At 65.9% G+C, this 230,686-nt stretch carries 202 protein-coding genes, 1 tRNA gene and 4 pseudogenes (2 of these 207 only partly in view); 120 read left to right on the top strand and 87 right to left on the bottom strand.

Features of this window, described 5'->3' with window-relative positions; all coding sequences use genetic code 11:
• From TEF_03720 to TEF_03755, 8 genes are all read left to right on the top strand, one after another.
• Positions 1-8, top strand: partial view of a hypothetical protein gene (locus TEF_03720; GenBank protein ID ANK79995.1) — the end only. It extends 1,276 nt beyond the left edge of the window; only the last 8 of its 1,284 coding nucleotides appear in the window; its start codon lies off the left edge, out of view; its stop codon occupies positions 6-8.
• Between the two features lie 72 nt (positions 9-80).
• Positions 81-278, top strand: a complete 198-nt coding sequence (locus tag TEF_03725; protein ID ANK79996.1) for a transcriptional regulator — start codon at positions 81-83, stop codon at positions 276-278.
• A 91-nt stretch (positions 279-369) separates the two neighbouring features.
• On the top strand, positions 370-633 hold the full coding sequence (locus TEF_03730) for a hypothetical protein (protein ID ANK79997.1): 264 nt from the start codon (positions 370-372) through the stop codon (positions 631-633).
• A gap of 375 nt (positions 634-1,008) precedes the next feature.
• Positions 1,009-1,539 carry a hypothetical protein gene (locus tag TEF_03735; GenBank protein ANK79998.1) on the top strand — a complete coding sequence of 177 codons (531 nt, stop codon included), beginning with the start codon at positions 1,009-1,011 and terminating at the stop codon, positions 1,537-1,539.
• A gap of 425 nt (positions 1,540-1,964) precedes the next feature.
• Positions 1,965-2,420 carry a hypothetical protein gene (locus TEF_03740; protein ANK79999.1) on the top strand — a complete coding sequence of 152 codons (456 nt, stop codon included), beginning with the start codon at positions 1,965-1,967 and terminating at the stop codon, positions 2,418-2,420.
• Between the two features lie 297 nt (positions 2,421-2,717).
• Positions 2,718-2,900 carry a hypothetical protein gene (locus TEF_03745; GenBank protein ID ANK80000.1) on the top strand — a complete coding sequence of 61 codons (183 nt, stop codon included), beginning with the start codon at positions 2,718-2,720 and terminating at the stop codon, positions 2,898-2,900.
• Between the two features lie 238 nt (positions 2,901-3,138).
• Positions 3,139-4,251, top strand: a complete 1,113-nt coding sequence (locus TEF_03750) for a hypothetical protein (GenBank protein ANK80001.1) — start codon at positions 3,139-3,141, stop codon at positions 4,249-4,251.
• Positions 4,252-4,258: 7 nt separating this feature from the next.
• Complete coding sequence (locus TEF_03755; protein ANK80002.1) at positions 4,259-5,044, top strand: hypothetical protein; 786 nt, start codon at positions 4,259-4,261, stop codon at positions 5,042-5,044.
• 2 nt (positions 5,045-5,046) lie between these two features.
• Here TEF_03755 and TEF_03760 read toward each other — a convergent pair whose 3' ends face one another.
• A complete protein-coding gene (locus TEF_03760) occupies positions 5,047-5,559 on the bottom strand; it encodes a transcriptional antiterminator (GenBank protein ANK80003.1) in 513 nt (170 codons plus the stop codon).
• Positions 5,560-5,901: 342 nt separating this feature from the next.
• On the opposite strand from TEF_03760, the gene TEF_03765 reads away from it, so the two are divergent.
• The 8 genes from TEF_03765 (at position 5,902) to TEF_03800 (ending at position 16,548) form a co-directional block, all read left to right on the top strand.
• On the top strand, positions 5,902-6,276 hold the full coding sequence (locus TEF_03765) for a MarR family EPS-associated transcriptional regulator (protein ID ANK80004.1): 375 nt from the start codon (positions 5,902-5,904) through the stop codon (positions 6,274-6,276).
• A gap of 504 nt (positions 6,277-6,780) precedes the next feature.
• Positions 6,781-8,625, top strand: coding sequence for a hypothetical protein (locus TEF_03770; GenBank protein ANK83259.1), 1,845 nt, complete (start codon positions 6,781-6,783; stop codon positions 8,623-8,625).
• Positions 8,626-8,709: 84 nt separating this feature from the next.
• Complete coding sequence (locus tag TEF_03775) at positions 8,710-9,708, top strand: UDP-N-acetylglucosamine 4,6-dehydratase (inverting) (protein ANK80005.1); 999 nt, start codon at positions 8,710-8,712, stop codon at positions 9,706-9,708.
• Entirely contained in the window at positions 9,708-10,853 is a 1,146-nt protein-coding gene (locus TEF_03780) for a UDP-4-amino-4,6-dideoxy-N-acetyl-beta-L-altrosamine transaminase (GenBank protein ID ANK80006.1), read from the top strand. Before TEF_03775 ends, TEF_03780 begins: the two co-directional genes overlap by 1 nt.
• Complete coding sequence (locus TEF_03785; protein ID ANK80007.1) at positions 10,846-12,489, top strand: hypothetical protein; 1,644 nt, start codon at positions 10,846-10,848, stop codon at positions 12,487-12,489. The genes TEF_03780 and TEF_03785 overlap by 8 nt, the downstream gene beginning before the upstream one ends.
• A gap of 1,093 nt (positions 12,490-13,582) precedes the next feature.
• Complete coding sequence (locus tag TEF_03790) at positions 13,583-14,329, top strand: UDP-2,4-diacetamido-2,4,6-trideoxy-beta-L-altropyranose hydrolase (protein ID ANK80008.1); 747 nt, start codon at positions 13,583-13,585, stop codon at positions 14,327-14,329.
• 71 nt (positions 14,330-14,400) lie between these two features.
• Positions 14,401-14,802 (top strand): hypothetical protein, encoded by a 402-nt coding sequence (locus TEF_03795; GenBank protein ANK80009.1) that lies wholly within the window; start codon positions 14,401-14,403, stop codon positions 14,800-14,802.
• A 696-nt stretch (positions 14,803-15,498) separates the two neighbouring features.
• Complete coding sequence (locus TEF_03800; protein ID ANK83260.1) at positions 15,499-16,548, top strand: pseudaminic acid synthase; 1,050 nt, start codon at positions 15,499-15,501, stop codon at positions 16,546-16,548.
• 1,071 nt (positions 16,549-17,619) lie between these two features.
• On the opposite strand, the gene TEF_03805 is transcribed toward TEF_03800, so the two are convergent.
• Positions 17,620-18,420, bottom strand: a complete 801-nt coding sequence (locus TEF_03805; GenBank protein ANK80010.1) for a hypothetical protein — start codon at positions 18,418-18,420, stop codon at positions 17,620-17,622.
• A gap of 1,208 nt (positions 18,421-19,628) precedes the next feature.
• A pseudogene (locus TEF_03810) lies at positions 19,629-20,738 on the bottom strand (DDE endonuclease).
• 160 nt (positions 20,739-20,898) lie between these two features.
• On the opposite strand from TEF_03810, the pseudogene TEF_03815 reads away from it, so the two are divergent.
• The 6 genes and pseudogenes from TEF_03815 to TEF_03840 all read left to right on the top strand — a co-directional run bounded on the left by TEF_03815 (position 20,899) and on the right by TEF_03840 (position 26,723).
• A pseudogene (locus TEF_03815) lies at positions 20,899-21,045 on the top strand (transposase).
• A 435-nt stretch (positions 21,046-21,480) separates the two neighbouring features.
• Positions 21,481-22,575, top strand: coding sequence for a UDP-N-acetylglucosamine 2-epimerase (locus TEF_03820; protein ID ANK80011.1), 1,095 nt, complete (start codon positions 21,481-21,483; stop codon positions 22,573-22,575).
• Between the two features lie 869 nt (positions 22,576-23,444).
• Entirely contained in the window at positions 23,445-23,849 is a 405-nt protein-coding gene (locus TEF_03825) for a hypothetical protein (protein ID ANK80012.1), read from the top strand.
• A gap of 245 nt (positions 23,850-24,094) precedes the next feature.
• Positions 24,095-24,253: a transposase gene (locus TEF_03830; protein ANK80013.1), complete on the top strand. Its 159-nt coding sequence runs from the start codon at positions 24,095-24,097 to the stop codon at positions 24,251-24,253.
• A 631-nt stretch (positions 24,254-24,884) separates the two neighbouring features.
• The gene (locus TEF_03835) at positions 24,885-25,808 is read left to right on the top strand and encodes a hypothetical protein (GenBank protein ANK80014.1); all 924 of its coding nucleotides are present in this window, start codon (positions 24,885-24,887) and stop codon (positions 25,806-25,808) included.
• Positions 25,809-25,900: 92 nt separating this feature from the next.
• Positions 25,901-26,723 (top strand): annotated as a pseudogene (locus TEF_03840) (transposase).
• A gap of 1,241 nt (positions 26,724-27,964) precedes the next feature.
• On the opposite strand, the gene TEF_03845 reads toward TEF_03840, so the two are convergent.
• Positions 27,965-28,750 carry a transposase gene (locus TEF_03845; GenBank protein ANK83261.1) on the bottom strand — a complete coding sequence of 262 codons (786 nt, stop codon included), beginning with the start codon at positions 28,748-28,750 and terminating at the stop codon, positions 27,965-27,967.
• A 50-nt stretch (positions 28,751-28,800) separates the two neighbouring features.
• Positions 28,801-29,024: pseudogene (locus TEF_03850) on the bottom strand (hypothetical protein).
• Here TEF_03850 and TEF_03855 point away from each other — a divergent pair.
• Positions 29,023-30,039 carry a transposase gene (locus tag TEF_03855; GenBank protein ID ANK80015.1) on the top strand — a complete coding sequence of 339 codons (1,017 nt, stop codon included), beginning with the start codon at positions 29,023-29,025 and terminating at the stop codon, positions 30,037-30,039. The pseudogene TEF_03850 and the gene TEF_03855 overlap by 2 nt on opposite strands.
• 205 nt (positions 30,040-30,244) lie before the next feature.
• Here TEF_03855 and TEF_03860 read toward each other — a convergent pair whose 3' ends face one another.
• From TEF_03860 to TEF_03870, 3 genes are all read right to left on the bottom strand, one after another.
• Positions 30,245-30,391, bottom strand: coding sequence for a transposase (locus tag TEF_03860; GenBank protein ANK80016.1), 147 nt, complete (start codon positions 30,389-30,391; stop codon positions 30,245-30,247).
• 612 nt (positions 30,392-31,003) lie between these two features.
• Positions 31,004-37,102: a hypothetical protein gene (locus TEF_03865; protein ID ANK80017.1), complete on the bottom strand. Its 6,099-nt coding sequence runs from the start codon at positions 37,100-37,102 to the stop codon at positions 31,004-31,006.
• 180 nt (positions 37,103-37,282) lie between these two features.
• A complete protein-coding gene (locus TEF_03870; GenBank protein ID ANK80018.1) occupies positions 37,283-37,930 on the bottom strand; it encodes a hypothetical protein in 648 nt (215 codons plus the stop codon).
• A gap of 791 nt (positions 37,931-38,721) precedes the next feature.
• Here TEF_03870 and TEF_03875 point away from each other — a divergent pair.
• From TEF_03875 to TEF_03915, 9 genes are all read left to right on the top strand, one after another.
• Positions 38,722-39,372, top strand: a complete 651-nt coding sequence (locus TEF_03875; GenBank protein ID ANK80019.1) for a hypothetical protein — start codon at positions 38,722-38,724, stop codon at positions 39,370-39,372.
• The gene (locus TEF_03880) at positions 39,369-39,938 is read left to right on the top strand and encodes a hypothetical protein (protein ANK80020.1); all 570 of its coding nucleotides are present in this window, start codon (positions 39,369-39,371) and stop codon (positions 39,936-39,938) included. Before TEF_03875 ends, TEF_03880 begins: the two co-directional genes overlap by 4 nt.
• Positions 39,939-40,213: 275 nt before the next feature.
• Positions 40,214-40,786, top strand: a complete 573-nt coding sequence (locus tag TEF_03885) for a hypothetical protein (protein ID ANK80021.1) — start codon at positions 40,214-40,216, stop codon at positions 40,784-40,786.
• A gap of 97 nt (positions 40,787-40,883) precedes the next feature.
• Positions 40,884-42,098, top strand: a complete 1,215-nt coding sequence (locus TEF_03890; protein ANK80022.1) for a hypothetical protein — start codon at positions 40,884-40,886, stop codon at positions 42,096-42,098.
• A 12-nt stretch (positions 42,099-42,110) separates the two neighbouring features.
• Positions 42,111-42,659, top strand: a complete 549-nt coding sequence (locus TEF_03895; GenBank protein ANK80023.1) for a polysaccharide biosynthesis protein — start codon at positions 42,111-42,113, stop codon at positions 42,657-42,659.
• Positions 42,660-42,761: 102 nt separating this feature from the next.
• Positions 42,762-43,367, top strand: a complete 606-nt coding sequence (locus TEF_03900) for a dTDP-4-dehydrorhamnose 3,5-epimerase (GenBank protein ANK83262.1) — start codon at positions 42,762-42,764, stop codon at positions 43,365-43,367.
• A gap of 5 nt (positions 43,368-43,372) precedes the next feature.
• On the top strand, positions 43,373-44,410 hold the full coding sequence (locus TEF_03905; GenBank protein ANK80024.1) for a dTDP-glucose 4,6-dehydratase: 1,038 nt from the start codon (positions 43,373-43,375) through the stop codon (positions 44,408-44,410).
• Positions 44,411-44,558: 148 nt separating this feature from the next.
• A complete protein-coding gene (locus TEF_03910) occupies positions 44,559-45,422 on the top strand; it encodes a glucose-1-phosphate thymidylyltransferase (GenBank protein ID ANK80025.1) in 864 nt (287 codons plus the stop codon).
• A 24-nt stretch (positions 45,423-45,446) separates the two neighbouring features.
• On the top strand, positions 45,447-46,058 hold the full coding sequence (locus TEF_03915; protein ANK80026.1) for a hypothetical protein: 612 nt from the start codon (positions 45,447-45,449) through the stop codon (positions 46,056-46,058).
• A 142-nt stretch (positions 46,059-46,200) separates the two neighbouring features.
• Here TEF_03915 and TEF_03920 read toward each other — a convergent pair whose 3' ends face one another.
• Complete coding sequence (locus TEF_03920) at positions 46,201-47,340, bottom strand: hypothetical protein (protein ID ANK80027.1); 1,140 nt, start codon at positions 47,338-47,340, stop codon at positions 46,201-46,203.
• A 242-nt stretch (positions 47,341-47,582) separates the two neighbouring features.
• Entirely contained in the window at positions 47,583-48,248 is a 666-nt protein-coding gene (locus tag TEF_03925; protein ID ANK80028.1) for a hypothetical protein, read from the bottom strand.
• 1,130 nt (positions 48,249-49,378) lie between these two features.
• Here TEF_03925 and TEF_03930 point away from each other — a divergent pair.
• Positions 49,379-51,517 (top strand): hypothetical protein, encoded by a 2,139-nt coding sequence (locus TEF_03930; GenBank protein ANK80029.1) that lies wholly within the window; start codon positions 49,379-49,381, stop codon positions 51,515-51,517.
• A gap of 207 nt (positions 51,518-51,724) precedes the next feature.
• On the opposite strand, the gene TEF_03935 is transcribed toward TEF_03930, so the two are convergent.
• The 3 genes from TEF_03935 to TEF_03945 all read right to left on the bottom strand — a co-directional run bounded on the left by TEF_03935 (position 51,725) and on the right by TEF_03945 (position 54,653).
• Entirely contained in the window at positions 51,725-51,955 is a 231-nt protein-coding gene (locus TEF_03935) for a hypothetical protein (protein ID ANK80030.1), read from the bottom strand.
• Between the two features lie 268 nt (positions 51,956-52,223).
• The gene (locus TEF_03940; protein ID ANK83263.1) at positions 52,224-52,760 is read right to left on the bottom strand and encodes a hypothetical protein; all 537 of its coding nucleotides are present in this window, start codon (positions 52,758-52,760) and stop codon (positions 52,224-52,226) included.
• A gap of 1,389 nt (positions 52,761-54,149) precedes the next feature.
• Positions 54,150-54,653: a hypothetical protein gene (locus TEF_03945; protein ID ANK80031.1), complete on the bottom strand. Its 504-nt coding sequence runs from the start codon at positions 54,651-54,653 to the stop codon at positions 54,150-54,152.
• A 1,400-nt stretch (positions 54,654-56,053) separates the two neighbouring features.
• Between TEF_03945 and TEF_03950 the strand changes: the two genes are divergently transcribed.
• From TEF_03950 to TEF_03960, 3 genes are read left to right on the top strand one after another with little or no spacing between them, the layout of a single operon-like run.
• Positions 56,054-56,569: a hypothetical protein gene (locus tag TEF_03950; protein ID ANK80032.1), complete on the top strand. Its 516-nt coding sequence runs from the start codon at positions 56,054-56,056 to the stop codon at positions 56,567-56,569.
• Complete coding sequence (locus TEF_03955) at positions 56,569-58,695, top strand: hypothetical protein (GenBank protein ANK80033.1); 2,127 nt, start codon at positions 56,569-56,571, stop codon at positions 58,693-58,695. Before TEF_03950 ends, TEF_03955 begins: the two co-directional genes overlap by 1 nt.
• On the top strand, positions 58,696-59,670 hold the full coding sequence (locus TEF_03960; GenBank protein ANK80034.1) for a hypothetical protein: 975 nt from the start codon (positions 58,696-58,698) through the stop codon (positions 59,668-59,670).
• 324 nt (positions 59,671-59,994) lie between these two features.
• On the opposite strand, the gene TEF_03965 is transcribed toward TEF_03960, so the two are convergent.
• Entirely contained in the window at positions 59,995-60,474 is a 480-nt protein-coding gene (locus tag TEF_03965) for a hypothetical protein (protein ANK80035.1), read from the bottom strand.
• Entirely contained in the window at positions 60,464-60,814 is a 351-nt protein-coding gene (locus TEF_03970; GenBank protein ANK80036.1) for a hypothetical protein, read from the bottom strand. Before TEF_03970 ends, TEF_03965 begins: the two co-directional genes overlap by 11 nt.
• Before the next feature lie 886 nt (positions 60,815-61,700).
• On the opposite strand from TEF_03970, the gene TEF_03975 reads away from it, so the two are divergent.
• Positions 61,701-63,452 carry a chromosome partitioning protein ParB gene (locus tag TEF_03975; protein ANK80037.1) on the top strand — a complete coding sequence of 584 codons (1,752 nt, stop codon included), beginning with the start codon at positions 61,701-61,703 and terminating at the stop codon, positions 63,450-63,452.
• A 79-nt stretch (positions 63,453-63,531) separates the two neighbouring features.
• Here the strand turns inward: TEF_03975 and TEF_03980 are convergent, their stop codons facing one another.
• Genes TEF_03980 through TEF_03990 form a run of 3 tightly spaced genes read right to left on the bottom strand, consistent with a single transcriptional unit; the run spans position 63,532 to position 65,137 of the window.
• Positions 63,532-63,942, bottom strand: a complete 411-nt coding sequence (locus TEF_03980; GenBank protein ANK80038.1) for a hypothetical protein — start codon at positions 63,940-63,942, stop codon at positions 63,532-63,534.
• Positions 63,943-63,965: 23 nt separating this feature from the next.
• The gene (locus TEF_03985; protein ID ANK80039.1) at positions 63,966-64,658 is read right to left on the bottom strand and encodes a hypothetical protein; all 693 of its coding nucleotides are present in this window, start codon (positions 64,656-64,658) and stop codon (positions 63,966-63,968) included.
• 5 nt (positions 64,659-64,663) lie between these two features.
• Entirely contained in the window at positions 64,664-65,137 is a 474-nt protein-coding gene (locus tag TEF_03990; protein ID ANK80040.1) for a hypothetical protein, read from the bottom strand.
• Positions 65,138-65,420: 283 nt separating this feature from the next.
• Here TEF_03990 and TEF_03995 point away from each other — a divergent pair, with 283 nt between their 5' ends.
• Entirely contained in the window at positions 65,421-66,035 is a 615-nt protein-coding gene (locus TEF_03995; protein ID ANK80041.1) for a hypothetical protein, read from the top strand.
• Between the two features lie 63 nt (positions 66,036-66,098).
• Here TEF_03995 and TEF_04000 read toward each other — a convergent pair whose 3' ends face one another.
• A complete protein-coding gene (locus tag TEF_04000; GenBank protein ID ANK80042.1) occupies positions 66,099-66,470 on the bottom strand; it encodes a hypothetical protein in 372 nt (123 codons plus the stop codon).
• Between the two features lie 254 nt (positions 66,471-66,724).
• Between TEF_04000 and TEF_04005 the strand changes: the two genes are divergently transcribed.
• The 3 genes from TEF_04005 to TEF_04015 all read left to right on the top strand — a co-directional run bounded on the left by TEF_04005 (position 66,725) and on the right by TEF_04015 (position 69,612).
• Positions 66,725-67,483, top strand: coding sequence for a hypothetical protein (locus TEF_04005; protein ANK80043.1), 759 nt, complete (start codon positions 66,725-66,727; stop codon positions 67,481-67,483).
• Positions 67,402-67,938, top strand: coding sequence for a hypothetical protein (locus TEF_04010; GenBank protein ID ANK80044.1), 537 nt, complete (start codon positions 67,402-67,404; stop codon positions 67,936-67,938). The genes TEF_04005 and TEF_04010 overlap by 82 nt, the downstream gene beginning before the upstream one ends.
• Before the next feature lie 162 nt (positions 67,939-68,100).
• Positions 68,101-69,612: a resolvase gene (locus TEF_04015; protein ANK80045.1), complete on the top strand. Its 1,512-nt coding sequence runs from the start codon at positions 68,101-68,103 to the stop codon at positions 69,610-69,612.
• A 569-nt stretch (positions 69,613-70,181) separates the two neighbouring features.
• Here the strand turns inward: TEF_04015 and TEF_04020 are convergent.
• Positions 70,182-70,625 carry a transcriptional regulator gene (locus TEF_04020; protein ANK80046.1) on the bottom strand — a complete coding sequence of 148 codons (444 nt, stop codon included), beginning with the start codon at positions 70,623-70,625 and terminating at the stop codon, positions 70,182-70,184.
• A 951-nt stretch (positions 70,626-71,576) separates the two neighbouring features.
• Here TEF_04020 and TEF_04025 point away from each other — a divergent pair.
• Positions 71,577-71,759, top strand: coding sequence for a hypothetical protein (locus tag TEF_04025; GenBank protein ANK80047.1), 183 nt, complete (start codon positions 71,577-71,579; stop codon positions 71,757-71,759).
• 225 nt (positions 71,760-71,984) lie between these two features.
• Here the strand turns inward: TEF_04025 and TEF_04030 are convergent, their stop codons facing one another.
• Entirely contained in the window at positions 71,985-72,827 is an 843-nt protein-coding gene (locus TEF_04030; GenBank protein ID ANK80048.1) for an integrase, read from the bottom strand.
• A gap of 50 nt (positions 72,828-72,877) precedes the next feature.
• A complete protein-coding gene (locus tag TEF_04035) occupies positions 72,878-73,156 on the bottom strand; it encodes a transposase (protein ID ANK80049.1) in 279 nt (92 codons plus the stop codon).
• A gap of 784 nt (positions 73,157-73,940) precedes the next feature.
• Between TEF_04035 and TEF_04040 the strand changes: the two genes are divergently transcribed.
• The 3 genes from TEF_04040 to TEF_04050 all read left to right on the top strand — a co-directional run bounded on the left by TEF_04040 (position 73,941) and on the right by TEF_04050 (position 77,411).
• The gene (locus TEF_04040) at positions 73,941-74,537 is read left to right on the top strand and encodes a hypothetical protein (GenBank protein ANK80050.1); all 597 of its coding nucleotides are present in this window, start codon (positions 73,941-73,943) and stop codon (positions 74,535-74,537) included.
• Between the two features lie 925 nt (positions 74,538-75,462).
• Positions 75,463-76,983 carry a hypothetical protein gene (locus tag TEF_04045; GenBank protein ID ANK80051.1) on the top strand — a complete coding sequence of 507 codons (1,521 nt, stop codon included), beginning with the start codon at positions 75,463-75,465 and terminating at the stop codon, positions 76,981-76,983.
• A gap of 26 nt (positions 76,984-77,009) precedes the next feature.
• Positions 77,010-77,411: a hypothetical protein gene (locus TEF_04050; protein ID ANK80052.1), complete on the top strand. Its 402-nt coding sequence runs from the start codon at positions 77,010-77,012 to the stop codon at positions 77,409-77,411.
• Here the strand turns inward: TEF_04050 and TEF_04055 are convergent.
• The 5 genes from TEF_04055 to TEF_04075 form a co-directional block, all read right to left on the bottom strand.
• Positions 77,397-79,409, bottom strand: coding sequence for a hypothetical protein (locus TEF_04055; protein ANK80053.1), 2,013 nt, complete (start codon positions 79,407-79,409; stop codon positions 77,397-77,399). The genes TEF_04050 and TEF_04055 overlap by 15 nt on opposite strands.
• 76 nt (positions 79,410-79,485) lie before the next feature.
• Positions 79,486-80,754, bottom strand: coding sequence for a hypothetical protein (locus tag TEF_04060; protein ANK80054.1), 1,269 nt, complete (start codon positions 80,752-80,754; stop codon positions 79,486-79,488).
• Between the two features lie 53 nt (positions 80,755-80,807).
• Positions 80,808-81,215 (bottom strand): XRE family transcriptional regulator, encoded by a 408-nt coding sequence (locus tag TEF_04065; protein ID ANK80055.1) that lies wholly within the window; start codon positions 81,213-81,215, stop codon positions 80,808-80,810.
• Positions 81,216-81,471: 256 nt separating this feature from the next.
• A tRNA-Met gene (locus TEF_04070) sits at positions 81,472-81,548 on the bottom strand.
• 71 nt (positions 81,549-81,619) lie between these two features.
• A complete protein-coding gene (locus TEF_04075) occupies positions 81,620-82,561 on the bottom strand; it encodes a hypothetical protein (protein ANK80056.1) in 942 nt (313 codons plus the stop codon).
• A 127-nt stretch (positions 82,562-82,688) separates the two neighbouring features.
• Here TEF_04075 and TEF_04080 point away from each other — a divergent pair, with 127 nt between their 5' ends.
• The gene (locus TEF_04080) at positions 82,689-83,597 is read left to right on the top strand and encodes a hypothetical protein (GenBank protein ID ANK80057.1); all 909 of its coding nucleotides are present in this window, start codon (positions 82,689-82,691) and stop codon (positions 83,595-83,597) included.
• A 1,231-nt stretch (positions 83,598-84,828) separates the two neighbouring features.
• Here the strand turns inward: TEF_04080 and TEF_04085 are convergent.
• From TEF_04085 to TEF_04095, 3 genes are all read right to left on the bottom strand, one after another.
• Positions 84,829-85,968: a succinyl-diaminopimelate desuccinylase gene (locus TEF_04085; GenBank protein ANK80058.1), complete on the bottom strand. Its 1,140-nt coding sequence runs from the start codon at positions 85,966-85,968 to the stop codon at positions 84,829-84,831.
• Between the two features lie 125 nt (positions 85,969-86,093).
• On the bottom strand, positions 86,094-87,323 hold the full coding sequence (locus tag TEF_04090; GenBank protein ID ANK80059.1) for an acyl-CoA dehydrogenase: 1,230 nt from the start codon (positions 87,321-87,323) through the stop codon (positions 86,094-86,096).
• A 14-nt stretch (positions 87,324-87,337) separates the two neighbouring features.
• Positions 87,338-88,009, bottom strand: a complete 672-nt coding sequence (locus tag TEF_04095; GenBank protein ANK80060.1) for a hypothetical protein — start codon at positions 88,007-88,009, stop codon at positions 87,338-87,340.
• A gap of 33 nt (positions 88,010-88,042) precedes the next feature.
• Here TEF_04095 and TEF_04100 point away from each other — a divergent pair, with 33 nt between their 5' ends.
• The 4 genes from TEF_04100 (at position 88,043) to TEF_04115 (ending at position 94,638) form a co-directional block, all read left to right on the top strand.
• On the top strand, positions 88,043-89,008 hold the full coding sequence (locus tag TEF_04100; GenBank protein ID ANK80061.1) for an agmatinase: 966 nt from the start codon (positions 88,043-88,045) through the stop codon (positions 89,006-89,008).
• A gap of 231 nt (positions 89,009-89,239) precedes the next feature.
• A complete protein-coding gene (locus TEF_04105) occupies positions 89,240-90,427 on the top strand; it encodes an aspartate aminotransferase (GenBank protein ANK80062.1) in 1,188 nt (395 codons plus the stop codon).
• Positions 90,428-90,484: 57 nt separating this feature from the next.
• Positions 90,485-92,743, top strand: a complete 2,259-nt coding sequence (locus tag TEF_04110) for a hypothetical protein (protein ANK83264.1) — start codon at positions 90,485-90,487, stop codon at positions 92,741-92,743.
• Positions 92,744-92,832: 89 nt separating this feature from the next.
• Positions 92,833-94,638, top strand: a complete 1,806-nt coding sequence (locus TEF_04115) for a monooxygenase (protein ANK80063.1) — start codon at positions 92,833-92,835, stop codon at positions 94,636-94,638.
• Between the two features lie 135 nt (positions 94,639-94,773).
• Here TEF_04115 and TEF_04120 read toward each other — a convergent pair whose 3' ends face one another.
• Both TEF_04120 and TEF_04125 read right to left on the bottom strand, forming a co-directional pair.
• Positions 94,774-96,114 carry a flagellar biosynthesis protein FlgA gene (locus TEF_04120; GenBank protein ANK80064.1) on the bottom strand — a complete coding sequence of 447 codons (1,341 nt, stop codon included), beginning with the start codon at positions 96,112-96,114 and terminating at the stop codon, positions 94,774-94,776.
• A 31-nt stretch (positions 96,115-96,145) separates the two neighbouring features.
• Entirely contained in the window at positions 96,146-97,678 is a 1,533-nt protein-coding gene (locus TEF_04125) for a sulfatase (protein ID ANK80065.1), read from the bottom strand.
• A gap of 164 nt (positions 97,679-97,842) precedes the next feature.
• Here TEF_04125 and TEF_04130 point away from each other — a divergent pair, with 164 nt between their 5' ends.
• Positions 97,843-99,033: an acetyl-CoA acetyltransferase gene (locus tag TEF_04130; protein ID ANK80066.1), complete on the top strand. Its 1,191-nt coding sequence runs from the start codon at positions 97,843-97,845 to the stop codon at positions 99,031-99,033.
• A gap of 181 nt (positions 99,034-99,214) precedes the next feature.
• Here the strand turns inward: TEF_04130 and TEF_04135 are convergent, their stop codons facing one another.
• A complete protein-coding gene (locus tag TEF_04135) occupies positions 99,215-100,354 on the bottom strand; it encodes a tRNA 2-thiouridine(34) synthase MnmA (protein ID ANK80067.1) in 1,140 nt (379 codons plus the stop codon).
• Positions 100,355-100,465: 111 nt separating this feature from the next.
• Here TEF_04135 and TEF_04140 point away from each other — a divergent pair, with 111 nt between their 5' ends.
• The 12 genes from TEF_04140 to TEF_04195 all read left to right on the top strand — a co-directional run bounded on the left by TEF_04140 (position 100,466) and on the right by TEF_04195 (position 110,686).
• Positions 100,466-101,422, top strand: a complete 957-nt coding sequence (locus tag TEF_04140; protein ANK80068.1) for a glycine/betaine ABC transporter substrate-binding protein — start codon at positions 100,466-100,468, stop codon at positions 101,420-101,422.
• 74 nt (positions 101,423-101,496) lie between these two features.
• Positions 101,497-102,342: a choline ABC transporter permease subunit gene (locus TEF_04145; protein ANK80069.1), complete on the top strand. Its 846-nt coding sequence runs from the start codon at positions 101,497-101,499 to the stop codon at positions 102,340-102,342.
• A complete protein-coding gene (locus TEF_04150) occupies positions 102,339-103,517 on the top strand; it encodes a choline ABC transporter ATP-binding protein (protein ID ANK80070.1) in 1,179 nt (392 codons plus the stop codon). Before TEF_04145 ends, TEF_04150 begins: the two co-directional genes overlap by 4 nt.
• A 99-nt stretch (positions 103,518-103,616) precedes the next feature.
• Entirely contained in the window at positions 103,617-104,075 is a 459-nt protein-coding gene (locus TEF_04155) for an SUF system Fe-S cluster assembly regulator (GenBank protein ID ANK80071.1), read from the top strand.
• Positions 104,076-105,545 carry a Fe-S cluster assembly protein SufB gene (locus TEF_04160; protein ID ANK80072.1) on the top strand — a complete coding sequence of 490 codons (1,470 nt, stop codon included), beginning with the start codon at positions 104,076-104,078 and terminating at the stop codon, positions 105,543-105,545. It begins immediately after the preceding gene.
• 145 nt (positions 105,546-105,690) lie between these two features.
• Positions 105,691-106,443 carry a Fe-S cluster assembly ATPase SufC gene (locus TEF_04165; protein ID ANK80073.1) on the top strand — a complete coding sequence of 251 codons (753 nt, stop codon included), beginning with the start codon at positions 105,691-105,693 and terminating at the stop codon, positions 106,441-106,443.
• A 7-nt stretch (positions 106,444-106,450) separates the two neighbouring features.
• Positions 106,451-107,665 (top strand): Fe-S cluster assembly protein SufD, encoded by a 1,215-nt coding sequence (locus TEF_04170; GenBank protein ANK80074.1) that lies wholly within the window; start codon positions 106,451-106,453, stop codon positions 107,663-107,665.
• Entirely contained in the window at positions 107,658-108,914 is a 1,257-nt protein-coding gene (locus tag TEF_04175; GenBank protein ID ANK80075.1) for a cysteine desulfurase, read from the top strand. Before TEF_04170 ends, TEF_04175 begins: the two co-directional genes overlap by 8 nt.
• Positions 108,914-109,336 carry a hypothetical protein gene (locus tag TEF_04180; protein ID ANK80076.1) on the top strand — a complete coding sequence of 141 codons (423 nt, stop codon included), beginning with the start codon at positions 108,914-108,916 and terminating at the stop codon, positions 109,334-109,336. The genes TEF_04175 and TEF_04180 overlap by 1 nt, the downstream gene beginning before the upstream one ends.
• A gap of 28 nt (positions 109,337-109,364) precedes the next feature.
• Positions 109,365-109,736 (top strand): SUF system Fe-S cluster assembly protein, encoded by a 372-nt coding sequence (locus TEF_04185; GenBank protein ID ANK80077.1) that lies wholly within the window; start codon positions 109,365-109,367, stop codon positions 109,734-109,736.
• Between the two features lie 16 nt (positions 109,737-109,752).
• Positions 109,753-110,148, top strand: coding sequence for a Fe-S cluster assembly scaffold SufA (locus tag TEF_04190; protein ANK80078.1), 396 nt, complete (start codon positions 109,753-109,755; stop codon positions 110,146-110,148).
• 64 nt (positions 110,149-110,212) lie between these two features.
• Positions 110,213-110,686 (top strand): hypothetical protein, encoded by a 474-nt coding sequence (locus TEF_04195; GenBank protein ANK83265.1) that lies wholly within the window; start codon positions 110,213-110,215, stop codon positions 110,684-110,686.
• 14 nt (positions 110,687-110,700) lie between these two features.
• Here the strand turns inward: TEF_04195 and TEF_04200 are convergent, their stop codons facing one another.
• The 7 genes from TEF_04200 to TEF_04230 all read right to left on the bottom strand — a co-directional run bounded on the left by TEF_04200 (position 110,701) and on the right by TEF_04230 (position 116,664).
• On the bottom strand, positions 110,701-111,906 hold the full coding sequence (locus tag TEF_04200; protein ID ANK80079.1) for a hypothetical protein: 1,206 nt from the start codon (positions 111,904-111,906) through the stop codon (positions 110,701-110,703).
• 80 nt (positions 111,907-111,986) lie between these two features.
• Complete coding sequence (locus tag TEF_04205) at positions 111,987-112,292, bottom strand: hypothetical protein (GenBank protein ANK80080.1); 306 nt, start codon at positions 112,290-112,292, stop codon at positions 111,987-111,989.
• Positions 112,293-112,415: 123 nt separating this feature from the next.
• Positions 112,416-112,817 (bottom strand): hypothetical protein, encoded by a 402-nt coding sequence (locus TEF_04210; GenBank protein ID ANK80081.1) that lies wholly within the window; start codon positions 112,815-112,817, stop codon positions 112,416-112,418.
• The gene (locus tag TEF_04215) at positions 112,817-114,817 is read right to left on the bottom strand and encodes a hypothetical protein (protein ID ANK80082.1); all 2,001 of its coding nucleotides are present in this window, start codon (positions 114,815-114,817) and stop codon (positions 112,817-112,819) included. The genes TEF_04210 and TEF_04215 overlap by 1 nt, the downstream gene beginning before the upstream one ends.
• Position 114,818: 1 nt before the next feature.
• Positions 114,819-115,394, bottom strand: a complete 576-nt coding sequence (locus TEF_04220; protein ID ANK80083.1) for a hypothetical protein — start codon at positions 115,392-115,394, stop codon at positions 114,819-114,821.
• A gap of 164 nt (positions 115,395-115,558) precedes the next feature.
• Positions 115,559-115,822: a hypothetical protein gene (locus tag TEF_04225; GenBank protein ANK80084.1), complete on the bottom strand. Its 264-nt coding sequence runs from the start codon at positions 115,820-115,822 to the stop codon at positions 115,559-115,561.
• A 20-nt stretch (positions 115,823-115,842) separates the two neighbouring features.
• Positions 115,843-116,664 carry a hypothetical protein gene (locus TEF_04230; GenBank protein ANK83266.1) on the bottom strand — a complete coding sequence of 274 codons (822 nt, stop codon included), beginning with the start codon at positions 116,662-116,664 and terminating at the stop codon, positions 115,843-115,845.
• Positions 116,665-116,882: 218 nt separating this feature from the next.
• Here TEF_04230 and TEF_04235 point away from each other — a divergent pair, with 218 nt between their 5' ends.
• Together TEF_04235 and TEF_04240 are read left to right on the top strand one after the other, a co-directional pair.
• The gene (locus TEF_04235) at positions 116,883-117,521 is read left to right on the top strand and encodes a hypothetical protein (GenBank protein ANK80085.1); all 639 of its coding nucleotides are present in this window, start codon (positions 116,883-116,885) and stop codon (positions 117,519-117,521) included.
• A gap of 78 nt (positions 117,522-117,599) precedes the next feature.
• The gene (locus TEF_04240; protein ID ANK80086.1) at positions 117,600-119,012 is read left to right on the top strand and encodes a carotenoid oxygenase; all 1,413 of its coding nucleotides are present in this window, start codon (positions 117,600-117,602) and stop codon (positions 119,010-119,012) included.
• 246 nt (positions 119,013-119,258) lie between these two features.
• On the opposite strand, the gene TEF_04245 is transcribed toward TEF_04240, so the two are convergent.
• The 3 genes from TEF_04245 to TEF_04255 all read right to left on the bottom strand — a co-directional run bounded on the left by TEF_04245 (position 119,259) and on the right by TEF_04255 (position 121,333).
• On the bottom strand, positions 119,259-119,459 hold the full coding sequence (locus tag TEF_04245) for a hypothetical protein (GenBank protein ANK80087.1): 201 nt from the start codon (positions 119,457-119,459) through the stop codon (positions 119,259-119,261).
• An 89-nt stretch (positions 119,460-119,548) separates the two neighbouring features.
• A complete protein-coding gene (locus tag TEF_04250) occupies positions 119,549-120,406 on the bottom strand; it encodes a hypothetical protein (GenBank protein ID ANK80088.1) in 858 nt (285 codons plus the stop codon).
• A 12-nt stretch (positions 120,407-120,418) separates the two neighbouring features.
• Complete coding sequence (locus tag TEF_04255) at positions 120,419-121,333, bottom strand: hypothetical protein (GenBank protein ANK80089.1); 915 nt, start codon at positions 121,331-121,333, stop codon at positions 120,419-120,421.
• 141 nt (positions 121,334-121,474) lie between these two features.
• On the opposite strand from TEF_04255, the gene TEF_04260 reads away from it, so the two are divergent.
• The 9 genes from TEF_04260 (at position 121,475) to TEF_04300 (ending at position 131,651) form a co-directional block, all read left to right on the top strand.
• Positions 121,475-123,766 (top strand): hypothetical protein, encoded by a 2,292-nt coding sequence (locus tag TEF_04260; protein ANK80090.1) that lies wholly within the window; start codon positions 121,475-121,477, stop codon positions 123,764-123,766.
• Positions 123,763-124,074: a hypothetical protein gene (locus TEF_04265; protein ID ANK80091.1), complete on the top strand. Its 312-nt coding sequence runs from the start codon at positions 123,763-123,765 to the stop codon at positions 124,072-124,074. The genes TEF_04260 and TEF_04265 overlap by 4 nt, the downstream gene beginning before the upstream one ends.
• 1 nt (position 124,075) lies before the next feature.
• Complete coding sequence (locus TEF_04270) at positions 124,076-124,432, top strand: hypothetical protein (GenBank protein ID ANK80092.1); 357 nt, start codon at positions 124,076-124,078, stop codon at positions 124,430-124,432.
• A gap of 5 nt (positions 124,433-124,437) precedes the next feature.
• Positions 124,438-124,845 (top strand): hypothetical protein, encoded by a 408-nt coding sequence (locus TEF_04275; GenBank protein ID ANK83267.1) that lies wholly within the window; start codon positions 124,438-124,440, stop codon positions 124,843-124,845.
• 68 nt (positions 124,846-124,913) lie between these two features.
• Entirely contained in the window at positions 124,914-126,617 is a 1,704-nt protein-coding gene (locus TEF_04280; protein ANK80093.1) for a hypothetical protein, read from the top strand.
• A gap of 8 nt (positions 126,618-126,625) precedes the next feature.
• Positions 126,626-128,005, top strand: a complete 1,380-nt coding sequence (locus TEF_04285) for a hypothetical protein (protein ID ANK80094.1) — start codon at positions 126,626-126,628, stop codon at positions 128,003-128,005.
• 50 nt (positions 128,006-128,055) lie between these two features.
• Positions 128,056-129,099, top strand: a complete 1,044-nt coding sequence (locus tag TEF_04290; GenBank protein ANK80095.1) for a hypothetical protein — start codon at positions 128,056-128,058, stop codon at positions 129,097-129,099.
• Entirely contained in the window at positions 129,096-129,821 is a 726-nt protein-coding gene (locus tag TEF_04295; GenBank protein ID ANK80096.1) for a heme iron utilization protein, read from the top strand. The genes TEF_04290 and TEF_04295 overlap by 4 nt, the downstream gene beginning before the upstream one ends.
• Before the next feature lie 219 nt (positions 129,822-130,040).
• Positions 130,041-131,651: a phosphoenolpyruvate carboxykinase (ATP) gene (locus TEF_04300; protein ID ANK80097.1), complete on the top strand. Its 1,611-nt coding sequence runs from the start codon at positions 130,041-130,043 to the stop codon at positions 131,649-131,651.
• A gap of 102 nt (positions 131,652-131,753) precedes the next feature.
• Here the strand turns inward: TEF_04300 and TEF_04305 are convergent, their stop codons facing one another.
• The 4 genes from TEF_04305 to TEF_04320 form a co-directional block, all read right to left on the bottom strand.
• Positions 131,754-131,969 (bottom strand): hypothetical protein, encoded by a 216-nt coding sequence (locus TEF_04305; GenBank protein ANK80098.1) that lies wholly within the window; start codon positions 131,967-131,969, stop codon positions 131,754-131,756.
• A gap of 93 nt (positions 131,970-132,062) precedes the next feature.
• The gene (locus TEF_04310) at positions 132,063-133,601 is read right to left on the bottom strand and encodes an AMP-dependent synthetase (protein ID ANK80099.1); all 1,539 of its coding nucleotides are present in this window, start codon (positions 133,599-133,601) and stop codon (positions 132,063-132,065) included.
• A gap of 80 nt (positions 133,602-133,681) precedes the next feature.
• Positions 133,682-134,155, bottom strand: a complete 474-nt coding sequence (locus TEF_04315) for a hypothetical protein (protein ANK80100.1) — start codon at positions 134,153-134,155, stop codon at positions 133,682-133,684.
• 56 nt (positions 134,156-134,211) lie between these two features.
• Positions 134,212-135,174: a homocysteine methyltransferase gene (locus TEF_04320; protein ID ANK80101.1), complete on the bottom strand. Its 963-nt coding sequence runs from the start codon at positions 135,172-135,174 to the stop codon at positions 134,212-134,214.
• 237 nt (positions 135,175-135,411) lie between these two features.
• Here TEF_04320 and TEF_04325 point away from each other — a divergent pair, with 237 nt between their 5' ends.
• The 6 genes from TEF_04325 (at position 135,412) to TEF_04350 (ending at position 141,191) form a co-directional block, all read left to right on the top strand.
• Entirely contained in the window at positions 135,412-136,032 is a 621-nt protein-coding gene (locus TEF_04325; protein ID ANK80102.1) for a TetR family transcriptional regulator, read from the top strand.
• A 499-nt stretch (positions 136,033-136,531) separates the two neighbouring features.
• Positions 136,532-136,942 (top strand): hypothetical protein, encoded by a 411-nt coding sequence (locus TEF_04330; protein ID ANK83268.1) that lies wholly within the window; start codon positions 136,532-136,534, stop codon positions 136,940-136,942.
• 124 nt (positions 136,943-137,066) lie between these two features.
• Entirely contained in the window at positions 137,067-137,267 is a 201-nt protein-coding gene (locus TEF_04335) for a 50S ribosomal protein L35 (GenBank protein ANK80103.1), read from the top strand.
• 24 nt (positions 137,268-137,291) lie between these two features.
• Entirely contained in the window at positions 137,292-137,666 is a 375-nt protein-coding gene (locus tag TEF_04340; protein ID ANK80104.1) for a 50S ribosomal protein L20, read from the top strand.
• Between the two features lie 46 nt (positions 137,667-137,712).
• Positions 137,713-138,786, top strand: coding sequence for a phenylalanine--tRNA ligase subunit alpha (locus TEF_04345; protein ID ANK80105.1), 1,074 nt, complete (start codon positions 137,713-137,715; stop codon positions 138,784-138,786).
• Entirely contained in the window at positions 138,783-141,191 is a 2,409-nt protein-coding gene (locus TEF_04350; GenBank protein ID ANK80106.1) for a phenylalanine--tRNA ligase subunit beta, read from the top strand. Before TEF_04345 ends, TEF_04350 begins: the two co-directional genes overlap by 4 nt.
• A gap of 142 nt (positions 141,192-141,333) precedes the next feature.
• Here TEF_04350 and TEF_04355 read toward each other — a convergent pair whose 3' ends face one another.
• On the bottom strand, positions 141,334-141,969 hold the full coding sequence (locus TEF_04355; protein ID ANK83269.1) for a glutathione S-transferase: 636 nt from the start codon (positions 141,967-141,969) through the stop codon (positions 141,334-141,336).
• A gap of 142 nt (positions 141,970-142,111) precedes the next feature.
• Between TEF_04355 and TEF_04360 the strand changes: the two genes are divergently transcribed.
• Together TEF_04360 and TEF_04365 are read left to right on the top strand one after the other, a co-directional pair.
• Positions 142,112-142,606 (top strand): hypothetical protein, encoded by a 495-nt coding sequence (locus TEF_04360; protein ANK80107.1) that lies wholly within the window; start codon positions 142,112-142,114, stop codon positions 142,604-142,606.
• Positions 142,607-142,654: 48 nt separating this feature from the next.
• Positions 142,655-144,412, top strand: a complete 1,758-nt coding sequence (locus tag TEF_04365; protein ANK83270.1) for a hypothetical protein — start codon at positions 142,655-142,657, stop codon at positions 144,410-144,412.
• Between the two features lie 9 nt (positions 144,413-144,421).
• Here the strand turns inward: TEF_04365 and TEF_04370 are convergent, their stop codons facing one another.
• Positions 144,422-144,913 (bottom strand): hypothetical protein, encoded by a 492-nt coding sequence (locus tag TEF_04370; protein ID ANK83271.1) that lies wholly within the window; start codon positions 144,911-144,913, stop codon positions 144,422-144,424.
• Positions 144,914-145,124: 211 nt separating this feature from the next.
• Between TEF_04370 and TEF_04375 the strand changes: the two genes are divergently transcribed.
• Positions 145,125-145,328 (top strand): 30S ribosomal protein S21, encoded by a 204-nt coding sequence (locus TEF_04375; protein ID ANK80108.1) that lies wholly within the window; start codon positions 145,125-145,127, stop codon positions 145,326-145,328.
• A 178-nt stretch (positions 145,329-145,506) separates the two neighbouring features.
• Here the strand turns inward: TEF_04375 and TEF_04380 are convergent, their stop codons facing one another.
• The 3 genes from TEF_04380 to TEF_04390 all read right to left on the bottom strand — a co-directional run bounded on the left by TEF_04380 (position 145,507) and on the right by TEF_04390 (position 147,595).
• The gene (locus TEF_04380) at positions 145,507-145,635 is read right to left on the bottom strand and encodes a cytochrome C oxidase subunit IV (GenBank protein ID ANK80109.1); all 129 of its coding nucleotides are present in this window, start codon (positions 145,633-145,635) and stop codon (positions 145,507-145,509) included.
• A 94-nt stretch (positions 145,636-145,729) separates the two neighbouring features.
• The gene (locus tag TEF_04385) at positions 145,730-146,617 is read right to left on the bottom strand and encodes a hypothetical protein (protein ID ANK80110.1); all 888 of its coding nucleotides are present in this window, start codon (positions 146,615-146,617) and stop codon (positions 145,730-145,732) included.
• Positions 146,618-146,776: 159 nt separating this feature from the next.
• Positions 146,777-147,595, bottom strand: a complete 819-nt coding sequence (locus TEF_04390) for a hypothetical protein (protein ANK80111.1) — start codon at positions 147,593-147,595, stop codon at positions 146,777-146,779.
• 293 nt (positions 147,596-147,888) lie between these two features.
• On the opposite strand from TEF_04390, the gene TEF_04395 reads away from it, so the two are divergent.
• Together TEF_04395 and TEF_04400 are read left to right on the top strand one after the other, a co-directional pair.
• Positions 147,889-149,094 (top strand): hypothetical protein, encoded by a 1,206-nt coding sequence (locus TEF_04395; GenBank protein ANK83272.1) that lies wholly within the window; start codon positions 147,889-147,891, stop codon positions 149,092-149,094.
• A 77-nt stretch (positions 149,095-149,171) separates the two neighbouring features.
• Entirely contained in the window at positions 149,172-150,758 is a 1,587-nt protein-coding gene (locus TEF_04400) for a hypothetical protein (GenBank protein ID ANK80112.1), read from the top strand.
• A 115-nt stretch (positions 150,759-150,873) separates the two neighbouring features.
• On the opposite strand, the gene TEF_04405 is transcribed toward TEF_04400, so the two are convergent.
• From TEF_04405 to TEF_04420, 4 genes are read right to left on the bottom strand one after another with little or no spacing between them, the layout of a single operon-like run.
• The gene (locus TEF_04405; protein ID ANK83273.1) at positions 150,874-151,470 is read right to left on the bottom strand and encodes a hypothetical protein; all 597 of its coding nucleotides are present in this window, start codon (positions 151,468-151,470) and stop codon (positions 150,874-150,876) included.
• A gap of 32 nt (positions 151,471-151,502) precedes the next feature.
• Positions 151,503-152,513 carry a hypothetical protein gene (locus TEF_04410; GenBank protein ANK80113.1) on the bottom strand — a complete coding sequence of 337 codons (1,011 nt, stop codon included), beginning with the start codon at positions 152,511-152,513 and terminating at the stop codon, positions 151,503-151,505.
• Positions 152,514-152,516: 3 nt separating this feature from the next.
• Positions 152,517-153,287 carry an ABC transporter ATP-binding protein gene (locus tag TEF_04415; protein ID ANK80114.1) on the bottom strand — a complete coding sequence of 257 codons (771 nt, stop codon included), beginning with the start codon at positions 153,285-153,287 and terminating at the stop codon, positions 152,517-152,519.
• A gap of 3 nt (positions 153,288-153,290) precedes the next feature.
• Positions 153,291-154,379 carry a hypothetical protein gene (locus TEF_04420; GenBank protein ID ANK83274.1) on the bottom strand — a complete coding sequence of 363 codons (1,089 nt, stop codon included), beginning with the start codon at positions 154,377-154,379 and terminating at the stop codon, positions 153,291-153,293.
• 105 nt (positions 154,380-154,484) lie between these two features.
• Between TEF_04420 and TEF_04425 the strand changes: the two genes are divergently transcribed.
• Complete coding sequence (locus tag TEF_04425; GenBank protein ID ANK80115.1) at positions 154,485-155,273, top strand: hypothetical protein; 789 nt, start codon at positions 154,485-154,487, stop codon at positions 155,271-155,273.
• A gap of 87 nt (positions 155,274-155,360) precedes the next feature.
• Positions 155,361-155,768, top strand: a complete 408-nt coding sequence (locus tag TEF_04430) for a hypothetical protein (protein ID ANK80116.1) — start codon at positions 155,361-155,363, stop codon at positions 155,766-155,768.
• Between the two features lie 200 nt (positions 155,769-155,968).
• Here TEF_04430 and TEF_04435 read toward each other — a convergent pair whose 3' ends face one another.
• Entirely contained in the window at positions 155,969-156,922 is a 954-nt protein-coding gene (locus TEF_04435; protein ID ANK80117.1) for an MBL fold metallo-hydrolase, read from the bottom strand.
• Between the two features lie 109 nt (positions 156,923-157,031).
• On the opposite strand from TEF_04435, the gene TEF_04440 reads away from it, so the two are divergent.
• From TEF_04440 to TEF_04450, 3 genes are read left to right on the top strand one after another with little or no spacing between them, the layout of a single operon-like run.
• The gene (locus tag TEF_04440; GenBank protein ID ANK80118.1) at positions 157,032-158,003 is read left to right on the top strand and encodes a phenylacetic acid degradation operon negative regulatory protein PaaX; all 972 of its coding nucleotides are present in this window, start codon (positions 157,032-157,034) and stop codon (positions 158,001-158,003) included.
• Positions 158,000-159,304: a hypothetical protein gene (locus TEF_04445; protein ANK80119.1), complete on the top strand. Its 1,305-nt coding sequence runs from the start codon at positions 158,000-158,002 to the stop codon at positions 159,302-159,304. The genes TEF_04440 and TEF_04445 overlap by 4 nt, the downstream gene beginning before the upstream one ends.
• 22 nt (positions 159,305-159,326) lie before the next feature.
• Positions 159,327-160,127, top strand: coding sequence for a hypothetical protein (locus tag TEF_04450; GenBank protein ID ANK83275.1), 801 nt, complete (start codon positions 159,327-159,329; stop codon positions 160,125-160,127).
• Between the two features lie 42 nt (positions 160,128-160,169).
• On the opposite strand, the gene TEF_04455 is transcribed toward TEF_04450, so the two are convergent.
• Positions 160,170-160,352 carry a hypothetical protein gene (locus TEF_04455; protein ID ANK80120.1) on the bottom strand — a complete coding sequence of 61 codons (183 nt, stop codon included), beginning with the start codon at positions 160,350-160,352 and terminating at the stop codon, positions 160,170-160,172.
• A gap of 275 nt (positions 160,353-160,627) precedes the next feature.
• Between TEF_04455 and TEF_04460 the strand changes: the two genes are divergently transcribed.
• Entirely contained in the window at positions 160,628-160,828 is a 201-nt protein-coding gene (locus tag TEF_04460) for a hypothetical protein (GenBank protein ANK80121.1), read from the top strand.
• Positions 160,825-161,562 carry a hypothetical protein gene (locus TEF_04465; protein ID ANK80122.1) on the top strand — a complete coding sequence of 246 codons (738 nt, stop codon included), beginning with the start codon at positions 160,825-160,827 and terminating at the stop codon, positions 161,560-161,562. The genes TEF_04460 and TEF_04465 overlap by 4 nt, the downstream gene beginning before the upstream one ends.
• A gap of 98 nt (positions 161,563-161,660) precedes the next feature.
• Here the strand turns inward: TEF_04465 and TEF_04470 are convergent, their stop codons facing one another.
• Positions 161,661-162,014 (bottom strand): hypothetical protein, encoded by a 354-nt coding sequence (locus TEF_04470; protein ID ANK80123.1) that lies wholly within the window; start codon positions 162,012-162,014, stop codon positions 161,661-161,663.
• A gap of 66 nt (positions 162,015-162,080) precedes the next feature.
• On the opposite strand from TEF_04470, the gene TEF_04475 reads away from it, so the two are divergent.
• Complete coding sequence (locus tag TEF_04475; GenBank protein ID ANK80124.1) at positions 162,081-162,821, top strand: glucose 1-dehydrogenase; 741 nt, start codon at positions 162,081-162,083, stop codon at positions 162,819-162,821.
• Between the two features lie 4 nt (positions 162,822-162,825).
• On the opposite strand, the gene TEF_04480 is transcribed toward TEF_04475, so the two are convergent.
• The 4 genes from TEF_04480 to TEF_04495 form a co-directional block, all read right to left on the bottom strand.
• Entirely contained in the window at positions 162,826-163,977 is a 1,152-nt protein-coding gene (locus tag TEF_04480) for an acyl-CoA dehydrogenase (GenBank protein ID ANK80125.1), read from the bottom strand.
• 76 nt (positions 163,978-164,053) lie between these two features.
• Positions 164,054-164,515: a thioesterase gene (locus TEF_04485; GenBank protein ANK80126.1), complete on the bottom strand. Its 462-nt coding sequence runs from the start codon at positions 164,513-164,515 to the stop codon at positions 164,054-164,056.
• A complete protein-coding gene (locus TEF_04490; protein ANK80127.1) occupies positions 164,512-165,906 on the bottom strand; it encodes a magnesium transporter in 1,395 nt (464 codons plus the stop codon). Before TEF_04490 ends, TEF_04485 begins: the two co-directional genes overlap by 4 nt.
• Before the next feature lie 27 nt (positions 165,907-165,933).
• On the bottom strand, positions 165,934-168,243 hold the full coding sequence (locus TEF_04495; protein ID ANK80128.1) for a malic enzyme: 2,310 nt from the start codon (positions 168,241-168,243) through the stop codon (positions 165,934-165,936).
• A gap of 269 nt (positions 168,244-168,512) precedes the next feature.
• On the opposite strand from TEF_04495, the gene TEF_04500 reads away from it, so the two are divergent.
• Positions 168,513-169,037 carry a hypothetical protein gene (locus tag TEF_04500; GenBank protein ANK80129.1) on the top strand — a complete coding sequence of 175 codons (525 nt, stop codon included), beginning with the start codon at positions 168,513-168,515 and terminating at the stop codon, positions 169,035-169,037.
• Here the strand turns inward: TEF_04500 and TEF_04505 are convergent.
• Genes TEF_04505 through TEF_04520 form a run of 4 tightly spaced genes read right to left on the bottom strand, consistent with a single transcriptional unit; the run spans position 169,034 to position 171,825 of the window.
• The gene (locus TEF_04505) at positions 169,034-169,834 is read right to left on the bottom strand and encodes a hypothetical protein (protein ID ANK80130.1); all 801 of its coding nucleotides are present in this window, start codon (positions 169,832-169,834) and stop codon (positions 169,034-169,036) included. The genes TEF_04500 and TEF_04505 overlap by 4 nt on opposite strands.
• The gene (locus tag TEF_04510; GenBank protein ID ANK83276.1) at positions 169,831-170,235 is read right to left on the bottom strand and encodes a Fur family transcriptional regulator; all 405 of its coding nucleotides are present in this window, start codon (positions 170,233-170,235) and stop codon (positions 169,831-169,833) included. The genes TEF_04505 and TEF_04510 overlap by 4 nt, the downstream gene beginning before the upstream one ends.
• Positions 170,235-171,029 carry a hypothetical protein gene (locus TEF_04515; GenBank protein ID ANK83277.1) on the bottom strand — a complete coding sequence of 265 codons (795 nt, stop codon included), beginning with the start codon at positions 171,027-171,029 and terminating at the stop codon, positions 170,235-170,237. Before TEF_04515 ends, TEF_04510 begins: the two co-directional genes overlap by 1 nt.
• The gene (locus TEF_04520; protein ID ANK83278.1) at positions 171,019-171,825 is read right to left on the bottom strand and encodes a zinc ABC transporter ATP-binding protein; all 807 of its coding nucleotides are present in this window, start codon (positions 171,823-171,825) and stop codon (positions 171,019-171,021) included. Before TEF_04520 ends, TEF_04515 begins: the two co-directional genes overlap by 11 nt.
• A gap of 166 nt (positions 171,826-171,991) precedes the next feature.
• Here TEF_04520 and TEF_04525 point away from each other — a divergent pair, with 166 nt between their 5' ends.
• Together TEF_04525 and TEF_04530 are read left to right on the top strand one after the other, a co-directional pair.
• Positions 171,992-172,468, top strand: coding sequence for a hypothetical protein (locus tag TEF_04525; protein ANK80131.1), 477 nt, complete (start codon positions 171,992-171,994; stop codon positions 172,466-172,468).
• A 55-nt stretch (positions 172,469-172,523) separates the two neighbouring features.
• Positions 172,524-173,159, top strand: coding sequence for a hypothetical protein (locus TEF_04530; GenBank protein ANK80132.1), 636 nt, complete (start codon positions 172,524-172,526; stop codon positions 173,157-173,159).
• On the opposite strand, the gene TEF_04535 is transcribed toward TEF_04530, so the two are convergent.
• A complete protein-coding gene (locus TEF_04535) occupies positions 173,143-174,681 on the bottom strand; it encodes a hypothetical protein (GenBank protein ANK80133.1) in 1,539 nt (512 codons plus the stop codon). The two genes, TEF_04530 and TEF_04535, sit on opposite strands and share 17 nt — an antisense overlap.
• A 184-nt stretch (positions 174,682-174,865) precedes the next feature.
• On the opposite strand from TEF_04535, the gene TEF_04540 reads away from it, so the two are divergent.
• On the top strand, positions 174,866-176,050 hold the full coding sequence (locus tag TEF_04540) for a hypothetical protein (protein ANK80134.1): 1,185 nt from the start codon (positions 174,866-174,868) through the stop codon (positions 176,048-176,050).
• Between the two features lie 175 nt (positions 176,051-176,225).
• Complete coding sequence (locus TEF_04545) at positions 176,226-177,053, top strand: MBL fold metallo-hydrolase (GenBank protein ID ANK80135.1); 828 nt, start codon at positions 176,226-176,228, stop codon at positions 177,051-177,053.
• 4 nt (positions 177,054-177,057) lie between these two features.
• Here TEF_04545 and TEF_04550 read toward each other — a convergent pair whose 3' ends face one another.
• A complete protein-coding gene (locus tag TEF_04550; GenBank protein ANK80136.1) occupies positions 177,058-177,621 on the bottom strand; it encodes a hypothetical protein in 564 nt (187 codons plus the stop codon).
• A 50-nt stretch (positions 177,622-177,671) separates the two neighbouring features.
• Complete coding sequence (locus TEF_04555; GenBank protein ANK80137.1) at positions 177,672-178,682, bottom strand: hypothetical protein; 1,011 nt, start codon at positions 178,680-178,682, stop codon at positions 177,672-177,674.
• A 124-nt stretch (positions 178,683-178,806) separates the two neighbouring features.
• Between TEF_04555 and TEF_04560 the strand changes: the two genes are divergently transcribed.
• The 3 genes from TEF_04560 (at position 178,807) to TEF_04570 (ending at position 183,180) form a co-directional block, all read left to right on the top strand.
• Entirely contained in the window at positions 178,807-180,375 is a 1,569-nt protein-coding gene (locus TEF_04560) for an acyl-CoA synthetase (GenBank protein ANK80138.1), read from the top strand.
• A 25-nt stretch (positions 180,376-180,400) separates the two neighbouring features.
• On the top strand, positions 180,401-181,648 hold the full coding sequence (locus tag TEF_04565) for a hypothetical protein (protein ANK80139.1): 1,248 nt from the start codon (positions 180,401-180,403) through the stop codon (positions 181,646-181,648).
• 104 nt (positions 181,649-181,752) lie between these two features.
• Complete coding sequence (locus TEF_04570; protein ID ANK83279.1) at positions 181,753-183,180, top strand: hypothetical protein; 1,428 nt, start codon at positions 181,753-181,755, stop codon at positions 183,178-183,180.
• Between the two features lie 102 nt (positions 183,181-183,282).
• Here TEF_04570 and TEF_04575 read toward each other — a convergent pair whose 3' ends face one another.
• From TEF_04575 to TEF_04590, 4 genes are read right to left on the bottom strand one after another with little or no spacing between them, the layout of a single operon-like run.
• Entirely contained in the window at positions 183,283-184,086 is an 804-nt protein-coding gene (locus TEF_04575) for a multidrug ABC transporter permease (GenBank protein ANK80140.1), read from the bottom strand.
• On the bottom strand, positions 184,083-184,847 hold the full coding sequence (locus tag TEF_04580; protein ID ANK80141.1) for an ABC transporter ATP-binding protein: 765 nt from the start codon (positions 184,845-184,847) through the stop codon (positions 184,083-184,085). Before TEF_04580 ends, TEF_04575 begins: the two co-directional genes overlap by 4 nt.
• A 30-nt stretch (positions 184,848-184,877) precedes the next feature.
• Positions 184,878-185,564 (bottom strand): hypothetical protein, encoded by a 687-nt coding sequence (locus TEF_04585; GenBank protein ANK80142.1) that lies wholly within the window; start codon positions 185,562-185,564, stop codon positions 184,878-184,880.
• Positions 185,561-186,328, bottom strand: a complete 768-nt coding sequence (locus tag TEF_04590) for an NAD kinase (GenBank protein ANK80143.1) — start codon at positions 186,326-186,328, stop codon at positions 185,561-185,563. Before TEF_04590 ends, TEF_04585 begins: the two co-directional genes overlap by 4 nt.
• A gap of 128 nt (positions 186,329-186,456) precedes the next feature.
• Here TEF_04590 and TEF_04595 point away from each other — a divergent pair, with 128 nt between their 5' ends.
• From TEF_04595 to TEF_04605, 3 genes are read left to right on the top strand one after another with little or no spacing between them, the layout of a single operon-like run.
• Positions 186,457-186,927, top strand: a complete 471-nt coding sequence (locus TEF_04595; protein ANK80144.1) for a hypothetical protein — start codon at positions 186,457-186,459, stop codon at positions 186,925-186,927.
• Between the two features lie 37 nt (positions 186,928-186,964).
• Positions 186,965-189,253, top strand: a complete 2,289-nt coding sequence (locus TEF_04600) for a hypothetical protein (protein ID ANK80145.1) — start codon at positions 186,965-186,967, stop codon at positions 189,251-189,253.
• 19 nt (positions 189,254-189,272) lie between these two features.
• Positions 189,273-190,196: a 2-dehydropantoate 2-reductase gene (locus TEF_04605; protein ID ANK80146.1), complete on the top strand. Its 924-nt coding sequence runs from the start codon at positions 189,273-189,275 to the stop codon at positions 190,194-190,196.
• Between the two features lie 147 nt (positions 190,197-190,343).
• Here TEF_04605 and TEF_04610 read toward each other — a convergent pair whose 3' ends face one another.
• The gene (locus TEF_04610) at positions 190,344-191,264 is read right to left on the bottom strand and encodes a hypothetical protein (GenBank protein ANK80147.1); all 921 of its coding nucleotides are present in this window, start codon (positions 191,262-191,264) and stop codon (positions 190,344-190,346) included.
• Positions 191,265-191,377: 113 nt separating this feature from the next.
• On the opposite strand from TEF_04610, the gene TEF_04615 reads away from it, so the two are divergent.
• The 3 genes from TEF_04615 to TEF_04625 are packed head-to-tail and all read left to right on the top strand — an operon-like array spanning position 191,378 to position 193,800.
• Positions 191,378-192,130: a hypothetical protein gene (locus TEF_04615; GenBank protein ID ANK80148.1), complete on the top strand. Its 753-nt coding sequence runs from the start codon at positions 191,378-191,380 to the stop codon at positions 192,128-192,130.
• Entirely contained in the window at positions 192,127-193,338 is a 1,212-nt protein-coding gene (locus tag TEF_04620; GenBank protein ID ANK80149.1) for a cytochrome, read from the top strand. Before TEF_04615 ends, TEF_04620 begins: the two co-directional genes overlap by 4 nt.
• 60 nt (positions 193,339-193,398) lie before the next feature.
• Entirely contained in the window at positions 193,399-193,800 is a 402-nt protein-coding gene (locus tag TEF_04625) for a hypothetical protein (GenBank protein ID ANK80150.1), read from the top strand.
• Positions 193,801-193,859: 59 nt separating this feature from the next.
• On the opposite strand, the gene TEF_04630 is transcribed toward TEF_04625, so the two are convergent.
• Positions 193,860-195,149, bottom strand: a complete 1,290-nt coding sequence (locus TEF_04630) for a hypothetical protein (protein ID ANK80151.1) — start codon at positions 195,147-195,149, stop codon at positions 193,860-193,862.
• Positions 195,146-196,882: a hypothetical protein gene (locus TEF_04635; protein ANK80152.1), complete on the bottom strand. Its 1,737-nt coding sequence runs from the start codon at positions 196,880-196,882 to the stop codon at positions 195,146-195,148. The genes TEF_04630 and TEF_04635 overlap by 4 nt, the downstream gene beginning before the upstream one ends.
• Before the next feature lie 169 nt (positions 196,883-197,051).
• On the opposite strand from TEF_04635, the gene TEF_04640 reads away from it, so the two are divergent.
• Complete coding sequence (locus TEF_04640; GenBank protein ID ANK80153.1) at positions 197,052-198,308, top strand: hypothetical protein; 1,257 nt, start codon at positions 197,052-197,054, stop codon at positions 198,306-198,308.
• Positions 198,309-198,317: 9 nt separating this feature from the next.
• On the opposite strand, the gene TEF_04645 is transcribed toward TEF_04640, so the two are convergent.
• Complete coding sequence (locus tag TEF_04645) at positions 198,318-203,942, bottom strand: hypothetical protein (GenBank protein ANK80154.1); 5,625 nt, start codon at positions 203,940-203,942, stop codon at positions 198,318-198,320.
• Positions 203,943-204,058: 116 nt separating this feature from the next.
• Positions 204,059-207,166 carry a hypothetical protein gene (locus TEF_04650; protein ANK80155.1) on the bottom strand — a complete coding sequence of 1,036 codons (3,108 nt, stop codon included), beginning with the start codon at positions 207,164-207,166 and terminating at the stop codon, positions 204,059-204,061.
• Positions 207,167-207,287: 121 nt separating this feature from the next.
• Here TEF_04650 and TEF_04655 point away from each other — a divergent pair, with 121 nt between their 5' ends.
• Positions 207,288-208,742, top strand: coding sequence for a sigma-54-dependent Fis family transcriptional regulator (locus TEF_04655; protein ANK80156.1), 1,455 nt, complete (start codon positions 207,288-207,290; stop codon positions 208,740-208,742).
• Positions 208,743-208,749: 7 nt separating this feature from the next.
• On the opposite strand, the gene TEF_04660 is transcribed toward TEF_04655, so the two are convergent.
• From TEF_04660 to TEF_04680, 5 genes are all read right to left on the bottom strand, one after another.
• On the bottom strand, positions 208,750-209,589 hold the full coding sequence (locus TEF_04660) for a quercetin 2,3-dioxygenase (protein ANK80157.1): 840 nt from the start codon (positions 209,587-209,589) through the stop codon (positions 208,750-208,752).
• A 98-nt stretch (positions 209,590-209,687) separates the two neighbouring features.
• Positions 209,688-211,556, bottom strand: a complete 1,869-nt coding sequence (locus TEF_04665) for a hypothetical protein (GenBank protein ANK83280.1) — start codon at positions 211,554-211,556, stop codon at positions 209,688-209,690.
• A gap of 147 nt (positions 211,557-211,703) precedes the next feature.
• Complete coding sequence (locus TEF_04670) at positions 211,704-212,120, bottom strand: hypothetical protein (protein ID ANK80158.1); 417 nt, start codon at positions 212,118-212,120, stop codon at positions 211,704-211,706.
• 192 nt (positions 212,121-212,312) lie between these two features.
• Entirely contained in the window at positions 212,313-212,729 is a 417-nt protein-coding gene (locus tag TEF_04675) for a hypothetical protein (GenBank protein ANK80159.1), read from the bottom strand.
• A gap of 222 nt (positions 212,730-212,951) precedes the next feature.
• On the bottom strand, positions 212,952-213,668 hold the full coding sequence (locus TEF_04680) for a hypothetical protein (protein ID ANK83281.1): 717 nt from the start codon (positions 213,666-213,668) through the stop codon (positions 212,952-212,954).
• A gap of 433 nt (positions 213,669-214,101) precedes the next feature.
• Between TEF_04680 and TEF_04685 the strand changes: the two genes are divergently transcribed.
• Genes TEF_04685 through TEF_04705 form a run of 5 tightly spaced genes read left to right on the top strand, consistent with a single transcriptional unit; the run spans position 214,102 to position 220,390 of the window.
• Entirely contained in the window at positions 214,102-215,064 is a 963-nt protein-coding gene (locus TEF_04685; protein ANK80160.1) for a hypothetical protein, read from the top strand.
• On the top strand, positions 215,057-217,345 hold the full coding sequence (locus TEF_04690; GenBank protein ID ANK80161.1) for a guanylate cyclase: 2,289 nt from the start codon (positions 215,057-215,059) through the stop codon (positions 217,343-217,345). Before TEF_04685 ends, TEF_04690 begins: the two co-directional genes overlap by 8 nt.
• A gap of 15 nt (positions 217,346-217,360) precedes the next feature.
• Entirely contained in the window at positions 217,361-218,203 is an 843-nt protein-coding gene (locus TEF_04695) for a dihydropteroate synthase (protein ANK80162.1), read from the top strand.
• A gap of 31 nt (positions 218,204-218,234) precedes the next feature.
• The gene (locus TEF_04700) at positions 218,235-219,590 is read left to right on the top strand and encodes a phosphoglucosamine mutase (GenBank protein ANK80163.1); all 1,356 of its coding nucleotides are present in this window, start codon (positions 218,235-218,237) and stop codon (positions 219,588-219,590) included.
• A 5-nt stretch (positions 219,591-219,595) separates the two neighbouring features.
• Positions 219,596-220,390 (top strand): bifunctional hydroxymethylpyrimidine kinase/phosphomethylpyrimidine kinase, encoded by a 795-nt coding sequence (locus TEF_04705; GenBank protein ANK83282.1) that lies wholly within the window; start codon positions 219,596-219,598, stop codon positions 220,388-220,390.
• A 55-nt stretch (positions 220,391-220,445) separates the two neighbouring features.
• Here the strand turns inward: TEF_04705 and TEF_04710 are convergent, their stop codons facing one another.
• Complete coding sequence (locus TEF_04710; protein ID ANK80164.1) at positions 220,446-221,114, bottom strand: hypothetical protein; 669 nt, start codon at positions 221,112-221,114, stop codon at positions 220,446-220,448.
• A gap of 106 nt (positions 221,115-221,220) precedes the next feature.
• Between TEF_04710 and TEF_04715 the strand changes: the two genes are divergently transcribed.
• Positions 221,221-222,879 (top strand): hypothetical protein, encoded by a 1,659-nt coding sequence (locus TEF_04715; GenBank protein ANK80165.1) that lies wholly within the window; start codon positions 221,221-221,223, stop codon positions 222,877-222,879.
• Positions 222,880-222,946: 67 nt separating this feature from the next.
• On the opposite strand, the gene TEF_04720 is transcribed toward TEF_04715, so the two are convergent.
• A complete protein-coding gene (locus tag TEF_04720; GenBank protein ANK80166.1) occupies positions 222,947-223,870 on the bottom strand; it encodes a hypothetical protein in 924 nt (307 codons plus the stop codon).
• A 62-nt stretch (positions 223,871-223,932) separates the two neighbouring features.
• The gene (locus tag TEF_04725; GenBank protein ANK80167.1) at positions 223,933-224,688 is read right to left on the bottom strand and encodes a 3-deoxy-manno-octulosonate cytidylyltransferase; all 756 of its coding nucleotides are present in this window, start codon (positions 224,686-224,688) and stop codon (positions 223,933-223,935) included.
• A gap of 147 nt (positions 224,689-224,835) precedes the next feature.
• On the opposite strand from TEF_04725, the gene TEF_04730 reads away from it, so the two are divergent.
• The 5 genes from TEF_04730 to TEF_04750 all read left to right on the top strand — a co-directional run.
• A complete protein-coding gene (locus TEF_04730; protein ID ANK80168.1) occupies positions 224,836-225,522 on the top strand; it encodes a hypothetical protein in 687 nt (228 codons plus the stop codon).
• 21 nt (positions 225,523-225,543) lie between these two features.
• Positions 225,544-226,320, top strand: a complete 777-nt coding sequence (locus TEF_04735; protein ID ANK80169.1) for a hypothetical protein — start codon at positions 225,544-225,546, stop codon at positions 226,318-226,320.
• 94 nt (positions 226,321-226,414) lie between these two features.
• Positions 226,415-228,238, top strand: coding sequence for a hypothetical protein (locus TEF_04740; protein ID ANK80170.1), 1,824 nt, complete (start codon positions 226,415-226,417; stop codon positions 228,236-228,238).
• Positions 228,235-230,070 carry a hypothetical protein gene (locus TEF_04745; protein ANK80171.1) on the top strand — a complete coding sequence of 612 codons (1,836 nt, stop codon included), beginning with the start codon at positions 228,235-228,237 and terminating at the stop codon, positions 230,068-230,070. The genes TEF_04740 and TEF_04745 overlap by 4 nt, the downstream gene beginning before the upstream one ends.
• Positions 230,071-230,247: 177 nt before the next feature.
• On the top strand, positions 230,248-230,686 hold the 5' portion of the coding sequence (locus tag TEF_04750; GenBank protein ANK80172.1) for a microcin ABC transporter permease. The gene runs 665 nt beyond the window's last position; only the first 439 of its 1,104 coding nucleotides appear in the window; the start codon lies at positions 230,248-230,250; its stop codon lies off the right edge, out of view.

The following is a 230,686-nucleotide window of genomic DNA, read 5'->3' on the forward strand; positions in this document are numbered from 1 at the left end:
CGGATTGATACTATTTCCGCACCCGTGGGTATTGTCGTAACCAGGGGCATCGCGATGCTTCTCCATCAAGGAGCATCGTGATGAGGATACTGTCGAAGCGTCAGCTGAAGGAGCTGGTTCTGTACTCGCCGCAACACGTCGCGCGGCTGGAAAAGGCCGGGAAGTTCCCCAAGCGGGTCCAGATCGGCCCGAACAGAGTGGGATGGGTTGAGGACGAGGTGCTTGACTGGCTTCAGGATCGGCTGAACCGCCGGGACGAACCTGTCCGACACTCCTGAATGCAGGAGCAGGGCGGCCGGGCGTGCACAGCCCGGCCGTCCTTCATTTCTGGTGAAGGAGCGTCCGAGGTGCTGATGTCGGGGCGATCTCATGGAGGCGGCGCCGCAAGACGCGGGGCTGAAGGCGCCCCACCATGGGAACGGTACCGCAGAGACATTGGAGGACGCAGACGATCATTATCGCCCGCTCCAGGATTCCGGGCGCGTCATCGGCGGATTCCCAAAGATCGCGACGCTTTGCGGCAGCACCCCGAGTCATGCCTCGACCCGATCGCCTGTCCCGGCGAAGGCCACCCACCAGTCCGTCCTCGGCCATGGATTGATGTTGCGGAATCAGATGGCCCATTCTAGTTAACCAGTCTCAATTCCCTGGTCTGGATTGTGGGACGCCGACAGGCGCTTCGCGTCGTCGACTTCGCAACGCCACTGCTTCGGACGGGATGACGGCAAGACATCCCAACCTGTCGAAACACGAAGGTGGGCAGGATTCGGTGGGAAAGTACTGGATATTTCCGGGGAGGCCGCTGTGAAAAATAAGGGAAGACGACCCTATTCGGGCCTGCCGCATCTGGATCTGAATTCGTCTATTCTTTTGGCGCGCGGCGTCCTGCGGGAGAAAAATTCGGCACCGCCGCATGAGTTTGCAGAATTTCTGAATCAGGAGAGTTTCAATAGCGGGACGCGTCTCCGGATTGCCGGAACCAGACATTTTGGTCTCACGACAACCGCAATGAATTTGGTCAAGATCACGCCGCTTGGTCGGGCTCTCATTGAGAATGATGCGGATATCGAGAAACTGCAGACCGCTTTCCTGAATCCACCCCTGTTTCTGACCGCTGCTGCGCATTTCGTTGATACGCCCGTTCCGATCGACAACGCCGCGCTTGAAGAATATCTCATCCAGATTGGCGTGCGGCCGAGCATGGTGTCCCGCGCACGATATGTTTTCCTGAAATCCGCGCAACAGGCCGGTCTCATGAAGGCGCGGGGCGACAAACTGGCCTTTGTGGGTGAGGCTGCGGGTCTCCTGGACTTGGCGCCAGATCGGCAGTTCAACCCTGCAAAAATTGAGGCGCGCAAGAAATCGACCCAGTATTTCGACGCGACACTGAGCATGTTTCCCGGAACGGAAAATGTATCGATTGACAGATATTACGAGTGGCTCAGACTTGTTGTTGACGGCATAAATTTCCAGATTGCCGAAGACGATAACAGGCGGATCCAGGTGACGATTTCTCGCCCGGCGGCGCCAGAGTCGTAGGCCCGGGCGCGCTTGACCTTCAGGCCCTGCGCTCGGCGGCTTCGACGATACAGCCGGGGAAGGTGGTTGGGCAGGGATCGGACCCTGATCGTGCCATGAGGCTCACAATCCCGGATCACCATGCCGTTGCGGCCGATAAGTGGGTCGAACGACGACGTCGCGCAGCCCGGCGAGGAACCCGGGGCGCCGAACGGCCTGGAGCGTCGGGCACGATGGACTTGAAGGCCACGCGTACTTCAGATCAGCAGCGCCTCACTTGACGTGGGCGGCGCACGATGTCGATAAGAATGCCATGAGGGTACGAGGGCATTTGGCCGTTGCTTCGTCACAGGAGCGTTGGAGCTCGGTCACCTGGCGCTGGTCGTCTCGCCAGTCCCACGGCCGCAACCACCATTTTGCGTTGTGTCGCGAAGGAGACGTGATCCATGGCCAGAATATACGCGCGCACGAATTTTATCGCCCATGACATCACGCCCGGGAAACTCTACCCGGTTCGCGAGGACGACGACCACAAGTTCACAATCGTTGACGACTCCGGACGTGAACTGGCCTGCCATTGGCGCGGCTGTGCGCATCTTGGCCGCGAGGACTGGGAACGCGTCGAAACGGATGACCCGCGGGCCCGTGCATCCGTCGACGAGAAAGTCAGCAACCTCGCCATGTTTACCGACTTTGACCCGCAGATCGACGAGCTGAAGATGGTTGTCCGGGAGAATGCGGCGCGTGTTACTGAGCTGCAGCTGCTGAACCTCGATCTTCTGCATGCGCTGCGTCGGGCCCGAATGGCCCTCGGACCGTTTCACAACCACAAGGATCCGACCTTGCTGGCCGAGATCGATGCGGCGATAGCCGCAGCGGAGGACGCTGGTCCAGACCGCTGAGTGCCGGCCGCGTCAGGCGGCGTCTATCGGCGCTTCGCACCGCGCACCAGCCCGGCACCGCCGGCTGAGGCCGTCTTCGGCTCATATCAATGTTGCGCAACGGGGGGCCGTGGCAATTGAGCGGCGGCGGCGGGGTTGTCGTGGCGGTGCATGCCTGCTTGCAGCGCGATGGGCGGTGGCCTACCAGAGGGCAGGCGTATCCCGGCGCCCCGATGGGGGTCAACGGGTCGCGTACGCCATGCGTAATCTGGAAAGATGTGTCGGTCGACAGGGCTGGCCCGAAGAGGGAGCAAGTGCATGAACATCGAGGACATGGTCCTGAGCTACGACTTCGAAAGGGAAGCGTTCATGGTGCAGGGTCCGGACGGCGAGAAACCCATTGCGGCGGAGACCGCCTCGGCCCTTGCCCAGTTGCAGTCGCTGGAGATGATCCGGCGGGTGGCGAAGACGATGGAGCGGCTGGGCTTCGCGCTCGATTGAGGGGAGGCCAGGGCCTTGAGGTCAAGCCAGCGGCGCCATCATGAGGCGCACGGCATATCGCTCAGGCCAGAAGCGTGATCGACGCGCCTTTTCGTCCGGATGAAGACAAGAGTAGAACCGGTGTGCCGGCGCGCGGGAGCGGAAGCGGTTTTCGTCATCTGCATCTGCCTCATGCGAGGCGTGCGTGGCGCGCGTGGCATGTCGGCTGGGGCCGGATCGGGGCGGTTGGAGCACATCGATGCATGTCGTGATGACCGTGAATGCGGCCTGGAACATCTGGAATTTCCGCCGTGACCTGGTGGCTCAGCTCATGGCGGACGGGCACGATATCACGGTGGCGGCGCCGCCCGACGACAGTGTCGCCGACCTCGAGGCGCTGGGGTGCCGGTTCATTCCGTTGAAGATGAATGCTCAAAGTCTGAGCCCCGTCGAAGGGATGAAGCTCCGCGCCCAGTACAAGGATCTGTTCCGCACCCAACGCCCAGACATCGTGCTGAGCTATACCATCAAGAACAACATCTTCGGCGCCATGGCGGCCCGGACCTGCCGGGTGCCGTTCATTCCCAATGTCACGGGGCTGGGCACCGCCTTCCTTTCCGGCGGGATCCTCCAGTTCGTGGCGGAGGGTCTCTACCGCCAGGCGTTCGGCCAGCTGCCCGTCGTGTTCTTCCAGAACCGGGACGACCGGGACCTCTTTCTCGCCCGGGGGATTATCCGCGCGGATCAGGCCCGCCTGCTGCCCGGCTCCGGCATCGATCTCCGGCAGTTTGCGGCCGCAGCCTACGGGGACGACGCGGAAGCAACGATTTTCCTGATGATCGGCCGATTGCTGAAAGACAAGGGCGTCAGGGAGTTCGTTGATGCGGCACGCATGGTCCGCCGCCATCGGCCCGATGCGCAATTCCGGTTGCTCGGCGCCGTCGACGCGGCCAATCGAACCGCCATCGATCGCGGGACCGTGGCAGGCTGGGAGCGGGAAGGCGTTGTCGAATATCTGGGCGTGCATGACGATGTGCGCCCCGTTATCGCCGCCGCGCATTGTGTGGTCCTGCCCTCCTACCGCGAAGGGGCGCCCCGGACCCTGATCGAGGCCGCCGCGATGGCGCGTCCTCTGATCGCGACGGACGTGCCGGGCTGCCGGGATGTGGTCGATCACGGCAACACCGGATTTCTTTGCGAGCCAGGCGACGCCGCAAGCCTTGCCGCCGCCTGCCAGACATTCCTGTCCCTGCCGCGGGAGACGAGAGCAGCGATGGGGCGGGCGGGCCGGGCCAGGATGGCCGCGGCGTTCGATCAGACGATTGTCCAGGCGGCCTATCGCCAGGCGATCGCCGAACTGACCGCAGGATAGCAGGGCAATGGATACGGTCTTCTTTATCGCCTCGAAGCTGGTGGGTCTGCTGATCCGTGTCGACACGTGGGTCGTGCTGGCCCTGGCGCTTTTGGTGATCGCACTGTTCATGGAATGGCGCCGGTTGGCGAAGGTTCTGGCGGTCGGCACGTTCGCCGTACTGCTGGCTCTCTCGATCATGCCTCTCGGTGATCTGCTGCTTCGGCCGCTCGAGAGCGCCTATGCACCGGCGCCGCCGCTCGACCGGGTCGATGGCATCATCGTCCTGGGTGGCGGCGAGGACGCTGTCGCTTCCCGCTTCTGGGGCCAGGCGCAGGTGAATGAGGGCGGCGACCGGTATCTCACCGCTCTGTCGCTGGCGCAGCGTTTTCCCCGGGCGCGAATACTTTTCGCCGGCGGCAGCGGCCGGCTCCGCGATACGGCCGGCGGCGCCGTGGTAACGGAAGCCGATGTCGCAGAGGAGATCTTCCACGCCCAGGGCCTGGCGCGGGATCGCCTGCTGCTGGAGAGCCGCTCGCGCAACACGGCGGAAAATGCGCGCCTGAGCCATGCGCTGGCGCAGCCGGCGGCGGGCGAGGTCTGGGTGCTGGTCACCAGCGCCTTCCATATGCCCCGGGCGATGGAGAGTTTCCGGGCGGCCGGCTGGGAGGGGCTTGTCGCCTATCCGGTCGACTATCGCACGAGCGCCTTCGCCGACGGGCTCGAATGGGAACCGGCCGGCCATATCGAGACGCTCAACACGGCGATCAAGGCCTGGGTCGGCCTGATCGCCTATCGCCTCGCCGGCCGCTGAAATCAGGCGAGGCGGAGCTTGTCCGCGGCCACCGTCATGCGCGTCTTGCGCCCCATCAGATCGAGCAGGACGAAGACCCGGTTGTCGGGGGCCAGTTTCTCGACGGTGGCGACAAAGTCCGTGAAAGGGCCCCGGGCAATCCGCACCGCGTCCCCGGGCGCGAGCGTGCTCGGGGGCTGGAACTTGCCTTCTCTGTCGCAGCGCGCCATCAGGCCATCGACCAGCTCGGAAGGCACCGGCGCCGGGCTCCGCCCGAAACTGACCAGGCGGGCGACGCCGGTGGTCGAATTGACCTTGCGCCAGAGCCCGTGGTCGGGATCGAAGGCGATGAAGATGTAGCCCGGAAACAGCGGCCGCAGCAGGGTCAGGAACTTCCCCCGCTGGCGCCGGGTTTCTTCCTGCATGGGCAGGAAATAGCGGAAACCCTGGCGGTCCAGATTACGTTCGGCCAGTTTGTGGCCGTTCGGTTTCAGCTGCGCCAGGAACCAGCGCGACCCCTCTTCGGTGTCCGTCATGGAATGCCTCGATTCACGCTCACAGGGATCTGATACAGATTCCCGAGGCCCGGGAAAAGCCGATTGTTCAATCTTGAACGCATCGCGCTGGTACGTCGGATTACGCTTGCACTGGTCTTTCGTTGGCGCGCCGGGTGGTTGATGCTGCGGGGCCGGCACAGGGTGCCAAAAAGAAGTTCGCGGCGCTTGCGCTCGCTCACGGCGAATCGTATCGTTCATCTTCGAACGAATGCTGTTGCGTCATCGACCATTTTTGCGCGAGCCAGACCGTGATCGGCCGAGAGCCAGTCGCGGTGCGGTAGCCTGCGCGATGTCTCCGGCCGCTCTCGCGGGAGAGAGCTGATACCGGGCCGGCGGGACGATCTCCAGGAAGATGTGCACTTCCGTATTCTGAGACTCTTACAGGCCAATCCGGAGATGAGCCAGCGCGAGATGTCCGATGCCCTGGGCGTCAGCTTGGGCGGTGTGAACTACTGTCTCAAGGCGCTGCTCGACAAGGGGCTTGTGAAGCTCGGCAATTTCTCCGCGGCGCCCGACAAGCGCCGCTACGCCTATATCCTGACGCGCAAGGGCGTGCTCGAGAAGGCCCGGCTGACGCGGCGCTTCCTGAAGCGCAAGATGGCCGAATACGAGGCGCTGAAGGCCGAGATCGAGACTGTCAGGGCAGAGATGGATCCGGACGCCGAGCTGGCGCCGCAGCCCACACGGGACGCATGAGCGCTGCCGGGCCTTCAGGACTGCAACTTGCCACCGAGGTGTTACGTTATCGGGCATTTGGCAGTGGGGGCGCGGGTTTGCGGCGGATTCCAGAGACCTCGTCGCGGTCGTGGTGCATACGCGGTTGCGATTCCAAAGAACGCCGAAAGATCCTCCGACCACGATGGGGGCATCTACGGCAAGGGCGCGCTCGGCATTCTCGGACAGGCATGAGTGCTGACCTGGTATGAATTCAAGACGAGCATCACGGAGACCGTCGGGATTCCCGCGGATGCGTTCCATCTGCCTCTCGGGCTTGTCGTCTACCTCGCCGTGGCTTGGCCCTTGCGCCGTTTCCGATGGGGACCGGCCTGGGCGCTCCTGCCGGTGCTCCTTTTCCAGGGCCTCAACGAGGCGCTCGACGCGGGCGACTGGTGGCGTTGGACGGGATCGGTGTCATGGGCGGAGGCAGCGATGGACACCGTCGCGACGCTTGCTCTGCCGATCGCGGTTGCGGCGGTCTGGATGCATCGGCGTCGGGGGCGTCAATTGATCGACCTGGAAACCTGGAAAAAGGCATGGACGTTGCTCGATGAGCGCGAGCGCCGGAATGCCTGGATCGTGCTCGGGATTGTCATTGTGGCAGCACTGTCGTCGGCGGTGATGGTGGGGTCGATCATGCCGTTCCTGTCGGTCCTCGCCGAACCGGAGCGGATCCGCACGGTGCCGCCCCTTGCCTGGTTGCATGAAGCCGGTGGGTTTACGAGCGACTATCAATTCCTTGTGGCGCTCGGTTTCGCATCTTTTGTCGTGATCGTCCTGTCCAATCTGCTGCAGATAATCCGCACTTGGGCCGTTGCGCGATTTGCGCTGATGCGGATCTACACGCTGAGCCACCGACTTCTCGGTGTTTATCTGCGACAACCCTATGAATACTTCCTTGACCACCACTCCGGAGAGATGAGCACACAAATCCTTTCAGAAAGCCAGGAGGCTGTGACTCAGTTTTTTCGTCCGGCGGGGGAGGTTATCGCTGCGCTACTCACGGTTCTCGCGGTCGTCGCCGTCCTGCTCTGGGTCAACCCGGTCGTTGCCCTGATCGCATTTGCCGTGCTCGGGAGCCTTTACGGCGGTACGTTCTTTCTCTCGCGCCGGCTGATAGCACGCAAGGGCCGGGTCCGCGCGGCCGCCAATCGGGAGCGGTTTCGATTCGCTCATGAGGCGCTTGGTGGGGTGAAGGAGATCAAGCTTCTCGGTCGCGAGGCCGCTTATGTCGAGCGCTATCGCGCCCCTGCCCAGCGGATGGCCCGGGCCGTGGTGGCCGTGCAGGTGTTGGCCCAGGTGCCCCAATACGTCATGCAGGTGGTCGGGTTTGGCGGCGTCATTCTGCTCAGCCTTGTTCTCCTGGACCCTGCCGGCCTCGCCACTGGTGCGGCGCTCGGCGGTATACTACCGCTGTTGGGTGTTTTTGCCTTTGCGGGACAGCGTCTCCTGCCGGAACTCTCACGACTTTATGCAGGATTGACGCAGCTGAACGCAGGCGCCGCCGCTGTCGACGGGGTCTATCGTGACCTCGTCGGAAAGGCGTCGGGCGATCCGCTCCCGCGCCTACTGCCGGCGCCGCTGCGCCTCAGGCGCGAGTTCCGGTTGGAGCAAGTCAGCTATAGCTACCCTTCGGCCGATCACGCAGGCATCAGAGAGGTCTCGTTCTCGATCCACGCTGGTGAAAGGATCGGTATCGTCGGCACGACAGGCGCTGGAAAGACCACGCTCGCCGATCTTGTCCTCGGGCTCTTGCGCCCGCGTGAGGGGCGTCTCGTCTCAGACTGTGTGGAGGTCACCTCGGATAATCTCCGCGCCTGGCAACAGACGGTCGGCTACGTGCCGCAGAATATCTATCTGACAGACGCTAGCGTGGCGGAAAACATCGCAATGGGTATCGCCCCCGACGAGATTGACTATCAATGCCTGCGCCGTGCGGCGCAGATCGCTCAGATCGATCAGTTCATCATGGCTGAGTTGCCCCAAGGCTATGACTCGATCGTGGGCGAGCGCGGCGTGCGGCTCTCGGGTGGGCAGCGACAACGAATCGGGATTGCACGCGCCCTCTACCACGACGCCGATCTTATCGTCTTCGATGAGGCGACAAGTGCACTCGACAACCTGACCGAGCGCGAGCTCATGGCGTCGATCGATGCGTTGCCCGGGGACAAGACGATTATCATGATTGCGCATCGGCTCACTACAGTGAAGGTCTGTGACAGGATTGCGGTTCTCGAAAAGGGACGGTTGGTTGGTATCGGCGGTTGGGACGAATTGATGGATAACAACTCGTATTTTCGGAGTATTGCTATTGAAAAAACATCATGAAAAAGAAATTGATCAATAAAATGCAAGTCAAAAACAACAAGTCTATGAAATATGAGTTGAAATTTGCGTCATTGGCAAGCAAGTATGCTTGAAAACGCATCAATACTTATAACTGGCGGTACAGGTTCTTTCGGACACGCATTCATTCCTGCAATACTTGGGCGCGTTAATCCGAAAAAGCTGATTATTTTCTCGCGAGACGAGATGAAGCAGTGGGACATGGCGAAAAAATTTGGAGAGGATCCCCGGCTGCGCTTTTTCATTGGCGATGTCCGTGATCGCGAGCGGCTTTATCGCGCGCTGGTCGGGGTAGACTACGTTGTGCATGCCGCGGCAGCCAAGATCGTGCCTACTGCCGAGTACAACCCTTTTGAGTGCATCAAGACCAACGTGAATGGGGCGATGAACCTTATCGACGCCTCTATCGACAGGGGCGTGAAGCGTGTGGTTGCACTGTCGACAGACAAGGCGTCGAGTCCGGTCAACCTCTACGGCGCGTCGAAGCTTGCGTCCGACAAGCTATTCGTCGCCGGCAACTCCTATGCCGGCGAGCACGATACGCGCTTCGCCGTCGTTCGCTACGGCAACGTGATGGGCTCGCGTGGTTCGGTCATTCCGTTTTTCATGTCGATCCGTGACAAGGGCGTGCTGCCGATCACCGATACTCGCATGACCCGTTTCATGATCTCGCTGGAGGACGGGGTTGAGCTTGTCCTCCACGCCTTTGACGACATGGTCGGCGGCGAAATCTACGTGAAAAAGATCCCGTCCATGAAAGTGGTTGATATTGCCCGGGCTATCGCTCCCGATGCTCGCCACGAGGTGGTCGGTATCCGCCCCGGCGAGAAATTGCATGAACAAATGGTGGGGCTAGAGGACGCGCTTTACACCTACGAGTACGCTGAGCATTTCAAGATTCTCCCGGCTATCCATAATTGGTCGGCGGATCCGTTCCGGATCAAGGAAGGGCAGAAGGTGGCGGAAGATTTCACCTATGCCAGTGACAACAATCCCCGATGGATGAGCGAGGAAGCGCTCCGTGCCTGGATCGACGCGAACCGGGACAGGATCGGAGCGATCTGATGATCCCCTACGGTCGCCAGGATATCAGGCAGGATGATATTGACGCCGTGGTCGAGGTCCTACGGTCCGACTTCCTGACGCAGGGCCCGGCAGTGCCGGTATTCGAGGCGGCCGTGGCCGAGGCCGCGGGTGCGGCGCATGCGGTGGCGATGAACAGCGCCACCTCGGCGCTGCATGTCGCTTGTGCAGCGCTGGATCTCGGGCCTGGGGACCTCCTATGGACATCGCCGATCACTTTTGTCGCCTCGGCCAATTGTGCGCGCTATTGCGGCGCCGAGGTGGACTTCGTGGATATCGAGCCGGCGACGGGCAACATGTGCCCCGACCGGCTGGAAGAGAAGCTTGCCGCAGCGGACCGCGCCGGGCGACTGCCGAAGATCCTGGTACCGGTGCATCTTGCCGGGCAATCCTGCGACATGGCGCGGATCGGCGCACTGGCGCGGCGCTATGGCGTAGGCGTGATCGAGGACGCTTCGCACGCCATCGGTGGGCGTTACGGCGACGCCCCGGTGGGGTCCTGCCCCCACAGCGACATCGCGGTGTTCAGTTTCCACCCAGTCAAGATCGTCACCTCTGGCGAGGGCGGCGCTGCCGTGACGCAGGACACGAAGCTCTCCAAGCGGATGGCGCGGTTGCGCAGCCACGGCATCACCCGCGACCCGGAGGAGATGACGCACACGCCGGATGGCCCGTGGTATTACCAGCAGGTCGAGCTTGGCTGGAACTACAGGATGACGGATATCCAGGCCGCGCTTGGCCGCACACAGATGGAACGGCTGCATGACTATGTCGCGCGCCGCAACGCGCTGGCCGAGCGCTACGACGCTCTTCTAGCAGAGCTGCCGCTGACGCGCCCCGGCCGGGCGGATGGCGTGCTCTCGGCCTTCCATCTCTACGTGATCCGCGTGGACTCCGAGCGCCACCGGGCCGTATTCGAGGGGCTACGTGCCCGTGGGATCGGCGTGAACCTGCATTACATCCCCGTGCATCTGCAGCCCTATTACCGTGGCCTTGGCTTTGGCCCCGGCGATTTTCTGGCCGCCGAGGCCTACTATGCCCGCGCCATCTCAATTCCGTTGTACGCGGGGCTGAGCGAGGACGAGCAAGCGCGCGTGGTGTCAGCGTTGACCGATACCCTTGGCTGAGCCGCCCCTTGTCATCGTGCAGGCGCGCACCGGATCGCAGCGCCTGCCCGGCAAGGCGCTGCTTGATTTTCGCGGCATGCCGCTTGCCATCCTGGTGGCCCGCCGCGCGGCGAACCGGGGCGCGCGCGTCACCCTGGCCACATCGGACCAGCCCTCTGACGATGCGCTCTCGGCACTGGCGCGGCATCACGGAGTCAACTTGGTGCGCGGTCCGCTGGACAATGTCCTAGCGCGCTTCGTGCTGGCCATCAGCTCCGAGCCAGACAACGCGCCGGTCGTGCGCTTGACCGCAGACAACCTGTTGCCGGATGGCGGCCTGATCGCTGAGGTCGTTGCGCAGTTCGAGGCACGCGGGCTCGACTATATCACAAGCGGCCAAGCCGCCTCGGGCCTCCCCTATGGCTGCGCGGTCGAGGTCATGCGGGCCGGGCATCTGCGCCGTGCCGCGCAACAGGCGCGCACAGCATATGAGCAGGAGCATGTTACGCCATTCATCCGTCAGACATTCGGGACGAATGCCTTCACCGAGCACGCAGACCTTGGCTGTGCGAACCTCCGCGCCACGATTGATTGCCTGGACGATTTCGACGCGCTCTACCATGCAACACCGAGTGGGGTTGATCTGACGCAACTGCCTTGGCGCCGCTGGGTGATGGCACTGCGCCGCGCTGGAACGTCGCCGCGCAGCCGTCGCGCAGTGGGCGACATGGTGCTGGGAACTGCTCAGCTTGGCATGGCCTACGGGATCGCTAGCCGCAACACACCGGATGACGCCGAAAGCCTTGCCATGATGCGCCGCGCCATCACCGAAGGGGTGGATTGGATTGATACGGCGCGCGGCTACGGCAGGAGTGAGGCCCTGATCGGCAGGCTGCGCCGCAGTGGATGGGACGGGCGGATGCGCATCGTCACGAAACTGTCGGCGCTTGCCGACGTCCCGCGGGAAGCCGACCCTAAATTCGTACGCGCGCTGGCAGAGAACAGCCTGCTGCGCTCTTGCCTCGCGCTGGACACGGACAATCTTGATTGCGTCCTTCTGCACCGCGCGGGGCATCTTCACCAGTGGAACGGGGCGGCATTCGACAGCCTGCGGCAATGGCAGGACGCCGGACAGATCGGCACAATCGGCATTTCCGTCCAGTCACCGGAAGAACTGGAAATGGCGTTGAGCCGCAACGAGATTGGGCATGTGCAACTGCCCTGCAACATTCTTGACCATCGCTGGGATATGATAGCCGATAGCCTTCGCGCTGCCCGCAGCCGGCGCAAGTTGGTGGTTCACGTGCGCAGTGCCCTGCTGCAAGGGCTGCTGAGCACCGTCGACCCAGCGCTCTGGGCTCGCGCGCATGTTGATGATCCACATCCGGTGTCCGACTGGCTTTCGCGGCAAGCGGCCATACTGGGGCGCACAGGCGTCGTCGACCTTTGCCTTGCCTGGGCACGGGGGCTTGACTGGGCAGATGGCGTGGTCGTGGGCTGCGACAGTCTCGCGCAGCTCAAGAATACGGTGGAGCTGTTCAATCAGCCAGCCCTTAAACGTCAGGAAATAGATGCCTTAAGCTTGACTCGTCCGTTTCTTGATACAAGAAGCCTCGATCCCGCTCGATGGGCTGCCAAGCAAAGACCCGCGACATGAGTACACTAACCGGACGCGTTGCCCTAGTGACTGGCGCGACGGGCCATTTGGGGCAGGCCATGTGTCAAGCTCTAGCTGAATCTGGCGCGCATGTGATCGTCAATGCGCGCAGGTCTTCGCCCTGTGAGACTTTTGTTAACCGCCTAACATCGCAGGGGTATTCGGCCGAAGCGGCAGTCTTCAATGTACAAGATCCTGAGGCTATCGCTGCATTCATAGCGAACCGTGGCATTGATACTCCTCTGGACATACTTGTAAACAATGCTTCAAGTGGTCGCGGTGGTACTATTGACACCTCGACTGACTCCGACTACGTCAATTCTTATGATATCGTCGTGATCGCGGCGCACCGGCTGATCACGGCCCTGTTGCCCGCTCTCCGCGCAGCCCGCAGGCAGCAGGGCGATGCCGCGATCGTCAATATCGCGTCAATGTATGGGCTGGTTAGTCCGGATCTCCGAAATTATGATAGTGTAGAGGCTAGTAACCCTCCATTCTACGGCGCGGCCAAAGCAGCGCTGATCCAACTCACTCGTTATGTAGCCTGTCAATATGCGAGCGAGGGGATACGATGCAATGCCATAGTACCAGGTCCGTTTCCTGGGCCAGTAGCTCAACGTGACCTGCCTGAGATGGTAGCGCGCTTAGTCATGCGCGTCCCCTTGGGACGAATAGGTCAGCCTCAAGAGATTGGGGGGCCAGTCGTCTTTCTAGCCTCACCTGCCGCATCATTTGTAACCGGAGCGGTGGTACCGGTCGATGGAGGCTGGACCGCATGGTGATACCCCAAAGCATAGTCTTTCGCACCGATGCTTCAATTGAGATCGGCAGCGGGCATGTCTTGCGCTGTTTGACCCTTGCACACTCTTTAAAGGAACGTGGTGCCCGGTGCCGCTTCGTCACGCGAGCGCTGCCTAGGAACCTTGCGCAGCGTTTAGTTGACGAGGGGTTTGATGTTACGCTGTTACCTGAACCGTCAAACGAGCCACCGGCCGGCCCGCCGAACCACGCGCCTTGGGCCGGCGTGAGTTGGGACGAGGATGCCGCGCAAACGCGGTTGGCGCTGGCGGATGACACGCCAGATTGGCTAGTAATGGACCATTACGCCTTTGACAGGCGCTGGCAGCGGGCGGCGCGGCCGGCGGGCACGAGGCTGATGGTGATCGACGATCTGGCTGACCGGCCGCATGAATGCGATTTGCTTCTCGATCAGAATCTCGGTCGTGAATTGGGCGATTATAACGGTTTAGTGCCGGATCACTGCATTTGCCTTGTCGGACCGCGATATGTGCTGCTACGGCCCGAATTCGTCGTGGCACGGCCACATGCCCTTGCTAGGCGAGCTGAGCAGGCGTTGCGTCAACTGCTCATCACAATGGGTGGGGTCGACAGGACTGATGCAACATCCTTCGTGCTGCGCGCGCTGCGAGAGGCGCCGCTGCCCGAGGATCTGCGCATCAGCGTCGTCATGGGTTCGGCGGCGCCGGCACTGCAGCGAGTGCGGCTGCTGGCGCAAGACATGCCCTGGCCAACGGAAGTGGCGGTCGATGTGACCGACATGGCCGCACGCATGGCGGCGGCTGACCTATGCATTAGTGCTGGCGGGGGCACCACATGGGAGCGGCTGTTCCTCCAACTGCCTAGCTTTGTCACTTCGATAGCCGAGAACCAGGAGGACTATCTGAGGTTTCTTGAACGCAGGAATTTGGTGGCGTATTTCCAGAGGTCCACCGAACTGATTGACCTAATCGCGACCGGCGCATTCAGAAAGCTGTCGTTGGATGCCGGCGTCGAATACGGCACGCCAAACGTCGTGGAACGGCTGTGCAGGTTCAACTGAGACGGCCTTGCCCGCTCGACGTGCGGCGGACGTATCGCTGGCTGTGCAATAGGGCTCTGCGCGACGACTTTATGATGCTGGATGCGCCCGAAATCAGAGTTCACATGCGCTACTGGCGATTGGTATTGGAGCAGAAATCGAAAGACCGGTTCTTCTCGATAGATGCCGACAGGGCCCATGTAGGCAATTGCGGGATTAAGAACATTAAGGAAAGCGGCCGTGGCGAAGTCTGGATCTATCTTGGCGATCACTCGGTGCGGGGGCAGGGTATCGGCAGGCTTGCCATGGCAGGCCTAAAACAAAAGGCACGCTCCATGCAGCTTTCGGAACTGATTCTGCATGTCCGGACCGACAACGCGGCGGCAAACCGCCTTTACAGGCAGGAAGGGTTCGTTGTGGCTGAAATCGGTCCGGCCGGATCCTTCGGGTTTGGGGTGGACGCAGAAGTTTGCCTGATGAGGACAAGCCTATGAAAACCGCCATCATGCAGCCGACATATCTGCCATGGGCCGGTTATTTCTCGCTCATTGATAGCGTTGATTGCTTAGTGTTTCTTGACGATGTCCAAGTCGAGCGCCAGTCGTGGCAGACAAGGAACCGAATATGCCTTGATGGGCATGAACAAATGTTGTCGGTACCGGTCCGAAAAACCGGTCTTCAGACAAAAATAAAGGACGCTTGTGTCGATGATTCGACGCGCTGGCGAAAGAAGCATCAGAAAACCCTGCGTCAAGCCTATGGTGCCACGAGTTTTGGGAAGCTAGTACTGAAGCCGATCGATGTTATTCTCAACGACCATCTCCAAGTAAGGCTCGCTGACATCAACATTGACATCATTACCGGTATATCGGAGATACTTGGCCTTTCTACGAAATTTTTACGCGCGTCGAATCTCAAATGCGTGGGCAATAGGTCCCGTCACCTAATAGCGATTTGTCAGACCATCGGCGCCACTAGCTATATCTCGCCCGAAGGTTCCCGTCAGTATCTCGAGGAAGACGGATTCACGGACCGGTTGGGTGAAATCCCCATGCATTTTCACCGATTCTTGCCCGGACCTTATCCACAAATTAATTGTAGAAATTTCATCCCCTATTTAGCAACCGTGGACGTAATCGCGAACCTCGGGCCCGATGCAGCTCGAAACTATTTGCAGGAGAATGCGGAACATGTCTGAGATCAGCATCGCTGGGCGCGCCATAGGTCCCGACCATCCCCCCTATGTGGTTGCCGAATTGTCTGCGAATCACAATGGGGATCTCGAACAAGCATTGCGCATAATCGACGCTGCACAGGCGGCGGGCGCAAATGCGGTTAAGATCCAGACCTATCGCCCCGATACTATCACGCTGAAGTCAGACGGCCCAGATTTCCAGATCACCGAGGGTCTCTGGGCCGGGCGGACGCTATACGAACTGTATGAATGGGCGCATACGCCCTGGGAATGGCACAAAACGCTGTTCGCCCATGCTGCCAAACGCGGAATCACGATGTTTTCCTCGCCCTTCGACGCAACCGCCGTAAATTTACTACAGAGTCTGGGCGCGCCAGCATATAAGATCGCCAGTTTCGAAGCTATCGATCTACCGCTCATCCGCTATGTCGCCGCAACCGGCATGCCAATGATCATTTCGACCGGCATAGCTGATCTAAAAGAGACCACCGAGGCAGTCGAGGCGGCACGCGATGGCGGTTGCACGGACCTAGCGTTGTTGCATTGCGTTTCGGGCTACCCGGCCCCGGCATCCGATTACAATTTGGTCACGCTTGCAGACATGGCGGCACGGTTCGGCGTGCCGGTGGGTCTCTCAGACCACACTCTGGACAACACCACGGCGATCGCAAGTGTGGCTCTGGGGGCGTGCATGATCGAGAAACACATGACGCTAGATCGTTCCGGCGGAGGTCCCGATGACAGTTTCTCGCTGGAACCAGCTGAGTTTGCCGAGCTTTGCAGGGGTGCGCGTGTTGCGTGGGAAGCGGTCGGAAGGGTCGATTATGGGCGGAAATCAAGCGAAATCGGGAATGCAAAGTACCGCCGCTCGTTATACTTCGTCAGGGACATTAAGGCTGGTCAGGTGATCACCGCGGATTGCGTAAGAAGTGTACGCCCCGGGTTCGGGCTGGCACCAAAGCACCTGCCTTCAATTCTGGGCAGGCGCGTACGCGAAGATGTGCACGCCGGCACACCTGTATCCGAAACGGTGATAGAAAGATAGGCGCGAACGGCGACTATGTGTTTCATTGTTGCATATGGTTGAACTTCGAGCGGCACGCGAGGCATTGTTTAGCTATGCTTATGAAAGAGACTCGTAATGCTTTTCCGGACTAATGACCCGACGCATATACGTGCGACAGACCGGCCCCGCCATCAGCTGAACTCAGCGTCTTCTATGGCGCTGGTGTCGAAAATACGGAGAGGGAAGCGTGGCCGATACCTGTAGAAATGTAGCGTCTTTGCCCATCATCGCATTTGTGGGCTCGCCTATTCAGTATGCTAGCTTTGCTGCGTCGAGCCATTTCAAGAAGAGGCGGTTGATAGTGGGGCACCGTGGCATGCCCGGCGATATTTCATTCAGCAATCCGATTTTGAACGACGTAAAGTTCATTGCTCAGCTTGACGACGTGATCGGAGGTAAAGATACAGAAGTGTTTCTTCCGAACGCTATCAATTCTTTATTCCTTGCCTGCATGGCCCATCGGCGGATCAAGAGGGTGTCCTATCTTGATGAAGGACACCTAATGACAAGATATTTGGAGGCGCATTATAAAAAAAAATTGAATCCAATCACCCCAGTCATGGTGAAGCTTTTCTACGTCGCGATGCTTCTACCGGGCGGCTTGCGCACGGCCATGCTCAAAGCGCTTTCTGATCTACACAAGTGGACGTTTTTTAAGCGATGGAGTAGGGACTTTGAACAATACGAGTATCAGGTAATAGATAGACGTTTTAAAGGTGGAGTGATCCTAAGCCATTTGAAGATTGATACGCCAGTTCAAGATGTAGAGTTTGTGGACATCCTGAAGGACGTGGAAAAATGCTCTCGTTACGATGATGCAGTATGCATAATGATTCATCCTAATGCCGTCTCAAGCGAGGAGAACGTTTCAAGAATAGTCGAAAAAATGGTGTCATTAAATCACACGAATTGTACCATCCTTTTGAGGCCCCACCCCTTGTTCGGAATGTATCAAGAAAAACTCAAGGAATTCTGCAAGCATCTCGACAAACGTGAAATTCGCTGGGAGTTCGCTGAGCTTAGCAGCAAACAGGAAACCGCGGTTGAACTTTATGCGCTCGGTGTGCGCGTTTTTGTTCTGACCAGCGAGACCACAATAGGTAGGACCGTGTCGGACAACCCAGGATTTTTCAAAGATTTGACTATCATTAGAGTCTGACGTAGGCAAGCAATGCGCCGCTTGTAGCCGAACGCGGGCACCAGAACCTCCGGGACCCTGGGCCGCCCGTCCTCCAGGCAGCGCACCTTTCCGCGCTTCTTTTTCCAGCGGGCGTCGCGGTCCTTCTGGGCGAGCCTGGCGGGGTTGTCCTTCCAGCCCTCGGGTACGCGCCTATCCTTGAGCGCGTCCTTCTTCTCGTCGGTATTGCGCTGCTTTGGCGCTGAGACGATAGAGGCGTCCACGATCTGGCCCGACATCGCCAGGTAGCCATGGTCGCGCAGGTGAGCATCGAATCGGTCGAACAAGGACTCCACCGCCCTGGCGCGGACCAGAAGCTCACGGATCAGCCAGATCGCCCTGGCGTCGGGAATCCGGTCGTGCAGCTCCAGGCAGAGGAAGCGCAGGAACAATAGCCGGTCGCGGACCTGAAACTCTGTCTGGTCGTCCGACAGGTTGTAGAGCGCTTGGAGAACCAGGATCTTGAACATCAGCATCGAACCGTAGGGAGGACGGCCGCCCCTAGCCCGATCCGAGCGCCGCAGTGCACGAAGCGTCGACGCGCGGAAAACCTCGAAGTCCACCAACTCGCCGAGCCGAAGGCGCGGATCCCCTGCCGCCGACAACGCCGCATAACGTTTATCAAGATCGAAAAACCCCGGCTGTCCCGCCATCGCAACCTCACTCGTCGCCATCACCGAAGTAAAAAATTACCCGAGGAGAGCGAGGTTTTTCGAGGCGTCCTTTTGCCTGCGAGGGTTGCCAAACAAATTGAGACGTCTGGCTCCCCCTACCCCACCATGCGGCGACCCGGCGTCGATCGCGGAGAGAAGTGCGTGACCCGCGGACGATGCGATCGAAGATCGAAGCGACAGGAACAACTTGGCCGCAACATTTCCAATCAGAGAGAGCTATCAGGCAAGAAACCCAATCTTTCGTTGCGGTCCTAACGTAATTTTTCATTGCCCGTTCATATAAGGCAAAAATGAGATTACTTACGATCCAAATACTTGCAAGTCTGGAATGGCTTGATTCTAGTTAGTCTTGTAAAAAAAAACAAATTCGTGACGCATCTGAAATCATAGGGAAAGGAGTTGCAAAAATAAAAAGTCTACGAGGAAGCCGTTGAGTACTTTGATGGAGGAGAAAGACAGATGATAAAGAACTTTGCCAAAAAAATTATTCCAATGAGGTCCCGGAGGTTTATACGGCGGCTTGAAAAACGGATATTTGGACTAGATTATAAGTATAAAAATATGAGTAACGAGCATCTATTTGATAGTATTTATTTAAACCACATTTGGGGTACCGGCCAAGAGGGAAATGGAATAAGTGGAAGTGGGTCGCACGAGCAGTATATTGTTGGTCCCTATGTTAATGCTGTTAGAGAAATATTGCGGGAGAATAAAATTGAAACTATAGTGGATCTGGGTTGCGGCGACTTTAATGTAGGGTCCCAATTTGTAGACTGCTGTGTGAATTATGTTGCTTGCGATATTTCAAAAACAATTATTGAAATAAATAAAAAAAGATTTAATTCGAAAAAAGTGGAGTTTAGACAATTAGATTTAACAATGGATAAACTGCCGTCCGGCGAAATTGGCATTCTGCGTCAAGTGTTACAACATCTATCGAACGCTGATATTAAAAGATTTGTTGCTAGACTTAATCAAGAGCAGAATTTCAAATATTTACTTGTCACTGAACACCTTCCGGATATCGCTCAATTTGAACCGAATCTTGATAAACGGTCTGGGCCTAATATTCGAATAGACATAAAGAGCGGCGTGATTTTACATGAACCCCCTTTTTTGCTGAGATGTAAAAGCGCTCAGGAAATATTATTAGTAAGGAAAGATGTTAATAATATTCCTGCAGTGATAAAAACAACTTTCTATAAATTCTAGTGGATTGACGCCAACGCTTGGAACCCTCGGGAACGCGCGGCAATGATGGGGTCGGGGTCGGCTCGCCGGACGAGGGGCTTCGGGCTCTGGTTGCGCTCGACGACGAAACGGTTGAAGGCGGCCTGCAGCTCGGCGACGGAGCAGAAGGCGCCGTTTTTCTGGCGTTGCCGGGACAGCTTGGCGAAGAAGCCCTCCACGGCGTTCAGCCAGGAGCTGGACGCCGGCGTGAAGTGAAGGGTCCAGCGCGGGTGTCGGTTGAGCCAAGCGCGGACCTTCGCATACTTGTGAGCGGCCCACGGGGCCGGCCGGAGGCCGGCCCGAGGACAGGCTCCGTTGTCGAGGATCACGTGCACCACCTTCCCGGTCGGGATGTCGCGCTCAAGGGCGTTTAGGATGCGGATGAACTTCTGGTGGCGTTGGCGCTGCACGTTCCTCCGGAAGACCTCGCCGGTGAGAACTCCGGATTGGGTCCGGGGCAAGCTGTTGAGAGCCGCGAAGAGCGTGGTCGTGCCGTGGCGCTTGTAGTCGTGCGTCATGGTCGCCCCCGCGGCCCTTCTTGAGCGGCAGGCCGGGCTGCGTGCGGTCGAGCGCTTGGATCTGGGACTTCTCGTCCCCCCTGAGCACGACGGCATGCGCGGGCGGCACGATGTAGAGCCCGACCACAGCGTGCCGCTTGTCGGCGAAGGCGGGATGTTTAGATAGCTTGAAGCGCCGCCAGCGATGCGGCGTGAGTCCGTGCGCCTTCCAGATCTTCTGCACCGTCGAGACGGCGAGGCCGGCGGTCTTCGCGGTGGCCCGCCCCGTCCAGTGCGTCGCCTCGCGCGGCGGCGGCTTCAGCGTCATTTCGACAACCCTCGCGGCATGCGCGTCAGGAGCCGGCGCGTTGCCGGGCGGCCGGGTCCTGTCGCGCAGCAGGCCGTCCACGCCTTCGGCCAGCGCCAGACCGTCGTCTTCGCCGTGCCGGTCGCAGCCATGATCGCGTTTGTGCCGAAACCGTCCGCGCTCAGCAGAACGATCCGGGAACGCCAGACGTGCTTCTGCGGCGCGTTGCGGTCCGCTGCGATGGCCTCCAGCTTGCGCCGCCCGCTCGCGAACCTCCGTCGGATACCGTGTCGATTATGTTCGCATAACAGCTCCTTCTTCTTACAAGTTGGAGCCTCCGGGAAACTCGGCGCGGTTCACCCGATGGTCCTGATGATCATGTGTTTCTCTCGTGTCTCCAGCATCCAAATCGTGTGCGGGGGAGGAAGAGGCGTCCATCCCATCAAGTGGAAGGCGAAGTACGGCGGCCTGGACGTGTCTGAAGCCCGGCGGCTGAAGACGCCGGAGAGCGACAACGTCCGGCTGAAGAAGTTGCTGGTCGACACGATGCTGGACAACGCCGTACTGAAGAATCTGTTGGGAAAGCCCTGACGACGTCGGCGGAGCGGCGGGATGCGGCACTGCGAGCAATGAACGGGCACGGCATTTCTCAGCGGCGCGCCTGTCGCTTGACCGGCGTCGATCCGAAGACGGTGCGGTGTGAGCACGAGGCAGATCACCCGGAGATCCGTTCGCGGATGCGCGCAATTGCGGCCGAGCGTCGTCGTTTTGGCGTTGGATAATCTGCTTCAGAAAGGTCAAAAAGGCTGTTTCTAGTTGAAAAAATCACCATCAGTCGATCGACTATCGCAATGTTCATGTTTAGAGTAGAATGGTTATTGACCGAACAGTAATGACGTTAATTTTCAGCATTGCCGTCAACAATATAAACAGAGCAATATGCCAATAGAACAAACACTCTGTCAAGAGCAGTTCTGAAAATGGGCAATGAATTGATTAGTCGAATCCTCCTGTGGAGATATTAAAATGACCAAGGCTATTTCTCCGGGCAAATACGTTCACATCGTAGGTGCGCGCCCGAATTTTATGAAGATGGCCCCAGTATATCGGGCGCTTCTCGGTCGAGCTGCGCAAATCATTATCCATACCGGACAACACTATGACGCGCAAATGTCGGGAGATTTCTTCCAAGTGCTCGACATTCCCGAGCCGGAGATAAACCTCGCCGTAGGGTCGGGCAGCCATGCCGAACAAACCGGACGGATCCTGATTGAGTTGGGTGTTATATTCGGGAACTTCTCCCCCCGAGCCGTTATCGTATATGGCGATGTTAATTCAACGCTAGCAGCGACTTTGGCGGCGAGTAAAATTGGCATTCCGGTAATACACGTGGAATCTGGTCTGCGTTCGTATGACAATAAAATGCCGGAGGAGATCAATCGTCTGGTCGTGGACCGCCTGTCGGATCTTTTGCTGACCCATTCACGCCAAGCAGACGAGAATCTCCGCCGCGAAGGTATATCAGACACAAAAATTATTTTTGTGGGCAATACGATGATTGATACCCTCAGGCGAATGCTTCCCCAAGCTCGAATACAGGACTTGTCCAGGTTGGGGCTTCCGGTAGGACCGTATGGGCTGGTTACACTGCACCGCCCATCTAACGTGGACGAAGCGCGACGACTCAAGTCGATCGCTGACGCTCTGGTTGAGACGGCCAAACGGGTACCTTTGGTCTTCCCCGTGCATCCGCGTACTCGTGCCAAGTTATCCGACCTTGAGCTCAAACTACCAGGGGTGCAGCTCTTAGATCCGCAGGGCTACACGTCTTTCATCGCCCTGCAACAGCGAGCCGCGTTCGTTGTGACCGATTCCGGGGGCGTTCAAGAGGAAGCCACTTGGCTGAATATTCCTTGCCTCACCCTAAGACCTAACACTGAGCGGCCAGTGACGATTTCTGACGGAACCAACACACTGATCGGGGAAGACCCGCACGAGATCTTACCCCATGTTTGTGCTATCTTGGAGGGTCGCTACAAAGAGGCGCGAGTTCCAGAGGGCTGGGACGGGGCAGCCGCGGAACGCGCGGCGGACGCCATCATAAAAATGTTCGGAGCTTGATGCATTAATGAACCGTCCCGAGTTTTCCGGAGGCGAGTTTGTGTGATTCACGCCGCCAAGGTGGTCTTGCGGGACAAGGCATAGTAGCGCGCTTTGGGGCGTTGATTGGAGAGGGCGGTATGTCAGAAAAAAGGGAGTCTTCGCATTTAGCGAACACTGTAACGACCGAGACACGAATTGCACATCTGTCGGTCGTGAACCGGCTGACTTATGGTCAAACAGCTCAGCTTGAAGCCGAGCGTGCTGCCGCGGGAACAATTCCCGGGGTAAAATGGTCGACTTTTGCCTTGCAAGACGCGGAGCCGCACGTTCCCTTCGCGAAGCGAGTCGTGTGGCCCTTACGCGGCAGCCCGTTACGGAACCTACAAGGCTGGCTGGAGATCTTGCGCCTTTCGCGGCGGTTCGACTACGTTTTGGTTCGCCAGATGCCGGTCGACATTTTCGCGCCGTTTTTTGCACCTATTGTCCGAAACCGGGTTACGATTCATCATTCCAAGGAGGTTGAGGAACACACTCTAATTGCCGATACAGCTATACGACGACTGGCCGCATGGCTCGACCGCAGGCTAATTAAGATCTCGGTGCAGAACGCGCTCGCGTCACTGGGGGTGACTCTAGATGTAGCTGAATATGAACGGGATACATATGCCCCCCAGCAGTCAATTTCGGTCTATCCAAACTTGGTGGGCGATGCTGCCGTCGGCGCCGTGCCCGACCGACGCGGTTCGGCGCGAATCTCGGCGGTGTTTATATGCGGTACCTTCACCGAGTGGCATGGGCTTGACAGGCTCGTGGAAGCGGTCCAGAGGGATCCTGATCGCGCTTCGCGGTTGCGAGTTCATCTCGTCGGTAATCTATCAGAAGCGCAAATGAAGGAGATTGCTGAGGACCCACTTCTTGCTAAAACTTTCGAGATCCACGGCTATCTGGAGCGTGACATGTATCGCGTACTCCTCGAGGAGGTCCATGTCGGCATCGGCTCGCTCGCGCTGGATCGGCAAAACATGACGGAAGGCTCGAGTCTCAAGACTGCCGAGTTGTTGGGCAGTGGCATTCCGGTCTATGCGACACACCGTTATCCAACCGTACCGGATGACTTCCCCTTTTTTCGCAACGTGCCGCGCGTGGAGATTTCAGATCTGCTCGATTACGCCGCGTACACCGCGCGAACAACGCGACAGGAGATCGTTGCGGCGTCCGCCCCCCACATCCGCAAGCGTAATGGAATGCTCGCAGCTGCCGACTTCCTACGCGGCCTGCCGCATCGCAAGTAGCCCAGATGGTCTTCACACAGTCTTTGGTCCGGGTTTCATGCGACCATTCGGGTTGATTACTCTGAGCGGCAACCTTGGATTGGCGGATCGTGGATTTTCCGGCTCTGATCACGGTGACGGAGGAACTTGAGAACTACTATCTGCCGGGCGCACTCGAGCCGGCCGTCGAAGCCTTCGTCGAGCATTACTGAGCCTCCCCCATTGAATTGGTACATCCTGATATTTTGGAACAAGGAGGATCAAAGATGGCAAGGAAGCGTCACAAGCCTGAGGAGATCGTGGGCAAGCTCCGCCAGGCGGACGTCCTGCACAGCCAGGGCATGTCGATGGCGGATGCGATCCGGCAGCTGGGTATCAGCGAAGTCACCTTCTACCTCTATGGACGGCTCTCCCATTGCAAGTGATCTACGAACGAGTGCCTGGGTCAGTTGCTGACATCTATCCGGCATCTGACAGGCAAAGCCTGCTGTGCCCAAATGGGGAATCCGCTCGCGCCGGCCTCTACAGCTGGTAGGCCTCACAGGCCTCGGGTGATGGAGGGAGAGCCGTCCATCCCATCAGATGGCGCAGGGAATATGGCGGCACTAGCTCGGCACACGTCCGGCGTTTGTGATCCTACAGCGACGCTAAAGCGCAGGAAGCCGACCGTGGCGCACGAACGTCGCGGACGTTATCATGCAAGCCGTGGCAAACGACGCATTCATGGGCGTGACGCCTGACAACAACATCTAAAACGAGCAGCCGAGATGCGCTCGCAACCATTTCACAGGACAAAGAATGGAGATACGTATACTCTACTTAACGGGCAACGGCTTCCCGCGCTCAGCGAAAGACCCCCGAGGAACTTTCTCCTTCGAGCATGTTCGGGCACTGCGCGCTCTCAGCGCGGAAGTTACGGCGGTTGACTTACAAGCGGATGACTTTGGTGAGGACGTAGTAGACGGCATATCTATTCGGCGTATCCCGCGCCTTAGACCAATTCTACGTGCTCGCGCCATCGGAAGGTTGCGACGCTACTTGGCCGCTTATCGCGCGATGCGCGATGAAAGGTACGAGGTAATAGTGTTCAGTTTTTCCTACCTAAAATACTTTCCCTTAATGCTTGGACTCCGACGGCCGGGCGTCACGATCCTCGTAATTCCTCACGGAGGCGATGTCATGCCTGGGGGCGCTATCCGCAGGTTTTTGAAACGCCGCCTTTTTGCGATGGCAGATATAATCACACCTGTAAGCGATTATACCGAAACTCTGCTGTCGTGCCTTATTGGGCGGCGCGATGCCGACAACAAAAGAATAGTGACAATCTATAATGGTGTCGATCTGGCAAAGCTTCAAACCGACCGTGATCCAAACAAGCTCCGCATACGGATCGGCCTATCTACTGACGCGTTTATCGTGCTTAGTGTTTGCAACCTCGTGAAGCGAAAAGGCGTCGACGTCGTGATCCGTGCAGTGAGCCGGCTATTGGCTGAGGGGCGTGACGTCCACCATGTTGTCATCGGGCGTGGTCCAGAGGCCGAACGTCTGTACGCTCTTGCATGTATGAGCAGCAAGCCTGGTAACTTTCACTTTATTGACAGCGTAAGCAGTGACGAGCTCGCCGACTTCTATAACATGGCTGATCTATTCGCTATTCTGAGTACCACGGGCTGGGATGCCCGGCAAACGGAGGGTTTTGGTATTGTCTACGCCGAGGCCATGGCGCTCGGCACGCCGGTGATCGGCGGTCGGGGAAGCGGAACGAGTACGCCGGTTAAGGATGGTTTTACCGGCGTATTGGTCGACCCCTACGGAGAAGATGTGGATGCGGAAGTCGCCAGTGCTATGACACGTATCATAGACGATAACGAGTACAGGGAGCGTCTGTCGCGGAACGCCGAGTGGTATGTCCGGGAGACTTTCTCATGGGAACGAAACGCGCGCGAGACGCTCAACGCGATCGCAAAGGTGCGGGGCTGACCGGCTTAGAGACCGTTTGAGAAAGGGGATTCCCCTGATGGGGCAAATCGTGATTCACCCTGTTTATGTGGACACGAGAGACGCGAGGCCGCATGGCCACGATCGAGCGGAAGACGAAGCGTTACCCGACCGATCTCACCGACGCGGAATGGGAGTGGATCGTCCCGCTGTTGCCGACGCCCGCGAAGCGCGGGCGCAGGCCGGGCGTGGAGATGCGCGAGGTTCTGAACGCAATCCGCTACATGACCCGCTCCGGCGGCGGCTGGCGCATGCTGCCGAAGGACTTTCCGCCCCCGGGTCAAGCCCGGGGCAGGCTCTGGCAGACGGTCTATTGGTGGTTCCGACGTTTCGTGCGGCTGATGCTGTTCCAGACGATCCACGACATCGCGCTGATGATGGATCGCGAGCGTCGGGGACGGGAGGCCAGCCCGTCCGGCGGCGTGCTCGACAGCCAGACGGTCAAGGCTCCGGCCCCCGGCGCAAAGCGCGGGTTCGATGCGGGCAAGAAGACGGTGGGCCGCAAACGCCATATCGCCGTGGACACCGACGGTCGGCTGCTGATGGTCAACCTGACGTCAGCCGACATATCCGACAGCGCCGGCGCGCAGATGATCCTGGACGCGGTGCGCAAACGCTGGCCGTGGTTCAAGCATCTGTTTACCGACGGCGCGTACGACCGCACGCAGCTCATGGACAAGGCCGCCTTCCAGGAGTTCGTCATCGAGGTGGTGCGCCGCATCGACAAAGAGCCGGGCTTCAAGGTCCCGCCGCGCCGCTGGGTCGTCGAACGCACCTTCGGCTGTCTCACACGATGGCGACGCCTGGTTGCGCGACTACGAGCAGCGCATAGACGTATCCGAAGCCATGATCCACGTCGCGATGAGCAGCCTTCTGCTGCGACGGATCAGCCATTGAGCGCATTCTCAAACGGACTCTATTGGGATAAATGCGCCACCAGATCAGAGATGAGGCCTGAAACAACCAATGCTCTATGTCGCGTTAGCCAATATCCTGTTTCTTCTGCGCTATGCGCTTGCAACGCAAGATGAGTTTCGCAATCGAACCTATTTTCTAGTCTTAATTAGCTTATTTGTATTCTCAGCATTCCGCTACCAAGTCGGGTGCGATTGGTGGGGATATTATAATCAGTATATGAACGCTACCAATTTTGACTGGTCATCTGTCACAGAATATAGAGAGCCGATTTGGTGGGCTATCCTCGGCGGGATTCGAAACATGGGTCTACCCTATCCGGTTACAAACATTATTTCGAGCGCGATATTCTTCCTAGGTGTTCACGTCCTCGCGCGACGGCAACCCGATCCTTTGGGTTTTCTGATTCTTCTTTTTCCCATACTGATCGTCAATATGCCAATGTCTGGTATCAGACAAGGTGCGGCAATTGGACTTCTGTGCATTGCCTTCGTGGCATATATTGATCGACGTCCTATTCGGTATGCACTTTGGGTGGTACTGGCCGCAGGATTCCATACGAGTGCACTGATCTTCATCTTGCTCCTGCCACTTGCCGCCGGCAGCTTCAGTCGAAACCGATTGATGCTCGCCGCCGCACTTTCAGTCCCGGTCCTGTACCTTTTGGCCGCAACAGAATCCGCTGATATCGCAATTAGTCGCTATTTTGGAACTGGAGTTGAGGCAGCGGGAGCTAGTTTTCGCATCGCCTTTCTTGCTTTGTCAGGGCTGTATTTTTTCCTATTTTTGAAAAACAGTTGGCTTCGGACATGGCCACGGGATCATAGTATTGTGACTATTGGTGCGATTGGAATGGGGCTGCTGCTCGTTCTAATCCCAGTTTCAACAGTTTTGGCCGACAGATTTGGTTACTATTTTATTCCCATCCAGACTATGATTTTCGCACGAATTCCTTTTTTGCCCTTTCGCACTTTCGCAGCGCTGCATTCGGCTTTGCCGTATCTTGGTGTGTTGCTAATTTTTACAGTGTGGACCCAGTTATCTTGGCATTTTGAACAATGCTACATCCCTTACCAAATATGGTTTTTCGATGTTCCCGGAATTAGATAGGTCGGTTCCTGTGGTTACGCTCCGATTGGACGCTGAGCCTCCCCCATTGAATTGGTCCATCCTGATGTTTTGGAACAAGGACGATGGACTTCACCCCGTCTTTGGTCCGGGCTTCATGCGACCTTTCGGGCTGATTTCAGTTGGGCCGCAAAGGCGCTCGGCGTCAAGTTACCGAGCGCCGAATGCGGCCTGGTTTCGTTGTAGTCCGTCCTCCAGGTTTCGATCTTCTGGCGGGCGTCGGGCATCGACAGGAACCATGACGCATTCAGGCATTCCTGTCGAAGACGGGCGTTGAAGGCCTCGATGAAGGCGTTGTCCGTGGGTTTGCCTGGCCGTGAGAAGTCCAGCTGGACCTTGTTCAGATAAGCCCACTGGTCGAGCAGCCGACCCGCAAACTCGGGGCCGTTGTCGACACGGATACTCCCCGGCTTGCCGCGGCGCCTGGCAATTCGATCAAGTTCCTCGACAACCTGGTGCGCCCGGAAGTTTGTCCTCGCAACGGTCGCAAGAGCCTCTCTCGTATGGCAGTCCACGATCGTCAGGATCCGGAACGGCCGGTCGTCGAAGAGCCTGTCCGAAAGAAAGTCCATCGCCCAGACATCATTCACGCCCTCCGCCGCAGCACGGCCGGATCGGTAGCGGCACGACCGACGGCGCCGGGGACTGCGGGTCCGGATCGAGAGGCCCTCTTCGCTGTAGAGCCGGTAGGTCCGCTTGTGATTGATCCGCCAGCCTTCCCGTTGCAGCAGGACATGCAGCCGCCGATAACCGTAGCGAACCCGGCTCTCGGCCAGTTCCTTGAGCCGCATCCGAATCTCCACCACCGGATCACGGCGGGACTGGTATCTGTGGGAAGCCCGTCCGAAGCCCATGGCCCGGCACGCTCTGCGTTCCGACAGCGCGAAGGCCGCCTGGTAATGGCGGACGACTTCGCGGCGACGAACAGGCTTCACCACTTTTTTCGCAAAGCATCCTGCAGCATGGACTTGTCCAGCGTCAGATCCGCCACCAGTCGCTTCAGCTTCGAGTTCTCATCTTCAAGCTGCTTCAGGCGACGGATCTCCGACACGCCCATCCCGGCATAGACCTTCTTCCAACTGATGGGATGGACGGCTCTCCCTCCATCACCCGAGGCTTGGAGCCGGAACGAGCAGAGAAGGAGAGAGAGCCAATGACCATCGCGACCCTCGGTATCGATATCGCCAAGACCGCCTTCCAGCTTCATGGCGTCAACCGGAATGGTCGCGTGCTGCTGAGGCAGCGCGTGATGCGCGACCAGCTGCTACATGTTGTCGGCCAGATCGCACCCTGCACGATTGCCATCGAGGCTTGTACAGGCGCCTTCTACTGGCAACGCAAGTTCGAAGCCCTCGGCCATCGGGTGAAGATCATCAGCCCCCAGTACGTGAAGCCGTTCGTCCGCCGGCAGAAGAACGACGGCAACGACGCAGAAGCGATTTGCACTGCCGCGCGTCAGCCGCACATGCAGTTCGTGCCCAAGAAGACGATCGAGCAGCAGGACATCCAGGCCTTGCACCGGGCACGCCAGCGCATGGTCAATCATCGGACTGCCGTCGTCAGCCAGATCCGCGGCCTGCTTCTCGATCGCGGCTTCGCCTTCCCCAAGAGCATCACCCGCGCCAGGCGCATGATCCCCGAGATCCTCGGCGACATTGAGAACGAACTCACTGGCCTGGCGCGGGAAGCGATTGGCGAACTACACGACCTGTTCATGGATCTCGATCGCCGCATCGCATCCTTCGACAAGAAGATCGAGCGGGTGTTCCGCTCCAGTAAAGCGTGCCAACGGATCGCAAGGATCAAAGGGGTCGGCCCGAAGACGGCGACCGCCGTAGTCGCTGCCATTGGGGACGGTTCGGAGTTCAAGAACGGTCGTCACCTGTCGGCCTGGATCGGTCTCGTCCCCAGACAGCACTCGAGCGGAGATCGTACTGTCCTGCTGGGCATAACCAAGCGCGGCAGTCAGCACCTGCGGACCCTGCTGGTCCATGGCGCCAGATCGGTCGTTCGGACAGCGGGCAGAAGGACCGATCCCTTCAACACCTGGGTCAACCAGCTTCGGGAGCGACGTGGCTTCAACCGAGCCACGGTTGCCGTCGCCAACAAGAACGCACGGATTATCTGGGCCGTGCTCCGAAGTGGCGACGTCTACCACGGCGCTCACTGAAGGCCCCGCCTGCAGATTGCGAGCTGATCGAGAAATGAGATGCACAGGTCGGACCGGCGCGCCAGGAGCCTGATTTTTATCGAGGCCTGTGAGGCCTACCAGCTGTAGAGGCCGGCGCGAGCGGATTCCCCATTTGGGCACAGCAGGCTTTGCCTGTCAGATGCCGGATAGATGTCAGCAACTGACCCAGGCACTCGTTCGTAGATCACTTGCAATGGGAGAGCCGTCCATAGAGGTAGAAGGTGACTTCGCTGATACCCAGCTGCCGGCAGATCTCGCCAACATTCGTGCCAGCCTCCGCCTGCCTGAGCGCGAACGCAATCTGCTCATCGGTGAATCGTTTCTTCGGCATCTGGGCACTCCTCTCGCTTCCGAAGCGTGCCCGAAAATTCGCATCCCAATCGGACCAGTTTGAAGGGTCAAGACCATTTGCGCGGAGGCTTGTGTGGATCGGGGAGACCTTACGGACGCGGAGTGGGCGGTGATCGGTCCGCTCTTGCCGCCTGAGCGCGGGCGGGGCTGCCGTCCGGCGCATGACAACCGACGCTTTCTCAATGGCATGCTGTACGTGCTTCGGACCGGATGCCCATGGCGGGGCGACCCCGGCTTCGGTATATCGAAATGCGCTGTCGGCCTCCGGCCCGGGCTCCCGCCCGGCCCTCCAGCCGACAGCCATGGTAGCGTGATGTACGTGATGGAAAACCCGATCGGCCGGCACCGACTGTAGCTTAAATCCTGGTCAAACCTGTCCAACGGAAGGGGAGTAGCTCAGACGCATCACGTCCATATCCTTGAGATGTACGGCGAAAGCTACCGTCTCAAGCAGGCGCAGGGGCGATCAAAAGAAACCGCCCAGGACTGAACGACGCGCAATCGAGAGAGGGCCCCGCGGGGCCCTCTCTCGATCACAAGTGATGCATTTTTACTCTGGTCGGCTGATGCATTTTTACTCCGGCGTTGACAATTAGTAGAGTTCGCTTTCCTGTAAGCCGGTAATGCCGAGCAAGAGAACGCTGCTATCATCCGAGAATGTTACAAAAACGTCGCCAGCGGACATATCGCCATCTGCCCCTGTGTCGGTGATTTTCGCCACCGTCAAGCCGATTAGATAAAACTTATCGGTTCCCAACTCGAAATCGGTGATGACATCGTCGCTCGTGGCACCGTCGCTATTGGAAAAGACAAATATATCCGCACCAAGGCTGCCAGTCAGGATGTCATCTTCTGCGCCGCCGGCGATGTAGTCGCTGCCTACTCCTCCATCGATGTAGTCGGCGCCAGCATCGCCGTAAAGAGTGTCATTGCCCGTGAAGCCGCGTATCAGGTCATCGCCATTGCCGCCATAAGCCCGGTCATTGCCGGCATGAGCATGGATGGTGTCATGACCGTCTCCGCCGACCAGGATGTCGGCGCCAAGGTCCGTCCCGCGATCATCGATAAAGTCGTCACCGGCCTGGCCATAGAGCACGTCGCCGCCATCGCCACCTGAAAGATAGTCTGCCCCCGACGCGCCATCGATGTAGTCGGCGCCAGCATCGCCGTAAAGAGTGTCATTGCCCGTGAAGCCGCGTATCAGGTCATCGCCATTGCCGCCATAAGCCCGGTCATTGCCGGCATGAGCATGGATGGTGTCATGACCGTCTCCGCCGACCAGGATGTCGGCGCCAAGGTCCGTCCCGCGATCATCGATAAAGTCGTCACCGGCCTGGCCATAGAGCACGTCGCCGCCATCGCCACCTGAAAGATAGTCTGCCCCCGACGCGCCATCGATGTAGTCGGCGCCAGCATCGCCGTAAAGAGTGTCATTGCCCGTGAAGCCGCGTATCAGGTCATCGCCATTGCCGCCATAAGCCCGGTCATTGCCGGCATGAGCATGGATGGTGTCATGACCGTCTCCGCCGACCAGGATGTCGGCGCCAAGGTCCGTCCCGCGATCATCGATAAAGTCGTCACCGGCCTGGCCATAGAGCACGTCGCCGCCATCGCCACCTGAAAGATAGTCTGCCCCCGACGCGCCATCGATGTAGTCGGCGCCAGCATCGCCGTAAAGAGTGTCATTGCCCGTGAAGCCGCGTATCAGGTCATCGCCATTGCCGCCATAAGCCCGGTCATTGCCGGCATGAGCATGGATGGTGTCATGACCGTCTCCGCCGACCAGGATGTCGGCGCCAAGGTCCGTCCCGCGATCATCGATAAAGTCGTCACCGGCCTGGCCATAGAGCACGTCGCCGCCATCGCCACCTGAAAGATAGTCTGCCCCCGACGCGCCATCGATGTAGTCGGCGCCAGCATCGCCGTAAAGAGTGTCATTGCCCGTGAAGCCGCGTATCAGGTCATCGCCATTGCCGCCATAAGCCCGGTCATTGCCGGCATGAGCATGGATGGTGTCATGACCGTCTCCGCCGACCAGGATGTCGGCGCCAAGGTCCGTCCCGCGATCATCGATAAAGTCGTCACCGGCCTGGCCATAGAGCACGTCGCCGCCATCGCCACCTGAAAGATAGTCTGCCCCCGACGCGCCATCGATGTAGTCGGCGCCAGCATCGCCGTAAAGAGTGTCATTGCCCGTGAAGCCGCGTATCAGGTCATCGCCATTGCCGCCATAAGCCCGGTCATTGCCGGCATGAGCATGGATGGTGTCATGACCGTCTCCGCCGACCAGGATGTCGGCGCCAAGGTCCGTCCCGCGATCATCGATAAAGTCGTCACCGGCCTGGCCATAGAGCACGTCGCCGCCATCGCCACCTGAAAGATAGTCTGCCCCCGACGCGCCATCGATGTAGTCGGCGCCAGCATCGCCGTAAAGAGTGTCATTGCCCGTGAAGCCGCGTATCAGGTCATCGCCATTGCCGCCATAAGCCCGGTCATTGCCGGCATGAGCATGGATGGTGTCATGACCGTCTCCGCCGACCAGGATGTCGGCGCCAAGGTCCGTCCCGCGATCATCGATAAAGTCGTCACCGGCCTGGCCATAGAGCACGTCGCCGCCATCGCCACCTGAAAGATAGTCTGCCCCCGACGCGCCATCGATGTAGTCGGCGCCAGCATCGCCGTAAAGAGTGTCATTGCCCGTGAAGCCGCGTATCAGGTCATCGCCATTGCCGCCATAAGCCCGGTCATTGCCGGCATGAGCATGGATGGTGTCATGACCGTCTCCGCCGACCAGGATGTCGGCGCCAAGGTCCGTCCCGCGATCATCGATAAAGTCGTCACCGGCCTGGCCATAGAGCACGTCGCCGCCATCGCCACCTGAAAGATAGTCTGCCCCCGACGCGCCATCGATGTAGTCGGCGCCAGCACCGCCGTAAAGAGTGTCATCGCCGGGATGGCCGTAAAGAGTGTCGTTCACGGCCTCGACCGTGACGGCGACGGAGCCCTCGCCGGTGAGCACCCCGTCGCTGACGGTATAGGTGATGGTGTCGTCGCCGCTGAAGTTGGCATCGGGCGTGTAGCCGAGCCTGCCGTCGGCCGCGATCAAGACCGTGCCATGCAGGGCAGCGGCGGCCGTCACCGCCAGGCTGTCGCCATCGATATCGCTGTCATTGGCCAGCACGTCGATGGCGACCGAACCGTCTTCCTGAACCGATGCTGTGTCGGCGGCGGCAAGCGGGGCGTCGTTCACGGCCTCGACCGTGACGGCGACGGAGCCCTCGCCGGTGAGCTCCCCGTCGCTCACGGTGTAGGTGATGGTGTCGTCGCCGCTGAAGTTGGCATCGGGCGTGTAGCCGAGCCTGCCGTCGGCCGCGACCGAGACTGTGCCATGCAGGGCAGCGGCGGCCGTCACCGCCAGGCTGTCGCCATCGATATCGCTGTCATTGGCCAGCACGTCGATGGCGACCGAACCGTCCTCCAGCAGCGATGCCGTGTCGGCGGCGGCAAGCGGGGCGTCGTTCACGGCCTCGACCGTGACGGCGACGGAGCCCTCGTCGGTGAGCTCCCCGTCGCTCACGGTGTAGGTGATGGTGTCGTCGCCGTTAAAGTCGGCGTCCGGTGTGTAGGCGAGTGTGCCGTCGGCCGCGACCGAAACCGCGCCATGCAGGGCCACCGCCGCCGTCACCGTAAGGCTGTCGCCGTCTACGTCGCCGTCATTGGCCAGCACATCGATGGCGACCGAACCGTCTTCCAGCAGCGATGCCGTGTCGGCGGCGGCAAGCGGGGAGTCATTCACGGCCTCGACCGTGACGGCGACGGAGCCCTCGCCGGTGAGCACCCCGTCGCTGACGGTATAGGTGATGGTGTCATCGCCGCTGAAGTTGGCATCGGGCGTGTAGCCGAGCCTGCCGTCGGCCGCGATCAAGACCGTGCCATGCAGGGCAGCGGCGGCCGTCACCGCCAGGCTGTCGCCATCGATATCGCTGTCATTGGCCAGCACGTCGATGGCGACCGAACCGTCTTCCTGAACCGATGCTGTGTCGGCGGCGGCAAGCGGGGCGTCGTTCACGGCCTCGACCGTGACGGCGACGGAGCCCTCGCCGGTGAGCTCCCCGTCGCTCACGGTGTAGGTGATGGTGTCGTCGCCGCTGAAGTTGGCATCGGGCGTGTAGCCGAGCCTGCCGTCGGCCGCGACCGAGACTGTGCCATGCAGGGCAGCGGCGGCCGTCACCGCCAGGCTGTCGCCATCGATATCGCTGTCATTGGCCAGCACGTCGATGGCGACCGAACCGTCCTCCAGCAGCGATGCCGTGTCGGCGGCGGCAAGCGGGGCGTCGTTCACGGCCTCGACCGTGACGGCGACGGAGCCCTCGTCGGTGAGCTCCCCGTCGCTCACGGTGTAGGTGATGGTGTCGTCGCCGCTGAAGTTGGCATCGGGCGTGTAGCCGAGCCTGCCGTCGGCCGCGACCGAGACTGTGCCATGCAGGGCAGCGGCGGCCGTCACCGCCAGGCTGTCGCCATCGATATCGCTGTCATTGGCCAGCACGTCGATGGCGACCGAACCGTCTTCCTGAACCGATGCTGTGTCGGCGGCGGCAAGCGGGGCGTGGTTCTCCGGGGGCGCATTGACGAAGCTGATCGACAGGTCGGCCAGTTCGGCTGCAAAGACGTCGAGCAGACTGAGTATGGCACCGTCGTCCAGGGTCACGTCGAAGCCGCCGGCGCCATCGACGCCGGCCGCCACGAAATCGTCCGTGCTGCGGATCGCGCCCGAGCCGTCGAGTTCGAGGGCGTCCAGGCTGACGTCGAAATCGGTGATCGTGTCGCCGCCCTCGCCGACTGTCAGGCGGAACAGGTCCGCGCCGTCGCCGCCGGTCAGCGTGTCGTCGCCCGCGCCGCCGTCCAGCACGTCGTCGCCGCGCGCGCCGTTCAGGTCATTGGCGACCGCGTTGCCCAGCAGGGTGTCGGCTCCGTCGCCGGCGATGGCGTCCTCGATCACCGTGCCGTCGGCGATGGTGAAGGTCTGGCCCGCGAGGGACCCGGCTGCGCCGGCGGTGAGGTCGATGAGCGCCGCGCCGGTCAGGGCGGCGGCGTTGATGCGGTCGCTGCCGCCGTCGTCGGACAGACTGCGGCGTTGCGCGTCGCCGGCGGCGAAGAGGCCGTACTCGTCGGTGTAGATGTAGTCGTCGTCCCCGTCCGCCGGATCGCCGTAGAGATCGAGCGACCAGCTCAGCAGTCGCCCGCTGTCCTCGGCATAGTGATCCGAGATCGACAGTGTCCAGTCGCCGACCGCGTCCTCGCCCCAGTGCCGGGCGCTGGTGAGCACGAAGTTGATGTCGTCCTGACCGGATCCGAAACCGCTGGTGTGCCGCCCGGGCCGGTCGACCAGGGTCGAGGTCGTGCCGCCGGGCGAGGTGAGCGTGACGACAAGATCGCCGATCCAGCTGTGGTCGATGTTGATGTCGACCTCGACCCATTCCAGGTCGACGGAATCGGTGATGGTGATGGTATCGGTGACGGTCGCGTTGTTGGCGATGGTCAGGAACGGCGAGCGGCTGGCGCCGACCGAGAACTCGTTGGCGAGGATCGACTGGTCGCGCCAACTCTCCGCCAGCCGCACCGCCGCCAGCGCGTCGGTGAGGCCGAAGCCGAAATCGTGGCTGACGTGCAGCCCGCCGCCGTTCCAGTCGCCGGCGGCGTTGAGCGCCCAGCCGCTGTCGCCCGCGTCGATCCGGCGGGAACTGTAGGCCAGGATCTCCTGTACGTCGCGGTAGCCCAGGTCCGGGTTCGCCTCCAGGATCAAGGCGGCGACGCCGCTGACCATGGGGGTCGCCGCGGACGTCCCGTTGAAGCCATTGACGAAATCGCCGCTGACATAGCCGGCCGAGCCTTCCCGGTCGGTGGTGATGACGCCGCCCGAACCGCCGCCCGCGGCCACCGGCGCCGTGGTGATGACGGCGGCGCCGGGCGTCGAATAGAAGGTGATGTCGCCGTCGTCCTCGGCGGCCGCCACGGCGATGGTGAAGCGGGAGTTCTGGAAGTTGTGATAGTTGACGTCGTCGCCGTCGGCGCGGCTGTTGCCGGCGGCGAAGACCCAGACCGTGCCCAGCCCGTCGCGGCCCGTCGCGACCGCCTCCTCCAGCGCCGCGGCGTGGGGCGCGAAGGCGGAACTCTTGAAGTTGTCGGAGAAGAAGCCGCCGAAGCCCCAGGAGTTGTTCGAGATGTCGACATTGGTCTGGAGCCGCAGGTTCTCGGTGATCTGGCCCAGCGTGCCGTCGGCGCCGAAGCCCATGCGGAAGCCGGCGATGGTGGCGTCGAAGGCGACGCCCACGGAGCCGAAGCCGTTGTCGTCGGCGGCGATGATGCCGGCGACCGCAGTGCCGTGGGCGTCCGAGCCCTCGGCCATGGCGTCGCCGTCATTGCCGCGCGCGTCATTGTCGATCGAGGCGTCGTAGTTGGCGGCGAGGTCGGCGTGGGTGTGGGAAACGCCGTCGTCGATGATGCCCACGGTCACGCCGGCGCCGGTGTAGTCGGCCCAGACCCCGGTGACGTTGAGGTCGATGCCGGCAATGCCGCCGGTCTGGCCGGTGTTCAGAAGATTGAACTGGCTGGAAAACAGCGGGTCGGTCGGGAGGGCCATGGCCCGCACCGTCGGTTCGTCCACCGATCCCGGCGTCAGATCCTTTTTCACGCTACCTCAACTTCAAGCCTTGATGATCGCAAAGGCTCACCCACAAAGGTGAATAGCCTCTGAACATGCCACAGATAGGTTGATCCGGGTAGGTTGGAGCGGTGATATTTGTCACGGTCGCGCCATTTCGGATTTGGCGGTGGCCAGTCGGCATCAACCGAAGCGCACAGTAGGGGATTATTAGGCCCATACGTTGTGTTCGGCCTTCTCCAGGTAACGCGCCAGCACGTTGACCGATTTCCAGCCACCGGCGCGCATGATGGCGGCCGTATCGAACCCTCTTGTCAGCAGGTCCTGCGCGGCGCCGACGCGCATGGAGTGCCCGCTGAACGCGTCCACGTCCGACGGATCAAGGCCGAGGCGTCTGGCCGCGTTTTTCACTAGCCGCTTGACCGTGGTGGTGCCGAGATCGCGATTGATCGCTTTATTCTGGTAGATGGGGCAGAAGAGCCAGTCGATCTCCGGGCCACGCCAATCCAGCCATTGTCGGACCAGCTGTGCCGTCCGCTCGGAGGTGAAGGCGATTCGCCCCTGGCCGAAGGGATCGGATTTGCTCCGCCGGATGAGAACGCGGAGGGTGCCGTCGCGACGCATTTCCAGATCGTCTGTGCGCAGTGCGACGAGTTCCGAGCGACGGGTCAGGAGTTCGTAGCCAAGGGAGAGCATGGCGCGATTGCGCAGCCCCCAGGGCGTGTCGGGCTCGGTCTCCAGAAAGCGATCGAGATAGTCGCGCGTCAGGCCCTTGGCCTGTTTCGGGCGAACGGCTTTGCGGCGGCGTATGCGCCGGAAGGCGAGGTTGATCTCCTCATCAAATGTTGGATCGGGCAATCGGAGAAGGCGATGCGCCTTGCGGATGGCGTAGAGACGGCGTCGGACCGTGGACGGGGCTCTCTTCTCCCCCTGGTCCTCCAGGAACCGGCAGACAGTCTCGATACACGCGGGGAATGGTTCGGCCAGACCATGTGCATGGCACCATTTTTCGAAGGCCTCGACATCAGCGTAGTAACCCCGCATCGTTGACGGTGCATAGGCGCCCTCAAGACGCTGAAACTCGGAACGCCAGTCGACAGACATATTGTCCTCACACAGGATATAAATGTCTTAATATAGGACATTATGTGGATCGTCAATGCTCACCGGAGTTCAGTTGCGAATGGCGAGGTCGGCGTTGAGATGGAGCGCTGACGAATTAGCTGAGCGGGCCGGCATTGCCATGAAAACAGTGCAGCGATTGGAGGCCGAAGAAGGAGTACCCCCAAGTCGGGCACGCACACTGGATGCCATCCAAAGGGTATTTGAAACCGCAGGCATTGAGTTCATCGGGGCGCCTGACGATCGGCCGGGCATTCGTATCGGCCTGCCGAAACATGGCTCGGGAGCATCCTGAACCGGCTTGGCAGAACCAGACTGCGTGATCCCTTGGGCTTGGAGAACGACCCGTCACCAATTTCCGTCTACGCATCTTCCCCTGAAAAAACCTTCCAGGCCCCGCAATATCTTGAGGTTGATGCGCCACACGTCTCCAGATATAGTAGTGATTGACGAGACTTGGACGGGTAGTGAAGGCGAACGAACCGGCTGAACATCGGGCATTTCGGGTGGATTGAAGGGAGAAGGCGATGTCGAAGAAGGTCAGTCTGCCAGACCCCCAGCGGTTCAACCTCACGAGCTTCGCCGAAATCCTCCCCGCTCGCGATCCGATCATCGGCGAAGATCCCGGCTCCTTCGAGGCCTTTCATGGCGGTCTCATGCACTCGCTGGCGCCGCTCACGCCCTATGAATGTATCATTGCCGAAAACCTCGTCGCCATCGAGTGGGAGCTTCTGCAGCGCCGCCGCATGCGGGAGGCGGGTATTCGCAGGACTGCCCGCCAAGCGGTCGAGGCGGCCTTGGTCGCCCATCGCCGCTCCGAAGGTTCAAATGCTGTCGACGAAGCCTGGGAGCGGCACGTCGATGCTGGCGGGACGGAAGACGATTGGGAAGAGCCTCTCGGGTTCGACCTGGAGGCGGCGAAGAAAGAGGGCGCGGACCTGGCCGTGCGCGCAATCTCCCGTGACAGGGACGCACAGGCTGCAGCCTGCGAGGAGATTGCGGCGCTCGGCATGGACGCTGTCGAGGTGATGGGGGCCGCCTTTACAGGCGTCGGCAACGATATCCGGGAACATGACCTGAAGGTCCAGGAGCTCGAACGGCGACGCCGCGAGGTGAAGCGCGACTTCGATGCCCTCCACAAACAACGGCCGGCCGAGGGCGAGGTGATCGAGGGGTGACCTCCGACGCCATCAGGGAGCGCAACCGCGCCAATGCCATGAAGAGCACGGGCCCCCGAACCGCGGCCGGCAAGGCGATTGTCGCCGGCAATGCGCGCCGCCATGGCGCAACGTCGCGCCCCGACCCGTCGGCCGTCGACACCTGGCTCGGTATCATTCTCGATAAGCCCGATATTTCGCCGGCGGAGCTGTTGCCCGGCGATGAGCGGGGCTTTCGTGCGCTCGTTCTCGCAGAGGCGGAGGCGCGGCTGGCCCGCTGTGAGCAGGCGCTGATCGACTTCGAGGGCGAACCATTGACGGTCGATGCTCATTTCCAGGAGCGACTGAAAACTGCGGAGGAGTTCCGCCAATATATGAAGTCACTAGATATGACCTCGATGGAGAGGAAATTTGCGCAGTTCGCCCTCCGAAACGTCGAGCTAAATATCGCAGCGGAAATCTCTGCTCACCAGGGACATCACCGCCTGTTGGGCCGTTACCTGAGCGAGGCGAGGGCCGCGCGCCGCCGCGCCTTCGCCGCCTGGCACGCATCGATGATCGAGAACGAAGAGCGACAAGTTGCCTGAAAACCCGATTTACCGAAACAAACCCAAGGCCCCATGCCGGGACAGCGGAGCGCCAATCGAGCTATCGGCGTCCCACGAAGTCCCGCCTCGTCCCGCGAAGTCCCGGGTCGGGTTTACTTCCACGCCGGACAAATGCCCGATAACGCATGCTGCCGATCAACATGTTGACCATTTTGCAACACATTGCGCCTCTAAGATGCTGCAAGCGTTGAGCGCGATTGACCGGCCCGCCGGGTCCGTGTACCACATTCGATATGTTATCAGAGGGAAAGCACATGTTGACATCGGTTCGACGTCTAAGCCTCGTCGCCTCCGTCGCCGTCCTGCTGCAGGTGGGCCAGGCGCAGGCACAGTCGGTCGCGGATCTCAACGCCTTCACGGGCGACCAGGCCGGCGCCATTGCGCTCGCCGTCCAGGTGGCGCAGGCCAATCCCGACTCCTTCGCTGCCGCGGTCGCAGAGGTGCTCGCGAAATTCCCCGATGCGGCGGTGGCGTTGACGACGCAGATGGTGACGGCTTTCCCGGGAAGCGCCGTGCAGGTGGCGCGGACGATCGCACAACAGGCGCCGGCGCAGGCGGCGCAGGTGGCCGGCGCTGCGGCGGCGGTGGCGCCCGACCAGGCGGCCGATATCGCCGTCGGCGTGGCGACCGATAATCCTGATGCGGCGGCGGAAATCGTGGCAGCCGTCGCGACGGCATCGAATACGGATGTCGCCGTCATCTCTGCGCCCGTGGCACAGGCCATCGGCGTCGACGAGACGGCGCTGGCGGATGCTGCGACGGCGGTGCAGGAAGACGACGCCGACGGCCTCAGCGAACCTGGTGATTCCGAGCTGGCGAGCGGCTGAATGGATTGGACCGGGCTCAGCCTGGTCAAGGCGCAAGATGGAGCAGAGGGTGTCTTGTCGATTGACCGAGCGCCGCAATGACTTACAGAGGTGGGGCATGAGAATTCCGTACAAGATGACGGCGGCGGCGACCCTGGTGGCGGCCCTTGCCGCCGGCCAGGTCGCGGCGCAGTCGGGCGGGTCGCGCGAAGAGGGCATACCGGTGGGAACGTTCGTCCTCAAGCCCAGCGTCGAGCTCGGCGCGCGCTATGACGACAATATCGCTCTGGAAGACAACGGCCAGGAGGAGGAGGACTTCATCCTGTCGGTCGCGCCGACGATGAAGGCGGTCTCCACCTGGCGGCGTCACAAGCTGGCAATCGATGCCGGTCTCCGCGCCGACCGCTATCTCGACAATACGGCGGACAATTCGCTCGATGCGCGGCTTGGCGCCAATGGCACGGTCGATGTCACGCGGGCCACCAAGATCGACGGCTTGGTCAGCTATCGCCGCGGTCACGACAATCGCGGCGACGACAATGTCGCCGTCAATGACGAGACCACCAAGTTCGACCGTTATCGCAGCAAGATCCTCGTCCGCAGCCGGCCGAACCGACTGGGGGTTCAGGGCGGCGGCGGCGTGACCTATGCCAATTTCCACGATACGGACGTCGAGAATAACGACGACCGCGATGTCGTCATCTATGACGGCGAGGCGCGGCTCAGCTATGGCGTCCAGCGTCACATCCGCGCCTTCGTCGAGGGCAATGTCAATCGACTGGACTATGTCGATGCCGTCGATGACAACGGCTTCAACCGCGATGCGACGGGCTATGCGGCGCGTGTCGGTGCGTCCTATTTCCCGTCATCGCAGCTGCAGGTCAGCTTCGGCGTCGGTTATCTGACGCGTACCTTCGACGATCCGGCACTCGACGACGTCAGCGGGCTCGACTTCAAGGGCTCGGTGAACTGGGAACTGCCCAACCGATTGACGAATCTCAGGCTCAGCACGGGGCGCAGCATCGCAGAATCGACGGATGCCGATGCGGGGGCGCGGCTGGTGACGAGCGTCTCACTGGATGCGACGCATGACCTGGCACGCACCTGGGAGCTGTTCGGCAATCTGCGCTATGCGCATCTGACGGACGAAGCCGCCGCGGGTGCGACGGAAGACAATGACTACTCGGCCGGCGTTGGCGTCGACTATGTCTTCAACCCCCGCGTCAAGCTGGGGCTGACCTATGACTACAAGCGGCGGGATTCGTCCGATGTGGGCGGCGACTACTCGAACAATGTCATCGGCCTGCGCCTGAAAGTCGGCTACCTGAACTAGTATCGAGGTAAAATGCGTCGGATGTACCGATCTCTCTTAAGTATCTTCTCGGTCATCTGCCTCCTGGCAACAGGCATTGTCAATCAGAGCGCGGCGCAGAGCGATCAGGTCTATCGGCTGGGCGCCGGCGACAGGCTGCGCATCACGGTCTATCAGGAAGAAGATCTCTCCGGCGAATTCGAGGTCTCCGGCACGGGCGATGTCTCCATGCCTCTGATCGGCGGCGTGGACGCACAAGGCAAGACCATCCAGCAGTTCCAGGACGCCATCGAAACCGCGTTCAAGGATGGCTATCTCCGCAATCCCAGGGTCAGTGTCGAGGTGATGAACTATCGACCGTTCTACGTGATCGGCGAGGTCAATGAGCCCGGCAGTTACCCCTATCGCAGCGGACTGGATGTGCTGACGGCGGTGGCGATGGGCGGCGGCTTCACCTTCCGCGCCGACGAGGACGACATCACCATCAAGCGTGCCGATGGTCCCGAAGACGGGATCAAGGTCACGGGCCGGACACGCGTTCTGCCGGGCGATGTCATTCGGGTGGATGAACGCCTCTTCTAGCCTTGTCGGCCAAGGTAAGTCGACGGCGCCCGCGCTCAGACGAAAGGACGGCCCCGTGTACCGATCGCCGCCATCGGCCAGTTCATGGCGACCCGCCATTTGATGTCTTCTGAATCGCAGCTTGCGACAAGGTCGTGGATCGATCGCTCTACGGGTCGGCTCCGGGTTGAGGCGACGGCCATTCCCGAAGTGCGGATCGTCCGGCCCGCGCGGCACGGCGACGGGCGCGGCTTCTTCTCCGAGGTCTGGAACCGGCGCGCGCTGGCCGAGGCGGGCATCGAGGCCGACTTCGTGCAGGACAACCACGTCCTGAACGGCCGGTCCGGGACGCTGCGCGGCCTGCACCTGCAGCTTGCGCCCAGCCCGCAGGCCAAGCTGGTGCGCTGTCTCAGCGGCGCCATCCTCGACGTCGCGGTTGACGTCCGCCGCGGCTCGGCCACCTTCGGGCGGCACGTGGCCGTCGAGCTTTCGGGCGAGAACTGGGCGCAGCTCTGGGTGCCCGAAGGCTTCGCGCACGGTTATTGTACGCTGACCGACGGCGCGGAGGTGATCTACAAGGTGACGGGCTATTACGACGCGCAGGCCGAGCGGGGCGTCCGCTTCGACGACCCGGCGCTGGGCATCGACTGGCCCGTCGAGCCGGCGGCGGCGATCCTGTCGGAGAAGGACCGCGCCTGGCCGGACCTCGCCGGCTTCGGCGGGGTGTGAGCGCCATGCGGATTCTCGTCACCGGCGGCTGCGGCTTCATCGGATCGGCGCTGGTGCGGCGGCTCGTGGCCGACGGCGCCGAGGTGCTGAACCTCGACTGCCTGACCTATGCCGGCCTGCCGCAGAACGTGGCGAGCGTGGCGGACCGGCCGGGCTACCGCTTCCTGAAGGCCGACATCTGCGACAAGGCGGCGATGACGGAAGCCTTCGCGGGCTTCCGGCCCGAGGCGGTGATGCACCTGGCCGCCGAAAGCCATGTCGACCGCTCCATCGACGGGCCGGGCGAATTCATCCGCACCAATGTCACGGGCACCGAAGTGCTGCTGGAATGCGCGCTGGACCACTGGCGCGGCCTGGACGAGGCGGCGCGGGCGGGCTTCCGCTTCCTGCACGTCTCCACCGACGAGGTCTATGGCGCGCTGGCCGGCGAGGGGCATTTCCGCGAGGGCGATCCCTACCGCCCGACCAGCCCCTATGCCGCCTCCAAGGCCGGCGCCGACCACCTGGTGCGAGCCTTTCACGCCACCTACGGCCTGCCGGTGCTGATCACCAATTGCGGCAACAATTACGGCCCCTTCCAATTCCCCGAGAAGCTGATTCCGGTGATCATCCTCAACGCGCTGGCCGGCGAACCGCTGCCGGTCTACGGGCAGGGCCTGAACGTGCGCGACTGGATCCATGTCGACGACCATGTCGGCGCCCTGCTCCGCGTGCTCGACGCCGGCCGGCCGGGCGAGACCTATCTGGTCGGCGCACGGGGCGAGCGGCGCAATATCGACCTGGTGCGGGCGATCTGCGCCGTGCTGGACGAAACACCCGAGGCGCGCCACCGCCCGCATACGGACCTGATCCGCTTCGTCGGCGACCGGCCCGGCCACGATTTCCGCTACGCCATCGACCCGGCAAAGATCGAGGGCGAACTGGGCTGGCGGCCGGCGCGGAGCTTCGAGGACGGCATCCGGGAGACCGTCCGCTGGTATCTGGACAACCGCGACTGGATCGGCGCGGTGCACGACCGGCGGCGGCTGGGGAGCGCGGCATGACGGTGCTGATCCTGGGCGCGGGCGGACAGGTGGGCTCGGCGCTGCGCTGGCGGGCGCTGGCGCGCGGGGCCTCGACCGTCGGGCTGGCCCACAGGGACCTGGACATCGCCGGCCGGTCCGACGTCAATTCGGCAATCGAGGGACAGAGATGAAAGGCATCCTGCTGGCCGGCGGCGCGGGCACGCGGCTGCACCCGATGACGCGCGTGGTCTCCAAGCAGCTGCTGCCCGTCTACGACAAGCCGATGGTCTACTACCCGCTGGCGACGCTGATGCTGGCCGGTATCCGCGAGATCCTGCTGATCTCGACGCCCGAGGACCTGCCGCGCTTCGAGACGCTGCTGGGCGACGGCCGCGGCTGGGGCCTTGAGATTGCCTATGCCGAGCAGGCCGAGCCGCGCGGCATCGCCGAGGCGCTGATCATCGCGGAGGATTTCGTGGCCGGGGAGAAGTGCGCCCTGGTGCTGGGCGACAACATCTTCTACGGCCGTGGCTTCTCCGGCCTGCTGCGGGAAGCGGCGGGTTTCGGCGAAGGCTCCGTGGTCTTCGCCTATGAGGTGACCGACCCCGAACGCTATGGCGTTGTCGCCTTCGATGCGGAGGGCCGGGCGACCGACATCGTCGAAAAGCCCGCGCGGCCGCCCTCGCCCTACGCGGTGACGGGACTCTACTTCTACGACGGCCGGGCGGCGGAGATCGCCCGCGGGGTGGCGCCGTCGCCCCGGGGCGAACTGGAGATCACCGACGTCAACCGGCTCTACCTCGCCGAGGGGCGGCTGAAGGTTGAGAAACTGGGCCGCGGCTTCGCCTGGCTGGACACGGGCACGCCGGTCAGCCTGCTGGAGGCGGCGGCATTCATCCACGCCGTCGAGAAGCGCCAGGGCCTGAAGATCTCCGCGCCCGAGGAGATCGCCTGGCGCATGGGCTGGATCGGCGACGACCGCCTGCGCGACCTGGCCGAAGCGATGAAGGGCAACGACTATGGCCGTTATCTCCTGCGATGCCTCGCATGAAAGGACTGCAGGCGGGCGACGGTTATGAGTGAGCCAATCGTCAGAGTGGGGGCGCATCTCGTGGCCTTTATCCTGGCGGTCGTCACCATCGGCCTTTCTATCGGGATTGTGGTTCTCTCCGAGCGGGAGAGCCTGGAGGTCGATCAACCGGCCTTGTTGTCGAGCCGGTTTCCGGAATCCATCATACTGCGATCGGCCGTTCGCGCTGGCGACAGCAATAGCGGCTGGTGTGCGCGAGGGTCGATGACGAACGGCGGGGCCTCTCGGATTGCCCGATACGCGGCGATCTCGCCCAATGACGCCAAGCTGCTTCTGGCGCTGGCAGAGCGCGCGAACGACTGCGGGGTGGTGAGCGAGACGCGCCTGCTGCTTCGGCGCGCCCTGATGCTGGGTGCGTCAGACCCCCGGGTCGTCATTGGCGCCTACAAATTCCGGCGGTTCCTTGAGCACACAGACGCGGAGCTCGCAGAGGTGCTCGATCGGAAGTTGATATATTTGTGGGATAGCCACCCGTCTTACCGACGTGATATCGCCGACGTCATCGGCAAATGCTGGTCCTGCAAACAAATTCTGGCCAAGGCGCATCCTGAGTTTGCCGGAACAGTCACCGAATATGGCCGCAAGAAACGGCGCTAAGGCCCGAAATGACGTCATGCCCGCCGCCGGCGGTGGAAGGGGCCGTCCTGGAGACGGATGCGTTGCGACTTGCGGTGAACGCCGAACTGCAGGCATGCCGTAACTGCCGCCAGGTGCGGAGGTGACAGGACAACTGATGCCTTCAGGTGATCCGGGTGTCCTGACCGCCCGCGGCGGCGCTGCCCTCCTGTTGGAAAAGGGGTGCGCCATCTTGGATGATGACACGGTAGATGGCGCCGGTCAGGAAGCAGAGCAACATCGATATGGACGGGATGGCCAGCCCGAAATCCGTCAATGACGAGATCAGAACCACCAGCCACAGGATCCAGATAGCCAGGCCGAGGGGAGAGATGTTGCGGGCGCGTCTGCTGAAGCCGATCAAGCACGCCATCGGAATGCCGAATACGCCCAGGAAAGCAGCCGCGAAGCCCGGGATCCCATATTGCAGGAGGAAATCCAGGTAATAGTTATGGGCGCTGAGAAAGATGAGATCGGGTATCGCCTCGATCGACCGTCCCACAAGCGCCGAATATACGCTTCCGGTGCCATAGCCCAGCCAGGGCCTGTCCACGATGAACGGCAGCGCTTCCCGAGCGATGATCTGCCGGTCCAGGAAACTCGCCATTGGCAGCAGGCCCTCGTCGGCACCGAAAAGAAGCACAAAATACAACCCGCCCAGAATGATCGAGGCGGCCGCGGATATCCAGAGAAGGTGATGCCGCACTCGGTCGGACAGAACATTGAAAATCAGCAGGCCCGCAATGGCCGAGAAAATCAAATAGACCATCAGGGAGCCGCTCGTCAGCGCGTAATAGGAAAAGACAAGCGACTGAGCCAGGTATAATAGCGTTCTCTTGTCGGACGCGAGGGCGGGGATGGGCTGTCCACGGTGATCCACCTGGATGATCTGCAAAGCGTAAAAGGCTGCCGCGATGACCGAGACCATTCCGGCATGGTTGGCATTACTCAAGGGACCGGAAAATACACTCGACGACCATTCACTATAATGAAGCAGCACGGCATTATCTTCGATCAGCCATATCAGAAAGGACAAATGCCAGATTATTGAGATAGCGGCGAAGTAGGTTTTGAAGAATCTGTCAAAATCGCGTGTCCCACGGACCTGTCGATAGCCTGCATGGATAAGCAGGAGATTGGCCAGGGCGACGAAAATGCTCAGATCAAGATTAAAACCGACGTAATCGCCAGCAGACAATGGCGCGTCGAATAGGATCGGGTGCACTGCGCTGCCGATCTGAAGCAGCACAAGAGCGGAGAACAATACATAACAGCAGAAACCTGCGATCAAGGCGAGGCGTCGGGGTGTCGACCCCTGTCTATCGGGTCGCGCCAGGACCCTGCGACGGCGAAACAGCCCCCCTACAGCGGCGACTGCAAGCCAAACCACCAACAGGGCGCCATAGACGCCGGCATACAGGGGCCGGCTCAGGCCTATAAATAGGAAACCGCTTGCGAGTATCAGCGCAGTGAACGACGGGCCTGGCGCGAATGACATTCTACGGTCTATTCGACGCCCGTAATCAATTCGCTCCAGATCCAACCCGCCACCGGATTCTCGCCGCCGTCGGCGGTAACTCTCGACCAATCGTCGGAGGATTCAAGTATGACGAATGTGGCCTCCGGCGTCATCACGTCGACCACTTCATAGGCCGTGCCGGGACCGGCTCTGACATTTACCTTCGATGCGGTGACCCGATAGCGAGGGCTCTCGCTACGCTCAGGTTCAGACGTCTCTGCGGCGCGCGTGGCGGACGCCGGTGCTATCTCGGTCGTGTTGTCTGGCGATGCCTCCGGCGTCGTTGTGTCACCGGCGGTCGTCTCAGAGGTTTCCGTCGCTGCGGTTGCGATGCCGGCCGGATCGCCCGCGGTCGGCAGGCTGTCGACCGAAGGTACGGGACGGAGAACCTGCTTGCCGCTCATGACCTCAATGCAAGACGCCTCCGTCGCGCGCTTGCAGGCTTCCGGTTCGATCCAGCCATAGGCGACCGTGACCCCATCGTCGCCGGGTTCCGCGACCTGAAAGAAATATCGGCCCGGAAAATCGGATTCCGTGATTGAGACGACTTCCTTGCCGGTACCGAGATTGGCGCGCTTGGCCAGAAGGCTATGGACCTCGCTTTTTTCGACGGTGTTGCGGAAGTGCTTTTGTGCCTCGAAGCCGAAATACATAAAGAGGGCGGCCGCAATAAGAACGATTGAATATTGCAGATATTTCATGACTGGCAGTCCGCTGATCGTTGCATTCCGGTTCCTGGGCCGCTCCCGCTCGACGCCTGACGCATTGTGTCACCGATTCGGTCTCAAGTGCAGGAAGCGCGACTGGGGAGAAGCTATATGACCCGCATGGAGGTGTAGGCCAACCGGAATTATCGAATGATGTCCGGAGCACCCAAACATACAGAAGTTTTTTGCCCCCTCAAAGGCCTCGTTGCTATCGGTCGCGGCGAGTGGCGCCGGACACAGGGGGCCCGTCGCGGCGGCCGGCGTGTCATTCTGGCAGCCGCCGCAGGGTCCGGCGGGGCGAACATATGCCGAGTGGCGCATAGGTTGAAGGGCGCCGGGCGGCGAAGGGCGATCAAGTCGCCTGCTTCGAAGGTGGCAGGGCGTCGTGGCGCCGATCATGATTGCCCGATCGTCAAAGCTGGCCCTCGGGCATGCCGTCCGCAAATGACCCGCAGGTTCATCCGCCGCCGGCAAACCGGCGTGGCACACACTGGGGCATTGACGCGGATTGCGTTTAGGCGTCATTCTCCGGCGCATCTTCAAGCGATGCGACCCTGGCGCTCTCTACTCGCGTGCCGGATCATGAGAAAATGGGGAAACTGAACGGATGGAGACGTTAGCCTGCGCTTGGCGATGATCGAACGCGCATGCAACGCTTTGAGACCCGAGCAACATTATGAGTTGGCAAATTCACCACCGAATCCGGCCGGCGGGAGCGGCCACAGGGTCGGCCTCCGCCGGCCACTCGCCGAAATGGCGCTCTCCCGCAAGGGCGGTCCGCGCGGCGTGAGCGCTCCATTCCCGCGGTCCGGGACGCTCGAGCGGCGCCCCTGCGTGTCTGCCTTGATCCCCGTCAGCGCCTCAGCTGCGATGGCTGCGGCCCCGCCAAGCCATATCGCCCCGCCCTTGGCCCGGAAATCACGGATCTCGATTTGTGATTCCGGTCACCTGCCTCCCCTAGTTTTGTTCAAATGCGCCGTGGAACCATGACAGATACGCCCCCATCCGCTGCCCGAGTTCGTGAAGTCTCCCTGACGGACTTCATCCAATATGCCCGCCGAAAATACGTGAAGGCATTGCTTGCCGCGCTGGTGGTTTTCGGCGTCTGCCTGCTGGTGTTGAGCCTTCGCCCGCCGGTGTATTCGGCCCAAACGACCCTGCTCTATCGACCGGAGCAAGCGGATTTCGCCAATGTCAATTTGCTCGCATCGGGAATGGATGTGAGCTCGGCGACGATCAACAACGAAATCGAGATTATCCGTTCGACGGACCTGCTCTCCCGCGTGGTGGAGCGCACGGGCCTGAATCGGGATCCGGAGTTCGTGACGCCACCGAAACTTGTAGATGTCGGTGTCCTGGCCTCCGTTGCCGGTGGAATCCTCCGCGGTGGCGCCCTTGATTGGGCCGGGTCGGCACTGGGCTGGGGTGACGCGTCTCGGGATGTGATGCCGGCCACGCGGAGAATGCCCGGGATCGATGTCGTGCGAGCGGCGTCAGCCTTGCGCGGTCGCATTGAGGTCGAGAGCGAACGTTTCTCCTACGCGTTCACGCTCAGCGTTTCCTCGACGGTCCCGGAGAAGGCCGCAATTCTGGCGAATACCGTGGCCGACGCCTATATCGAAGATCAGCTCGAGGCGAAATTCGCCGAGACCAAACGGGCGACGAACTGGCTTTCGGACCGTATCGCGGAGCTTGAGGCGCGCGTGCGGGAATCGGAATCGGCGGCCGCCCAAAAACGAGCGGAATTCTCGGAAATCTCCGGGCGGGATGCCGGTACTATTTCCCAGCAGATTGCCCAGCTCAGTACCCAGCTGGTCACCGCGCAATCGGCGTTGACGGCGGCCCGATCGCGCTACGAAATTACGAGCCGACGCCGCGAGCAAGGGGAGGTGGTCGATTCCGACGGGGGGCAGAACTCGGACACTATCAATCGCCTGATTGAGCTTCGCACCGACCTGCGTCGCCGCGAAGCTGAGCTGTCGGGGCGGTACCTCGAGAAACATCCGAAATTGATCGCCGTACGGGAGGATCTGGCGCAGGTCGATGCCCGGCTTCAGCAGGCAAGAAATGCCTCCGTCGGCGATGCGCGAGCGGAATTGCGGGCCGCGGAAATCACGGTGCAGAACCTTTCGAACGAGCTCCGTCGGCTGGAACGTCAGGCGCAGGAATATCGTCAGGCGGAAGTGGCCATTCGGCAGTTGGAGCGGGAAGCGGAAACCGACCGCAATCTTTATGAAACCTATTTGTCGAGGCTGAGGGAGACGACGGCCAAGGAGGACGTCCAGACGGCGGATGTCAGAGTCCTGCAGCGGGCGTCAGTCCCCGGAGGTCCTGTGGGTGTTCCGCCGCTTCTGCTCGCCATTGCGGGTGGCGCGGGCGGTGGCGCGCTCTGGCTTTGTTTTGGATTCGCGATCGGCCTGCTCCGACAAGGTTTCAACCATCGCGATGAAGTGGAAGAAGTTCTCGGCGAGACCGTCCTCGCCGTTGTACCGGAAATTTCGCAGCGGCACCTTCAACGGGGGGTCGTCGAGTACCTGCAGAGAGAGCCGGATACGGGATTCGCCGAATCCTTTCGCAAGGCCAAGTCGGTCCTGGCGTTGCGCAGCATGATGGCGAACAACGCGGTGATCTGTGTCACATCTTCGGTTCCGGGCGAGGGAAAGACGACATTCGCCAGCGGCCTCGCATATGAGTTTTCCAAATCAAAGAAATGCCTGCTGATTGAGGGTGATCTGCGGCGACCATCCTTTGCCAGCAGGGTCATGAGCCGTGATGTCACCTATGGGGTCGCGGATGTCGTTGACGGTTCGGCGAGCCTCGAGGATGCCATTGTCACCGTGGCTGAAACCGATCTTTCGGTTCTCTTCGTCAAACGGGCCATGTCGAATTCGCCGCAGCTTCTCGAGTCCGAGGGGTTTGCGGGGTTGATCGAGAATGCGAGGAACAGGTTCGACGTCATTGTTATCGATGCCCCGCCTTTGCTCGCGACGTCGGATGCATTGGCATTGGGCCAGGTCTGCGATTCATTCATTTATGCGGTCCCCTGGCGCACCACCGAGAAGGGCATCGTCAAGGCGGGCGTCAAGTCGCTTAGAGATTCCGGCTGTCGTATTGCGGGCATCGTAATGACACGATTCGACACTCAAAAAGGCGGTGAAGTACCTGGTTATTACTACGAGAACTATAATCGATATGACAAATATTACACAAAATAGGGAGTGTGTTCAGAGGGTTTAGCTCCGAACACAGTCCCGCTGATGTCATCAGCGGTCGCTCGCGTCAGCTCGGTTACGACTTGCACAGCTGCGGCTGCGAAGATGGCGCGGCCTCTTGGAAACCGTCTGCCCCGCACCGCCTGAAGCGGGCGGCCGCGGCTCGGGCCAGCCTAAGGGGGCGGGCTCTCGCCCGCCCCTGGGGCTGGTTCACTGGTCAGGGACCAGGATATTGTAGCCCGCGCCGGCGGCATACATGCCTTCGGTCAGCGGTCCGTAGTGAGGGCCATTGTCCTCGGTAATTGGTTCTGACCGCGCAGGCTCAGCCATGGGGGCCATGGCAGCGGATTCAGACATGTCGGCGGTCTCCTCCATCGAACCACAGGCCGCCAGCACCAGAGCCATGGAAGCCGCGCTGATAGATCCAAGAATGCGGGTCATCGGATTACCTCCGTTTGTTGTTATCCTGGCGATAGACCCTGGTGACGATCAGGAGGGATTCAATGGTGGCGCCCTGGCCGCGGATCCGCTGTCGCTGAACGGCGTAGTGGCGCAGTGACACGCCAGAATGTAGCCGGCATCGACCGACCGTCGGGCATGCCAAAGGGAGTCGGCTGAAATGCAGGAGTGCCTGCGCTTGCCTCTATCGAGCCCATCGCGCGATGAGGCTCAACGTCATCTGGTCGCGTCACCCAGCGGGCGACGGTTTCTACCGATACCCCTTGCCGAGTAAAATGACGCCGATCGTCTTGATCAGGATCAATGTATCCAGGGTTGGCGAGAAATACTTGATATAGAAAAAATCGTATCGAAGTTTTTTCAAGACAGTATCGATTTCGGCCGCAAATCCCTGCTCAACCTGGGCCCATCCTGTGATACCCGGCTTGACGACATAGCGCAATTTAAAGAACGGTATCTCCCGCGAGTAGCGACGGGCCAACGAAACGGCTTCGGGTCTTGGGCCAATCAGGCTCATCTGCCCAAGGAATACATTTATGAGTTGCGGCAGTTCGTCCATCCGGTGCCGACGGAGAATTCGACCAACACGAGTGACACGTTGATCATCTTTGTCTGTAGGTCCACGCCACCGGCCGTCATTGTGATACATTGATCGGAATTTATACATAACAAATGGCTTGCCACGATAACCAACTCGTACTTGATTATAAAAGACCGGCCCGCGTGAGTTGATTTTTATGCAAATGGCAATGAACAAAAACACAGGAATTAGAGAAAATAGCGAGATAGACGCGAGGATGCGATCAATGATACCTTTTATAACCAGATAAGTCGGGGATGGATTGAGGGTCTGGACGAAATGTTCGTACAGATTATCTATCTTTACCTGGTGTTCAATAATTTCAATGGATGTATCATAGTCGATAACTGGAATATGCTGCAAGACACAGTTGGCCAGAAAGCGTTGCCACGTGTCGGGAAGGTCGGCCTTCAGATCGGCGACCACAATGGCTCGACGCGAATCTTTGATTCTCGGCTCAGTAAGCGGCAACCATGCATTCCGAACGCTCTCAAGCTGTTCGCTACATTTGCCGTACGGGACCATATAGAAAGTTCGCCAACTCGCTCTGCGCATGCGTGTCAATATATAGGCACTCACGACCGTCATGGCGGCAGAAGCTAAAAGTATATAAATAACGAACTCGATTCTGAAAAACAAAACGATCATATAGGCGATTGTAAAAATAAATCCACTATAGATAAGAGAGATAGAGTGAGAGGAGTTGAGAATAGTCGATCGAGTGTTTAAGACCATCCACAGCACGGTCGACGAGGAAAGAAACACTATAATCAGGCTGTTTCGTTGACCGTCGGTGAGATGATCAAATACATCCCATCCCCACCGGAGAAAAGTCGGCATGAATGTCGTGAGGAGGGTGAGGGCGATCGCTAGAAACAGATGCCGCGCGGTTCGCGAATCAGGAAGCACCATACCCTAGGTTCCCATATTTACATATGCGTGTGCGGTGGTGAGAAATTCCCACCCTTGCGCGGCGCACGATTGCATCGTGGACGGTCGCTTTCTTTCAGAGATTTTGAGTCAGATTTTGTAGAGAGATATTTATCAGCGTTGCGGGGCTTTGGCAAAGATCCTGGAGGGGTCAAGCGTGAGCCGGGCATAGATGCTGGCCATTGAAGGAGGGGCGGGGGATGGCGGCCCGGTGGAGGTCCGAAGAGCCGATCGTTGGTGCGGGTCCAGGCGGCCTTGGCGGAGGCCAAGCGTGGGCCGGAATGACGCCGGTCGATAGAAGTTTGGCATTCACGGTATCCAGTTGGGAGGTTCTGACCGGAGTGCCACAGCCTGCCGGAAGGTCGGTGCTTCTAGTCTTTGCCTTGGGGCCCGGGGGGCGATGCATGGGGGGCTTCGATGTGGCCGGATCCATCTCGGCGGGAGCGTTTGCCGGAACTTGGGGCCAGCGTCATCTCCCGTGATTCGGCCATGTGAATAGAGCGGCACCGATTGGGTCAATTTTTGGTTGCGTATCGAACTCCGACCCGCGCGGCGCCACGAAGCAGTTGTTCATAGCCAGCTAGGCGGCCATTGAGCCCCTCTTTCCTGAAAGTGGCGACAGGGGCGACGAATGCGAATGCCCCGGGCCACGGAAAAGAAAGGGCGCTAGTTCATGTATTTTGGTGCGATCTTTTCTGCACGACGTTGCCCCGCGGCCAATTGGTTTTCAGACATTGCCTCAGCCAGTTTGTCACGCTTCGCCGCTGCGTCGGTGTGGCCTTTCCGGGCTGCGATATCCAGCAGTGCCCACGCTTGTGTCCTGTCTTTATCGACGCCGCGGCCGTCAGCAAACATCTCGGCCAATGCCGTCAGCGCCGTCAGATGGCCGGCGCGTGCGGCCACCTGATACCAGGCTGCTGCTTTTTCCAGGCGCGGTTCTGGTGTGCCCTCGCCGCGTTCGAACATCTGCGCGGCGCGGAAGCTTGCTTCCACATCTCCCTCGCCGCCAGTGCTCACATATTCTTCCAACGCAGCTGTGTGATCCCCTGCGGCTTGAAGTTTCTCCGCCTCTTCGATGCCGGCCTCGACAGACTGCGCGCTACCGAGAATGAAAAATGCGGCCGTGCAGATACAAACGGCGTCCCTGACCATCAGCGTGCCCTCCCTCAATCAGCTTCGTTCCAATGCCGTTTCCATTTGACGATTGCTGAAGCAGTGTTGTCAACAATCGCAGCGGGTGGGAGATCGCTCGAGAGCGGTTGAGCGCGCATAAACGATTGCTATTCATCACCTGCGGGCTGCCCCTGCGAAAGGGCCTCCGCATGCACTGGCACGCATTGGAATGCCCCTGAGATACTCTGGCCGTCACGGCGGTATTGCTCGACAATCCCGGCTCGGACGTCAGAGCACCCCTCGAGACTGTCGGCTCGCATGCCTGTGTCCCAAATCTGGTTGGCGTTGAGAAAAACCACGATCAGCGCCCAGGTCACCGCGACCTCCCTTCCTTAATCGTGTCTGCCCGACCCTCTGCGTTGGCCATGATCGAAGGACCCAAGTGCGGCGGGTGCCGGTTGTCGTCTGGCGAATGGCTATCGCACAATCGGAACGAGAGCACATTTGTCTTGATGCGCGGTTGGCGTGGCTGCGCGGCCGACCCTGCAATGACTTTCCACCATAGACAACCAATTCCCAGCCCACCACCTTGAACGGTCGTCACGCGATTTCGGGCGACCAGCAATGGCTTCTGCGGAATCTCGGGCTCGGTCGCTCCCTGAACTCGGATAGGGCAAAACAAGGCGCCTGGGGGATCCGACCACTTTGACCATGGGGTGGCGCCCCGTTCGCCGGGGGTGGTGACGCACCTGACTGGAGCATCGCAATGGAGTTTTGGACAATCGTAGGTGGGGGCTCGCCGACGAAGCGGCTGGGGGCAGGTTGGTGGCCGCTGTGAACCGAAAGCGACGGCGCCACGTTTGAATGGCGCCTGGCGAACCTGGCGCGGATGGCAGATTTGCCAGCGGCCGAACCTTGGGCACATGCAGGGTTTGAATAGTTGTCGGCGCCGAGAGCGACCTTGCCGGGCCGGCATAGGAGTGCGCCGGCATTCATCCTCTCTTCCGGTGCGCAAGCCCGGATATCAAACGCTCGACATGCTTCTGCGGTGCGTGTCGGCCGCGAGAACCACGGCCAGAAGGCGGGAGGCCATCGCAACTGAGTGCCACTGATATGCATCGGCACATCCCCCATGTTCACGCGCCGCGGCAATTCCATTCGGCGACTTCAAGTTCAGATCGGAGGTCTTGAGGCAAGGGGCTTTCTCTATCCCCCGGGACACTATCCTGCCGGTCCCCGTACAAGGATGCTCGTTGACGAGCATGGCTTCTCCCTCGTCTATCCTGCGACGCCGCGACTTCATGCGCTTTGACCGCCAGCTGAAAAGGCCCAGAGGCTGCCGCAAATGTCCGGTGCGCGTATTTATGTGTCTCTCTGCCCTTGATGAGGGAAATTTCATCTTGACGGGATTTGCGTGAAGAGACTCCAATACATGCATCCTATGAGGGAGGGATGTGATGGACCTGTTGTTCAGGCGCGAGCAGACGGAGGGAAAGCTCGCCAAGGTTCAGTTCAAGCTGTGGGCGAAGGTCGAGCTTGAGGCGGGCGAGCAGGAACTCGTGAAGCGCTACCGCTTTGATGACGCAATTCTGATTGCCGCGATCCAGCCGAAGCTGCTTCGCAATGCGGGAATCATCGGGCTGCTGGTCTTTTTCGTGGTGGGAAGCCTGCTTGCCGTCTTCATCGGCACGACCATCGGCGTCGTCCTGGGGCTCGCAGGCGGCATCGGCGCCGGCTACTGGTATTTCCACGAGAAGCGCGAGACGATCTTCGTCAAGGATCTGCTGCACGGGCGGCATTTCAGCTGCCCGAGCGTAATCGAGCTGGCCCGCAAGGAAGCCTGGCTCGAGACCATCACCGGCTATCTCCGCCAGGTCATGGAAAGCGCCAAACACTGGGACGGCACCGAGAGCCACAGAATAGAGCCGCTGCCCAAGGACGAGGCCCGGCAGGTCATCCTCAGAGGGCTCTGATGCCGCTCCACCTCGCCGCCCGGACGCACGCCTTCATCCACGGGCTGTTCCGGCCGGGCGATCTGCAGGTGACCCAGGAGCTTTTCGATCGCGTCGAGGGCCTGTTCCGCCGCCACGGGCTGCGTTCGCCGGAAGGGCGTGAGGTTCTGATCGAGGAGCTGACATCGGACGTCCTGGCCCGACTGGACCTACCGGACGATCATCCTCAGCGCGCGGTCGTGCTCCGCTTTATCAAAAGGACCTTCGACTATGAAGGTCTGTTCCAGTTCCCCGAGCCCCGATGGGAGGACCGGGGCTCGGTCTCCGAGCTCTGGGCGCTGCGCGATGAACTGAACGCCCAGCGGCAATTGTTGGAGGATCTCCCGCAGGTCCGATCCCTGCTGATCGACACCTTCGCCGAAATCGTGGGTCGGCTTCACGAGGCCTGTCCGGCGCTCTCGGCCGACAGCGAGATAGAGAACGGCATTCCCGCCCCGGCTCCGCTGATCCGCAGCATCGGCGATGTCGGCCGGCTGACGGAATCCGTCTGCGCCGCCATCTGCACCGACGAACTGGCGGAGGCCGGGCTCTTCACCCGGCACGTCGCCCGGCTGGAACGCAATCTGGTGGCGGCCTCGGGCGGCAATCCGGCCGCCGATCCGCGGACCTTTCAACGCACGCCCAAGATGCCGTCGAAGTCGGATATCGGCGATCCGGCGGAACTGGCCGCAACCTATCTCGGCGGCACGCCGCTGCTCGAGCTCTTCGATCAGGAGCTGCCCTTCACGATCCCGACCGAAGCCCGCTTCGAGCATCACCACATCGTCGCCGGTTCGGGACACGGCAAGACACAGACGCTGCAATATCTGATCGGCCATGATCTCGAAGCGGTGGCGCGCGGCGAGCGGAGCGTGGTGGTCCTGGACAGCCAGGGCGATCTTATCCGTACCATCTCCGGACTGGGCGAGTTCGCAGGGGGCGGGGCGCTTGCCGACCGGATTGTCGTGATCGACCCGACCGATGTCGAATGGCCGGTCTCGCTCAATCTCTTCGACGTCGGCATCGAACGGCTCCAGGGCTATGCGCCGCTGGAGCGGGAGCGGCTCACCAACTCCATCCTGGAACTCTACGACTTCGTCCTGGGCTCGTTGCTCGCCGCGGAGATGACCCAGAAGCAGAGCGTCATCTTCCGGTACGTGACCCGTCTCATGCTCCATATCCCGGACGCCACCATCCATACGCTGCGCGAGCTGATGGAGCCGGGCAGCGAGGTCAGGTTCGCCCGACACATCGAGAAGCTGACCGGCACCGCGCGGCACTTCTTCGAGACCGAGTTCACGTCGAAGGAGTTCGAGCAGACGAAGAAGCAGGTGCTCCGCCGCCTCTGGGGCATCCTGGAAAACCAGACCTTCGAGCGGATGTTCTCCCATCCGCGATCGAAGCTGGACCTCTTCGCGGAGATGAACGCCGGCAAGGTTATTCTGATCAACACCGCGAAGGATCTCCTGAAGGAGCAGGGCACCGAGATCTTCGGGCGGTTCTTCATCGCCATGATCGCCCAGGCCGCGCAGGAGCGCGCGACGTTGTCGGAGAAGGAACGCATGCCGACCTTCGTCTATATCGACGAGGCGGCGGACTATTTCGACCGCAATATCGGCATCATCCTGAGTCAGGCGCGGAAGTACCGTGTCGGCATGGTGCTCGCGCACCAGTATCTGGGACAGCTTGAGCCCAAGCTGCAGGAAGCCTTCGCCGCCAATACGGCGATCAAATTCGCCGGCGGCGTCTCGGCGAAGGATGCGCGCGCCCTGGCGCCGATGCTCCATTGCGATCCGGCGCTGATCGAGAACCAGCCCAAGGGCAGCTTTGCCGCCTATGTGCGAGGCGCCACCAGCCACGCGCTGCCGTTGTCCTTCCCGTTCGGCGAACTGGAAGCCCGGGCGCAGATGTCCGCCGAGGCCCGGCGCCATCTTCAGGAGCGCATGCGGGCGCGCTACGCGGTGCACTATTCTGAACTTGGCAGGCCGAGCGTCGAGGCGGCCGGGGCGAGTGACCGGAAAGCGAAGGTCAAGGACACTTCGGAGGCAGCATCTCCGCAACCCGCGGCTGAGAGCTCATCGGCCACCGACGCGACGCCAACCTGGTAGATGGCGGAGCCGGCGCCCGGATTTGACGCTATCCAGCGCCGCAAGCGGTTGCGGCCGATCTCGACCGGCAAGCGCATCAGTCCGCAGCCTCGTGATCTCCTGTGGTTCCGGAAGATCCACGAGCACGGGCCCTTGCCGTCCTCATATCTGCACGGCTTCTCGGCAGGCGAGTACATAAACGAGAAGCGGGCCAGGGAGCGCCTGACGGACCTCTTCAACGAAGCCGAAACCCGTCATGGCGGCACCTATCTTTCACGGCCCCTGCAGCAGTTCCGCACGATCGACAGTCGCTACAATCAGCTTGTCTACGATCTGACTCAGGCTTCGGTTGCGGCGCTGAAGGAAACAGGCCTCCATTCACCCTATGCGACGCGGCCCTCGGGCCCCTGGCTGCATGGCTTCATGACCGCCTGCATTACCGCCTCCATCGAGCTGGCGACCCTGGCTCGCGAGGACCTGAAGTTCATACCGGGCTGGCGGGTGCTCGAGAGGGCAGGGGCCCAGCTGCGCTTCCCTACCCCGATCGAGGACCCGAAATCGGGCAAGACCGTATCCAGGGACCTCATTCCCGATGCGCTCTTCGGGCTCGAGTACCTGACCGATGCCGGACCGCGATACCGCTTCTTCCTCGTCGAGGCCGACCGCGGCACCGAACCCATGACCACAAGCAACTGGAACCGCAAGAGCTGGCAACGCTCATTGGCGCAGTATCGGGCCTATGTTGGTGGGGGGCTCTACCGGGACCACCTCAAGCTGACCGCACCGGTGATCGTGCTGGTCGTCGGGACCGATGAGCGGAAGATCGCGCGGATGCTGAAAGTTGCGGACATCGCCGGCGCGCATGCCCCCTGGCTGTTGTTCACGACGATCGGGGATTTCGGACCGGTGTTCCGGCCGCCAGCGCCCATGCTCCATTTGCTGGATGAATCATGGCTGGGTAACGGCGTAGATGCATTTCGAATTGATCAGCCCTGAGAAAATTTCAGTGCTTGCGGGCTGCCATCCGGTTCTTCTGAACCAATGCGGATGGAGATGCGAACGCAATGTGGCCGTCTTGGTCAGCGCCATATGAGCGGCTGCTGCCCAAGCGGTCACGGCCCCATACAGCATGACCCCGGAAGATTACCGCGCGAAGTGGAATCTGCCGGCCGCCTATCCGATGGTGGCGCCGAACTACGCGAAACGGCGCGCGGAGATGGCGAAATCGATCGGTCTCGGCCGCAAAGGCCGGCAGGCCAGGGCCGCGAAGTAAATCGCCGTCGAGCCCGGCCCAAGGTGAGCTGTCCAGGGGATCCCGGTTCATCCGGCATCTCCCTGGCGCGGCGCGTCCAGGACCCGCGCCGCGTAGGACAGCGCTTCGAAGTACAGCAAATACCTCCGAAGCGTGTTGGCGGGGATTGCCCGGTTCGGCCGGTAGGCCGCCATTTCCGTGAACCGCCCGACCAGCGCCTGGGCCTCCTCGATCTGGTTCCGGTAGAGCTGGATGCGTTGCAGCGGAATGTGGCGGGCGGGCTGGTCCTGCGCATCCTGGACAAGCGCCAGGAGCGATGCGTAGCTCCGGCCGCGCTTGCGGCAGTCCAGATGAGGATCTTCGGTCGCGATGATATCGGGACCGAACTCGGCGACGAGCGTCCTGACCTTCGAGCGGAGTTCTGTCTCGCGGCCGGGCGCGGGGCGCCAGAGCTGCCAGTTCTTCAGTTTCCCTCCGACGAGGCAGACGGCGGCGATGCCGTCGGAGGAGACCGCGACGGCGATCAGCCGCTCCGGCCTAGCCGCCATGGATGCGCCGCTGACTGGCTTCCAATCTCTCGGCCAGAGCGGACAGCGTCTGCTGGCGGTTGAAGGTGCCCGCCCAGCGGCTGGGCGGCGCCGGCAGGGTCGGGAACCGCTCGCCAATCCGCACTTCGGCCTCACGGATCAGCGGGGCGTAGAGGCTGTCCATGGGACGGCCGTAGATCAGCGCCAGGGCGCACATGTCGAGCGGCAGAAGCTGGCGTTTGCCTTTTTCGATCTTGGAGACGCGGGAGGCATCGATACCGAGCAGATGGCCGCAATCGGCCTGGGTAAGGCCGGCTTGCCGGCGAGCGACACGGAGGTCGAGGGATAATTCGTTTTGCATGGTGTGAAAGAACTTAAATGAACGGCTAACCCGTCCATTCTAACCGCCGCCGCCCAACCCACATGACCCCGCCATGTGCGCAAATGGCGACTGGCGAAGGCTCGACCGCGAGAACAGAGACGGCGAAAGCGCGAGGGTGGAACCCTCGCGCCTCCGACCTCGCGGTGAACCTCCGCCGGTCCACCAGCGTCGGATCTCTTGTTCCTTCAGGCTAGCAAGCGAGCGACCCCTGTCCAGTCCCCGGCGCCTGCCATCCCGGCCCATCGCGCCCAGGCCGCCGCGCTCCGATATATACGGTCTCCGCCCGGCGGCGCCGACGCTGCCATCCCGCCGGTTATCCCCACCGCCCTGGGGCCATGATCCGTGTGCTCTGGACTCCCAGCCGGTTCCCCACCTTCGGCGGCCCCTTGGCCATCGACGCTGAAGACAGGCGGACCTCCGGTCCGAACCGGCCGCCGCGCCCGTTCGGGCCGGCGCGGCCAGGTTTGTCGGTTCCTCCGGCGCGGTGCGGCCGGCGCGCCCTTCTGGGCCCATCAGGGCGGCCCGCAACCTTGGCGCTGCGCGCCAGGTCCGCCGCTGCGCTCCGGCCCTTCGGGTGCGGCCCGCCCTTCTGCCGGGCCCTCCCGGGCGATCTCGCCGCCCACCCCGCCTGCCGGGGGAACGGGGCGAAGAAGGAGAGGGCCGTTGCCGATACCGCGACACCACAGGACCGCACCGAGCCGGTTGGATGGCCGGGGCGCTCTCCATGGGGTTCGTATGAGGCCGGATCATGAGGAGCTTCTTCGCCCCGGGGGTGGCTCGCGCGCTCTGCGCCGGTCGCTCGCCGTCACCTGTCGGGAGCGGGCCGGGGGCGCATCACCCAACCGCAAACGGAGACGACACCAAAATGGAACTGCAGCACATCCCGATCGAACAGCTCGAGGTCTCGAAGCTCAACATGCGCCATGGCCGGAAGCAGCCCGATATCGCCGACATCCTCCCCAGCGTCCGCGCCCATGGCGTCCTCCAGCCCCTGCTGGTGCGGCCCGCGAAGACGGACGGCCACTATGAGATCGTCGCGGGACGGCGGCGCTTCTTCGCGGCCCGGGCGGTCGCCGATGAAGCGGGCGGCATCGAGGCGCTGCCCTGTGCGGTCATGGCCGCGGGCGACGACGCGGAGGCGCTCGAGGCCTCGCTGATCGAGAACTTCGCCCGTCTCGCACCCGACGAGATGACCCAGTACGAGACCTTCGTCCGGCTCGGCAAGAACGGGCGGTCCGTTGCCGAGATCGCCGCCATGTTCGCGATCACGGAGCGGATGGTGGAGCGCCGCCTGGCTCTCGGCAATCTCGTGCCGCGCATCCGCACCGCCTATCGCGAGGACCGGATCGATGCGGCGACCGTCCGGTTGCTCACGATGGCGAGCGCCGCGCAGCAGAAGGCGTGGATGGCGCTCCTGGACGATCCGGAACAGATGGAGCCGCGCGGCCACCAGCTGCGCCAGTGGCTCTTCGGCGGCCAGTCCATCCCCGTTGAGGTCGCGCTGTTCGATCTCGATGACTATCCGGGCGAGATCGTCACCGACCTCTTCGGCGAGGAGCGCTTCTTCGCCGATGCGGCGCTGTTCTGGGAACATCAGAACCGGGCCATCGCGGAAAAGCGCAACGCCCTGATCGAGGCGGGCTGGGCCGATGTCGTGGTGCTCGAGCCGGGCGACTACTTCCGGAACTGGGAGCATGAGGTGGTCGCAAAAGAGGACGGCGGCAAGGTCTTCATCGCCGTCTCCCGGCGCGGCGACGTGGAATGCCATGAGGGCTATCTCGGCCGCCGGGAGGCAGCGCGCCGCGCCCGTGCCGCAATGGTGGGCGAGGATGCCGAAGGCGCGACGGACACCGAAGCCGCCCGCCGTCCGGAGGCGACGCAGGCGATGCAGAACTATATCGATCTTCACCGCCATGCGGCGGTCCGGGCCGAGCTTCTGCAAAGGCCCGACGTGGCGCTGCGGCTTATCGTGGCGCACATGATCGCGTCCTCGGGCCACTGGCTGGTGCGGCCCGAGCCGCAGGCCTGCCGGGGCGAGGCCATTGCCGCCAGCATCGCCGGGAGCCGGGCGCAGCAGGCCTTTGAGAGCGAGCGCAAGGCGGTGCTCGAACTTCTGGGCCGCGATCCGGCGGCGGACCGCGATGTCGTCCGGCCCGGCCATGACGGCTACGGTACGGCGGAAGTGTTCGCCCATCTGCTCGAACTCGGCGAGGCTGAGCTCCTGCGCATCGCGGCCTTCGCCATGGCCGAAGCCCTCGCCGCCGGGAGCGCCATGGTCGAGGCTGCAGGCAACCATCTGGCCGTGGACATGAAGAAGCACTGGTCGGCGGATAGCGTCTTCGTCGACATGCTGCGGGACCGGGCGGTCGTTGACGCCATGCTGGCCGACATCGCCGGCGAGCGCGTGGCCGAGGCCAACCGCTCGGAGAAGCTGAAGACGCGGAAGGCGATCATCGGGGACTTCGCCGAAGGGACCAATGGCCGGGCGAAGGCCGAAGGCTGGCTGCCCGGCTGGCTGGCCTTCCCGGTCCGGACCGTGACCGAGACGGGCCGCCTGCAGACAGCCGACCTCTGGGCCAGGGTCGGCCATCTCTTCGAGACGACGGACGAGACCTGAACAACAAGGAAGCGGGCAGCCCCTGGGCCGCCCGCTTCCGCACTCCCGCTATGGGTCGCATGGCCCGGCACCAGCGCCGCTACTCCACCCGTTCGGCCCAGAGCCTGTGGGTACGCTCGCCGTTGAAGACGATGTGGCCTTCCAGGCGATTGCGCTCGGGATCGAAGCTGAGATGGTCCGTCCGGTCGAACTCGGTGTAGCGGAGCGTCACCTTGTTGCCCGCGACGTCTACCTTCGCCGGCATGTTGTACTCCGTCCGGTTCGTGTCGGCGTCGATGACCCGGATCATGGCGCGCTGGTCGGGGCCGGCCGGGTCGAAGCGGATCTCGTAAAGCTGCCCCCGCAACCACTCGCCGCGGTAAAGACCGTCCGAGAGCGCCACCTCCACCGGCGTCGGCTGATAGGCCGCGATCTCCTCTGCCGTGGGGCCGCAGGCGGCGAGAAGCACGCCGCCTGCGACAAGGACGAGGGCCGCGCGCCGGGTCATCATCCGGGACGGCCTCCCTGGCCCGCTCATTCGATCAGCTCCACATCGGGGCCGGACGGCTTCTCGAAGGCGACCAGCACCGTCTCGCGCGCGCCGCCCGGACCCTGGTAGTGGTTGGTGGTCCGCGCCCAGTCCGACTTGACGATCAGGCCGATCGAGGGCGCGTACCAGTAGGTCGCCTCGAAGCCGACATTGTTGCCCGGCCCGCTCTCGATGCGGAGTGTCTCGAAGGTCCCGGCCGGGACGGTGACCGTCTCTATCGCGGCCACCTCGAGAGACGGGGCGATGCCGGACCAGCTGTTGCCGCCGGCGACATCGTGGAAGGCGTAGGAGGGCCGCCACGACTTGCCGACGAAGAGCGGCCAGTCGTAATAGCCCGCATGAGGATCGATATAGGTCTTGACCGTCCCGTCCCGGTCCAGCGTCGCCGTCCAGGTGCGCGTCTCCCTGTCATAGAAGCTCGTCGTGCCGTCGTCGTTCTCCGAGCGGATGACCTCGCGGCCCTCGAAGATGTCGGTGCCGGTGACTGTCTGGGTGAAGGTGCGGACATTGCCGCCCTCGCTCCGGCGGAGCGTCATGGTGGTGCCGACCGGCAGGGGCTGCTTCTGGTAGAGCGTGGCTCCCTCGGGCGGCTCGGTGCTGCCGGTCACGCAGGCGCCCAGCACCAGCGCGGCGAGGAGGGCGATCGGCCCGATGACCTTGCTGCTTTGCCTGTTCATCTGTCTCAAGCCTCCGGTCCGCTGATCCGGTCGAACCGGCCGGTGGCCTCCGCCTCGGCGCGGTTGCCATGGCCCGGGCGGTGGTAGTGGCCCTTGAGCCAGCCGTCGGGCTGCATCTCGTAGGAGATGTCGGCGCCGCTGCCGAAGCGCTCGAGGGTGAGTGTCTCGCCTTCGATCTTGCCCTTGACGAAGTTGTGCCCGCCGCGGAACCGTCCCGGGTTGTCGCCCCAGGCGTAGATCGCATCGACCGAGCCATCGGGGCCGACGCGCGTCACCGCCAGCTTGCCGTCGAGGCTCTCGCCCCATGTGCCCTGCCAGATGCCGGCGAAGCGCGCATGTTCGGCGGACACACCGGGTCCGGGCGGCTGGACCGCCGCCGCTTCGGGCAGGGTGGCGGGCTTCGCCTCGCCGGTGGTCTTGCAGGCGGCGAGCGCCAGGCCCAGCATCAGCGCGGTTGCGGCCAGCCGGGGCAGGCGCATTCTGCGTCCCCTCATCGTGTCGTCTCCCTCTGTTCGTCGCGTGCCGCCGGGTGCTGTCCACAGGGCCGGCTTTGCACCACTATTGCCAATATTGTACGATGGTCATTGGCGGCCTGTTTTGCGGTTGCATTGGTGAATCCGCTTCGTTACGATTCCGGTTCCGGTGCGATAACCGACTGAAATATCGAGGCTTCACGTCTCATCGCCCGGAATTGGCAATTCCGTTGCAGAGCCGCCGCGGGCCCTCTAGGAGGGGGCCATCGCCAATTCAGACCTCACAATAATGGTGCATACGGATACATGGCTCATGCCCTCGGAAATGCGGCTCTATGACGATCGGAAGCGCCGCCTCTACATCAACGCCGCCGAGCGGGAGCGCTTCGTGGCGGCGGCGGGCGGCGCCCCGCCGGAGGTCCGGAGCTTCTGCCTGACGCTGCTCTATACCGGCTGCCGGCTCTCCGAGGCGCTCGAGCTGACGCCGGCCTCGGTGCAGCTCCAGGGCCGGGTGATCTCGTTCCGGACCCTGAAGAAACGCCGCCGGCACGTGATGCGCGAGGTGCCGATCCCGGCGGCTCTCGCCCGTCTGCTCGAGGAGACCCACGGGCTGGAAGGCGAGGGGGCCGGTCCCGGTCCGCTCTGGCGGCATGGCGCGGCGCCGCTCAACCGCTCCACCGGCTATCGCTGGATCAAGGCGGTGATGGCCCGGGCCGGCATCGAGGGCGCCCAGGCCTCGCCCAAGGGGTTGCGCCATGGCTATGGCATCCACGCCATCCGCATGGGCGTGCCGCTCAACATGCTGTCCAAATGGATGGGCCATGCGGCGCTCTCGACGACGGCGATCTACGCCAACGCCAGCGGCCGCGAGGAACTCGAGATCGCCGACCGCATGTGGCGCTGAGGAACCGTCAACAGAAAACCACCCGCCGATCGCTCGACGGGTGGTGGTGAGTTGGAACGACCATCAGTACTCGCTGGCGAGCATGATGGTGAGCACGCGCCGGGTGACGGCGGGATCCGCCGGATCCGGCGACATCATCGTCATGGAGAGATCGTAGGTATCGATCTTCCAGAAGATCTTCCGGCCCTCGAAGTCGAAGGCGCCGAAGTCGTGCTCCCCGTAAGGATCGTTGTCGGCGGTGAAGTCGTCGAAGCGCTGGACCGCTTCGTACACCGCTCTGGCCTTGTCCGGGCCGAGTCCCTCGATGCCGGCGGTGATCAACACCTGGCCGGCGCCGCCGGCGCCGGTCCGGAAGCGGTCGTTCAGCTCCCGGATGCGGGCCGTCCGGGCCTCTTCCGTCTCATCGGTCGTATTGTTCGTCTGGTCATGGGTCATGGCAGCCTCCTTGTCGTCGCCCGGAGACGCCCGACCACTTCATCGGTCAGGCGCATCCGGGCGGCGGGAGGCCGCCCTGGACGGAATATGGCCAGGGGAGAGCGTTGAGGGTGGTGGCCGGTTGGCGGAAGAACGCCGCTCTCCCCCGGGGCTCAGTCTCTCATCGATCGCGCTATCCCCATAACCCCGCCATCGGGCGAAGCGGCAGATCGCGGGGCCTATGGGAGAGCGGCGATCGTGACATGCTGGAGCCAATGAACCCGCTCGGTCGCCGCGTCACGCTGGGGGAGGCCCACCGCCGCTCGGGCCCGGCGCCCTTCGCGATGACGCTGGCCGACCGGCTGATGCACCTCTACGTCGTCGGCCAGACCGGGGCCGGCAAGTCGACGCTGATCGCCGAGCTCGCCAGGCAGGACGCCCGGGCCGGCACGGGCTTCTGTCTGCTCGATCCCCATGGCGATCTGGCCTCGGAACTGAGCCGGACGCTCGGGACCGGTCACATCTACTGGGATGTCGCCGATCCCGCCTGTCCCTTCGGCTACAACCCGCTCACCCATGTGGCGGTCGAGCACCGCCCGCTGGTCGCCTCCAGTCTGATCGACACGCTGAAGAAGCAGTGGGTCGACGCCTGGGGCGCGCGCATGGAGCATCTCTTGCGCTATGCGCTGCTGGCGCTGCTCGATCAGCCGGACGCGGATCTGAGAGACATCCTGCCGCTCTTCATCGACAGCGCCGCGCGCGAGCGGATGGTCGCCAACATCACCGACGACCAGGTGCGCGCGTTCTGGACCGTCGAGTTCACCGCGCTTCGCTACAAGGGCGCGGTCGACGGCGTCGCGCCCATCGCCAACAAGCTCGGTGCCTTCCTCTCGCATCCGCTGGTTCGCGCGCCGTCTGCGAGCCCGATCAACCGCTCCGCTTCCGCCGGATCATGGACGAGGGCCAGCACCTCATCGTCAACCTCGCGACCGGCCGGCTCGGCGCCGATACGGCCAATGTGCTGGGCGGGCTGATCCTCTCGGGCTTCGCGCACGCGGGCTACAGCCGCGCGAGCCTTGCCTTCGGGGACCGGCGGCCGTTCATCGTCTATGCCGACGAGTTCCACGCCTTCTCGAGCACGGCGCTCGCCGACATGCTGCCGCAGCTCCGCAAATACGGCGTCGGCCTCGTTCTGGCGCATCAGTATCTGGATCAGCTCGAGCGGCCGCTGCTCTCCGCGATCCTGGGCAATGCCGGCAGCATGATGATCTTCCGCGTCGGCGCCGCCGATGCGCCGATCCTCGGCAACCAGCTGGGCGACGTGCACCCGCGCGATCTGATCGGCCTCGCCAACTTCGAGTGCTTCGCCCGGGTCATGGTCGAGGGCCGGCAGTCCAAGCCCTTCACCGTCTACACCCGGCGCCCCGGTTCACCGGCGGAAACCGCCCGCGGCGGAGACCTGTCGACACGCGCGCCCGGTGCACAATAGGCGGATGAACAAGGAACCCCTCGATCCCCGCCTCGAAGCCTATCTGGCGCTCTGCCAGCGCATGTATGAGCGCCTTCAGCGGGAGGGCAAGGCGCCATGGAAGCAGGAAGACATCACGCCGGAGCAACCGGGCGACGATTAACCGATAATCCAGACCGACTTATGAAAACCTGTTTTGCCTATGTCCGCGTCTCGACGGCGCGGCAGGGGGAGGGCGTCTCGCTCGATGCCCAGAGGGACGCCATCGAAGCATTCGCCGAGCGCAACGGCATCACCGTCACGCGGTGGTTCGAGGAAAAGGAAACCGCGGCCAAGAGCGGCCGGCCGGTGTTCAGGCAGCTGCTGAAACTGCTGAAGGCGCGCAAGGCCGAGGGCCTCGTGATCCACAAGATCGACCGCTCGGCCCGGAACTTCGCCGACTGGGCCAAGATCGGCGAGCTCTCCGACGCCGGCATCGACATCCACTTCGCCACCGAGAGCCTCGACTTCCGCTCGCGCGGCGGGCGGCTCACGGCCGATATCCAGGCCGTCATCGCCGCCGATTACATCCGCAACCTCAGGGAAGAAACCCGAAAGGGCATTCGGGGGCGGCTGAAGCAGGGGCTCTATCCGTTCGGTGCGCCGATCGGCTACCTGAACAATGGCGGCGGCAAGCCCAAGACACTCGACCCCGAACGCGCTCCCCTGGTCAGAGAGACCTTCGAACTCTATGCCAGCGGTGAATACTCGCTGCACGCCCTGCGCGCGGAGACAGAGCGCCGCGGCCTTCGCAACCGGGGCGGCAAGCCGATCTCCAAGCTCTGCCTCGAGAAGATGCTCGACAACCCTTTCTATTGCGGGCTCTGCCGGCTTCGCCGAACCGGCGAGACCTATGAAGGTATCCACCAGCCGTTGATCTCGATCTCGCTGTTCGAGCGTGTCCAGGCAGTTCGCGCCGATCGCGGGAAGAAGAAATCCACCCGTCACGACCATCGATACCGGGGGCTCTTTCAATGTGGCAGTTGCGGCAGGTGCATGGTCGCGGAACGCCAGAAGGCGCACGTCTACTACCGATGCCATACCCGGCTCTGCACCACGCCGATGATCCGGGAAGACCGGCTTGAGCGGGCCATCATGTCCACCCTGTGCCATCTGGCGCCGAGCGATGCGTCCGTGGACGCGCTCCTCGGGGCGATCGAGACTCTGAGAGACGAGAAGCAATATGCCCAGCGCACCGCTGGCTTCGACATGCAGCTCCAGCGGCTCGAGGAGCGCCTCCGGCGCCTGACCGACGCGCTGATCGATCAGCTGATCGAAAAGCAGGACTTCGAAACCCGGAAACGTGCCCTGCTCGAGGAGAAGCGGCATATATGCGAGCTGCGAGCGCGCGTCGTGGATGGCGACCGCGTCCTGGACGAGATCGCAAACATGGTCCGGACGGCTCAGAACCTGGCGAAATCCTTCGAGCATGCCGATCGGAAGGAATGCCGCGAACTCATCCGAATCGCATTCTCGAACCGGACCGTGTCCGCGAAAGAGGTAGAGTTGAAGCCGTCAAACTGGCTGAAAGCAGTCGATGACGCGGCATATGGCATCGTGGGTGGCCCAGACAGACTCACTTCTCGAACTTTGATTCAGGAACTATTAGAAATATTGCTGGTCGAGATGCCTTGGCCGTGCGGTACATCGGTGTGACGAGGCTTGCCCGATTCTCTCCTCTTAGCGTTCAATCATCAGAATGAATAAACGTTCAGGAAGAAGCGAAAAGTGTCGATAATAGAAATTAAAAAGCATAGGGTAGTTAAGCAGATTAATAAATAATATGATAAATTAATTTTGACAAAAAGAAAACAATAGTAATTGTAAATATAGAAGATATTAGAAGCGTCAGGGATTTTACATAGTATCCACCTGAAAGTTCAAGTCGATTGAGAATGTCGTTATCTCGAAACAAATTAGCAAACCAAGCAATGATAATAAGTATCGGAATATACCATAAATTCAAATTAAACCATGATACTATTGCAATACCTGCATGAGAAATTGCAAATAGTGCCAAGCCCAATGACAGTGATATTTTGAATCGATGTTGCAATTAACTATCCTGCAGCAGGCGGTGAAATTCAGTACTCATCCTCTATTCATCCAGACGGTGGTGGGGTGCGTGCGCGGGCCTTGGCAAGCTGAGATAGTGGGTACGGTCTCGGAAGGCGTACTACCGCATTCCCAGCCGCCTGTCGAAGTGGAAGAATGTAGGGTTCAGCCTATCTGGCTGCCTTGGCCTGGCGGCCCTTGCGGCCGAGCCCGATGGACTTCGCCATCTCGGCGCGCTTCTGCGCGTAGTTCGGCGCGACCATCGGGTAGTCGGCCGGCAGGTTCCACTTCGCGCGATACTGCTCCGGGGTCATGTCGTAATTGGTCCGAAGATAGCGCTTCAGCATCTTCAGCTTCTTGCCGTCCTCGAGACAGATCAGGTGGTCGGGCGTGACGGACCGCTTGATCGGAACTGCCGGCTTCTGCGGTTCCGCGGCTTCTGCCGTCTCGCCCTTGCCCGCAGCGTCCAGGGCGCCGAATATCCGGCGGATCAGGTCCGGTACCTCGTCGGCCGGCACGATGTTATTGCCGACATAGGCCGATACGATCTCGGAGGTCATCTCCATCAGGTCCTGACGGCTGGTCGCTTCGTTCGCATTGTCGTTCTTGTCCATGAATACTCATTCTTTCTGTTGATCTGAAGGCCTTCGACGGCGGCTATAGCTCAAGTTGGTCACCAAGCTTTTCGTAAATAATGCTCTGGATGTGAACCACAATAGTATTTAGGTGCGGTTTTGTCGCATCTTGCCGATCATAGGTCCGGCAACGACCTGTTGAACGGAGGCTTCAAGGCAGAGAATAACTGAAATTGAGATCTCGTAACAAAAGTGCCTGAGCATCGTATTGATAGCGTCGGACATGGTGGCACAATCCCCGATGATTGCAGGCATCGGCATCTGGCGAACCGCATGGCCGATGGTGCGGCGCTGCGGTCAACGGGCAGACGTTGAGTCCTTGGAGCGTGCGGTAGGGCGGCTGGCAGCGATAGACAATGAGGGCACCGGGACATGGAAGCGGGTCATCTACGCAATTGACGAGTTGTAGTGCAAGGAGCGGTGCGAGGGGACCCGGTGAACGAATGGCCTCGGAAGGGGAGATGGCGAAGCACGAGTATCCGGGCGAGAGCTAAAAAGACATTCACGGTATCGTCGGGCGAGTATCGATCATTGTCGCCATCTGGGCGTTCGTGCAGCAGCACTGCAGTAGGGAAGGGTGACAAAGAAGGCCGGTGCCAAGGATGTGAACCGCCCCAGCACCTCTGGCGCGCTGTAGCGGCAGGTCAGGATCCGTGACGCACGATGTCTCGCAACTGATTAATGCGATGCAGGCGCCGTCTGCACCACGCCAGATCCGCGTGGAGCTGGCGCTCATGGATTTCGCGTACTTCGCGTTCAGCCTCGTCCAGGGAGCGCAGCGCGGCCTCCCGGCTCATGGACAAGAGCTCCTCCCTCTCCAGACGTTTTGCAGGCCTGCTTGACGGCAAGTCGATTCACCTCCCATCGACAATTGACATGGTTCTAGATTTCGGCTGATTTCGTCAAATCATGAAGTCCAATGCTGATCCTGTGTACACCGCTCTGCAGTTGATCCGCCAATACGGCGAGACGGCTGCCACAGAAGCCGCGATGTTCGGCTTCGAGCTGAGAGAAATCGGCGATCTTGAAGGATGGCGGTTCTGGGATACCGTCTATCGCGCGATTTGTCAGATCGAATGCGGCGAGGCGCAGGTAGGTGACGTACTCCACTAGCTGAAAGGGCGGCGCTGTAGGACAGCCCGTTTTTGACGGCGAGGTTGGTGATCAGAAGCTGTGAAGCCGAAAATTGCACATTGAAGCGAATGCATGGGTCGCATTGTTCCTTGGCGTGCGTGCAGGTTCTCCGATCATGGCGCTTCAACCGGGCGTCCTGTGCAGATTCTTCGGCAGCGGCTATGCGACCCTGACCAGCCCCCAGCGATTGATCCGGGTGGAATGTTAGTGCATGGGCGGCTTTGCCGCCAAGCCGGCCGGCTGGTGAAGCGGAGCGGAGCCTGACGGCCAGCCTGGCGGAATGATGACCTCCGGGGCCGGTGGTCGGTAGCCGAGACGGCTGTGCGGTCGGATCGTGTTGTAGTGACGGCGCCATTGTTCGATGACCACCTGCGCCTCCTTCAGCGTGTAGAAGATTTCCCCGTCGAGCAGCTCGTCCCGGAACCGGGCATTGAAGCTCTCGATAAAGCCGTTCTCCCAGGGTGAGCCCGGCTCGATGAACGCCGTTCTGGCGCCCACCGCTGATATCCAGCGCCGCACGGCCTCGGCGACGAACTCGGGGCCATTGTCGGAGCGAACGAAGGCCGGTGGACCGCGGAGAATGAACAGGTCCGTCAGGACGTCGATCACATCGACCGACGAGAGCTTCCGGCGAACCCGGATCGCCAGGCTCTCGCGCGTGAACTCGTCCAGCACGTTCAAGGTCCGGAAGGTCCGGCCATCATGTGTCCGGTGGTGGACGAAGTCATAGGACCAGACATGGTTGGGCCGTTCTGCCCGCAGCCGCATGCAGGATCCGTCGCCCAGCCACAGCCGCCGCCTCTTCGGCTGCCGGGCCGGTACCTTCAACCCCTCGCGCCGCCAGAGGCGCTCGACCCGCTTGTCGTTGATCTGCCAGCCGGCCTCCCGAAGCAAGGCCGCGATCCGGCGATAGCCGTATCGGCCATACTGACGGGCCAGCTCGATCATGTCCGCCACCAGCCGGGCCTCGTCATCACGTCCACGCGGGAGATGGCGCTGCGTGGAGCGGTGCTGGCCGAGAACCCGGCAGGCCCGGCGCTCCGATATCCGGAGACGCCGGCGGACATGATCGATGCAACGTCGGCGGCGCGAGGGGCTCAGAAGTTTCCCTTCGCAGCTTCACTCAGAATCTGCTTGTCCAGGGTCAGGTCGGAGACCGCCCGGCGCAGCCGCTCGTTCTCCTTCTCGAGCTCCTTCAGACGCCGCAGCTGATCGCCGCTCATGCCGCCATATTCCCTGCGCCATCGGTAGAAGGTGACTTCGCTGATACCCAGCTGCCGGATCGCATCCGCCATCGACATGCCCTGGCTGTGCAGGACGTCCGCCTGGCGGAGCTTGCCCACGATCTCCTCAGGCTTGTGACGCTTCCTTGCCATCTCTGATCCTCCTTGTTCCAAAACATCAGGATGGACCAATTCAATGGGGGAGGCTCACAATCGCGGTCGTGATTAGCCTAACACGCCCGGTCCGCGGTGCGGCTACACTGCGACCCCCGCCGGCCAGGCCGGGATCTGAATGCAGGAAGGGCCGACTCAAGCGCCCTGTAGATATTCCGGAAACTCCGAGACCCTGCTTCGCCCATGCAAATGTCTGTCGCGCAGAGCCGATCTTCGCTCTTGTTGCCATTTCGGCCGCCTGACTATCTGCCAGTGTCGAACGAACGGGATTCGATTATCCGTCTCATTCGACCATGTGCGACAGATACGAGCAACCAGGTTGCGAGTCTGTGAAGGCAACCAAATGTCCCAAGACAACAACAAAAGGAGGAAATCCATGATTCGCAGTCTCTGTAACTTTCTTGGCATTGGACTTTTTCTGGGCATGGCCGCCTGCACCGGAATGGAAGGCGGCACGGGAGCCAAACCGCCGCAGACGGCGCTTGCCGAGAAGCCCCACAAGTACGAGGAATATGACGGTCCCCACTACGGCGCATTGACTGAGGGCATGTTTGCCGCCGGCGCCGGGTACAACGTCCTGGTTCCGGAGTAGCTCGCCTGATTTTCGGGATGCGGCAGTGAAGTCAAATCGGGTTCGCTGCCGCTTTTTTGCTCGGCTCGCGAGAGGGGTACGATATCCCTTACATTGCATCACGGGTTGGTTGCCGGATACCTAGGGGGCGGCCAGGCGGCGGCGCACGCCTTTCAAACGGGAGTTGCATGAATGATCCGTATTGTCGCCCGGTCATTCTTGGTCGCTCTCCTCATTGGGGCGGCCTCGGGTGTCGCACAATCCGGTTTCAAGGAGGGAGCCGCCGCGATTGATCGAGGAGACTACGCCTCGGCATTCAAGGAATGGCAGCCGTTGGCAGAGCAGGGTCATGTGATCGCGCAATACAACCTTGGTCAGCTTTTTCGGGCGGGTCGTGGCGTTGCGCAGGACAATGTGCTGGCAGCTTACTGGTACCGCCGAGCAGCGGAACGAGATTTCGCGCTGGCTCAGTTTAATCTCGGGGTCATGTATCACAACGGGGACGGGGTGATTCAGGACATGGGGGAGGCGGTCTACTGGTATCTTCAGGCTGCGGAGAACGGCCACTCCGATGCTCAGTTTCACCTTGGGATTCTCTACTTCAACGGCGTAAATCAGCAGCCGAACCAAGTGCTTGGGGCCATGTGGCTCGAGGTCGCCGCCAAGAACGGGGCCGGCCAGGCTCTGGAGACACTGGAGGCAGCACGGGAACAGATGGCTGCCGATCAGATCGAAACAGCCTCCCATCTGGCCCATGAATGCGCCGAAAGGCAGTTCATGGGGTGCTAGGCTGACGGGGCCGGCGGATCCTCGAGTGGTGTATTTTGGCTGACACAATGACATCATGCTTTCTGCGCTGCAGACCGGGTGAAGTCCAAAGACCATGATGCGAATGCTCGCCACCCGGACCAATCGCTGGGGGCTGGTCACCACAGGCCCGTGCGGACGGCTTTCACGGTCGACTAGTGGCTGGCCACGCGGTAACAGGGCATGATCAGGGGGAGGGTTTCTTGGCTGTTTATGTCCTCGATCCAAAGGCCGACAATTGCGGCCATCCATTCTGGCAGAGCAGCAGCTATTGCGGGCGCTGCTATGTATCAGCTCCCAGCGAATCGACAGCCCGTACCATCGCTGCCGAGGCCTTTGCGGTGGCAATCAAGAAATCCAGTCAGAGTTCGATAAGCAGCATCTCACCCTGGCTTCGGGCAGATTTTGTCGAGCTCCGCTGGATGGACACGCCGTTCAACAAGCAGGAAATCGGCGACGTCTTGTTGCCCAGCGGAGAGGTAATTCGAAGCAGAGTTTCAAAGGCCCGGACGGGCGAGTGAGCTATGTTCTGCCCTGGTTTTCGAAGTTCGGCCGTGAAGATCGAAGCGATGCTGGACTTCGCCCCGTCTTCGGTCCGGGTTTCATGCGAGCTTTCGGGCTGATTCCAGTTGGGCCGCAAAGGGGGCCCGCCGGCCACGGATGACACATATAGACGAATTCTCGCGCGCCGTTCCAAGAGCGGCTGGGCGTCAATCGGGGAAATAACGCAGAAATCACGCCGGCCGTTCAACCTCGGTCCCGATCAAGGGCGTGAGGTTGAACGATGCACAGCGCGACGGGCGCGACGAGCCTGAGACGGCACGCATGCAGTCATTTGCAGAAGGCGGCGGCTAGGAACGGTGGCCCGGGCTCCGGGCCGGCGACCAATCCCGAAATCTATGTGGGCGTGGAGAAGCCGGACCATCCCGGCGAGATGGACGTGGCACGGACCATGGCGTTGTTCCGCCTGCTCAGCGACCGCATGGAACGTGAGTATGACTGGCCGGACGGCATCGACCGTGGGAACCCCAACATCCCCTCCGGCTATACCTACCTGGCGCAGATGGCCAGCCACGACCTCTTCATGAGCGACAACTCCGCGCCGTCGCTCCGCGATCCCGCAACGGTAAAAAATGTCCGCGGCCGGCCGTTGATGCTGGAGACCATCTACGGCCGCAACCCGGAACTCGACGCTGTCGCCTTCGAACACGCGTCGGATCTCCGCGGGCCGAACGCGATCCACTGGCCGAGAACGCGATTCAGGCTGGACGGTGTATCTCACGAGGTCGACGACTGGTCACGGGACACGAGCCGTTCGCCCAGGCGCGATATCGGCCGTATCCGCAATGTGAGGTTCGGCGAGGAGTATGGCTGCCCGCTCGTGGCCGATGAGCGTAACGACGATCATTCAATCCTGTCGCAGATGACGGCGTTATTTCAGCTCGCTCACAATGCCGCAATCGACAGCATCGAGTGGAACGACAAGCCCTCCGATCCGCTCGACAGCGCCAACAATTTCGCCACAGCACGAGCCGCTCTCACCTATGTGTTTCGGAACATTGTGCGGCGGGACTTGTTGGCGCGCCTGCTCGACCCGCTCGTCCGGCACCACTACGAGCGATCCGACGACCCCGGCCGCTTCATCCTTGACCCTCCCGAGGGAAGCGTCCTGACGCCGGAGTTCATCAATGCGGCCTATCGTATGGGACACGCCATGGTGCGTTCGTCCTACGAGTTCGCCGAGGGGACGCGGCACAACCTCCCCGAGGTCATGCGGAGCACCTCCTTCCGCGTGCCTCGCCGTACGCCCCTCGGCGTCCACTGGATCGTGCGCTGGTCGAGGTTCTTCGAGTTCAAAGGGGCCCATTCTCCGCCACAGCTTTCCCGGCGAATCTCGCCCAAGTACGTGGCCGCGCTCCACGACAAGCAGATGTTTCCGGCAAGCGACCCGCCGGAGCCCGGAGGTCTGCCCTATCGCGACCTCGTCCGCTCCGCCATTTCGGATGTGATGAAGATCGACGCCCTGGCGCAGCTGATCGAGAAGCGCGCGCCGGAACTGGCCGAGCAACTACCGTGGATCTCGGATGAGGAGATTCGCCGTTCTGCACTCAGGAACTGGATCGGCGCGGCGGATGACGAGATCGTCAAGGAGTTTGTCGGTAATCCGCCGCCGGGTCTTTACTTCCTCATCGAAGCCGCCGGCGCACACAAAGGCGAGCGGCTGGGGCCGATTGGCTCCATCGTGCTGGCAGAGACCTTCTACAGAGCCCTCGAAGACCACGAAGAGGACCGTGATCTCGCCCAAGCGGCCTTTGAAGTCTTCGGCTACAGCGTGCCGGCGACCATGAGCGACCTGATCCTGTGGGTGGAGCAGCACATGCGTGTCGATGACCGCGTGTTCGACATGCGCTCGCTTCCCCTTATCTGAGAGCGACCTTCCGGCAGGAGGAAACAATGACCGATGACTTCGAAGGCGAATTCGGGCGCCTGGAAATCCTGGACTATACGGCGTTTGGCCGTCTGATCGCCGACTGGGCCATGGACCGCAAGCCGTGGCCGGAATCGCTCGAGGAATTCAAATCCATCGTGGAGCCCGACATCGCTCGCGTGCCGCCGCGTATGAAGGCGATCCACGTCGTTCAGCCCAACCAGGAAATCTTCTATCTGCGCCTGCCGCCAAAGAAGATGATTACCCGTTCGCTGGAGCGGTTCGCCGAGCGCGACAAGAAGGGCAGCGGCCCCCGCTACCAGGTTCCGCCCTTTTATGCCGACATGGTCTGTGGCGACGAAGCGCTGACCCACACGGATTTTTTCCTCAGCCGCGTGGCCGATTACACCATCTCAATCTGCATGTAGGGCTTCGGGGGCCTGCAGGCCGGCCTGTTTCAGCGCGCCGAAGAAGGCCGAGCGCGTCGCGGGGTCGCCGATCGGAAAGCATTGAACCAGCCAGGTCTCGGCGTCGGTGAACGTCGGATTTGGCTGCCCCGTCCAGCGTTGACGGATACGCTCGATCAGATTGGCATACTGTCGTCGCGCCTTCCGCAATTCGCGCCTGCGGACCAGTGCGGCGGTATACCAGGCCTCCACGCCGAAGAAGCCGCCATCCGACCGCTCGAAAGCTTCGATGGCCCTCGCATCGTCGCCGCAGGAGAACCAGATCACGACCTGGTAGCTCCATTGGAGCGGCGAGGCGACCAGTCCGCGGTCAAGCGCACGTTCCGCCAGTCGGGCCGCGCGGTCGAGATCCCCGCAAAAACAGAAGCCCGCCGGCGCCGAAACGGCGGTCCAAGGATCGTTTTCGTTCAGCTCGTAGGCCATGCGAAAGCCCTGGTAGGCCTCGTCAAACCGGTCACGCAACGCCAGCGACCATCCCGAACAGAGGTGGGAGCGCGAATCGAGCGGATCCAGTCTGAGCGCCACATTTGTCAGATGGTTCGAGAATTCCAGTTGTTCGGAATTGCGAAAAGCGCCAGGGAAAATGATGTGGCGGGAATTGATGAGCTGGGCCAGAGCGCTGTAGGCGGGGGCGAAGAAGGGCTTCTCCTCGATCAGGCCGCGGAAGGTGTCGGCGGCTCGGTCGGAGTTCGCCCGGTCCCACGTGAAATTGAGCTGCTGGCCAATAAGCAGGCGATCGTAGAGGTCCAGCGTGACATTCGGAATGGTGCCGATCCGCTCCAGCCTGTCAGCGGAGATGTGGACATTCAGCGCCAGGGCGATCCGCGCAACCAGTTCCGCCTGATGCTCCAGGATGTCATCGCGGCCAATGCCGTAGTATTCGCTCCATAGAAAGCGTTCGGTTTGCAGTTCCTTCAGATTGATGGAGACGCCGAGCAGGTTGCCGTCGTGCTGGATCGATGCCGTAAGTTCGAAGACTGAATCGGTCTTCTGCAGTCCCCCTGCCGGCACCTGGTCCAACACCGACCATTCGCGGAACCGGATCAGTCGGGATAGCAGGTCATGGCGAAGCGCCTGCGCCAGGCCGGGACGCGCATCGGTTTCGCCGTGAAGTTCGAATCGGCCCATGACGATCACCGGTCCACGGTCGACAAAGGGCGTGCCTTGTTGCGCCGCGATCTCGGTGGAGCCTGACCGCGGGCTCGCCTCTGCGGTCATCGGCGGAATGAAATCGGATGTGTAGCGATCCAGCTTGATCCGAGCGAGAAGAGACTGGGTCTCGACCGAGGGCTCGGTGTCGAACTCTTCCGAAAGGACCGACCAGAGCTCGTTGTAGATCGCAATCGCTCCGGCGGCGTCGCCTCTTGTCGCGCGGTCCGCCATCAGCCTGCGGCATGCCAGCTCATGGCTGGGATCCAGGTTGAGCAATGCGCGGGCGGCAGCCACCTCCGAGCCATTCTGCGCCCCTTCCGTCAGGTGGCGCTCCAGCGGCTCCTGCAGCATGGAGTAGATGATCTGGCGTTCGGCCCGAAGCGTGGCGAAATACGTTTCGCCAACATTCTCCAGGCCCTCGCAGAGCCGATCCGCCAGGCGCTTCTCGCCCCGCAGTTTCTCCGCGGCGAAATCGCCTTGCCGGACGGCGTTCGTCAGTAGCTCGACATCGGTGACAACTTGAGCCCGCGGCAGTAGCAGATGCTCATTGGTGACCTCGAGGCCGTCGAAACCGGTGTCCGCAAGCGTCTTGCGGATGTTGAACAGGGTCTGGCGAAGAGACACGGCCCCGCGGTTCTCGTCATCGTCTTCCCAGAGCAGGGTCCGCAGGCGCGAACGGCTCTGACGCTCGCCGGCGTTGAGGCAGAGGAAAGCCAACAGCGCCTTGCTCTTTCGAAGGCGGATGTCGAGGACTCGTTCCCCCACGAGGAAGCGCGGCGGCCCGAGCAGTTCGGCTCGCAGCGCCATCGCCCCATTCATCGTTGGTCCGCTGCCGCCGTCTCCATCGGGCACGTCGACGCCTCCCCCTCACAGTCCCCTCGGTTCAGACTATGCGAATGGCCCGGTGGTTGTGAACACGGCCGTGGGCTGCTTTCTGCGCCTCGCGGAGGCGGGGCAGCTCGGTGGTCGACGGCATGGGTTGCAGACCGGGTACAAAGGTTCGCCAGACAGGTACTCCGATGTTGCCGCGCGTCAGGTCGAGGGTCAGAACATCCAGACCGGCCGCCGCGAGGGCAGCTTCCGGATCGGCCTGCGCGACATGATCCCGTGGCGCCCCACCCGGGTGCAGAATCTCCCAGGAAGCGTCAATTTCGCTATGTCGCCGGAGGTGCATGCGGTCGGTGTCGTTGAGTTTGTCGTCGCCGCTTTCGTGCCGCTTTGCGGCGACGATCCGATCGGCCAGTTCGATCTGGCAGAGTTCGAGAAAGGCCGCCTTCATGGCAGCCGCTGTGCTTGCTCCGGCGCCGAAGCCGTAGGCGAAACCGTTTCCGTGTCCATCCGTGGAAAGCGCCACCATGACCGGCACACCGATGTCGGTCGAGATATCCAGGAACCATGTCCGCCGGGTCTGCTTCCCCTGCCGGGCTCGGGTGACGATGCCGGCCATCTCCGTCTGCGCCAGGGTTTCGAGCGCAACGGGCCGACCTTGCAGGGCGCCAAGCCACCACAAGGCCATCGCGTCCCGTTCGATCCATTCGAACAGCGCATGGTGCAGCGCCGCCGCCGACGTCGCGCCCGATCCGCAACCGATCCCGAGACTATGGAGCGGGGCAGGGCCCGGCAGGTTGGCATTCCGATAGCAGAGGGTCGCAGGAAAGCGCCGCGTCGCTCCTCCGCCATCCGGCAACGGCACCGTCGCGACAGGGCCATCGTCGGACCAGTCAGCATAGCCTTGCGTCAACGAAATCACGGCGGGCTCCGGGCTGCAGATCCGCAAGTGTCCTGCCGCATCTCCGCCCAGGTACTGGCTGACGAATTCTACGGCTTCGGCGATGCAGGCGCGGAATGCCGCCAGGCGGCTCTCTGCGACGCCCGAGACCCCGAAAATGCCGCTCTCGCCTTCTGCCCACCGGGCGATATCGAGTTCGGCGCCGAAGGCGCTGAGGCCGGGCGCATCGGGCAGGGGCAGTTCGAAGAGCCGGTGCAGTCCCTGAGCGAAACGAAGGAGCTTCCGAAAATCCTCGGCGTCATCCAGCACTTCCGGTTCGGCGATACCGAGCCAGGCTAGGAACCGCAGAATATCGGGTGCCGCTGTGCCTGATTCGAGAAATTCGATTGAGCCAGCGAGGAGCTTCGCTTGTTCAGGGGACATTGTGAGAAACTAAGCGATCGTGAGCCAGGCCGGAATCCACTTGTCTCCCCACGCTACTCCGGGCGTGCCAGGGTCTTGGCGAGCGCGTAGAGCCGTTGACGCACCGCCGGTTCGGGAATGCGATCGTAGACACGTATGAACTCCAGGATTTCCCGGCGGAACAGCTTCTCCGCGTCTTCTGCCGGGATCGCATTCTCATCGACATCGGGGCCTTCTGTCTCGGCCGCGTCGGCAACCGGCGCGCCATCGAAAAAGAAGGAGACCGGCACATCCAGGATGTGGCTCATCTCGAAAAGTCGGCTCGCACCGACGCGGTTTGTGCCCTTCTCGTACTTCTGTATCTGTTGAAACGTCAGTTTCAGAGCCTCGGCGAGCTTCTGCTGACTCATCCCCTTGAGTGTCCGGCAAAGCCGTATGCGGCTTCCCACGTAGATATCAACGGGATGGGGATGCTCGGCCATCGTCCTCTCCTCAATCTGGCGCCAGCCGCCATGTTACTGAAGTTGAACCGACGATGGTATCAGAGCCACAAATTCACTTCCGGATTGCTCAATATCGAGCTTCGTGATGCCGCTCCGACATGCTCCTTCAGATGGCCGAAAGCCGGTTGCAGCGATGGTTGGAAGCCGCTTTTGGCTACTGTTACCTATGCTGTTACCTATTGCCTTGAATTTCAAATCTCCGGCTAGATAAAAGACCGTAACTATCTGATTTTGTTGGTAGCGGGGGAGGGATTCGAACCCCCGACACGCGGATTATGATTCCGCTGCTCTAACCGACTGAGCTACCCCGCCGCCGAGCGCGCGATATAGGTCCGGCGGGCTGCGCCTGTCAAGACGCTTGGGCGCGACGCGGATTGGCTTCTTCAGAGGTCGCCCAGCAGCGGCCGGACCTCCTTCGCGAAGCGTTCGAGCTGCGCCATCTCCTCGCCGTCGGGGCCCGTCGGGTCCATGACGAAGTGGCGCACGCCCGCGGCGTGGAAGGCGCGGATCTGCTCCGCCACCTGCTCGGGCGTGCCGAGCGCGGCGTAGCGCTTCGCGGGCTTGCGGAAGTCCATGGCGTAGCGCCGCGTGAGGTGTTGGGTCGCCTTGTCCCAGGCCGTGTCGAAGTCGTCGTCGATGCGGAAGAAGTAGAGGTGCCCGGTGCCGTAGCGGTCCACCGTCCGGCCGGCCTTCTCCATCTCCTGCTCGATGGTGGCGAGCGATTCGGCGAACATCTCCGGGGTGACGACATAGGAAATCCAGCCGTCGCAGAGTTGCGCCGCGCGCCGGAGCGCCGCGCCCGACCGCCCGCCGACCCAGACCGGCGGGCCGCCGGGCTGCACGGGCTTCGGCAGCATCTGCGTCTCGGGGATGTCGAAGTGGCGGCCCTTGTGGCTCACCTTCTCGCCGGTCCAGAGCTTGCGGATGACCTCGATGGATTCGGAGACGCGGGCGCCGCGTTCCTTGTGAGGCACGCCGACGGCGGCGAACTCGCCGGGGAACTCGCCGCCTACGCCGGTCCCGAAGATGAAGCGCCCGCCCGAGAGATTGTCGAGCGTCGAGGTCAGCTTGGCCGTCAGCGTCGGGTGGCGCAACGCCAGCAGGTAGACGCCGGTCGCCACCGTCACTTTGTCGGAAAGCGCGGCGGCCTGGGCGAGTTGCAGCAGCGGGTCCATGATCGGCACAGCGAAGGCGATGTGATCGCCCAGCCAGATCGAGCTGAAGCCGTTGTCCTCGGCCAACTTCACGGTGGCGATTGCGGCCTCCCGGTCCGCCATCCGCCCCATGAACCCGAACTCGGTCTTCTCCGCCAGTTTCAGCGCCATCTCCCCGGCCTCCCCTTTGCCTAATGCGATCCGCCGCGCCACTATTCTGGAGATTGTCGCGGCCACAGGCCAGCCATGAACGGGGAGAGACGCCATGCCGGTAAGAGCGGGACTGGGATTCGGGGAGTTGCCCTTCTCGGGCGCGGCGGCGTTCTGGGACTGGATCGACATGCTGGAGGCGGGCGGGGTCAACAGCTTCTGGCAGTCCGACCGCATCGCGTCGTCGCGCCCCCACCTGGAGCCCATGACCGTACTGGCGGCCATCGCGGGCCGGACGAAGAAACTGAAGTTCGGCATGAACGTCGCCTCGCTGGCGCTCAGGGAGCCGGTGCTGCTGGCCAAGCAGTGCGCGACGATCGACTTCATTTCCGGCGGCGGGCGGCTGCTGCCGGCCTTCGGCATCGGCGCCAAGCTGGCCCCGGACTGGGAGGCCACGGGCACGCCGCTGGCCGGCCGCGGCGCGCGCGCCGACGAGGCCCTCGAGATCATCATGCGGCTCTGGCGCGGCGAGACGGTGGACTATGACGGCCGCTTCTTCCAGCTGAAGGGCGCGCGCATCTCGCCGACGCCGGTGAACCCGCGCATCCCCATGTGGATCGGCGGCTCGACCGCCGCGGCGGTGAAGCGGACCGCGAAATACGGCACCGGCTGGCAGGCCGCCTTCGAGACGCCGGCGCAGCTCGCGCCGGTGATCCGCTCGATCCGGGAAACGGCCATCGCCCAGGGCCGCGCGGTGCCCGAGGATCATTTCGGCGCGGGCTTCCCCTTCCGCTTCGGCAGCCCGGACGACCCGGCGGTGGCGAAGGAGATGGAGCGGTTCTCGAAGCGGCTGAAGCGCGATCCCTCGGACTACTTCGTCGTCGGCGACGCCGCGACGATCCTGAAACGGCTGCGCGAGTATGTCGGCGCGGGGGCGAGCAAGTTCATCCTGCGCCCTGTGGGCGACGGCGACGCCGACCTGTTCGACCAGACGCGGCGCTTCATCGAGGAGGTCCAGCCCGACCTCATGGACATCCCCATGCCCGAGGCGGCGTAGGGGCAGAGAGGGTATCGCATGTTAGTCCAGTTCTTTGAAAATAGTGCACAAATTCGAGATATATCGATAATTATTTTCGGCATTATTGGCCTCCCGTTTCTTATTTGGAGGACAATTTCTCTTCATAACAACTCTAGATCGGCGACTATTCAAGCAAAATTAAGTGAATCCCGCCTTGAATCCGAAAGATTTACAAAGGCAATAGAATTGCTTTCTCATGATGGAGTGTCTTCTTCAGGTGGTATATATACACTGGAGCAAATTTCAATTGAGCAGAGTAAATATCATTGGATTGTCATGGAGACGCTGGTGGCTCTAATTAAGTCGAGATCTAGTTTGCACCTAATACAGGACGGAGATGTCGAGGGAGATACAGTTCTCGAAACGAAGGCAGCGTTTCGAGTTCTGGCAAGGCGGGATTCAAAAAACGACCCTACGAATCAGCCTATACGACTAACGGCATGCAATTTGCGAGGCGTAGGCGCAAAAGGGGGGCAGTTTTCTGGGGCCGTACTAAGTAAATCAGATTTATTTAGGGCCTATCTGAAAGATTCGGATTTTTCAAATGCGCAAATGCGAGGCGCAAAGCTCTCTGGAATTGCATTTGACAGAACAAATTTTTCAAATGCGCATATGCAACATTCCAATCTTTCAAATTCTAAATGCTGGAAATCAAAATTTAACAGATCATTATTGCGATACACAGTTCTTGATGGCACGGATTTCGGACAATTGGAGGCTTTAGAAGTTCAATGTAGGTATGCAGTTGGCAGAAAATCATCTTTCAGGGGAGCAAATTTAGAGAATTCATCATTCCGTGACTGTGAATTTAATGAGTCTGATTTTTCGAACTCAAATTTTGTTGGTGCGTCCTTGTATGCAGGAACATTTCTTTCATGTAGGTTTAGCGGGGCAGTAATGAAATCAACTTCGCTACAGCGAGGCAATTTTGAAAACTCCGATTTTTCCAATGCAGATCTTTCTAGCGCAAATCTGCAAAATGCGGACTTCACCGGGTGTCGTTTGGATAATGTGAACATGAAGAATGCGAATATTCAAGGAGCATTGTTTGATTATTCAACGCTCGGAAAGGTTTTGAATTTAACAGACAGGCAAAAAAAATCGGCTCGTATAAATAGTGATAGATAGAATTGTCAGTTTATTGGGAGCGCTTTGGTTCGATGCGGCGTTGGGGCGCTGACAACAACGGGCAGTTGCGTCTGCGCCTGCGCTAGCCCTTCCCGAAGAAGCCCCGCAGCACCCGCTCGTAGATCGCGGTCAGCTTGGGGATGTCGGCCACGGCGCAGCGTTCGTCGACCTTGTGCATGGTCTGGCTGACCAGCCCGAATTCGACCACCGGGCAGGCGTTCTTGATGAAGCGCGCGTCGGACGTGCCGCCCGTGGTCGAGAGGTCGGGCTCGACCGAAAGCTCGGCCAGAATGGCGTCGTGCAGGTTGGCCGTCAGATCGCCGGGTTCGGTCAGGAACGGGTCGCCCGAATTGCGCACCGTGAGTGTGTAGTCGCCGCCGACGCTGTCGCAGGCGGCGCGGATCTTCGCCTCCAGCCCGGCGGCGTCCTGCAGCGTGTTGTAGCGGACGTTGAAGAACGCCTGGCCGCTGGCCGGGATGACGTTGGAGGCGGTGTTGCCGACGTCGATCGTGGTGATCTCCAGGTTCGACGGCTGGAAGTGCTCGTTGCCCTCGTCCAGGTCGATCGCCGCAATGCGGTCGAGCATCTTCACCAGCCGCGGCAGGGGATTGTCGGCCAGGTGCGGATAGGCGATGTGGCCCTGGGTGCCGTTGACCACCAGCCGGCCGGAGAAGGAGCCGCGGCGGCCGATCTTGGCCATCTCCCCCAGCGCCACCGGGTTGGTCGGCTCGCCCACCAGGCAGGCGTCGATGGTCTCGCCCTGCGCGGCCATCCAGTCGAGCACCTTGGTCGTGCCGTTGATCGCCGGGCCTTCCTCGTCGCCGGTGATCAGGAAGGCGATCGAGCCCGTGAACCCGTCGGCGATGACGCGCTCGGCGGCCTCGACCATGCAGGCGATGGCGGTCTTCATGTCGGTGGCGCCGCGGCCGTAGAGCTGGCCGTCCTCGATCTCCGCGCCGAAGGGATCGTGGCGCCAGGCCGCCGCGTCGCCGACGGGGACGACGTCGACATGGCCGGCGAAGCAGAAGACCGGCCCCTCGGCGCCGTAGCGGGCGTAGAGATTCTCCACGTCCGGGGTGCCTTCCTCGGAAAAGGTGAGGCGGTGACAGGCGAAGCCCAGCGGCTTCAGCGCCGCCTCCAGGCAGTCCAGCGCGCCGGCTTCGGCCGGGGTCACGGACGGGCAGCGGATCAGGTCGCGGGCGAGGTCGAGGGCGTCGGTCATGGAGGCTTCACCGGTCGTTGGATCGTCGCACATAGAGGAATGACGGCTTGCCCGGGCTCGACCCGGGCACCCGGTTCTTCGGATCGCTGGGCCCTCGGGTCAAGCCCGAGGGCGCCGACGGATGGTCATTCCGCCGCCTGCTTCGGCGGCGGCGAGTTCTTTCCGGCATAGCCGTCGCGGGTCTGGGGCAGCTTCATGCCGAGCAGGCCGGAGGCGACAACCGTGCGCAGCACCTGAGCCGTGCCGCCGCCGATGGTGAACATGCGTGCGTCGCGCACCATCCGCTCCATCGGCGCATCGCGCGAATAGCCCTTCGCGCCGAAGACCTGCAGCGCGTCATTGGTCACCTTGATCGCCATTTCCGAGGCGAAGACCTTGGCCTGGGCGGCCGAATAGGGATCGGGGAAGGGGCTGCCGCCGGGTCCGCGGCTGCGGGCTGCGCCCTGCAGCATCAGCCGCGCCGCGTCGACCTGGATCGCCATGTCGGCCAGCATCCATTGCAGGCCCTGGAACTCGGCGATGGGGCGTCCGAACTGGACCCGCTCCAGGGCGTAGTCGCGGGCATGCTCCAGCGCGCCGGCGGCGATGCCCAGCGCCATGGTGCCGGCGCCGACGCGCTGGGAATTGTATGCGTTCATCAGATCCGCGAAGCCGCGCCGGAAGCCGGAAGGCGGCATCAGCACTCGGGATTCCGGCAGTTCGAGATCCTCGAAGATCACCTCGGCCTCCGGGATCCCGCGCAGGCCCATGGTGGGCTCCCGCTTGCCGATGCGCAGGCCTTCGTCCTCCTCGCGCACGGCGATGAAGCCGCCGATGCCGAGCTCGCTCCCGTCCTCGTCGAAGGCGCGGGCGAAGATCAGGTGTAGCCGGGAGACCCCGCCGCCGGTGATCCAGTGCTTCCGGCCGTTCAGCACCCAGCGGTCGCCGCGCTTCTCGGCGCGGGTGGTCATCTCGGTCGCCGCCGAGCCCGCCTCCGGCTCGGTGATGCAGATCGCCGGCTTGTCGCCCGAAAGCACGAAATCGGCGGCCATACGGCGCTGCTCGGGCGTGCCGTAGGTCAGGACGGCGGAGATCGCGCCCATGTTGGATTCCACGGCGATGCGCCCGGTGACGCCGCAGACCTTTGCCATCTCCTCGATCACCAGCACGGCGTCGAGAAAGCTCCGGCCCTGGCCGCCCAGATCCTTCGGGATGGTCAGGCCCATCAGCCCGGCGTCGTTCAGGGTCTTCACGTGGTCCCAGGGATAGGCCTCGGTGCGGTCGATCTCCGCCGCGCGCGGGGCGATGGCGTCCCGTGCGATTTCCCGGGCCTTCTGCTGCAGGGCCCGTTCCCCGGGGCTCAGTTCGATCTGCATGGACGGTGTCCTCCTCAGCGTTTCGATACCATCGGCATGCCCCGGATTTCACGCACAAGTTTGCGCACCATGGCGGGCCGGAAGGCCTCGAAGCTGTCGGCGGCGATGACGAACGCACCGGGGCCGGCGATCAGCCAGTCCTGAAAGTACTGGCCCAGGCGCGGCTCGTCGCTGAGGATCGGCAGGCCGTTGATCGTTATTCCGCGCCGGATCGCTTCCGCCCTGGTCTCGCGCAGCAGGGGCGGGCCGCGGTTGACGCCGTCGCCCGAGAGATCGACCACCCGCCGCGCCGCGGGGAAAGGGGCGCGGTCGAGATGGTCGAAACAGAACCGGAGCGCCGCGCCGATCTTCGTGCCGCGGAAGCGGAAGGCGCGGGGCGCCGACCAGATCCGGGCGGCCAGCGCCTGCGCCGAGGCCGCGCCGTCGATCCGGGTCCACGGGACCACCACGGCCTGCTCGGCATCCGACGACCATTGCACCAGGGAGAGCGCCACGGCGCCCAACTCGCCACGCGCGATGGCGTCGATCACCGCGGGGTGGGCGATCGCCTCGGCGACGCCGCGCATCTGCAGGCCGTACTCGCCGGCGTCGACGCTGGCCGAAACGTCGACCGCCAGCACGATGGCGACATCGACGGCCTGGGCACGGGCGGGGGCTTGCGGCAGCAGGGCGAGAAGGCCGACCATGGCCGCGACCAGCAGAACCGGGAGAAAGCTTCGATGACGGGCAACGCCTATGACTCCGGCCGGCTCAACCTGCCCTTCGTCGGGCACTGCACTTTCGCCAGGCAGCCCGTCTGCCTCGACTGGGACCGGATCGAGGCCGACGTCGCCGTCTTCGGCGCGCCCTACGATATGGGCACCCAGTACCGGGCCGGCGCGCGTTTCGGCCCCCGCGCGATCCGCGAGGCCTCGACCCTGTTCTCCTTCGGCCATGGCGGCGCCTACGATCATGAGGATGACGTGACCTACCTTCCCGCCGATCGGGTGCGCATCGTGGACATCGGCGACGCCGACATCATCCATACCGATACCACGAAAAGCCACGACAACATCGAGGCGGGCGTGCGGCGCATCCTGGACGCCGGGGCGTTGCCGGTGGTCCTCGGCGGCGACCATTCGGTCCACATCCCCTGCATCCGGGCCTTCGGTGACCAGCCGCCGGTGCATATCGTCCACATCGACGCCCATCTCGATTTCGTCGACGAACGCCACGGCGTCCGCTACGGCCACGGCAATCCGCTCAGGCGCGCCTCGGAGATGGCGCATGTCACCGGCTTCAGCCAGCTCGGCATCCGCAACGTCTCCTCGTCGAACCGCGACGACTACGCGGCCGCCCGGGCCGCGGGCTCCGACATCCTCTCGGTCCGGCAGTTCAGGAAGCTGGGCGTGGACGGCGTGCTGGCGCGGGTGCCGTCAGACAGGCGCTATTACCTGACCATCGACATCGACGGCTTCGATCCCTCGATCGCGCCGGGCACCGGCACGCCCAGCCATGGCGGCTTCCTCTACTACGAGATCCTGGAGTTCCTGCAGGGGCTGGCCGGCCGGGGCGAGATCGTCGGCGTCGACCTGGTCGAGGTGGCGCCCGACTACGACCGCGACGGCACCACCGCCTTTCTGGCCGCGCAGTTGCTCATGAACCTGCTGGGCTTCGTCTTCCACGCCAGGGGGCGGAGCGCGTAGCGCAGGCGTCAGGCTTCCGGTTGATGATCGGTTCGACCCCCTCCCGCCTCCGCTGGCGCGGACGCACCCTCCCCCTTGTCCAAGGGGGAGGGCCGGGGAGGGGGATTACTCCGTGCTGGCAAGCGGTTCGCCGTTGCCGCGCAACAATTGAAGCGTCAGTTGCGGAATTGTTCTCAACCAACTAATCTGGTTGAGTCTTTTGTCTCCACCGATTCGCGCGACCGGCCTTCGATGACCAATGCCCGCCTCGATCTGCTGACCGACTATCCGTTCCAGCGCCTGCGGGACCTGCTGGATGGCGTCGAGGGTGGGGGGGCGACGCTCAATTTCGCGCTCGGCGAGCCGCAGCTGGGTCCGCCGCCATTGTTGATGGACGCGCTGGCGAAGGACGCCGCCGGCTTCGGCAAGTATCCGGCGGCCAACAGCACGCCGGAACTGCGCCGCGCCATCGCCGACTGGCTCGACCGGCGCTATGGCCTGACCGGTGGCGCGGCGATGGATGCCGAAACCGAGATCATGCCGCTCAACGGCACGCGCGAAGGGCTCTACAACATCGCCCAGCTGGTGGTGCCCGCGGTCCGCGCGGCGACCCGACCGCTGGTGCTGGTCCCGAACCCCTTCTACCAGTGCTATCTGGGCGCCGCGACCATGGCCGGCGCCGAGGTCCACCTGATGCCGGCGACGGCGGCGAACGGCTTCCTGCCCGATCTCGAGGCGCTGGAGCAGGACGTCCTGAAGCGCGCGGCGCTGCTCTACATCTGCACGCCGGCCAATCCGCAGGGCTCGATCGCCGACGCGGGCTATCTCCGCCGCGCGCTGGAGATCGCGCGCACCCACGACATCGTGCTGGCGCTGGACGAGTGCTATGCCGAAATCTACGACGAAACGCCGCCGCCGGGCGGGCTGGAGATCGCGGCGGCGACGCCCGGGCGGTTCCGCAATCTCGTCGTCTTCCATTCGCTCTCCAAGCGTTCCAGCGCACCGGGTCTGCGCTCCGGCTTCATGGCCGGCGATCCCGATCTGGTCGCGCGCTATGCGAAGCTGCGCAGTTTCGGCGGCGCGCCGCTGCCGAACCCGGTCGCGGCTGCCTCCACGGCGCTCTGGCGCGACGAGGAGCATGTCGGAAAGACCCGCGACCACTACCGCGCGCTGTTCGATCTGGCCGACGAGAAGCTGGGTAACCGCAAGGGCTATGCCCGCCCGGCCGGCGGCTTCTTCCTCTGGCTCGACGTCGGCGACGGGGAGGCCTTCGCCGCCCGCCTCTGGCAGCGCACGGGCGTGCGCGTGCTGCCCGGCGGCTATCTCGCCCGCGACGAGGCGGATGGCAATCCGGGCCGGCCCTTCGTCCGCGTCGCCCTGGTGCACGACCGCGAGACCGTGGCCGACGCGCTCACCAAGATTTCCGAACTGATGGAGTAGTCCGCCATGGCCGGATCCACCGCCAGCAGAACCGGCATCTCCTTCGCCGCGCCTGAACTGAAACGCTTCCTCGGCCGGCGTCTGGTCGAACTCGCCGGCGTGGTTCTGGCCGCGGTCGTCCTGGCGGCCATCGTCGCCGTCGCCAGCCATGACCCGGCGGACCCGAGCTGGAACCGCGCCGGGGCGGGCGAGACTGCGAACCTGCTGGGTCCGGCAGGCGCGGTGTTTGCCGATCTGATGCTGCAACTCACGGGCCCGATCGCCCTGATCGTGCTGGCCGTACCCTTCTGTCACGCGCTCCGCATCATCGCCCACCGGCCGGCATCCGCCCTGCGCTGGCGCGGCGCCGTGACGGTGTTCGCCGCCTGCGGCGGGGCCATGGGGCTCGGTGCGCTGGCGCCCTGGTTCGCCGCGCCGCCGGCGCATTTCGGCGGCGTGCTCGGCGCCGCGGGCGCCGGCATGGCCGCCTTCATCGACGGCGCGCCGGTCTGGGCCGGCGCAGCCACAGGCGCGTTGCTGGCCATCTTCGCCTTTGCCGGACTGGCCTGGGCCAGCGCCGTGCCGCCGGGCTGGATGGCGCTGCCCTTCTCGGCGCTGGGCGGCCTGACCCGCCGCCGCGGGACGGACGCCGGCCGGGACGATGCCGCAGACGAAAGAGAGACGGTCTCGGAGCGCCGGACCGCGAAGCCCAAGAAGACGAAGGCCACGAAGACGCAGCGGGTCGCACCGACGCCGGCCCGCACCAGGCCCGGCCAACGCGCGGCAAAGGAGCGCGAGCCCGAACTCGACCTCGGCGCGAAGGACGGCGAGGAGCCGAAACTGCCGCCGCTCGGCCTGCTCTACGAGCCCACGGCGGAAGACTATCCCGCCCGCGCCGGCGCCGATGCGCTGGAGCAGAACGCGCGCATGCTGGAGAGCGTTCTCGACGACTTCGGCGTCAAGGGCGAGATCACCGATGTCCGCCCCGGTCCGGTGGTCACCCTCTACGAGTTGAAACCGGCCCCGGGCACGAAGTCCTCGCGCGTCATCGGGCTGGCCGACGACATCGCCCGCTCGATGAGCGCCATCTCCGCCCGCGTCGCCGTGGTGCCGGGACGCGACGCGCTGGGCATCGAACTGCCCAACAACACCCGCGAGGTGGTCTATCTGCGCGAGATGCTGGCCTCGGCGGCGTTCGAGAAGAACCCGGGCACGCTGGCGCTGGCGCTGGGCAAGGACATCGGCGGCGAGCCGGTCTTCGCGGACCTGGCCCGCATGCCGCACCTGCTGATCGCGGGCACCACCGGCTCGGGCAAGTCGGTCGCCGTCAACACCATGATCCTGTCGCTCCTCTACCGCATGACGCCGGAGCAGTGCCGCATGATCATGATCGACCCGAAGATGCTGGAGCTGTCGGTCTACGAGGGCATTCCCCACCTGCTGACGCCGGTGGTCACCGAGCCGAAGAAGGCGGTCGTGGCGCTGAAATGGGCGGTCAAGGAGATGGAATCCCGCTACCGCAAGATGTCGGACCTGAACGTCCGCAACATCGCCGCCTTCAACGAGCGGGTGAAGGAAGCGACAGCGAAGGGCGAGACGCTGTCCAAGCGGGTGCAGACGGGCTTCGACCCCGAGACCGATGAGCCGGCCTACGAGGACGTGCCGCTGGACACCGAGCCGATGCCGCAGATCGTCATCGTCGTCGACGAGATGGCCGACCTGATGCTGGTCGCCGGCAAGGACATCGAGGGCGCGATCCAGCGCCTGGCGCAGATGGCGCGGGCCGCCGGCATCCACCTGATCATGGCCACCCAGCGCCCGTCGGTGGACGTCATTACCGGCACCATCAAGGCCAACTTCCCGACCCGCATCAGCTTCTCGGTCACCTCCAAGATCGACAGCCGCACCATCCTGGGCGAGCAGGGCGCCGAGCAGCTGCTGGGTCAGGGCGACATGCTCTACATGCCGAACGGCTCGCGGATCGTGCGCGTGCACGGCCCCTTCGTCTCCGACGGCGACGTGGAGAAGATCACCCGCTGGCTGGCGAAGACCGGACGTCCCCAGTACCTGGAGGACGTCACCAAGGAGCCCGAGGACGACGGCGACGGCTTTACCGGCGAGGGCGGCGGGTCGTCGGACGATCCGCTGTTCGACCAGGCGGTGGAGGTCGTGGCGCGCTCGGGCAAGGCGTCGACCAGCTTCGTCCAGCGCCAGCTCAAGATCGGCTACAACCGCGCCGCCCGCATCGTCGAGCAGATGGAGGAAGAGGGCATGGTCTCGGCCGCGGACCATGTCGGCAAGCGCGAGGTCCTGCTGCGCAATCCGGACCAGGACTGATGACCCGGCCCTGACCCGGGCCTCTGCGCTTGCCACTCAGCGCACTCCGGGGCTATGCCGGAACCGGAACAGATCCGGAGGAACGCGCCATGGCCGACACGCCCGCTCCCGTCATCGACAAGGAAGCGCTGAAGCGGCGCTACGCCGAGGAGCGGGAGAAGCGCCTCCGGGCCGACGGCAACGACCAGTACCTGCAGCTCAGGGGACAGCTCGCGCACTATGCCGACGATCCCTACACCCCTTTCGTCCAGCGGGCGCCGGTCGCCGATCACGTGACCTTCGCCTTCATCGGCGGCGGCTTCGCCGGGCTGGTCACCGGCGCACGGCTGAAGGAAGCCGGAATCGATGACGTCCGCATCATCGAGAAGGGCGGCGACTTCGGCGGCACCTGGTACTGGAACCGCTATCCCGGCGCGCAGTGCGACACGGCCTCGATGATCTACATGCCGCTGCTGGAAGAGACCGGCCACATGCCGAGCGAGAAATACGCGCACGGGCCGGAAATCCGCGAACACTGCGTGCGCATCGCGACGCAGTTCGGCCTCTACGAGCACGCCCTGTTCCACACCGAGGTCGAGGACATCCGCTGGGACGAGGCGGCGAAGGTCTGGACGATCGAGACCAGCCGCGGCGACTGCTTCACTGCGCGGTTCGTCGGCATGGGCACCGGTCCGCTGCACGTGCCGAAGCTGCCGGGCATTCCCGGCATCGAGGATTTCGACGGCCACAGCTTCCACACCAGCCGCTGGGACTACGCCTATACCGGCGGCGATCCGGCCGACCCGCGGATGGAGAACCTCGCCGACAAGCGCGTGGCGATCATCGGCACCGGCGCGACCGCGGTGCAGTGCGTGCCCCACCTCGCCCGAGCCTGCGGCACGCTCTACGTCTTCCAGCGGACGCCCTCGTCCGTGGACGTGCGCGACAACCGTCCCATCGATCCCGACTGGTTCGGCGAGATCGCCAAGCCGGGCTGGCAGGACCGCTGGCTGGAGAATTTCACCGCCAACCAGGGCGGGCTGACGATGGCGGAGGACTGGGTCCGGGACGGCTGGACCGAGATCTCGCGCCGGGTCCGCACCAGAATCATGCAGCTGCCGCCGGGCGAGATGACCATCGAGAAGATGATGGCGGTCTACGAGGATTCGGACTTCGAGAAGATGGAGGAAATCCGCCGCCGCGCCGAGACGGTAGTGCAGGATCCGGAGACAGCAGAGAAGCTGAAGGCTTGGTACCGGCAGCTCTGCAAGCGGCCCTGTTTCCACGACGCCTATCTGCAGGCCTTCAACGAGCCCTCGACGCAGCTGATCGACACCGACGGCAAGGGCGTCGAGCGCATCACGAAGAAGGGCGTGGTCGCCCGGGGCCGGGAATACGAGGTCGACTGCATCATCTACGCCTCCGGCTTCGAGGTCGGCACCGAATGGACCCGCCGCGCGGGCTTCGACATTGCCGGCCGGGACGGGCAGCGGCTCTCGGAGCACTGGTCGAAGGGCATGCGAACGCTCCACGGCATCCACGCGCACGGCTTCCCCAACGCCTTCTTCGTGCAGCCGACCCAGGGCGCGAACCTGATCTCCAATGTGCCCCACAACCTGACCGAGGCGGGGCGGACCATCGGCCGTATCGTCGCCGAGGCGCAGTCACGTGGCGCCGAAGAGGTCGAGGTCACCGCCGAGGCGGAGCAGAAGTGGATCGAGCTGCTGCTGACCGCGCCGGAGCGGCTGATCGGCGGGCCCGACTGCACGCCCGGCTATTACAACAACGAGGGCCAGCCGCGCGGGCCGGAGGACAAGCTCAACTTCGTCGGCTATCCGGCGGGCGCGCTGGCCTATTTCAAGTATCTGAAGGAATGGCGCGACAAGGGCGATTTCGAGGGCCTCGAATTCCGCTAGGCGCGTCGGAGAAGGCTGGCTCGTTTTGAAATGGGTCCCGGGATCGAGTCCCGGGACGGGCAGAATTTGTCGCGACGTTGATGAAAACCCCCGACCCGCAGCGGGACTTGATCCCGCTGCCCAGCAGGCCTCGGTTCAGGTCCGGAACGCGTCTTCCATCTCGCGGCGGAAGGCGACCGTCGGGTCGGCGGAGTCGAATTCGACGTCGTCCCAGGTGACGGCTGCATCCTCGGCGATGTCGCGTTTCAGCTTCACCCCGTGGGCCAGGCCGAGCGGCAGCACGCCGGCCTTGAGCGATTCATCGGCGCGCATCAGCCGGCCAAAGACCGTGTAGCCGCCTTCACCGTCCAGCATCTCGCCGGCCTTCAGCGGGCGCTTGGCGGTGGCGGCGACGTCGCCGCGGAAGCCGCCGGTCGCACCCGTCGCCTCGCCGCGCAGCGCCACCGAGGCGACCGAGATGCCGAGCTCCAGACCGATCAGGTGATAGGGCCGCCAGAGCGCGGCATAGTCGCCGGTGTCGTCGACCACGAGGCCATAGTCCGAGAAGCAGCGGCGGACGTACTCGTCCGGCGCCTTGAAGGTGACATAGGTGCCCCAGCGCAGGTCGTTCGGCACGGGCGCGCCGTCGCGGGTCTCGCAGGAGACGACCTCGACAGTGCCCTCGTGCTCCAGCACGCCGCCCAGATTGTGCGGGCGCAGGATCGAGCAGAGCTCTTCCACCGCCGCGGGCGGGAAGCCCAGACCATGGCTCTGCGGCGTCAGTCCGCAGGCATTGGCCACCGCCGCCATCTCGATCGCCGACTTGGTGCCGTCCAGGAAGGAATTGAACATCTGCGGGTTCATGCCGGAGGCGGCGGCGTGTTCCGCGGTCAGGCCGTAGTAATCCCAGACCGTGTCCGGCGTGGAGCGGTGATAGACCGGGCGGTACTTGGTGCCCTTGCCGGCGCAGACCACCTCCAGGCCGATGGCGCGCGCCCAGTCGACCTGCTCGGAAATCAGCGCCGGCTGGTCGCCATAGGCCATGGAGCAGACCACGCCGGCCTCGGCCGCGCGCCGCGCCAGCAGCGGCCCGGCCAGCACGTCGGCCTCGACATTGACCATGACCACGTGGCGCCTGTTGCGGAAGGCCGCGAGCGCATGCTGGATGCCCGCCGCCGGATGCCCCGTGGCGTCGATCACCACGTCCAGACCGTCCGCCTCGATCAGCTTCATCGCGTCCTGTCCGCACCAGGTCTTGCCGGTCGTCAGCGCGTCGGCCGGATCGATCGCGTCGATCCGTTCGTCGGGCCAGCCCGTGGTGCGGCAGCTTTCGGCGGCGCGGCCCTCGGCCAGGTCGACCACGCCAAGCAGGTGCATGCCGGGCGTCCGGCGGCACTGGGCCAGGAACATGGAGCCGAACTTGCCGGCTCCGATCAGTCCGACGCGGACGGGCTTGCCCTTCGCCTCGGCTTCCTGCAGCAGACGGTAGAGATTCATGGTCGAGGCCTCCCTGGCGTTGCGGCGCGTCTCAGACCGGCGCGATCTTCTCCAGCGGTTCGGCGCGGCCCGCGGGCATGGATTCGCGCAGCGCCGCCACGAGTTCGTCCCGGACCTTCCGGTAGCCCGGATCGTCCCACAGATTGAACCATTGCCGGGGATCGTTGGCGAGGTCGTAGAGCTCACCCTCCTCGCCGGTGAAGTAGTTGCCGGGTTCGTAGACCGTGACGATCCAGTCGCGCGTGGTCATGGTGACGAGATCGACGTCGGTCTCCTCGAAGCGGTCGTGCCATTCGGTGAAGGTGCAGGCGCGACCGGCCCCGGCAGCCTCGTCGAGCGGCAACGGCGCGCCCTGCATTTCCGGGTCCGGCGTCAGCCCGGCGATGGCGCAGATGGTGGGCGCCAGGTCGACATGACCGACGGGCGCGGCGACGCGGCCCGATGTGGCGCCCGCCGACGGCGCGGGCCGCCAGAACATGGGGACGCGCATCAGGGAGTCCACGTGGTACGGCCCCTTGAACAGCATGCCGAAGTCGCCCTGGAACTCGCCGTGATCGGTGGTGTAGAGCACGTCCGTGTCCGCGTCCCAGCCGTACGCGCCGATGGCGTCCATGACCCGGCCCACGGCCTCGTCGATCAGTTCGTTCTCGACATGGGTGACGGCGTCGATCTCCCGGATCTGGTCGGGCGTCAGGTCGGCGGGCCGGAAGCTGGGCGGCGTCTCGAAGTTGAAGCGGCGACGGCCCTCGTACCAGTCCAGCCAGTGCCGGGGCTTGCCCGCCAGAAGCTCGCGGCAGGCCTCCGCCGAGCCCGGATAGCCCGCCGGCAGGTCGAGGTCGCGCCAGTTCACCCGGCCCAGCTGCGACTGCGGCGGGTCCCAGGGATGGTGCGGGTCGGGGAAGCTGAGCCAGAGGAACCACGGCGCGTCGCCCGCCAGGCTCTCCAGCCAGTCGATGGCGCGGTCGGCCGTCCAGTCGGTGTGGTAGAGGTCGCGCGGGATCGGGTTGTGCCAGACCTGCGGCGCACCGGTGTCGCCGCCGCCGGCGCCGTTGACCTGCCGCCCGACGACCGTCTGGTAGTAGTCCTCGACATGGTCCGGGTGCCGGTCGGCCAGCCATTTCGGGTAATGGAACAGGCTGCGCCCCGGGCGGCCGGTATGACCCGCCAGCTCCATGCGGTCGAAGCCCCTGTGCGGGCCGAAATTGCCGGCCGCGGCGGCGCGGTTCTCGAAGAAGTCGGTATGGGAGGCGGGCTCGAAATGCGCCTTGCCGATCAGCGCCGTGGCGTAACCGGCGTCATTGAGGATGCGGGCCACGTGCGGCGCGTCCTCGGGCAGCGGGATGCCGTTGGAGACGACGCCGTGGCGGCGGATGTGCTGGCCCGTCAGGATGGTCGACCGCGCCGGCATGCAGACCACGTTCTGGTTCCGCGCCTGGTCGTAGACCACGCCTTCGCCGGCCAGCCGGTCCAGCACGGGCGTGCGGGCGATCCGGCCGCCGGTGCAGCCCAGCGCATCGTGGCGCTGCTGATCGGTGGTGATCAGCAGGACGTTTCGGCGATTCAACGAAGAGCCCTCCCCAAGACCCGTTGGCAAGTCGCCGGCAGAGTGGGCCAAACGGCGTCCGTCCACAAGCCGATGCGGGGCGGCGATGCCGGTTTTGCGCGGGACAGGCCCCGCCCTATGTTGTAGCCAGCGAACAGCGAATTCCTGCCGAAGGAGACCCTCAGATGAGCACCAGCGATCCGATTGTCGTCGTGGGCATGGCCCGCACCCCCATGGGCGGCTTCCAGGGCGAACTGGCCGGCGAGACCGCCGCCGTGCTGGGCGCCGCCGCCATCCGCGCCGCGCTGGAGCGCGCCGGCCTGAGCGGCGAGGACGTCGAGGAAGTGATCATGGGCAACGTGCTGCCCGCCGGTCAGGGACAGGCGCCCGCCCGCCAGGCCTCCAGGGGCGCCGGCATCCCGGACGCCACGGGCTGCACGACGATCAACAAGATGTGTGGCTCCGGCATGAAGGCGGCCATGTTCAGCCACGACCTGCTGATCGCCGGCGTCAACAACGTCATGGTCGCCGGCGGCATGGAGTCCATGACCAACAGCCCCTATCTGCTGCCCAAGGCGCGCGGCGGACTCCGCCTCGGCCATGGCGAGGTCAAGGACCACATGTTCCTGGACGGCCTGGAGGACGCCTATGACAAGGGGCGGCTGATGGGCACCTTCGCCGAGGACTGCGCCCAGCACTACCAGTTCACCCGGGACCAGCAGGACGAGTACGCGATCCGCAGCCTGAAGCGGGCGCAGACCGCCCAGGCCGACGGCACCTTCGCCGGCGAGATCGCGCCGGTGACGGTGAAGACCCGCAAGGGCGAGGTGACGGTGGATTCCGACGAGCAGCCGCGCAACGCCAATCTGGACAAGATTCCGACGCTGAAGCCCGCCTTCCGCAAGGACGGCACGGTGACGGCGGCGAATTCGTCGTCCATCTCCGACGGCGCGGCGGCGCTGGTGATGATGCGCCAGTCGGAGGCCGAGCGCCGCGGGCTGACGCCCATCGCCCGGATCCTGGGCCACACCAGCCACGCCCAGGCGCCCAACTGGTTCACCACCGCGCCGGTCAAGGCCATCGACAAGCTGCACGAGAAGCTCGGCTGGACGAAGGACGACGTCGACCTCTACGAGATCAACGAGGCCTTCGCCGTCGTCCCCATGGCCGCGATGCAGGAGCTGCAGCTCGACGCCGAGCAGGTCAACGTCAATGGCGGGGCCTGCGCGATGGGCCATCCCATCGGTGCGTCGGGCGCGCGCATCATGATCACGCTGATCAATGCGCTGAAGGCCCGCAAGCTGGAGCGTGGCGTCGCCGGCATCTGCATCGGCGGCGGCGAGGCGACCGCCATCGGCCTCGAACTGGTGAACTGACCCGGTCCGCGCGCCGGGGGTGGTCCGGCCGGCCGGCGCTTGTAGGGGTGCCATGCCCGCCCCCCCGAACGGCGTCATGCCCGCCTCGTGCGGGCATCCGGCTGAATTGTTGACTTGTGGCGAAGCCGCTCCGGACCCCCGCACAGGGCGGGGGTGACGAGCTTGCAGTGCGTCGTGCCCGCTACGCCGCAGCCGCGCTTTCGGCCTCGACGATCCAGCCGCCGCCCAGCACCCGGTCGCCGTCATAGAAGACGCAGGCCTGGCCCGGCGAGACGCCGAACTCCGGTCGATCGAAGCGCACCGTCGCCCAGCCGTCGGCGCCGGCGAACAGCCGGGCCGGGGTGGCCGGCGCCGTGTTGCGAATCTTCGCCATCACCGGCAGGCCGTCTGAGGGGATGACGTCGGACCCCAGCCAGTTCATCTCCTTCACCGTCAGCGCGTGGCAGGCCAGGGCCTCGCGCGGGCCGACGACGACGCGGGCGCGCGCCGGATCGAGGCGGACGACATAGCGTGGCTCGGTCTCGCCGCCGCCTTCGCCGCCCAGTCCCAGGCCCTTGCGCTGGCCGATGGTGAAACCGATCACGCCGTCATGGCGGCCCAGCACCCGGCCGGACAGGTCCACGATCTCGCCCGGCACGCGGGCGTCGGGGCGCAGGCGCTCGATCACGCGGCGGTAGTCGCCGTTGGGCACGAAGCAGATGTCCTGGCTGTCGGGCTTGGACGCCACCGGCAGGCCCAGGCGTTCCGCATGGGCGCGGACCGCCGGTTTGGGCAGGCCGCCCAGGGGAAAGCGCAGGAAACCGAGCTGTTCGCGGGTGGTGGCGAACAGGAAATAGCTCTGGTCGCGGCTGTCGTCGGCGGCGTTGCGCAGTTCCGGCCCGCCGGGTCCGTCGGCGCGGCGGACATAGTGTCCCGTCGCCAGCGCCGCGGCGCCCAGGTCCTTCGCCGTCTCCAGCAGGTCGCGGAACTTCACCGTCTGATTGCAGCGGATGCAGGGCACCGGCGTCTCGCCGCGCAGATAGGCGTCGGCGAAATCGTCGACCACCGCGTCCCGAAAGCGGCTTTCATAGTCCAGCACGTAGTGGGGGATGCCGATCCGTTCGGCCACGCGGCGGGCGTCGTGGATGTCCTGGCCGGCGCAGCAGGCGCCCTTGCGCGCCGTCGCCAGGCCGTGGTCGTAGAGCTGCAGCGTGATGCCGACCACGTCATAGCCGGCTTCCTTGCAGAGCGCGGCCGTCACCGACGAGTCAACGCCGCCCGACATGGCGACGACGACGCGTGCGTCCGCCCGCGTGCCCGGGATATCCAGATCGATGTCCATGACCGGCGCTATATATCGCGGCCGGCGCGTGGCGCAAGGACGTCTTGACGCCCGGTGCGGCAGGACGGATCGTGGTTGCCCGACGCGAGAGATAACAAAAGGGAGTGCGTCATGAGGAACCTGATCCTTTCCGTTGCGGCCGGTCTGGCCCTCGCCGTCTCGGCCTCGGCCTTCGCGGCGCAGAACGCCTATGACGAGCCGGAGAAGTGCAAGGAAGTCCGCTTCTCCGACGTGGGCTGGACCGATATCACCGCCACGACCGCTGCCACCACGGTGGTGCTGGAGGCGCTGGGCTACAGTCCCGACGTGAAGGTGCTGTCGGTGCCGGTCACCTATACGTCGCTGAAGAACGCCGACATCGACGTCTTCCTGGGCAACTGGATGCCGACGATGGAAGCCGATCTGGCCCCCTACCGCGAGGAAGGCAGCGTCGACGTGGTCGGCGTCAATCTGGAGGGCGCCAAGTACACCCTGGCCGTGCCGCAGTACACCTATGATGCGGGACTGCAGGATTTCTCCGATATCGCCGAGTTCCGCGAACAGCTCGACGGCAAGATCTACGGCATCGAGCCGGGCAATGACGGCAACCGCCTGATCCTCGACATGATCGCCGCCGACGCCTTCGGCCTGAACGGCTTCGAGGTTGTCGAAAGCTCCGAGCAGGGCATGCTGGCGCAGGTCGGCCGCGCGGTGAAGAACAAGGAGCATATCGTCTTCCTGGGCTGGGCCCCGCACCCGATGAACGCCAATTACGACATGGCCTATCTGTCGGGCGGCGACGACTATTTCGGCCCCGATTACGGCGGCGCCACGGTCTACACCAATGTCCGCCAGGGCTATCTGGAGGAGTGCCCGAACGTGGCCCGGTTCCTGAACAATCTGAAGTTCACGCTGGCCATGGAGAACGAGATCATGGGCGCGATCCTGAACGAGGATCAGGATCCCGAGAAGGCGGCCCGGGCCTGGCTGAAGAACCATCCCGAGATGCTGGAAACCTGGCTGAAAGGTGTCCGCACCACCGCGGACGGCAATGCGCTGGAAGCGGTGAAGGCCGAGCTCGGCATCTGAACCGCTCTGCGGGCGCGGGCGGCGCCGGGGCGCCGTCCGCCGCCTGAGCGGGGCGGTGCAGCGAGGGGGCGCGGATGGACTGGCTGACGGAGCGAAAGATCCCGATCGGAGGCTGGGTCCGCGACCTGGTCGACTGGATCACCGACAATCTCGACTGGTTCTTCGACGCCGTGTCGGTGGGACTGGAGACCATGATCGGCGGCCTGCTCTGGCTGCTGCAGACGCCGCACCCGTTCATCGTCATCGCTTTCACGGGCGTACTGGCCTGGGCGCTGAAACGCTCCATCGCCTTCACCGCCTTCGTCGTCCTCTCGCTGTTGCTGATCATCAACCAGGACTACTGGGAGGAGACGACCGAGACCCTGGCGCTGGTGCTGTCGGCGGCACTGGTCTGCATGGCGGCGGGCGTGCCGCTGGGCGTCGCCGCGGCGCACCGCCCCTGGCTCTACAAGGCGATCCGGCCGGTGCTCGACCTGATGCAGACGATCCCGACCTTCGTCTATCTGATTCCGGCGCTGATCCTGTTCGGGCTGGGCATGGTGCCGGGGCTGATCGCTACCGTGATCTTCGCCCTGCCGGCGCCGATCCGGCTGACCCATCTCGGTGTCAGCTCGACGCCGAAGCCGCTGATCGAGGCCGGCGAGGCCTTCGGCGCCACCGGCTGGCAGCTGCTGTGGAAGGTGGAGCTGCCCTACGCCCTGCCGTCGATCCTGGCGGGGCTGACGCAGACCATCATGCTCTCGCTCTCCATGGTGGTCATCGCCGCCCTGGTGGGCGCGGACGGCCTGGGCGTGCCGACGCTGCGTGCGCTCAACACCGTCAACATCGCCAAGGGTTTCGAGGTCGGCCTCGCCATCGTGCTGATCGCCATCATCCTCGACCGGCTCTGCCGCCGCGACGACGGCCCCGCCGGCCGATGAGCGCGCCGGTCGTCCGCTTCCGCGACGTCGACATCGTCTTCGGCGAGAAGCCGGCCCGGGCCCTGCCCATGATCGACCGGGGCATGAGCCGCGCCGAGATCCAGGCCGAGACCGGCAACGTGGTCGGCGTGAAGGGCGCCAGCCTGGACGTCAACGCGGGCGAGATCGTCGTCCTGATGGGGCTGTCGGGCTCGGGCAAGTCGACGCTGCTGCGCTGCGTCAACGGGCTCACCCGCGCCACGCGCGGCGAGGTGACGGTTCATGACGGCGAGCGCGAGGTCGAGGTCACGCGCTGTCCGGCCTCCGAGCTGCGGCGCCTGCGCACCGGCCGGGTCGCCATGGTGTTCCAGCAATTCGCGCTGCTGCCCTGGCGCAGCGTCGCCGAGAACGTCGGCTTCGGACTGGAGCTTTCCGGCGTGCCGGCCCGGGAACGCGCGGAGCGGGTGCGCCGCCAGCTGGATCTGGTGCATCTGGAGGACTGGGGCGAGCGGCGCGTCGACGAGCTCTCCGGCGGCATGCAGCAGCGCGTCGGCCTGGCCCGCGCCTTCGCCACCGACGCCCCCATCCTATTGATGGACGAGCCGTTCTCGGCGCTCGATCCGCTGATCCGTACCCGCCTGCAGGATGAACTGCTGGACCTGCAGACGCGGCTGAAGAAGACCATCATCTTCGTCAGCCACGACCTGGACGAGGCGATCAAGCTGGGCAACCGCATCGCCATCATGGAGGGCGGGGAGATCGTCCAGACGGGCCAGCCGGAGGACATCGTGCTCAATCCGGCCAGCGACTACGTCGCCGATTTCGTCCAGCACATGAACCCGCTGCAGGTGCTGCGCGCCGCGACCATCATGCGCCCCCTCGCGAAGCTGGCGCGGGAGGATGGCGCGGTGCTGCTGGAAGGCGGCTGGCGCATCGACCTGAATGACGCGGGCGGTCCGGCGTCGGCCCGCCGGGACGGCCATGACGTGGCGATCGTCCACCTGCAGGAGGGCGCGGTCGACATGATCCGGCCGGATACGGTCACCGCGGCCGGCCCGGATATCGTGATCCAGACGGCGATCGAACTCTGCGCCGGTTCGCGGGCGCCGGTGCTGGTGGTCGATGACGGCCGGCTGGTCGGCGTGGTCGGCGATCAGGAGATCTACCGCGGCCTGCTGCGCCGCCGCGCCGACTGAGCGGGCGGCAATCCGTACCAATCCGCTCTTGATTTCCGCCAGCGGTCCGATACATAGAGGACCAGAACGGTTCGGTATCGAAGCGGGCATGCCAAGGTCATGATGCGTCTGAGTAAAATGACGGACTACGCGGTGGTGATGATGGGCCATATGGGCCAGTCCACCGGCCGCGTCTTCGCGGCGACGCAGATCGCCGACGAAACGGGTGTGCCTCAGCCGACCGTCTCGAAGCTGTTGAAGGAACTGGCCCGCGGCGGACTGCTGATATCGATCCGCGGCGCGCAGGGCGGCTACAGGCTGGACCGGACGCCCGACGAAATCACGGTCGCCGAGATCGTCCAGGCCCTGGAAGGGCCCATCGCGCTGACCGCCTGCGTCGACGGCGCGGACGACAGCTGCAATGTCGAATCCTTCTGCGGCATGCGCGGTAACTGGAACAAGGTTAACAATGCCATCCGCACGGCGCTGGAGAGCGTCACGCTCGCCGACATGGCCGTGCAGCCGATGGCGTTTCCCCCGGCCGAACCCGTCCGGGAACGGGAAGAGGAGCGTATCTGAATGGCAGCACGGGCCGAAACCGTCGAACAGGTCGAGAGCCTCGCCGAGCGCTACAAGTACGGCTTCTCGACCGAGATCGACATGGATCTCGCGCCGAAGGGCCTCGACGAGGACATCATCCGCCTGATCTCGGCCAAGAAGGGCGAACCCGAATGGCTGCTGGAATGGCGGCTGAAGGCCTATGCGCGCTGGCAGAAGATGCCGGAGCCGGGCTGGGCCTTCGTGGATCACCCGCCGATCGACTATCAGGACGCCTATTACTACGCGGCGCCGAAGAGCCAGGACAAGCCGAAGAGCCTGGACGAGGTCGACCCGAAGCTGCTGGAAACCTACGAGAAGCTGGGCATTCCGCTGCGCGAGCAGGAAGTGCTGGCCGGCGTCGAGGGCGCGCCGAAGGTGGCGGTGGACGCGGTCTTCGACAGCGTCTCCGTCGGCACCACCTATCAGAAGCAGCTCAAGGAAAAGGGCATCATCTTCTGCCCGATCTCGGAGGCCGTGCGCGACCATCCCGAGCTGGTGCGGAAGTATCTGGGTTCGGTGGTGCCGTTTTCCGACAACAAGCATGCCTGCCTGAACTCGGCCGTCTTCACCGACGGCAGCTTCGTCTACATCCCCAAGGGCGTGCGCTGTCCCATGGAGCTGTCGACCTATTTCCGCATCAATCAGGAGAACACCGGCCAGTTCGAGCGCACGCTGATCATCGCCGACGAAGGCTCCTACGTCAGCTATCTGGAGGGCTGCACCGCGCCGATGCGCGACGAGAACCAGCTCCATGCCGCGGTGGTCGAGCTGATCGCGCTGGACGATGCGGAGATCAAGTACTCCACGGTGCAGAACTGGTATCCGGGCGACGAGAACGGCAAGGGCGGCATCTACAATTTCGTCACCAAGCGCGGCGCCTGCCGCGGCCGCAACTCCAAGATTTCCTGGACCCAGGTGGAAACCGGCTCGGCGATCACCTGGAAATATCCGAGCTGCATCCTGCAGGGCGACAATTCGGTGGGCGAGTTCTACTCGGTCGCCATCACCAACAACCGCCAGCAGGCCGACACCGGCACCAAGATGATCCACATCGGCAAGAACACGAAGTCGACGATCATCTCCAAGGGCATTTCGGCCGGCCATGCCAACCAGACCTATCGCGGTCTGGTGCGCATCCAGCCGGGCGCCGAGGGCGCGCGCAACTATACCCAGTGCGACTCGCTGCTGATCGGCGACCAGTGCGGGGCGCACACCGTGCCTTACATCGAATCGAAGAACCCCTCGGCCCGCGTCGAGCACGAGGCGACGACCTCGAAGATCTCCGACGACCAGCTGTTCTATTGCCGTCAGCGCGGCCTCTCCGACGAAGAGGCGGTGGCGCTGATCGTCAACGGCTTCTGCCGCGAGGTGATGCGCGAACTGCCGATGGAATTCGCCGTGGAGGCGACCAAGCTGGTGGGCATCAGCCTGGAGGGGAGCGTCGGGTAAAGTGGCGTTTCAGTTTCGTCATCCCCGTCGCCGCGAGGCGGCGCACGGGGATCGGGCGCCGAAAGGCGTCAAGCGTTCGAACCGATCCCCGCGCGACACAAGGCGCCGGCGGGGATGACATGAAGGAAAGCGAGGGCGGTAGCTCATGCTGAAGATCGAGAACCTGCACGTCGAAGTGGACGGCAAGCCCATCCTGAAGGGCATCGACCTGGAAGTGGCGGCGGGCGAGGTGCACGCCATCATGGGTCCGAACGGCGCCGGCAAGTCGACGCTGGCCTATGCGCTGGCGGGCCGGGAGGGCTACGTCGTCACCGCGGGCAGCGCCACGTTCGCAGGCCGCGACATGCTGGCAATGGAACCGGAGGAGCGCGCCGCCGCAGGGCTGTTCCTGGGGTTCCAGTACCCCGTGGAGATTCCCGGTGTCGCCACGCTCACCTTCCTGAAGACCTCGGTCAACGCGCTGCGCCGCCAGCGCGGCGAGGAAGAGCTGAGCGCGCTCGAGTTCATGAAACTGGTGCGCGAGAAGGCGAAGGACCTCGACATCGCCGAAGCGATGCTGAAGCGCCCGGTCAATGTCGGCTTTTCCGGCGGCGAGAAGAAACGCAACGAGATCCTGCAGATGGCCATGCTGGCGCCGAAGTTCTGCCTGCTCGACGAGACCGACTCCGGTCTTGACATCGACGCGCTGAAGATCGTGGCCGACGGCGTCAACGCGCTGCGCAGCCCGGAACGCGGCATGCTGGTCATCACCCACTATCAGCGGCTGCTGGACCACATCGTGCCCGACCGCGTGCACGTGCTGGCGGACGGGCGGATCGCCAAGTCCGGCGACAAGTCCCTGGCCCTCGAGCTCGAGGAAAAGGGCTACGCGGCCTTCGGTTCGGAAAAGGCGGCTTGAGGCGGCAATGAGCGAAGTTCTCGATATCCTGCTGGCGGGCCATGACCGCGGCGACGCCGTCCGCAAGGCGGCGGCCGAGCGGCTGCGCGACCGTGGCCTGCCGACAACACGGCAGGAGGACTGGAAGTTCACCAGCCTCCGCCCGCTGGAGAAGTTCCTGCAGAGCGGCGGATGCGAAGGCGCGATGCCCGCTGTGCCGGCGCCGCTGGTCGACGGCGCGCTTCAGATCGTCGTCCGCAATGGCCGCGCCGAAGCGCCCGCCGCACATGTTAACGGAATTACGGTTGACGCTCGTCCGGAGCTTGCTGAAGAGCCGCATGACTCGGCGGTGCAGGATATCGTCACCGCACTGGCCAAGGGTGTCGTCGTCATCGAGATCCCGCGCGGCAAGACCCTGACGCAGGCGATCGAGGTGGTCTTTCTCTCCGACGGCGCCGCCGGCGCGGCCGGGCACCATGCCGGCCTGCGCGTGCTGCTGGGCGAGAACGCCGAAGCGACGCTGATCGAACGGCACCTGGGCGATGGCGACTATCTCGCCGGCCATGGCGCCGCGGTGCGGCTGGGCCAGAACGCGCGGCTGCGCCACATCAAGGTGCAGGACGAGGCGCGGGGCGCCTTCCACCTGGCCGATACCTCGGCCGAACTGGGACGCGACGCCCGCTATGAGCGGTTCATTCTCTCGCTGGGCGGACGGCTGGCGCGCGACGAGGTGCACGCGATCCTGATGGGCGAGGGCGCGGAGCTGCGCCTGCTGGGCGCCTATGCCGGCCGGGGCGAGCAGTTGCTGGACCACACGACGCGGATCGACCATGCGGTCCCGCGCACCTCCAGCCACGAGGTCTACAAGGGCGTGCTGGGCGACAGCGCGCGCGGCGTATTCCAGGGCGGCATCCTGGTGCGCAAGGACGCGCAGAAGACCGACGGTCATCAGCTCAACAAGGCGCTGCTGCTGGGTCCGAAGGCCGAGATCGACTCCAAGCCGGCTTTGGAGATCTTCGCCGACGACGTGAAGTGCAGCCACGGCGCCACCGTGGGCGAACTGGACGCCGATCAGCTTTTCTACCTGCGCGCCCGCGGCGTGCCGGAGGCCGAGGCCCGGGCCCTGCTGGTCCAGGCCTTCCTCGAGGAGATCTTCGACGAGATCGCCGACGAGACGCTGCGCGGGCGGCTGCTGGAGCGGCTGCATGCGGCCCTGGGCGAAGGAGACGCGAACCATGGCTGATTCCCGCGCCCCGGTACTGGCCAACAGCACCGCCTACAATGTCGAGGCGGTGCGCCGCGATTTCCCTATCCTGTCGGAGACGGTCTACGGCAAGCCGCTGGTGTTCCTCGATTCCGGCGCCAGCGCCCAGAAGCCGCGGCAGGTCATCGAGGCCATGCGCGACTGCATGGAGCACCAGTACTCCAACGTCCACCGCGGCGCCCACTACATGTCGGCGGCGACGACCGACGCCTTCGAGACGGCGCGCGAGCGGGTGCAGAAGTTCCTGAACGCCGGCAGCCCCGACGAGATCGTCTTCACCGCCAACGTCACCGCGGCGATCAATCTGGTGGCCAATTCCTTCGGCCGGGCGTTCCTGCGGGAAGGCGACGAGGTCATCGTCTCCGAGATGGAGCATCACGCCAACATCGTGCCCTGGCAGATGCTGGCGGAGGCGACCGGCGTGAAGCTGAAGGTCGCGCCGGTGGAGGACGACGGTTCCTTCCGGCTCGAGCGTTTTGCCGAACTGCTGACCGAGCGGACGAAGTTCGTCGCCATCACCCATTGCTCCAACGTGCTGGGTACCCGCGTGCCGGCGAAGGAACTGGTCAGGCTGGCGCATGACGCCGGCGCGAAGGTGCTGCTGGACGGGGCCCAGGCCGCGGTCCACGGACCGGTCGACGTGCGCGATCTGGACGCAGATTTCTACGGCTTCACCGCCCACAAGCTCTACGGTCCCACCGGCCTTGGCGTGCTCTACGGCAAGCTGGACCTGCTCAACGCCATGCCGCCATGGCAGGGCGGCGGCGAGATGATCGAGAAGGTCTCCTTCAAGGGCACCACCTACAAGGAGGCGCCGCATCGCTTCGAGGCGGGCACGCCGGCGATCGTGGAGGCCATCGGCCTCGGCGCGGCCATCGACTATGTCGAGGAATTGGGCCGCGACGCCATCGCCGCGCACGAGCACGGGCTGCTGGCCCATGCCAACGAACGCCTGAGCGCGATCGAGGGCGTGCGCCTGATCGGCACGGCCGCGGACAAGGCGGCGATCGTGTCGTTCCTGGTCGACGGGATTCACCCCTACGACGTGGCTGCGGTGCTGGACCGCCAGGGCGTTGCCTGCCGCGTCGGCCATCATTGCGCGGAGCCGCTGATGGACCGGCTGGGCGTGATCGGCACGGTGCGGGCGAGCTTCGGCCTCTACAACACCCTGGCCGAGGTCGATGCGCTGGCCGAAGGAATCGAGAAGGCGAAGAGGATGCTCGGCTGATGGCGCGCGAGGACTACCAGGAATTCGCGGAGACGCTGGAGGCGCTGGACGACGAGGACATGCGCTTCGAGTACATCCTTGATCTGGCCAAGGCGCAGGACCGCGAGGACTTCCCGGAGGAATGGAAGACCGAGGAAAACCTGATGCACGGCTGCATGTCCCGGGTCTGGATCGTCCATGACCGCGAGAGTGGACGGCACTATTTCAGGGGCGCCTCGGAGGCCGCGATCGTCAAGGGACTGGTCCGCATGATGACGAAGACGTTCTCGGGCCTGACGGACGAGGAAATCCGGGAGTTCAATGTCGACGACGTCAGGCGGCTCAATCTCGGCGCGCTCACCTTCCAGCGCCAGGTGGGCATGATGGCAATGCTGAAACACATGCAGAAACTGGCCGGTCAGCCGGCCGAGACGGAGGCTTGAGGCAATGTCGATGAACGGCGCCCCCGGAATGGATTTCATGATGACCCCGCCCGAGGATGTGGTCGCCTATGCCGGCGAATCCCGCGACGGGCTGTCGGCGGTGGACCCGGAGAAGGTCGTGACGCAGCTGAAGACCGTCTACGACCCGGAGATTCCGGTCGACATCTACGAACTCGGCCTTATCTACCGCCTCGACTGCAAGGACAACGGCGATATCGACGTCGACATGACGCTCACCGCGCCCGCCTGCCCGGTGGCCGAGGAAATCCCGCAATGGGTCGCCGACGCCGTCGTGAAGACCGAAGGCGCGGGCAAGGTAATGGTGCAACTCGTCTTCGAGCCGCCCTGGACCCCCGACCGCATGTCGGACGAGGCGCGTCTCGAACTGGACATGTTTTAGGAAAGGAGACCCCCTGATGTTTGGCGCTCCTGACGGCAAACCGATCATGACCGTGACCGAGCGTGCGGTCGAACAGGTCAAGGCGTTGATCGCGCGCGCGGAGAAGCAGGGCGAGAAGCCCCTCGGCGTCCGCGTCGGCGTCAGGTCCGGCGGTTGCTCGGGCATGACCTACAACGTGGAATACGCCACCGAGCAGAAGAAGTTCGAGGAGACCGTCGACGCCGCCGGCGTGAAGGTCTTCATCGACCCGACCGCGACCATGTTCCTGCTCGGCGCGGAGATGGACTACGAGGAGACCATGTTCCGCTCCGGCTTCACCTTCGCCAACCCGAACGAGGCCGACCGCTGCGGCTGCGGCGAAAGCGTCTCCTTCAAGGTCGGCGAGGACGGCCAGCCGGTTCCGCAGCAATAGGCATCGGCCCCGGCGTCAATCGGGCGCATGGGCCCCTCGGCGCCGCGACCCGATGTGCGCGGTGATGACTTCGACACGCAAATGGCTGGGCCCCGCCGCGATCTTCGGCCTCGGCGCGCTGGCGGTCGCCATCCTCGGCGGGCTGGGCACCGAACTGGGGCCCTGGTACCGGTCCCTCGAGAAATCGGTCGTGCAGCCGCCCGGCTGGGTGTTCGGGCCGGTCTGGACCACACTCTACGTCATCATAGCGGTGGCCGGCGCCTGGAGCTGGATGACGGTGCCGCCGGGCGCGCGCCGCGGACTGGCAGCGCTCTGGATCGCCAACGCCTTGCTCAACGCCGCATGGACGTTCGTGTTCTTCACCCTGCAGCAGCCGCTGGCGGCGGTGGTCGTGATCGCGGCGCTCTGGCTGACGATCGTCCTGCTCATGCGGGCGATCTGGCCCCGTCGCCGCGGCCCGGCGCTGCTTCTCGCACCCTATCTTGTCTGGGTGTCCTTCGCGGCCTGGCTCAACATTGCGATCGTCGCGCTGAACTGAGACCACGCGCGGCCTCAGGCCGCGACATCGTCCAGCCGGTCCAGCACCGGCGTCCGGATCGCGGGGCGTACCCCCATCACCCGGTCGATCTCGGCGTGAAAGCCGTGCAGCGCCGGTTCGTTGCGGCCGAAGGTGAGGTGGCTCGCCGGCCCCTCGGCGTCCAGATTGGCCTGCACGCCGGTCATCATCCACAGGTCCTCGCGCTCGATGACGCCACCGGCGATGTCGAGGATGTGGCTCCAGTCCACATCGCGCTCCAGGCCCACGGGCGAGGAAGCGATCCAGAGCGTCCAGCGCATGCGGTTGGGCTGGCCGGGGACCGGATCGAAGCGGTGGATCTCCGAATGCTGTTCCATGCAGGCGATCACCGTATTCGGGAACAGGCAGTAGACGACGATGGCGTTGCGGTGCAGCGGCGCGGCCATCAGGTCGGCCTCGTCCTCCTTCAGGAACGGCCGCCTGGGCGCGACCAGCCGGGTGTGCCCGCCCAGATCCTCGTACAGGACGAAGTTGCAGGCGAGCGTCCGGCCCACGGTCTGTGCGTGCAGGACATTGACGTGATAGCCCTCCATGAACAGGTCGACGCCGAACTTCCAGTTGGTCGCCTTGTCCTTCGTCTGCGTGTGCTGGACCCGGTAGTCGCCGAAGCCGAAGCATTCGAGCTCGCGCATCGCCGGCTGCAGCCGCCGCCGCGCCGCGGCCTCGTCAAGGCCCGGCGGCAGCACGAACAGAAGTCCCGCCCAGTCGAGCAGGCCGAATGCCTCCAGGCCGTCCCGGCCCTTGGCGACATGCTCGAAGCAGGGGCCCTCGGGAATCGCGGCCAGGTTGCCGTCCAGCCCATAGGTCCAGGCGTGGTAGGGACAGGTGAAGCGCCGCGCCGAGCCCGAACCCTCGGCCACGCGCGCGCCGCGGTGGCGGCAGCGGTTGCGGAAGGCGCGGACCTTGCCGTCCTTGCCGCGGATGGCCAGCACCGCCGCGCCGGGCAGCTCGCGCGTCAGGAAGTCGCCGGGCTCCGGCAGTTCCGCGGAAAGGCCCAGGAACATGGGCTCGCCGCGGAAGATCACGTCCATCTCGCGGTCGAGGAAGGCCGGGTCGACATAGCGGTCGGCCGGCACCTCGATCGATTCCGGGGCCAGCGGCGGCGCCTTGCGCGCCAGCCGGTCGATGGTCTCGCGGACCAGTCTTTCGTGGGTATCGTCGGGCAGATGCATCTCGTTCACCTGTACTCTTGATCGTGTACTGAACGATCGTTCGCACAGGAAAGTGGATGATGTCAACCGGCGGGGTGACGCGGATCGAACTAGCAGCTTTGCTGCGCGACCGCTTCACCTGCGCGGGAGGGTGTCGCGCCATTGTTGTCCAGCCGGGTCAGGAGGCCTACCAGACAGCCCGGCGGCGGTGCGGTGACTTCCCGCGTGCTGACCGGGCTGCGCCGATACTCGAAGACCCGGATATCTTCGCCGAGCGTCAGCACTCGCCAGGCGCCGCCATCGGCGTCCGTGCGCCAGGGCACGGATTGCGACTGGCGTTCATAGGCGTTCAGATAGTCGCCGCGCGGCGGCATCGCTTCGAGGTCGACGAGAAAGGCGGCGCCGAAACCTGTCATGCAGGCCGCGGCGAGCCAGAGATGAATGCACGGCACGATCGGTCCCCCATTTCCCTCGAGCCGAGCCTATCGGAGGCCCTGTGGGGTTTCTGTGGCCAAGCCGTGCCGGCCGGTGACAACGCGCTAGCCCTCGAAGATGGTCGGCGCGCGGCTGGCGAAGGTCTGGCCGAAGCTGATCAGGGCGCGGTTGCGGCGCTGGCGGGCCCGAAGCGCCTCGCTGGCGTTGGACAGCGAGGCCGAGCCGGCCGCCAGGCCAATGCGTCGCCGCGTTTCCCGGTCGGCGGCCAGCGCCTGTCGCATCAGGGAGCCAGATGACGCGCTGACGCCGCGGGCGCCGGCGGTGACCTGTTGCCGAGCCAGACCGCGCGCGAGCTTCTCTTCCTCCTCGCGCCTGGTTTGGGCGAGCTGCAGCCGGGTCCGTGCCCGGCCGAGCTTCTTCCCGGCGTTGGCGGCGCCGATCTGATTGGCGGCGTTCAGGCCCGATAGCCCGACGAGCGCGATACCTTGGGTAACTGGATCAGCCATTACTGCGCGACCTCCGCGGTGATGGAAAGAATGGATGCCGGCTCCGTCGAGCGGCCGGTGACCCGGACCGTGGCGCCCCCGCCCTCGCGGCCACCGCTCCAGCCCAGGAAGCGGACCGTCTTCAGGCCCGCAAAGGATTTCGGCGGCTGGTCGAAGCTCTCCGACTCCAGCCGGCCGCCCTTGACCTCGCGGCCATTCACCGCGAAGCGCGTGGCGCGGCCTGCGCGGACGGTCGCCCGGATCAGCCGGTGGCGGTTGCCCACCAGCGTGCCGTCGGTCAGTTCGGCCTCGATGGGCATGGTCTCCACCGCCCAGTCGAAGACGAGGCCTGCCTCCAGCGTGGAAACGGGCAAAGGTGTCTCGACCGCGCCGCCGGCGACCGTGACCTCGCCCAGGTCCATGCCGTCGCCGACGAGGCGCACCGTCTCGCCCTCGAACAGGTCGAGCCCGGTCCAGTTCACGGCTGGCGGGTTGCCGTCGATCGTGGCCGTGACCGCGCTGTCCAGGCAGCAGGCGGCGTCGAGCCGTTCGACCAGCCGGCGGGTCGTCCCGCCGATCTGCCGTTCGATCAGGCAGTAGAGCTCGCCGCCCACGGTTGCCGCATCGCGGATCTCGCCGCCGCCGGCCGCCGCAATGCGCGTCCAGCCCGCGATCTTCTGGGCGCGGCGCGTGTTCAGCACCGCCATGTCACCGCCGGCGTTGACCACCAGCAGGTGGTTGGCGGCGTCCGTCGAGGTGCCGAGCCGGGCGGCAATGGCCACCGGATCGTCGATCAGGCCACCCGCCAGCAGCCCGAGGTCCTGGGCGACGAAGATCTGGCGGACATCGTCGAAGACAAGTTCGTTGCAGCTCGGGCGCGCGCCCGCCTCGCCGCGGCGGATGAAGGCCAGGGCGCCATCGATCTCGACCGGGCGGAGCGCCGCCGCGGGCAGTTCGCTGTGGCGGCGCAGGAAGAAGTTCGCCGGGGTGACCGGCGTATCGGCATTGGCGAAGATGCCGCCGGAGGTGAAGGCGAAGAAGTCGTTGCCGGCGAAGAGCTGCTCGACCGCTGCGACCTGGTCGTTGTCCAGCGTCATCTCCACGGCCTCGTCCTCGAAGGCGTCGGCGGTGGTCTCGAAGCTGAAGAAGCGGCCGGCGCGGCTGCCCCAGATCGTCTGCGGCCGGCTGGCAGTGCCGGCGAAGTAGAGCCGGCCCTGGAACAGGTGCGCCGCGCGCGGCCAGCCGCGGCCGTCGGACCAGGCGTCCTCCTCCACCGTCCAGTCGCCGGCGTCCGCCTGCGCGGCGCCGTCCAGCTTCTGGATCACGTCGCCGCGCAGGGTGTCCGCATCGGTGCGGGAGGTGAGCTTTACCAGCCCGTCATTGATGCGGATCCAGTAGGCCGGGTCGCCGGGATCGAAGCTCACATGGTCGAAGTCGCTCGAATCCGTGGTCAATATCGCGATGTTCCCGGTGGTCGCCGAGGGCGTCGCCTTGCCCTTCGTACCGGCGCCGAAGTCGAATGTGGGCGTCTCCGTGAGCGGCAGATCTTCCAGCACCCATGCCGCGCCGCCGCCCTGGCGCATCAGCCGCTTCGGTGCGTGATCGGGATGGACCAGGATCATGGTGTCCAGGCTCTGGGTCCAGTTGAGCGCCGCCAGTTCGTCCGCCGTGTAGAACCGGTCCTCGTCGCCGGGCGTCCCGGGGTCCGGCTCGACGGTCGCCGTCAGCGCGTCGCCGGCAAATACCTCGATCTTCCGGTGCGAGAAGACGATCAGATAGGTGGTCTCGAAGGAGAAGGCGAAGCGCGCCAGCCGGATCGCGGTCTCGCCCGGCGGTGTCGCGATCTCGGCGACATGGCGGAAGCCGCCGCGGGTCTCGACCCCGCCCTGGGCCAGCCCCAGCATGTTGGTCAGGTCCCGTGCGCCGGCGTAGTAGGCCTTCACATCCGTGCGGGCCAGCAGGGCCTCGTCCAGCATGCCGTTGGCGAAGCCGAACTGCTGCGATGGGGTGCGCCGCGGCATCTCAGGACCGGGCCTCGATCAGGGCGAAGTTCTCGATTGCCTGCGGCGTCTGCTGCTGGCCGTCGATGGAGCGGGCGCGGGCGAACTCGACCTCCGCCGCGCGGCTGAGCGCTTCCGTGCGGGCCGTGTTCTCGGTCAGCGGCAGGCAGAACTCGGCCGCCAGCCGCGCGATCAGCGCCTGGTCGAAGAAGGGCGGGAAGGCGGTCTCGTCGGGGCGGAAGACATAGGTCAGGTTGAGACTCTCGGCGCTGGCGTGCAGGCGGCGTTCGTGAATGCGGTAGGCGACGCCGCGGCCGCGCGCCGAACCGCCGGCGCCGACGGAGAGGACGCGCAGGAAATCCGCCGGCAGGGCGAAGGCCCGGTCGAAATCCGCGAGCGGCTTCACGGTCAGCGCCGGCAGTGCCTGCTGCGCCGTGGCGAAGGACCAGGGATGACCGGAGATCAGCGCGTCCCGGGTGACGCCGTAGAGCAGCGCGGCGATCTCGGCCTCGGCTGTGCCGTCCTCGAAGCTGGTGACGGGGCTCGCGCCGACCTTGAGCAGCGCGCGCGAGCAGAGCTGGATGCGGTTGAGGGCCATGGGGCGTTCCTGGGCTGAAGGATGGGATTTCTCGTCATCCCTGTTTCCGCGCAGCGGAACACGGGGATCGGGATACGGTCTGGCGCGGAGCATCTCCGGGGGTCGATCCCCGCGCGCCGCGGTGCGGCGGCGGGGATGACACCAGGGAGACGCGCGCCGGGCCGCTACGCGGTGTCGGCGGCGCCGATCTGGGTGGCGTCGGTCAGATCCACCGTGCCCCCGGCATTGGCGTTGACGATGGCCACACCGCTGCCGTCGCCGGCCCGGATGAAGACCCAGTCGTCGACGCGCAGCATGTCGCGCGCCTCGTCGAAATAGCCGGCCGCGGTGACGTCGGCCAGGTCGTCGTCGGTGGTGACGTAGCCCCACATCGCGAAGCCCGCGCCGCCGCCGGCCATGCGTTCCAGTTCCTCGATCTTGAATGCCATGATCAGCTCTCCTTCGGCGGTCAGGATTCGGCGCAGGGGATGGTGACGATGCCGTCGCCGTCGATCAGCACCGTGCCCTGGCTCATCCAGTTGTTGACGAAGTGCGCGGCCCGGTCGCCGTGCCAGGAGATGTCGGCGCGGACGTCGACGCCGATGGCGTGGCCGATGGCGGTCTTGTGGTACCAGTGACAGAGCCGGTTGCCCGAGCCGTCGGCGTTCAGCCCCGAATGCGGGAACCAGAGCGTGCTCAGCCAGCGCTTGGCCTGGGTGCCCTTCCACGGCAGGTCGTCGCCGCCGGCATAGTCGGCATTGGCGAATTCCTGGATGTCGAGCAACTCCGACCACTGCTTCCAGCCGATGACGGCGAAGCGGTCGCCGTCGTCGGGTACGTCGGCCTCGCCCAGCATCTCGAAGGCTTCCAGCACCTTGGCCTTGGTCAGGCCGCCGGCGGTGGTGGGCACGATGTTGGTCGACTTGTCCATCTCGGCCAGGATCAGCTCGTCGGTCTTGCGGCCGAGCGCATAGGCGCCGGCATTGGCCTGGACGTGCATTTCCTCCGAGCCCGACTTGATCTGGTCGAGCTTGTCGACCCAGTCGCCGGCGTAATAGTCCTTCAGGAAGCACTCCACCGACTGGTGGGTGACGTTCATGGTCGGCACCATGCCGTGGCGGGCCTTGGTCGAGGCCGCGCCCTTGCCCACCTTGTGGAAGACGCAGGAGCTGCCCTCCACCTTGTCCTGGTTGCGCACGGTGTTGCGCAGTTTCGTCCCCTGGCGCTGATAGGCGATGTGGACGCTGGTCGCGTATTCGCGACGGAACATCTGATCGACGGTGTCGCTCATCATTCTCTCCGGTGATGTCTCGGGATTGCCGGAGGGGTCCGCAAAGCCGCGGATGGGCCGACCGGTCGGCCGCGCGCCGGGTCCCGGGAGGGGATCGGCCGGCGCCGCGAACATGGCGGCATATTGTGTAATTTTACCGCTATTGTCAAGCGGGCCGGACTTGCCTTCCGTTCATCGCTGCATTAATTTTACCATATAGTTAAATATAGGAGGCGAGGATGACCGAGCCGGACAACGCCCATGCCGCCGCCCGCGCCAAACTGCTGGAAGCCGAGATGGCGCTCCGCGACCAGCGGGAGGCCGTGGCCCGGATGCGCCGCGCGCTGCCCGAGGGGCCGGCGGTGGAGGACTATGTCTTCGAGGAGGCCGCCAGCGGCGCGGTCCGTGAAGTGCGCCTGTCCGAGTTGTTCGGCGCACATGACACCTTGATCGTGATCCATTTCATGTACGGCCGGGCGCAGACCAGGCCCTGCCCGATGTGCTCGATGTGGGCCGATACCTATGACCGCGCCCAGCCGCACGTGGCGCAGCGCGCCGCCATGGTGCTCGCCGCGGCCGCGCCCGCGGCGGAACTCGCCGCGCTGGCCGATGCGCGCGGCTGGACCAATCTCCGGATGCTGTCGTCGGAGAGGACGGGATTCAATCGCGACTTCGGCATGGAGAACCCGGAGGGCGATCAGGAACCGGGTATCAGCGTCTTCACCCGCGGCGCGGACGGGTCGATCCGCCAGCACTACACCGCCGGCGCCGTCATGGCCGAGGGCGAGTATCGCGGGCTCGACCTGCTCTCGCCGGTCTGGAACCTCCTCGACCTGACCCCGGAAGGCCGCGGCGACTGGATGCCAGGCGGGATATAGTCCGTCGCGGCGTTGCGCTTCCGGCGACCGGGCGGGCAGGTTACCCTTCATCGCCGTCAATGCCCGAGGAGCCTGCCGATGACCGCGCCCTTTCCCGACCATCCGCAGCTTTCCGGCAATTACGCGCCGCTCCTCATGGAAGCGGACGCGCCGGACCTGGTGGTGCGCGGCGCGATCCCGCCGGAGCTGGATGGCACCCTGTTCCGCATCGGGCCGAACCCGCAATACCCGCCACGCGACCGCCAGCATCACTGGTTCGCCGGCGATGGCATGGTCCATGCCTTCCGCATCCGCGACGGCCGCGTGGGCTGGTCCAACCGCTGGGTCAGGACGCCGAAGTTCGAGCTGGAGCGCGCCGCGGGCGAGGCGCTGTTCGGCACCTTCGGCAATCCCCTGACCTCGGCGGACGAGGCGCGCGGGAAGGATTCCGGCCTCGCCAACACCAACATCGTCTGGCACGGCGGCCGCCTGCTGGCGCTGGAGGAGGCGCATCCGCCCTTCGAGATGAACCCGGCCGATCTCGCCTCGAAGGGATATTTCGATTTCGACGGCGGCCTGACCGGCGGGCGGATGACCGCGCATCCGAAGATCGATCCGGCAACCGGCGAGATGCTGTTCTTCGGCTATTCCGTCGGTGGCTATTTCACCGACCGGCTGAGCTATCATGTCGTCGACGCTGGCGGAAACGTCACCCAGGCGGCCGCCTTCGATGCGCCCTACGCGGCGATGATCCACGACTTCATCGTCACCGAGGGGCACGTGGTCTTTCCCGTCCTGCCGCTGACCGGCAGCCTGGAGCGCGCCATGGCGGGCAGGCCGCCCTTCGCCTGGGAGCCCGACAAGCCCGGGTGGCTGGGCGTGCTGAAGCGCGGCCAGCACCCGGAGATGACCCACTGGATCGAGATCCCCCCTTGTTACGTCTTCCACCCGATGAACGCCTTCGAACGGGAAGGCCGGATCGTCGCCGACGTCATGAAGTACGATGCCGCGCCGCTGTTCCCCCACGCCGACGGCACGCCGGGCGACCCGGCGACAGCCACGGCGCGGCTGGTGCGCTGGACCATCGATCCCGCCCACGATGAGGTGAAGGAGCAGGTGCTGGACGACCGGCCGGGGGAGTTCCCGCGCTTCGACGAACGCCGCGCCGGCCTCGGCTACCGCCATGGCTGGTTCGCCGCCGTCGAACAGCGCCGCAAGGGCGACCGGGGCAACTGGACCGAGATCGTCCACGCGGACCTGGAGAGCGGCCGCCGCACCGTCTTCTCCGATGGCGAGGCGCATCACGTCTCGGAGCCGGTGTTCGTGCCCCGCGCGCCCGATGCGGCGGAGGGCGACGGCTGGGTGCTGTTCAACGTCTACCGCGCCGAGCAGAACCGCAGCGATCTGGTGATCCTCAACGCCCGGGACGTGGACGGCGAACCGGTGGCGGTGGCCGAGATTCCCTGCCGCGTGCCCCACGGCTTCCACGGCAACTGGGTGCCGGGGGTCTGAGGACCCACCGCGTCCGCCAGACCAGCTCAGGCATGGATCCCCGCTCGGGCCTTCGGCCCGTCCAGGACGCGCAGGAGAGAGCCGATGCCCCAATCCAGGGGCCGGCGCAGCCGGAGCCCGGGATCCATGCCTGAGCGGTTCCGCAAGTTCCGGCTCCCTTCGGAACGGACGCGACCGACCGCCGGCCCGACAACTCAGCAGGCCCGCCGGCCGGCCATCCCCGGCGGGCCATGTGGCGGCGCTTCTTTAGCCCAGCGTCGTCTGCAGGCCCGCGACGGGGGCCGTCTCGGTGAAGGCGAGCAGGGCGCGGCGTCCGCCCCGCCGGGCCCTGAGATTGCGCACGCGCGCGTCGTTCTTCGCCTCCAGCCGCTGTGCCTCCTCTTCCTCGCGTTTCGTCGCCGCTTCGAGCGCGGCCGTGTTCCCGCCGCCGCCGCCGATCTTCGCCATTGCCGTTCTCCTCGCTCGATCCGGGCCGGCCGCGCCGGCCGTCGAAGCGGGAGGATAGGCGGTGGTTCGCTAAGCGTACCCCTCGACCGTCATTCCGCCGCCCGGTCGGGCGTCACGGGCGCGGGCGGGGCGTCCTTGAGATAGCGCTCGCCGCCCTTCAGCGGCTTCAGGCGGCGGTCGACCATGCCGTCGGGCTCGACCAGCTCGAAACGGAAGGCGTCGCCTGACAACGCCAGTTTCAGGAACCCCAGACAGGGCCGGGCGACGCCGACGTCAAGGCCGGAGCGGTAGGCCGTGGCCGGCGCCCAGACGAAGCGCGTCGGTCCCACGGCGACGTCGAGATACTTGTGCAGATGGCCGCTGGCGACGAAGCGGACCCGGTGGCGGCGCAACAGGCTGAACAGCCGCGCCCTGGCCCCCGCCGGCAGGAAGATTTCCGCCGGGCGGTCGCCTTCCAGCCGGCGCGGGAAGAACAGCGGCTTGTGGGTGAAGACGCCGACCGGCCGGCCCGCTGCGGCGTCGAGTTCGCGGCTGAGCCAGGCGTCCTGCTCGCGCTCCCGGCCCAGGCCGGTGCCGATCACCTGCGCATTGATGCCGATCAGCCGCCAACGCCCCGCATCGCGCGCCCACCGGTCCGGTCCCGCGATCGCGCCATAGCGCGCCAACCGGCGTTCGTCCGTCGGCTGGCCGAGCTGCATGAACCCCGGCTCCTCGCCGATGTCGTGGTTGCCGGGCAGGACCAGGACCGGCGCGTCGAAGCGCGCCATCTCGGCCACCGAGAAGGCGATGTCGGCGGCCCGGTCGGCGCCGTTGATCGACAGGTCGCCGGTGTGGATCACCAGGTCCGGCGCCCAGGCGTTCACCGCCTCGGCGACCCGCAGGAAGTTGTCGTGGAAAAAGCCGTGGCGGTCGCTCAGATGGGTGTCGGAAATCTGGGCGATCCGCACCGGCCCGCCGCCTCAGGCGCGGTCGAACATGTCGAATATCGCCGCCAGCCCCGCCGTCTGGCCGCCCTTGGTCGCCGAGGGCACCAGGATCGGCGTCTTGATGCCGGCGTCGTACCAGGCCTCGACGCCTTCCATGACCCGGCTTTCGGGGCCGGAAAGGGTGGTGCTGTCCAGCCATTCGTCAGTCAGCAGCGAGGGCAGCCGGTCCAGATCGCCGCTCTCGATCGCCGCCTCGATGTCGGTCATCTCCTGCTCGAAGCCGGCGGTCTTCCAGTAGGCGCGGTAGTTGGGCAACTGCACGTAGCGCGCCAGCGTCTTGCGGTGCACGGCGCGGGCGGCGGTGACGTCGTCGTCGATCACCGTCGGAATCATGGCCGCGGTGGAGAAGTCGTCCTCGGCCGTACGCGGTCGTTCGGCGAGTTGCTTCCTGACCATCTCGCGTGGGCCGTTGGCCCAGACCGCGCCATCGGCCTTCTCGACCGCGAGATCGAGCATGCGGTTGCGCAGCGTCGCCAGCACGATGGGCGGCAGCGGCCCGACCTCCTGCTCGGCGGCGCGGAGTTCCTCGACATAGCGCCGCATGTCGGTCAGCGGCTTGCCCGAATTGCCGACGCCGTAGCGCTGCAGCGCCGGCGCATGGCTGATGCCGATCCCGAGACGGAACCGGCCGCCGGAGATCTCGTGCATGAAGGCCGCATTGTCGGCCAGCAGCCGCGCGCTCTGGAAGTAGATCGGCTGGATCGAGCTGCCGACGGTAATGCGGCTCGTCTCCTGCAGGACCGCCTGGCAGAAGGGCAGGCAGGCCGACACGCTGGTCACGAAGACGCCGGCGAAGCCGCGGCCTTCCACTTCCTTGGCCCACTCGATCATCCGCTGCCGCCGCCCGGGCAGGGCGGCAATGGCGACCGCCGGTTTCGTCACGCTCATGCTGGTTTCCTCTCCCTCGTCTCGACGGGCGGCACTTTAGAGCAAGGCCCCGGCTTGGGCACCCCTTCGAAAAGCGGATACGGCTTGCGGTTCAGCCGGTAAATTCACCGGCAGATGCCAACAGCCGATGCGGAGCCCGCGATGAGCGACGAACACGTCAAGATCAACGATACCGAACCCCGGATCGCCCATCTGGGAGACGACGCGGCCACGGTCTTCGCCGCGCCGTTTCCGTATCTCGCGGCGGCCGATCTCGCCGTCTGGGCCGGCGGCCTGCTGCAGACAATCGAGGCGGACTACACCGTCGCTGGCGCAGGCGAGAGCGGCGGCGGATCGGTGACTTTCGCCGTCGCGCCGGCGGCCGGCGTCGAGATCGTCATCGCCCGGCGCACCGCCATCGAGCGCGTGAGCGATTTCCTGCCCGGCGGCGCGCTTCGCGCCGATGTGCTGAACACGGAACTGGACCGGCTGACCGCGATCGCGCAGGAACTGCGCGGCCGGCTGGACCGCGCGCTGCGTCTCGCCGATCACGACGCCGCTCCGGCGCTGGCCGCGGCCCCGGCGAAGACGGCGCTGGCCAATCGCCTGCTGGCCTTCGACGGCGACGGCGAGCCCGTGGCCGGACCCCTCAGCGCCAGCCTGCAGCAGGTCGAGAACGCGGCCGCGCTGGAGGCGTCGGCGGCCGCTTCCGCCGCCAGCGCCGAGGCCAGCGCCGCGTCTGCCCAGGAGGACGCGAACGGCGTCGCCGCGCTGGTGCAGAACGTGCCCGCCGCGAGTTCCTTCTCTGGCGACGGGACCGGCACCGATTTCGCCCTCGCCGCCGCACCGGTCAGTCACCTGGCGCTGATCGTGGTCGTCGACGGCGCCGTCATCGACCCGCAGGACTATTCGGTCGACGGTGCGACGCTGAGTTTCGCCGCTGCACCCGCCGACGGGTCGGCCATCCTTGTGCGCGACCTCTCGGCGACGGCCGCCGTCGATGCCGCGGCTGTCGCGGCGCTGGCGCCGCTCGCCGCCGAGATCGAGGCCGTCGGCCAGGCGGTGGGCGCGGTCGCACAGGTCGCCGCCGAACTCGAGGCGGTGGGCGAGGCCGCCCAGGTGGCGGCGCGGGCGGATTTGCTGCGCCGGCATCCGTCGACGCCGCCGCCGGCGCTGGTGCTGGCGCCCTCGATCGGCCACGGGACGGGCCTTCTGACCTGCGAGCGCGATGGCGCGGCCACCACCGCCGGCCCCGCGCGGCGGCTGACGACCGTCGCCGCGGACGCCGCCAGGCTGTGGCACGATCCGCAATCGGGCCGGCCGCTCTACATCCTGAAGGAGGAAGCGGCGACCAATCTCTGTCTGCAGTCGGCCGACCTCGCCGCCGCGCCGTGGATCGACAGCGGCGCGCCCACGACCGGCATCGGCGCCACGGCCCCGGACGGCGGCCCGAGCACGCGCGTCACCGACGCCGAAGCGGGCGTCAGCTCCAGCCGCCGCCAGTTCATCGACCTGAGCGGCTTCCAGGCCGGCGCGGTGCTGACCGTCAGCGCCTGGATCCGTCGCTCCGATCCGGGCGTCTTTCCAGCGCTCCGGGTCTTCGTGTTCGACGATGCCCTGCCGGTCCGCAACAAGCTGTTCGACGCGGCGCTGCTTCCCTTCTCGACGGCGGAACTGACGAACCTGACCGGCGCGTGGGACGACCACGGCTTCGAGCACTGGGCCGATGGCTGGGTGCGCTGCCGCGGCCGGATCGTCCTGCCCGATCCCGGCGCGCAGGCGCTGGACTACATGGACGTCCGGGCCTTCCCTGCCTGGAACGCCCAGGACCTCGGTTCGGCGGACGCCGCGGCAGAAGGCTTCGCCGATTTCTTCGGCTACCAGGTCGAGGCCGGCGGGCGCGCCTCCAGCTACATCCCGACCGTGGCCGCTCAGGTCACCCGGCCCGCGGACGCGCTGCAGGCGGCGCTGCCCCATCCGCCGGTGGCGAGCGAGTTCACCCTGCTCGCCCGATACCGCTATCTGGGGCCCGACGGCGCCGGCGGCGACCACGCCCATCCGCTCAGCCTCGGCGACGCCACGGACGGCGCGGACGCGTATCTGGCCTTCCGCCACGGCCATGCCGGCGGCGCGGCGGCAGAGAAACCGGGCGCGGTGATCGAGACGCCGGGCGGCGGCCTCGATTCGCTGGGCCAGGCCTCGGCGCGCGTGGCGGGGCTTTCGGTCGCCGTGGCGGCGACCGTGGACGGCGCGGGATCGGTCTTCGAGGTCGACGGCGAGGGCGATCCAGCCACGGCCACGCCCGCACAGCCCGATCCGGCGCGCCTCACCCATCTGATCGTCGGCGCGGAGCCGACCCTTGCCTGGGACACCCACCACAATATCGGCCTCGAGGAAGCGGCGCTCTGGCCCGTCCGGCTTTCCGACGCCCAGCTCACGGAGATCACGGCATGACCAGCACCGACCTGTATCTGAAGTTCGCCGACAATGCCGGGATGGAGGCGGCCTTCGCCGCCGCCGGCTGGCCGGCGCCCGTGGCCGCGCAGCCGGTCGTCCGGGCCGGCGCGGCCATGATCGACCTGGTGGGCGAGATCCGCCTGCCGCCCGTCCTCGGTCCCGACGACACGGAACTCGCGCCGGCGGAGACGCAGCCCGGCTGGCACGTCAATCTGCGCCTCCGCCCGGGTGCTGCCCTGCCCGCCGCTCTTGCGCCCTGGGTGCTCGACCCGGCGCCCGCGACGCCGCACCGGCGGTTTCCCTGAGATGCCGGCGGCCATGACGATGACCGGGGAAGGCGCGTCCGCGCGAATGGCGGCCGTTCCGGTGCGGTCCCTGCTGGCGGGCGGGCTGGGTCTGGCCGGCTACCTCGCCGCCGCCATCTGGTGGGGCGCCTCGCTGGACGGGCGGGTCCAGCGGCTGGAGCACGAACTGGTCCGCGCGGCGGAGGTGCGGGAGCGTATCTGGCGGCGTATCGAGGGGCTGGACGCTGGCCTGACGCGCCTCGACCGCGGCGTCGGGCAGGTGGACGAACGCACCCGCGCGATCGGTGTCCAGGTGGAAAGGATTCACGAGATGCTGCTGGCCGAACGCCGCCGCGCCACGGCGGAGGCGGGGCGGTGACGGGCCTGCTGCAGAACCTCTTCGGCGGCGCGGTGCTCTCCGCTGCCGAGGGCGTCGCCGGCATCATCGACCGTTTCGTCGAGACCGACGAGGAGAAGCGCGCCGCCGGCCTGATCAAGGCCCGGCTGATGATGCAGCCGTCTCTGGTGCAGGCGGAACTGAACAAGGTGGAAGCCGGTCACCGCTCCGTCTTCGTCGCCGGCTGGCGGCCGTTCATCGGCTGGGTCTGCGGTCTGGCGCTGTTCTACAACTTCGTCGCCCGCGACCTGCTCGCCTGGGCGATCCTCAACACCGGTCTGCAGGCCTCCATGCCGCCCGATCTCGCCATGGACGAACTGCTGACCGTGCTGCTCGGCATGCTCGGCCTCGGCGCCTTTCGCACGGTGGAGAAATTCGGCGGCAAGGCGAAATAGCCCCCGCCATTGCCGCCCGTCCGGGCGGGTGGCAGACTCCTCACCTGCGTAAACGGGAGGAGACGACGATGAGCGACTGGGATCTGGTGATCCGTAATGCGCGGATCTATGACGGGCTGGGCAACGACCCGGTCGAAGGGGATCTGGCGGTCCGGGATGGCGTTGTCGGTGCGGTCGGCAAGGTCGACGGCCAGGGCGCCGAGGAGATCGATGCGGGCGGCGACGCCATCGCCCCGGGCATCGTCGACGTCCATACCCACTACGACGCGCAGCTGACCTGGGACCCGACGGCCTCGCCCTCGCCGGCGCTGGGAGTGACCACGGTGGTCATCGGCAATTGCGGCTTCGGCATCGCCCCGGCGCCGAAGGCGGCGCGGGACACGATTCTCGCCAATCTCTCCGTCGTCGAGGCCATGTCGCTGGAAAGCCTGCACGCGGGCGTCGACTGGTCGTTCACCAGCTTCGCCGAGTATCTCGACCTGGTGCAGGCCAAGCGGCCCTTCCCGAACGTCGCGGCCCTGGCCTCGCATTCGGTGATGCGCACGGCGGTGATGGGCGATGCGGGCTCCGAGCGCGCCGCCACCGAAGCGGAACTGGCGGAGATGCAGGCGCTGTTCCGTGACGCGCTGGCGGCCGGCGCGCTGGGCATGGGCTCGTCGACCTTCGAGAACCATTTCGGCGCCGGCAACCGGCCCGTGCCGTCGCGCATGGCCGACGACGCCGAGTTCCGCGCCTTCGCCCGGACGCTCGGCGAGGCCGGGGGCGGCGGGATCATGATGGCGACCTGCGGCAATGCCACCTCCATCCCGCTGCTGGGCGAACTGGCCGAGCTGTCTCAGGGGGCGACGATCTATGCGCCGCTGCTGCACTATTCCAACCAGCCCGAGCGCGCCATCGGCCTCGCCCGCGAATGCGCCGCCGAGCGCGAGAAGGGCCGGCCGGTCTTCCCGCAGTGCTCCTGCCAGCCGCTGTCCATGGACTTCACACTGGAGGCCGCCTACCCGATGCTGACCATCGACGGCTGGCCCGGCAGCGACGACGCGGTGGAGCTGAAGCGCGCCTTCGCCGACCCGGCCGTCCGCCAGCGCATCCGCGACGATCTGGCGAAGCCGTCAGGCACCCGCATCTTCAACGGCCACTGGGACCGGGTGGAGATCACCATCGCGCAGAAGCCCGAGAACGCGGACCTCGTCGGCCTGACCCTGGCCGATCTGGGCCAGCGGCAGGGCAAGGATCCGCTGGACGCCTATCTCGACCTGGCGCTGGCGGAGGACCTGAAGACGGTCTTCACCGCCAAGCTGCTGAACGTCGAGGAGGACCGCGTGGCGGAGCTGCTGGCGATGCCGGGCAACCTGGTCAGCCTTTCCGACGCCGGCGCCCATCACACGCTGTTCTGCGATGCGGGCTTCGGCATCCATTTCCTCAGCCACTGGGTGCGCGAGGCGCAGAAGTTCACCCTGGCCCAGGCCATCGCCAAGCTGACCTCGGAGCCGGCGCGGATCTATGGTCTGGAAGGCCGCGGCGAGCTGCGTCCCGGCGCGGCGGCCGACTTCATCCGCTTCGATCCGGCGGCGCTGAAGCTCTCGAAGACTATCAAGCTGGCCGACCTGCCCGCGGGCGGGGAGCGGCTGGTGCGCGAGGCGCCGGGGCTCAAGGGCACCTGGGTCAACGGCGTGCAGGTGCATGACGGCAAGGGCTACAGGGACGTCGCCGGTCCCGGCCTTGTGCTCCGCCGCCGCAGCGCGACGCCGGAACGGGCCGCGGCCGAATAGCGCTCTGAATGGAGGAAATCCCGCTCGTACAGGAACTGGGTCAGTGGATCGGCGAGGTCCTGCCGCTGATCCAGGACCGCGCCTTCTGGACCGAGCGGGTGCTGGAGCGATGGGTGCTGCTGCAGGTGGCGCTGGCGCTGGGGCTGCTGCTCGCCTCGATCTGGCTGCAGCGCCGTTCCGGGCCAATGCTGCTCGGTCTGGTCGGACGGATGGCCGGACAGCGCACGCTGCAGCGCTTCGTCATGCTGTTCGTCAGCCGCCGGCAGCAGATCCTCTACATGATCCTGCTCTGGCTGGCCGTCATCGTGCTGGCCAATGCGCCGCCGGCCAGGACCGAACTGCTCGGCGTGCTCGCCAACCTGGTCACGGCCTGGGTGGTGATCTCCATCATCTCCCGCATCATCCGCAACAAGCCCGTGGCGCGTTCGGTCGCCCTGGTCATCTGGACGGTGGCGGCGCTGAACATTCTCGGCATCCTGCCGGCAACAATCGATGCGCTGGACAATATCGGCCTGAGCATCGGCGACACGCGGATCACGGCGCTTTCGGTGGTCAACGCCATCGGACTCTCGGTCATCCTGATCTGGCTGTCGGTGCTGGCCAGCCGCCTGGTGGAAAGCCGGCTGGAGGCCAGCCAGGACCTGCGGCCGGCCACGCGGGTGCTGCTGGGCAAGCTGTTCCGCATCGTCGTGCTGTCGCTCGCGGTGCTCGTGGCCCTCGACCTGACCGGCATCGACCTGACGGCGCTGGCGGTGTTCGGCGGCGCGCTGGGCCTCGGCCTCGGCTTCGGCCTGCAGAAGGTGATCTCCAACCTGGTGAGCGGCTTCATCCTGCTGATGGACAAGTCGATCAAGCCCGGCGACGTGATCGAGCTGGACGAGACCTTCGGCTGGATCACCAAGCTGCAGGCGCGCTACGTCTCCGTCATCACCCGCGACGGGCGGGAGTATCTGATCCCCAACGAGGATCTGATCACCAACCGGGTGATCAACTGGTCCTACACCGACGCCAATGTCCGCCTGGAGATCGCCTTCGGCGTCGCATATGGCAGCAATCCCCATCAGGTGCGGGAACTCGCCGTGGAGGCGGCGCGCACCGCCGACCGGGTGCTGAAGACGCCGACGCCGGTCTGTCACTTCGTCGAGTTCGGCGACAGTTCGCTGAAGTTCGTGCTGCGCTTCTGGATCCGCGACCCGGCCGACGGCGTGGTCAACATCAAGGGCAAGGTGATGCTGGCGCTCTGGGACACCTTCCAGGAGCACGGCGTCACCATCCCCTTCCCGCACCGCGAGGTCTATTTCCGCAACCCGCTGGAGGTGGTGGAAAGGGGTGGCGACGGCGCGGCGTCCCGGCGGCCGGACGAGGCGGTGGAGCCCCCGAAGGATTAGTGATAGGTGGAAAACGCCTTCATCCACCAATCAACCCAGCCGGAGCGCCCATGTCGGACAAGACCAACCCAGGCAACTTCTTCGAGGATTTCGAGATCGGGCAGGAGCTGGTCCACGCCACGCCGCGGACCATCACCGAGGGCGAGGTGGCGCTCTACACCGCGCTCTATGGCGGGCGCTTCGCGCTGCAGAGCGCCGACATGGCCGCGCAGGCGCTGGGCTATCCCGGCGCGCCGGTCGACGACTGGCTGGTCTTCCACATCGTCTTCGGCAAGACCGTGCCCGACGTCTCGCTCAACGCCGTGGCCAATCTGGGCTACGCCCGGGGCCGCTTCCTGGCGCCGGTCTTTCCCGGCGACACGCTGGCCGCCACCTCGAAGGTGATCGGGCTGAAGGAGAATTCCAACGGCAAGACCGGCACGGTCTACGTCAACTCGACCGGCACCAACCAGGCCGGCGAGACGGTGCTCGACTACTGCCGCTGGGTGATGATCCGCAAGCGCGACGAGAACGCGCCGGCGCCCGCGCCGGTGGTGCCCGACCTGCCGGCCCGGGTCGACCCGGGCGACCTCGCGATCCCCGACATCGAGGCCGCGGGCTACAACGCGGCCTGGGTCGGCCAGCCGCACCGCTTCGGCGACTACCGGGCGGGCGAGCGCATCGACCATGCCGACGGCGTCACCATCGAGGAAGCCGAGCACATGATGGCGACCCGGCTCTATCAGAACACGGCCAGGGTGCACTTCAACCAGCATACCGAAGGCCAGGGCCGGTTCGGGCGGCGGCTGATCTACGGCGGCCACATCATCAGCCTCGCGCGGTCGCTGAGCTACAACGGCCTGGCGCCGGCCATGTGGATCGCGGCGATCAACGGCGGGGCGCACACCGCGCCGACCTTCGCGGGCGACACCATCTACGCCTGGTCGGAGGTGCTGGAGACCGCCGACCTGCCGGGACCGGTTGGCGCGCTGCGGTTGCGCACGGTGGCCTGCAAGGACCGCGCGGCCACCGACTTCCCCGACAAGGCTGAAGACGGCAAGCGCGATCCCGCGGTGGTGCTGGATCTCGACTACTGGGCGCTGATGGTGAAATGAGCGGCGGGGGCCAGGACGCCGCCGCCGAATCGCGGCGGCTGATGCGGAGCGAGCCGACGGCGGTGCTCTCGACGGGGCTGGGCGCCGACGGCTGGCCCTATGGCTCCCTGTTGCTGACGGCGGTCGATCATGCGGCGCGGCCGGTCCTGCTGATCTCGACGCTTGCCGAGCACACGAAGAACCTCGCCCGCGACGACCGGGTCTCGCTGCTGTTCGACGGCACCGGCGGCCATCGCGAGCGTCTGACCGGGCCGCGGGTCACCGTACTGGGCCGGGCGGCGAAGACCGGTGACGAACACGCGAAGGCGCGGTTCCTCGCCCGTCACCCCTCGGCGGCCATGTACGCCGGCTTCGGCGACTTCGCCTTCTGGCGAATCGAGCCCGAGCGCGCCCACATCGTCGCCGGCTTCGGGCGGATCGACTGGGTGGACGCGGACCGCCTGCTGACCGATGTTTCCGGCGCGGCGGCGCTGGCCGGGGCCGAGTCCGGCGTCGTCCGGCACATGAACGAGGACCATTCCGACGCGGTCGGCCTTTACGCGAACGTGCTCTGCGGGCAGGACGGCGTCGGCTGGCGCATGACCGGCGTCGACCCGGAAGGCGCGGATCTGGCGCGCGCCGGCGCGCACTGCCGCGTCGCTTTCGGGAAGCCCGTGACGGACGCCGACGGCGCCCGCGCGGAACTGGTCCGGCTGGTCAGGCAGGCGCGCGGGCGCGGATGAAAACAATCCGAAAGTCTGTTGCGAATCCTTCTCACGGCATGTGACAGTAACGCACGGCATGTGACAGTAAATCCGGTTGAAACGGTCGCCGCCTTGGATATGGTTGCGGCTCTTTCGTGACAGCGCGCGGAATCAGGGTGACGCGGAGAAGGGCGTTACTTCCGCATCTGTTTCTGGCGTCCGACGCCGTGGCGGGACCTATTCCATCGGGAGGAAGCTTTGGAGAACCTGGGACCGACGATCAGCAGCAACGGGCTGGACCGACAGGGGCTGGACGGCGTGGCGACGGCGCACTGGAACTACGGCACCGCCGCGCTCTACACCGCTGCGCTGGCCCGCGGCGAGGGCAAGCTGGGCGTGGGCGGTCCGCTGGTCGCGACGACGGGCGTGCATACCGGCCGCTCGGCCCAGGACAAGTTCATCGTCAAGGAGCCGTCCTCCGAGAACGAGGTCTCGTGGGGCGCGATCAACAAGCCCTTCGACGCCGACCGCTTCGACGCTCTGCTGGCCCGCGTGCAGGGCTATCTGAGCGGCCGGGAGGTCTTCGTGCAGGACTGCTGGGCGGGCGCGTCGCGCGACTACCGGCTGGGCGTTCGGGTGATCACCGAGAAGGCCTGGCACAATCTGTTCGCCCGCAACATGTTCATCCAGCCGACGGCGGATGAGCTGGCCGGGTTCGATCCCGAGTTCACCGTCATCCAGGCGCCGAACTTCCGCGCCTCGCCCGAGCGCGACGGCACCCGCTCCGACTGCTTCATCATCGCCAACTTTGCGAAGAAGGTCGTGATCATCGGCGGCACCCACTATGCCGGCGAGATCAAGAAGTCGGTGTTCTCCATTCTCAATTACCTGCTGCCGGCGCGGCAGGTGATGCCGATGCACTGCTCGATCAATGTGGGCGAGCAGGGCGATTCGGCGATCTTCTTCGGCCTTTCCGGGACCGGCAAGACGACGCTGTCGGCCGATCCGCGCCGGGAACTGATCGGCGATGACGAGCATGGCTGGTCGGACGACGGAGTCTTCAACTTCGAGGGCGGCTGCTACGCCAAGGTGATCAACCTTTCGGCGGACGCCGAGCCGGAGATCTACGCAACGACGCGCATGTTCGGCACGGTGCTGGAGAATGTGGTCATGGACCCGCTGAGCGGCGTCCTCGATCTCGACGACGGCACGCTGACGCAGAACACGCGCGCCTCCTATCCGATCGACTTCATCCCCAACGCCTCGGCGACCGGCGTTGCGGGCCATCCGAAGAACGTGGTCATGCTGACCGCCGACGCCTTCGGCGTGCTGCCGCCCATCGCGAAGCTGACGCCGGAGCAGGCGATGTATCACTTCCTGTCGGGCTACACCGCCAAGGTGGCCGGCACCGAAAAGGGCCTCGGCAGCGAACCGCAGGCGACCTTCTCCACCTGTTTCGGCGCGCCGTTCATGCCGCGCCATCCTTCGGTCTACGCCAAGCTGCTGGGCGAGAAGATCGCCCGTCACGGCGCGGCCTGCTGGCTGGTCAACACGGGCTGGACCGGCGGCGTCTACGGCGTCGGCCGGCGCATGCCCATCGCCTATACCCGCGCGCTGCTGAACGCGGCGCTGGACGGTTCGCTGGACAACGTCCCGACCAAGACCGATCCGAACTTCGGCTTCCAGGTGCCGACCGCCTGTCCGGAGGTGCCCGAGGAGGTTCTCAACCCGCGCGGGACCTGGGACGACGGCGGCGCCTATGACGCCAAGGCCGGCGAGCTGGTGGGCCGCTTCAACGACAACTTCACCCAGTTCGAGGGCTACGTCGAAAGCGAGATCCGCCAGGCCGCGCCGCGCAAGGCGGCGTAATCAGGGGCGCGCCTGCTGACTTCTCTGAAGGACCGGGTGCCCTGGATCAGGCCCGGGGACGCCGGACAACACTTCCCGGAATGACGCCCGGTATTACGTGAACTACGCCCAGTAGCCGGGGCGGGGGGTGTCGGACCGGGCCGCCTTCGCCTGCTTCGCCAGCACGTATTCCAGTTTCTGGATCGCGGCCTGCTTCAGGGCCTTGCGGCCGGCGCTGACCGGGCCGATCAAAATGGCTTCCGTGCCCGTCGCCTCGTCGATGGCGGCGACCCGGACCATGTCGTCCATGACCGTGTATTCCAGATAGACGTCGGACATCGGGCCCGCTCCCGGCTTCTCGCGATCCGGCCATGTTCGCCGGCAGCGGTAAAGATGCCGTTAAGCCTGCCCGCTGCCCGTGCGGCGCGCCGCTCAGCTCCCGGCGACCCGGCGGTCGACGCCTTCCCAGTAGGGCTCGCGCAGCTCCTTGCGGCGGATCTTGCCGACCGGCGACTTGGGCAGCGGCTCCTTGCGGAAGACCACCTGCGAGGGCTTCTTGTAGGAGCCGAGGCGCTCGGTGCAGGTGCGGATCACGTCGTCTTCCGTGACCTCGTGGCTGCCGTCGAGGACGCAGAGCGCCATCGGCGTCTCGCCCCAGCGTTCGTGCGGCACCCCGAAGACCGCGACCTCGACCACGCCGGGCAGGTCGGCGATGACGTTCTCCAGCTCCAGCGGCCAGATGTTGTAGCCGCCGGAGATGATCATGTCGTCGGCGCGGTCGAGGATGTAGAGATAGCCGTTCGCATCCAGGCGCCCGACATCGCCGGTCTTCACCCAGCCGTCGACGATGCGCTCGGCCGTGGCCTCGGGGTTGTTCCAGAACTCGGTCATCTGCCCGTCGGACTTGGCGACGATTTCGCCCGGATCGCCCAGCGGCACGGGATTGTTCGCCTCGTCCCAGATCTGCACCTCGATATAGGGCAGCGGCATGCCGCAGGCGCGCAGCGGCGTCGAGCCTTCGATCTCCGCGAACCACTGGCGCGGTCCCATGATGGCGACGGGCAGCACCTCGGTCTGGCCATAGCCCTGGTACATGGCGTCGCCGAACACCTCGTAAGCCTTCAGCGCGGTGGCGTCGGCGATGGGGGCCGCGGCGGCCAGAATGCACTTCAGCTTCGAGAAGTCGCGGGTCTCGGCGCTCGGATCCTGCAGCATGGTGTTCAGCATGGTCGGCACGAAGAAGGCGTAGGCGACACGCTCCTTCTCCATGATCTCCAGCGTCTCGCCGGGGTGGAAATGGTCCAGCAGCAGGTTGCAGCCGCCGCCCAGGAAGACCGGCAGGAACTGGTAGCCCGAACCGTGGCTGATCGGTCCCACATGCAGGCAGACGTCGCCCGGCTCGACCGGCGGGAACAGGTAGAACCAGTCGCGCCCGGCGGCGAGCCAGGCCCTGTGGGAATAGGCCACACCCTTGGGCCGGCCCGTGGTGCCGCCGGTATGGCGGATGATGAACTTGTCGTCCGGGTCGACCTTGATGTCGGGCGTCTCGGCGGACTGTTTCATCAGCCAGTCCTCGTAGCCGCCATCGCGCACGATTACGCGCTCCAGATCGGGCAGTTCGTCGACGAATCCGTCCATGTCGCCGGCATAGTGCTCGGCGACCAGCACCGCGCGGCAGTTGGTGTGCCCCAGCATGTGCAGGTGCATCTCGCGCCGGTCGCGGGCATAGAGCGGCACGCGGACGATGTTGGCGATCGCCGCGCCGAGGAAGAAGTCGGCGGCCTCGATGGAGTTGTCCTCCAGCACGCCGACCCTGTCGCCCGGCTTAAGCCCCATGCCGAGCAGCGCATTGGCCAGCCGGACGCCGCGGTCCCAGGCCTGCCGGAACGTCAGCCGCCGGTCGCGCCAGACGATGCATTCCCGGTCGGCGTAGAACGTCGCCGAACGTTCCATCAGCGTGCGTACATCCATTTCGTCCCTCCCCAGGTCGACGATCTCAAGCTTCGCTCTTTTCGCCCGGAACCGTCGTGCGGCGCAAGCGCCACCCGCCTTCAGCGGACCACGCGGAAGGTGAGAAAGCGCTGGCCGCGCCGCGCCGTGACCCGGCGGCCCGTCACACTGTAGCCGGCGCGCTCGAAGACGGCGCGGGAGACGGCGCTGGCCCAGGCGCTGCGGTGGCGCACGCCCCGGACGGCGAGCGCTTCGTCGCCGGCGGCGAGCAGAGCCCGGCCGACGCCGCGCCGGGTAAAGGCGGGATCGGTGTAGAGCATGTGCACATGGCCGTCTGGGCGCAGTTCGGCGAAGCCGGCGATCGTGCTTCCGATCTCCGCCACCAGCGTCAGGTTGCGTGTCTGCCGGATCCGCCAGGCCGCGAGCGGCAGGCGGGCCGGCGCCCAGACCCGCCGCTGGGGCAGGGAATAGAGCCCGGCGGCGCCGATCCGGACCGCACGGCGGTAGAGGCGGAGCGTCGCCGGCGCGTCGGCCGGCGTGGCGGAGCGAATCGAGACGGCCATGAGGCTCTTCATACAGAAAACCCCGCCGGCGTCACCGGCGGGGTTTGCTGCCCGGGAAGGCGCAAGGGTCAGGCCGCCTGGCGCGCCGGGGCCACGCAATGGGCTGCGATCGCCTCCACATGGCGGTGGTCCGTGCCGCAGCAGCCGCCGACCACCGCGGTGGCGGGCAGGAGCGACAGCAGTTCGGCATAGTCCCGGCCGAGTTCGGCAGGGTTGCCGTCGTCCAGTTCCTCCGCGGCGTCCAGTTCGGCATGGCTGAGCCGGGAGGCGTTGGCCCGCAATCCCCGGATGCGCCGGATCCAGTCGCCGCCCTGACGCAGCGTTCCGGCGAAGTGGTCCGGGTGGGCGCAGTTGATCATGAAATAGGCGGCGTAGCCGTCGGTCGCGGCGTCGACCGCCCGGATGGCCTGGCCCAGCGTCTCGCCGGTCGGCAGCCGTCCGTCCGTTTCCACCGTGAAGGAGATGGCCGCGGGCATGTCGGCCGCCCGGGCGGCGCGGACGATGCCGATGGCCTCGGGCGTGTTGGTGATGGTCAGGGCGGCGACCATGTCGGCGCCGGCGCTGGCGAAGGTGCCGATCTGGGCGGCGTGGTAGTTGCAGGCCGCCGCCTCGGTCATCACCTCGCCGGGGTCGTAGCCGTCGCCGCGCGGACCGAGATTGCCGGAGATGACGCAGGGCGTCGCCGCCGTTTCCAGGTCGTCGCGTATCGACTTCAGCATGGCGATGGCGTCGCGGTTGACGGCGTCAAGGCCGTGCGCGTCATAGCCCAGCTTCGCGCCCCAGTCCGGATTGGCCCGCCAGGTGGGGGATTCGAGCACGAACCCGCAGCCCCGGTCGCGCGCGATCTTCACGTGCCGGCGGTAGTAATTGTCGATCAACTGGCGGCCGACCCGGTCGCGCAGCAGGTCGAAGGCCGCGAAATGCGGCATTTCCACGCCCATCTGGAAGGCCAGCGTGGTTTCCATGCCGCTGTCGGTCAGGAATACCGCACTGTCAAGCTGGGGGAGGTTGTCGCGGTACTTCGCATTCATCTCTCGCTCTCCTATGACTGAATGGTCCGCCGCGGCTTCTCCCCCCGCGGCAGGCGAGGCGACCATCGCGCGCCCGGGCGCACGGCGATAGAAGATGCGTGGTGCGGAAAGTCCGGTTTCCGTTTTTCGCCGTGGTTTCAATTGCCTGGGGGACCGCGGCCGGCTCTTTGGCGTTGCCAGCGTGACGGCCGTGCGGCAAAACCGTACTCGCGATACGGTTTTCGCCGGAGAAATGCGATGCGCAAGGGCTTCGAGACGCGTGAACGCATCATGGACGTCGCGGAACAGGCGGTCCTGGAGAAGGGCTTCGGCGCCACCTCGATCGACGAGATCATCGCCGCTGCCGAGATCACCAAGAGCGGCTTCATCTACCATTTCCCCGACAAGCCGGCGCTCGCGCGGGCCTTGCTGGAGCGCTACATCGAGCGCGACAACCAGGTGCTGGACGACGTCTTCGGACGCGCCTTCGAACTGACCGACGACCCGCTGCAGGCGATGCTGGTGGGGCTGAAACTGTTCGCCGAACTGATGACCGACCTGCCGGCCGGTCATCCGGGCTGTCTGGTGGCGACCTACTGCTATCAGGAGCGGCTGTTCGACAGCGAGATCCGCGAGATCAACGCGCGCGCGGTGCAGGCCTGGCGGCGGCGCTTCCGCAGCCTCCTCGACGACATCGCGGCAACCTGTCCGCCGCGCGACGAGGTCGATCTCGACGATCTGGCCGACATGTTCTCGACCGTGATCGAGGGCGGCATCGTGATGTCCAAGGCGTTGCGCGATCCGCCGCTGCTGGCGCGGCAGGTCCTGCTGCTCCGGTCCTATGTGAAATTGCTGTTCACGCCGCGCCTGGACTACTGAAGCCGAAGAAAGCCCCGCCGGTGAGGTGTTCGGCGGGGCTTCCCCTTCGCACCGTTGGCTTTCGGCGCCGCCGGTGCGGGTTCCGCGTGCGCGCCGGCATCAGAGGAGGGCGCGTCGCGGCCGCGGAACCTTTCGCGGCGCGGCCCGGGCTGTTTCCGGGCGCCGGAGGATGTGTTCTCCGGCAGTCTGCGGCGGACGGACCGCCGTCTTTCGGTGATGCCGGCTTCATTGGCGGCGCCGGCGGGCCGTATGCGTGGGGTCAGAGCCGAGCCTGCTTGGGCGGCTTCATATTCCTAGCCTCCCGTTCACTGTTGACGCTAGGTAAACTACGCCTCCGCCGGCGGCGTGGTCAACGGGATTCGGCGGCGCCGGGTGGCATTGTCACAGGGGCCGGTCCGTCCTATGGATGCAGACGCATGTTCCGCGTGTCAGGGAGGGCCGCGATGACAGCCACAGACCGGAGCGTGGGCCGTTGAGCGTCGCGCGGCTGATCCTCGCCATGGGCGCCTGGACGCGCCTGCGCCAGGCCGCCGGCGATCTCTCGGCCCGGATCGAGGGGGAACTGAAGGCGCAGGGCCTGCCGCCGGTGATCTGGCACGACGCGCTGCAGGCGCTGAAACGCGCCGGCGATGACGGCCTGCGCATGTACGAACTGCAGGACGAACTCCGTCTGCGCCAGTACAACGCCTCCCGCCTGGTCGAGCGCATGGCCATCGACGGGCTGGTGGCCCGGCGCCGCCCCGAGGCGGACCGCCGCGGCCAGGTGCTGACCATCACCGACAGGGGCCGCCAGCGCCTGGACGAGAGCTGGCCGGTCTACCGCCAGGCGGTCGAGCGCCACGTCATGGCCCGCCTGGACGAGGCCGACGCCGACAAGCTGGCCGAGCTTGTGGAGAAGCTCGCGCGCTAGGGCTTGAACCCTGTCATTGGCGCCGCTATAAGCCGCGGTTCCGGTCTTCCGGCAGGGCATGCCGTGTCGACCGTTCAGCTAGGGGGCAACCGGCCCCCGCACCCTTAAGTTCAAGAGGAAGCAAATGCCCAAGATGAAGACGAAGAGCGGGGCGAAGAAGCGATTCAGCCTCACCGCCACCGGCAAGGTGCGGCGCCAGCAGGCCGGCAAGCAGCACGGCATGATCAAGCGCACCAACAAGCAGATCCGCGACCAGCGCGGCACGACGATCATGGCCGACAGCGACGCCAAGTTCGTCAAGAAATACTTCCTGCCCAACGACTGAACGCTGACCAAGGAGACGTAACTCATGGCACGTGTGAAACGTGGCGTCGCCAGTCGTGCGCGGCGCAAGGAAATCCTGGAACAGGCCAAGGGCTACCGCGGCCGCCAGAAGAACGTCCTCTCCATCGCGCGCCAGCGCGTCGAGAAGGGCCTGCAGTACCAGTACCGCGACCGCAAGGTCCGCAAGCGCAATTTCCGGAGCCTCTGGATTCAGCGCATCAACGCGGGCGTGCGCGAGCACGGCGTGACCTACGCGGTCTTTATCGACGGCCTGCGGTCCGCCGGTATCGAAGTTGACCGCAAGGTGCTGGCCGACATCGCCGTGCGCGATCCCGACGGCTTCAAGGTCCTGGTCGAGAAGGCCAAGGACGCCCACGAAGCGAAATACGCCGGGAACTGAGATCGCCGGCTGACGCTTCGCCCGAACTATCGCGGAAGCGTTTGACATGGACATCCAGAAACTCGAGACCGAGCTGACCGGTCCGATCGAGAGCGCCGCCTCCATGGCGGCGCTCGAGGACGCGCGCATCGCCGCGCTGGGCAAGAAGGGGCGGCTGACCGAGCTGATGCGCTCGCTGGGCGGGATGGACCCGGCGGAGCGTCAGCAGGTCGCCCCGGAGCTCAACCGCCTCAAGAACGAGCTCACCGCCGCCATCGAGACCCGCCGGGCCGAGCTCAAGCGGGCCGAGATGGAGGCGAGGCTCGCCACCGAGGCGGTCGACGTCACCCTGCCGGTCCGGCCCGAGGAGACGGGCCGCATCCATCCCGTCAGCCAGGTGGTGGACGAGATCACCGAGATCTTCGCCGATCTCGGCTTCGCCGTGGCCGAGGGCCCGGATATCGAAGACGACTTCCACAACTTCACGGCGCTGAACTTCCCGCCGGCCCACCCGGCCCGGGAGATGCACGACACCTTCTTCTTCCACCCCGACGAGGCGGGCGAACGCAAGCTGCTGCGCACCCACACCTCCTCGGTGCAGATTCGCTGGATGGAGAACAACCCGCCGCCGCACCGCATCGTGGTGCCGGGGCGGACCTACCGCTCCGACAGCGACATGACCCACACGCCCATGTTCCACCAGATCGAGGGTCTGGTGATCGACCGGAACGTGCACATGGGTCACCTCAAGGGCGTGCTGGAGGCCTTCTGCGAGGCCTTCTTCGAGGTCGACGAGGTGCAGATGCGCTTCCGTCCCAGCTTCTTCCCCTTCACGGAGCCATCGGCCGAGGTCGATATCGGCTGCGCCTTCGACGAGGGCCAGATCCGTATCGGCGAGGGCGACGACTGGCTGGAGATCCTGGGCTGCGGCATGGTGCACCCCAACGTGCTGCGCTTCTGCGGCCTGGACCCCGACGAGTGGCAGGGCTTCGCCTGGGGCATGGGCATCGACCGGATCGCCATGCTGAAATACGGCATTCCCGATCTGCGCGCCTTCTTCGAGGCCGATCTGCGCTGGCTGAAGCACTACGGCTTCATGCCCTTCGACGTGCCGGCGCTGGGCGGAGGGCTCAGCCGATGAAGTTCACGCTGAGCTGGCTGAAGGAGCATCTCGACACCGATGCCACGCTGGACGAGATCACCGCGAAGCTGACGGCCATCGGCCTGGAGGTCGAGGCGGTGGAGGACCGGGCGGCGGAGCTGAAGGATTTCACCGTCTGCCGCGTGGTCGAGGCCGCGCCGCATCCCGACGCCGACCGGCTGCGCGTCTGCACCGTCGATACCGGCACGGAGACCGTGCAGGTGGTCTGCGGCGCACCCAACGCCCGGACGGGCATGAAGGGCGTCTTCGCGCGCTCGGGCCTCACCGTGCCGGGGACGGGTCTGCTGCTGAAGCCGACGAAGATCCGCGGCGTCGATTCCAACGGCATGCTGGTCTCGGAGCGGGAGATGGGTCTCTCCGACGAGCACACCGGCATCATCGAACTGCCCGAAGACGCGGTCGTGGGCCAGCCCTTCGCGCCGGTCATGGGTCTGGACGATCCGATGATCGAGATCGCGATCACCCCGAACCGCCAGGACTGCCTGGGCGTGAACGGCATCGCCCGCGACCTGGCCGCCGCCGGTCTGGGCCGGCTGATGGCGCCGGACCTCACCGGCCCGGAAGGCAAGTACCAGAGCCCCGTCGGCGTGCGCCTCGCCTTCGAGGACCCGGAAACGGCCGACGCCTGCCCGGTGTTCCACGGCTGCCATGTCCGCGGCGTGAAGAATGGCCCCAGCCCGAAATGGCTGCAGGAGCGGCTGCTGGCCATCGGTCTCAGGCCCATCTCCACGCTGGTCGACATCACCAACTTCGTCACCTTCGACCTGGGCCGGCCGCTGCACGTCTTCGACGCCGACAAGGTGAAGGGCGACATCCAGGTCCGCCTGGGCCGGCCGGGCGAGAGCTTCATGGCCCTCGACGGCGAGACCTACGAGATGACCGGCGAGGAATGCGTCATCGCCGATGACGGTGGCGCGCACGGCTTCGGCGGCGTCATGGGCGGCGAGGCGAACGGCGTCACCGCGGAGACCGTCAACGTCTTCATCGAAAGCGCCTGGTTCGATCCCGTGCGCACCGCGCGCACCGGCCGTCGCCACGGCATCGATTCGGACGCGCGCTACCGCTTCGAGCGCGGCGTCGACCCGGAGAGCGTCGCCTGGGGCATCCGGGTCGCGGCGCGTCTGGTCACCGAACTCTGCGGCGGCGAGCCGAGCGAAATCGTCACCGCCGGCGAGATCCCCGACACCGGCCGCACGGTCACGCTCCGCGCCTCACGCGTCGCCAGCCTGGGTGGCGTGGAGGTCGACGAGGCCGAATGCCGCCGCATCCTGGAGGCGCTGGGCTTCGGCGTCTCGGGCTCGGGCGAGGCCATACAGGTGGCGGTGCCGTCATGGCGGCGCGACATCGACGGCGAAACCGACCTGGTCGAGGAGGTCGTGCGCATTCACGGCTATGACCATATCCGCTCGGCGCAGCTGCCGCCCGTCTCCGACGTGGCGCGGCCCTCGCTGACCCCGGGCCAGCGGAACGTGCGCACCGCGCGCCGTGTGCTGGCGGGCCGGGGCATGGTGGAGGCCGTCACCTGGTCCTTCCTGCCGCGCGCCCATGCGGCGCTGTTCGGCGGCGGGCAGGATGCGCTGGTCCTCTCCAACCCGATCTCCGCCGATCTCGACTGCATGCGGCCCTCGTTGCTGGCGAACTTGATCGCCGCCGCCGGGCGCAATGCCGACCGGGGCGCGCCCGACACGGCGCTATTCGAGGTCGGCCCGCAATACCGCGGCGACGGCCCCGACGAGCAGGACACCGTCGCCGGCGGCATCCGCCGCGGCCAGATCGGCGCCCGCCACTGGGCCGGCGGCCCGCGCGCCGCCGACGCCTTCGACGCCAAGGCCGACGCCCTGGCCGCGCTCACGGCGCTGGGCGTGGACGCGGAGAAGGCGCAGATCGCGGCGGAAGCGCCCGACTGGTACCATCCGGGCCGCTCGGGCGTGATCCGGCTGGGACCGAAGCTGGTGCTGGCGCATTTCGGCGAGATCCACCCCGCAGTGCTCGACGCGCTGGACGTGAAGGGGCCGCTGGTCGGCTTCGAGGTTTTCGTGGAGCGCGCGCCGCTGCCCAAGGCCGGGCGCAAGACCACCCGCCCGCCGCTGAAGGTCTCCGACTACCCGGCGGTCAGCCGCGACTTCGCCTTCATCGTCGACCGCTCCGTCGCCGTGGCCGAGATGATCCGCGCCGCCCGCGGGGCCGACCGCAACCTGATCGAGGACGTCCAGGTCTTCGACGTCTACGAGGGCGCCAGTATCGGCGAGGGCAGGAAGTCGATCGCGCTCGGCGTGAAGCTGCAGCCCACGGACCGCACGCTCACCGACGACGAGATCGAGCAGGTGGTCGGAAAGATCGTCGCCAACGTGACGAAGTCCACCGGCGGCGTGCTGCGCGGCTGAAGGCCGGCATCCGGCGCGATTGCCAAAACCGGCCCGTTCCGGGGCTTGACCCCGGAACCCAGTGTGGCGTCGATCCGAACTGGGCCCCGGGATCAAGTCCCGGGGCGGCAATCGTTTCAATCCGGTCTTGGATCGACCGCCTTCAGCCCGGCGGGGTCGCCTCCGGCCCGGCGATTTCCATGGCCTTGCGGTAGGCGGGGCGGGCGGTGATCCGCTCGACATAGGCTTGAGCATTGGGCAGATCGTCGATCTTGCGGCCGCCGAAGATCGGCAGGCTGGTCAGGTTGAAGGCGACCATGATGTCGGCGCAGGTGAAATCGTCCCCGGCGAGATACGGGACTTCGCCCAGCCGCTGCTCCAGATAGCCGTAATAGCCCTCCCGGCGGCGGTTCAGCAGCCCGCGATAGCGTTCCGCGGCCTCCCCCGTCGGGTTGGCGCCCAGCGCGTTGGTGGCGAAGAAGATGCCCTGCACGTTGTTGTTGAAGTGCATCCAGTAGAGATAGTCGGCGTAGTTCGGCTGCGCCGGCCCGACCGTCAGCCGTCCGCCGGCGTGGCGGTGGCAGATATATTCCACGATCACCGCGGATTCGGTCAGCCGCCGACCGTCGTCGTCGATCACCGGCGCCGTCGCCGCCGGATGCAGGGCGATGTAGTCGTCGGGCATCAGCCGGTCGGCCTTGCGGTGATACCATTTCAGCTCGTAGGGCAGGCCGAGTTCCTCCATCAGCCAGACGATACGGTCCGACTGGGAGACGCCGAGATGGTGTATCGTGATCATGGTCGTTTCCTTCCGCCTGCTTTCGCCCAGCATAGACAGCCGCTCGGCGGCCGGGGAAGCGCGGTTTGACTGGCGCGGCCAATAGGCTATGACGCTGTGGCGAAACGGCTGACCGGCGGACTCGAATCGGGGAGGATAGGGTATGTCGAGCAATGCTCCGATGGACATTCTGCAGGCGGTCGTCCTGCCGGAATGGATCGACTACAACGGCCACATGAACGTCGGCTACTACAACGTCGCCTTCGACAAGGCGACGGACGGCCTGTTCGACCATCTCGACATGGGGCTGGACTACGTGAAGCGGGAGAACAAGTCGTTCTTCACGCTGGAGACCCATGTCCACTATGTCCGCGAAGTCCTCGAGGGCACGCCGCTGCGCTACACGGTCCAGCTCCTCGACTTCGACGCCAAGCGCGTCCACGCCTTCTTCCAGATGTTCCACGCGGAGGAGGGCTATCTGTCCGCGACGTCGGAGCAGATGTGCGTCCATGTCGACCTGGCCACCCGCCGCACCGCGGCGATGCCCGACGATCTCTACGCCCGGGTGGAGAAGCTCGGACTGGCGCACCGTGACCTGCCCTGGCCCGAGCAGGCCGGGCGCGGCATGAAGATCCGCCGCCGCGGCGCGGCGGCCTGACGCGCCATGCCGCCCGTGGTCCAGCGCGCCCGCGAATGGATCACGAAGCTGTTCCGCGAAAGCCTGCGCGACTTCCGGCCCTTCCGGGATCTGGCCGCGCGCGAACAGATGACGATGCTGCTGTTCGCGGTGCTGACGGGCCTGACCGTCGGCTACGCGGCCTACGGCTTCCGCCTGTCGCTGTCGGCGGTCCAGTACCTGTTCTACGGCGTCGGCACCGAATATCTGGTGCAGACGATCCTGGTCCTGCCCTGGTGGCACGTCGTGCTGGCCCCGGCGCTGGGCGGCCTGGCGGTGGCGCTGTTCCTGAAGTTCGTGATGCCCGGCCACCGGCCGCAGGGTGTCGCCGAGGTGATCGAGGCCGGCATGTATCACAACGGGCGGATGTCGTTCCGCGCAGGCATGGGCGCGGCGTTCACCAGTGCGCTGTCGATCGGTGCCGGCGCCTCGGTCGGGCGGGAGGGGCCGCTGGTCCATCTCGGCGGCTCCATCGCCAGCATCCTGACCAAACGCCTCAACCTGAGCCGGCTGGACGGCCACACCATGCTGGCCTGCGGCGTGGCCGCGGGCGTCGCGGCGTCGTTCAACGCGCCCATCGCGGGCGTGATCTTCGCCCACGAGGTCGTGCTGGGCCATTACGCGCTGCGCGCCCTGGCGCCGGTGGTGATCTCCGGGGTCTGCGGCACCATCATCACCCGCATCCACATCGGCGACTTCCCGGCCTTCCTGATCCCCGACTACGACATTCTCAGCTTCTGGCAGTTCCCGGCCTTCATGATGCTGGGGCTCGTCTCCGGCCTGATGGCGCTGATCTTCTTCTGGTCGGTGGGCTTCACCAAGGATGTCATCGGGCGGACCCGCATCCCCGACTTCTGGCGGCCGCCCATCGCGGGCCTGGCCGTGGGCGTCATCGCGCTGCTGTTCCCGGAGGTGCTGGGCGTCGGCTACGAAGCCACCGACAACGCCCTGAACCAGGTCTATCCCCTGCACCTGCTGATCCTGCTGGTGGCCGCGAAGATGGCCGCGACCTCGATCTGCGTCGCCGGCGGCTTCGGCGGCGGCGTGTTCTCGCCGGCGCTGTTCATCGGCGCCATGACCGGCGGCGCGTTCGGCCTCGTCGCCGCCAATGTCTTCCCCGAACTGGCCGCCGAGCACGGCCTCTACGCCATTGTCGGCATGGGGGCGGTGGCCTCGGCCGTGCTGGGCGCGCCGATCTCGACCACGCTGATCGTCTTCGAGCTCACCGGCGACTACCGCGTCACCATCGCCCTGATGGTGGCCGTGGTGCTGGCCACCGTGATGGGGCGGCAGTTCCGCTATCCCAGCTTCTTCCACTGGCAGCTCGCCCGCCGCGCGGTGAAGCTCGCCGAGACCGACGAGGTGCTGCTGCACGCCCAGGTCGTCGCCGACGTCATGGTGACCGAGGTGGAGACGATCAGCCCGGAGATGAGCTTCGGCGAACTGCGCGAGGTCTACCGCGACAGCAGCGCCCAGGCCTATTACGTCGTCGACGCCGACGGGCGCATCCAGGGTGCGCTGAACGAGGCCGACGTGAAATACGCCCTGCTGGATCCGATGCTGGACAACCTCGGCCGCGCCGTCGACATCGCCTCCCAGACCGGGCCGCTGCTGACCCCCGACATGCCGCTGGACGAGGCGCTGACCGCCTTCCGGGGTACGGCGCATCGCTTCCTGGCCGTGGTTGACAGTCCCGTGGGCCGCCGGCTGCTCGGCACCGTCGCCTTCCGCACGGTGCTGGAGGCGCACAACCGCGCGCTCAAGGCCGCCCAGGCGGAGACGCGGTAGAGCCGGTCGTTACTTGCGGCGGTTCTTCAGACCGATCGAGCGTCCGGCCTCGGGCGGCGGATCGAGGCGGGCGTGCGCGTCGCGCATCGCCGCCAGCCGGGCCTGGATGTCGGGGTGCATGGGCGCGGCGCGGCGCGTCTCGCGGCTGACATGCAGGCTCATCAGTTCGTTGGTGGCGGCCCGGTAGCCCTGCTCGGCGTGGATCATCTCGTGGATGTAGTGGATGCGCTTCTCGTCGAAGCCGAGCAGCCAGGTCCGGAACAGCAGCGGATCGCCCTCGCGGACCTCCTGCAGGTAGTTGATATGGGCTTCCAGCGAGAAGGTCGTGATCTGTTGCGTCTCGCGGTGATCGGCGGTGAGCCCGCAATCGTCCAGGAAGGCGTCCGTGGCGAAATCGAAAACCACCAGATAGTAGCCCATGTTCATGTGACCGTTGTGGTCGATCCACGCCGGCCGCACCTTGTCCCGATAGCCTTCGAACGGCGCCTTGATCGCCTGCATGCCGCCTCCCATATCTCCGACAGCGGCACTTAACCGCGTTTCGGGCGCGCCGGGCAACCGCCAGCGGGCCCTTGGCGCGACGATCCGATCGTGATATAGACCGCGCTCCAACGGCGGAGTTCGATTCGCCGAACGGATCGTTGTTGCCTGCAATGGCGGGCAACGGATGTGAGAATGTCAAGGTAACGGCGAACAGCGAAAGAGGAACGTCTTGGAAGTCAGCGTTCGTGACAACAATGTCGATCAGGCCCTCAAGGTCCTGAAGAAGAAGATGCAGCGGGAAGGCATCTTCCGCGAAATGAAGCTTCGCAACTACTACGAGAAGCCGTCGCAGCGGCGCGCCAGGGAGAAGGCCGAGGCCGTTCGCCGGGCGCGGAAGCTCGCGCGCAAGCGGGCGCAGCGCGACGGGCTCTGAGCCCCGACGCCACCGTCATTGCTGAACAGTATGTCGGCCGGTCCATCGACCGGCCGATCGCGTTTGTCCGCGCCACCCTGGCGCGGGCCCGGAATCGGAAGGGGCGCGCCGCGGTTGCACCACGGCGCGCCCCTTCGTCGTTTCCCGTGTAGTGCAGGCCGGCCGGCCGGCCGGCGTGTCAGACCAGGAAGATCGCCATCAGCGCCAGCAGGACGATGCAGGCGATCACGCCCCATTTCACCAGCCCGATGAACGAGCCATAGACTGTCCTGTGCTGGGAGATATCCATCGAACCCGGCTCGTGCATGATTTCCGCCCCTTCCCTGTGGCCTCGCAGACCTGAAATCCCGGCGCGAAGATAGGCGAGGCCGCGCCCGCCCGCAAGATGCGCCGGCCCGGTCTCATGCGGCGGCCTTCCGCCGCATGACATGGCCGGCGATCTCGTCGAGCGGCGCGATCCAGACGTCGCCGCGGGCTTCGGCGTGGTCGACCAGCCGCTCCAGGATGTTCATGCGGTGGTGGCGGCCGATGACCGAGGGGTGGCAGGTCAGCGTGAAGACGCCGCCCTCGCCGACGATGCCGTCCAGTTCGTCGCGCCAGATGCGGAAGACCTCCTCGGGTCCGTGCAGCTGCGCCATCAGGTGCGGCGGCATGAACCACATGAAGTAGACCGCGTCGTCCAGGCACCAGTCGATGGGGAACTCCAGCAGGTCCGGCTGATCCGGATAGATGTCAGAGAGCAGGTGCGGCGCCTCGCCCGCGAACAGGCTGGAATCATAGGTGAAGCCGCGCTCCGCCAGCAGCCCCGCGGTGTGCAGGTTCATGTCCCAGGCCGGCGAGCGGTAGCCCGCGGGTCTGACGCCCAGATGCGTCTCGAAGGCCGCGAGCGCGGCGTCGAGCACCGCCGCCTCGGCCTCCGGATCGTCCTTGTAGAGCGAGACGTTCTCGTGCTCGTGGCCATGGGCGCCGATCTCGTGGCCCTGCTCGACGATGGCGCGGAAGGATTCGGGCCAGCGCTCCACATTCGCGCCGGGCACGTAGAAGCCCCCGCGGATCCCGCGCCGCTTCAGGAAATCGAGAATGCGCGGCAGGGCGGTGTGCAGGCCGTACATGCCGCGGCTGTAGCCCTGCAGCCGCTTCGGCTTCTTCTCGAACAGCCGCTCGCCCGTGCGCGGGCCTGCCGGGTCGGGCCGCGCCGGCGCGTAGGCGTAGGTCACGTCGCAGTCGAAGGTCAGCGCCATGGCGCCGCGGCGGCCGTCGGGCCAGGGGCCCCGGAACTCGTTCAGCATGATCGTCTCCCCGTATCGGGTCCGATTATGCACCCGCTGCCGCCGGGACCAAGAGAGGGCAGCGGCCGCGCAACGAAAAAGGCAGCCGTCCGAAGACGACTGCCTCTTCCTGTCGGTTCGTGCGGGGCCGGGGCCGGAGCCCCGGCGCCGGGTCGCCTCTTACTGGCGATCCTGCACGATGATGACCACGCGGCGGTTCAGCGGCTCACGCACGCCGTCGCCCGTCTGCACGGCCGGCAGGCTCTCGCCCAGGGCCGCAGCCTCAATGCGGTCAGCGGCGACGCCCCGCAGCTCGAGCACGTCGGTCACGGCGTCGGCACGACGGTTCGACAGAGCCACGTTGTAGTCTGCCGGACCCGAAGTGTCGGCATGGCCGGTCACGTCGACCTCGGCGTTCGGCCGGGCGCGGAAGTCCGCCATCGCCTGGTCGATCACGTTGAACGCCTCGGATTCGATCTCGGACTTGTCGAACTCGAAGTAGACGGTGTAGGTCCGCGCCGGGACCGCGGCCTCAGGCTTCGGCGCGACGGCGACCGGCGGGTTCTCGATCGCGTTCAGGGCCGCATTGGCCTTGTCGCGGCAGCGCCAGATGTGGAGCAGCTGGTAGCCTTCCTCGACCTGCTCCAGCCAGCAGTCGTAGCCGGACTGGGCCTGCGCCAGCAGACGCGGCGTTTCCGTCGCGGCGCCGCCGTCATAGGCAGCCAGAATGCGCTGGTAGGTGCGCTCGGCATAGGCCGTCTCGGTGCCCGGGATGGAGCGGCTGTTGGGCAGATCCGGCTTCACCACGAAGCCGTCCGCAGCCGTCTGGGCCTTCTTCTGGAAGTGGCGCAGGGAGTCGATATCCTTCTGGATATCCTCCTCGGACGCCAGGTGGGCGTACTCGCCGGCCAGCGCCTGGTTCAGCGCCGTGGCCTCCGACGTCATCATCGCCTCTTTCTCGTGCGCCGCAGCGAACGCCTGCTGAGGCAGCAAGAACATTGCGACAGCAGCGATAGCAGCCGACGACGCAGTTATTCTGGCGAGGTTTTTCATTCTTATTCCCCTATTTCCTATTCGCATCTTCAGGTCGGGTTAATTTGACCGTTGCACATAACGCAGAACGACCAAACGCTACCGAGCGCCGATCTGCCTGGGCCGGAAGCTTGTCCTTGTCACATGTCCGTGCCATGACGGGCGCGTGGCTGTTTCGTGACCTGTATTGCATCGAAACCGCACGCGACCCCTTCACTGACCCGAGCATAACCGGAGGACTTCTTTTGCCTCACGACAACATAAATGGCCATGCTAGAGCCGACTTCAATGAAGTGCGACAGGCTTTCGCATCAAATTTTCACGACTATGGCGAAATTGGGGCGAGTTGCTGCGTCACGCTCGGGGGCGAAACGGTCGTCGACCTGTGGGGCGGCGTTGCGGATCAGGCTACCTCGCGCCCCTGGGAGGAAGACACGGTTTCCGTGGTTTTCTCCGCCACCAAGGGCGCCACGGCGATCTGCGCCCATCACCTGATCGAGCGCGGGGCCTTCACACTCGATACGCCGGTCATCGAATTGTGGCCGGAATTCGGCGCCCGGGGCAAGGACGGCGCCACGGTCCGCATGATGCTCGACCATTCCGCCGGCGTCCCCGTCCTGCGAGAAAAACTGAAAGAAGACGGCATCTATGACTGGGATTACATGTGCGATCGTCTTGCCGCGGAAGAGCCGTTCTGGCGGCCGGGCGAGCGCAACGGCTATCACGGACTGACCTTCGGCTGGACGGTGGGCGAACTGGTGCGCCGGGCCTCGGGCAAGTCGCTGGGAACCTATTTTCGCGAGAACGTGGCCGATCCGCTCGGCATCGACTTCTGGATCGGCCTGCCGGAAGAAATGGAGCCGCGGGTGGCGCCGATGATCTTCCGCCGTCACCAGCCAGGCGACGCGCAGCCGCCCTTTCTGGAGGTGGGGCTGAACCAGCCGGGCTCGATCCCGCATCTGTTCCTGTTCAACTCCGGCGGCTATCTCTCGCGCGGCTGCAATACCCGCGAGGGCCACGCGGCGGAGCTGGGCGGCGCCGGCGGCATCACCAATGCCCGCGGCCTGGCGCTGATGTACCGCCCCTTCGCCAATGGCGGTTCGTGGGACGGCGTGGACATGGTGGGGCCGGACACGCTCGCCGCCATGGGGGAGGTCTCGACCGCGACCAACCTGGACGCCAACCTGCAGATCCCCACACGCTTTGCGCCGGGCTTCATGAAGTCGATGGACAATCGCGGCCTCGGCTTCGAGAGCGCGATCATCGGCGCGGGCGCCTTCGGCCATGTGGGCGCGGGCGGCTCCATCGGTTTCGCCGACCCGGAGCTGGGAATGAGCTTCGGCTACACCATGAACCGGATGGGCGAGGGACTGCTGCTCAACGAGCGCGGCCAGGCGCTGGTGGACGCGGTCTATCGCTGCCTGGGCGGCATGACGGTGCGCGGCGGGGCCTGGCGGCGCGCCTGAGGCACGGCGCCGCCGTTGCATCGCCGCATGCACGCCCTATTCTCCCCCGGTCGAACGCCAAGGGGAGGCCGCGGGACGTGAATCTGACCGATTGGGACAACCGGGAGCGCCGCTACGACCTGAGCCCGGAGGCGGCGGCGCGGGAGCTTGAGCGCCATTACGGTATCGCCGGCGAGACCACCTTCGCCGACCTGGTGGCCCGGGCCGCCGAACAGTTTCCGGCCAAGGTCGCGATCGTCCATCATGGCCGCATTCTGACCTATGCCCAGCTCATGCGGAAGGTGGCGGCCGTGCGCCGTTTCGTGGCGGACCGCGCGAAGCCGGGCCAGCGGGTCGCGCTGCTGGTCGACAACTCCGACCACTATCCGATCTGGTATTTCGGCATCCTGGCGGCCGGGGCCGTCGCGGTGCCGATCAACCCCAAGCTTGTGGCCCGCGAACTGGGCTACATGGTCGGCGACGCGGAACCCGTGCTGTTCGTCGAGGAGACCCGCTTCGAGAAGCTGATCGACGACGCCCTGGCGATGGCGGGACGCGACGTGCCGCGCTTCGTGGTCGACCGCGACCCGCCGCCGCCCTATGCCGGCGAGTGGCAGCCGACGCGGGGCATCGACGTCCACAGCCCGGCGGCGATCTACTACACTTCCGGGACCACGGGCGCGCCCAAGGGCGTGATCCACACCCATTACAGCCTGATGGCCGGCGCCGTCCTTTGTCCGGAAGCCTGGGAGCACACCGGGCCGGAGACGCGCTTTCTGGCCTGCACGCCGATGTTCCATATCGCCAGCCACGTCTTCTTCCTGGTGATCCTGGCGCTGGGCGCGACGCTGGTGGTCGACAGCTATCAGACCGAGCGCACCATGCGCCAGATCGCGGATCACGGCATCGACGCCTTCTTCGCGGTGCCCTCGCAGCTTCTGATGATGGAGCAGCACCCGCTGAAGGACGAACTCGATTTCTCCCACGTGAAGATGGTCTGTTTCGGCGCCGCGCCGATGGCCATGGACCGGCTACAGGCGGTCCAGGACATGTTCCCCAATGCCGGCCTGGTTCACGCCATGGGACAGACCGAAAGCTGCGGCATGATCGTCACCCTGTCGTCGAAACGGGCCTTCGAGAAGATCGGCTCGGTCGGCGTGCCCGTGCCGGGTAACGTCATCCGCGTGGTCGACGCGGACGACAACGACGTGCCCCGGGGCGAGATCGGTGAACTGGTCAGCCGCGGCCCGCAGAACATGATCGGCTATCTCAACCGCCCGGACGCGACGGCGGAGACCCTACGCGGCGGCTGGCTGCACACCGGCGATCTCGGCTATCAGGACGCGGACGGCTATCTCTACCTGGTCGACCGTTCCAAGGACATGATCATCCGCGGCGGCGAGAACATCTACTCCACCGAGGTCGAGGATGTCGTCTACATGCTGGACGCGGTCTCGCTCTGCGCGGTGATCGGCGTGCCCGACAAGCTGTTCGGCGAGGAAGTCGGCGTGTTCATCCAGACCCGGAAGGGCAGGGCGCTCGCGGCCGAGGACGTGCAGAAGCACTGCCGCGAACATCTGGCCGCCTACAAGGTGCCCCGCGTCGTGGAGTTCGTCGACGACTTCGCTATGACCGCGACCGGCAAGATCCAGAAGGGCGAACTCCGCAAGCGCTACCAGGGCTGAACCGGGGGCGGGGATCCGTTCCGCTGAGAACACGGCCGTCACCCAGCGGCGCCATGCCCGCCTCCCCCGACCGGGTCAGGGGCCCGCAAGGCGTTCGACCGGAGGCCGGACGGCCTCAGCGTCCGTAGGCGCGCTGACCCTCGACGATCGTCCATTCGACGATGTCGCGCAGTACTGTGCCCATGGCCTCGTCCCAGGCGCGGATGGAATCTTCCATGCTCTCGGTCGGCGGATCGTCGACGGCCGCCTCGAAGCTGGCGGAGCGGACGATGATCTGGCGCGGCTGGCGGATCAGCTTGGCGTTGATCCGCACGCGGATCTTGCCGCCGCCGAAGTCCTCCACCTGGAATTCGCGGATCTCGGTCTTCAGGCTGAAGTCGGCGCGCAGACCGATGGCCTGACGGCCGACCGCGACGATGGTGCCACTGTTCTCGAAACTCTCCACCAGCAGGGTCTGGACCATCTTCGGGGCGCGCTCGGTCCAGCGGATATCGCCGAAATAGCCGAGCTCGAGCGGCGAGGGTCTGACGGCGATCCGCGCCGTGTCCAGGCCGCCGGCGGCGACGGGTTCCTCGATCACGAGTTGCCATTCGACCCGGGGCAGACCGGGATCGAAATTGCTCTTGGGCGACAGGTTGTAGAGATTGCTGGGCGCTTTCGGCACCGGCAGGATGCCGCCGCAGGCGGTCAGCAGCAGCACCGCCGCGGCCAGCGCGAGCGGCCGACCGGCCCGGAACCGGCGCCTCACTGATTGCGCTCCACGACCGCGCCGCCGCTGCCGAACAGCGACTGGGCCCCGCCGGCCTCCAGCCGCTCGGTCAGGCGCGAGAGCGAGGCGATCAGCAGCCGCGCCTCGGTGATGAAGCGCTGGAATTCGCCCAGCCCGTCATTGGCGAAGCTGCTCAGATACTCCTCGTTGTTCTGCAGCAATCCGTTCAGCGTCGACATCATTTCTCCCAGATCCCGGTTGGTCTGGCGCAGCTCACCGATCAGCGCCCTGGCGTCCTTGGTAACCACCTGGTCGACGCCGGTCATGGCGCCACGGGCCACCGCCAGCGTTTCCTCCGCGTCGTCGATCACGCCCGACGAACGGTCGACCAGTTGGCGCGCGCTCTTCATCGTCGCGGCGATGTCCGCGGCGCTGCTGTCGAGCGAGCGCAGCACGCTGTCGATGCGCATGTCCTGGCCGGCCAGGGTGCCGGTGACGGTCTTCAGGTCCGACAGGATGCCGCCGATCGATTCCTGATTCTCCGAACCCAGCAGATCGGCCAGCCGTTCGGTGACCACAATGGCCCGGCTGAGCAGTTCCGGCGCGCCGGAGAACAGCTTCTCGATATCCGACGGCGCCGAGGGGATGATCGGCCTGGGCGCCAGCGGCGGCGTGGTCAGGGGCGGACTCTTGGCGGCCGCGCCCTCGATGTTGACATAGGCGACGCCGGTGATGCCCTGCAGCTTCAGCGTGGCGATGTCGCCCTCGCGGATCGGCACGTCTTCGTCGATCTCGACCACCGTGCGGACCTGGGTGGGGTCGTCGGGATCGATGCGGATATCGGTGACGGAGCCGACCTTGATGCCGCGGTAGCGGACATCGCCGCCGACCGAGAGGCCGGCCACCGAACCGCGGATGAAGATATCGTAGACCCGCTTGGCCTCGTCCAGCCCGGCCTGGGAAATCCAGATCGCGAAGCCGAAGAAGGCGAGGGTGAAGATCAGCACGACGCTGCCGATCAGCAGATGGCTGGCCCGGGTCTCCACAGCCTACTCCGCTTCGCTGTCCCGCGCGGCGCGGGCGCGGGGTCCGTGGAAATATTCGCGGATCCAGGGATGGTCGTGCCGTTCCAGCTCCCTGACGGGTGCTACCGAAAGAACCTTGTGATCCGCGAGAACCGCGACACGGTCGCAGATCGCATAGAGGCTGTCCAGATCGTGGGTGACCATGACCACGGTCAGCCCCAGCGCGCGGGACAGCTCACCGATCAGCTCGTCGAACTGCGCCGCGCCGATGGGATCCAGGCCTGCGGTCGGTTCGTCGAGAAAGACGATCTCCGGATCCAGGGCCAGCGCCCGCGCCAGGCCTGCGCGCTTGCGCATGCCGCCCGACAGCTCCGATGGGTATTTCGGCGCGGCGTCCGCGGGCAGGCCGACCATGGCGATCTTCAGCCCCGCCAGTTCGTTCATCAGCCCCTGCGGCAGGTCGGTATGCTCGCGCATCGGCGCTTCCACGTTCTCGGCGACGGACAGGGAGCTGAACAGGGCGCCGTTCTGGAACAGCACGCCCCAGCGCCGTTCCAGCAGGCGGCGGCGGTCGGGATCGAGCGCGCCGAGGTGCTCGCCGAAGACCTCGATGCGTCCCGCGCTCGGCCGGAGCAGGCCGATTATGGCGCGCAGCAGCACCGACTTGCCGGTGCCCGAGCCGCCGACCACGCCCAGCACCTCGCCCTGGCGCACTTCCAGGTCGACGCCGTCGTGCACGGTCTGGGGCCCGAAGCGTGTGACGAGGCCGGAGACGCGGATGATCGGGTCGGCCATCGCTCACACCCCGATCAGGTTGAAGAAGACCGAGAACATGGCGTCGGCGACGATGACGATGAAGATGCCCTCGACGACGGCGCGCGTGGTCTGCTGGCCGAGCGATTCCGCGCTGCCGGCGGTGCGCAGTCCCTCGTAGCAGCCGACCATGGCGATCAGCGCCCCGAAGACCGGCGCCTTGACCAGGCCCACCAGCAGGGTCGACAGCTTGACCGCCGACATCAGCCGTTCCGCGAACAGCGAGGGCGGGATGTCCAGCGCCACCCAGGCCATCAGTCCGCCGCCGATCAGGCCGCTGATGTCGGCCAGCAGCGCCAGCGGCCCCATCATCAGGCAGAGTGCCAGCACCCGGGGCAGCACCAGGACCTCCATCGGGTCGAGGCCCAGCGCCCGCATGGCGTCGACTTCCTCGTTGACCTTCATGGAACCGATCTGGGCGGCGAACGCGCTGCCCGAGCGGCCGGCGACGACGATCGCGGTCAGCAGGATGCCGATCTCGCGCAGCACGGAAATGCCGATCAGGTTGACGGTGAAGATCTGCGCGCCGAAGCGTTCGAGCTGCGCCGCCCCCTGAAAGGCGAGCACGACGCCGACCAGAAAGGAGATCAGGGCGACGATGGGAAACGCCTTCACGCCGGCCTGCTCCATATGGTGGACCGTGGCGGTCAGGCGCAGGCGGCCGGGACGGAGGGCGGTACGCGCCGCGCACTCGATCGTCGCCCCCAGGAAGCCGACCATGGAGGCGGCGCGGGCGCCGGCGGCCAGCGCGCCTTCGCCAAGGGCGGCGACCAGACGGACCACCGGGTTGCCATCGTCGGGCATTACCACGGGCCGGGCATGGAGGTCGGCTACCCGTTCGATCAGCTGGCGCTGGACCTCGCTCGCGCCGTCGATGCGGGCGCCGGTTCGGTCGGCCAGCCGGACCAGCAGATAGGCGCCGGAGGTGTCCAGCCAGGTGACGCCGGAGATATCGAGTGCGGTCAGGTCCGCCGGCGCGGCGGCGGCCTGCCGGTCCAGCGAACGGGCGTGGGCGACCGACCAGGCGCCATGGGCGTGCGCCACGCCGCCGGCGACTTCCAGCCGCGGGGCCACGGAGCGGTCGGCCCCGCCGCGTTTCTGTTCGGAATTGTCGTCGGCGATGGTAGTCAAGTCTCGACGCGGCCCGCGTTCCGTTTGTGAGGGAAGGGAATCTGCATCATGCCCCGCTTCAGCGCCAACATCGACATGCTGTTTACCGAACTGCCCTTCCTGGAGCGGTTCGAGGCCGCCGCCGCGCACGGCTTCACCGAAGTCGAGATCCTCAACCCCCACATCCATGACCGCGAGGCTATGCGCGCCGAACGGGACCGCCACGGCCTCGGCATAACGCTGATCAACATGCCGATCCCGCGCATGGCCGACGGCGACAGGGGTGCGGCGGTCGACCCGGCGGCGACGGAGCGTTTCCTGGACGAGGCGGAGCGGACGCTCGACCTCGCCCGCTTCCTGGAGGCGCCGCGCGTCCACGTACTGGCCGGTCGCGCCGAGCCCGGCGACGCCACCGCCGAGGCCGCCTTCGTCGAGCATGTCCAGCGCGCCGCCGCGATGGCGGCGGAAGCGGGAGTCCGGCTGATGCTGGAGCCGATCAACACCCGCGACATTCCGGGTTACTTCCTGCGCACGGTCGACCAGGCCCTGCGCATCCTCGACCGGGTCGGGCGCGACAACGTGTTCCTGCAGTTCGACGCCTATCATGTGCAGGTGATGAGCGGCGACATCGTGCACCGCTTCCGCGCCGCCTTCGACCGCATCGGCCATGTGCAGATCGCCAATCCGCCGGACCGCCACGAACCGGGCCGCGGCGAGATCGACTTCGCCTTCTTCTTCGAACAGGTCGACGCGCTGGGCTATGACGGCCGGGTCAGCCTGGAGTACCGTCCCGCCACGACGACGTCCGAGAGTCTGGCCTGGGGCGCGCCCTGGGGGCTGGGCGCCGGGGCGGGCTGAGGCGTGACGGCGCGCATTGTCCACGTCTGCGCGCTGGGCCAGACCGGACGGGCACGAGACCACGCACGAACGGAACGGTGAGACGACATGCGACTGATCCTGGCCGCCTGCCTGGCCACGCTCCTTTCATTGCCCGCCGCCGCCGGCGAGGGCGACGCCGCCAGCGGCGAAGAGATCTTCATGCGCTTCTGCAAGCAGTGCCACATCCCGATTCCCGGCGATCCGCTGACCGCGCCGGATCTGTCGGGCGTGGTGGGGCGGCCCGTGGGCGCCGAGGAAGGCTACCGCTATTCCGACGCCTTCCTGGCCCGCCGCGAGGAGGGGATGATCTGGACCGAGGAGAATCTGGACGCGTTCCTGCGCCACCCGCGGGACTTCATTCCCGGCTCCATCATGGTCTTCAAGGGCGTGCGCCGCGGCTCCCACCGCGACGACCTGATCGCCTTCCTGAAGGCGCTGGAACCGAGGAGTGGGAGCGGAACAACTTCCGATTGAATTGCCCGGGATTGGCGCCCTCGGATCCGGGTCCGTCCCCCCGAACGGGATCATGCCCGCTTTGTGCGGGCATCCGGTTATCCACATGACTCGCGGCGAAGCCGCTCCGGACCCCCGCACAGGGCGGGGGTGACAGGAAAAGACCGCCGCTTCCGGGAAGGGGGCAGGGTGGGGGATGCCCCTGGCTGACGCGGAGGACCTCAGCCGTCCTCGAGCTGTTTCCACATCTCCCGGTCGCGTTCGGCGGTCCAGATGCGCGGATGCTCGATGCCCGCGGCCTCGTCATAGGCGCGGGAGATGTCGAAGGGCATGCAGTGGTCGAAGATCGACCAGTGGCCGTACTTCTCCTCCAGGCGCGGCACCACGCTGTCGTAGACCTGTTTCAGCGACTGGTCCTGGCCGACGCCCTGGCTCGCGCCCTCGTAGAGCGCGCGGATGAAGCTTTCGGTGCCGGCCATCGCCGCCTCGCAATCCTCCGGCGTCGTCATCGCCGGGCCGCGCCCCGGCACCAGGTAGAGCGGCTGCAGCGCGCGCAGCTTCTCCAGCGTCTGCGGCCAGTCGCGCAGATAGGCGTCGCCGGTATAGGGCGTGGCCCCGTTCTCGACCAGGTCGCCGGAGAACAGCACCCGCTGTTCGGGCAGCCAGACCACCGTGTCGCCCTTGGTGTGGCCGCGGCCGGGATGGATGATCTGGACCTCCAGACCGCCCATCATCACCGTCATGCGCTCCCTGAAGGTGAGGGTCGGCCAGGTCAGTCCCGGAATGCTCTCGATGCCGCGGAACAGACGCGGGAAGCGTCCGGCTTCCGAATCGTAGTCCTGCTGGCCGCGCTCCCGGATCAGGTCGTGCGTCGGCTCCGAACAGATCACGTGCTCCGCCCCGTAGGCGGCGGCGCCCAGCACCCGGACGGCGTGATAGTGGGTCAGCACGACGTACTTGAACGGTTTGTCGGTGACCGCGGCGACGCGGCGTTTCAGGTCTTCGGCGGCGATGGGCGTGGCGCGGGTGTCGATCACCATCACTCCGTCATCGCCGATCACCACGCCGGACGTGGGATCGCCTTCCTCCACATAGACCCAAGCGTTTTCGGTGAGCTGCTCGAAGGAGATCTCCTTCTCCTCGTTGACGTCGGTCGATGCGAACGAGCGCGCCATTGATGTCTCTCCCCGGTTCGTTCCTCGAACATCACTTAAGACCGCCGCCGCGCCGCCTTCAAGCGCCCGGTCGTTGAAAGCCCCCGCGAACAGGTTAATCTCGGCGCCCATGCCCGAAGCGACCGCCGCACCCCTGCCCGACATCGCCGGCCGACTGATCGAGCGGATCGCCATCCGCGCGCCGTCGCTGATCGTGACCGTCTGGGGCGACACCATCGCCGCCCACGGCGAGGCCGTGTGGCTGGGCAGCCTGATCCGGCTTATGGGCGATTTCGGCCTCAACGAGCGGGTGGTCCGGACCTCGGTCTTCCGCCTGCAGAAGGACAACTGGCTGGCCCGGGAGCAGATCGGCCGGCGCAGCCTCTACGATCTGACGTCCTCGGCGCGGCGCATTTCGGCCGCCGGCGACAGCCGCATCTACCGGCCGTCGCCGCCCGAATGGCGCGGCGAATGGCTGGTGCTGATCCTGGGGCCGTCGACGGCGGAGGTGCGGGAGAAGCTGCGCCGGGAACTGCTGCTGCAGGGCTTCGGCAGCCCGTCGCCCGGCGTCTTCGTCCGCCCCGACGGCGATTTCGCCTCGGCCCGCGACCTGCTGGAGGAGGCCGGCGCCGCCGAGGATGTCGTGGCCTTCCACTCGGACGGCGCCCTGACGGAGGGGCTCGGCCCCGTGCGGCGCCTGGTGGCGCATGCCTGGGATCATGCGGCGCTGGAGCAGGGCTACCGCGAATTCATCCAGCTTTTCCGCCCGGTGCTGGCGGAGGCCGCCGGGCTGGACGACCGCGCCCGTTTCGTGGTCCGTACCCTGTTGATCCACGAATTCCGCCGGGTCACCCTGCGCGACCCGATGCTGCCGGCCGAGCTGCTGCCAGCGGACTGGCCGGGCCAGCGGGCGCGCGACCTGTGCGCGGCCATCTACCGCGCCATCCATGCCGGCGCGGCGCGCCATGCCATGGCGGTGCTGGAAACGCGCGCCGGACGTCTACCCAAGCCGCGCGCGGCCTACTACGATCGCTTCGGGGGAATTGACTGGGAGAACGGGGGCCGGCAACAGGCCGCCGCAAGGGGAGGAACCGATAGATGAGTTTGAAGGTGGCCATTGTCGGCGCGGGGCCGGCGGGGTTCTACGCGGCCGAGGCGCTGGCCTCGGCGGACGAGACGGTGCACGTGGATCTGATCGACCGGCTGCCGACGCCGCACGGGCTGATCCGCTCCGGCGTCGCGCCCGATCATCAGAAGACCAAGAACGTCACCCGGAAATACGACCAGACCGCCAGCCGTGACAATGTCCGCTATGTGGGCAATGTCATGCTGGGCCGCGACGTCAGCGTCGCCGAGCTGAGGGAGATCTACGACGCCGTCATCATCGCCTTCGGCGCCGAGGGCGACCGGCCGCTGGGCGTGCCCGGCGAGGAAAAGGAGGGCGTCTACGGCTCCTTCGCCTTCGTCGGCTGGTACAACGGTCATCCCGATTTCGTCGACCTCGACCCGGACCTGAACACCGAATCGGCGGTCGTCGTCGGCAATGGCAACGTGGCGCTGGACTGCGCCCGGCTGCTGGCGCGGACCGCGAACGAGATGAAGGCCTCCGACGTTTTCGAGGACGCCGGCGAGGCGATGTACAACAGCCCGATCCGCGACATCTACATCCTCGGCCGGCGCGGCCCCGTCGAGGCCAGCTTCTCGATCGCGGAGATGCGGGAGATGGGCGAACTGGAGCAAGGCGTCTCCGTCGTGCACGACGACCAGATTCCCGAGGAACTGCCCGGGGACATGGAAGCCAGGGAGGCGCGCAGCCGCAAGCCGGTGCTGGAGGTGCTGAAGGGCTTCCGCCAGAACCGCTCCGGCACCAAGCCGAAGACGGTGCATTTCGAGTTCTTCCTCCGGCCCGTCGAAGTGCTGGGCGACGACAGGGTCACCGGCATCCGGGTCGAACGCACGCGCCTGGAGAACGGCCGCGCCATCGGCACCGGCGAGATCTTCGACATCCCCTGCGGCATCGTCATCACCTGCATCGGTTATGTCAGCCGGGAGGTCGAAGGACTGCCCATGGAGTGGGGGAAGATCGTCAACGAGGATGGCCGCGTCGGCCCCGGCGTCTACTGCGTCGGCTGGGCCAAGCGCGGGCCGACCGGCACGATCGGCACCAACCGCCCGGACGCGCAGGACGTCGCCCGGCTGGTGATCGAGGATCTGGGCCAGGGCGCCGGCAAGCCCGGCGGGGCGGGGCTGGACACGCTGCTGCAGGGCCGCGGGCTGCGCCACACCGACTATGAGGACTGGATGAAGATCGACGAGGCCGAGCAGGCCAACGCGCCGGAGGCGGCGCCGCGTCGGAAGTTCGTCACCATCCCCGACATGCTGGCGATCGTCGACGAGGCCTGAACGGGATCCCTGACCCATGTCCATGATCGTCCAGATCAGCGATCTGCACGTCTCCGATCCGGACAGTCCGTCGGACCGGATCGTCCGCCAGGCGGACCGGCTGGCCCGGGCCGTGGCCTGGATCAACCGTCTGCAGCCGCAGCCGGACTTGGTGCTGGCGAGCGGTGATCTGGTCGACCAGTGCCGGCGGAGCGAGTACGAGCGGTTGAAGGCGGTGCTGGCGGACCTGGAGGCGCCGATCCGGCTGATGGTCGGCAATCACGACGACCGCGACCACCTGCGCGCGGTCTTCGACGATCACGGCTACCTGCCGGACGGTCCTTTCGTGCACTACACGGTCGACCATCTGGACGTGCGGGTGATCGCCCTCGATTCCCAGATTCCGGGCGAGATCGGCGGCGAACTCTGCGCCCGGCGGCTGGCCTGGCTGGAGGCGCGTCTGGCCGAGGAAACCTCCAAGCCGACCATTGTCGCGTTGCACCACCCGCCCTTTCCGGGCGGCATCGAAAAGATGGACGCCCACAGTCTGATCCGCGGGGGGGCGGCGCTGGAATCACTGCTGGCGCGCTCCGGCCAGGTGGTCCGTGTCGTGGCCGGCCATGTGCACCGGCCCTTCACCGCCATGTTCGGGGGACGGCTGGCCATGACCTGCCCCAGCACCTCGCATCAGATTGCCTTCGACATCGAGCGGCAGGACGGCGTGGCGATCATGGACGAGCCGGCGCAGGCGCTGTTGCACCTCTATCGTCCGGCAAGCGGCCTCGTGACCCACCTGCTGCCCATCGGCGATCATCCGGTCATCGTCGACGTCAGGCTCGACTGAGCGCGGGACGAGCCCGAAGCCGGCCGGTCTGGCCACGACCCTTCACCGCCGCTGGATGAATCCGAGCGACGAATAGTCCCCGTCATCGTCGCGGCAGCGCGAACACAGCCGGTTGTGCGGTCCGTGGCTGGTGAACCCCGTGCCGCAGCAGAGGCAGTCGCGCCGGCGGCGCGTTTCCGTGCGTCCGATGATGATGCGGGGCCGCCCCCGGCGCTTTCCCGGCATGTCGATGCTCCTCGTTGGCCGATGCTGTGCTTCCGAGGATAGCGCCACCTGACATGGGCGCAAGCAAAAATACCGAATACGCCGAAGTAATGATTGCAAATATACCGTCTTCGGCGGTATAAGGATCGCGTTCGCCGGCCGCTGCGCCGGCGGCGTGATGCGAGAGGAGGCCCGTTTGACGCCCATGACCGAATTGCCGCTCTGGCTGCCGCTATGCGGCTTCGTCGCCGGATTCCTTTTCGGCGTTCACGTGGCGCAGGCGCTGGGCGGCGACGATGGCCGGCCCTGAACTGGACCGCATCTTCGCCCGCTGTTTCCGCGGCGCGGACGGCGACGCGGCGCTGGCTCATCTGCGCGGTCTGACCGTCGAGATCGCTGCCGGCCCGGAGATCGAGGACCACCGGCTGCGTCACCTGGAAGGTCAGCGTTTCATCGTTCGGACAATCATCAACATGGTCGAGAGAGGACGCAAATGAACACCAGCATGATCGACTACGCCGGCGGCGGCGATTCAGGCCGGAAAATGCACCGGTTCACGTACCGGGATACGGCCTACGAAGTGCCGGATCAGTTCTGGGACCGGGAGGCCGGCGACATCGACCTCGCCGCCCTGCTGAAGAGCCAGGCGGACCTGCGCCGCCAGGTTTCCGGCCGGATGAAGGCGCCGGAGAGCTATGACCTCAGGGTGCCCGAGGATATCGCCGACCGCGTCGCCATCGATCCGGCGGACCCGGCGGCGGCCGCGGCCATGGCCTGGGCGAAGAAGCATGGTCTTTCGCAGGAAGCCTTCGGCGAACTGGTCGAGGGTTTCGCCCGCGCCGAAGCCGATGCCCGCGATCCGGAAGCCTTCCACACGGCCCAGATGGCGCAGTTGAAGGAGGCCTATGGCCACCGCTGCGACGAGGTCTGCCAGGAGGTCGGCCACTGGTTCGGCGCGCTGCTGCAGCGCGACTTCGCGGACCGGCCCGAACTGCTGGAGGCGGCGGAGGAACTGGCCTCCGATGCTCGCGGCGTGATGCTGCTGAAGGCACTGCGCGACCGCCTGACCGAGCGCGGCGTGCCGGGCCACCGCGACCAGCCGGCCGCCGGCATGGACGAGGCCGCGCTCAGGCGCCTGCAGGCCTCCGATGCCTATCTCAACGCCCGCCATCCCGACCATGACGCCGTGGTGCGCAAGGTCCGCGATGGCTGGCAGCGGCTGGTGGGATAGGCGATCGGCGTGCGAGGGATGGTCTGGCTGGCTCGCGTGCCTGCTGAATTGTGGAGACGGCGGGCCGGCCGGCCATGCCATCCCCGGCCCGCCTGCGCCTAGCCCTTCACTTCCGCCTTCACCGCATCGGTGAAGCCGACCAGAACGCGGGGTCCGTTCTCGAACACGGGCCGCTTCACCAGCGCCGGTTGCGCGGCGACCAGCCCCGGCGCGCCCTCCCCGCCCAGGGCCGCCGCGCGATCCTGCTCCGAAAGCCCCCGCCAGGTGGCGCCGCGGCGGTTGATCAGGCTCTCCCAGCCTACCGCCGCGGCCCACCGCCCTATGTCGGCCGCCTCGACGCCGTCGGCGCGGACATCGATGAAGTCATGGGCGACGCCTTCGGCCGCCAGCCATTTCCGCGCCTTGCGGCAGGTGTCGCAGTTCTTCAGTCCGTAGACCTTCCATGCCGTCATCGCCGCTTGCCTCTCGCCCGGTCTGTCCCATCATCTGACGGCAGGACCTACCGGGGAGGAGCCGACATGTCCATCGAAGACAAATCCGTCGCCGTCGTGCTGGGTGTCGGCGCCAGCCGGGGGGTCGGCGCCGCGGTTGCGCGCCGTTTCGCCGGCGAGGGCTTCCACGTGGTGCTGGCCGGCCGGACCGAAGGCGGACTGGACGCGATCCGCGACGAGATCCGCGACGCCGGCGTGACCGCCGAGAGCTTCGTCACCGACGCGACGAACGCCGGCGACGTGGAGCGCCTGATGGCCCACGCCGATTCGCTGGGCAACGGCCTGCGCGTCGCCGTCTACAATGTCGGCAACAACCGCCGCGGCACGCTGGACGACCTGGACATGGCGGTCTTCGAGAAGGCCTGGCGGGAGAACGCCTTCGGCGGCGCGCTGTTCGCGAAGGCGGTCGCCTGGCACATGCGCGCGCGCGGGCAGGGCACCATGATCTTCACCGGGGCCACGGCCTCGCTCCGCGCCCGGCCGCCCTTTCTGCCCTTCGCTTCGGCCAAGGCGGCGCTGCGCGCGGTCGCCCAGGCGGCGGCGCGGGAACTGGGCCCCGACGGCATTCATGTGGGCCATGTCGTCGTGGACGGGGGTATCGCCGGCGACAAGCTGCTCAGGGCCTTCCCCGACCGGGCGAAGCGCGCCGGCGAGGACGGGCTGCTGGATCCGGACGCCATCGCCGACGCCTACTGGGCGCTGCACTGCCAGCACCGCAGCGCCTGGACCTTCGAGCTTGACCTGCGGCCGTTCGGAGAGACCTGGTAGCGGCTCAGAGCCCCATCTGGCGGGCGGCGAGATCGCGCATGATCTCCTCGGCCCCGCCGCCGATGGCGTTGACCCGGACCTCCCGGTAGATGCGTTCCACCTTCTGGCCTTTCAGATAGCCGGCGCCGCCGAAGGTCTGCACCGCTTCCCGGGCGCAGTACTCCATGGTCAGGGTGGCCTGGTTCTTCAGCATGCAGATCTCGGCCACCGGGCTTTCGCCCCGGTCGATGCGCCAGGCGAGATTCTCCAGCCAGGCCTGGGTCGCGTTGATCTTCATCGCCATGTCGACCAGCTTGTGACGCACCGCCTGGTGGTCGATCAGGCGCTTGCCGAAGGTGTTGCGTTCGCGGGCATAGGCCACGGTCTCGTCGAAGCAGATCTGCGAGAAGCCGTTGCAGCCGGCGGCCATCATCAGCCGCTCGAAGTTGAAGTTCTGCATGACGATCCTGAAACCCTGGTTCTCCTCGCCGATCAGGTTCTCCGCCGGCACGCGGACGTCGTCGAAATAGAGCGTCGCCGTGTCGGAGGCGTGCCAGCCCATCTTCTTCAGCGGCGTCCGGTTGAAGCCCGGCATGTCCGCCTCGATCAGCAGCATGGAGACGCCGCCCATGCCGGGGCCGCCGGTGCGCACGGCGGTCGAGATGTAGTCGGCCTGCATGCCTGAGGTGATGAAGGTCTTCTGGCCATTGACGACGTAATGGTCACCCTCGCGCCGGGCCGTGGTCTCCAGATTGGCGACGTCGGAGCCGCCCGAGGGCTCCGTGATGGCCAGCGCCGCGATCTTCTCCCCCGACAGCACCGCCGGCACGACACGCCGTTTCACCGCTTCGGTGGCGGCGCGCGTGATCGGCGGCAGGCCGATGGCGTGGCTGTTGAGGCTGGCCGAGACGCCGCCCGCGCCGGCGCGGGCCACCTCCTGACCGGCGATGATCATGTAGAACAGGTCTTCCATGATGCCGCCTGCCTCGGGGCGGTGATGGGCGCCGATCAGGCCGAGCTCGCCGGCCTTCCGGAACAGCTCGCGGGGCATCCGTTCGGCCTCTTCCCATTCGTCGACGAAGGGCTCGATTTCCTTCTCCACGAAGCGGCGCACCGTGTCGCGCCAGGCCTCGTGGGCGGCGGTGTAGTAGGGGCTCTCGGGCTGGTTCGGAATCATGACGGGCCTCCCCTCCCGGTCATTCTCTGCTCTCCGGCCGGATCATGGACCGCCCGCGTGCGGCGCGCCAGCCGTGTCAGCCGGGCCGCTTCGCGTCGTCGCGGCCCGCCATGCACATCACCGTCACCAGCGCCTGGGCGACCAGCGTCTCCTCACCATTGTCCAGGGCGTAGACCTTGGCCTCGGCGGGGACCAGCGTCCGGCCGGCCTTCAGCACCTGCCCGCGGGCGATCAGCGCTTCGCCGCGTCCCGGCGCCAGCCAGTTGAGCTTCATCTCCACCGTCAGCGGCGCGGAGCCCGGCGGCATCATCGAGAACGCGGCGTAGGAGGCGGCGTTGTCGGCGATCGTCGCGATGGCGCCGCCATGGGCGAAGCCGTGCTGCTGGGTGACCTCGTCGCGGAGCGGCAGACGGAATTCCGCGAAACCGGGCTCGAGCCGCTCCAGGTGAAAGCCCACCAGATGCGCGAAGGGTTGCCGCGCGAAGCTCGCGCGCACCTTGGCGTCCCAGTCCGGATCGCGGGGCTGAAGGGTCGTCACAACAGGAACAGCGCCCCCAGGCCGAGGAAGGCGAAGAAGCCGACGATATCGGTGACCGTGGTCAGGAACACCGCGCTGGAGACCGCCGGGTCGACGCCGGCCTTGTCCAGGCCGAGCGGGATCAGGATGCCGGCCAGCCCGGCGACGATCATGTTAAGCACCATGGCCGCGGCGATCACGCCGCCGAGGACCGGGTCGGAGAACCAGACATAGGTCGCCAGACCGATCAGGATCGCGAAGGCGATGCCGTTGAGAACGCCGACCAGCAGCTCCTTGCTCACCTGGCGCATGGCGTTGGCCGCCGTCAGGTCCTTGGTGCCGAGCGCGCGCACGGCGATGGCGAGGGTCTGGGTTCCGGCATTGCCGCCCATGGAGGCGACGATGGGCATCAGCACGGCCAGCGCCACCACCTGTTCGATGGTGGCTTCGAAGAAGCCGATGACGACCGAGGCGACGATGGCGGTCACCAGATTGATGATCAGCCAGGAAAAGCGGGTGCGCGTGGTGCGGAAGACCGAGCGGTTGAGGTCGTCCTCCTTGACGCCGGAGATCTGGAACAGATCCTCCTCGGCCTCCTCCTCGACCACGTCGAGGATGTCGTCGACCATGATGACGCCGATCATGCGGCCGGATTCGTCGACCACCGGCGCCGAGGTCAGGTCGTACTGGCGCACCTCGTAGGCCACGTCCTCGACGTCCATCTCCGGCCGGAAGACCACCGGATCGGCTTCCATGATGTCGCCGATGCGGATGGGCCGCTTGGTGCGCATGGCCCGATCCAGCGGCACCCAGCCGATCGGCCGGAAGGCCGGGTCGATGACGTAGATCGAGTAGAATTCGTCGGGCAGATCCTCGGCGGAGCGCAGGTAGTCGATCACCTGGCCCATGGACCAGTAGGCCGGGACGGCGACGAAGTCGCGCTGCATCAGCCGCCCGGCGGTGTCCTCGCCGAAGGCCAGGCCTTCCTCGAGGGGGCGGCGGATGTCCTCGGCCACCGCCGCCAGCACGGCCTTCTGCTGGTCCTCGGAAAGCGCGTCGAGGACGTAGACCGCGTCGTCCTCGTTCAGTTCGGCGACGGCCTCCGCCACCCGCTTCGGCCCCAACATCTCCACCAGGGCGTCGCGGACCGGCCTTTCCAGCTCGGCCAGCGCCTCCGGATCCAGCCGCGCGCCGATCGCTTCCAGGAGCGTCTGGCGCCGGTCCCGGTCGAACAGTTCGAACAGGTCGGCCTGGTCGGCCGCGTGCAGCCCGGCGAACTGCTCGCGGACCTCGCCGAACCGCTCGTCGTCGAGTGCAACGCGGATTTCGCGGACAATGTCCGGTGTCAGGCCGCGGCCTTCCGCACCCTCTTCCTCGTCATCTTCCTCTGCGACGCCGTCCCGCTCATTCATGAATCACCCATATAGGCGACGACGGGCTCAGGTCATCTGCGACAAGGGGCCGGCCGGGATCGCCCCGGACTCGTGATCCTGCGCGGCGACCACCGCGACGGCCGTCATGTTGACGATGCCGCGGGTGGTGATCGCCGGGGTGATCACGTGCGCCGACTTCGCCATGCCGATCAGGATGGGGCCGACCGACATGCCTTCATTGGTTTCCTTGACCAGGTTGTAGGCGATGTTGGCGGCGTCCATGTTCGGGCAGACCAGCACGTTGGCGTTGTCGGTCAACGTGGAATCCGGGTTCACGCGGTCGCGGACGGACTTGTTCAGCGCCGTGTCGCCCTTCATCTCGCCGTCGATCTCCAGATCCGGCGCAATCTTGCGGATGATCCCGTAGGCCTCCCGCATCTTCCGCGAGGACGGATCGTCGTTGTCGCCGAAGTTGGAATGCGCCAGCAGGGCGACGCGCGGCTCGATGCCGAAGCGGTTGACGACTTCCGCCGCCATCACCGCCATTTCGGCCACTTCCTCGGCGTCCGGGTCGTCGGTGACATGGGTGTCGCAGATGGCGATGGTGCCGCGGTCCATGACGATCAGCTCCAGGCCCGACGGCTCGCGCACGCCGCGCCGCAGGCCGATGATGTCGCGCACCCAGGCGATGTGGCGGTCATAACGCCCCACCAGGCCGCAGAGCATGCCGTCGACCTCGCCGCGATGGGCCAGCAGCGAGGCGATGACGGTCGGGTTGGTGCGGACCTGATAGCGCGCGTCCTCCGGGGTCACGCCGCGGCGGCCCATGATCTGGCGCAGCGTGTCGGCCAGCGAGTCGACGGACTCGGCGGAGGTGACGTCGAAGACATCGACGTCCTGACCCACCTTGATGCGCAGCCCGAAGCGGTTGATGCGCCGCTCGATCACTTCGCGCCGGCCGATCAGCACCGGCCGCGCCAGCCCGTCGTCGACGATCACCTGGGCGGCGCGCAGGATTCGTTCCTGCTCGCCGTCGGCATAGGCGATCTTCTTCGGATCCTGCTTGGCGCGGTCGAAGACGGGCTTCATGGCGAAGCCGGTCTTGTACATGTACTGGGCCAGCTTCTGGCGGTAGGCCGCCATGTCCTCGATCGGACGCTGGGCCACGCCGGAGTCCATCGCCGCCTGGGCGACGGCGGCCGAGACCTCGACGATCAGGCGCGGGTCGAAGGGCTTCGGAATGATGTACTCGCGGCCGAAGGACAGGCTCTCGACGCCATAGGCCTTGGCCACCACTTCGGAGACTTCCTGCATGGTCAGGTCGGCGATGGCCTTGGTGGCCGCGACCTTCATCTCCTCGTTGATCGTGGTCGCGCCGCAATCCAGCGCCCCGCGAAACAGGAAGGGGAAGCAGAGCACGTTGTTGACCTGGTTGGGAAAGTCCGACCGGCCGGTGGCGATGATGGCGTCGGGCCGGGCGGCCTTCGCTTCCTCGGGCATGATCTCCGGCGTCGGGTTGGCGAGCGCCATGATGATCGGGTTGTCGGCCATGGTCTTGACCATCTCGCCGGTCAGCGTGCCGGGGCCGGAGACGCCCACGAAGACGTCGGCGTCCTTGACCGCTTCCATGATGGAGCGCGCATCCGTCTCGACGGCCCAGTACTCCTTGTACTTGTCCATCTTCTCCGTCCGGCCCTTGTAGATCGGCCCGGAGCGGTCGCAGACGATGATGTTCTCCTTGGTCACGCCCATCGAGACGATCAGCGCCATGCAGGCCTGGGCCGCGGCGCCGGCGCCGGAGCAGACCACCTTGACCTTGTCGATGTCCTTCTCGACCAGCCTGAGCGCGTTGTAGATCGCCGCGCCGACGCAGATGGCGGTGCCGTGCTGGTCGTCATGGAAGACCGGAATGCCCATGCGCTCACGGCACTTCCGCTCGATCTCGAAGCACGCCGGCGCGCCGATGTCCTCCAGGTTGATGCCGCCGAAGGTCGGCTCCAGCGCGACGACGATATCGACGACCTTGTCGATGTCGGTGGCGTCGATCTCGATGTCGAAGACGTCGATGCCGGCGAACTTCTTGAACAGGACGCCCTTGCCCTCCATCACGGGCTTGGAGGCCAGCGCGCCGATATTGCCGAGGCCCAGCACCGCGGTGCCGTTGGAGATCACGGCGACCAGGTTGCCGCGCGCGGTCATGTTCGCGGCCTCCAGCGGATCGGCGACGATCGCGTTGCAGGCCGCGGCGACGCCGGGGCTGTAGGCCAGCGACAGATCGCGCTGGTTCGCGAGCTTGGTCGTGGGCTGGACGGAAATCTTGCCGGGCGTCGGATACCGGTGGTAGTCCAGCGCCATCTTGTCGAGTTCGTCGCTCATTTTAGCCCCCTCAGGCGATCAGGATCCCTCTGCCGCCCACTATCGCCCCGGCATGCGAAAAATCAACTGTCACGGGTTGGAATGCGGCGGCGGTCACGCTGCGGAAGGATAGCGCGAATTTTCACCTCTTGTCCGGGTATTCAAATATTTACTTGCGAATTCAAATATTTGAATTTGTAACGAATCCGATAGTATTCGCGCTGGAAGGGCGTGCAGGGAGGTATAAAAGCGCACCGCGCTCAAGGGGCGAGGGGCTCTTTTCGTGGCGGATGAAAGTCGAATTCACGACGCTCTACAGCGAACAGAAGGATCTTGCGGATCTGGGAGATACGGAGCTGCCGGAGAGCGTGCGCGATTTCGCCGGGATCTGGCGCCGTTTGAAGGGCGAAAGACCCGCGCCGGCGAAGGCGGACATAGAGCCGACCGTCATCCCGCCGAAACTGCTCCCGAACATCATGCTCTGGGATGTGCTGGACGACGACTATCGCGTGCGCCTCGCGGGCACCGGCTACCGGCGGCGGGCCTTGCAGGAACTGAGCGGCCAGCATCTCAGCGAGGTCTACGGCGCCAACAGCGAGATGCGCGAAGAGTTTGATGCGGTCGCGAAGCGGGGGCGATACTCCTTCATCGAACAGCGCGTACAGTGGGCCGGTGCGGAGCCGGCAATCCGAACCCGCCTGCTGCTGCCGCTGTCTATGGAAGACGGCGTGGCCCGGCATCTGGTCGGCTTCATTGGTCCCGGCTTCCGTTTTGAACTGGGCTCGGACGGCGACGCTCGCCGCAGGATCTGCTAGCTGGCCGCCGGGTCGCGCTCCTGGATGCGCCGGCTGTACATGGCGATCAGCCCGCGGTCGGCGATCCAGTCGGGTACGGCATCGGCGGCCGCGCTGGCTCCGAAACGTTGGCCGGCGGCCTGCAGGTCCCGGTCCAGCGCCGCGAAGCGGGCCGGGTCGTGACGGCCTTCGGCACAATAGGCGGCCAGGCCGTCCACCGGCGTTTGCGCCGCGCCCGCCGAACGGGCCTCTAGGAAGGCCGCACAGGCCAGCATGACGTAGAGCCGCTCGGCGCGGGCGAAGTCGCGGCCGTGCTCTCCCGGCATAAGCTCGCCGGGCGCCACGGCGACGCGTTCGAAGCGGCCGAAACCCTGGCTCAGGCCGCGCAGGAAGCCGGGACCCTCCCTGTGCGTGATCGTGACACCGGCCCGGTCGCGCGGCAGCCGCGCGATCCGGACCTCGCCGTCCAGCTTCGCAGTGACCAGCAGGTGGCGGACATGGCGCGACTGCCCGATCCACGACTTGCAGCCGTCGAGGCGGAAGCCGGCGCCGTCCGCCGTCAGAACCGTGCCGGGGAAGCGCTCGGGATCCTTGCGGTCCTCGGCGGCGGCCAGCGCCGCCCAGCCCGCCGCCGGCAGGTCGGGAAAGACCTTGCGCAGCGACGCCTGGTAGCCGGCGATGAAGACCTGCGGCAGCGACAGCGCCGCCCGGCCGCCCTCCACCGCCATGTCGACGGGATCCAGGCGGCCGAATTCCGCCTCGCGCCAGAAGTCGTGGAAGTCCGCCTCGCCGGGGCCGGCGGGGACGCGGCCGCTCATGCCGCGTCCTCCGCGCAGTCGCGGCAGAGTCCGTGCAGTTCGACCGTGGCGTGATCCAGCGTGAAGCGCCGGCTTTCGGCCTGTTCCGCCAGGCGGTCGCGCACCTGCTCGTCCTGGAACTCGGAGACCTCGCCGCAGTCGTCGCAGATGGCGAAGACGGCGATGCCGCCGGGACGGTGGCGGTGGCTGCAGGCGACATAGGCGTTCAGCGATTCGAGGCGGTGGGCCAGCCCGAACTCGAGCAGCTTCTCCAGCGCGCGGTAGACCTGCAGCGGCGCGCGCAGGCCTTCGCCGCGGAGCTGATCGAGAATGGCATAGGCCGAGAGCGGGCCGCCCGCGCGGTCGAGCACGTCGTGGACCAGGCCCTGGTTGCGGGTGAGCTTGCGTGTCCGTTCCGCCATCATGCCGTCCTGCGCCGCATTGCGGCATAGCTTATCAGAAAGCCGAGCAGCGCCGCGACCACGATGGAGGGCCCCGAGGGCGTGTCCCAGAACCAGGAGCCGCTGAGACCGGCGGCCACGGCGGCGACGCCGATCAGGGAGGCCAGCGCCGCCATCGCCTCCGGCGTGGCGGCGAAGCGCCGGGCCGCCGCCGCGGGAATGATCAGCAGCGAGGTGATCAGCAGGATGCCGACGATCTTCATGGCGATGGCGATGGTCAGCGCCATGGCCAGCATGAACAGCAGGCGCGCGCGCTGGGGCTTCAGGCCTTCCGCCTCGGCCAGTTCCTCGCTCACCGTGGCGGCCAGCAGCGGCCGCCAGATCCAGGCGAGGAGGGCAAGGACCACCGCGCCGCCGATCCAGATCAGCCAGAGATCGCGTGCGCCGACGGCCAGGATGTCGCCGAACAGATAGCTCAGCAGGTCGACGCGCACCCCCTCCATCAGCGCCACGATCACCAGTCCGATGGCCAGCGTCGAATGCGCCAGGATGCCCAGCAGCGCGTCGGTGGGCAGGGCGCGGCGGCGCTCCAGCACCAGCAGCAGCACGGAGGTCAGCGCCGCGGCGACGAACACGCCCAGCGTCAGGTCGATCTCCATCAGCAGCGACAGCGCCACGCCCAGCAGCGCCGCGTGGGCGATGGTGTCGCCGAAATAGGCCATGCGCCGCCAGACAACGAAGGCGCCGAGCGGGCCGGCGATCAGGGCGACGCCGGCGCCGGCGGCAAGCGCCCTGAGCAGGAAGTCATCCACCAATGCCATGCCCTCCCGGATCCGGCCGGTGGGCGTGATCGTCGTCATGGCCCTCGGTGATGGTGCCATCGGGGTGCTGGATGCGGCCGTCCGGCAGGTGGCTGTGATCGTGCTGGTGGCGGTAGACCGCCAGCGTGCCGGCGGCGCGGTCGCCAAACAGCTTCAGGTATTCGGGATCGTTCGCCACGGATCGCGGCGCCCCGGCGCAGCAGACATGGCCGTTGAGACAGAGCACGGTATCGGTGGAGGCCATGACGATGTGCAGGTCGTGGGAGATCAGCAGCACGCCGCAGCCGGTCTCGTCGCGGATCTGCCCGATCAGGTCGTAGATCGCCACCTGCCCGGAGAAGTCGACGCCCTGCACCGGCTCGTCGAGCACCAGCAGGTCGGGCTCGCCGACGATGGCCCGGGCCAGCAGCGCGCGCTGGAATTCGCCACCCGACAGGTTCTGAACCTCGGCGCGGCGCAGATGGCCGATGCCGGTCCGTTCCAGCGCCCGGTTGACGGCGGCGGCCTCGCGCCGGGACGTCAGACGCATCAGCCGCTCGACCGTGAGCGGCAGCGTGCGGTCGATGCTCAGCTTCTGCGGCACATAGCCGATGGTTAGGCCGGCGGCGCGGCGTACGCGGCCCTCGTCGGGACGCCAGACCCCGGTCGCCAGCCGCGCCGTGGTGCTCTTGCCCGAACCGTTGGGCCCGATCAGCGTGACGATCTCGCCGCGGTGGATCTCCAGGTCCACATGGCGGATCAGCCAGCGGCCGCCCCGCTCGATGCCGAGATCCTCGCCTTTCACCAGCATGTCGCCGCTTGCAGGCACTTCTTCCTCCACGCCGTTCCGGTGGCCAGATGTAGCGTTATACCATTACACAGGCAAGCCGCCGCGCCGCCCCGTCTGTACGCGCCCGGCCGAAGCTGTGCTAGGAAGCGGGGCGAATGTTGCATCCCGTCGGAGGAAGGCCTGCGCAATGCCGGCGAGACCCGAAATCATCGGTCTGACGGGCGAACCCGGGCCGCTTTGCAGGGCGCTGCTCGACTACTGGATGGAGCGGCGGGGCGAGCGGCCGATGCCGGCGCGGGCCGACCTCGATCCCATCGACATCCCGAAACTTCTGCCGCACATCATGCTGATGGACGTTCTGCCCGGAACCGGCCGGATGCGCTTCCGCCTGGTGGGCACGCGGGTCGTCGTGATGTTCGGCGCCGACAATACCGGGCGCTATCTCGACGAGGTCGATTTCGGCGAACAGCGGCCCGCGATCCTGGAATCCTACGGCCTGGCGCTGGCCCATGCGTCGCCGCATCACCGGCGCATGGGGTTCATCAACAAGGATGGCGTGAAATTCGACATGGAGCGGCTGATTCTGCCCCTCTCCTCCGATGGCGGAAGGCATGTCGACATGCTGATCAGCCTGCTCGACATCAAGGAAAACATCGCTGGGTAAACCGGCGGATTCCGTCCTAGGATGCCTCAAAACAAGAGCAAGGGGGTTTGGGGACATGGCGGACCGGGACGACATGCTGGCGCGCGTATATGCGGCGGACGGCGATCCGGAAAAGCTCATCGAAAGCTACGACAGCTGGGCCTCCAGCTATGACCGCGACCTCTTCGCCATGGGCTACCGCCATCCCGTCGTCGTCGCCGGCACACTGGCCCGCTTCGCGTCGAACCTGGACATCACCGTGCTCGACGCCGGCTGCGGCAGTGGCCTGCTGGGGGAGGCGCTGAGCCTGCTCGGCTACGCCGAGATCGTCGGCATCGACCTCTCGGAGGGGATGCTGGAACAGGCCGCCGCCAAGGCCTGCTATGCCGACCTTCAGCAGGTGATGCTGGGGGAGGATCTGGAATATGCGGACGGCACCTTCGACGCCGTCGTCAGCGCCGGCGTGATGACCGTCGGCCACGCGCCGCCCGAGGCGCTGGTGGAGCTGGCGCGGGTGACGAAGCCCGGCGGCCACCTGGTGGTCGCGATCGTGCGGGAAGCGTGGGAGTCCGGCTTCCGCGACGTCGCCGAGCGCCTCGCCGCCGACCACAAGATCACCCCCCTGTACCGCACGAACCATTATGTCGGCCTGCCCGGCGCGCCCGAGGCCGAGCGCGTCGAGGCCCGCGTGCACGTCATGCGCCGGGTCTGAGGCCGGCCGCCGGTTCACCCGCGCCGCCCGGTACCGCCGCGTCCTGCAGATGCGCGGCGGGAAAGCCGGCGCGCTTCAGGTAGTGGCGCAGATAGCCGGCGCGGTCGACCACCTGGCCGATCATGTCCGGGAACGCCTGGGCGGCGCGGAGATAGGCCGACTGCGCCTCGGCCGCCTCGGCGATGTCCTGCAGGCGGATCAGCGGCGAGGTCGGCTTCGGCCTGACCGCCTCGCCGCCGGCCGAGAAGGGCTCCACATGGAAGGGCGAACCGACCATGGCGGGGCCGGAGAGGATCGCCAGCACGCGCCGCGCCAGCGGGTAGTCCAGCTCGGTCAGCAGCCTGAGCGACATGGGCAGCTCCACCGCGGCGAACTCCTGCTGGCGGACGTCGATCTCGAAGGCCGTGCGCTGGCCCGCCTCCGCGGGCGGCAGGGTCGGGCCCATGATGCCGCGGCGGATGGTCTCCTGCAGGCGTTCCAGCACGATCTGGCTGACGTCGAAGCGCCCCGGCGCGTCGAGCGGCGTCAGCCCCGCCGAGCCCACGGCCTTGGGGATGATCGCCCCCGGCACCAGGCGGATGTTGGCCGGGTTGAGCACGCCGTCGTCCTCGGCCTGCCAGATGCCGGTGACGGCGATCGAGGCGTTCTTCAGGATAAGCTCCACCACCTTGTTGGCGGTCTTGATGTCCGCCAGCACGCTCAGCACAGGTCCGCGGCCCATCCACTCGCCCGGCGCCTTGTCCATGCGGAAGGCGATCACCGGAGAGGCGGCGTAGGCGCGCTTCAGCAGCAGGTTCTCGCCGTCGGCGCCGGGCTGGTCGACGCACCACAGCTCGTAGTCCGCCGGGCCGCCGGGATGGTCGGCCATCACCGCCTCGATCAGCTCGATCTCGGTATCCGGTTTCTCCGCGGCGAGCTTCGCGAGGTCGGGCGGCAGATCGGCGTCGGGCCACTTCTCGGCGATACGCCGCGCCGTCAGGCGCATCTGGCGGAAGACCGTGGCCAGCATGCCGTCGGGCCCTTCCTCCGGCACCAGTTCCCGCGCCGGGACGGCCTCGAAGCGGAGCGGGCGGGCGAAGCTGCCTTCGTGGACCATCAGCGCGCCGGTCGAGATCAGCGCGTCGCCGATGGCCGGGTCGACCTCGATATGAAAGTTCGACGCCTCGATCGCCGCGTGGAAGCGGGCGCGGACATCGTCCAGCCAGGTCTCGTAGCCGCGCCGCAGATCGTCCTCGAAGCCGAAACTCTCCGGCGCCTCGAAGTCCATCCATTCGCGGAACGGCGGGAAGAGCTGTCCGTGCAGCCGCGAGCGCCGCCACTGCACCGCCTGCACCGCGGTGTTGTCGAAGATTTCCCGGTCGCGCCGCCCGCCGGCCTGGCCCGCGGCCGCGGCGTCATGATGGGGCAGGGCGAAGGCGTAGGCGTCGTCCAGCAGGGCGTCCCAGGCGCGGCGGCGGCGCTCGGCGCGGTGAAAGCGCTGCAGGGTGCGGGATTCGGGGCTGGCGGCGGATCGGTCGGTCATCTTGCGCCTCGGGAGAACGTGGGTGACCGGCTCCAATCTAGGGGCGGGATCGCTAAGCGTTTCCCGGTTTTTCGTTGCGCCCCGCCGGGTCCGGTCCCAGCATGGCGGCCTGCGCGGGGGCGATCCGCCCCGAACGGCGCGCGTCCGCTGGCGCAACATGTCGAGACAACCATGGGGAGCGGCCATGAGCCTGATCGATGAGCTGAAACGCATCCAGCCGGAGATGACGGAATGGCGGCGCGACATCCACCGTCATCCCGAGACCGCCTTCGAGGAGGACCGCACCGCCGACAAGGTGGCCGGCCTGCTGGAGGAATTCGGCCTGCAGGTGCACCGGGGCCTGGCGAAGACCGGCGTCGTCGGCACGCTGAAGGCCGGCACGGGCAACCGCGCCATCGGGCTGCGCGCCGACATGGACGCGCTGGATCTGCAGGAACTCAACGAATTCGACCACCGCTCGGTCAACGACGGCAAGATGCACGCCTGCGGCCATGACGGGCACACGGCCATGCTGCTGGGCGCGGCGCGGCACCTGTCGGCCAATCCCGATTTCGACGGCACGGTGCATTTCATCTTCCAGCCGGCCGAGGAGAACCTGGCCGGCGGCCGGGTCATGGTCCAGGACGGGCTGTTCGAGCGCTTCCCCGTCGAAGCCGTCTACGGCATGCACAACTGGCCCGGCCTGCCGGTGGGCAAGTTCGCCGCCTGCGTCGGGCCGATGATGGCCTCGGCCGATTTCTTCGAGCTGAAGCTGACCGGCCGGGGCGGCCACGGCGCCTTCCCGCATCTGTCGCGCGATCCTGTGCTGGCTGCGGCCCACATCATCACCGCCTGGCAGAGCATCGTCAGCCGCAATACCGATCCCATGAAGGCCGCCGTGATCAGCGCGACGCAGATCGAATCGGGCTTCACCGGCAATGTCATCCCCGAGACCGCAGTGATCCGCGGCACCACGCGGACCTTCGATGCCGGCGTCCAGGACATGGTCGAGGAGCGCATGGGCGCGCTGGCGCGCAGCCTGGCGGAGGGTTTCGGCATGCGCGCCGACTTCCGTTACGACCGGCGCTACGCGCCCACGGTGAACTCGCCCGAGGAGTTCGGTCACGCCATGGCCGCGGCCCGGGCGCTGGTGGGTGAGGCCAACGTCAACGACCACCTGACGCCGGTGATGGGCGCGGAGGACTTCGGCTGGATGCTCCGGGAACGGCCGGGCTGCTACGTCTTCGTCGGCAACGGCGAAGGCCAGCAGGGCGGCTGCGAGGTGCACAATCCGAACTACGACTTCAACGACGATACCCTGCCCGTTGGCGCCGCCTACTGGTCCCAGCTCGTCCGGATGCAGCTTCCCGCCGACCGCGCCGCCGGGTGACGGGTATCCGGCGGCCACATCGTGGCCCCGAACTTGCTTGACCCTTGGTCAATGTGACAGGCGTCATGGGAATGCGAACAATAAGAGGCTTCGTGGTGTTGAGCCGATATCGAATTGTGACACAACGTGGTTGACGTCCGGCGCCGGATCGGCCGGACAGTGAAGGAAGGCTGAATTGAGTTTCAAGGTCAAGTTCTGGGGCGTCCGCGGCTCGATCGCCACGCCCGGCCCGCGTTACGTTTCCTTCGGCGGCAATACCAGCTGCATCGAGGTCGCCTGCGGTGGGCGGCGCATCATCTTCGACGCCGGTACGGGCATCCGGAACCTGGGCCACTGGCTGACCAAGAAGAACGTCAAGCATGCGCACATGCTGCTCAGCCACACCCACTGGGATCACATCAACGGCTTTCCCTTCTTCTCGCCCGCCTTCAAGAAGGATCAGCACTTCACCATCATGGCCGGCCATCTTTCCGATCAGGGATCCGGTATCCGGGAGGTGCTGGCCAGCCAGATGACCCAGCCGACCTTCCCCGTGCCGATCGAGATCATGCAGGCGAAGATGGACTTCGAGGATTTCAGCGCCGGCGACACCTTCACCATCGACAACGACATCACGATCCGCACCACGGCGCTCAATCATCCCGACGGCGCCACCGCCTACCGCGTCGACTATCAGGGCAACTCCATGTGCTACGTCACCGACACCGAGCACGTGCCGGGCAAGCCCGACGAGAACATCCTCGCCCTGATCGAGGGCGCGGACGTCGTGATCTACGACTGCACCTATTCCGACAAGGAATTCGAGAGCAAGGTCGGCTGGGGCCATTCCACGTGGCAGGAGGGCATGCGCCTCTGCCAGGCTGCGAACGTCCGTCAGCACATCATCTTCCACCACGATCCCGACCACGAGGACATGTACATGGAGCGCCTCGAGGAAGAGGCGCGCTTCCAGTGGATCGGCAACACCGTGGCGCGGGAGAACATGCGTCTGCGCGTCGGCTGACCGCTCAGCCTGCGGGCGTCTCCGGGCAGAAGCGGATCAGCGAGGCGACCAGCAGCGCGATACCGCCATATTGCAGCAGCACGAACAGTGAGCGGGCGGCGTGAACGGCCGCCGATGACGGCGCGGACATGCCCGGCCAGAGCAGCTTCAGCCGCGGCAGCAGCAGGACCGGCAGCAACAGCACCCCGGCGACGGCGATCCGGATGGCGGTGGTCTCGCCCGAGGCCGCGACGCCGCCGCCGATGAAGATGGCGAAGACGGCGAGGCTGGCGGCCACCCCCACCCAGCCGGCGGCGAGCAGGAACAGCAATTTCAGGTCGTCGCTGACGAAGCCCAGCCAGAACGCGCTGGCGCCCAGCCAGACCGCCAGAGCGGGGATCCAGAGCGGGTAGGCCGGCGGGCCGCAATAGTCGGCCGAAGCCCAGGCCCAGGCGCCGGCCAGCGCCAGGGCCAGGACCAGGGCGTGACTGAGCGTCGACAGTCGTTTCGGCCGGATCTCTGACATCGCCGCAATCTGTCCCGCGCGCTCCGGTTCCGCGCCGTGACCGATGGCCGCGTTCGCGGCCACCTTGCGGTCCTTGGCGAAGGGGTAGGGACGGGGAGAGGGGTCGGCCCGGCCTAGCCGCCGAGGCAGTCCCGGAAGGCGGCCGCGGCGCGGCGCATCAGCGTCTCGTAGTGACCGGGGCCGGGCGGAATGTCCGCGCCCAGCGGATCGGCGACGCCGACGCGCACCTCCGACCCGTCCGCGATGGTGGCGACCAGCCGGCTGTCGAACTGCGGTTCGGCGAAGACGCAGACTGCCCCCAGTTCGCCGACGCGGGATTTCAGGCGGCTGATGCGCCGGGCGCCGGGCTGGACCTCGGGGCTGATGGTGATCGAACCGACGGCGCGCAGGTGGAACTGCGTCTCGAAGTGCGCCCAGGCGTCGTGGAAGACGACGAAGGGCCGGTCCTCGACCGGCTCCAGCATCTCGTGCAATTCCTCGCCCAGCGCCGCGAGCCGCGCACTCAGCGCTTCGGCATTGGCGTGGTAGCGGGCCGCGTTGCCGGGATCGGCCCGGGCGAGGTGTTCGGCCATCGCCCGCGCCATGGCGGTGGCGTTGCCGGTCTCCAGCCAGACATGCGCTTCCGGGTGCTCGGGGGCCTCGCCCCCGACGTGCGCATCGCCCTCGTGCTTGTCGTCCTTGTGCGCGTGACCCTCGTCCTTGTGACCGTGGTCGTCGTGTCCGTGGCCCTCGCCATGATCATGGGCATGGGCCTCGAACTCGCCGCCCTCGCGCACGGGCAGAAGGCGCAGACCCGGCGCGTCCATCAGCGTGACGATTTCGGCATCGCCCGCCAGCTCCTCGAGGGGTTTGCGCAGGAAAGTCGAGATCGCGGGGCCGATCCAGAAAACGACATCCGCTTCGGACAGGGCCCGGGCATCGGAGGGCTTCAGCGCATGGCTGTGCGGCGAGGCGCCCGGCGGCACCAGCAGATAGGGCTCGCCGACACTTTCCATCACCGACGCCGCCAGCGAGTGGACCGGCTGGATCGAGGCCACGACCTTCGGCGCTGCCGTTGCCTGGCACGCCGCGCCCATCGCAATCGCAACCGCTGCCAGCAGGCCCGTTTTCAATCCCCGCGCCATCTTTCCCTCCTGTTACAATATTACATGTTATGTAATTACGTAACACCATCCCCGATATGGCGCAAGCGTCCCGGCTCTGGCATAGGATGCGGAGCGAGAACGACGAAACGGGGAGGCGTCACGAATGTCCGGAATGAAGAACGTCGCGGACGTGCTGCGCGGCCACGCGAAGACCCGCGGAGACAAGGTCGCGCTGGTCTATCGCGGGCGCGAGACGGATTTCGCCGCCCTCGACCGGCGCGCCAGCCAGGTCGCCAACGGGCTGATCGCCGCCGGCGTCAGGCCGCAGCAGCGCGTGGCCCTGCTGACCAAGAACTGCGACCAGTTCATGGAGCTCTATTACGGTTGCGCCAAGGCCAACGCCGTGATCGTGCCGGTGAACTTCCGCCTGGCGGGGCCGGAGATCGCCTACATCGTCAACGACGCCGGGGCGGAGGTTTTCTTCGTCGGCGAGGGCTTTGCCGACCTCGCCGCGGAGAACATGGCGGAGATGCCGAAGGTCCGGCAGGTCATCTCGCTCGAGGGCGAGGGCGGCTACGAGGACTACGCCACCTGGCGCGACCGGCAGTCCGACGCCGACCCGATGGTCGACAACGACCCCGACGATATCGCCTCCCAGCTCTATTCCAGCGGCACGACCGGCCACCCGAAGGGGGTGCAGCTCAGCCACCAGAGCGGCCTCAATCTCTGGCCGCTGCTCGCTGACCCCAACGAGCCCGCTTATGGCCGCTGGTCGGAGAAGGACGTCAACCTGGTCTGCATGCCGCTCTATCACGTGGGCGGGCTGAACAATGCGCTGGCCGGCCTCTATGTGGGGGCACGGACGGTGATCATGGCCGAGGCGCTGCCGGCCGAGATCCTGAAGCTCATCCCCGAGCAGAGGGTCACCAAGAGCTTCCTGGTGCCCGCGCTGATCCTGTTCCTGCTGCAGACGCCGGGCTGCCGCGACACCGACTTCTCCTCTCTGGACGAGATCTGGTACGGCGCGGCGCCGATCCCGGTCGAACTGCTGAAGCAGGCGCTGGAGGTCTTCGGCCCCGTCTTCGGGCAGGCCTATGGCATGACCGAATCCAACGGCGGCGGCGTCTACATGCCGAAGGCCGATCACGACCTGTCGAAGCCGGAGCGGCTGAAATCCTGCGGCAAGCCGGCGCCGGGCTACGAGGTGAAGGTGGTCGACGAGGACGGCCGGGAGGTCCCGGTTGGCGAGGTCGGCGAGATCATCCTGAAGTCGAACACGCTGATGGCCGGCTACTGGAACCTGCCCGAGGCGACGGCGAAGACGCTGCGCGACGGCTGGCTCTGGTCGGGCGACGCCGGCTATTTCGACGCGGAGGGCTTCCTCTACATCTACGACCGGGTGAAGGACATGATCATCTCCGGCGGCGAGAACATCTATCCCGCTGAGATCGAGAGCGCCCTGTTCGGCCATCCGGCGATCGCCGACGTCGCCATCATCGGCGTGCCCGACGAGCGCTGGGGCGAGGCGGTGAAGGCCGTCGTCGTGAAGAAGCCCGATGCAGCGCTCTCCGAAGCGGAGGTCATCGACTATGCGCGCCAGCGCATCGCGCACTACAAGTGCCCGAAATCGGTCGACTTCGTCGACGAACTGCCGCGCAATCCCACGGGCAAGATCCTCAAGCGCGAACTGCGCAAACCCTACTGGGAAGAGATCGGCCGGCAGGTGAGCTAGCGCAAAGGCGAGGGGGAAGCTCCCGATGACCAGAACAACCTTCCCCGACCACGGAACAGATGCCGACGACCTTCTCGACGCCATGGAGGCGATGAAGACCGGCGACATCGACTGGCGGGCGGGGCGGACCCCGCTCTACGTCTTCCGGGCGACGGACAGCGCCGCCGAGATCGGTCAGGCAGCCTTCAACCGCTTCTTCACCGAGAACGCGCTGGGCGGCAAGCGCGCCTTCCTCTCCGTCGGCCGCATGGAGCGGGAGGTGATCGACATGGCGCTCGATCTCTTCCATGCGCCCGGGGACGCGGACGGCCACATGACCACGGGCGGCTCGGAGAGCATCTTCATGGCGGTGAAGGCCGCCCGGGACGCCCACCGCGCCGCCGGATCGAAGGTCGGCCAGCAGCTCAACATCGTCATGCCGGAAAGCGCCCATCCCGCCTTCGACAAGGCCGCGCAGGCGATGGAGATCGAGATGCGGCGCGTCGGGCTGGCGCAGAGCCGCCGCGCCGATCCGGCGGCGATGGCCGAAGCCGCGGACGCGCGCACGATGATGATGGTCGCCTCCGCGCCCTGTTTTCCCTTCGGCGTCATCGATCCGGTCGCGGAGGTGGCGGCGGCGGCGCGCGAGCGCGGGATCTGGCTGCATGTCGACGCCTGTGTCGGCGGCTATCTGATCCCCTTCGCGAAGGCCAATGGCGAGGACCTGCCGGACTTCGACTTCGCAGTGGACGGCGTGCGCTCGATCTCGGCGGACCTGCACAAGTTCGGCTTCTGCCCCAAGCCGGCCTCGACCGTCTTCTTCCGCGACGCCGACGACATGGCGCGCAGCGCCTTCGATTTCGACGTCTGGGCCAATGGCCGCTTCGTCACCTACACCATCGCCGGCACGCGGCCGGCGGGCGCGGTCGCCGGGGCCTGGGCGGTGCTGAACCATCTGGGCCGGGACGGCTATTGCGACGTCGCCCGCGACCTGCTGGAGATGGCGCGCGCCTACCGCGCCGGCATCGAGGCGATCGGGGGATTGCACATGCTGGCCGAGCCGGACCTGACGATCCTGAATTTCGGCGCCGACGGACTCGACATCTTCGCCGCCGCCGACCGCATGGCCGCGAAGGGCTGGCTGCCCGGGCGGACCCAGGACCCGCGCGGGCTGCACCTGATGCTGTCGATGCTGCATGCGCCGGCCCGCGAAGCCTATGTGGCTGACCTCGCCGAGGCGGTGGACGCCGTCCGCCGCGAGGGCGGGGCATCGGCGGCGAAGGCGGTCTACTGAGCGAAACCCGGCACGCTTAAGCGCCGTCCGCCTAGGCTGAAGGTCCGTTCCGACCGCCAGCCATGGGTGCCGCCTTGACCGCCAGTTCCGCCGCCGACAACGCCATCGACCAGCGTCTCGCCAAGTTCCGCCACGACCCGGTCGGCTTTGTCCGCTGGGCCTTCCCGTGGGGCGTTGCCGGCACGCCGCTGCACCGCGCCCGCGGACCGGAACGCTGGCAGAGCGCGGTGCTCGACGCCATCGGCCAGCGGCTGCGCCGCCGGGGGCGCGAGGCAGGCGAGCCCGTGCTGGTCGCGGTCGCCAGCGGCCACGGTGTCGGCAAGTCGGCGCTGGTCGCCTGGCTGGTGATCTGGGCCATGGCGACCGGCCGCGACACGCGCGGCGTGGTCACCGCCAATACCGAAATCCAGCTCAAGACCAAGACCTGGGCGGAGCTCGCCAAGTGGTTCAGGCTTTCCCGCGCGCGCCACCTCTTCCGCCTCGCGGCCACCGCCATCCAGGCGAAGGAGGCGGAGGCGGCGAAGACCTGGCGCGTCGACATGGTGCCCTGGTCGCTGAACCAGACGGAGAGTTTCGCCGGGCTGCACAACAACGGCCGGCGCATCGTCATCGTCTTCGACGAGGCCAGCGCCATCCCCGATCCGGTCTGGGAGGTGACGGAGGGCGCGCTGACCGACCGGGAAACGGAAATCGTCTGGGCCGTCTTCGGCAACCCGACCCAGACCACGGGACGTTTCCGCGAATGCTTCGGCCGCCGTCGCCATCGCTGGATCACCCGCCACGTGGATTCGCGGGAGACCCGGCTGACCAACCGCGGCCAGATCGAGCGCTGGATAACCGATTACGGCGCGGACAGCGATTTCGTCCGCGTCCGCGTCAAGGGCGAGTTCCCGCGCTCCTCGTCACGGCAGTTCATCGCCCAGGCGCTGGTCGATGGCGCACGGGCGCGGCAGGCCGCGCCGGACCCGGAAGCGCCCAGGATCATGGGCGTGGACGTGGCGCGCTTCGGCGACGACCAGTCGGTGATCCTGCTCCGCCAGGGCGAAGCGCTGGCTGGCCCGATCCACCGCCACCGGGGGCTCGACCTGATGCAGTTCGCCGCCCTCGTCGCCGAGCGGATCGCCGCCGACAGACCGGACGCTGTCTTCGTCGACGGGGCGGGGGTCGGCGGCGGCGTGGTCGACCGGCTGCGCCAGCTGGGTCACCGGGTGCATGACGTCAATGGCGGCGAGGCCGCGCGGCGGGGGCGGGAATATCTCAACCGCCGCGCCGAGATGTGGGACCGCATGCGGCAATGGCTGAAGACCGCCGCCCTGCCCGACGACCGGGGGCTGGCCGCCGATCTCGCCGGGCCGGAATACGGCTTCGACGCCAGAGGGCGCATCCGGCTGGAGCGCAAGGAGGACATGAAGCGCCGCGGCCTGGCCTCGCCGGACGCCGCGGACGCGCTGGCGCTGACCTTCGCGGACTTCGTGGCGCACCGGCCCGAGCACCGACGGCTTTCGGCGGCGACCGACTTCCGGGTGCTGTGAGGGGGAAAGGACGATGGCCCGCACCGGGACTTGATCCCGGTGCCCAGTCCTTCGGCGGTTCCCGGCTGGATCCCGGGGTCAAGCCCCGGGACGGGGCAGTGTCTACCGCCCCGGCGGGCCGCCGCCGCGCAGCCCCCGAGCCGGGGTGTAGGCCCACATGGCCAGACCGCCGGCGGCGAGCAGCGCGATCAGCGTGAAGCCCAGCGCTGCCCCGTCCACCTCCACGTGCAGGGCGCCGCGCAGCAGGTCGACGGCATGGGTGAAGGGGTTGATCCGGGCCAGCCAGTAGAGCGCCTCGCTGCTCGCCCGCATGCCGTCCAGTGGATAGAGCGCGGGCGAGAGGAAGAACATCGGGAAGATGACGAAGTTCATGATGCCGGCGAAGTTCTCGAGCTGGCGGATGCGGGCGGCCAGCAGCAGGCCCAGACTGCCCAGCATCAGCCCCGTCAGCACCAGCGCCGGCAGCACCGCGATCAGCCCGACCCAGGGGATCGCCACGCCGAACAGCAGCGCCACGATCAGGAACGCGTAGACCTGCAGGATCGAGACGACGGTCCCGGCCAGCAGCCGGCAGAAGATCAGGTACCAGCGCGGCAGAGGCGTGGTCAGCAGCATGCGCATGGAGCCCATCTCCCGGTCGTAGACCAGCGAGAGCGAACTCTGCATGCCGTTGAACAGCTGCACCATCGCGCAGAGTCCCGGCGCGATGTAGAGCTCGTAGGGGATCGGCTGTCCGTCCGGGCCGGCGAGGTTCCCGCCCATGGCCGCGCGCAGGCCGGCGGCGAAGATCACCAGCCAGATCACGGGCCGGACCAGGGCGGCGAAGAACCGCTCCCGCTGCTGCAGGAAACGCAGCGCCTCCCGGATCAGGATGCCCTGCAGGGGCAGGAGCCAGCGGCCCGTCACGGCGCGGCCTCCCGGCGGCTGACGCCGCGCATGGGCGCCTGGCGCTCCAGGCCCGTCAGGTCGTCGAACAGCGCCGAGATGTCGTCGGCGTCATGTTCGTCGAGCAGGGCCATGATCTCTCCGCTCGCCCTGACACGGCCTTCGTGCAGCACGATCACGCGGTCGCCGGCGCGGACCTCGTCGATCAGGTGCGTGGCCCAGAGCACCGTGACGCCCTTGTCGGCGGCCAGCGCGTGGACGTCGTCGACGATCCGCCGGCGTGTGGGGATGTCGAGCCCGACCGTCGGCTCGTCGAGCAGCAGGACGTCCGGTTCGTGCAGCAGGGCGCGGGCGATCTCCAGACGGCGGCGGTGGCCGCCGTTGAGCTGGCGAACCTTTTCCGTCCGCCGTTCGGCCAGGCCCAGACGCTCCAGCTCCGCATCGATGCGGACGCGGGCGGTCCGCGCCGGCAGGCCGCGCAGCCGGGCGAAGTAGGCCAGGTTCTGCTGCACGCTGAGATCGAGGTCGAGGGTCGGCGACTGGAAGACCACCCCCATCCGCGCCAGGGCGGCAAGCGGGGCCGCCCCGATCCCGTGGCCGGCGACCTCGATGCGGCCGGTCTGCAGGGGCAGCAGCCGCGTCAGCAGTGCGTAGAGCGTGGATTTGCCGGCGCCGTTGGGGCCCAGCAGCACCGCGAAGGCGCCGGCGGGCACGTCGAAGCCGACTTCTTCCAGCGCCGTCCTGCGGCCATATGCGTGGCTGACCTCCCGGACGCTCAGCATGATTCCGTCCGATCGGGCCGCCGGGCCATCTCAGATCAGCCGCACGATGCGGGGGTGTTCGACGGCCAGGCCGAAGCGGCCCAGCGCTTCGTTGGCCCGGCTCCGGTGTTCCAGATCGGCGAGGTTGCGGCCGACGAATTCGTGCAGTTCGCCCGCGTGGGCGGCGAGGCGGGCGGCGTGGGCCTGCGCCTCGTGCTGGCTGACCGAGTGCAGCGGCAGGGCGCGGCCGTCCGGAGCGAAGGCGCCGTGCAGTGCGATATAGGCGAAGGCGCTTTCCGGGCGGCCGTGAGGGCCGAGGTCGAGCTCGAAGCCGTCGAGACGGCAATAGGCGTAGCCGCGGCCCACGGATTCGGTCTCGTGCATGATCTCGAGCTGGTTCTCGGTCAGCCAGGTCACGTGGACGCCGGCGCGTTCGCCTTCCAGCACGGCCAGCGTCGCCGGCACCGAGCCGTAGGACGTGATCCGCGCCGCGAAGACCGGCACCAGGTCCCGGATCGTGCCGAAGCTGACCGGGATCTCGCCGGCGTCGCCGTATTTCTCCCGCAGCCGCAACGGCGAACCGTTGGAACCGGAGGCGACCACCGGCACCCGGCCCTCGGCCTCGAAGCCTTCGATCTCCTCCATCCGTCCGTCGCGGAACAGATAGCTGCGGCCCGGCGGATCGAAGGGATATCTGAGCGCATGGTCGATGCGCGCCTTCAGGGCCGGATCGGTCATGGCACGAACTGCTCGTTGAGGATGCGCTCCTCCAGGCTGTGTTCGCTGTCAAACAGCAGCCGCATGGTCACGTCCTTGGCCTCGCTGACGGTCACGCGCTTGACGTGGCGCACCTCGAAGGTGTCGGCGACGGCGCTGACGGGGCGCTTGTAGATTTCGCGCACGTCGAAGACGACATCCGCATCCTTCGGCAGCAGGGCGCCACGCCAGCGGCGGGGCCGGAAGGCGCTGATCGGCGTCAGCGCCAGCACGCCGGCGGTCAGCGGCAGGATGGGGCCGTGAGCGGAGAGGTTGTAGGCGGTGCTGCCGGCCGGCGTGGCCAGCAGGATGCCGTCGCAGATCAGTTCCTCCATGCGCACGCGGCCGTCGATCCGGATTCTCAGTTTCGCCGCCTGCCGGGTCTGGCGCAGCAGCGAGACCTCGTTGATCGCCAGCGCCTCCTGGCTGCCGCCCGATTCGGGTTCGGCGACCATGCGCAGGGGGTGGATCCCGGCCAGGGTGGAAGCGTTGATCCGCTCCAGCAGGCCGTCTTCCTGGAACTCGTTCATCAGGAAGCCGATCGTGCCCTTGTTCATGCCGTAGATCGGGATGTCGCGATGCATGTAGTCGTGCAGGGTCTGCAGCATGAAGCCGTCGCCGCCCAGCGCGACGATGACGTCGGCCTCGTTCGCCGGGCAGTCGCCATAGCGCTCGATGAGCTGCTCGGCGGCGTTCTCGGCCGCCGGCGTCGGCGCCCATTTGAACGAGATGCGTTCCAACGCCATTTCCTGACTTCCCCTCTGCCGCTGCCGGTCCCCCGCCCGGCGCGCCGACACTATAACCGGGGGCGCGGCGAGCGCCAGCCGCTGCTCCCCGCTTGCGCCCGCACCGCAGAGGCGCGATCATCCGGCGCATGATCCAGCGCCTGCTCGCCATCGCCATCCTGCTCGCCGTTCCGACCGCCGTCTCGGCGGACGATCGCCACGAGGGCTACTACTATCCCGGTCCGGTGACGGAGGAAGTCTATGGCAGCCGGGCGGAGATGATGCCCGACGCCGACCGCGGCGTGCGGCTGAGTTTCATCACAGGGTTCACGCAGGAGCAGTTCGGCCGCGCCTATACGCCGCCCTACGCCCTGTTCGCGAAAGGCGCCGATTCGGAGAAGCTGCTGCTGGTCGCTACCGGACCGGGCGGATTCCGCACGATCCATCAGGCGCGCGCCGTGCTGGCGCAGCTGACGGCGATCTCGCGGGGTACGCCGCTGTTCCGCGATCTCAAGGTGGAGGAAATCTTCACCTTTCTCGATCTAGTGAAGATGATGGGCTTTACCCAGGTCACGATCTCGGATGGCAGCAATTTTGCACACCGGATCGTCATCGAATGAGGGTCTGAGGACAGCCGGCAACGGCAGGAGGGGACAGATGGGCAAGATCGTCAGGAGGCTGTGGAAGTTCGCCTCGGTCCGGTGGCTGGCGTTCGTCGTGCTGGGCGGCATCGTCGCCATCCGCATCGCCGATCCGTCGGCGACCAAGATCCTGCGCGAGAACATCTGGTTCGACCAGTTCCAGAAGGTCGACAACTACGTCCCGCCGGAGCGCCACACCGTCATCGTCGACATCGACGAGGAAAGCCTGCAGGAGCTCGGCCAGTGGCCCTGGTCGCGCTACGATCTCGCCGTCATGGTCCAGGTCCTGGGCCAGCTCGGCGCGCGCGTGGTCGGCTTCGACATCACCTTCCCCGAGAAGGACAAGCTCTCGCCCGCCGAGTGGGCGACCACGAACAAGAACCTCTCCCCGGAAATGGTCGCCCAGCTGAAGGGGATGCCGAGCAATGACCAGATCTTCGCCTCGGTGATCGGCCAGAGCCCGGTGGTCCTCGGCGGCGCCGCGTTCTACCGGGAGATCGAGAACCGCGAGCAGCCGCTGCCCGCGGAGCCCCGGCTTGGCTACCGCAACGGCAACGGCAAGGTGTGGCTGCCGCTCTACCGCGACCTCGTCTACAACACCGAAGTGCTGCAGCAGGCCACGCCCGGCTTCGGCGTCTTCTCCATCGACCCGAGTTCCGACGGCGTGGTGCGCCGCGTGCCCGCCCTGATCCGCGTCGGCCCGCCCGGCGAATACAATGACCAGAAGGTCTACCCGGCGCTGACGCTGGAGATGCTGCGGATCGGCCATGGCGAGAAGGGCTTCATCATCGAGAAGGCCAACGAGGCCTCCGGCATCAGCCAGATCAAGATGCGCTCCAAGGTCAATGAATCCGGCGAGGTGGTGATCCCGACCGACGAACACGGCATCCTTTGGGTGCGCTTCTCCGAGCACGAGCCCGACATATTCATCTCCGCCAAGGACATCATCAAGGCGGGTGAACTGCCGCCCGAGCGCCAGCAGGAGCTGTTCCGGAAGATCCAGGGCAAGTATGTCATGATCGGCACCTCGGCGGAGGGCCTCAAGGATATCCGGGCGACCCCGCTGGAAGGCGCCATGCCCGGGGTGGAGGTTCACTCCCAGGTGCTGGACATGGTGGAGAACCAGGCCTTCCTGATCCGGCCATCGATCGCCAACGCCATCGAGCTGGCGATCATCCTGTTCGCCGGCATCGTGCTGATCAGCTTCGTACCCAGGCTCTCGGCCATGACCACGGCGCTGTTCTTCGTGCCCTTCTGCCTGATCCTGATGGGCGCCAGCTATTATCTGTTCATCGAGGAATCGATCCTGATCGACGGGCTGACGCCGGTCGCGGCGCTGTTCATCCTGTTCGTGCTGCTGGTCTATCAGAAGTACGCCCGCGAGCAGGAGCAGAAGAAGCAGGTGCGCGGCGCCTTCAGCCAGTACCTTTCGCCGGCCCTGGTCGAGCAGCTTGCCGAAGATCCCAGCAAGCTGACCCTCGGCGGCGAGACCAGGTCGATGTCCTTCCTGTTCTGCGACATCCGCGGCTTCACGCCGATATCGGAGAGCTTCAAGGGCGATCCGCAGGGCCTGACCCGGCTGATCAACAAGTTCCTGACGCCCATGACCGACATCATCATGGGCAATCACGGCACCATCGACAAATACATGGGCGACTGCATCATGGCGTTCTGGAACGCGCCGCTGGACGATCCGGATCACGCCCGCCACGCGTGCGAAAGCTGCCTGATGATGCAGGCCGACCTGATCGAGCTGAACAAGCGGCTCGAAGTCGACGCGAAGGAGGACGGCCGACCCTTCATTCCCATCAAGATCGGCATCGGCGTCAACACCGGCGAATGCGTGGTCGGCAACATGGGATCCGAACAGCGCTTCGACTATTCGGTGCTGGGCGATGCGGTGAACCTGGGCGCGCGCATCGAAGGCCAGTCCAAGTCCTATGGCGTCCAGAACGTGATCGGCGAACTGACGGCGAACGAGGTGCGGGACTACGCCATCCTGGAACTCGACCTGATCGCGGTGAAGGGCAAGGACGAGGCGGTCCGTATCTTCACCATGCTGGGCGGCCCGGAAATGGCGCAGGATCCCGCCTATCAGGCGCTCTACAAGGAAACCGACGAGATGATCCGGGCCTATCGCGAGCGGCGCTTCGAGGACAGCCAGCGTCACCTCGATACGTGCCGCGAGATGCGCCCGGACATGAACGTGCTCTGGGACGACATCTACCAGGCGCGTCTCGACGAGTACAAGGAGAACCCCCCGCCCGAGGAGTGGGACGGCGTCTACCGGGCAACCTCCAAGTAGCAGTAGCGGAAGCGTTTTCATGAAGATCGCGATCATGGGTTGCGGCGCCACCGGCTCCGTCTATGCCGGGCTTTTCGCCTCCGCCGGCCACGAGGTCTGGGCCATCGACCGCTGGGCCGAGCATGTCGAGGCGATGGGCCGCAAGGGCCTGACCCTGACCGGCGCCTCGGGCGAACGCACCGTGCCGGTCAACGCCACCACCAACCCCGGCGACGCGCCGGAATGCGACCTCGTCATCATCGCCACGAAGGCCATGGATGTGGCCGAGGCGGTGGCGGCGGCGCGGCCGCTGATCGGGGCGAAGACCATCGTCATGCCCATCCAGAACGGCCTCGGCAGCGCCGAGCAGGCGGTGCGCATTCTCGGCCGCGAGCGCGTCAAGATCGGCGTCATCGGCGGTTTCGGCGCTTCCGTGCCGGAGCCCGGCCATGCCCACCACAATGGCTGGGATCTGGTCAGGCTGGGCGAAGTCAGCGGGCCGGCTTCCGATGACCTGAAGGCGCTGGAGGCGGTCTGGACCGACGCCGGCTTCAAGGCGCAGTGCTTCGACGACCTGGACGGCATGATCTGGGAAAAGCTGATCTGCAACGTCGCCTTCTCCGGTCCCTGCGCGCTGACGGGGCTGACGATCGGGGAGGCCATGGCCAGCCCGGAGGCCAGCGTGGTCTCCCTGTGGTGCGCGCAGGAGGCGTTCAACGTCGCCACGGCGCTGGCCATCGACACCGGGGTAAAGGACCCGGCCCGCCATATCCGGGCGTTCGCGCGCAAGATTCCGGACGCCAGGCCCTCGCTGCTGCTGGACCACCAGGCCGGCCGGCGCTCCGAGATCGACGTCATCAACGGCGCCATCCCGCGCGCTGGCCTCAGGGTCGGCGTGCCGGCGCCGGTCAACGAATCCGTCACCGCCCTGGTGAAGGAGCGCGAGAAGGCGTTCGGGGGGTAGCACAAGTGGCGCGCCCTGGACGCGGCAGCGCCGCGAACCGGGGCCCATGCCTGAGCCTTTCCGGAAACAGAATGGTCGGCGGTGGTGCTCAGGCATGGATCCCGGGCTCCGGCTCATGCCGGCCCCGGGAATCGCCGCTCCTGAGATCTACCCCGCGCGCTTGATGGCGAAGCCGACCCGCGGGAAGTGGACCACCACCTCGCCGCAGCGGTCGTCGGTGCGGCGCACGGCGATTTCCCCGCCATTGTAGGTCACCAGTTCGCCCTGCACGGGATCGCGGGCATAGTCGGTCGGTGCGATCGCCACGCGGTCGCCGGCCCGCCAGCCTTCGGCGTTGTCGTCGACGCCGGCGGGGCTCTCCGGGCTGGCCGCCATTGCCGCCGCCAGCGCGTCTTCGGCGCTCATTTCCGTCTTCTCGCCATGACCGATGGCGGCGACGCGCTCCATGAACGCGCCGAGCGCCGGATGCGGCTCCAGCAACGCCCGGCCCACGCGGCCACCGCCCTTCAGGAACCAGAGCACGTGGTAGAGGGTCAGGTCCGCCAGTCCCGCGCCGTCGCCGGCCAGGAACTTGCGGCCGTCGGCGAACAGGTCCGCCGCCCAGGCGAGCTGCGGCTTGAGCTGTTCCTCGTGCATCCCGACCGCCGCCTTCAGCTTCTCGACATTGGCGCCCGGCGCGCCGCGCATGCGGGCGCGGTCCTCGTGGAACTCGGCGGGCATGCGGTCGGCGTTGGAGCCGATGACGAAGCCGGCCACGGTCCAGAACATCTGTCCCTCCGCGAAGGCCGAGAGCGCATGGGCCAGGCCGATGCCGCCGCTCATCAGGCCGGGATCGGGATGGCGGCGCTCCAGTTCCTCGGCGATCAGACCGGTATCGCAGTAGATATCGGCGCCGATCTGCAGCACGGGCGTCTTGCGGTAGCCGCCGGTCAGCGGCGTGAGATCCGGCTTCGGCATGATTATCGGAATATCCACGCCGCGCCAGGCCAGGCCCTTCAGCCCCAACATCAGCCGCGCCTTCTCCGCGAAGGGCGACATGTCGTAGTGGTGCAGGATGAGATCGGTCATTTCACGCGCCTCCCCGGTGCAGATACTCGCCTGGAGCATAGGGGCTCGGCAGGGCCTGTCCAACGGGGGAAGGGCGCATTATCCTGCGGCCGTCATTTCAGGGGAGGGAATGCATGGGACGCGTTGAAGGACGTGTCGCGATCGTCACCGGCGGGGCGTCGGGCCTCGGTGCGGCGACCGCGAAACTGCTCTCGGACGAGGGCGCGAAGGTGCTGGTCACCGACATTCAGGAAGACCTGGGCCGGGAGGTCGCGAAAGCCTGCGGCGGCGTCTTCCTCCGCCACGACACCGCCGACGAGGATCAGTGGATCGCCGCCTTCGGGAAGGCCGCCGCCGACCTCGGGACGGTCTCCATCCTGTTCAACAATGCCGGGGTCAGGCCGAAGACCGCGCCGCTGGAAGACATTGCGCTGGACGAATGGAAGGCGCACATGGCCGTCAACATCGACGGCGTCTTCCTGGGCATCAAGCACGGCATCCGCGCGATGAAGACCGAAGGCGGTTCGATCGTCTCGACCTCGTCGATCTACGGCATCGTCGGTGCGTCGATGATCGGCGCCTATTCGGCCTCCAAGGGCGGGGTGCGGACGCTGACCAAGGCCGCGGCGATGGAATGCGCGCATCTGGGCTATCCCATCCGCGTCAATTCCATTCATCCGGGTTTCATCGAGACCGGCATGCTGGATTCGGTGAAAGCGGAGTTCGGCGCCGGCATGATCGAGAAGCGGATGATCGGCGACACGCCGATGAAGCGCATCGGCGAGGCCCGCGACATCGCAGAAGGCGTGCTCTATCTGGTCGCCGATTCCGGCAAGTTCGTCACCGGCATCGAACTGCCGATAGATGGCGGGTATCTGGCGAAATGACCACGGCCTCCAGGGAAACGGCGGAAGCGTTCAACCTCTACGCGCTGACGCCCGAGTACCTGGAGGATCCGTTTCCGGTCTACCACGCGCTGCGCGAACACAGCCCCGTCCACCGCCTGCCGGACGGGTCCGTCTTCCTCAGCCGTTACGAAGACGTCATCGCCTGCTACCGCGACCGGACGATGTCATCGGACAAGCGCCGCGAGTTCGGGCCGAAGTTCGGCGAGGGGCCGCTGCTGGTCCATCACACCACCAGCCTGGTGTTCAACGACCCGCCCCTGCACACCCGGGTGCGCAAGCTGCTCGCCCAGGCCTTCACGCCGCGCGCCATGCGCTCGATGGAGCCGGGAATCGTGGCGCTGGTCGACGGCTTTCTGGATCGCGCCGAGGAACGCGGCGAGATGGATCTGATCGGCGATTTCGCCTTCGCCCTGCCGGTCGGCGTGATCTGCGACATGCTGGGCGTGCCGGCGGCGGACCGGGAGCGGCTGCGCGACTGGGCGATGCTGATCCTGGGCGCGCTGGAGCCGACCATTTCCGACGAACAGCTGCGCCGCGGCAACGAGGCCGTGGCGGCCTTCTCGGCCTATCTCAAGGACCTGATCGACGAACGCCGCCGCAATCCCAGCGAAGGCGACATCCTCTCCATCCTGATCGCCGGCGAGGTGGACGGGGAGCGGTTGAGCGAGGAGGAGCTGATCCAGAACTGCATCTTCCTGCTCAACGCCGGCCACGAGACCACGACCAACCTGATCGGCAACGGCGTCGCCGGCCTGCTGGCTTTTCCCGGCGAGTTGGCGCGGCTCCGGGCCGATCCGGCGCTGATGGACAGCGCCATCGAGGAGTTCCTGCGCTTCGAAAGCTCCAACCAGCTCGGCACGCGGCGGGCGACGCGGCGGGTCGAGTTCGACGGCGGCGCGGTGGAGGCCGACACCGTGATCCATCTCGGCATCGGCGCGGCCAACCGCGATCCGGCGGTCTTCCCCGATCCGGACCGCCTCGACATCACGCGTGAGCCGAACCGCCACCTGGCCTTCGGCTGGGGCGCGCATATCTGCCTCGGCAACTCGCTGGCGCGGATGGAAGGGAAGATCGCCATCGGCCGGCTGCTGGCACGCTTTCGCCATATCGAGCGCAATGGCAATTTCGTCCGCGGCGGCCGGGCGCGGTTCCGGGGCTATCGCAGCTTTCCGGTCAAGCTGAGATAGCCGCCACTTCCGCGAAGCGGATTTCGACCGATATGGAAGCGGATGAAGTATCCCGGCCCATTGGTCCTGGCGGCCCTCGCCATGTTATGGTCAGCGGCGCCCGCGCCGCCCGCCACCGCGCAACTGCGCGAGGATCCGGTCGCCGATGTGCGCGAGCGGATCGAGCGGCTGAAGCAGCGCCGCCTGCCGCCGGAGGAGCGCTTCAGGGACCGGAACCTCGATCGCGGCCAGAACTTCAGGGATCGCCAAAGCCAGCGCGAAGCCTATTCGGCGGAGCGGGAAGGGCGGCTGCTGGACCGGTTGAACGAACGCCGGGACGTGTTGCAGGGCGATCCGAACGATCTCGATGCCAGGCGTGACGACCGCCGCGAGGACCGGGTCGACCGGCGTCTCAGAGAGCGGCTCAGGGATGCCTACCGCAGCGATGCCCCGCCGCCTCTGCCGCCGCCTGCCCCGCGATGACCACGCCGTGAGTCAGAAGGCGCGCGAGCCAGCCATGCCATCCCTCGCGCGCCAACCGGTCACCTCTCCCGGAACGCCTCGCTCTGCAGGCGCAGGACGGGCCGGAGCAGGAAGGAGGCGACCGAGCGGGAGCCGGTGTGGATGTCGACGGTGGCTTCCATGCCCGGCCCGATGGGCAGACGGCCCGGCTCGTCGCCCAGATAGCTCTTCGCCGTCTCCACCACGACCTTGAAATAGGGCCGGCCCTGATCGTCGATGTTGGAATCGGGGGAGATGCGGACGACCCGGCCCTCCAGCCCGCCGAAGCGGATGAAGTCGTAGGTCGAGATCTTCACGGTCGCGTCCTGGCCGACGTCGACGAAGCCCCGGTCGGCGGGCCGGAGCCGTGCCTCGACCACCAGGTTGCCGCCCACCGGCACGATCTCCAGGATCGGCTGGCCGGGACCGACGATGCCGCCGATGGTCGTCACCTTCATCTCGCCGACGATCCCGTCGATGGGGCTGCGCACAACGGTGCGGCTGCGCTGGTCGTCGGCGCCGGTCAGCCGGTCCGTGACGGTGGCGATATCGACCTCGACTTCGGAGAGTTCCGCCTGGGCCTCCCGGCGAAAGGCGCGCGAGGCCTCCTCGCGGCGTTCGACGGCTTCCCGACGGGCCGCGTTGGCGCGGTTGATGGCGGCGTTCAGGCTTTCCATCTCGCCCCTGAGACGCGCCAGTTCGCCCTGCTTCTGGTTGACCTCCAGGCGGGAGGCGAGGTTGTCCTTCGCCAGATCCTCCAGCGTCGCCAGCGCCTGCTCGGCGAGCGCGATCTCCTCGCGCCGGGCGTCGCGGGCGGCGGCGAACTCGCGCGCCTCCTCCTCGCTCTGTCGCGCCTGCTCGCCCAGCACGGCGATGGTGCTTTCGAACTCCGAGCGGCTGGCCTGGAAGGCGCGGCGCTCGGCGCGGACCAGATCCGGCCGCCGCGCCTCGATCTCGGCGGAAAAGGCGGGCTCCGTGCCCGCGGCCTCGGCCAGCAGGCGTTCGCGCTTCAGCAGCAGGCCGTCCAGGCGCACGCGCAGCCCCTCGGGGCTCTGCGCGTCGGTGCCGAGGGCGAGGCGGAGCAGCGGCTCGCCCGCCGTGACGCGGTCGCCCTCCGACACCAGCATCTCCTCGACGATTCCCCCCTCCAGATGCTGGACGGTCTTTACGTCGCCCTGGGGCACCACCAGGCCCTCGGCCACCGCCACTTCGTCCAGTTCGGCGACCAGCGCCCAAGCGGCCAGCGCCAGGATCAGCAGGGCCGCGGCCCGGGCCAGGATCACCCCGCCGCGGGGGCGATGGCGGGCCGCCATGTCGTCCAGCGCGCTCAACGCTCCACCTCCTTCAGCCGCCGGGCCGCCTCCATGCGCTCGCGCACCTGGCCGGCGGGGCCGGCGGCGACGATGCGGCCGCCGTCGAGCGCGATGATGTTGTGGCAGACCTCCAGCAGCACGGGGCTGTGGGTGACGACGACGATGGTGCGGTCCTCGGCCAGCGCCTCCAGGTTCCGCGCCAGGGTCTTCGCGGCCTCGGTGTCCAGATTGCCCGACGGCTCGTCGAGCAGCAGCACCGGCGGATTGCCGATCAGCGCCCGGGCGATGGCGATGCGCTGGCGCACGCCGCCGGGCAGGTCCATGCCGCCCTCGCCGATGCGGGCGCCATAGCCGTCGGCCATTTCCGAAATCGCCGAATGGGCCCCGGCAAGGTGCGCGGCATCCACGATCAGCCCGTCATCGGCGGCAGGGTCGCCGATGGCGATGTTCTCCCGGATCGTGCCGGCGAAAAGGAAGGTGTGCTGGGGCACATAGCCGATGGCGCGGGCCAGATCCTCGCGGCCGAACTGGGCGATGTCGGCCTCGTCCAGCATCACCCGGCCGTGGCTGGGGCGGTAAAGCCCCTGCATCAGCTTCAGCAGCGTGGTCTTGCCCGAACCGTTGGGTCCGACCAGCGCATGCAGGCCGTTGCCGATCTTCAGCCTGACGTTCCGCACCGCCGGCGGGCGGTCCGCCGCGTAGCCGAAAGAGACGTCGTCCAGCATCAGGACGCCGTCCCGCACGTTCGGACGGACGGCGCCGCGGGCGGGCTCCTCGGGTATGGCGAAGGCTTCGCCGAGCCGCTTGAGCGACTGCCGCGTGGCCATGTAGGTGCGCCAGTTGCCGATCAGTTGCTGGAAGGGCTGGACGATCCGCCCGCCCAGCATGTTGGCCGCGACCAGCGCGCCGATGGACAGCTCCTGGTTGAGGATCGCCACCGCGCCGACGGCGGTGACCGCGACGGTGGTCAGAACCGTCAGCCCCAGCCCCATGTGCACGAAGCGGTCGGACTGCCGTCCGCGCCGGACCGATTCGTCGACGGCGCGGACATGGCGCGCCTCCCAGCCCTCGGTCATCGGGCCTTTCAGCGCCAGCGCCTTGATCGTGGTCCGGCCGCCGATCAGTTCGGCGGTGACGGCGTCGCGGTCGAAGCTGGCCTCGCGTTCCTCGCGGTTGGCGTCCTGCATCACCCGCCCCGACCACCAGGCCAGGCCGATGAAGAGCGGGAAGGCGACCAGCAGCACCCAGGCCACCGGCGGGGCGATGATGAAGATCACGACGGCGAAGAAGAGCGCGAAGGGCAGGTCGGCGATCAGCACCGCCGACAGGCCGGAGAAGGCGTTGCGCACCACCTCGGCGTCGCGGAACAGCGCCTGCCAGTAGGCGGCGGGGCGGCTCTCCAGCACCGGCAGCGGCGCGGCGGTGATGCGGCCGTAGAGCGCGCGGGCCAGTCCGACGTCCATGTCGACGGCCGCCGAGCGCAGCAGGCGGGCGCGGCCCTGGCGCAGCACGAAGTCGAAGGCGATGGCCGCGAACATGCCGATCACCAGGCCCTGCAGGGTCGACAGCCCGCCGTGGAAGACGACCCGGTCGTAGACCTGGAGGACGAAGATCGGCGCGGCGATGGCCAGCAGGTTGACGATGAAGGAATAGGCGATGACCTCGCCGATGCGCCGGCGCACCGGGGCCAGCACGTCCCTCAGCCATTCCCGACCTTCAGCCATGGGCCCTTCTGCGTCCTTCGGTTGCATCGTTTCGGGTCATGCGAGTTCGATGCCAATTGGCCTCAAGTCACGCGTCGTGCTAAATAGACCGGATAAGCGGCGGCGGCGACAGCGGATTTCCTGACGGTTTCCGGGGCGGACCGCCGGCAGGGGATAGGGTTGCGGATTGTACCGTCATCTCGCAATAGGCGCCGCCGTGGCGCTGGCGCTGACCACGACGGCGGAGGCCGCGCCGTTGCAGGAGGAGCTGGAGATCGTGCTCCAGGCTCATCCGGATGTGCGCGCGGCCGAGCGCCGGTTCGAGCAGTCGCAGCTGGCCGTCACCGAAGCGCGTGCGCCCTACCTGCCGCAACTGCGCATCAGCGGCGAGTACGGGTATGAGAACGTCGACAGCCCCGTGGCCCGCGCCGCCGGCCAGCCGGCCGTCGAACAGAGCCGGGAGATCGGCCGCTTCACGGTCACCCAGAAGGTTTTCGACGGCTTCCGCACCGACGGACAGCTGAAAGGCGCCATCGCCCGGGAGTCCAAGTCCGGCTACGCGCTGGAGCGTGCGCATCAGCAGATCCTGCTGCGTGGCACGGCGGCCTATCTCGACGTGCTGAAGCAGACCGAACTGGTCGACATCGCGCTGGAGACGGAAATGACCATCCGCCGCCAGCTCGCGCTGGAGGACGAGCGCGTGCGCCGGGGCTCCGGTCTCTCGGTCGACGTGCTGCAGTCGAAATCGCGGCTGCAGGCAGCCAAGGAAACCCGGGTGCGGCTGGAAGGCAGACTCAGGGAGGCGATCGCCGAGTACTACGCGGTTTTCAACCACGCGCCGGAGATCGGCTCGATGGCGCCGCCCGAAGCGCCTGACGACCTGCTGCCGCCCGACCTTCAGGCCGCCATCAACATCGCGCTGGCCGAGAACCCGCTGATGAAGCAGAGCGAGGAGACCATCGGGGAGGCCCGCCAGCAGCGCAAGGTGGCGATGTCCGACTTCTTCCCGCAGATCAACGTGGTCGCAGAAGGCGCGATGGAGAACGACGCCGAGGGCATTCCCGGCAACCGCAAGGAAGTCTTTGTCGGCGTGCGCGCCGAATGGGAGCTGTTCGACGGCTTCGCCACCGCCGCCGCGACCGAACGTTCGGGCCGGCGCATCGCCGAGACCATGGAGAACCATGCCGCGCTGAGCCTGGAAATCGCCAAGCGCGTCGAAGTGGCCTGGGAGCAGCTCATCACGCTGCGCGAACGCTCGGAGCTGGCCGGCAACGCCGCCGCCATCGCCTCCGAGCTGTTCACCGCGCGGCGCAAGCTGCGCACCGCAGGCCGGGAGTCGGTGGTCAACGTGCTCGACGCCGAGGCCGAGCTCAACGCCGCGCGCAGCCGGGCCACGGCGGCGCGCTACGACGCGCTGGTGCAGGTCTTCCGGGTGCTGTTCGAGACCGGCCGGCTCGACCTCGCCGCCTACTGATCCGCGGGCCTACTGGATCTCGAAATCGCTGGCCTGAAGCGTGCCGTTGGAGACGGTCACGCTGGCGATCTCGAAGCTCGCCTGGGCGCCGTCGCCGTCGGGGTCGAAGTGCAGCGTGTTGTTCGAATCGAAGACGAAGGTCGCCTGTCCGGTGCCGAGTTCGGTGTCGCCGTCGATCAGGGCTTCGGCCACGCGCACGAAGCTCTCGCCGTCGGTGAGCGTGCCACTGCCTCCGTCGTTGATCCCGAAGGCGTCTCGGTCGATCAGGAAGCGGTCCTCGCCCGATGTGAAGTCGGTGATGACGTCCTGGTGTTCGATCGCCTGGTCGTACTGGAAGGCGTCGGCTCCGCCGCCGCCGGTCAGTGTGTCGGCCCCTTCACCGCCCCGCAGGGTGTCCAGGTTGTCCGCGCCGGTGATCGAATCGTTGCCCGCGCCGCCATCCATCAGGTTCTGGCCGGAGGTCTCGGTCAGGGTATCGTCGCCCAGTCCGCCGAACAGGCTGTCGGACCCGGCCCCGCCCTCGATGGCGTCGTTGCCGTCGTCGCCCAGGACGCTGTCATCGCCGCTGCCGGCGAAGATCTGGTCGTTGCCCGCGCCGCCGGAGACCGTGTCGTCGTCCTGGTCGGCCTGGATCAGATCGTCGCCGTCGCCGCCGTCGATGGTGTCGTTGCCGAAATCGCCGCGCAGCGTATCGGCGCCCGCACCGCCTTCGACCACGTCGTCACCCTCATCGCCGAAGATGTCGTCGTCGCCGTCGAGCCCGGAAATGCTGTCGTCGCCCAGCCGGCCCTGCAGCAGGTTGTTGCTGGCATTGCCGGACAGGGTATCGCCCTGATCGGTGCCGACGGCCGCTTCGAAGTTGGTGACGACATCAGTGCCGGCATCCGCACCGATTGCCGTTCCCGCGGCCAGGTCGATATCTACGCCGGTGCCGAGACCGAAATAGCTGATGACGTCGCCGATGCTGTCGACTGCGACGCCTAGATCGTCCGCGCCCCCGTCGATCGTGTCGTCGCCGATCCCGCCGAATATGAAGTCGTCGCCATTTCCACCTTCGACGCTGTCATTTCCGGCATCGCCGAACATCACGTCGGCTCCATCGCCGCCGATCAGGGTGTCGTTGCCGTCACCGCCGCCGAGGCGGTTGATCCCGGCATTGCCGGTGATCGAATCGTTGCCCGTGCCGCCGATGAATCCATCGATGGAGAACAGCGTGTCGGTGCCGAGGTCGTTGGTGGTCACGGTGGTGCTAATGTCCGTGACAGCTCCCAGCGCCAGCGTGAGATCCTCGGTGGCGTCGGAATAGTCGGCGACATCCACTTCCGCGTCGGAGCCGTTCAGGACGTCGTCGCCCGCGCCGCCGCGCAGCGTGTCGCGTTCGCCGCCGCCGTTCAGCGTGTCGTTACCCGCGCCGCCGAGAAGGAAATTGCGCTCGGCGTCGCCGGAGATGAAGTCCGCGCCCGCCCCGCCGATGACGGTAGTGAAGTTGGCAAAGCCGTCGGAGCCGGTCTCCGCGCCGGCTGCGGTGCCCGCCGTCATGTCGACGATCAGGTCGGCGGAAGCGGTGGCGAAACTCAGTGTGTTGCTGCCCGCGCCCCCGTCCAGGCTATCGTTCCCGCCCTCGCCGATGATCAGGTCGTCGCCCTCGCCGCCGACGATGGTGTCGGCGTCGGCGCTGCCGCGGATCGAGTCGTCGCCGGCCCCGCCGGTGACGCCGTTGAAGCCGGTGACCGTGTCGGTGCCTGTCGCCGTGCTGGCGGCCAGGCCGCCGATCAGGTCGACGGCGACGCCTTCGGTGGCGTCGGAGAAGTCGAGCGTGTCGTTGCCGGCGCCGCCGTCGAGACTGTCATTGCCTGCGCCGCCATTGATCGAATCATTGCCGTCGCCGCCGGCGATGGTGTCGTTGCCCGCGCCGCCGAGCAGGGTATCCGCGCCGCCGCCGCCGTTGATCGAATCCGCGCCCTGGCCGCCTTCGAGGCGATTGTTGTCTGCATCGCCGGTCATGGTGTCGTCGCCGGCGGTGCCGATGATCGTCTCCAGACCAAGTACGGTATAGCTGTTCGCATCCAGCGTGGCGCTGTTGCCCGTAAGGTCGATCTGGAACGCGCCGGTCAGATTGGAGAAGTCGGCGGTGTCGTTGCCGGCCGCGCCGTTCAGCGTGTCGTTGCCCAGGCTGGCGATCAGCAGGTCGTCGCCGCCGCGGCCGACGAAGTTGTCGTTGCCGTCGCTGCCGGTGAAGGTGTCGTTGCCGGCGGAACCGAAGACCCGCTCGATCGACGTCAGGGTGTCCGCGCCTTCGCCGGTCACTGTGCCCGAACCGCCGCCGGCGGACATGTCGACGTTCACCGGCGTGGCGCTGTCGCGGTAGTCGGCCGAATCGAAGCCGATGCCGCCGTCGAAGGAATCGTCGCCCAGGCCGCCGAACAGCGTGTCGCCGCCGGCGTCACCGGAAAGGCTGTCATTGCCCGCGCCGCCGGTGATCGAATCGCCGCCGACGCCGCCTTCGATGGCGTTGGCCTGGGCGTCCCCGGTCAGCGTGTCGGCCTGCGCGCCTCCGACGATGTTCTCGATCCCGCTCAGCGTGTCCGTGCCGTCGCCGCTCGCCGTGCCCGCGTTCAGGTCGACATTGACCGCGCCGCCGGCGTCCGAGAAGTCGGCGGTGTCGAGCCCGTCGCCGCCGATCAGCGAGTCGTCTCCATCGGACCCCTGCAGCGTGTCGTTGCCGGTCCCGCCAGCCAGCGTGTCGTTGCCGACGCCGCCGGCCAGAAGGTCGTCGCCGGCCTCGCCGGTGATGCTGTCCTGTCCGGCCAGACCAACGATGAAGTCCCGTCCTGCGGTGCCCGACAGCGTGTCGCCTGCAGCGGTGCCGCCCTGGATCGAGAAGACCTCACCGGCGAAGTCGAACTGCTCGACATCGTTGGAAACGGTGTCGGAGCCTTCGGATCCGGACTGGTCGGCGACGAAGACGAAGGCGCCGTCGTCGGAGAAACCGAGGTTGAAATCGCCGATGGCACCGGCATAGGCGGCGACGTCGTCGCCCGAACCGCCGAACAGGATGTCGTTGCCGCCATTGCCGGTCAGCGTGTCGTCGCCGGCCAGACCCGCCGCGATGTCGTTGTCCGCGCCGAGGTCGAGCGCTTCGCCCGCGGCGGTGCCGCCCGTGACGTCGAACAGCACATCGTCGCCGGCCCCGTCGACGCTGAAGGCCAGGATCTCGACGTCCAGCGCCACCGCGTCGGCGCCTTCCGCGCCCACCGTGTCGGTGACCTGCAGGCGTGCGGCGGCTTCGTCCACCGCGAAGGCGAAGCCCGTGTTCTCGCCGGTGTAGTTCACCCGGTCGGTGCCCGCGCCGCCCGAGAGCAGGTCGTCGCCCGCACCGCCGGTCAGGGTGTCGTCGCCCGCATCGCCGAACAGGCTGTCGCCGCCCGCGCCACCGACGAGGGAATCCGCGCCGCCGCCGCCGGAGACGATGTCGATACCGTCGCCGCCGTCCACGGTGTCGGCGCCCCCGCCGGCGCCGATGAGGTTGTTGCCGGCGTCGCCTGTCAGGTTCTGCGCCGTGGCGTCGCCAAGGGTGACATCGACGGTGATATCGGCGAAGTCGATGGTTTCGATGTCGCTGCCGAGGATGTCGGCGCCCTCGCCGCCGACGCTGTCGGCCAGGGTGAGCCGGCTGCCCTCGTCATCGCCGGTCGCCACGAAGTTTCCCGCATTGCCGGCATAGACGGCCCGGTCGGCGCCATCGCCGCCGAACAGCCTGTCGTCGCCTGCGCCACCGGTCATCGTGTCGTCGCCGGCCTCGCCGCCAATCAGGTCGTCGCCGGCGTCGCCCGAGAGCTGATCTCCGCCGCTGCCGCCGGCCAGCACGTCGGCTCCGCCGCCGCCGGCCACGGTGTCGTTCCCGGCCAGGGCGGCCAGGAATTCGTCGTTCCCGCCGCCTGTCAGGCTGTCGCCAGCGGCCGTGCCGAAGACCACGTCGAGCAGCCGCGCGTCGCCCTGGAACTCCAACGTTTCGATGTCGTTGGCGAGGGTGTCGGTCCCTTCCGCGCCGGTGGTGTCCTCCAGCACGATGGTGCTGCCATCGTCTGCCGCGGAGACATTGAAGTCGGCGGAACCGCTGGCATAGACCGCGCGGTCGCTTCCGGCGCCGCCGATGAGCGAATCGTCGCCTGTGCCGCCGAAGAGGATGTCGTCGCCGTCGCCGCCGTCGAGTGTGTCGTCGCCGGCATTGCCCGTCAGGCTGTCGTCTCCCGCGCCGCCGTCCAGAGAATCGTTCAGCGCGCCGGCGACCACAGTGTCGTTGCCGGTCCCGGCGGTCACCTCGAGCGTCTTGCCGATATCGGCCGCGGCCACCGAGTCGTCCCCGCCGCCGAGATCGAGGATCACCGTGTTGTCGGAAATGTCGGTTCCGCCCAGATTGCCGATGGCGATCTCGTCGCTCGCCGCGCCCAGATTGACCGCGAGGGTCTCGACCTCGTCGATGTTGACCTGCGCGCCGTTGCCGAAGGCGAGCACCGCGCGTCCGCCGACCTCGTCCAGGGTGACGGTATTCGCGTTCACCTGATCGGCGGCGACCGTCAGCGTGTCGTCGCCCGCGCCGCCGGTGACATTGAAGACACCGCCATTGGCGACATCGACTTCCTCGGCGCCGTCGAAGGCGACATCGATTTCATTGTCGTCGTCGCCGTCGTTGTTGCCGATCTCGTCCTCGTCATTGCGGTCCTGCAGATCGTCCTCGCCGGTGTCGCCCACGACCTCCGTGTCCGAGCCGCCGTCACCGACCGCCTCGCCGCCTTCGATGATCGGGTCGGCCTGGGCCTCGGTGATCCCGAAGACGTCGCCCAGCCGGCTGAAGAAGCCGTCCGTGTCGGTGCGCGCGATCTCGAAATCGCCGGCGATGTCGGAATAGGCCAGCACGCCGTCGCCGAACTCCGCGGTGAGCAGCTGCGCATCGACCTCGGGGATGCGGGTCGGTTCGCGGAACAACGAGAGCACCTGCAGGCCCTGCAGCGGCTGATCGAGCGTCACCACTGCGCCGGCGGTGGCGACGGCCAGCGCGCCGGCCGCGCCGCCCGCATTGGGCAGCAGCACGAAGGTGTTGGCCTGGGCCTCCGGCGCGGCCTTGCCGATCATCCGCGCGCCCTTGACGGTCACGGAGGCGACCGGCGTGCGCACCAGAAGCTCGCTCGCCGGCCCCTCCGTCGAATCGCGGTTGTCGACGGAGAACTCGCCCTGGATGACGAAGAACTGAGGCTTGGCCGCGGCTTCTGCCGGCTCCTCGATCAGGACCCGGCTCTCGCTGTCGAAGAACAGCCTGGTGCCATCGGTCAGGGTAATCTCCAGCGCGCCGTCGCCCTGGGTCATGACCACGTCGCCGGGGCTGAGCTTCTGACCCGGCGCGGCCTGGAACTGGCGGCCGTCGACGCCGATGATCAGAACCTCGCCGCGCACGTTCTCCACGCTGATCGGTCCTTCGCCGCCGGCCGTGGCCTGGGCCTGAACCAGCGGTGTCGGCGCTTCGGGGGCCGTCGAGGCCGCGAGGCCGGGCACGACGAAGGCGGAACCGGCCGTCTCGCTTTCGCTGAAGACGGCTTCGGCCTCGATCGTACGTGCGTTGTCCGGGCGCTGTTCCATCACGGCTTTCCTTGGCTCGCCTCGATCATAGGCGCTGGGCGGATCGTTTTCATCATCCGTCGACGTCTCATGAAGCAAGCTTCGCGCCATGCAATCACGACGGGCGCGGGCCCCGTTCAGGCGGCCCGCTGCTCGATCATCCGGCCCATCTCCGCCAGCGTTCGCTCCGCGATGGTGCGGATTTCCTCTATCGCCTGGCGGGCATCTTCCAGCGGCCCGTCGTCACACAATCGTTCAATTTTTGCGGCTGCCTCGGAAAGTGACACGGCGCCGACGGTGCCGGCGCTGCTCTTCAGGCTGTGGGCCTCCCGCCCCAGCCGGTCGGCGCTGGCATCGTCCAGGGGCTCGGACAGCCGTTCCAGCCGATCCTGGGTATCCAGCATGAAATCGCGCAGCAGTTCGGGCAGGTAGTCCTGACCGACATCCTCGCCGAACTGGTCGAGGATCGCGCGGTCGATCATCGATCCTTCCGCCTCGCCGGCCGGTTCCGGCGCCGCGCCGGCGGGAACCGGCCCGGCATCGGCGATCGGCGCGCCCGCCACCGTTCCCGTGTTCGGCGGGCCGCCGGTACCGGCCGCGCCGATCAGCGCCCACTTGGCGACGAGCTGCAGCAACTCGATCTTGTCGAAGGGTTTGGCGATGAAGTCGTCCATGCCCTTCGACAGGCATTCCTCGCGGTGTTCGGGCATGGCGTTGGCCGTCACCGCGACCACCGGCGTCGCGGCCCTGGCGCCGTCCAGGGCGCGGATCGCGGTGGTGACCTCGAATCCGTCCATGTCCGGCATCTGCACGTCCATCAGCACCACCTCGAAGTCGTTCTCGCCGATGGCGGCCAGAGCGCCGGCGCCGTCCTCGACCGCGGTGACCGCGTAGCCCGCCTTCTCCAGCATCACCCTGGCCACCTGCAGGTTGATGCGGTTGTCGTCGGCCACCAGCACCCGCGCACCCAGCGCAGCCTCGTCGCCTATTTGCTCGATCGTGGCGGCGGCATGGGCCTCCGCGGCGCTGTCGCGCCCGGTCAGCGCCTGGGCGAGGGCGAGCGGCCGGGGCGGGCGAAGCAGGAACTGGTCGAAGCCCCGGGCCAGGATCTGCTCGGCGCGGCCGCGCTGGGACGGGTCGATCGCCACCACCATGCGGCCGCCGACGCGGCTGCGCAGCCGGGCGATGTCCGCGGCGCCGGCGTGTTCGGCCAGGCCCCCGTCGATCACCAGGTGATCGACCGTGCGGGACGGCGCATCGAGGGAAGCGGCGTTGTGGGCGATCAGCAGGCCCAGGCCGCGCAGGCGCGCCGCCATCCCCTCCCGCAGGACAGGATTCGTGGCCAGGATCGCCGCCTGCCGGCCCCTGAGCATGGCGCTCAGCCGGTCCACCATCTCGTGGGCCTCGCCCCTGTGCGCCACGTCCGCGACGCCCAGCGTGGCTTCGAACCAGAAGGTGCTGCCCCGGCCGACCTCGCTGTCCAGCCCGATATCCCCGCCCATCAGGTCGACCAGGCGCCTGGAGATGGCGAGGCCAAGGCCCGTCCCGCCATAGCGCCGCGCCGTCGAGGCGTCGACCTGGGTGAATTCCTGGAACAGGGCATCCTGGCGGTCCTGAGGAATGCCTATCCCGGTATCGGTGACGTTGAAACGCAGCTTCGGACGGTCGTTCTCGCTGCCGGCCAGCAGGATCTCGATGGTGACGCCGCCGGTCTCGGTGAACTTGATGGCGTTGCCGGCGAAGTTCAGCAGCACCTGGCGGATACGCGTGGGATCGCCGTAGAAGCGCTTGGGCAGGTCCGGGTCGTAGATCACCGCGATCTCGGTGCCGCGTTCGAAGGCGCGCGCCGAAAGCAGGTCGGCCACGCCGTCGGCCAGGTCTTCCAGGTCGAAGGCGACCTCCTCCAGCTCCAGCCGCCCGGCCTCCAGCTTCGAGAAGTCGAGGATGTCGTTGATGATGGTCAGCAGCGCCTCGCCGGACTTGTGGACGGTCTCGGCGTACTGGTGCTGTTCGCCACTCAGCCCGGTTTCCAGCAACAGGTTGGTCATGCCCAGCACGCCGTTCATGGGCGTGCGTATCTCGTGACTCATCATGGCGAGGAAGCGGGACTTGGCGACATTGGCGTCCTCGGCCCGCTCCTTGGCCTCGCGCAGGGCCTCTTCATTGTCCTTCTGCGCGGTAATGTCGGTATGCACGCTCACCCGGCCGCCCTCGTCGGTGCGGAACTCGCCGACCAGGATCCAGCGGCCGTCCACCAGCTCCTGCTCGAAGGGGCCGCCGGGCTCGCGGTGGCGCGCCACCCGCCAGGCGACCCAGGCTTCCGGGTCGGTGGTGGCGTCGACGATGTGGCGGCTGGCTGTGCGCCGCATGATGTCCTCGAAGCGCTGGCCGGTTTCGATGCCCGCCTGACCGGCGCTGCTGTAGAGCTCGCGGTATTTGGTGTTGAACAGGATCAGGCGGTCGTTCTCGTCGTAGAGGGCGAATCCGTCGTTCATCGCCTCGATCGCTTCCAGCAGCTGCGTCCGGGCGGCGTTGGCGCGCGCCTCGGCGGCGGAGACCTGGCGGTAGAGACGGGTGGTTCGGCGGATTTCCCGGATCAGCAGCAGCACCAGCAGCGCCGCTGCCGCCATGGTGGCGATCGCCGAGATCAGCAGTTCCAGGTAGATCGGCCGCAACCGGTCGGCGCGCGACTGTGTGACCGTCAGCTCCGAGGAATTGGAGAGCTGCTGCAGTGCGTTGAACAGCGGCAGCAGGTCGTTGCGAAGCTGGTTGTAGGCCCGGTAGTCGCCGGCTTCCAGATTGTGCAGCCGGGCATCGTTGGCGCGCAGACGATCCTGGATGCCGCTCGCCAGGTCGCCGGCGCCGAGCGCGTCGTCCCGGTCCGAGCGCATGGCCTGGAGAAACACGGGCAGGCGCTGTTTCAGGTAGTTGTAGCGCTGCTGGAACTCGGCCTGGCTCATGCCCGAGGTGCCGAGCACGTAGGTGTCGAGCGCGGCGAGAAACAGCGAGAGTTCCGTGCGCGTGTGCGAAGCACCCCAGACGATGCTGTCATAGCGGCTGGAACTGGCGTTGTATTCCTTGCGCAGCGTCAGCACCGAGAAGACCGTGGTGGAGAGAAGCACCACGACGGTCGCGAGCAGGACCGCCAGCGTTCTGTTCACGCCTGTCCGCTTGACGTCCCGAGCGCCCGGAGCGGCGGCCGCGCGATCCGATTCTGGGCCTTGAAGCTGCATTGTCAGCGACATTCTATCATGCGACAACTTCGGGCAATGACCGAAAATTGGCGGTCGCGGGGAACGGTGAACCGGACGGCGGCAGAAGCCGGACGCCGACGCGGCCTTCAGCGCTTTGGGGGACGACAGGCCGATGAGCCGCACGGCGAAGTCTCAGATTCTGCTCGTCGAGGACACGCCGACGCTGGCGCGGAGCTATATCCAGTTCCTGCGCGACGAACCCTATGACATCCGCCACGTCGAGACCGGCGCCGAAGCCCTGGCCGAGCTGGAGAAGGGGCGGCCCGACGTCATCCTGCTGGACCTCAGGCTGCCGGACATGGACGGCATGGAGATCCTGCGCCATGTCGGCTCGTTGGATGAGGGCAGTAGCGTCATCGTGATCACCGCCCACGGGTCGGTGCAGACGGCGGTGACGGCGATGCGGCTGGGCGCCGCCGACTTCATCGTCAAGCCGTTCACCGCCGACCGGCTGAAGGTCACGCTGCGCAACGTCCTGGAGACGACCAAGCTCAAGGAGATCGTCGAGACCTACCGCACTGAGATCGACCGCGGCGGATTCGAGGGCTTCGTCGGCAGCGCGCTGTGCATGCAGGCGGTCTACCGCATCATCGAGGCCGCGGCGTCGTCCAAGGCCACCGTCTTCATCACCGGCGAAAGCGGCACCGGCAAGGAGGTCTGCGCCGAGGCGATCAAGAACCGCAGCCCGCGCCGCGACAAGCCCTTCATCGCCATCAACTGCGCCGCGATCCCCCACGATCTGATGGAGAGCGAGATCTTCGGTCATGTGAAGGGCGCCTTCACCGGGGCCCTGGGCGAGCGCGAGGGCGCAGCGGCGATGGCCGACGGGGGCACGCTGTTCCTCGACGAGATCTGCGAGATGGACCTGGACCTGCAGGCCAAGCTGCTGCGCTTCATCCAGACCGAGACCTACAGCAAGGTCGGCAGCTCGAAGGTCGAGAAGGTGGACGTGCGGGTGATCTGCGCCACCAACAAGGAACCGATGGCGGAGGTCAAGGCGGGCCGGTTCCGCGAGGATCTCTACTACAGGCTGCACGTGATCCCGATGCACCTGCCGCCGCTCAGGGAGCGCGACGACGACATTCTCCGGATCGCGGAGACCTTCCTGCGCCGCTACGCCGAGCAGGAAGGCAAGAGCTTCCGCGCCTTCGGGCCGGCGGCCGCGGCGATCCTGATGGCGCATGAGTGGCCCGGCAATGTGCGCGAACTGCAGAACGCGGTGCACAACATCGTGGTCCTGAACGACGCCGAGACGGTGACGCCGGAGATGCTGCCGGCCAACCTGCAGAAGGTGGAAGCGCTGGCGCCACCCCCGCCGGCCGCGGCATCGGCGGCGGAACCCGAGACGGGACCGCCGCGCCCGGAGCGCCGCGCCGATGTGCAGTCGCTGTCCGAGGAGATCCGGCCGCTGGCCGCGGTCGAACGCGACTACATCGAGAACGCGATCGAACGCTGCGCCGGCAATATCCGCACCGCCGCGGCGCTACTCGGCATCGCGCCGCAGACGATCTACCGCAAGCGCTCCGCCTGGGAGGAAGAGGACGCCGCCGCCGCCGCGGCGGAGTAGGCGCCGCTCAGAACTTCCCGGCCTCGTAGTCGCGGAAGGCCTGGATGATCTCCTCCTTCGTGTTCATCACGAAGGGGCCGTAGCGGGCCACCGGCTCGCCGATCGGCTGTCCGGCAATGAGCAGGAATCTGGCTTCGCCGCCCCTGGCCCGCACCTCGACCCGCGCGCCGTCGTTCAGCAGCGCCATCTGGCCTTCCGAGAGCGTGTGGCTCCCGATACCCAGCCCGCCGCCATAGACGTAGACGAAAGCGTTGTGACCTTCGGGCACGGCCTCGTCGAAGCGCCCTTCGGCCGGCAGGGCGACGTCGTAGTAGAGCGGTTTCGTGGCGATGCCGCTGACCGGTCCGGCGACGCCGCCGAGCTCTCCGGCGACGATGCGCACGCGCGCGCCGCCCGGGCGCTCGACCTCCGGAATGTCGCCCGGCTCGATGTCCTGGTAGCGCGGCGCCGTCATCTTGTCGGCGGCCGGCAGGTTGACCCAGAGCTGGAAGCCCCACATCAGGCCGTCCTCCTGCTCCGGCATTTCCGAGTGCACGATGCCGCGGCCGGCGGTCATCCACTGCGCCCCGCCGCTCTGCAGCAGGCCGGAATTGCCCTGATTGTCGCGGTGGCGCATGCGGCCGGCCAGCATGTAGGTCACGGTCTCGAAGCCCCGATGGGGATGATCGGGAAAGCCGGCGATGTAGTCGCCGGCCTGGTCCGAGCGGAACTCGTCGAGCAGCAGGAAGGGATCGAAATGCTGCAGGCGCGGACCGCCGAGGCTGCGCTTCAGCTTGACGCCTGCCCCGTCCTGCGCGTCGACGCCGGGGATCACGCCCAGCACGGTTCGGAAATCGGATTCGCTCATGGCAACGCTCCTGCTCTGTTGCCGGCGGAGATGTGCAGGCGGCCCGGCGCCATCAATCGCGGCAATGGGAAACGGACTGTTTCCGGCGTGCGGCGGCCTCAACTGGAGGCGTGGCGCTGCCGCTCCGTCTCTTCCTTGTATTCCGGCACCAGCTCCCTGAGCAGGGTCAGCGTACGGTCGGTGCGCCGCGCCCTGGCATGGCCGGCCAGTTCGTCCAGGGCCCGCGTCAGAATCTGCCGCTCGACCACCCGCGGGGACGCGAGCATGACCCCCTCGATGTCCGTCTGGTCCAGCTTTTCCGAGCTGTGCAGCAGTTCCTCGTGCAGCTTCTCGCCGGGGCGCAGGCCGACATATTCGATCCGGATGTCGCGGTCCGGCGTCAGGCCGGCGAGGCGGATCATCATGCGGGCGAGGTCCTGGATGCGGACCGGCTCGCCCATGTCGAGCACATGGATGCGGCCCGTGTCGTCCTGGCGGAGACGGCTGCCGGCGGCGGCGGCGAGCACCAGCTCGACCGCCTCCCTTATGGTCATGAAGTAGCGCGTGATGTCCGGATGGGTGACCGTCAGCGGTCCGCCCTGGGCGAGCTGGCGCTGGAACAGCGGCACCACGGAGCCGGTCGAGCCGAGCACGTTGCCGAAGCGGACAGTCACGAAGCGTGTGGCGCGCCCGGATTCGCGCGACTGATCGATGTCCTGGGACTGGGCGTAGGCCTCGGCCAGACGCTTGGTCGCGCCCATCACGTTGGCCGGGTTCACGGCCTTGTCGGAGGAGACCAGCACCATGACGTCCACGTCGTGGCGGATACAGGCGTCGGCGACGCGCCGCGTGCCGATGACGTTGGTCAGCACCGCCTCGTCCGGGTTGTGCTCCATCAGCGGCACGTGCTTCAGCGCCGCGGCGTGGAAGACGATCTCCGGGTGGAAGTCGGCGAAGACGTTGGCGACCCGCTCGGCGTCCCGGACGTCGGCCAGATACATGCGCCGCTCCAGCTCCGGATACGACTCTCCGGTTTCCTGTTCGATGGTGTAGAGCGCGAACTCGGAGAGTTCGAGCAGCGCCAGGCTCGCCGGGGCGAGGGCCGCGATCTGGCGCACCAGCTCGCTGCCGATGGAGCCGCCGGCGCCGGTCACCAGGACGCGCCGGCCGGAAATCAGACCCCGCATGGCGTCGCGGTCCAGCGCCTTCTGGGGCCGGCCCAGCAGATCGCTGACGTCGATCTCGCGCACCGTGACCCGGTCGGTGACGCCGCTTTCCAGGGCGCTGAAATCGGGCACGCGGCTGATCGGCAGGGCCAGGTCCTGGGTGCGCTGCAGCAGATCGCGCAGCATGTCGGGCTCAAGCCGCCGGCGGGTGACGATCACCCGCTGCGGCCGCCGTCCGCGCGCGCCGAGCGTCTCCACGACATCGCCCAGATCGGCCAGGCCGCCGACCACCTTGCGTCCGCGGATGGTGCGGCCGATCTGGCCGCTGTCGTCGTCCAGGATGGCGACGGGGTCATAGGGCGCCGCACCGCGGTCGACCTCGCGCAGGAACAGTTCCGCCCCCCGTCCGGCGCCGACAAGTATCACCGGGACGTGTCCCGGCATCGGCCGCCGCCGCCCGGTGAGTGCGCCCACGCCGCCCTCCGCCGCCAGCCTGAGCAGCAGGCGCGGGCCGGCCAGCAGGGCGATCAGCACGAACAGGTTGATGAAGGGAACCGTCCGGGGCACGTCCTCCAGACGGTTGTAGGCGAACAGCAGCGGGAAGAAGATCAGCACCACCAGAACGGCGGCGCGCAGGATCGCCGAGAGGTCGCGCATGGACACATAGCGCCAGACCCCGCGGTGCAGGCCGGACAGGAAGAAGACCCCGGCGGCGATAGGCACCAGCATGGCGCTGGCCTCCAGCCAGAAGCCGGCGGTCTTCTCATAGCCGACCAGGCCGTAGCGCAGCATGAGCGCTGCGATGAACGCCACCGGCGCCATCGCCACGTCGTAGAGCAGTGCGCCGAAGGTCTTCAGTTTCGAGCTGTGTTTCGCCAAGGACGGGCCCCGCCGGACAGGGAATTGTCGCCGAGAACTGGCATTAGCATGACGCGGCGTGTCCGAACAGGGGCCCGTGGAGCGCGCGGGTCAGTCCTTGGCGGCGGGCTGGCGCATCTCGTCGACGGCCTCGATCATCCGGGTGTTGATGATGTCGAAGACCTCGGTCTGGGAGCGGGCGACGATATCCTGCAACTCGCGCAGGTCGGCGGTGGCCTTCTCCATCGCGCCGCGGGCGGTGGTCAGCTGCGCCTCGAAATCGGGACCCTTGCCGCCCTCGGCCAGGTTGCGGATCGCCGACTGGGCTTCGGCCGCCGAGGTCTGGGCGATCTCCGCCTGACGCTCGATCAGCGCGCGGAAGCCGTCGACCGCGACCTGGTTGGCGCGGGTCAGGGCCTCGAAGTTGCGGCGCTGCATCTCGGTGAAGGCGTTGAGGTCCATCGCCGGCCACTTGAAACCGGACAGGGTCTTGGTGAGATCGGCGAAGGGATTGGCGGGAACGGGCATCGGGGGGGCTCTCCGGTCTGGGGGTTGCGGCGCGCGGCGCGACCAGGGCACGGCGCGGCGGATGATGCTGCAATGCAGCGCAAGCCGCTTATGGTCAACGCCTGCCGTTGCGTCAACCTCTTTCTCGCGATTGCAAAAGAAAGGGCCCGCCGGTTCCCCGGCGGACCCTTTCGAAGGCGGTCGTGAGGCGGTTCAGTTCAGCTTGAACTGGCCCTTCGCCTCCTCGATGCCGTCCAGCATGCGCTTGTGCAGGACGTCGAAGATCTCGTTCTGCGACTTGGAGACCATGTCGGAGAGCTCGCGCACATTGGCGGAGGCCTTCTCCATCGCGGCCTTGGTCTGCGTGGTCTGCTCGTCGACGTCCACCTTGGTCTTGCCTTCGGCCGCGCTCTTGATGGCGGTCTGGGCTTCCTCGACGGACTCCTGGGCGATCTGTACCTGGCGCTCGAAGACGGCGCGGACGCTGTCCATGGCGAGCTGGTTGGCGGTGGTCATCGCCTCGAAGTTCTTCTGCTGCATGGCCATGAACGCATCGACGTCGAACATCGGGGCCTTCATGTCCTTCATCATCTTGCCGAAGTCGGCAAAGGGATTGGCGGTCTTGGTCATCGGTCTGTCCTCCGGACGGGCTGGAATATGTGGTTGCCGGTTATGCTGCACTGCAACGTGACCGGATAATGGGCATCGCCCGCCCCTGCGTCAACCAGTTTTTTTGTGCAGTGCACAATAATCCCTTCGCGGCCCATCCGCGCAAGGGAAAAGGCCGGCCCGGAATGCGGGCCGGCCTGCCGCCTGCCGCCGTCGCCGGCGGCCCCAGGAGGGCGGTCCGGGTCAGAAACTGCGCGAGACCGAGAAGATCACCGTGGCCCCGCAGCCGTCGCCGCAGGAGGATTCGTCGGTGTCGACATAGTTGAGCGCGAAGTCGAAGCCCCAATAGGAGCGCGACAGCCCGAGCGACCAGGTCAGGTAATCGGGCACGCCGAAGGTCGCCTCGTCGTCGATGAACTGGTAGCCGACGGTGCCGCCCAGTTCGAACTCGTAGGGCAGGGGCACCGCGACGCCGCCTTCGATGAACAGGGCGTCGCCGGAATTGCCGAAGTTCTCCGGCGAATAGTTGAAGCCCAGCGAGGTGGAGAAGCGCTCGAAATCGTAGCCCAGGCCCAGCGCGGCCTCGACGAAGTCGAAGTCGTTCCTGGCGCTGGCGCCCGGATACCAGTAGTAGATCAGGCCCAGATCGTAGGACAAGTTGTCGATCGAACCGGCGTAGCCGCCATAGAAGTCCATCTCGATATGGGCGTTGCCGAAGTTCACGTTCGACGCCCAGGTGCCCAGATAGAAGCCGCTGTCGTGGGACCAGTCGAACCCGCCCTGGATGGCCGGTTCGTTGTCGGTCTGCGTGATGCCGCGGAACCGGTAGTCCGTGACGATTCCGACATTGGCCGAGAACTCGCCCGGGATCATGGCCTCCTCTTCGGCATGGACCGGACCCGAAAACGCGAACGCAGCCATGGCCACAGCCGTGGCCGCCGCGAGTGCCTTGAAATTCATGTGCTTGAACACTCCCAATTCCCAAAGGGACGCCGCCCCCTTGCGGCGTTGGCGCTTGACCTAGCAAGGCCGGGGCCATTTCTGTGCGCTGCAACATTCTTTCTAACTATCTGAAAAATATTGATAAAAATATGAACAAGAATTGGGCACGTCATCGATTGGCAGCATTTCGGCCATATATCTGCAGCAGGATTGTGCAGTGCCGAAAAAGCAGGCAATCGCCGGGCGGGGAAGGGCTTCGCCGCAGCGGTTCCCGATCCGTCCTGCGGCGGCAGCAGGCCGCGCGTGCAGGGCGAAATCCGGCGGTCCAGCCCGCGCCCCGCGCGTGGCCACGAATCTTTCAGGAATTCCGGCTACATGATAGTGTCGACAAGTGATTGAACCCGGTTGAGTTCGCCCATCCCATCTGCAACAGCGAGGCGGTCGGTCGACCATGGCTCTGACGGCGCTGGACAAGGAAGCCGATATCCGGCACCTGCAGCGGACAGTGTCTGCGATGCGGGAGACGCTGGAGCAGAAGGACGTCGAGATCCGCCGCCGCGTCCAGAAGGCGGAGGCCGATGCCGCCGGCGAGATCCGTACGCTGAAGGATACCGCCCAGGCGCTGAGGGACGAGCTGGAAGAGGAGCGCCGGCGCGGCGCCGTGCTGGCGCAGCGGGAGCGGCAGTCGGCGGCGTCCGAGATCGGCACGCTCAAGGACACCGCCCAGGCGCTGCGGGATACGCTGGAGGACCAGCGCACGGAGACCCAGCGCCTGGTGCAGGCGGAGAAGCAGGCCGCGGCGACCGAGATCCAGCAGCTGAAAGACACCGCGCAGGCGCTGCGCGACACGCTGGAGGACCAGCGCGCCGAAGCCCAGCGCATGGTGCAGGCGGAGAAGCAGGCGGCGGCGGCGGAAATCGGCCAGCTGAAGGACACCGCGCAGGCGCTGCGCGACACGCTGGAGGATCAGCGCGCCGAGGCCCAGCGCCTGATACAGGCGGAAAAGCAGGCGGCGGCGGCCGAGATCGGTCAGCTCAAGGAGACCGCCCAGGCCCTGCGCGATACGCTGGAGGATCAGCGCGTGGAGACGCGCCGGCTGGTTCAGTCCGAGAAACAGGCAGCTGCGGCGGAGATATCGCAGCTCAAGGAGACGGTGCAGAACCTGCGCGACGAGATGGACGAGATCCGCCGCCGGGGCCAGGCCGAGACGCAGCGGGCGAAGGCGCTCGGCGCAGCGGAGGCCGGCCAGCTCAGACAGACCATCCAGTCGTTGCGCGACGAGATGGACGCCATTTGCGGCGAACACCGCGAGGAACGCCAGGCCATGGAGCGGGCGCAGAGGGACGAACTGAAGCAACTCAGGACGACCATCCAGCGCCTTCGCGACCGCCTGGAGGAGATCGAGAATGTATGAGAACCCGCGCGGCACGCGAAAGAACCAGAACCTTTCGCAGTCCGAGCACATCAAGCAGCTGCAGATGCTGCTCGACGTTTCCCGTCAGGTCGCCGCGCTGGATACGCTGGACGCGGTGCTCGACACGCTGGTCAGCGTCGCGGTCGCCGAGACCAAGGCCGAGCGCGGCACCCTGTTCCTGCACGACGCGATGACGGGCGAACTGTTCTCCCGCGTCGCTCAGGGCCTCAAGCGCCACGAGATCCGCATCCTGGACAATGTCGGCATCGCCGGTCACACCTTCCAGTCGGGCGAAGGCCAGATCATTCATGACGCCTACAACGACGAACGCTTCAACCGCGACGTCGACGCCGAGACGGGCTTCACCACCAAGTCGATCCTCGCCGCGCCCGTGCGCAACGCCAAGGGCGAGGTGATCGGCGTCGCCCAGGTGCTGAACAAGAAGGAAGGTCAGTTCACGGAAATGGACCTGACCGTGCTGGAGGGCATGACCACCCAGTGCGCCATCACCCTGCAGTCGATGCAGCTCGTCGAGCGCATGGAAACGACGCGCCAGCGCGAGATCGAATTCCTCAACATCGTCTCCGACATGACCTCCGAACTCGAACTGACGCGCCTGCTGCAGCGGGTGATGTCGGAGGCGACGCGGATGCTGGACGCGGAACGCTCGACGCTGTTCATCAACGACGAGAAGACCAACGAGCTGTTCAGTCATGTGGGAGAGGGGCTGGACTCGGTCGAGATCCGGTTGCCGAACCATCTCGGCATCGCCGGCGCGGTGTTCACGTCCGGCGATACGGTGAACATCCCCTATGCCTATGCCGACCTGCGCTTCAATCCGGGCTTCGACAAGCAGACGGGCTTCTTCACCCGCTCGATCCTGTGCGTGCCCGTGGTCAACAAGGCCGGCAAGGTGATCGGCGTGACCCAGGCCCTGAACAAGAAGGGCGGGCCCTTCACCAGCGACGACGAGAGCCGGCTGAAGGCCTTCACCGCGCAGATCGCCATCGGTCTGGAGAACGCCAAGCTGTTCGGCGATGTCCAGGCGATGAAGAACTACAACGAGTCCATGCTGCAATCGATGTCGAACGGCGTCATCACCTTCGACGAGGATGGCGAGAACAAGACCTGCAACGCCGCCGGTGCGCGCATCATGCGTACCTCGGCCAAGGACATCCTGGGCAAGAAGCCCGAGGAGGTGTTCGGCGAGCAGAACCAGTGGCTGGTCGACAAGATCGCCCGCGTCGCCGAGACCGACGAGGGCGAAAGCATGCTCGATACCGAACTCAAGATCGGCGACGAGAAGGCGTCCGTGAACGTGACCGTCCTGCCCATGCAGTCGGGCGAGGGGGCCTCGCTCGGCACGCTGGTCATGATCGAGGATATCTCCGACGCCAAGCGCGCCAGGTCGACGCTGTCGCGTTACATGGATCCGGGACTGGCCGACCAGATGCTGGCCGGCGGCAACCAGGACGACATCCTGGGCGGCAAGGACACCATCGCGACGGTGCTGTTCTCCGACGTGCGCAGCTTCACCACCATTACCGAGAAGCTGGGCGCGCAGGGCACCGTGGCGCTGCTCAACGACTATTTCGAACTGATGGTCGACTGCATCTCCGATCAGGGCGGCATGCTCGACAAGTTCATCGGCGACGCGATCATGGCCGCCTTCGGCATTCCGCTGCCCCATGACGACGACGAGGACCGGGGGCTCCGCGCCGGCATCAACATGATCAAGACATTGTGGGACTGGAACAAGACCCGCGTCGCGAAGGGCGAGATGGCCGTCGACATGGGACTGGGGCTGAACACCGATTCCATCGTCGCCGGCAATATCGGCTCGAAGAAACGCATGGACTACACGATGATCGGCGACGGCGTGAACCTCGCCGCGCGGCTGGAGAGCGCCTGCAAGCAGTACTCGGCGCGCATCCTGCTTTCGGAATACACCGTCGCCAAGCTGAAGGGCGTCTACCGCCTGCGCGAGGTCGACAAGGTGGTGGTGAAGGGCAAGACCAAGCCGGTCGGCGTGTTCGAATGCCTCGACTACCACACCGACGAGACCTTCCCGAACCTGATGGATGTGCTCGGCAACTTCAACGAAGGCGTCAAGCAGTACCGCAAGCAGGAATGGGACCGCGCCACCGGCTATTTCAGGGAAGCGCTGAAGGCGAACGAGACCGACAAGCTCGGCAACATGTACATTGAGCGCTGCGAACTGATGAAGAAGGCGCCGCCCGGCGACGACTGGGACGGCGTCTGGATCATGACCGAGAAATAGCGCACCGCCATCGTCATGCATCCGACAGCGTCCGAGGCCGCGGCCCCCCCGGCCGTCATGGGCATCGTCAACGTGACCCCCGACAGCTTCTCCGACGGGGGCCGCGCCGCGGCCCCTGCCGCGGCTATCGCGCTGGCCCGGCGGCACCTGGCCGATGGCGCGGCGCTCGTCGACATCGGCGCGGAATCGACCCGGCCCGGCGCCGCGGAGATCCCGCTGGAGGAGGAGTGGCGGCGCCTCGCACCTGTGCTGGAAGTCCTGCTCGCCGACGGCGCGCCGGTCTCCGTCGACACCCGCAAGGCCGAGATCATGCGCCGCGCCCTGGCGCTGGGCGCGCCGATGATCAACGACGTCAGCGCGCTCACCTTCGATGCGGCCGCGCTGGACATGATCGCCGGCGCGCCCTGCGCGGTGGTGCTGATGCACGCCCAGGGTCTGCCCGAGGACATGCAGGAGAATCCGACCTATGACGACGTCGCCGCCGAGGTGCTGACCTATCTGGAGGCGCGCATCGCCGCCTGTGAGGCGGCGGGCATCGAACGTGGCCGCATCGTCGCCGATCCCGGCATCGGCTTCGGCAAGACCTTCCGCCAGAACCTGGAGCTGATGGCGGCGCTGCCGCGCTTCCGCGAACTCGGCGTGCGGCTGCTGGTGGGCGCCAGCCGCAAGGGCTTCATCGGCTGGCTGACCGGCGTGAAGCAGGCCGACCGGCGTCTCGGCGGCTCGATCGGCGCGGCGCTCGCCGCTGCCGCCGGCGGGGCGGACATCCTGCGGGTTCACGACGTGGCCGAAACCGTCCAGGCGCTCGCCGTCTTCCATGCGGCGCGCAATGGACATCCTCCGCCGTCTGATCGATAAGGCGGAGCACCAGCGAGCGATCGGAGGGAACATGGGGCGGAAGTATTTCGGCACCGACGGCATCCGGGGCCGGGCCAATGACGAGCCGATGACGGCCGAGAGGGCGCTTTCGGTCGGCCTCGCGGCCGGCCGCGTCTTCATGCGCGGAAATCACCGCCACCGGGTGGTGATCGGCAAGGACACGCGCCTGTCCGGCTACATGCTGGAGCCCGCCCTGGCCGCCGGCTTCACCTCGGTCGGCATGGACGTGGTCATGGTCGGGCCCCTGCCGACGCCGGCCATCGCCATCCTGACACGGAGCCTGCGCGCCGATCTGGGCGTGATGATCTCGGCCTCCCACAATCCGTTCCATGACAATGGCATCAAGCTGTTCGGCCCCGACGGCTTCAAGCTCTCCGACGAGACCGAGGCGGAGATCGAGGCGGGCATGGACAATGGCATCCGCGGACGGCTGGCCAAGCCGCGGGACCTGGGCCGCGCCCAGCGCCTGGACGACGCCGGCGGGCGCTATATCGAGTTCGTGAAAAGCACCTTCCCGCGCGGCAAGCGTCTGAACGGGCTGAAGATCGTCATCGATTGCGCAAATGGCGCCGCCTACAAGGTCGCGCCGACGGCGCTCTGGGAGCTCGAGGCCGACGTCATCGCCATCGGCGACAAGCCCAACGGTTTCAACATCAACGATGGCTGCGGCTCGACCAACACCGCGATGCTGCGCGAGAAGGTCGTGAAGCTGGGGGCCGATGTCGGCATCGCGCTCGACGGCGACGCCGACCGCATGATCATGGTCGACGAGCGTGGCCGGGAGGTCGACGGCGACCGCCTGATGGCGCTGATCGCCGGCCGCTGGGCCGAGGAGGAGCGGTTGCGCGGCGGCGGTGTGGTCACCACCGTGATGTCGAACATGGGACTGGAACGCTATCTGAACGGCCTCGGCCTGCAGATGATCCGCACCAAGGTCGGCGACCGCTACGTCGTCGAACGCATGCGCGCCGACGGCTACAATGTCGGCGGCGAGCAGTCGGGCCACATCGTGCTGAGCGACTACGCCACCACCGGCGACGGCACCCTGGCGGCGCTGCAGGCGCTGGCGGTGATCGCCGAGGGCGGCAAGCCCGTCTCCGAGGCCGTGCGCCTGTTCGACCCGCTGCCGCAGATCCTGAAGAACGTGCGCTTCGGCAAGGGCGCGCCGCTGGAGCATCCGAAGGTCAAGCAGGCCATTGCCGATGGCGAGAAGCGCCTGGGCGCGACGGGACGGCTGCTGATCCGCAAGTCGGGCACCGAGCCGCTGATCCGCGTCATGGGCGAGGGCGAGGACGAGGCGGTGATCCGCGAGATCGTCGACGACATCGCGGAGGCCGTCACCCGCGCCGCAGCGAGCGACGAATGACGGCGATGAGGGGACGCGTGCTGATCGCCGCCGGCTCCGATTCGGGCGGCGGCGCCGGCATCCAGGCCGACATCAAGACCGTGACCGCGCTGGGCGGCTACGCGGCGACGGCGATTACCGCGCTGACGGCGCAGGACACCCACACCGTCCACGCCATCCACGAGATCCCCGTCGACTTCATCGCCGAGCAGTTCCGGCTGACCGTCGCCGACATCGGCGTCGATGCGATCAAGACCGGCATGCTGCACAAGCGCGCGGTGATCGAGACGGTCGTCCGCTGCATCGACGATCACGGCAAGGGCGCAATGGTCGTGGTCGATCCGGTCATGGTCGCCAAGGGCGGCGCGCGCCTGCTCGATGCGGACACCACCGACGTGGTGATCGCCGAGCTGCTGCCCCGCGCCGATGTGCTGACGCCCAACCTGCCGGAGGCTGCGGTGCTGGCCGGCATGCCCATCGAGGATCTCGACGCCATGAAGCGCGCCGCCGAGCGTCTGCTCGGCTTCGGACCGAAGGCGGTGCTGCTGAAGGGCGGACACCTGAAGGGGGCGCGGCTGACCGATCTGCTGGCCACTGCCGACGGCTTCGAAGTCTTCGAGGGCAAGCGTATCGACACGCCGCACACCCACGGCACCGGCTGCACCACCGCCTCGGCCATCGCGGCCGGTCTCGCGCAGCAGATGCCGCTCCGGGCGGCGGTCGAGCGCGCGCGCGCCTATGTGCTCGAGGCGATCCGCACCGCGCCGGGCTATGGCACCGGCCACGGGCCCCTCAACCACGCGCACACCGTGCGGGATTGAGTTTTTCAGTTGCGCCGTGCGGGTCTTCGCGCCGCGCAGGACCCAGGCCCCGCCGTCAATCCGCCAGGCTGGCCGCGATGGTGTTCATGGTCTCGCGGCGGAAGTTGATCTTGGTCGCGTGATAGGTCGCCGACGGCATCTCGCCCAGAGCCTTCGCTATCTCGACCGCGCGGCCGATGACGGCGTCCGGGGCCACGGCCTCGTCCAGATAGCCTGCGGCCGCTGCGCCCGCCGCGTCGTAGAGCCGGGCCTGGATCACCGCCGGGGTCATCTCTGCCTGCGCCAGCCGGTCGCGGGCCAGCGCCAGCCCGAACACGGGCAGTTCGAGGCCGATCGCCGTCTCGTTCAGGCCGTATCTGAAGTCGCCGCCCGCGCCCACGCGCGTGTCGCAGGCCAGCAGCATCAGCGCGCCGAGCGCGATGCCGTGTCCGCTCGCCGCCGCCACCAGCGGCTTCGGATAGCCGTAGAGGGTCTGGATCATCCGCCCGCCGCGCCGCACCAGGCGGTCCACCTCGTCGGGCGTCGCGCCCTGCATCGTCTTCAGATCGAAGCCGCCGCAGAAGACGCCCTTGCGTCCGGTGAGAACCACGGCCCGGGCGGTCTCCGCCGCCTTCGCCAGCGCCGGCTCCAGCGCGTCCAGCATCTCGTGGCCGATGGCGTTCGCCTTGCCGTCGTCCATGGCGATGACGGCGACGCCGTCGGTGATTTCGGTGTTCACGAACATTACGGTTCTTCCTCTCCCCATTCGGCCCGACCCTGATCTGCTGCCCGTTGGCGCGAAGGCAAGTCCGGCATAGTCTTGGCGCCACAGGCATCTTGGGGAGGACGCCATGACCGACGATTTCGGCCTCGACGTCGAGAATTTCCACAATCGGCGCAACGACCGGCGATGGAACCGGGTTTCCGTCGGCGACGTCATCGAACGCTATACCTGGAACGACCCGGACAAGCTGGCGATCGTCGCCGGGCCGGACGCCACGGTGAACCCGAAGAACGCCCGGGTCACCTATGGCCGCGCCAACGAACTGATCAACCGCATGGCCAACGGTCTGCTGGCGCTGGGGCTGGAGCCCGCAAGCCGGATCGCGATGCTCTGCGACAATTCGGTGGAGGGCTGGCTGTCGAAGATCGCCATCGCCAAGGCCGGACTGGTCGCCGCGCCGGTCAACGCCATGATGGCGCCGGACGTGATCACCGATGCGCTGCAGCGGGTCGAGGCGCGCCACGCCATCGTCGACGCGCCGCTCTGGGAGAAGCTGGGCGGGGCGTTCACCGCGGCCGGCGCGGAGCCTGTGGTCAGCATCGGCGGGGACAGGGACGGCGCGGTGCCGGATTACGACACGTTCGTCGACCGGCAGTCCGCGGAGGAACCCGACGTCACCATCCACGGCGACGACATCTGGGAAATCCTGTTCACCTCCGGCACGACCGCCGCGCCAAAGGCGGTGATGATTTCCCACACCTACACCTATCTCTGCGCGATGGACGGCGCGGTCGCGATCAGCCGGGGCCTGGAGCACGAAAGCGACATGCGCCTGGGCGTCTTCACGCCGATGGTCTTCCACATCGGCGACCACATCTGCATCTTCCCGGCGCTCTTCTCGGGTGGTACGGCGGTGATCGGCCGGACCCCCGAGGGCCATCCGATGGCCAGCCTCTGTTCGGAGGAGCGGGTGACGACGCTCTTCGGCGGCTCGCCGCAATTCGTCGAAAGCATGGTCGCCGCTGTCCACGAGACGCCGCGCGCCTACGACCTGTCGTCGATGAAGCTCATGTTCTACGGCTGGGCGGCGATGGCGCCCGGTTCGGTCAGGGCCTTCCGCGATCTCTGCGCGCCCGACGTGAAGATGTACCAGATGCTGGGCCAGACGGAGATCGTCCCCTGCCACCGTTTCCCGATCGACCGGAACCTGGATCTGTTTCACCGCACCTCGCCCGGCCGCAACCATGTCGGCAAGCCGGCGCCGATCATGGCATCGACGGTGATGGACGAGGACGGCAACGATCTGCGCGGCAAGCCCTTCGAGGCGGGCGAGGCGGTCTACCGTTCGCCGGCCATGTTCTCGGGCTATTACCGCGACCTCGAGGCGACGGCCGAGGCCCTGCGGGGCGGCTGGTTCCACGGCGGCGACAGCTTCGCCTACGACGCCGAGCAGGAGCACCGCATCATGGTCGACCGCTACAAGGACATCGTGAAGTCCGGCGGCGAGAACGTCTCCTCGCTCCGCGTCGAGGCGGTGCTGCAGCAGCATCCGGCGGTGGAACGCGCCGCCGTGATCGGCCTGCCGGACGACCGCTGGGGGGAGGCCGTCACGGCCTGCGTCATCGCGGCGAAGGGAAAACGACTGGACGAGAAGGAACTCATCGCCTTCGCCCGGGAGCGCCTGGCCGGCTTCGAGACGCCGAAGCGCGTCGTCGCCGTCGACGCGTTCCCCACCACCGTCGGCGGCAAGATCCTGAAGTACAAGCTGCGCCAGCAGTTATCCTGATCGCCTGGTGCGGTGGGCTCCCTTCGGCATGGAGGCTTGCGATTGTCAGGCCGCCGGGCCGCGCCCGTCAGGCGAATTTCGGCCGGATCTCGTCCATGATGCGGTCGATGATCACTTCGGCGTTCTCCGGCGTTTCGGGCACGATGTCGAAGCAGAACTCGGTCGCGCCGGCGTCCTCGTAGCGGCGCAGCGCGTCGAGGATATCCTGCGGCCGTCCCTGGGTCGGCAACTGCCCGTCCTGGGTCCGTTCCTCCTGGAACACCAGCGGCACCTTGGGACAGATCGGCAGGTCGTCGATTGACCGCCCCTCCGCCTCCAGCGCCTTCGCCAGGTCGCCGCGCAGATCCTTCACCTGGGCGTCGGTGACCCGGAACGGGTGCCAGACGTCGCCGTACTTCGCCACCCGCTTCAGCGCGCCCGGCGAGTGGCCGCCGATGTAGATGGGCGGATGCGGATTCTGCACGGGCGTCGGCCCGACCACGCAGCCGGAAAAGCTGTAGAACTCGCTCTCGTGCGCCGCCGGCTCACCCGTCCAGAGCTTGCGGCAGATGGCGAGGCCGTCATTGGCGCGCTTGCCGCGTTTGCGGAACGGATAGCCCAGCGCGTCGTATTCGTCCTCGAACCAGCCGACGCCGACGCCGAAGTTGGCCCGGCCCCGGCTGACCCGGTCCAGCTCCGCTACCTGGGCGGCGACCTCCAGCGGATTGCGCATGGGCAGGATCAGCACGCTGGTGCCCAGGCGGACATTGCGCGTGCGGCCGGCCAGGTAGTTCAGCACGCTGAAGGGCTGATAGTAGTAGCGCTTCCATGCCGGCGGCAGGCTGCCGTCTGGCGTACCGGGATATTTCGACTTGTTCGGCGGCGCCATGACCAGATGGTCGCTGGCCCAGAGCGCGTCGAGTCCCGCCGCTTCCGCCTTGTCGGCGACACGGTCGAAGGTCTCCGGATTGGCGTCGTCGCCGCGGACCGGAATCGAAATGCCGAACTTCATGGCCGCTCCTCCCTTGCTGGCCCTGTCGGGAAATTAGACCAGCGAAGGGGCGGGGTGTCCAATTACTTGGGCGCCGGCCCGTCGCGTTCGGCGAACAGTCGCCGCGTCTTCTCCAGATCCTCCGGCGTGTCGACGCCCAGCGGTATCGTGTCGACGCGGGCGGCGTCGATGCGCATGCCATGCTCCAGCGCCCGCAACTGCTCCAGCTTCTCGCGCTTCTCCAGCGGGCTGGGCGGCAGCTTCACGAACCGCTCCAGCGACGCCCGGCGATAGGCGTAGAGGCCGATATGGTGCCAGTACGGGCCCTCGCCACCGGGTGCGCGCAGCCGCGTGAACCAGAGCGCACGCGCGGTCCCGGCGCCGTCGGCGAAGGCGGTGACGACCTTCACTGCGTTGGGATCGTCCAGTTCCGCCGGATCGTGGATCTCGGCGACCAGCGTGCCGATGTCGACCGACGGGTCGGCTTCCAGCGGCTTCAGCGCGGCGCGGATCGTCGCCGGCTCCAGGGCCGGTAGGTCGCCCTGCAGATTGACCACCGAATCGTGGCGGCCGTCCGGGTCCGCCCGGCCCAGCGCCTCGAAGATGCGGTCGGAGCCCGACGGATGGCCCGGATCGGTCAGCACCGCCTCGCCGCCGGCATCGCGCACCGCCTCCACGATCTCCGCCTCGGCGGCGGCGACCAGCACGGGGCCGATGTCGGCCTCCATGCCGCGTTTCCAGACCTGCACGATCATCGGCAGGCCGGCAATCTCGGCCAGCGGCTTGCCCGGCAGGCGGCTGGAGGCCATGCGGGCGGGGATCAGGACCACGGGATTCATGAATGTTCTTCTGGACGGCTCTTCCAAAGGGCGCGATGCGGCGTTAGACCGCATCATTCAGGGGCGGGGCCAGAGGCTATCACCTTGCGCGAGGTGGCGAGGGGGATTCCGCCAAGTCAGCCATGGCTAACCGGAAGGGACGCGGCAATGGACAGCATGCAGTTCAACAAGATCGCAGGCGCGGTATTGCTGACCGTTCTGATCGGATTCGTGATCACCGAGGTCTCGCACATCCTGGTTCATCCCGGCAGCCACGGTGAGGTCGCCTATCCGGTGCCCGAGATCGCCGAGGACGGCGCGGCCCCGGCCGAGGAAGAGGCGCCTTCGCTGGCGGTCCTGCTCGCCAATGCCGACGCCTCCGCCGGCGCCAGCGACTTCAACAAGTGCAAGGCGTGCCACACGATCGAGGAGGGCGGCCCCAACAAGGTGGGTCCGAACCTGTTCGGCGTGCTGCACAACGACATCGCCTCCCATGGCGGCTTCGCCTATTCGCCCGTCCTGTCCGACATGGAAGGCGAATGGACCTTCGAGAAGCTCGACGCCTTCATCGCCAATCCGCGCGGCTACGCCCAGGGCACCAAGATGGCCTTCGCCGGCATCAAGGACGCCGAGGACCGCGCCGACCTGCTGCTCTATATCCGTTCCTTCGGTGACGCCGACGCCGCGCTGCCCGAGCCGGAGGCGCCTGCCGCCACCGAGGGCGAGGCCGCCCCGGCGTCGGAGGACGGCGACGCCCAGCAGCCCGCCAATGACGGCGCCGCGCCTGCCGCGGATCAGCCGGCCGACAACGCCGCGGAGCAGACCGAGAACGGCGAGGCCGCGACCAGCGAATAGGACGGGACGCCGGACAGCGCGATGACCGGCGACCTCCAGACCTTCGCGGACTTCGCGGGCGAACTGGCCGACCGTGCCGGCGATTTCATCCGGCCGCTCTTCCGCCAGCCCATCGAGATCGTCTCCAAGGCGGACGAGAGCCCTGTCACCGAGGCCGACCGCGGGGCGGAGCGCGTCATGCGCGGACTGATCGGCGAGCGTTTTCCCGACCACGGCATCGTCGGCGAGGAATTCGGCGCCGAGAACCCCGATGCGGAGTGGGTCTGGCACCTGGACCCGATCGACGGCACCAAGTCCTTCATCACCGGTTCGGCTCAGTTCGTCACCCTGATCGGGCTCACCCGCCATGGAAAGCCGGTGGTTGGCGTCATCAACCAGCCCGTCAACGGTGAGCGCTGGCTGGGTGTGTCCGGCCGCCCCACCGTCTTCAACGGGCGCCCGGTAACCACCCGCGCCTGCGCCGATCTGGGCGCGGCGGCGCTCTACACCTGGGGCGCGGAGTGCCTGGAGGGCGAGAATGGCCCGGCGCTGAGGCGGCTGACGGAGAGCGTCGGCCTCCGGCGTTTCAGCGCCGACGGCTACGCCTACGGCCTGCTGGCCATGGGCTTCGTCGACATCGTGGTGGACGACGACCTCAAGCCGCACGACTATCTGGCCCTCGCCCCGGTCGTGGAAGGCGCGGGCGGGTGCATCTCGGACTGGGACGGCCGAGCGATCGAATTCGGCGTCGGCGCCCGTACGCTGGCCTGCGGCGACGCGGCGATCCACGCGCGGGCGCTGGAACTGCTCCGCGGCTGACCCCGGGCGGGGGTTGCCGTACTTCCGTCCGCCGCCCAACTCTGGTCATAATGCGCCGGCAAAGGGCGCGCGCATAACAACAGGGCGAGGTGACATGGTGCGGCGAGGTTTCCTGGGGGCGCTACTGGCGACGCTGTTCGCCATTCCGGCGACGGCAGGCGCCCAAGACGACATCGTCCGGTCCCATGCCCTGTCCCTGATCGGAGAGCCGCAATACGAGCAGGGCTTCGACCACCTGGATTTCGTCAATCCGGACGCTCCGAAAGGCGGCACGCTGCGCATGTCGGCGTTCGGCGGCTTCGATTCCCTCAACCCGTACATCCCCAAGGGCAATCCGGCGGGCGCGGCCAGCCTGGCCGTGGAGACCCTGATGGACCAGCATCTGGGAGAACCGTCGACCGAGTACGGCCTGATCGCGGAATCGGTGGAGCACCCGAAGGACCATAGTTGGGTGATCTTCAATCTCCGGCCCGAGGCGCGCTTCCACGACGGCAGCCCGGTCACCGCCGAGGATGTCGCCTTCAGCTTCGAGGTGCTGCGCGAAAAGGGCCAGCCCTTCTACCGCTACTACTACCGCAACGTGACCGAGGCGAAGGTGCTGGATACGCACCGCATCCGCTTCGACTTCTCCGAATCGGGCAATCGCGAGCTGCCGCAGATCATGGGTCAGCTGCCCGTCATGTCGAAGGCCTACTGGGCTGACCGTGAATTCGGCGCCACCACCCTTGAAGCGCCGATGGGCTCCGGCCCCTACCGGGTTTCGGCCGTCGAGCCGAACCGGCGCGTGGTGCTGGAGCGGGTCGAGGACTACTGGGGCCGGGATCTCGGCATCAACCGCGGACGCTACAACTACGACCGCGTGCAGTACGAGTACTTCGCCGACCGCACCGCGGTGCTGGAAGCGTTCAAGGGCTATGTCTACGATTACCGCACCGAGAACAGCTCCAAGGACTGGGCGACCGCCTACGAGTTCCCGGCAGTCGAGCGCGGCGACGTGAAGGTGGAACTGGTGCCTCACAGCCGGCCCACCGGCATGCAGGGCTTCATCTACAATCTGCGCCGTCCGCTGTTCCAGGACCCGGCGCTGCGCGAAGCTCTGTCCTATGCCTTCGACTTCGAATGGGCCAACAAGAACCTGTTCTACGGCCAGTACGAACGCACCGAGAGCTTCTTCTCCAACACCGAACTCGCCTCGCAGGGATTGCCGTCGGAAGCCGAACTGGAACTGCTCGAGCCATTGCGGGGCATGATCCCCGAGGAAGTCTTCACCGAGGCCTATTCGCCGCCGTCGACCGCGGAGAGCTCGCTCCGGGAGAACCTCGGCAAGGCGTTCCAGATCCTCCGCGAGGCCGGCTACAAGTTCGAGAACAAGACGCTGCTGACGCCCGAGGGCGAACCGGTCAGCTTCGAGATCCTGCTGGCCGACCCGCAGTTCGAGCGCATCGTGCTGCCCTTCATCGAGAATCTGAGGCGTCTGGGCGTCGACGCCAGCCTGCGCACGGTCGACGCCGCCCAGTACCAGAACCGGGTGCGCGACTTCGAGTATGACATGGTGGTCGGCTCCTATCCGCAGTCGGAAAGCCCCGGCAACGAGCAGCGCGACTTCTTCGGCTCGGAGGCGGCGACGCGGGCCGGCAGCCGCAACCTGGCCGGCATCCGGTCCGAGGCGGTCGACAGGCTGATCGACAACATCATCTTCGCCGGGAACCGGGAAGCGCTGGTGACCGCGACCCGGGCGCTCGACCGGGTGCTGCTGCATTCGCACATCGTCATTCCGCAGTGGCACATCTCGGCGCTGCGCATCGCCTACTGGGACAAGTTCGGACGCCCGCCGGTCGACCCGGACTACGGCGTCGACGTGTTCGCCTGGTGGATCCAGCCCGAGAAGGCGGCCGAACTGGCCGAGACCTACAAGTGAGGTGGCCGAGGGCGGGACTGGCGGCCGTCGGCCTGCTGCTGGCGGCGGCTTCGGCGACGGCGGAGCCGCGGCACGGCATTTCCGTCTTCGGGACTCTCGACTATCCGGCCGATTTCGAGCATTTCCGCTGGGCCGACCCGGACGCGCCCAGGGGCGGCACGTTGCGCCTGCGCGATCTCGGCACCTTCGACACGCTCAATTTCTACATCCTGCGCGGTTCCAAACCGGCCTCGATCCAGCAGCACGAGATCCGACTGCACGACACGCTGATGGCGCGATCCTATGACGAGCCTGACGCCCACTACGCGCTGATCGCCAGGTCCGCCGACGTCGCCGAGGACGGCCGTTCCGCGGTCTTCGCGCTGGATCAGCGCGCGCGCTTCCATGATGGCTCCGCGATCACGGCGGCCGACGTCGTCTTTTCCCTGAACGTGATCAAGGAGAAGGGCCACCCGGTGCTGCGCAATATCTTCGAGCACGCCCAGGCCGAGGCGCTGGATGCGCATACCGTCCGCGTCCGGCTGCTGGAAGGCGCGGCACGCGATCTGCTGGTGCGCTTCGCCGGCAGCCTGCCGATCCTGTCGAAGGCCTATTACGAGACTGTCGAGTTCGACCGCACGACGCTCGATCCGCCGCTGGCCTCCGGGCCCTACCGCATCACCGAGGTCGACCAGGGCACATCACTTACGCTTTCCCGTGTCGAGGACTACTGGGCTCGCGACCTGCCGGTGAACCGGGGGCTGTGGAACTTCGACCACATTCGGATCGACTGGTACGCCGACCGTACCTCTGCGCTGCTCGCCTTCTTTGCCGACGAGTACGACTTCCGCGAGGAGTTCACCTCCAAGAGCTGGGCCACGGAGTACGACGACAAGCAGCCCGTGCAGGATGGCCGGATCGTCCGCCTGACGATCCCGGACGGACGGCCCTCGGGCATGCAGGGCTGGTTCTACAACACGCGGCGGGCCAAGTTCGCCGACCGCCGGGTGCGGGAGGCGCTCGATCTCGCCTTCGACTTCGAGTGGACCAACCGCAACATCTTCCACGGTCTCTACGGGCGGACGGAATCGATCTTCGAGAATTCGAACCTGGCTCATGACGGCCCGCCTTCGGAGGCGGAGCTGGCCCTGCTGAGGCCCTTCGCGGCGGACCTGCCGCCGGAGGTGATGGAGAAGCCCTTCAAGGCGCCGACCACCGACGGAGAGGGCGGCATCCGGGCCAATCTGCGCCGCGCCCACGGCCTGCTGAAGGCGGCCGGCTGGGAGATCCGGGACGGCGCGCTGCGCAACGCCGAAGGCGAGGCGCTGACCATCGAGTTTCTCAATTTCCAGCCCAGCTTCGACCGGATCATCGGCCCCTATGTGCAGAACCTGGAGCGCCTCGGTATCCGCGCAAGCACCCGTCTGGTCGACCCCGCCCAGTATGTCGAGCGGGTGAAGTCCTATGACTTCGACGCGGTCACCGCCCGCTTCTCGCCGCCCGAGACGCCGGGCGGCGAACTCTGGAGCTACTGGGGCAGCCGCCAGGCCGAGATCAACGGCACCAACAATTACGCCGGCGTGCGCGATCCGGCGGTCGACCGGCTGATCGAGGCGGCGCTGAACGCCGGAAGCCGGGAGGAACTGCTGACGGCGCTGCATGCGCTGGACCGGGTGATCATGTGGAACCGCTACATCGTCCCCCAGTGGTACAAGGGCGAGCACAACCTGGCTTTCTGGGACCGTTTCGGCCGGCCGGCGGCGGAGAAGCCGCCCTATCACAGGGGCGTCGTCAACAGCTGGTGGTTCGATGCGGCGAAGGCCGCCGCGACAGGCGGCCGGAATGGCGGCTGAGATGCAGAGGTCGGGCATGACGCATCGGAAGTCCACAACCTCTCCCCGGATGGGGGGAGGTCGGCGCGCAGCGCCGGGAGGGGGACGACCGTCGCGATTGCGGGCCGATTTCCACCCCCTCCCCGGCCGTCCTCCTTCCAGGCGACAGGCGGCTGAAGGGCTCGGGAGGCGCATCGCATGATCGCCTATCTGGTGCGTCGCATCCTGCTGATCTTCCCGACCCTGTTCGCCATCATGCTGGTGAACTTCATCATCATCCAGTTCGCGCCGGGCGGACCCATCGAGCAGATCATCGCGGAAATCCAGGGCACCGCCGTCGGCGCCGGCGCGCGGGTCACCGGCGGCAGCGGCACCGAAACCTCGGGCGGCTCCTCCCAGGCCGCGGGGCAGGGCGACAGCTCCTATCGCGGCGCGCAGGGACTCGACCCGGAGTTCATCGCCGAGCTGGAGAAGCAGTTCGGCTTCGACAAGCCGCTGCACGAACGCTTCCTGATCATGCTGGGGAACTACGCCGTCTTCGACTTCGGCGAGAGCTATTTCAGGGACCGCACGGTCTATGACCTGGTGCTGGACAAGATGCCGGTCTCCATCTCGCTCGGTCTCTGGTCCTTCCTGC

This window comes from Rhizobiales bacterium NRL2 (assembly GCA_001664005.1).
Lineage (GTDB): Bacteria > Pseudomonadota > Alphaproteobacteria > Minwuiales > Minwuiaceae > Minwuia.

Coding starts and splice junctions, on each gene's coding strand:
- TEF_04595 (ANK80144.1), top strand. CDS start 186,457: ATGATCCAGCGCCTGCTCGCCATCGCCATCCTGCTCGCCGTTCCGACC.
- TEF_04675 (ANK80159.1), bottom strand. CDS start 212,729: ATGACCAAGACCGCCAATCCCTTTGCCGACTTCGGCAAGATGATGAAG.
- TEF_04075 (ANK80056.1), bottom strand. CDS start 82,561: ATGGCGCTGAAACTGGCGGAGAAGACCGAGTTCGGGTTCATGGGGCGG.
- TEF_04015 (ANK80045.1), top strand. CDS start 68,101: ATGAAAACCTGTTTTGCCTATGTCCGCGTCTCGACGGCGCGGCAGGGG.
- TEF_04005 (ANK80043.1), top strand. CDS start 66,725: ATGAACCCGCTCGGTCGCCGCGTCACGCTGGGGGAGGCCCACCGCCGC.
- TEF_04445 (ANK80119.1), top strand. CDS start 158,000: ATGAGTTTGAAGGTGGCCATTGTCGGCGCGGGGCCGGCGGGGTTCTAC.
- TEF_04430 (ANK80116.1), top strand. CDS start 155,361: ATGCGACTGATCCTGGCCGCCTGCCTGGCCACGCTCCTTTCATTGCCC.
- TEF_04330 (ANK83268.1), top strand. CDS start 136,532: ATGGGCGCCTGGACGCGCCTGCGCCAGGCCGCCGGCGATCTCTCGGCC.
- TEF_04415 (ANK80114.1), bottom strand. CDS start 153,287: ATGGCCGACCCGATCATCCGCGTCTCCGGCCTCGTCACACGCTTCGGG.
- TEF_04705 (ANK83282.1), top strand. CDS start 219,596: ATGAGGGGACGCGTGCTGATCGCCGCCGGCTCCGATTCGGGCGGCGGC.
- TEF_04210 (ANK80081.1), bottom strand. CDS start 112,817: ATGGCTGATCCAGTTACCCAAGGTATCGCGCTCGTCGGGCTATCGGGC.
- TEF_04140 (ANK80068.1), top strand. CDS start 100,466: ATGAGGAACCTGATCCTTTCCGTTGCGGCCGGTCTGGCCCTCGCCGTC.
- TEF_04285 (ANK80094.1), top strand. CDS start 126,626: ATGGAGGAAATCCCGCTCGTACAGGAACTGGGTCAGTGGATCGGCGAG.
- TEF_04700 (ANK80163.1), top strand. CDS start 218,235: ATGGGGCGGAAGTATTTCGGCACCGACGGCATCCGGGGCCGGGCCAAT.
- TEF_04470 (ANK80123.1), bottom strand. CDS start 162,014: ATGACGGCATGGAAGGTCTACGGACTGAAGAACTGCGACACCTGCCGC.
- TEF_03735 (ANK79998.1), top strand. CDS start 1,009: ATGAATTTGGTCAAGATCACGCCGCTTGGTCGGGCTCTCATTGAGAAT.
- TEF_04600 (ANK80145.1), top strand. CDS start 186,965: ATGGGCAAGATCGTCAGGAGGCTGTGGAAGTTCGCCTCGGTCCGGTGG.
- TEF_03905 (ANK80024.1), top strand. CDS start 43,373: ATGCGGATTCTCGTCACCGGCGGCTGCGGCTTCATCGGATCGGCGCTG.
- TEF_04245 (ANK80087.1), bottom strand. CDS start 119,459: ATGGCGAAGATCGGCGGCGGCGGCGGGAACACGGCCGCGCTCGAAGCG.
- TEF_04095 (ANK80060.1), bottom strand. CDS start 88,009: ATGGTCGGCCTTCTCGCCCTGCTGCCGCAAGCCCCCGCCCGTGCCCAG.
- TEF_04310 (ANK80099.1), bottom strand. CDS start 133,601: ATGGATGTACGCACGCTGATGGAACGTTCGGCGACGTTCTACGCCGAC.
- TEF_03965 (ANK80035.1), bottom strand. CDS start 60,474: ATGGCGGCTAGGCCGGAGCGGCTGATCGCCGTCGCGGTCTCCTCCGAC.
- TEF_03830 (ANK80013.1), top strand. CDS start 24,095: ATGGCAAGGAAGCGTCACAAGCCTGAGGAGATCGTGGGCAAGCTCCGC.
- TEF_04185 (ANK80077.1), top strand. CDS start 109,365: ATGGATTTCATGATGACCCCGCCCGAGGATGTGGTCGCCTATGCCGGC.
- TEF_04695 (ANK80162.1), top strand. CDS start 217,361: ATGCATCCGACAGCGTCCGAGGCCGCGGCCCCCCCGGCCGTCATGGGC.
- TEF_04065 (ANK80055.1), bottom strand. CDS start 81,215: ATGGCCGAGCATCCCCATCCCGTTGATATCTACGTGGGAAGCCGCATA.
- TEF_04010 (ANK80044.1), top strand. CDS start 67,402: ATGGACGAGGGCCAGCACCTCATCGTCAACCTCGCGACCGGCCGGCTC.
- TEF_03730 (ANK79997.1), top strand. CDS start 370: ATGGAGGCGGCGCCGCAAGACGCGGGGCTGAAGGCGCCCCACCATGGG.
- TEF_04160 (ANK80072.1), top strand. CDS start 104,076: ATGGCAGCACGGGCCGAAACCGTCGAACAGGTCGAGAGCCTCGCCGAG.
- TEF_04355 (ANK83269.1), bottom strand. CDS start 141,969: ATGATCACGATACACCATCTCGGCGTCTCCCAGTCGGACCGTATCGTC.
- TEF_03975 (ANK80037.1), top strand. CDS start 61,701: ATGGAACTGCAGCACATCCCGATCGAACAGCTCGAGGTCTCGAAGCTC.
- TEF_03950 (ANK80032.1), top strand. CDS start 56,054: ATGGACCTGTTGTTCAGGCGCGAGCAGACGGAGGGAAAGCTCGCCAAG.
- TEF_03995 (ANK80041.1), top strand. CDS start 65,421: ATGGTGCATACGGATACATGGCTCATGCCCTCGGAAATGCGGCTCTAT.
- TEF_04540 (ANK80134.1), top strand. CDS start 174,866: ATGAGCCTGATCGATGAGCTGAAACGCATCCAGCCGGAGATGACGGAA.
- TEF_04035 (ANK80049.1), bottom strand. CDS start 73,156: ATGGCAAGGAAGCGTCACAAGCCTGAGGAGATCGTGGGCAAGCTCCGC.
- TEF_04580 (ANK80141.1), bottom strand. CDS start 184,847: ATGCTGAGCGTCCGGGAGGTCAGCCACGCATATGGCCGCAGGACGGCG.
- TEF_04605 (ANK80146.1), top strand. CDS start 189,273: ATGAAGATCGCGATCATGGGTTGCGGCGCCACCGGCTCCGTCTATGCC.
- TEF_04380 (ANK80109.1), bottom strand. CDS start 145,635: ATGCACGAGCCGGGTTCGATGGATATCTCCCAGCACAGGACAGTCTAT.
- TEF_04735 (ANK80169.1), top strand. CDS start 225,544: ATGACCGGCGACCTCCAGACCTTCGCGGACTTCGCGGGCGAACTGGCC.
- TEF_04130 (ANK80066.1), top strand. CDS start 97,843: ATGAGCACCAGCGATCCGATTGTCGTCGTGGGCATGGCCCGCACCCCC.
- TEF_04055 (ANK80053.1), bottom strand. CDS start 79,409: ATGGCGCTGCGAGCCGAACTGCTCGGGCCGCCGCGCTTCCTCGTGGGG.
- TEF_04525 (ANK80131.1), top strand. CDS start 171,992: ATGCCGGCGAGACCCGAAATCATCGGTCTGACGGGCGAACCCGGGCCG.
- TEF_04090 (ANK80059.1), bottom strand. CDS start 87,323: ATGCAGATCGAACTGAGCCCCGGGGAACGGGCCCTGCAGCAGAAGGCC.
- TEF_03980 (ANK80038.1), bottom strand. CDS start 63,942: ATGATGACCCGGCGCGCGGCCCTCGTCCTTGTCGCAGGCGGCGTGCTT.
- TEF_03935 (ANK80030.1), bottom strand. CDS start 51,955: ATGACCCGCATTCTTGGATCTATCAGCGCGGCTTCCATGGCTCTGGTG.
- TEF_04150 (ANK80070.1), top strand. CDS start 102,339: ATGAGCGCGCCGGTCGTCCGCTTCCGCGACGTCGACATCGTCTTCGGC.
- TEF_03860 (ANK80016.1), bottom strand. CDS start 30,391: ATGCCGAAGAAACGATTCACCGATGAGCAGATTGCGTTCGCGCTCAGG.
- TEF_03925 (ANK80028.1), bottom strand. CDS start 48,248: ATGTATTTCGGCTTCGAGGCACAAAAGCACTTCCGCAACACCGTCGAA.
- TEF_04530 (ANK80132.1), top strand. CDS start 172,524: ATGGCGGACCGGGACGACATGCTGGCGCGCGTATATGCGGCGGACGGC.
- TEF_04495 (ANK80128.1), bottom strand. CDS start 168,243: ATGAGCGACGAACTCGACAAGATGGCGCTGGACTACCACCGGTATCCG.
- TEF_04390 (ANK80111.1), bottom strand. CDS start 147,595: ATGTTCTTGCTGCCTCAGCAGGCGTTCGCTGCGGCGCACGAGAAAGAG.
- TEF_03760 (ANK80003.1), bottom strand. CDS start 5,559: ATGACGGACACCGAAGAGGGGTCGCGCTGGTTCCTGGCGCAGCTGAAA.
- TEF_04685 (ANK80160.1), top strand. CDS start 214,102: ATGGCTCTGACGGCGCTGGACAAGGAAGCCGATATCCGGCACCTGCAG.
- TEF_04555 (ANK80137.1), bottom strand. CDS start 178,682: ATGGCGCGGGGATTGAAAACGGGCCTGCTGGCAGCGGTTGCGATTGCG.
- TEF_04740 (ANK80170.1), top strand. CDS start 226,415: ATGGTGCGGCGAGGTTTCCTGGGGGCGCTACTGGCGACGCTGTTCGCC.
- TEF_04455 (ANK80120.1), bottom strand. CDS start 160,352: ATGCCGGGAAAGCGCCGGGGGCGGCCCCGCATCATCATCGGACGCACG.
- TEF_04205 (ANK80080.1), bottom strand. CDS start 112,292: ATGACAGGTTTCGGCGCCGCCTTTCTCGTCGACCTCGAAGCGATGCCG.
- TEF_04315 (ANK80100.1), bottom strand. CDS start 134,155: ATGAAGAGCCTCATGGCCGTCTCGATTCGCTCCGCCACGCCGGCCGAC.
- TEF_04650 (ANK80155.1), bottom strand. CDS start 207,166: ATGTCGCTGACAATGCAGCTTCAAGGCCCAGAATCGGATCGCGCGGCC.
- TEF_04725 (ANK80167.1), bottom strand. CDS start 224,688: ATGAATCCCGTGGTCCTGATCCCCGCCCGCATGGCCTCCAGCCGCCTG.
- TEF_04385 (ANK80110.1), bottom strand. CDS start 146,617: ATGCTGAACGAGTTCCGGGGCCCCTGGCCCGACGGCCGCCGCGGCGCC.
- TEF_03895 (ANK80023.1), top strand. CDS start 42,111: ATGCGTCGGATGTACCGATCTCTCTTAAGTATCTTCTCGGTCATCTGC.
- TEF_04240 (ANK80086.1), top strand. CDS start 117,600: ATGACCGCGCCCTTTCCCGACCATCCGCAGCTTTCCGGCAATTACGCG.
- TEF_04155 (ANK80071.1), top strand. CDS start 103,617: ATGATGCGTCTGAGTAAAATGACGGACTACGCGGTGGTGATGATGGGC.
- TEF_04100 (ANK80061.1), top strand. CDS start 88,043: ATGACGGGCAACGCCTATGACTCCGGCCGGCTCAACCTGCCCTTCGTC.
- TEF_04340 (ANK80104.1), top strand. CDS start 137,292: ATGGCACGTGTGAAACGTGGCGTCGCCAGTCGTGCGCGGCGCAAGGAA.
- TEF_04660 (ANK80157.1), bottom strand. CDS start 209,589: ATGAGCGAATCCGATTTCCGAACCGTGCTGGGCGTGATCCCCGGCGTC.
- TEF_04060 (ANK80054.1), bottom strand. CDS start 80,754: ATGTCCCCTGAACAAGCGAAGCTCCTCGCTGGCTCAATCGAATTTCTC.
- TEF_03725 (ANK79996.1), top strand. CDS start 81: ATGAGGATACTGTCGAAGCGTCAGCTGAAGGAGCTGGTTCTGTACTCG.
- TEF_03805 (ANK80010.1), bottom strand. CDS start 18,420: ATGGCGACGAGTGAGGTTGCGATGGCGGGACAGCCGGGGTTTTTCGAT.
- TEF_04255 (ANK80089.1), bottom strand. CDS start 121,333: ATGAGCGTGACGAAACCGGCGGTCGCCATTGCCGCCCTGCCCGGGCGG.
- TEF_04510 (ANK83276.1), bottom strand. CDS start 170,235: ATGGCGGAACGGACACGCAAGCTCACCCGCAACCAGGGCCTGGTCCAC.
- TEF_04265 (ANK80091.1), top strand. CDS start 123,763: ATGACCAGCACCGACCTGTATCTGAAGTTCGCCGACAATGCCGGGATG.
- TEF_03790 (ANK80008.1), top strand. CDS start 13,583: ATGGACCATTACGCCTTTGACAGGCGCTGGCAGCGGGCGGCGCGGCCG.
- TEF_04105 (ANK80062.1), top strand. CDS start 89,240: ATGACCAATGCCCGCCTCGATCTGCTGACCGACTATCCGTTCCAGCGC.
- TEF_04220 (ANK80083.1), bottom strand. CDS start 115,394: ATGGCCCTCAACCGCATCCAGCTCTGCTCGCGCGCGCTGCTCAAGGTC.
- TEF_04280 (ANK80093.1), top strand. CDS start 124,914: ATGAGCGACTGGGATCTGGTGATCCGTAATGCGCGGATCTATGACGGG.
- TEF_04690 (ANK80161.1), top strand. CDS start 215,057: ATGTATGAGAACCCGCGCGGCACGCGAAAGAACCAGAACCTTTCGCAG.
- TEF_03970 (ANK80036.1), bottom strand. CDS start 60,814: ATGCAAAACGAATTATCCCTCGACCTCCGTGTCGCTCGCCGGCAAGCC.
- TEF_03915 (ANK80026.1), top strand. CDS start 45,447: ATGAGTGAGCCAATCGTCAGAGTGGGGGCGCATCTCGTGGCCTTTATC.
- TEF_04665 (ANK83280.1), bottom strand. CDS start 211,556: ATGGCGCCGGTGGCGTTCATCGCAGCGCTCATGCTGCGCTACGGCCTG.
- TEF_04195 (ANK83265.1), top strand. CDS start 110,213: ATGACTTCGACACGCAAATGGCTGGGCCCCGCCGCGATCTTCGGCCTC.
- TEF_03900 (ANK83262.1), top strand. CDS start 42,762: ATGTCTTCTGAATCGCAGCTTGCGACAAGGTCGTGGATCGATCGCTCT.
- TEF_03835 (ANK80014.1), top strand. CDS start 24,885: ATGCGCGATGAAAGGTACGAGGTAATAGTGTTCAGTTTTTCCTACCTA.
- TEF_04020 (ANK80046.1), bottom strand. CDS start 70,625: ATGGACAAGAACGACAATGCGAACGAAGCGACCAGCCGTCAGGACCTG.
- TEF_04635 (ANK80152.1), bottom strand. CDS start 196,882: ATGCAACCGAAGGACGCAGAAGGGCCCATGGCTGAAGGTCGGGAATGG.
- TEF_03820 (ANK80011.1), top strand. CDS start 21,481: ATGACCAAGGCTATTTCTCCGGGCAAATACGTTCACATCGTAGGTGCG.
- TEF_04680 (ANK83281.1), bottom strand. CDS start 213,668: ATGAATTTCAAGGCACTCGCGGCGGCCACGGCTGTGGCCATGGCTGCG.
- TEF_04620 (ANK80149.1), top strand. CDS start 192,127: ATGACCACGGCCTCCAGGGAAACGGCGGAAGCGTTCAACCTCTACGCG.
- TEF_03755 (ANK80002.1), top strand. CDS start 4,259: ATGGATACGGTCTTCTTTATCGCCTCGAAGCTGGTGGGTCTGCTGATC.
- TEF_04615 (ANK80148.1), top strand. CDS start 191,378: ATGGGACGCGTTGAAGGACGTGTCGCGATCGTCACCGGCGGGGCGTCG.
- TEF_04350 (ANK80106.1), top strand. CDS start 138,783: ATGAAGTTCACGCTGAGCTGGCTGAAGGAGCATCTCGACACCGATGCC.
- TEF_04175 (ANK80075.1), top strand. CDS start 107,658: ATGGCTGATTCCCGCGCCCCGGTACTGGCCAACAGCACCGCCTACAAT.
- TEF_03770 (ANK83259.1), top strand. CDS start 6,781: ATGCATCGGCGTCGGGGGCGTCAATTGATCGACCTGGAAACCTGGAAA.
- TEF_03890 (ANK80022.1), top strand. CDS start 40,884: ATGAGAATTCCGTACAAGATGACGGCGGCGGCGACCCTGGTGGCGGCC.
- TEF_03855 (ANK80015.1), top strand. CDS start 29,023: ATGACCATCGCGACCCTCGGTATCGATATCGCCAAGACCGCCTTCCAG.
- TEF_04325 (ANK80102.1), top strand. CDS start 135,412: ATGCGCAAGGGCTTCGAGACGCGTGAACGCATCATGGACGTCGCGGAA.
- TEF_03990 (ANK80040.1), bottom strand. CDS start 65,137: ATGCGCCTGCCCCGGCTGGCCGCAACCGCGCTGATGCTGGGCCTGGCG.
- TEF_03955 (ANK80033.1), top strand. CDS start 56,569: ATGCCGCTCCACCTCGCCGCCCGGACGCACGCCTTCATCCACGGGCTG.
- TEF_04180 (ANK80076.1), top strand. CDS start 108,914: ATGGCGCGCGAGGACTACCAGGAATTCGCGGAGACGCTGGAGGCGCTG.
- TEF_04440 (ANK80118.1), top strand. CDS start 157,032: ATGCCCGAAGCGACCGCCGCACCCCTGCCCGACATCGCCGGCCGACTG.
- TEF_04720 (ANK80166.1), bottom strand. CDS start 223,870: ATGAAGTTCGGCATTTCGATTCCGGTCCGCGGCGACGACGCCAATCCG.
- TEF_04370 (ANK83271.1), bottom strand. CDS start 144,913: ATGCAGGCGATCAAGGCGCCGTTCGAAGGCTATCGGGACAAGGTGCGG.
- TEF_04295 (ANK80096.1), top strand. CDS start 129,096: ATGAGCGGCGGGGGCCAGGACGCCGCCGCCGAATCGCGGCGGCTGATG.
- TEF_03795 (ANK80009.1), top strand. CDS start 14,401: ATGATGCTGGATGCGCCCGAAATCAGAGTTCACATGCGCTACTGGCGA.
- TEF_04320 (ANK80101.1), bottom strand. CDS start 135,174: ATGAATGCGAAGTACCGCGACAACCTCCCCCAGCTTGACAGTGCGGTA.
- TEF_04000 (ANK80042.1), bottom strand. CDS start 66,470: ATGACCCATGACCAGACGAACAATACGACCGATGAGACGGAAGAGGCC.
- TEF_03885 (ANK80021.1), top strand. CDS start 40,214: ATGTTGACATCGGTTCGACGTCTAAGCCTCGTCGCCTCCGTCGCCGTC.
- TEF_04475 (ANK80124.1), top strand. CDS start 162,081: ATGTCCATCGAAGACAAATCCGTCGCCGTCGTGCTGGGTGTCGGCGCC.
- TEF_04170 (ANK80074.1), top strand. CDS start 106,451: ATGAGCGAAGTTCTCGATATCCTGCTGGCGGGCCATGACCGCGGCGAC.
- TEF_04520 (ANK83278.1), bottom strand. CDS start 171,825: ATGCTGGTGAAAGGCGAGGATCTCGGCATCGAGCGGGGCGGCCGCTGG.
- TEF_03875 (ANK80019.1), top strand. CDS start 38,722: ATGTCGAAGAAGGTCAGTCTGCCAGACCCCCAGCGGTTCAACCTCACG.
- TEF_03780 (ANK80006.1), top strand. CDS start 9,708: ATGATCCCCTACGGTCGCCAGGATATCAGGCAGGATGATATTGACGCC.
- TEF_04560 (ANK80138.1), top strand. CDS start 178,807: ATGTCCGGAATGAAGAACGTCGCGGACGTGCTGCGCGGCCACGCGAAG.
- TEF_03960 (ANK80034.1), top strand. CDS start 58,696: ATGGCGGAGCCGGCGCCCGGATTTGACGCTATCCAGCGCCGCAAGCGG.
- TEF_03910 (ANK80025.1), top strand. CDS start 44,559: ATGAAAGGCATCCTGCTGGCCGGCGGCGCGGGCACGCGGCTGCACCCG.
- TEF_03740 (ANK79999.1), top strand. CDS start 1,965: ATGGCCAGAATATACGCGCGCACGAATTTTATCGCCCATGACATCACG.
- TEF_04145 (ANK80069.1), top strand. CDS start 101,497: ATGGACTGGCTGACGGAGCGAAAGATCCCGATCGGAGGCTGGGTCCGC.
- TEF_04610 (ANK80147.1), bottom strand. CDS start 191,264: ATGACCGATCTCATCCTGCACCACTACGACATGTCGCCCTTCGCGGAG.
- TEF_04290 (ANK80095.1), top strand. CDS start 128,056: ATGTCGGACAAGACCAACCCAGGCAACTTCTTCGAGGATTTCGAGATC.
- TEF_04490 (ANK80127.1), bottom strand. CDS start 165,906: ATGAATGAGCGGGACGGCGTCGCAGAGGAAGATGACGAGGAAGAGGGT.
- TEF_04425 (ANK80115.1), top strand. CDS start 154,485: ATGCCCCGCTTCAGCGCCAACATCGACATGCTGTTTACCGAACTGCCC.
- TEF_04645 (ANK80154.1), bottom strand. CDS start 203,942: ATGGAACAGCGCCCGGACAACGCACGTACGATCGAGGCCGAAGCCGTC.
- TEF_04270 (ANK80092.1), top strand. CDS start 124,076: ATGCCGGCGGCCATGACGATGACCGGGGAAGGCGCGTCCGCGCGAATG.
- TEF_04565 (ANK80139.1), top strand. CDS start 180,401: ATGACCAGAACAACCTTCCCCGACCACGGAACAGATGCCGACGACCTT.
- TEF_04715 (ANK80165.1), top strand. CDS start 221,221: ATGACCGACGATTTCGGCCTCGACGTCGAGAATTTCCACAATCGGCGC.
- TEF_04085 (ANK80058.1), bottom strand. CDS start 85,968: ATGACCGACGCCCTCGACCTCGCCCGCGACCTGATCCGCTGCCCGTCC.
- TEF_04590 (ANK80143.1), bottom strand. CDS start 186,328: ATGGCGTTGGAACGCATCTCGTTCAAATGGGCGCCGACGCCGGCGGCC.
- TEF_04115 (ANK80063.1), top strand. CDS start 92,833: ATGGCCGACACGCCCGCTCCCGTCATCGACAAGGAAGCGCTGAAGCGG.
- TEF_03775 (ANK80005.1), top strand. CDS start 8,710: ATGCTTGAAAACGCATCAATACTTATAACTGGCGGTACAGGTTCTTTC.
- TEF_03985 (ANK80039.1), bottom strand. CDS start 64,658: ATGAACAGGCAAAGCAGCAAGGTCATCGGGCCGATCGCCCTCCTCGCC.
- TEF_04500 (ANK80129.1), top strand. CDS start 168,513: ATGAAAGTCGAATTCACGACGCTCTACAGCGAACAGAAGGATCTTGCG.
- TEF_04335 (ANK80103.1), top strand. CDS start 137,067: ATGCCCAAGATGAAGACGAAGAGCGGGGCGAAGAAGCGATTCAGCCTC.
- TEF_04190 (ANK80078.1), top strand. CDS start 109,753: ATGTTTGGCGCTCCTGACGGCAAACCGATCATGACCGTGACCGAGCGT.
- TEF_04460 (ANK80121.1), top strand. CDS start 160,628: ATGGCCGGCCCTGAACTGGACCGCATCTTCGCCCGCTGTTTCCGCGGC.
- TEF_04305 (ANK80098.1), bottom strand. CDS start 131,969: ATGTCCGACGTCTATCTGGAATACACGGTCATGGACGACATGGTCCGG.
- TEF_04480 (ANK80125.1), bottom strand. CDS start 163,977: ATGATTCCGAACCAGCCCGAGAGCCCCTACTACACCGCCGCCCACGAG.
- TEF_04345 (ANK80105.1), top strand. CDS start 137,713: ATGGACATCCAGAAACTCGAGACCGAGCTGACCGGTCCGATCGAGAGC.
- TEF_04505 (ANK80130.1), bottom strand. CDS start 169,834: ATGAGCGGCCGCGTCCCCGCCGGCCCCGGCGAGGCGGACTTCCACGAC.
- TEF_04670 (ANK80158.1), bottom strand. CDS start 212,120: ATGCCCGTTCCCGCCAATCCCTTCGCCGATCTCACCAAGACCCTGTCC.
- TEF_04230 (ANK83266.1), bottom strand. CDS start 116,664: ATGAGCGACACCGTCGATCAGATGTTCCGTCGCGAATACGCGACCAGC.
- TEF_04585 (ANK80142.1), bottom strand. CDS start 185,564: ATGACCGATCCGGCCCTGAAGGCGCGCATCGACCATGCGCTCAGATAT.
- TEF_03825 (ANK80012.1), top strand. CDS start 23,445: ATGAAGGAGATTGCTGAGGACCCACTTCTTGCTAAAACTTTCGAGATC.
- TEF_04120 (ANK80064.1), bottom strand. CDS start 96,114: ATGAATCTCTACCGTCTGCTGCAGGAAGCCGAGGCGAAGGGCAAGCCC.
- TEF_04450 (ANK83275.1), top strand. CDS start 159,327: ATGATCGTCCAGATCAGCGATCTGCACGTCTCCGATCCGGACAGTCCG.
- TEF_04050 (ANK80052.1), top strand. CDS start 77,010: ATGACCGATGACTTCGAAGGCGAATTCGGGCGCCTGGAAATCCTGGAC.
- TEF_04165 (ANK80073.1), top strand. CDS start 105,691: ATGCTGAAGATCGAGAACCTGCACGTCGAAGTGGACGGCAAGCCCATC.
- TEF_04435 (ANK80117.1), bottom strand. CDS start 156,922: ATGGCGCGCTCGTTCGCATCGACCGACGTCAACGAGGAGAAGGAGATC.
- TEF_04730 (ANK80168.1), top strand. CDS start 224,836: ATGGACAGCATGCAGTTCAACAAGATCGCAGGCGCGGTATTGCTGACC.
- TEF_04535 (ANK80133.1), bottom strand. CDS start 174,681: ATGACCGACCGATCCGCCGCCAGCCCCGAATCCCGCACCCTGCAGCGC.
- TEF_04465 (ANK80122.1), top strand. CDS start 160,825: ATGAACACCAGCATGATCGACTACGCCGGCGGCGGCGATTCAGGCCGG.
- TEF_04040 (ANK80050.1), top strand. CDS start 73,941: ATGATCCGTATTGTCGCCCGGTCATTCTTGGTCGCTCTCCTCATTGGG.
- TEF_04135 (ANK80067.1), bottom strand. CDS start 100,354: ATGGACATCGATCTGGATATCCCGGGCACGCGGGCGGACGCACGCGTC.
- TEF_03745 (ANK80000.1), top strand. CDS start 2,718: ATGAACATCGAGGACATGGTCCTGAGCTACGACTTCGAAAGGGAAGCG.
- TEF_04215 (ANK80082.1), bottom strand. CDS start 114,817: ATGCCGCGGCGCACCCCATCGCAGCAGTTCGGCTTCGCCAACGGCATG.
- TEF_03800 (ANK83260.1), top strand. CDS start 15,499: ATGTCTGAGATCAGCATCGCTGGGCGCGCCATAGGTCCCGACCATCCC.
- TEF_04235 (ANK80085.1), top strand. CDS start 116,883: ATGACCGAGCCGGACAACGCCCATGCCGCCGCCCGCGCCAAACTGCTG.
- TEF_04360 (ANK80107.1), top strand. CDS start 142,112: ATGTCGAGCAATGCTCCGATGGACATTCTGCAGGCGGTCGTCCTGCCG.
- TEF_04710 (ANK80164.1), bottom strand. CDS start 221,114: ATGTTCGTGAACACCGAAATCACCGACGGCGTCGCCGTCATCGCCATG.
- TEF_04260 (ANK80090.1), top strand. CDS start 121,475: ATGAGCGACGAACACGTCAAGATCAACGATACCGAACCCCGGATCGCC.
- TEF_04655 (ANK80156.1), top strand. CDS start 207,288: ATGAGCCGCACGGCGAAGTCTCAGATTCTGCTCGTCGAGGACACGCCG.
- TEF_04225 (ANK80084.1), bottom strand. CDS start 115,822: ATGGCATTCAAGATCGAGGAACTGGAACGCATGGCCGGCGGCGGCGCG.
- TEF_03750 (ANK80001.1), top strand. CDS start 3,139: ATGCATGTCGTGATGACCGTGAATGCGGCCTGGAACATCTGGAATTTC.